This is a genomic window from Paenibacillus hunanensis (assembly GCF_034055775.1).
In the GTDB taxonomy this organism is placed as follows: Bacteria; Bacillota; Bacilli; order Paenibacillales; family Paenibacillaceae; genus Saccharibacillus; species Saccharibacillus hunanensis.
Window position 1 is genome coordinate 2,838,946 of sequence record NZ_CP139194.1, and the last position, 230,686, is coordinate 3,069,631.

The 230,686-nt window shown below is 45.6% G+C and carries 178 protein-coding genes and 1 pseudogene (2 of these 179 running past the window's edge); 72 read left to right on the forward strand and 107 right to left on the reverse strand.

Annotated elements, in window-relative coordinates; all coding sequences use genetic code 11:
• From SK066_RS11515 to SK066_RS11565, 11 genes are all read left to right on the forward strand, one after another.
• Positions 1-688: the 3' portion of a FecCD family ABC transporter permease gene (locus SK066_RS11515; RefSeq protein ID WP_320544756.1), read on the forward strand. 356 nt of this gene lie to the left of the window's left edge; 688 of the gene's 1,044 nt are visible here — the last part of the coding sequence; the start codon falls outside the window, past its left edge; the stop codon is at positions 686-688.
• 66 nt (positions 689-754) lie between these two features.
• Positions 755-1,582, forward strand: coding sequence for an ABC transporter ATP-binding protein (locus SK066_RS11520; protein WP_320544757.1), 828 nt, complete (start codon positions 755-757; stop codon positions 1,580-1,582).
• Positions 1,545-2,333, forward strand: coding sequence for an IucA/IucC family C-terminal-domain containing protein (locus SK066_RS11525; protein WP_320544758.1), 789 nt, complete (start codon positions 1,545-1,547; stop codon positions 2,331-2,333). The genes SK066_RS11520 and SK066_RS11525 overlap by 38 nt, the downstream gene beginning before the upstream one ends.
• 471 nt (positions 2,334-2,804) lie before the next feature.
• Positions 2,805-3,881, forward strand: a complete 1,077-nt coding sequence (locus SK066_RS11530) for an ATP-grasp domain-containing protein (RefSeq protein WP_320544759.1) — start codon at positions 2,805-2,807, stop codon at positions 3,879-3,881.
• Complete coding sequence (locus SK066_RS11535; RefSeq protein ID WP_320544760.1) at positions 3,859-5,211, forward strand: diaminobutyrate--2-oxoglutarate transaminase; 1,353 nt, start codon at positions 3,859-3,861, stop codon at positions 5,209-5,211. Before SK066_RS11530 ends, SK066_RS11535 begins: the two co-directional genes overlap by 23 nt.
• Positions 5,208-6,656 (forward strand): MFS transporter, encoded by a 1,449-nt coding sequence (locus SK066_RS11540; protein ID WP_320544761.1) that lies wholly within the window; start codon positions 5,208-5,210, stop codon positions 6,654-6,656. Before SK066_RS11535 ends, SK066_RS11540 begins: the two co-directional genes overlap by 4 nt.
• Complete coding sequence (locus tag SK066_RS11545; RefSeq protein ID WP_320541597.1) at positions 6,610-8,490, forward strand: IucA/IucC family protein; 1,881 nt, start codon at positions 6,610-6,612, stop codon at positions 8,488-8,490. The genes SK066_RS11540 and SK066_RS11545 overlap by 47 nt, the downstream gene beginning before the upstream one ends.
• Before the next feature lie 6 nt (positions 8,491-8,496).
• A complete protein-coding gene (locus SK066_RS11550; RefSeq protein ID WP_320541598.1) occupies positions 8,497-10,284 on the forward strand; it encodes an IucA/IucC family protein in 1,788 nt (595 codons plus the stop codon).
• A complete protein-coding gene (locus tag SK066_RS11555; RefSeq protein ID WP_320541599.1) occupies positions 10,281-11,072 on the forward strand; it encodes an HpcH/HpaI aldolase family protein in 792 nt (263 codons plus the stop codon). The genes SK066_RS11550 and SK066_RS11555 overlap by 4 nt, the downstream gene beginning before the upstream one ends.
• A complete protein-coding gene (locus SK066_RS11560; RefSeq protein WP_320541600.1) occupies positions 11,069-12,409 on the forward strand; it encodes a type III PLP-dependent enzyme in 1,341 nt (446 codons plus the stop codon). Before SK066_RS11555 ends, SK066_RS11560 begins: the two co-directional genes overlap by 4 nt.
• Complete coding sequence (locus SK066_RS11565; RefSeq protein WP_320541601.1) at positions 12,354-14,219, forward strand: IucA/IucC family protein; 1,866 nt, start codon at positions 12,354-12,356, stop codon at positions 14,217-14,219. The genes SK066_RS11560 and SK066_RS11565 overlap by 56 nt, the downstream gene beginning before the upstream one ends.
• 207 nt (positions 14,220-14,426) lie before the next feature.
• Here the strand turns inward: SK066_RS11565 and SK066_RS11570 are convergent, their stop codons facing one another.
• Entirely contained in the window at positions 14,427-15,137 is a 711-nt protein-coding gene (locus SK066_RS11570; protein WP_320541602.1) for an expansin ExlX, read from the reverse strand.
• Positions 15,138-15,399: 262 nt separating this feature from the next.
• On the opposite strand from SK066_RS11570, the gene SK066_RS11575 reads away from it, so the two are divergent.
• Positions 15,400-19,251, forward strand: a complete 3,852-nt coding sequence (locus SK066_RS11575; RefSeq protein WP_320541603.1) for an S-layer homology domain-containing protein — start codon at positions 15,400-15,402, stop codon at positions 19,249-19,251.
• Between the two features lie 357 nt (positions 19,252-19,608).
• Here the strand turns inward: SK066_RS11575 and SK066_RS11580 are convergent, their stop codons facing one another.
• Positions 19,609-20,991, reverse strand: a complete 1,383-nt coding sequence (locus SK066_RS11580) for a stalk domain-containing protein (protein WP_320541604.1) — start codon at positions 20,989-20,991, stop codon at positions 19,609-19,611.
• Positions 20,992-21,262: 271 nt separating this feature from the next.
• Here SK066_RS11580 and SK066_RS11585 point away from each other — a divergent pair, with 271 nt between their 5' ends.
• The 6 genes from SK066_RS11585 to SK066_RS11610 all read left to right on the forward strand — a co-directional run bounded on the left by SK066_RS11585 (position 21,263) and on the right by SK066_RS11610 (position 28,674).
• Entirely contained in the window at positions 21,263-21,511 is a 249-nt protein-coding gene (locus SK066_RS11585) for a hypothetical protein (protein WP_320541605.1), read from the forward strand.
• Between the two features lie 204 nt (positions 21,512-21,715).
• Positions 21,716-22,087 (forward strand): hypothetical protein, encoded by a 372-nt coding sequence (locus SK066_RS11590; RefSeq protein ID WP_320541606.1) that lies wholly within the window; start codon positions 21,716-21,718, stop codon positions 22,085-22,087.
• A 545-nt stretch (positions 22,088-22,632) separates the two neighbouring features.
• On the forward strand, positions 22,633-24,288 hold the full coding sequence (locus tag SK066_RS11595) for a PucR family transcriptional regulator (RefSeq protein ID WP_320541607.1): 1,656 nt from the start codon (positions 22,633-22,635) through the stop codon (positions 24,286-24,288).
• A 273-nt stretch (positions 24,289-24,561) separates the two neighbouring features.
• On the forward strand, positions 24,562-25,866 hold the full coding sequence (locus SK066_RS11600; RefSeq protein WP_250345189.1) for a purine-cytosine permease family protein: 1,305 nt from the start codon (positions 24,562-24,564) through the stop codon (positions 25,864-25,866).
• A 113-nt stretch (positions 25,867-25,979) separates the two neighbouring features.
• Positions 25,980-27,098, forward strand: coding sequence for an S-methyl thiohydantoin desulfurase family protein (locus SK066_RS11605; protein ID WP_188774647.1), 1,119 nt, complete (start codon positions 25,980-25,982; stop codon positions 27,096-27,098).
• On the forward strand, positions 27,091-28,674 hold the full coding sequence (locus tag SK066_RS11610; RefSeq protein WP_320541608.1) for a hydantoinase/oxoprolinase family protein: 1,584 nt from the start codon (positions 27,091-27,093) through the stop codon (positions 28,672-28,674). The genes SK066_RS11605 and SK066_RS11610 overlap by 8 nt, the downstream gene beginning before the upstream one ends.
• Positions 28,675-28,791: 117 nt before the next feature.
• Here the strand turns inward: SK066_RS11610 and SK066_RS11615 are convergent, their stop codons facing one another.
• Complete coding sequence (locus SK066_RS11615) at positions 28,792-29,745, reverse strand: alpha/beta hydrolase (protein ID WP_250345186.1); 954 nt, start codon at positions 29,743-29,745, stop codon at positions 28,792-28,794.
• Between the two features lie 597 nt (positions 29,746-30,342).
• On the opposite strand from SK066_RS11615, the gene SK066_RS11620 reads away from it, so the two are divergent.
• From SK066_RS11620 to SK066_RS11640, 5 genes are all read left to right on the forward strand, one after another.
• On the forward strand, positions 30,343-31,233 hold the full coding sequence (locus SK066_RS11620) for a tyrosine-type recombinase/integrase (protein ID WP_320544862.1): 891 nt from the start codon (positions 30,343-30,345) through the stop codon (positions 31,231-31,233).
• The gene (locus SK066_RS11625; protein ID WP_320541609.1) at positions 31,226-32,008 is read left to right on the forward strand and encodes a hypothetical protein; all 783 of its coding nucleotides are present in this window, start codon (positions 31,226-31,228) and stop codon (positions 32,006-32,008) included. Before SK066_RS11620 ends, SK066_RS11625 begins: the two co-directional genes overlap by 8 nt.
• A 369-nt stretch (positions 32,009-32,377) precedes the next feature.
• Entirely contained in the window at positions 32,378-33,769 is a 1,392-nt protein-coding gene (locus tag SK066_RS11630) for a branched-chain amino acid transporter BcaP (RefSeq protein ID WP_188774652.1), read from the forward strand.
• Positions 33,770-34,095: 326 nt separating this feature from the next.
• A complete protein-coding gene (locus SK066_RS11635; RefSeq protein ID WP_320541610.1) occupies positions 34,096-34,857 on the forward strand; it encodes a GntR family transcriptional regulator in 762 nt (253 codons plus the stop codon).
• Entirely contained in the window at positions 34,854-35,843 is a 990-nt protein-coding gene (locus tag SK066_RS11640) for a DMT family transporter (protein WP_320541611.1), read from the forward strand. The genes SK066_RS11635 and SK066_RS11640 overlap by 4 nt, the downstream gene beginning before the upstream one ends.
• A 61-nt stretch (positions 35,844-35,904) precedes the next feature.
• Here SK066_RS11640 and SK066_RS11645 read toward each other — a convergent pair whose 3' ends face one another.
• Positions 35,905-36,756 (reverse strand): leucine-rich repeat domain-containing protein, encoded by an 852-nt coding sequence (locus SK066_RS11645; protein ID WP_320541612.1) that lies wholly within the window; start codon positions 36,754-36,756, stop codon positions 35,905-35,907.
• Positions 36,757-36,868: 112 nt separating this feature from the next.
• On the reverse strand, positions 36,869-37,399 hold the full coding sequence (locus SK066_RS11650) for a GNAT family N-acetyltransferase (RefSeq protein ID WP_320541613.1): 531 nt from the start codon (positions 37,397-37,399) through the stop codon (positions 36,869-36,871).
• 193 nt (positions 37,400-37,592) lie between these two features.
• On the opposite strand from SK066_RS11650, the gene SK066_RS11655 reads away from it, so the two are divergent.
• On the forward strand, positions 37,593-38,693 hold the full coding sequence (locus SK066_RS11655) for a DUF3900 domain-containing protein (RefSeq protein WP_320541614.1): 1,101 nt from the start codon (positions 37,593-37,595) through the stop codon (positions 38,691-38,693).
• A gap of 117 nt (positions 38,694-38,810) precedes the next feature.
• Here SK066_RS11655 and SK066_RS11660 read toward each other — a convergent pair whose 3' ends face one another.
• Both SK066_RS11660 and SK066_RS11665 read right to left on the reverse strand, forming a co-directional pair.
• Positions 38,811-40,190, reverse strand: coding sequence for a hypothetical protein (locus tag SK066_RS11660; protein WP_320541615.1), 1,380 nt, complete (start codon positions 40,188-40,190; stop codon positions 38,811-38,813).
• A 209-nt stretch (positions 40,191-40,399) separates the two neighbouring features.
• Positions 40,400-41,329 carry an L-lactate dehydrogenase gene (locus tag SK066_RS11665; protein WP_188774659.1) on the reverse strand — a complete coding sequence of 310 codons (930 nt, stop codon included), beginning with the start codon at positions 41,327-41,329 and terminating at the stop codon, positions 40,400-40,402.
• 248 nt (positions 41,330-41,577) lie between these two features.
• Here SK066_RS11665 and SK066_RS11670 point away from each other — a divergent pair, with 248 nt between their 5' ends.
• The 6 genes from SK066_RS11670 to pelA (SK066_RS11695) all read left to right on the forward strand — a co-directional run bounded on the left by SK066_RS11670 (position 41,578) and on the right by pelA (SK066_RS11695) (position 50,202).
• The gene (locus tag SK066_RS11670; RefSeq protein ID WP_320541616.1) at positions 41,578-42,879 is read left to right on the forward strand and encodes a WD40/YVTN/BNR-like repeat-containing protein; all 1,302 of its coding nucleotides are present in this window, start codon (positions 41,578-41,580) and stop codon (positions 42,877-42,879) included.
• A 185-nt stretch (positions 42,880-43,064) separates the two neighbouring features.
• Positions 43,065-43,964, forward strand: coding sequence for an EAL domain-containing protein (locus SK066_RS11675; RefSeq protein ID WP_320541617.1), 900 nt, complete (start codon positions 43,065-43,067; stop codon positions 43,962-43,964).
• A 414-nt stretch (positions 43,965-44,378) separates the two neighbouring features.
• Positions 44,379-46,127 carry a proline--tRNA ligase gene (locus tag SK066_RS11680; RefSeq protein ID WP_407673821.1) on the forward strand — a complete coding sequence of 583 codons (1,749 nt, stop codon included), beginning with the start codon at positions 44,379-44,381 and terminating at the stop codon, positions 46,125-46,127.
• Positions 46,128-46,229: 102 nt separating this feature from the next.
• Positions 46,230-47,219, forward strand: coding sequence for a GGDEF domain-containing protein (locus tag SK066_RS11685; RefSeq protein ID WP_320541619.1), 990 nt, complete (start codon positions 46,230-46,232; stop codon positions 47,217-47,219).
• Positions 47,220-47,423: 204 nt separating this feature from the next.
• Positions 47,424-48,755: an MFS transporter gene (locus SK066_RS11690; RefSeq protein WP_320541620.1), complete on the forward strand. Its 1,332-nt coding sequence runs from the start codon at positions 47,424-47,426 to the stop codon at positions 48,753-48,755.
• A 490-nt stretch (positions 48,756-49,245) separates the two neighbouring features.
• Positions 49,246-50,202 (forward strand): pectate lyase, encoded by a 957-nt coding sequence (gene pelA, locus SK066_RS11695; RefSeq protein WP_320541621.1) that lies wholly within the window; start codon positions 49,246-49,248, stop codon positions 50,200-50,202.
• Positions 50,203-50,646: 444 nt separating this feature from the next.
• Here the strand turns inward: pelA (SK066_RS11695) and SK066_RS11700 are convergent, their stop codons facing one another.
• Positions 50,647-51,396 (reverse strand): GTP pyrophosphokinase, encoded by a 750-nt coding sequence (locus tag SK066_RS11700; protein WP_320541622.1) that lies wholly within the window; start codon positions 51,394-51,396, stop codon positions 50,647-50,649.
• A gap of 325 nt (positions 51,397-51,721) precedes the next feature.
• Between SK066_RS11700 and pelA (SK066_RS11705) the strand changes: the two genes are divergently transcribed.
• Positions 51,722-52,711, forward strand: coding sequence for a pectate lyase (gene pelA / locus SK066_RS11705; protein ID WP_320541623.1), 990 nt, complete (start codon positions 51,722-51,724; stop codon positions 52,709-52,711).
• Between the two features lie 102 nt (positions 52,712-52,813).
• Here the strand turns inward: pelA (SK066_RS11705) and SK066_RS11710 are convergent, their stop codons facing one another.
• Positions 52,814-53,284 (reverse strand): hypothetical protein, encoded by a 471-nt coding sequence (locus SK066_RS11710; protein WP_320541624.1) that lies wholly within the window; start codon positions 53,282-53,284, stop codon positions 52,814-52,816.
• Between the two features lie 487 nt (positions 53,285-53,771).
• Here SK066_RS11710 and SK066_RS11715 point away from each other — a divergent pair, with 487 nt between their 5' ends.
• From SK066_RS11715 to SK066_RS11725, 3 genes are all read left to right on the forward strand, one after another.
• On the forward strand, positions 53,772-55,031 hold the full coding sequence (locus SK066_RS11715; protein ID WP_320541625.1) for an FAD-binding protein: 1,260 nt from the start codon (positions 53,772-53,774) through the stop codon (positions 55,029-55,031).
• Positions 55,032-55,306: 275 nt separating this feature from the next.
• The gene (locus tag SK066_RS11720; RefSeq protein ID WP_320541626.1) at positions 55,307-56,053 is read left to right on the forward strand and encodes an SDR family NAD(P)-dependent oxidoreductase; all 747 of its coding nucleotides are present in this window, start codon (positions 55,307-55,309) and stop codon (positions 56,051-56,053) included.
• A 146-nt stretch (positions 56,054-56,199) separates the two neighbouring features.
• Positions 56,200-56,547: a winged helix-turn-helix transcriptional regulator gene (locus SK066_RS11725; protein ID WP_320541627.1), complete on the forward strand. Its 348-nt coding sequence runs from the start codon at positions 56,200-56,202 to the stop codon at positions 56,545-56,547.
• Positions 56,548-56,826: 279 nt separating this feature from the next.
• Here SK066_RS11725 and SK066_RS11730 read toward each other — a convergent pair whose 3' ends face one another.
• Positions 56,827-57,777, reverse strand: a complete 951-nt coding sequence (locus SK066_RS11730) for an AraC family transcriptional regulator (RefSeq protein ID WP_320541628.1) — start codon at positions 57,775-57,777, stop codon at positions 56,827-56,829.
• A 170-nt stretch (positions 57,778-57,947) separates the two neighbouring features.
• Here SK066_RS11730 and SK066_RS11735 point away from each other — a divergent pair, with 170 nt between their 5' ends.
• From SK066_RS11735 to SK066_RS11780, 10 genes are all read left to right on the forward strand, one after another.
• On the forward strand, positions 57,948-58,694 hold the full coding sequence (locus SK066_RS11735; RefSeq protein WP_320541629.1) for a glucose 1-dehydrogenase: 747 nt from the start codon (positions 57,948-57,950) through the stop codon (positions 58,692-58,694).
• A 608-nt stretch (positions 58,695-59,302) separates the two neighbouring features.
• Positions 59,303-60,100, forward strand: a complete 798-nt coding sequence (locus SK066_RS11740) for a serine hydrolase domain-containing protein (protein WP_320544863.1) — start codon at positions 59,303-59,305, stop codon at positions 60,098-60,100.
• Positions 60,101-60,307: 207 nt separating this feature from the next.
• Positions 60,308-61,498 (forward strand): glycine C-acetyltransferase, encoded by a 1,191-nt coding sequence (locus SK066_RS11745; protein WP_320541630.1) that lies wholly within the window; start codon positions 60,308-60,310, stop codon positions 61,496-61,498.
• A 42-nt stretch (positions 61,499-61,540) separates the two neighbouring features.
• Positions 61,541-62,500, forward strand: coding sequence for an L-threonine 3-dehydrogenase (locus SK066_RS11750; RefSeq protein WP_320541631.1), 960 nt, complete (start codon positions 61,541-61,543; stop codon positions 62,498-62,500).
• A 342-nt stretch (positions 62,501-62,842) separates the two neighbouring features.
• Positions 62,843-63,403, forward strand: a complete 561-nt coding sequence (locus tag SK066_RS11755) for a hypothetical protein (RefSeq protein WP_320541632.1) — start codon at positions 62,843-62,845, stop codon at positions 63,401-63,403.
• Between the two features lie 92 nt (positions 63,404-63,495).
• Positions 63,496-64,002: an HIT family protein gene (locus SK066_RS11760; protein WP_320541633.1), complete on the forward strand. Its 507-nt coding sequence runs from the start codon at positions 63,496-63,498 to the stop codon at positions 64,000-64,002.
• Between the two features lie 61 nt (positions 64,003-64,063).
• Positions 64,064-64,813 (forward strand): metallophosphoesterase family protein, encoded by a 750-nt coding sequence (locus SK066_RS11765; protein ID WP_188774676.1) that lies wholly within the window; start codon positions 64,064-64,066, stop codon positions 64,811-64,813.
• A gap of 100 nt (positions 64,814-64,913) precedes the next feature.
• Positions 64,914-65,273, forward strand: coding sequence for a hypothetical protein (locus SK066_RS11770; RefSeq protein ID WP_320541634.1), 360 nt, complete (start codon positions 64,914-64,916; stop codon positions 65,271-65,273).
• 185 nt (positions 65,274-65,458) lie between these two features.
• On the forward strand, positions 65,459-66,118 hold the full coding sequence (locus SK066_RS11775) for a HEAT repeat domain-containing protein (protein ID WP_320541635.1): 660 nt from the start codon (positions 65,459-65,461) through the stop codon (positions 66,116-66,118).
• A gap of 61 nt (positions 66,119-66,179) precedes the next feature.
• On the forward strand, positions 66,180-66,950 hold the full coding sequence (locus tag SK066_RS11780) for a nucleotidyltransferase domain-containing protein (RefSeq protein WP_320541636.1): 771 nt from the start codon (positions 66,180-66,182) through the stop codon (positions 66,948-66,950).
• A 743-nt stretch (positions 66,951-67,693) separates the two neighbouring features.
• Here SK066_RS11780 and SK066_RS11785 read toward each other — a convergent pair.
• Positions 67,694-68,053: a winged helix-turn-helix transcriptional regulator gene (locus tag SK066_RS11785; RefSeq protein ID WP_320541637.1), complete on the reverse strand. Its 360-nt coding sequence runs from the start codon at positions 68,051-68,053 to the stop codon at positions 67,694-67,696.
• Between the two features lie 135 nt (positions 68,054-68,188).
• Between SK066_RS11785 and SK066_RS11790 the strand changes: the two genes are divergently transcribed.
• The 3 genes from SK066_RS11790 (at position 68,189) to SK066_RS11800 (ending at position 71,030) form a co-directional block, all read left to right on the forward strand.
• Positions 68,189-69,223, forward strand: coding sequence for a zinc-binding alcohol dehydrogenase family protein (locus SK066_RS11790; RefSeq protein ID WP_320541638.1), 1,035 nt, complete (start codon positions 68,189-68,191; stop codon positions 69,221-69,223).
• Between the two features lie 159 nt (positions 69,224-69,382).
• Positions 69,383-70,141, forward strand: coding sequence for an SDR family NAD(P)-dependent oxidoreductase (locus SK066_RS11795; protein WP_320541639.1), 759 nt, complete (start codon positions 69,383-69,385; stop codon positions 70,139-70,141).
• A 289-nt stretch (positions 70,142-70,430) separates the two neighbouring features.
• Positions 70,431-71,030 (forward strand): TetR/AcrR family transcriptional regulator, encoded by a 600-nt coding sequence (locus SK066_RS11800; RefSeq protein WP_250343059.1) that lies wholly within the window; start codon positions 70,431-70,433, stop codon positions 71,028-71,030.
• 280 nt (positions 71,031-71,310) lie between these two features.
• On the opposite strand, the gene SK066_RS11805 is transcribed toward SK066_RS11800, so the two are convergent.
• Together SK066_RS11805 and SK066_RS11810 are read right to left on the reverse strand one after the other, a co-directional pair.
• Positions 71,311-71,730: a GNAT family N-acetyltransferase gene (locus SK066_RS11805; protein ID WP_320541640.1), complete on the reverse strand. Its 420-nt coding sequence runs from the start codon at positions 71,728-71,730 to the stop codon at positions 71,311-71,313.
• Between the two features lie 31 nt (positions 71,731-71,761).
• The gene (locus SK066_RS11810) at positions 71,762-73,015 is read right to left on the reverse strand and encodes an MFS transporter (RefSeq protein WP_320541641.1); all 1,254 of its coding nucleotides are present in this window, start codon (positions 73,013-73,015) and stop codon (positions 71,762-71,764) included.
• 125 nt (positions 73,016-73,140) lie between these two features.
• Between SK066_RS11810 and pdxR the strand changes: the two genes are divergently transcribed.
• On the forward strand, positions 73,141-74,541 hold the full coding sequence (gene pdxR / locus SK066_RS11815; protein WP_320541642.1) for a MocR-like pyridoxine biosynthesis transcription factor PdxR: 1,401 nt from the start codon (positions 73,141-73,143) through the stop codon (positions 74,539-74,541).
• Positions 74,542-74,648: 107 nt separating this feature from the next.
• Here pdxR and SK066_RS11820 read toward each other — a convergent pair whose 3' ends face one another.
• The 3 genes from SK066_RS11820 to SK066_RS11830 all read right to left on the reverse strand — a co-directional run bounded on the left by SK066_RS11820 (position 74,649) and on the right by SK066_RS11830 (position 77,312).
• Positions 74,649-75,485 (reverse strand): DMT family transporter, encoded by an 837-nt coding sequence (locus SK066_RS11820; protein ID WP_320541643.1) that lies wholly within the window; start codon positions 75,483-75,485, stop codon positions 74,649-74,651.
• Positions 75,486-75,532: 47 nt separating this feature from the next.
• The gene (locus tag SK066_RS11825) at positions 75,533-76,459 is read right to left on the reverse strand and encodes a hypothetical protein (RefSeq protein ID WP_320541644.1); all 927 of its coding nucleotides are present in this window, start codon (positions 76,457-76,459) and stop codon (positions 75,533-75,535) included.
• Between the two features lie 325 nt (positions 76,460-76,784).
• Positions 76,785-77,312 (reverse strand): DinB family protein, encoded by a 528-nt coding sequence (locus SK066_RS11830; protein WP_188774689.1) that lies wholly within the window; start codon positions 77,310-77,312, stop codon positions 76,785-76,787.
• Positions 77,313-77,643: 331 nt separating this feature from the next.
• Here SK066_RS11830 and SK066_RS11835 point away from each other — a divergent pair, with 331 nt between their 5' ends.
• Positions 77,644-78,996, forward strand: a complete 1,353-nt coding sequence (locus SK066_RS11835) for a DJ-1/PfpI family protein (RefSeq protein ID WP_320541645.1) — start codon at positions 77,644-77,646, stop codon at positions 78,994-78,996.
• A gap of 111 nt (positions 78,997-79,107) precedes the next feature.
• Here the strand turns inward: SK066_RS11835 and SK066_RS23190 are convergent, their stop codons facing one another.
• Complete coding sequence (locus tag SK066_RS23190; RefSeq protein WP_431522823.1) at positions 79,108-79,755, reverse strand: GNAT family N-acetyltransferase; 648 nt, start codon at positions 79,753-79,755, stop codon at positions 79,108-79,110.
• Positions 79,756-80,037: 282 nt separating this feature from the next.
• On the opposite strand from SK066_RS23190, the gene SK066_RS11850 reads away from it, so the two are divergent.
• Complete coding sequence (locus tag SK066_RS11850) at positions 80,038-80,475, forward strand: ankyrin repeat domain-containing protein (RefSeq protein WP_320541646.1); 438 nt, start codon at positions 80,038-80,040, stop codon at positions 80,473-80,475.
• 274 nt (positions 80,476-80,749) lie between these two features.
• On the opposite strand, the gene SK066_RS11855 is transcribed toward SK066_RS11850, so the two are convergent.
• The 5 genes from SK066_RS11855 to SK066_RS11875 form a co-directional block, all read right to left on the reverse strand.
• Positions 80,750-81,604, reverse strand: coding sequence for an NAD-dependent epimerase/dehydratase family protein (locus SK066_RS11855; RefSeq protein WP_320541647.1), 855 nt, complete (start codon positions 81,602-81,604; stop codon positions 80,750-80,752).
• 442 nt (positions 81,605-82,046) lie between these two features.
• Positions 82,047-86,750, reverse strand: coding sequence for an S-layer homology domain-containing protein (locus tag SK066_RS11860; protein WP_320541648.1), 4,704 nt, complete (start codon positions 86,748-86,750; stop codon positions 82,047-82,049).
• Between the two features lie 141 nt (positions 86,751-86,891).
• Positions 86,892-87,983 (reverse strand): hypothetical protein, encoded by a 1,092-nt coding sequence (locus tag SK066_RS11865; RefSeq protein ID WP_320541649.1) that lies wholly within the window; start codon positions 87,981-87,983, stop codon positions 86,892-86,894.
• 106 nt (positions 87,984-88,089) lie between these two features.
• Entirely contained in the window at positions 88,090-88,758 is a 669-nt protein-coding gene (locus SK066_RS11870) for a sugar O-acetyltransferase (RefSeq protein WP_320541650.1), read from the reverse strand.
• A gap of 209 nt (positions 88,759-88,967) precedes the next feature.
• Entirely contained in the window at positions 88,968-89,723 is a 756-nt protein-coding gene (locus SK066_RS11875; RefSeq protein ID WP_320541651.1) for a pentapeptide repeat-containing protein, read from the reverse strand.
• Positions 89,724-90,078: 355 nt separating this feature from the next.
• Here SK066_RS11875 and SK066_RS11880 point away from each other — a divergent pair, with 355 nt between their 5' ends.
• Complete coding sequence (locus SK066_RS11880) at positions 90,079-90,840, forward strand: AAA family ATPase (protein WP_320541652.1); 762 nt, start codon at positions 90,079-90,081, stop codon at positions 90,838-90,840.
• A 189-nt stretch (positions 90,841-91,029) separates the two neighbouring features.
• Here SK066_RS11880 and SK066_RS11885 read toward each other — a convergent pair whose 3' ends face one another.
• The 11 genes from SK066_RS11885 to SK066_RS11935 all read right to left on the reverse strand — a co-directional run bounded on the left by SK066_RS11885 (position 91,030) and on the right by SK066_RS11935 (position 104,423).
• Entirely contained in the window at positions 91,030-92,385 is a 1,356-nt protein-coding gene (locus tag SK066_RS11885; RefSeq protein WP_320541653.1) for a glucoamylase family protein, read from the reverse strand.
• A 248-nt stretch (positions 92,386-92,633) separates the two neighbouring features.
• The gene (bglS, locus tag SK066_RS11890) at positions 92,634-93,347 is read right to left on the reverse strand and encodes a beta-glucanase (protein WP_320541654.1); all 714 of its coding nucleotides are present in this window, start codon (positions 93,345-93,347) and stop codon (positions 92,634-92,636) included.
• Between the two features lie 204 nt (positions 93,348-93,551).
• Complete coding sequence (locus tag SK066_RS11895) at positions 93,552-95,315, reverse strand: glycoside hydrolase family 43 protein (protein WP_407673665.1); 1,764 nt, start codon at positions 95,313-95,315, stop codon at positions 93,552-93,554.
• Positions 95,316-95,762: 447 nt separating this feature from the next.
• The gene (locus SK066_RS11900; RefSeq protein ID WP_320541655.1) at positions 95,763-96,878 is read right to left on the reverse strand and encodes a copper resistance D family protein; all 1,116 of its coding nucleotides are present in this window, start codon (positions 96,876-96,878) and stop codon (positions 95,763-95,765) included.
• A complete protein-coding gene (locus SK066_RS11905) occupies positions 96,878-97,633 on the reverse strand; it encodes a copper resistance CopC family protein (RefSeq protein WP_320541656.1) in 756 nt (251 codons plus the stop codon). Before SK066_RS11905 ends, SK066_RS11900 begins: the two co-directional genes overlap by 1 nt.
• A gap of 93 nt (positions 97,634-97,726) precedes the next feature.
• Positions 97,727-98,506 (reverse strand): NRDE family protein, encoded by a 780-nt coding sequence (locus SK066_RS11910; protein WP_320541657.1) that lies wholly within the window; start codon positions 98,504-98,506, stop codon positions 97,727-97,729.
• 262 nt (positions 98,507-98,768) lie between these two features.
• On the reverse strand, positions 98,769-100,106 hold the full coding sequence (locus tag SK066_RS11915) for a dihydrolipoyl dehydrogenase family protein (protein ID WP_320541658.1): 1,338 nt from the start codon (positions 100,104-100,106) through the stop codon (positions 98,769-98,771).
• Between the two features lie 296 nt (positions 100,107-100,402).
• Positions 100,403-101,326: a Cof-type HAD-IIB family hydrolase gene (locus tag SK066_RS11920; RefSeq protein ID WP_320541659.1), complete on the reverse strand. Its 924-nt coding sequence runs from the start codon at positions 101,324-101,326 to the stop codon at positions 100,403-100,405.
• A 515-nt stretch (positions 101,327-101,841) separates the two neighbouring features.
• On the reverse strand, positions 101,842-103,086 hold the full coding sequence (locus SK066_RS11925; RefSeq protein WP_320541660.1) for an MFS transporter: 1,245 nt from the start codon (positions 103,084-103,086) through the stop codon (positions 101,842-101,844).
• 117 nt (positions 103,087-103,203) lie between these two features.
• The gene (locus SK066_RS11930) at positions 103,204-103,779 is read right to left on the reverse strand and encodes a TetR/AcrR family transcriptional regulator (RefSeq protein WP_320541661.1); all 576 of its coding nucleotides are present in this window, start codon (positions 103,777-103,779) and stop codon (positions 103,204-103,206) included.
• 140 nt (positions 103,780-103,919) lie between these two features.
• Positions 103,920-104,423, reverse strand: coding sequence for a DinB family protein (locus SK066_RS11935; RefSeq protein WP_250343083.1), 504 nt, complete (start codon positions 104,421-104,423; stop codon positions 103,920-103,922).
• Positions 104,424-104,732: 309 nt separating this feature from the next.
• Between SK066_RS11935 and SK066_RS11940 the strand changes: the two genes are divergently transcribed.
• Positions 104,733-105,098, forward strand: a complete 366-nt coding sequence (locus tag SK066_RS11940) for a BlaI/MecI/CopY family transcriptional regulator (protein WP_320541662.1) — start codon at positions 104,733-104,735, stop codon at positions 105,096-105,098.
• Positions 105,091-106,695: a M56 family metallopeptidase gene (locus SK066_RS11945; protein ID WP_320541663.1), complete on the forward strand. Its 1,605-nt coding sequence runs from the start codon at positions 105,091-105,093 to the stop codon at positions 106,693-106,695. Before SK066_RS11940 ends, SK066_RS11945 begins: the two co-directional genes overlap by 8 nt.
• 102 nt (positions 106,696-106,797) lie before the next feature.
• Here SK066_RS11945 and SK066_RS11950 read toward each other — a convergent pair whose 3' ends face one another.
• From SK066_RS11950 to SK066_RS11965, 4 genes are all read right to left on the reverse strand, one after another.
• Positions 106,798-107,721 carry an NAD(P)/FAD-dependent oxidoreductase gene (locus SK066_RS11950; protein WP_320541664.1) on the reverse strand — a complete coding sequence of 308 codons (924 nt, stop codon included), beginning with the start codon at positions 107,719-107,721 and terminating at the stop codon, positions 106,798-106,800.
• Between the two features lie 163 nt (positions 107,722-107,884).
• The gene (locus tag SK066_RS11955) at positions 107,885-108,289 is read right to left on the reverse strand and encodes an RrF2 family transcriptional regulator (RefSeq protein ID WP_320541665.1); all 405 of its coding nucleotides are present in this window, start codon (positions 108,287-108,289) and stop codon (positions 107,885-107,887) included.
• A gap of 226 nt (positions 108,290-108,515) precedes the next feature.
• The gene (locus tag SK066_RS11960; protein ID WP_320541666.1) at positions 108,516-108,917 is read right to left on the reverse strand and encodes an NUDIX hydrolase; all 402 of its coding nucleotides are present in this window, start codon (positions 108,915-108,917) and stop codon (positions 108,516-108,518) included.
• Between the two features lie 101 nt (positions 108,918-109,018).
• Entirely contained in the window at positions 109,019-109,720 is a 702-nt protein-coding gene (locus SK066_RS11965; protein ID WP_320541667.1) for a Crp/Fnr family transcriptional regulator, read from the reverse strand.
• A 223-nt stretch (positions 109,721-109,943) separates the two neighbouring features.
• Between SK066_RS11965 and SK066_RS11970 the strand changes: the two genes are divergently transcribed.
• Positions 109,944-110,543: a GNAT family N-acetyltransferase gene (locus SK066_RS11970; protein WP_320541668.1), complete on the forward strand. Its 600-nt coding sequence runs from the start codon at positions 109,944-109,946 to the stop codon at positions 110,541-110,543.
• Positions 110,544-110,855: 312 nt separating this feature from the next.
• Here the strand turns inward: SK066_RS11970 and SK066_RS11975 are convergent, their stop codons facing one another.
• The 22 genes and pseudogenes from SK066_RS11975 to SK066_RS12080 form a co-directional block, all read right to left on the reverse strand.
• Positions 110,856-111,284, reverse strand: a complete 429-nt coding sequence (locus SK066_RS11975) for a DMT family transporter (protein ID WP_188774711.1) — start codon at positions 111,282-111,284, stop codon at positions 110,856-110,858.
• Between the two features lie 153 nt (positions 111,285-111,437).
• A complete protein-coding gene (locus SK066_RS11980) occupies positions 111,438-112,136 on the reverse strand; it encodes a protein kinase family protein (protein WP_320541669.1) in 699 nt (232 codons plus the stop codon).
• Positions 112,137-112,442: 306 nt separating this feature from the next.
• Complete coding sequence (locus SK066_RS11985; protein WP_320541670.1) at positions 112,443-114,284, reverse strand: UbiD family decarboxylase; 1,842 nt, start codon at positions 114,282-114,284, stop codon at positions 112,443-112,445.
• A gap of 285 nt (positions 114,285-114,569) precedes the next feature.
• Entirely contained in the window at positions 114,570-115,043 is a 474-nt protein-coding gene (locus SK066_RS11990; RefSeq protein ID WP_320541671.1) for a DinB family protein, read from the reverse strand.
• A 115-nt stretch (positions 115,044-115,158) separates the two neighbouring features.
• Positions 115,159-116,112 (reverse strand): MBL fold metallo-hydrolase, encoded by a 954-nt coding sequence (locus SK066_RS11995; protein ID WP_320541672.1) that lies wholly within the window; start codon positions 116,110-116,112, stop codon positions 115,159-115,161.
• Between the two features lie 206 nt (positions 116,113-116,318).
• Positions 116,319-117,041, reverse strand: coding sequence for a YebC/PmpR family DNA-binding transcriptional regulator (locus SK066_RS12000; protein ID WP_188774716.1), 723 nt, complete (start codon positions 117,039-117,041; stop codon positions 116,319-116,321).
• Positions 117,042-117,184: 143 nt separating this feature from the next.
• The gene (locus SK066_RS12005) at positions 117,185-118,741 is read right to left on the reverse strand and encodes an ABC-F family ATP-binding cassette domain-containing protein (RefSeq protein WP_188774717.1); all 1,557 of its coding nucleotides are present in this window, start codon (positions 118,739-118,741) and stop codon (positions 117,185-117,187) included.
• 162 nt (positions 118,742-118,903) lie between these two features.
• Positions 118,904-119,323 (reverse strand): hypothetical protein, encoded by a 420-nt coding sequence (locus SK066_RS12010; protein ID WP_320541673.1) that lies wholly within the window; start codon positions 119,321-119,323, stop codon positions 118,904-118,906.
• A 97-nt stretch (positions 119,324-119,420) separates the two neighbouring features.
• Positions 119,421-120,230: pseudogene (locus tag SK066_RS12015) on the reverse strand (ATP-binding cassette domain-containing protein); the annotation flags it as partial.
• 265 nt (positions 120,231-120,495) lie between these two features.
• Complete coding sequence (locus tag SK066_RS12020) at positions 120,496-121,671, reverse strand: sugar ABC transporter permease (RefSeq protein WP_320541674.1); 1,176 nt, start codon at positions 121,669-121,671, stop codon at positions 120,496-120,498.
• 11 nt (positions 121,672-121,682) lie between these two features.
• Positions 121,683-123,203 (reverse strand): sugar ABC transporter ATP-binding protein, encoded by a 1,521-nt coding sequence (locus SK066_RS12025; RefSeq protein WP_320541675.1) that lies wholly within the window; start codon positions 123,201-123,203, stop codon positions 121,683-121,685.
• A 141-nt stretch (positions 123,204-123,344) separates the two neighbouring features.
• A complete protein-coding gene (locus SK066_RS12030; protein ID WP_320541676.1) occupies positions 123,345-124,472 on the reverse strand; it encodes a sugar ABC transporter substrate-binding protein in 1,128 nt (375 codons plus the stop codon).
• 815 nt (positions 124,473-125,287) lie between these two features.
• Entirely contained in the window at positions 125,288-126,511 is a 1,224-nt protein-coding gene (gene xylF / locus SK066_RS12035) for a D-xylose ABC transporter substrate-binding protein (protein WP_320541677.1), read from the reverse strand.
• Positions 126,508-128,055, reverse strand: a complete 1,548-nt coding sequence (locus SK066_RS12040) for a response regulator (RefSeq protein ID WP_320541678.1) — start codon at positions 128,053-128,055, stop codon at positions 126,508-126,510. Before SK066_RS12040 ends, xylF begins: the two co-directional genes overlap by 4 nt.
• The gene (locus SK066_RS12045; protein ID WP_250343093.1) at positions 128,033-129,496 is read right to left on the reverse strand and encodes a sensor histidine kinase; all 1,464 of its coding nucleotides are present in this window, start codon (positions 129,494-129,496) and stop codon (positions 128,033-128,035) included. The genes SK066_RS12040 and SK066_RS12045 overlap by 23 nt, the downstream gene beginning before the upstream one ends.
• On the reverse strand, positions 129,493-130,470 hold the full coding sequence (locus SK066_RS12050; protein WP_320541679.1) for a sugar ABC transporter substrate-binding protein: 978 nt from the start codon (positions 130,468-130,470) through the stop codon (positions 129,493-129,495). Before SK066_RS12050 ends, SK066_RS12045 begins: the two co-directional genes overlap by 4 nt.
• Positions 130,471-130,915: 445 nt before the next feature.
• Entirely contained in the window at positions 130,916-131,455 is a 540-nt protein-coding gene (locus SK066_RS12055) for a cysteine hydrolase family protein (RefSeq protein WP_320541680.1), read from the reverse strand.
• A 688-nt stretch (positions 131,456-132,143) separates the two neighbouring features.
• On the reverse strand, positions 132,144-133,868 hold the full coding sequence (gene cysI, locus SK066_RS12060) for an assimilatory sulfite reductase (NADPH) hemoprotein subunit (RefSeq protein WP_188774728.1): 1,725 nt from the start codon (positions 133,866-133,868) through the stop codon (positions 132,144-132,146).
• A gap of 47 nt (positions 133,869-133,915) precedes the next feature.
• Complete coding sequence (locus tag SK066_RS12065) at positions 133,916-135,754, reverse strand: assimilatory sulfite reductase (NADPH) flavoprotein subunit (RefSeq protein WP_320541681.1); 1,839 nt, start codon at positions 135,752-135,754, stop codon at positions 133,916-133,918.
• A gap of 396 nt (positions 135,755-136,150) precedes the next feature.
• Positions 136,151-136,693 carry a GrpB family protein gene (locus SK066_RS12070; protein ID WP_320541682.1) on the reverse strand — a complete coding sequence of 181 codons (543 nt, stop codon included), beginning with the start codon at positions 136,691-136,693 and terminating at the stop codon, positions 136,151-136,153.
• Positions 136,694-136,723: 30 nt separating this feature from the next.
• Positions 136,724-137,929 (reverse strand): alanyl-tRNA editing protein, encoded by a 1,206-nt coding sequence (locus SK066_RS12075; RefSeq protein WP_320541683.1) that lies wholly within the window; start codon positions 137,927-137,929, stop codon positions 136,724-136,726.
• A complete protein-coding gene (locus tag SK066_RS12080; protein ID WP_320541684.1) occupies positions 137,926-138,426 on the reverse strand; it encodes a GNAT family N-acetyltransferase in 501 nt (166 codons plus the stop codon). The genes SK066_RS12075 and SK066_RS12080 overlap by 4 nt, the downstream gene beginning before the upstream one ends.
• Positions 138,427-138,652: 226 nt before the next feature.
• Between SK066_RS12080 and SK066_RS12085 the strand changes: the two genes are divergently transcribed.
• Positions 138,653-140,362, forward strand: a complete 1,710-nt coding sequence (locus SK066_RS12085; RefSeq protein ID WP_320541685.1) for a methyl-accepting chemotaxis protein — start codon at positions 138,653-138,655, stop codon at positions 140,360-140,362.
• 303 nt (positions 140,363-140,665) lie between these two features.
• Here the strand turns inward: SK066_RS12085 and SK066_RS12090 are convergent, their stop codons facing one another.
• From SK066_RS12090 to SK066_RS12105, 4 genes are all read right to left on the reverse strand, one after another.
• Complete coding sequence (locus SK066_RS12090) at positions 140,666-141,493, reverse strand: aldo/keto reductase (protein WP_320541686.1); 828 nt, start codon at positions 141,491-141,493, stop codon at positions 140,666-140,668.
• 150 nt (positions 141,494-141,643) lie between these two features.
• Positions 141,644-142,651 carry an acyltransferase family protein gene (locus SK066_RS12095; RefSeq protein WP_320541687.1) on the reverse strand — a complete coding sequence of 336 codons (1,008 nt, stop codon included), beginning with the start codon at positions 142,649-142,651 and terminating at the stop codon, positions 141,644-141,646.
• A gap of 513 nt (positions 142,652-143,164) precedes the next feature.
• Positions 143,165-144,223: an LLM class flavin-dependent oxidoreductase gene (locus tag SK066_RS12100; protein ID WP_320541688.1), complete on the reverse strand. Its 1,059-nt coding sequence runs from the start codon at positions 144,221-144,223 to the stop codon at positions 143,165-143,167.
• Between the two features lie 91 nt (positions 144,224-144,314).
• Positions 144,315-145,973: a GGDEF domain-containing protein gene (locus SK066_RS12105; RefSeq protein ID WP_320541689.1), complete on the reverse strand. Its 1,659-nt coding sequence runs from the start codon at positions 145,971-145,973 to the stop codon at positions 144,315-144,317.
• A gap of 436 nt (positions 145,974-146,409) precedes the next feature.
• On the opposite strand from SK066_RS12105, the gene coaA reads away from it, so the two are divergent.
• Positions 146,410-147,339, forward strand: a complete 930-nt coding sequence (gene coaA, locus SK066_RS12110) for a type I pantothenate kinase (protein WP_188774737.1) — start codon at positions 146,410-146,412, stop codon at positions 147,337-147,339.
• A 123-nt stretch (positions 147,340-147,462) separates the two neighbouring features.
• Positions 147,463-147,834, forward strand: coding sequence for a DUF423 domain-containing protein (locus tag SK066_RS12115; protein WP_188774738.1), 372 nt, complete (start codon positions 147,463-147,465; stop codon positions 147,832-147,834).
• Positions 147,835-148,004: 170 nt separating this feature from the next.
• On the opposite strand, the gene SK066_RS12120 is transcribed toward SK066_RS12115, so the two are convergent.
• From SK066_RS12120 to SK066_RS12180, 13 genes are all read right to left on the reverse strand, one after another.
• On the reverse strand, positions 148,005-150,812 hold the full coding sequence (locus SK066_RS12120; RefSeq protein ID WP_407673666.1) for a chitinase N-terminal domain-containing protein: 2,808 nt from the start codon (positions 150,810-150,812) through the stop codon (positions 148,005-148,007).
• A 443-nt stretch (positions 150,813-151,255) separates the two neighbouring features.
• Complete coding sequence (locus tag SK066_RS12125; RefSeq protein WP_320541690.1) at positions 151,256-152,356, reverse strand: AI-2E family transporter; 1,101 nt, start codon at positions 152,354-152,356, stop codon at positions 151,256-151,258.
• 88 nt (positions 152,357-152,444) lie between these two features.
• Positions 152,445-153,353, reverse strand: coding sequence for a fumarylacetoacetate hydrolase family protein (locus SK066_RS12130; protein ID WP_320544866.1), 909 nt, complete (start codon positions 153,351-153,353; stop codon positions 152,445-152,447).
• A gap of 165 nt (positions 153,354-153,518) precedes the next feature.
• Positions 153,519-153,830, reverse strand: a complete 312-nt coding sequence (locus SK066_RS12135) for an L-rhamnose mutarotase (RefSeq protein WP_320541691.1) — start codon at positions 153,828-153,830, stop codon at positions 153,519-153,521.
• Between the two features lie 294 nt (positions 153,831-154,124).
• The gene (gene bshB2, locus SK066_RS12140) at positions 154,125-154,808 is read right to left on the reverse strand and encodes a bacillithiol biosynthesis deacetylase BshB2 (RefSeq protein ID WP_250343104.1); all 684 of its coding nucleotides are present in this window, start codon (positions 154,806-154,808) and stop codon (positions 154,125-154,127) included.
• Positions 154,809-154,828: 20 nt separating this feature from the next.
• Positions 154,829-155,176 carry a YojF family protein gene (locus SK066_RS12145; RefSeq protein ID WP_320544867.1) on the reverse strand — a complete coding sequence of 116 codons (348 nt, stop codon included), beginning with the start codon at positions 155,174-155,176 and terminating at the stop codon, positions 154,829-154,831.
• A 336-nt stretch (positions 155,177-155,512) separates the two neighbouring features.
• Positions 155,513-156,625 (reverse strand): rhamnogalacturonan acetylesterase, encoded by a 1,113-nt coding sequence (locus SK066_RS12150; protein ID WP_320544868.1) that lies wholly within the window; start codon positions 156,623-156,625, stop codon positions 155,513-155,515.
• 436 nt (positions 156,626-157,061) lie between these two features.
• Positions 157,062-157,490 (reverse strand): universal stress protein, encoded by a 429-nt coding sequence (locus tag SK066_RS12155; RefSeq protein WP_320541692.1) that lies wholly within the window; start codon positions 157,488-157,490, stop codon positions 157,062-157,064.
• 18 nt (positions 157,491-157,508) lie between these two features.
• Positions 157,509-158,600: a YhgE/Pip domain-containing protein gene (locus SK066_RS12160; protein WP_320541693.1), complete on the reverse strand. Its 1,092-nt coding sequence runs from the start codon at positions 158,598-158,600 to the stop codon at positions 157,509-157,511.
• A gap of 96 nt (positions 158,601-158,696) precedes the next feature.
• A complete protein-coding gene (locus SK066_RS12165) occupies positions 158,697-159,128 on the reverse strand; it encodes a MarR family winged helix-turn-helix transcriptional regulator (RefSeq protein ID WP_188774743.1) in 432 nt (143 codons plus the stop codon).
• Between the two features lie 103 nt (positions 159,129-159,231).
• Positions 159,232-159,483, reverse strand: a complete 252-nt coding sequence (locus tag SK066_RS12170) for a YolD-like family protein (protein WP_188774744.1) — start codon at positions 159,481-159,483, stop codon at positions 159,232-159,234.
• Between the two features lie 406 nt (positions 159,484-159,889).
• Positions 159,890-160,321: a universal stress protein gene (locus SK066_RS12175; protein ID WP_320541694.1), complete on the reverse strand. Its 432-nt coding sequence runs from the start codon at positions 160,319-160,321 to the stop codon at positions 159,890-159,892.
• A 440-nt stretch (positions 160,322-160,761) separates the two neighbouring features.
• Positions 160,762-162,723 (reverse strand): glycoside hydrolase family 127 protein, encoded by a 1,962-nt coding sequence (locus SK066_RS12180; protein WP_320541695.1) that lies wholly within the window; start codon positions 162,721-162,723, stop codon positions 160,762-160,764.
• A gap of 550 nt (positions 162,724-163,273) precedes the next feature.
• Here SK066_RS12180 and SK066_RS12185 point away from each other — a divergent pair.
• A complete protein-coding gene (locus SK066_RS12185; RefSeq protein ID WP_320541696.1) occupies positions 163,274-165,049 on the forward strand; it encodes a leucine-rich repeat domain-containing protein in 1,776 nt (591 codons plus the stop codon).
• A gap of 101 nt (positions 165,050-165,150) precedes the next feature.
• On the opposite strand, the gene SK066_RS12190 is transcribed toward SK066_RS12185, so the two are convergent.
• Positions 165,151-166,797 (reverse strand): formate--tetrahydrofolate ligase, encoded by a 1,647-nt coding sequence (locus SK066_RS12190; protein WP_320541697.1) that lies wholly within the window; start codon positions 166,795-166,797, stop codon positions 165,151-165,153.
• Between the two features lie 295 nt (positions 166,798-167,092).
• On the opposite strand from SK066_RS12190, the gene SK066_RS12195 reads away from it, so the two are divergent.
• Positions 167,093-168,736: a putative bifunctional diguanylate cyclase/phosphodiesterase gene (locus tag SK066_RS12195; protein ID WP_188774748.1), complete on the forward strand. Its 1,644-nt coding sequence runs from the start codon at positions 167,093-167,095 to the stop codon at positions 168,734-168,736.
• Positions 168,737-168,957: 221 nt separating this feature from the next.
• Here SK066_RS12195 and SK066_RS12200 read toward each other — a convergent pair whose 3' ends face one another.
• The 9 genes from SK066_RS12200 to SK066_RS12240 form a co-directional block, all read right to left on the reverse strand.
• Complete coding sequence (locus tag SK066_RS12200; protein WP_320541698.1) at positions 168,958-169,971, reverse strand: hypothetical protein; 1,014 nt, start codon at positions 169,969-169,971, stop codon at positions 168,958-168,960.
• A 602-nt stretch (positions 169,972-170,573) separates the two neighbouring features.
• A complete protein-coding gene (locus SK066_RS12205; protein WP_320541699.1) occupies positions 170,574-172,175 on the reverse strand; it encodes a sensor domain-containing diguanylate cyclase in 1,602 nt (533 codons plus the stop codon).
• Positions 172,176-172,324: 149 nt separating this feature from the next.
• A complete protein-coding gene (locus tag SK066_RS12210; RefSeq protein WP_320541700.1) occupies positions 172,325-173,272 on the reverse strand; it encodes an NAD(P)/FAD-dependent oxidoreductase in 948 nt (315 codons plus the stop codon).
• Positions 173,273-173,520: 248 nt separating this feature from the next.
• Positions 173,521-175,869 (reverse strand): glycosyltransferase family 39 protein, encoded by a 2,349-nt coding sequence (locus tag SK066_RS12215; RefSeq protein WP_320541701.1) that lies wholly within the window; start codon positions 175,867-175,869, stop codon positions 173,521-173,523.
• 412 nt (positions 175,870-176,281) lie between these two features.
• Positions 176,282-176,794, reverse strand: a complete 513-nt coding sequence (locus SK066_RS12220; RefSeq protein WP_320541702.1) for a metallophosphoesterase family protein — start codon at positions 176,792-176,794, stop codon at positions 176,282-176,284.
• Between the two features lie 656 nt (positions 176,795-177,450).
• Positions 177,451-178,515, reverse strand: a complete 1,065-nt coding sequence (glpX, locus tag SK066_RS12225; RefSeq protein WP_188774754.1) for a class II fructose-bisphosphatase — start codon at positions 178,513-178,515, stop codon at positions 177,451-177,453.
• A gap of 560 nt (positions 178,516-179,075) precedes the next feature.
• Positions 179,076-180,749 (reverse strand): M4 family metallopeptidase, encoded by a 1,674-nt coding sequence (locus tag SK066_RS12230; RefSeq protein WP_320541703.1) that lies wholly within the window; start codon positions 180,747-180,749, stop codon positions 179,076-179,078.
• Positions 180,750-181,248: 499 nt separating this feature from the next.
• Entirely contained in the window at positions 181,249-182,889 is a 1,641-nt protein-coding gene (locus SK066_RS12235) for a M4 family metallopeptidase (protein ID WP_320541704.1), read from the reverse strand.
• A 521-nt stretch (positions 182,890-183,410) separates the two neighbouring features.
• Positions 183,411-184,859: an aldehyde dehydrogenase family protein gene (locus tag SK066_RS12240; RefSeq protein WP_320541705.1), complete on the reverse strand. Its 1,449-nt coding sequence runs from the start codon at positions 184,857-184,859 to the stop codon at positions 183,411-183,413.
• Positions 184,860-185,486: 627 nt separating this feature from the next.
• Here SK066_RS12240 and SK066_RS12245 point away from each other — a divergent pair.
• Positions 185,487-187,187, forward strand: a complete 1,701-nt coding sequence (locus tag SK066_RS12245) for a methyl-accepting chemotaxis protein (RefSeq protein WP_320541706.1) — start codon at positions 185,487-185,489, stop codon at positions 187,185-187,187.
• 152 nt (positions 187,188-187,339) lie between these two features.
• Here the strand turns inward: SK066_RS12245 and SK066_RS12250 are convergent, their stop codons facing one another.
• Entirely contained in the window at positions 187,340-188,026 is a 687-nt protein-coding gene (locus tag SK066_RS12250) for a serine/threonine protein kinase (protein WP_320541707.1), read from the reverse strand.
• Positions 188,027-188,348: 322 nt separating this feature from the next.
• On the opposite strand from SK066_RS12250, the gene SK066_RS12255 reads away from it, so the two are divergent.
• The 3 genes from SK066_RS12255 to SK066_RS12265 all read left to right on the forward strand — a co-directional run bounded on the left by SK066_RS12255 (position 188,349) and on the right by SK066_RS12265 (position 191,312).
• The gene (locus SK066_RS12255; RefSeq protein ID WP_250343119.1) at positions 188,349-189,581 is read left to right on the forward strand and encodes an aminopeptidase; all 1,233 of its coding nucleotides are present in this window, start codon (positions 188,349-188,351) and stop codon (positions 189,579-189,581) included.
• Between the two features lie 225 nt (positions 189,582-189,806).
• On the forward strand, positions 189,807-190,388 hold the full coding sequence (locus tag SK066_RS12260; protein ID WP_320541708.1) for a TetR/AcrR family transcriptional regulator: 582 nt from the start codon (positions 189,807-189,809) through the stop codon (positions 190,386-190,388).
• 219 nt (positions 190,389-190,607) lie between these two features.
• Positions 190,608-191,312 (forward strand): MBL fold metallo-hydrolase, encoded by a 705-nt coding sequence (locus SK066_RS12265; RefSeq protein ID WP_320541709.1) that lies wholly within the window; start codon positions 190,608-190,610, stop codon positions 191,310-191,312.
• 339 nt (positions 191,313-191,651) lie between these two features.
• Here SK066_RS12265 and SK066_RS12270 read toward each other — a convergent pair whose 3' ends face one another.
• Positions 191,652-192,791 (reverse strand): zinc-dependent alcohol dehydrogenase, encoded by a 1,140-nt coding sequence (locus SK066_RS12270; RefSeq protein WP_320541710.1) that lies wholly within the window; start codon positions 192,789-192,791, stop codon positions 191,652-191,654.
• A 439-nt stretch (positions 192,792-193,230) separates the two neighbouring features.
• On the opposite strand from SK066_RS12270, the gene SK066_RS12275 reads away from it, so the two are divergent.
• Complete coding sequence (locus tag SK066_RS12275; protein WP_320541711.1) at positions 193,231-194,004, forward strand: TraR/DksA C4-type zinc finger protein; 774 nt, start codon at positions 193,231-193,233, stop codon at positions 194,002-194,004.
• A gap of 300 nt (positions 194,005-194,304) precedes the next feature.
• On the opposite strand, the gene SK066_RS12280 is transcribed toward SK066_RS12275, so the two are convergent.
• Positions 194,305-195,630, reverse strand: a complete 1,326-nt coding sequence (locus tag SK066_RS12280; protein WP_188774765.1) for a hemolysin family protein — start codon at positions 195,628-195,630, stop codon at positions 194,305-194,307.
• A gap of 338 nt (positions 195,631-195,968) precedes the next feature.
• Between SK066_RS12280 and SK066_RS12285 the strand changes: the two genes are divergently transcribed.
• From SK066_RS12285 to SK066_RS12295, 3 genes are all read left to right on the forward strand, one after another.
• Entirely contained in the window at positions 195,969-196,940 is a 972-nt protein-coding gene (locus tag SK066_RS12285; RefSeq protein ID WP_407673822.1) for a carbohydrate ABC transporter permease, read from the forward strand.
• Positions 196,937-197,761, forward strand: a complete 825-nt coding sequence (locus SK066_RS12290) for a carbohydrate ABC transporter permease (RefSeq protein ID WP_188774766.1) — start codon at positions 196,937-196,939, stop codon at positions 197,759-197,761. The genes SK066_RS12285 and SK066_RS12290 overlap by 4 nt, the downstream gene beginning before the upstream one ends.
• A gap of 156 nt (positions 197,762-197,917) precedes the next feature.
• Positions 197,918-199,306: an ABC transporter substrate-binding protein gene (locus SK066_RS12295; protein WP_320541712.1), complete on the forward strand. Its 1,389-nt coding sequence runs from the start codon at positions 197,918-197,920 to the stop codon at positions 199,304-199,306.
• 186 nt (positions 199,307-199,492) lie between these two features.
• Here the strand turns inward: SK066_RS12295 and SK066_RS12300 are convergent, their stop codons facing one another.
• The 3 genes from SK066_RS12300 to SK066_RS12310 all read right to left on the reverse strand — a co-directional run bounded on the left by SK066_RS12300 (position 199,493) and on the right by SK066_RS12310 (position 201,768).
• The gene (locus tag SK066_RS12300; RefSeq protein WP_188774768.1) at positions 199,493-199,912 is read right to left on the reverse strand and encodes a spore coat protein GerQ; all 420 of its coding nucleotides are present in this window, start codon (positions 199,910-199,912) and stop codon (positions 199,493-199,495) included.
• Between the two features lie 216 nt (positions 199,913-200,128).
• A complete protein-coding gene (locus SK066_RS12305; RefSeq protein WP_320541713.1) occupies positions 200,129-201,106 on the reverse strand; it encodes an SDR family NAD(P)-dependent oxidoreductase in 978 nt (325 codons plus the stop codon).
• Positions 201,107-201,231: 125 nt separating this feature from the next.
• Positions 201,232-201,768 carry a MerR family transcriptional regulator gene (locus SK066_RS12310; RefSeq protein ID WP_320541714.1) on the reverse strand — a complete coding sequence of 179 codons (537 nt, stop codon included), beginning with the start codon at positions 201,766-201,768 and terminating at the stop codon, positions 201,232-201,234.
• Between the two features lie 539 nt (positions 201,769-202,307).
• Between SK066_RS12310 and SK066_RS12315 the strand changes: the two genes are divergently transcribed.
• On the forward strand, positions 202,308-203,519 hold the full coding sequence (locus tag SK066_RS12315; RefSeq protein ID WP_320541715.1) for an LLM class flavin-dependent oxidoreductase: 1,212 nt from the start codon (positions 202,308-202,310) through the stop codon (positions 203,517-203,519).
• 288 nt (positions 203,520-203,807) lie between these two features.
• Here SK066_RS12315 and SK066_RS12320 read toward each other — a convergent pair whose 3' ends face one another.
• From SK066_RS12320 to SK066_RS12375, 12 genes are all read right to left on the reverse strand, one after another.
• Complete coding sequence (locus SK066_RS12320; protein ID WP_320541716.1) at positions 203,808-204,554, reverse strand: SDR family NAD(P)-dependent oxidoreductase; 747 nt, start codon at positions 204,552-204,554, stop codon at positions 203,808-203,810.
• A gap of 481 nt (positions 204,555-205,035) precedes the next feature.
• Positions 205,036-205,212, reverse strand: a complete 177-nt coding sequence (locus SK066_RS12325) for a hypothetical protein (RefSeq protein ID WP_188774772.1) — start codon at positions 205,210-205,212, stop codon at positions 205,036-205,038.
• A 304-nt stretch (positions 205,213-205,516) separates the two neighbouring features.
• Entirely contained in the window at positions 205,517-207,247 is a 1,731-nt protein-coding gene (poxB, locus tag SK066_RS12330) for a ubiquinone-dependent pyruvate dehydrogenase (protein WP_320541717.1), read from the reverse strand.
• Positions 207,248-207,362: 115 nt separating this feature from the next.
• Positions 207,363-208,085, reverse strand: coding sequence for a GNAT family N-acetyltransferase (locus SK066_RS12335; RefSeq protein WP_320541718.1), 723 nt, complete (start codon positions 208,083-208,085; stop codon positions 207,363-207,365).
• 2,236 nt (positions 208,086-210,321) lie between these two features.
• Positions 210,322-211,269, reverse strand: a complete 948-nt coding sequence (locus tag SK066_RS12340) for an alpha/beta hydrolase (protein WP_320541719.1) — start codon at positions 211,267-211,269, stop codon at positions 210,322-210,324.
• A gap of 357 nt (positions 211,270-211,626) precedes the next feature.
• The gene (locus tag SK066_RS12345) at positions 211,627-212,748 is read right to left on the reverse strand and encodes a 5-methyltetrahydropteroyltriglutamate--homocysteine S-methyltransferase (RefSeq protein ID WP_250343130.1); all 1,122 of its coding nucleotides are present in this window, start codon (positions 212,746-212,748) and stop codon (positions 211,627-211,629) included.
• A gap of 9 nt (positions 212,749-212,757) precedes the next feature.
• Positions 212,758-213,690 (reverse strand): LysR family transcriptional regulator, encoded by a 933-nt coding sequence (locus tag SK066_RS12350; protein WP_188774777.1) that lies wholly within the window; start codon positions 213,688-213,690, stop codon positions 212,758-212,760.
• A gap of 427 nt (positions 213,691-214,117) precedes the next feature.
• On the reverse strand, positions 214,118-216,514 hold the full coding sequence (locus SK066_RS12355; RefSeq protein ID WP_320541720.1) for a putative bifunctional diguanylate cyclase/phosphodiesterase: 2,397 nt from the start codon (positions 216,512-216,514) through the stop codon (positions 214,118-214,120).
• 509 nt (positions 216,515-217,023) lie between these two features.
• Entirely contained in the window at positions 217,024-218,580 is a 1,557-nt protein-coding gene (locus SK066_RS12360; RefSeq protein ID WP_320544870.1) for an acetate--CoA ligase, read from the reverse strand.
• A 417-nt stretch (positions 218,581-218,997) separates the two neighbouring features.
• Positions 218,998-219,591, reverse strand: a complete 594-nt coding sequence (locus SK066_RS12365) for a ferric reductase-like transmembrane domain-containing protein (protein WP_320541721.1) — start codon at positions 219,589-219,591, stop codon at positions 218,998-219,000.
• On the reverse strand, positions 219,572-220,555 hold the full coding sequence (locus tag SK066_RS12370; RefSeq protein WP_320541722.1) for an FAD:protein FMN transferase: 984 nt from the start codon (positions 220,553-220,555) through the stop codon (positions 219,572-219,574). Before SK066_RS12370 ends, SK066_RS12365 begins: the two co-directional genes overlap by 20 nt.
• A gap of 147 nt (positions 220,556-220,702) precedes the next feature.
• Positions 220,703-221,197, reverse strand: a complete 495-nt coding sequence (locus SK066_RS12375; protein ID WP_320541723.1) for a hypothetical protein — start codon at positions 221,195-221,197, stop codon at positions 220,703-220,705.
• 259 nt (positions 221,198-221,456) lie between these two features.
• Between SK066_RS12375 and SK066_RS12380 the strand changes: the two genes are divergently transcribed.
• Complete coding sequence (locus tag SK066_RS12380) at positions 221,457-222,131, forward strand: response regulator transcription factor (RefSeq protein WP_250343134.1); 675 nt, start codon at positions 221,457-221,459, stop codon at positions 222,129-222,131.
• Positions 222,097-223,548: a sensor histidine kinase gene (locus tag SK066_RS12385; RefSeq protein ID WP_320541724.1), complete on the forward strand. Its 1,452-nt coding sequence runs from the start codon at positions 222,097-222,099 to the stop codon at positions 223,546-223,548. The genes SK066_RS12380 and SK066_RS12385 overlap by 35 nt, the downstream gene beginning before the upstream one ends.
• Before the next feature lie 384 nt (positions 223,549-223,932).
• On the opposite strand, the gene rhaD is transcribed toward SK066_RS12385, so the two are convergent.
• On the reverse strand, positions 223,933-224,781 hold the full coding sequence (gene rhaD, locus SK066_RS12390) for a rhamnulose-1-phosphate aldolase (RefSeq protein WP_320541725.1): 849 nt from the start codon (positions 224,779-224,781) through the stop codon (positions 223,933-223,935).
• A 538-nt stretch (positions 224,782-225,319) separates the two neighbouring features.
• On the opposite strand from rhaD, the gene SK066_RS12395 reads away from it, so the two are divergent.
• Positions 225,320-226,555, forward strand: coding sequence for a family 16 glycosylhydrolase (locus tag SK066_RS12395; protein ID WP_320541726.1), 1,236 nt, complete (start codon positions 225,320-225,322; stop codon positions 226,553-226,555).
• Positions 226,556-227,149: 594 nt separating this feature from the next.
• Here the strand turns inward: SK066_RS12395 and SK066_RS12400 are convergent.
• Positions 227,150-228,481: an MFS transporter gene (locus tag SK066_RS12400; RefSeq protein WP_320541727.1), complete on the reverse strand. Its 1,332-nt coding sequence runs from the start codon at positions 228,479-228,481 to the stop codon at positions 227,150-227,152.
• Positions 228,482-228,622: 141 nt separating this feature from the next.
• Complete coding sequence (locus tag SK066_RS12405) at positions 228,623-229,663, reverse strand: quercetin 2,3-dioxygenase (protein ID WP_320541728.1); 1,041 nt, start codon at positions 229,661-229,663, stop codon at positions 228,623-228,625.
• 220 nt (positions 229,664-229,883) lie between these two features.
• Here SK066_RS12405 and SK066_RS12410 point away from each other — a divergent pair, with 220 nt between their 5' ends.
• Positions 229,884-230,686: the 5' portion of a helix-turn-helix domain-containing protein gene (locus SK066_RS12410; RefSeq protein ID WP_320541729.1), read on the forward strand. It continues 109 nt past the right edge of the window; only the first 803 of its 912 coding nucleotides appear in the window; the start codon lies at positions 229,884-229,886; its stop codon lies off the right edge, out of view.

Sequence of the window (230,686 nt, forward strand, 5' to 3'; positions counted from 1 at the left end):
TGGGTTTGTCACCTTGCTAGGTGGTGCGCTCAGTATCAAGCTATTGCCATTATTCGCTGTAGCTGGTGCACTTATTACCGCGCTAATCATCTATATGCTGTCCTGGAAATCAGGTGTAACTCCGATTCGACTCGTACTGATCGGGATCGGCGTATCCGCCATCACAGGCGCAGGCACAACATTCATGCTGATCATCAGCCCATTTTACACTGCTGGACAAGCCTATATCTGGCTTACTGGTAGTGTATATGGAGCGACATGGACAGATGTGAATACGATATGGCCGGTGCTGTTGATTATTCTACCTGCTGCGATCCTGTTAGCACGTAGCCTGAATGCCCAGGAATTCGGCGATGATCTGGCAACAGGGCTTGGCGTTACTGTGCAAAAGCACCGCTTCCTACTGCTAGCATGCAGTGTACTGCTCGCCGGCATCGCTGTATCTGTCGCAGGCACAATCGGCTTTGCAGGTCTGATGGCACCGCATATTGCACGCCGACTTGTCGGACGTATGTTTGGTAGCCTGCTGCTCGTATCCGGTCTCATCGGCGGTCTACTCGTATTCGCTGCTGATCTGATCGGACGCACCCTATTTGTGCCACTGGATGTACCTGCTGGTGTGTTTACCGCTGGAGTCGGAGCACCTTTTTTCCTGTACCTGCTGTTCCGCAACCGTAATCAATTTTGAGTAAATCAATTTAGTTTGACAAGATCGAGTTGGTGTAATTGAAAAGATAAGGGAGGATGCCCCATCATGAGCATACTGGAAGCAAAAGAGCTTACTGTGACCTATGGACAGGCGCCTGTTATTGAAAATCTGAATCTGACCATTCCCACCGGACAGATTACCGTACTCATCGGCAGCAATGGCTGTGGCAAATCCACATTGCTACGTACCATGGCACGATTACTCAAATCACGTTCAGGCTCTGTCCTGCTGGATGGGCAGGATATTGCCCAGCTACCGACCAAGGAAGTATCGCGCCGCATGTCTATTTTGCCACAGGGACCTTCTGCACCAGAAGGTCTAACCGTGAATCAGCTCGTTCGTCAGGGACGTTATCCGCATCAGGGCTGGCTCAAGCAGTGGTCACGTGAAGATGAACAGATGGTACAGCGAGCGCTCGATGCGACCAATTTAAGCACGCTGGCAGATCGTCCAGTTGATGCACTTTCCGGTGGTCAGCGTCAGCGTGCATGGATCGCGATGACACTTGCACAGGGCACCGAAACGCTATTACTGGATGAGCCAACCACGTATCTGGATATGACGCATCAGATTGAGATTCTGGATCTGCTATTCGAGCTAAATGAGCAGGAGGGACGCACGATTGTAATGGTGCTCCACGATCTGAATCTGGCATGTCGTTATGCTCATCATATCGTCGCTGTCCAAAATCGTACGATCTTCGCGCAGGGTAAGCCAGAGGATATTATTAATCAGGAGCTGGTTCGTAATGTATTCCATATGGAGTGCGAGATTTCAGTCGATCCATTATTTGGCACACCATTATGTATTCCGCATGGAAAGGGGAGACGTGTGAATGGTCAACACAAGGGCTATAGTCACATCGCTAGATGAGCATGAGCTAGATATGCTACAACAGAGCTACCGTCTCGCTACGAGCCCTTCAGAGCATCGTGAGCTGTCGATCAATTGTAAGGACTTGCTTGATCCCGAGCTTGCCATGCCCTTTTTGCAAAAAGTGGGTGCCTTCTGGGAGACTGATTCGATGACCGCAACCGTCTCACTTTTCGCTAAGCGCTATGCCTATTTGACGATTGCTGCGGGACTGTATGCGATGTCTCGCTATAATAAGGGACTTGATCTGAGTCTGGCTAATAGCTCGCTGGAGTCCTATTTACAGGGCGAAGCGTGGCTACCGAAAGCGCTACTAGTAAATCAAGAGACCAGCTCTCCAAGCGCTGGGAGACGTGATGAATGGCGCGATGAAATCGTACAGCAGATGTTTGCAGGTAACCTGGCACCCGTATGGGCAGCGCTGTCGAAGATGGCAGGCGTTAGCCAGGCAGTGCTATGGGAAAATACTGCGATCTATGTGTACTGGCTATACGAAAATCAGTTTGCAGATGGTGCAAGTGAAGAGGAGCGTCAGCAGATTGAGGCAGATTACCGTTATCTCGTGCACGAGGCACCTGCACATCTGTTTGCTCAGCGTAGCAATCCATTGAAAAAATTCGATTCTCCAAAGCGGACTACCGCTGTGTCCGACACACCCATTCGTGTACGCAAAACCTGCTGCTTATATTATCTGGCAGCAGATGAACCCGATGATTATTGTCCGACCTGTCCGAAGCTAAAGCATGGTTAATCGTTCCATCATTCTCTTAGTGTGCTGTATGGAAGGCAAGAGCTATAGCGAGCTGGAGTATCCGAAGTGTCTGAAATATGGGATTGATCAATTTAAACCCATATTTTAGACACGATTCTTCAGTAAAAAGAAGAGTGGGGTAATCTAACAAAATATCAATCGAATCTCGTTTGGTTACATATTATTTATTATGTAAACTATGAACAATCTCGAATTTTTTATTTTTAACGTTCAATCCACTATCTTTATCCTCGATCACTTCAAACCCGTTTACTTTCTAGCATCAATCCATTCAAATAAACCCTTTGTTTTTCCTTACATATCCACTGTTATCATTGTTTCCCAGTATTTTCTCTTTTTTACCTAAAAAGTTGGTTGTTGACAACGATAAGCATTGTCCTTTAAGATAGGTATCGAATAAATGATATTGATAATCATTATCATTTTTTTGAAATTGGAGGAGGATATTGCGTGTTTCTGAATCAGATGCAAAACCTGCAAAATCGGCTTATTGCAGCTAAAGCGCAGGAGATGGGCATAGCCTGTGAATTGCTTATTCCAGGCTGTGAGGATTTTCTTCGTTTAACCCAAAATGGGCAAACGATTATCATTAACAAGACGCGTTCTCACCGTCTTCCGTTGTTAGCCGGACTGCTCGCGAAGGATAAGCAAGCATCTAATCTGCTGCTAGAGCAGTGCGGATTACCTGTGCCACCGTATACAGTAGTGACTGAGGTGGATGAAGCGATCGCTTTTGTAGAGCAATTGCCTGTAGAGCATCGCTCGGTCGTAGTAAAGCCGCTCGATGCAAGTCGCAGTGATGGCGTAACACTGGATGTACGTACGAAGGAACAGCTTATCGCAGCGATGAAGCATGCAGGGTCATTCAGTCGCCAGATTATGCTACAGCAGTATGTAGCCGGGCTGGATTATCGTGTACTTGTCATCGACGGGAAGGTCGAAGCTGTAACGTGCTACCGTCCTGTGGAACTGATCGGGGATGGGCATTCTACAATTAGTGAGCTTATCGTAACGCTTAATGCACATCGCATAACCCAAACTCCAATAGGCGAGCTTGAGCAATTGGCTACAATCGAAACGAAAGATAGTTCGGTTAATAAGGAGTTGAAGCGTCAGGGATACGACACCATGGATATTCCATCAGCAGGTCAATCCATATCATTATATGCTACGGAAAATATGGAAGCCGGGGCAATTCGCGAATTGTATTCCGACTGTACGGATGATATTTGTCGGCAAAATATTGAGCTATGTATCACAGCAGCGGAAGCGCTGGGAATCGATGTTGCTGGCATTGATATACGCTGTCAGGATATTGCACGTCCACTTACGTTAGAGCAGGGCGGCATTCTGGAGGTTAACGCTTTACCGGACATGATTAATCATGTGTACCCGTACGAAGGGCAATCACGTGATGTGGTTGGCTCGTATCTGAATTATTTATTTGCTACGCAAAAGGAGCCTGTACGAACAGGAACCTATACACAAAGGAGCGTCGATTACGATGTCACTGGAAATCCAAAGTGAATATTTAAAGCTACAGGAGCAAAAGGAATCGAATGCAAGGGCATATCCACGCCATTTCCCGCTGGTAATCAGCAAGGCGAAGGGCATGATCGTCACCGATACCGAGGGACGTCAATATTATGATTGCCTGGCAGGTGCAGGCACACTGGCACTGGGACATAATCCGGATGTGGTTGTTGACGCGATTCGTAAGATGCTGGATCAGCAAATTCCTTTACATACACTTGATCTGGCTACGCCGCTCAAGCTTGCTTTTATGGAGGAGCTATTTTCCTTATTACCTGAATCGATGCGTGATCATGCCAAAATTCAATTTTGTGGCCCAACAGGGGCGGATGCGGTAGAGGCAGCGATCAAGCTTGTCAAAACGGCTACGGGTGGGCGCTCTATTTTGGCATTTCATGGTAGCTATCACGGCTCCACACAGGCAACGATGGCGATGAGTGGTAATCTGAGCAAAAAGCAGCATTTGCAAAGTCTACTGCCTGATGTTCATTTTCTACCCTTTCCTTATGAATATCGCTGCCCGTTCGGTGTTGGTGGTGAGATGACAGCCAAGCTAAGCGCACAATATATCGAAAATGTACTGGATGACTGTGAGAGCGGTATTGTGGCTCCATGTGGTGTGATCGTGGAAACGGTACAGGGAGAGGGTGGTGCGATTCCTGCACAGCTCGAATGGTTACGTGAGCTACGCCGTATTACAGCAGAGCGCGGCATTCCACTGATTATCGATGAGGTGCAAACAGGATTTGGACGTACGGGGCGAATGTTTTCATTTGAGCATGCAGGCATCGTACCGGATGTGATCATCTGCTCCAAAGCGGTCGGTGGAAGTCTGCCGATGTCAGTCATTCTTTATAAGGAAGAGCTGGATCGCTGGCAGCCAGGTGCCCATACGGGTACCTTCCGTGGCAATCAGATGGCCATGGCAACCGGGCTGGCTACCCTTCGCTATTTGCGTGAGCAGCGTGTGCTGGACAATGTACAGCAACGTAGTCAACAGATGATGAATCGTCTTCGCTCGCTACAAGCGATGATACCGGCGATTGGTGATGTACGCGGTCGTGGCTTGATGATCGGTGTAGAAATGGTAGAGCCTTCGGGGACACCTGATCGACTGGGACATTTTCCAGCGAGTGGACGCATGGCGGAAGCCGTGCAACGCCGCTGCTTTGCTAATGGCATGATTATTGAGGTCGGTGGACGCCATTCTTCCGTACTACGCTTCCTACCGCCACTGGTCATTACAGAGCAGGAAACGGAAACGGTTCTGCGCATTTTCGAGCGTTCGCTACATGAAGCGCTGGCAGAGCTGACGGAGCAATGAGCCAGCCCAAAGGATTGGGGCAGTATGCGGTACTTGGCTCCATTCTGATCGGTGCATTTTCACTCGTATTAACGAATAGTGCCTTCAATGTACTGCTGCCTTATTTCGTGAGCTATTATGGTATCTCTACCTTGACTGGCGGCTGGATCATTGCACTCTATATGCTGGCGATGACGCTGACGATGCCTGTAGCCTCGTTAATCGTCGATCGTCTGGGGCGTAAGCGTACGTATATGCTTGGCATTGTACTCTATGGCGTCTCATCGATTGCTGGCGCGCTCTTGTATGAGCATGTAGCGGTGTTACTGCTGGTACGTTTCATTCATGGTGCGGCTGCCGGTCTAATGATTCCGCTCTCGCTCGTATTGCTATTTGATGACTATGGCACAGAGGTCAGAGGGCGTATTACAGGGGCATGGGGAATGCTACTCATGATTGCGCCGGCGATTGGGCCGACGCTAGGCGGTCTGATTATTCAATTCGGCCGCCTGGATGTACTATTCTGGCTCAATGTGCCCTTTGCGATCTGCGCATTATTCTGGTGTGGACGCTATATTCGCCCGTATGTGCCAGCACAGCGCAAGCAGATTCGAATGAGCAGTATTAGCTTGATGATCGCCGGTATCGCCAGTCTGAGCCTGGGCATTCAGCTATATTCGTCCACACTCGTACCTGTCGCCTTCGCATGGATGCTATTCGTGCTTGGTGTGCTGCTGCTTATTGGCTTTGTACACTTGGAAAATAGTCGGCAGGAGCCAATGATTCGCTACAATCTGCTCAAAAGCAATCCGGTATTTGCATGGAGTGTACTCGTGTCGACGATTCAGGATTGTGTGATGTTTGGAGCGATTTTCGCCTTACCGTTACTTTTTCAAAATGTGTTCGGATTGTCTCCGTCGGTATCCGGGCTTATGTTTCTGCCGGGAGCGATCACGACAAGCTTATTCATGTGGATCGGCGGCAACTGGTTTGATCGCGGTCAGAGTAAGCGATTTATCGCTTGGGGAACGGTCGTTGTTGTACTGGCACTAGGGAGCTTTGTTTTCCTGCCGCAAAGCACAGGCATCGTGATGCTTATCCTGTTAATGGCGTGCCGCGGTGCGGGTATGGGCTTGTCCGGTATGAGTGTATCGGCGCTTGGCTTGCAGGCTTTGCCAGAAGAAGATATGCATGAAGGCTCAGCGCTTGCCACGACGCTTCAGCGGCTGATTTCTTCCTTTGCATTAATCATATTGACGTTATTTTATGACGGGCGCTGGCAGATGCTGACAGCGGCTGGCTATGCTACACCAACAGCGCAATGGATGGCATTACGTGAGGTGTTTGTCATTTTGGGAGCAGTATTGCTGGTGACGTTACCTGTCATTTTATCTATAACAAGAAAGAAGGTTGGCATCATTGCTGAACACAACAGGCTTGAAGATCAGAAGCAGCCAACAGCCTGACGCGCTGCTGCAAGCCGAGAAGCATACATGTAAGCTACTTCTAAACTGCTATATTCGTGAACTTCGTCCGGAGCGACCGACCGAGATTACAGTAGACTCGCAGCAACAGATCATACGGATCGATTTCCCGGTAAGCCGTAAAAGCTTGCAAGCACAGCTTGCGTATTATTCGGCGACTGGCGAGCATGAATATCGCTCCATCTCATGGATGCCATATACACAGCAGTACGGGCAGGAACCAACTGCTACGACAGAAACTGAATCGGATACGATGCAGATGCAGGCTCAGGGGAGCGATCATACACAGCTACTGGATGTGATGATAGCGGAGCTGAATGACGGACAACAGGTGACAGGCGAGCGTGCGGCACAATTTCGGCAACGAGTAGAGAATAGTCTGCATAATACGGCGCTTTATATGGAGCACACGACTCGTTACGGTAAGACGCTCACGGACTATCGCAGCTCCGAGCAGGCGCTGATCGTAGGACATCCATTTCATCCTTTTCCGAAAAGTATCCTTGGCTTCAGCCGAGAGGATGTACAGAGGTACAGTCCAGAGCTGGGCAGTGCATACGCACTATGTTATGTAGCGATCAGAAGGGATTGCTATCATCAAGAATGGGCAGTGGAGCAGTATCGCCAGCAGATTGAAGTGCAGCTTCGTGAGCAGCTATTGCGTACAGAAGCAGGATCACAGGATCGTATGCTGACCCATTGGCTTCAAGACGAGCAGTATGAGCTACTGCCCATGCATCCGTGGCAATATGGCTATATTCAGACGCTACCGATCGTGCGGCAGTATATCGATGATCGTAAGCTAATTCTACTCGGACAATGCGGGCCCCTTGCTTATCCGACTTCCTCGGTGCGAACAGTATTTTTACCGGAGCTGCATTGTAATATTAAGCTTCCCTTGCATGTAGGCATTACAAATTTGATCCGTACCAATAGTGAAGAGCAGATGACGCGTACACTCGCAGCCACGCGGTATGTGCTGGAGCAGCAATGCTTTGCAGATGAGCCTTACACGCATATTGCATGTGAAATGGGCATCGCGACCTGCCGCTTTGATTCGGATCAATGGACAAGCTTATTCACGGTTGCTTATCGACCGATTGAATTTGATACATCATGTACCTATGTATTGTCTGCGCTGGTTGAATCGGTGCGACCCGGAGCGCCATCTCAACTATATGAGCTGTTACATAGCATAGCGGATGCAGAAGCGAACGCTGGGAATGAGCGTATGGTGCAGAATGAGAGTATTGCACAGAATGGTAATCGTTCGAGTTCACCCCAGCAATTAAGCGATATGCGTAGGATTGCAGAGCGCTGGCTACGTCTGTATTTGGAGCGCTCGTTACTACCGATTATGCGCGCCGCTGAACAGTTAGGTATTCACTTTGAAGCGCATCTGCAAAATACACTGGTGACGCTCAAGGACAACTGGCCTCACCATTTTATCATTCGGGATCTGGAGGGCGTGAGTGTAGAGCGCCGTATGCAGCGACCTGGGGCTGGCGACGATATTTTGTTTTATACGAGCGAAGCAGCACGTGCGCGCACTGCTTATTATTTTATCGTGAATCATCTGGGCTCTCTTTTACATGTGCTGGCACGGGATACCGGCTGTGATGAGCAGGAGTACTGGCAATTGGCGAGAGCGTTATTGGCAGAAGAATTGGAGCGTTCGGAGCATCCATTTATTCGTGAAATACTGCAAGCAGATGGATTCCAGGCGAAGCAGAATCTACGAAGCTGTCTGCAAGGACATGGCGATACGCCAGCGTATGTGCAAGTACGCAATATGCTAAAACAAACAGGAGAGTGACCATCGATGGGAACAAGCGGAATGATTGAAATCAAGCCACAGCTGAACAGTTCGGCGTACGATCGAGTACAGGAGCGAATTATGCGACAGACGCTGGAAGCGCTCTGGTTTGAAGGGATTTTGCCATATGAGCAGGAGGGAACGGTCTGGAAAACGGAAGGCACAGCTGCAAATGGTGACACGGTAACGTATCGCTGTCAGGCAGCAGAGAAGCTGTCATTTGGAAGGATTCGCATTCAGCCGGGAACGATCCAGCGTGAATCGGAGCCCTGTCATGATGTGCATCTGTTCCTGAATGAGCTGGTGAGTCAGCGTCTGGAGGGTGAGCGTATTCAGCCATTTATTCAGGAATTACTGGAGACGCTGGCCAAGGACAGTCAGTGTCAGGCTTCGCTAAATGACCAAATTCCAGAGCAGGATCAGCATTATGAAGCACTGGAAAGTCATATGACAGATGGACATCCCTATCATCCAAGCTACAAGTCCAGACTGGGCTTCTCTCTGCATGATAATGCGGCATATGGGCCGGAATTCAATCCAGAAGTGCGGTTATACTGGGTTGCTGTACATAAGGAGTGGGCGGACACGGCGGTATCGAATGGCTTTGAGGTTGAAGCGTTATATGCACAGCATCTGAGCACACAGGACTATGAACGTTTTAACGCGCAAATCAAGGCATATGGTGATCCACAGCAATATGTGCTGCTGCCCCTTCATCCGTGGCAATGGGAGCATCGAATCGAGCCGGTATTCACGCGGCAACGGTTCAATGGTGAGCTCATTCCACTTGGTGAAAGTGAAGCGACGTATCGTCCGCAGCAGTCGATCCGTTCGTTATCAAATCGGAATGTAGCGGATGCGCCTTATATCAAGCTCGCATTGCATATGACCAACACGTCCACCAGCCGCATTTTAGCCCATCATACGACACAAAATGCGCCACTGATCAGTGACTGGCTCACTCGTCTGGTGCAGCAGGATGCGTTATTACAGGCGCAAGGCTTTGATCTTTTACGTGAAATGCTAGGTGTGTCATTCCGCTATGCTGAGCTGCCTGCGCTGCAATACGGTGAAGCGTACGGCTCGCTTGGTACGATCTGGCGTGAAAATATAGCTGGCAAGCTAAGCGATCAGGAGCAGGCATGGCCACTGAATGCGGTATCGCTGGTTCAGCCCAATGGTGAACCGTTCGCCGCGCGCGCCATTGCTCGGCATGGAGTAGAGGTATGGAGTAAGGCGCTTGTCAAAGCCGTGGTGCTGCCGATCATTCATCTTCTATATGCACACGGTATTGCACTGGAGTCCCATGCGCAAAATATTATTCTTGTACTTGAAAATGACTTGCCTAAGCGCATCATCGTTAAGGATCTGCATGATGGCGTGCGCTATGTACCGGAGCAGCTGCTCTATCCAGAGCAGGCACCAGAGCTGCACCCGATTCCTGAAACGCATCGCAAGTTCAACCGCTATTCCTTTATCCATGCGGAAAGTGTAGCTGAGGTGAGAGACTATACGTACGATGCATTTTTCTTTATTTGTATGACCGATCTGGCATTTACACTGGAACGCTTTGGGCTGTCAGAAGCAACATTCTGGAAACTTTGTGCCGATACGATCACAGACTACCAGCAACGGCATCCAGAGTATGAGGCACGCTATGAGGATTATGATCTGTTTGCGCCGGATGCGCTAATTGAGGAAATGACCAAGCGCAGACTGTACGGCGATAGTGAGCTGTACTTCCGCAGTGTAAGCAACCCACTACAGCTTGCTAGAGATGGGAAGCTCGGATGAAGCGGCACAGTGACAGTAACGCTACAATCATGGAACGTATTCATAGCGGGCAGCCCGTATTCGGATTGTTCGTTTCCATTCCGCATCCAATTATCATCGAAATGATCGGAGCGGCGGAGTATGACTTTGTCATTATAGATTGTGAGCATACGACGACTGGATTGGAAGTTGTAGAGGAGATGGTGCGTGCAGCAGAGCTGGTAGGTATCACCCCACTTGTACGCATCGCTACACTGGAACGGACGGAAATTCTTCGTTTACTTGATTGCGGAGTGAAAGGCATTGTAATTCCTCATGTGGAGGATGTACAGCAGATCGATGAAGTGGTACGTCATGCTTATTATCATCCGATTGGACAGCGTAGTCTGAATAGTGGACGTGCAGGATCATTTGCCAAATATAGCCTACAGGATTATATCGTACAGGCGAATGAGTCGATCATGATCGTGCCGATGATTGAAAGTGTCACAGGGGTAAGGGCAAGTCAGGAGATTCTAGCGCATCCGCAGGTATCGTTCGTGCTGGAGGGTGCGGTGGATTTGTCGCAATCGCTTGGCGTGCCATGGCAAACCGAGCATCCCGACGTACAGGCTGCACTGGCAGAGCTACATCATATCGCTGTGCAAAGTCAGGTTCCGTACGCTACGGTAGCACGCGGCGAAGCGGACATGGTGCGTTGGTCGCGTGAGGGCGTACGCATCTTCGTGCTTGGAGATGATCGCAATACAGCTTTTCGGGCGTATTGGAATAAACGTAATCTGTATCGGACATCAGGAGGTTGGAAATGAAGCAAACTGTAAGCGATATGCTAAGCAATATTGTCGAAGCGATAACTGAACCGGTATGTGCCTATATTTATGATCTGGCAGGCATACGTCAGCAGGTGCGTCAGATGCTGACGGCATTGCCACAGCGAACTTCTTTATTTTACGCGATTAAAGCTAACCCGGATGTACGCATTATTGAAGCATTGTTGCCGCTCGTAGGCGGATTCGAGGTCGCCTCGATCGGTGAACTGCTCAAGGTACGTAGTGTGAGTCGCGATGTGCCTATTCTGTTCGGTGGCCCCGGGAAAAAGGAGCATGAGCTGGAGCAAGCGATTGAGCAAAATGTCTATGCGCTGCACGTAGAGAGTCTACTGGAGCTGCGACGGATTATCTATATTATGAAAAAACGCCATGAGCTGGCGGCTGGAGCGGAGCGCTTGACTACAGCATCCGCTGAGGACGATGGAAATGAAATGGCTACACCTTCACCCGTACGTATTTTGCTACGGATTAATCTGCACGCGGCTTCTCTGCCGCAGACAGCGATCACGATGGGCGGTAAGGCAACGCCATTCGGATTGGATGAGCATTTACTCGATGAAGCGATGCAGATTATTCAACAGGAGGGAGCTGGCTTTGTACGATTAAGCGGCTTTCATTTCCATTCACTATCCAACAATCATGATGCAGCATTGCATGCCGATATGGTCGAGCTGTATCTAACTCGTGCGGCAGAGTGGAAGGAGCGTTATGGTCTGGAGCGTGTGGAGCTGGTTAACGCTGGCGGTGGATTGGGTGTGTCTTATGATGAAAATACGCCGGATTTTGACTGGCAAGCCTTCACTGCACGAATTGCAGCAAGTGCGGCTCATGCGGCACTACCTGAGACAAGGCTGATCTTCGAGCCAGGACGTCTGATCGTAGCCGATCATGGTTATTATGCCGCAGAGATTATCGATCTCAAGGAATCGCATGGTGAGCAGTTTGCCGTTCTGCGCGGTGGTACGCATCATAACCGTTTACCTGCCTCGTGGGGGCATAATCATCCGTTTGAAATCTATGCTACAGAGCGCTGGCATTATCCGTGGCAACGTTCGGAATGGGTGCACAGCCGCGTTTCGCTAGTCGGTGAGCTATGCACGCCTAAGGATCGTCTGCATACCAACGGTGAGGTCGAGCGTATTCGTGTCGGGGATATCGCTGTTTTCCAGCAGTCTGGTGCGTATTGCTGGACGATCTCGCACCATGATTTCCTCGGACATCCGCATCCTGGGTTTTATTATATTACGGAAGGACGTGACGATGAGCATGTCATCACAGACGATCACCATCAAGCGATCGGGCAAGGTAGCCGCTAAACGGCAAATTTTGCAGGATCTGATCAACGCATTTTTAACCGAAGAGCTGTTAACTGAGCCGCATACACAGATTACACGCTGGGAAGAGATGTCGGACGAGCAGCGGTCAGAGTATGAGGAAAAGAATCCAGCGACATCGGCAGATGCTAATGCGGAAGGCTGGCTATATCAGATCGGAAATATAAGCTTGCGTGTCGTTCCAAGTATTCGGCTGGGACGCCAGTGGTTGGCTGGCTCTGCTATCTATTATCAGACAGCCAACGGTATAGAGCTGATCGATGAGCCTGCGCAGATCGCACAGTATATTTTGCAGCATGTGCTTGAAGCAGAAGCGTATGCTCAGTCAGGCGTAGCAGAATTTATTACAGGTATCGACACTGCGACACGCCAGCTTGCGCTTGCACTGGAAACGGAATCATTGCAACGATTGCAACAGTTACAACCCGGTTCGGCATATGAATGGTTCATTGCAGGTGAACAGATTGCTGCTCTGCGAGATCGTCCATTTCATCCATCATCTAAGGCGAAAACAGGTTTTAGCGAACAGGATTGTCAGTACTACGCGGCAGAATTTGGACAAGCGATCAAGCTACGCTGGCTCGCTCTGCGCAATGAAGTCGTGCAAGCAGGCATGAGCGATCCGGTTCATTCCTGTCTGGAGCTGCTTGTACCAGAGGAGCGTCATCTTTTGGAGACGGAATGTCGGGAGCGTGGGCTGGCTAGTGATGATTATACACTCATCCCCGTTCATCCGTGGCAGTTGGAGCATATTATCTTACCTCGATACACGGCTGAGCTGGATAATGGAGATGTAGTTGTACTCCAAGCTGAAGCAGGGGATGTGCTTGCTACATCCTCCTTGCGTTCAATGGCGCCACAGCAACCAAGCACGGCTATGCTCAAGCTGCCAGTAAGCGTATTGTCACTTGGTGCTGCTCGTTATCTGCCTGTCGTGAAGCTGTTAAATGGTCTATCCGGTGAACGCATGCTCCGCCAGGCAGTCGCCTGTGATGAGCAGCTCAAAGAGCGCGTCTATCTCTGTCAGGAAAATCACTGGTGGGGCTATATGCCAACGGATATGGGATTATTCGATGATCATCCACGCCATCTTGCGGTGCAGCTCCGGCTCTACCCACAGGAGCTACTCGAGGATTCGATACGTATCCTTCCCATGGCAGCACTTGGTGTTGAGCTGGAGGGTACTCATCTATTTAGCCGCCTGCTAGGTAAGGCTCCTGCTGAAAATGAGGTGCTACAGCTATATACCGATATAGCTGAGCTATTCTTTGATGTCGTCATGCGTTTGTTCAAAGTCGGGGTTGTGCCTGAAATTCACGGTCAAAACTGCTGTATCGTATGGAAGAAGGATCGCCCTGCTGCCTTGCTATTCCGTGATCATGATTCGGTGCGATTACATCCACCTTACACCGAACAGCATGGAATCGAAGATCCGCGATATCATATTCGGCCGGGTTATTCCAATAGCCTGTACAACGAAACGCTGGAAAAGCTTATTTTCTACGTGCAATCGCTCGGAACCCAGGTGAATCTTGCCTCAATTATGGAGTCGATCGCTAACGTGTATGGAATCGATGAGCAACATCTATGGCAAATTACCGAATCAGCATGGAAGCAAGCGCTGGCAACGGTTGAACTACCAGAGGCAGATCGCAAGCTACTGTATCGCATTATTTTCGAAGCCGAGCAGTGGCCGACCAAGCTGATTGTACGCCCATTGCTGGAGGCAGATGGTGTACCTGGGGCGATGCCTTCTGGTAAAGGATATGGACATAATCCATTTCGTCGTTAGAGTAGTAGGGATAGGGATGCGGAGAGAGGATAGGGAGTACGGAGTGTTAGTTTATATACAGATATGATAAAAAAGCGAGGCAGATCATGACATCTGCCTCGCTTTTGTGTGGTGTGTGGTTTCATGTGGGACTTCGTATGCGGCTTCAAAGGAATCGAGAGATAGAGTTGCTACGCTATCCATTCACTCGCCATCTATTCCATGCGATCAATCCGGGAATTGTACTTTTCCAGGTACGATATATGCGTCTGATCCACCGCTGGATGGAAGAGCAGGGATCGTATCTGTTACCGAGATACCCCGAATGTCGGTAATACGTACTTTCAGTGGCTGGTTGCCGAGCTGTTCACCGAGGAAATGGTTATAGTCCATCTTTTGCAGGTTGAGCCAGCTGCCGTTTTTCTGCACTTCTAGCTTCATGACTGGATACTTGTGGTTGCGTACCTGTATCGCTGCCCACCACTGGGAGCTGCCTTCCTTGATACGATAGCTAAAATTGCCTGTAATCGGTGCCTTGACTACCTTCCAGGAAATGTTGATCTTGCCATCGCTGACATTACCGATTTTGGCAAATGCATTCGGGGATAGATCCAGTGCACCGCTCGGTGCTCCAGGGTACAGATCGGTTACATACACAACGGTTTTACCTTTTGGCCCGGTCACTTCCAGATAAGCGCCTGCCAGTGCCGCTTTTACACCACCATAATTCATCTGGGTAGGATTGAGCGCTGTGATCTCCATATTGGCTGGAATCGGATCAAGCAGCACCGCACCACCGGAATAGCCGGAGCTGGTGTAGGTTGCGTAGCCCTGATATGTATCGTTCCATGCTGCTGAAGCGGGAAGCGCGAACAATACGACACTCAGCATCGTAGCAATGCCGAGCATGCTCCATTTGGATCTTGACTTTCTTTTCATTTCACATCAACCTCCAGTATGAATGTTGTATTACATCTGTTATACGAAGCAATTTCCTTTAACAGTCTATAATATATTCCATATAAATACAATTATATTTAAATATAACAAAAAGGAAGGTTGTAGGCGATTTTCTATGATTCATCGTATTCAGGCTAAAAGCCCTACAGCTTATTTTACGTCTGCCTCATTCCAGCTTGATAAATTTGTGATATTTTAAAATCATAACTATATTTATTCAAAAATTGGAGGAATACAGACGATGAGGAGTTGGAAAAAGAAAGCTAGTGCGAGTCTGGCTGTTAGCCTGCTAACGGCTTCGATCTTGCCTATGCCGGGCCATGCACTGCATGCTGCGAAGGTAGAGACCGTCGCACCTGTGAACACAACGACAAGTACGATTGTCGATCAACAGACTACAGGTCATGTACACGCTGCCTTTCAGACGGCATTATCCAGCGCATCCGTACAAAATGATACATACGCGATTACAACAGCACGTGCGCAAGCCATTGGCAGCACCGCAACCGTACAAGGTGTCGTCACATACCGAGAGGACACAGGCAACAATTATAGCAATCTGTACATTCAGGATGGACAGGCTGGTATCGTTATCCGTGGACAGGCATTCACTGCCCAGGCTGGCGATACGATTCAAGCCACTGGTAAGCTAGGCGCATATCAGAAGCTTTTGCAAATCGCCGCTACCTCCAGCAATGTCGAGACCATTCAATCTGGCACTATACCTCAGCCGAAGACCATCGACTCCTCCGGCTTTGCTACGGGCAATCCGAATGAAGCTACGCTCGTTAAAGTGTCTCAAGTACACGTAGATAGCGTATCCGGTAATCGGTATACACTTTCCGATGCCAATGGAACCTTTGTCGTATACACCACCAATGCATGGCTTAAATCTGGCTATACCTATACCTCCATCACTGGAGTCATCACGCGTTATCAGGATACATATCAGCTGCTCCCACGCTCTACAAGCGATATTGAGGGCGGCGACCAGGCTCCACCTTCCGGACAGGAGCCATTACGATTGACGATTAATCAAATTCAAGGCACCGCACAAACGTCTACTTATGCCGAACAACAGGTACAGGGCGTCGAAGGCATCGTTACGATGGTCAAAAGCCGTTCTAGCTTTTATATGCAGATGCCCGATGAGCTTGCAGATAATGATCCGCGCACATCTGAGGGTATTCTAGTCTACCGCTCCGCTCATAGTGTAAAGCTGGGAGATCGCGTCCAGGTAGATGGAAGTGTGAAGGAATATCGCGAGACTGGCTATGCAGATGCCGCTGATCTAACGACAACTGAAATTGCCGCTTCCTCGATCAAGGTGCTAGCAGAGAATCAGCCGCTTCCAGCACCTACGATTATTGGCCCGGGTGGACGTAGCATTCCAGAGCAGATTGCTTCGGTGGATGGCAAAGCTCCATTTGACCCTGCACAATATAGCATTGACTTTTATGAAAGTCTGGAAGGGATGCGGGTACAGCTGAATGATGCGGATATTATCGGGCCTTACACGTATGAGATTCCAGTGACGGTCGATGCAGCAAGTCATGCACGCCGTACACCAGCAGGCGGCTTGATCATTACTGATGGAGATTTCAATTCGGATCGATTACTTATTGCAAGTAAGCCAAGTCAGCCGATCAAGACCGGAGACCGCTTCAATGGTGCGATTACAGGTATTATGAGCTATAGCTACAGCAATTTTAAAATCCTGCCGGATCAGCCGTTGCCTACGGTTCAGGACGGAGGCTGGAAGCGCGAGGTGTCCCATCTGCAAAATGGGCCACAACAGCTCACTATCGCTTCATTTAACGTAGAAAACTTCTGGAACGATCCAGCAGCGACAGATAAAACGCAAAAGATTGCTCGAGATGTTGTCGACAATCTGCATACGCCGGATATTCTCGCATTGATGGAGGTTCAGGACAATAACGGCGCAACTGATGATGGCACAACGGATGCGAGTCAGAACTTTGAGGCGCTAATCGCTGCCATTCAAGCAGCAGGTGGGCCAACCTATGGCTATGCTAGCATCGCTCCGATCAACAATCAGGATGGCGGAGCCCCTGGCGGTAATATTCGGGTCGGATTCCTATATAATCCGCAGCGTGTCACCTTACCTATAGCGCCGGGCGGTGCAGGCGATTCTGTAACCGCAGTGACGTATGGAGCGACAGGCTTGAGCGTTAATCCGGGTAGAATTGATCCGGGTAATGCCGCTTTCGAGGCTTCACGCAAGTCGCTGGCAGCGCAGTTCGTCTTTAACGGTCAATCGGTGATCGTCATTGCGAATCACTTCAACTCCAAGGGCGGCGATCAGGCGCTATATGGCGCAGCACAGCCTCCAGTACGCAGCAGCGAGATTCAGCGTGCTCGTCAGGCAGCCGTACTCAATAATTTTGTAAAGGACACCCTTGCTCAGAATAGCAGCGCGAATATTGTACTCGTCGGTGACTTTAATGATTTTCAATTTTCCAACACATTTAATATTTTAAAAGGCAAGGAATTGACGAATCTGGTGGATACCTTGCCCGTCAATGAGCGCTATTCCTATGTATACGAGGGCAATTCTCAAACGCTGGATCATGTGCTAATGACCTCGCAGCTGGCAGCACGCGCGCAGCTGGATATCGTGCATATCAATTCCGACTTTATGGAAGAGGATGGACGTGTCAGCGATCATGATCCACTACTAACGCGCATCGACTTTACACCGAAGTCAGACTCCAAAGACAAGGATAAGGATCGTGGTACCACAACTACTCCAGGTACGAATACCAATACAGACGCGGCGCCATCCGGTGGTGCAGGTACAGCACCGATAACGCCAACAGCTAGCTCAGAACCTGTTGCGCAGGGCGTATCGGAAAATGGACAGCTCGCTCGTTGGACGATTACTCCGGAGCTACAGCAGGAAGGTAATCGCATGGTAGCTACCAGTGTGATTGATGCCGCAGCAGCACAGCGTATGCTGAATAATACAGCAACGACATTACAGCTTGATCTGCAAGCAACATCAGCTGTGAATAGCTTCCAGTTGCATATTCAGCAAGCAGCGGGAACCACCTTAACCAGTCAAAGTCAGCTACAGCAGATTACAATAAATACGCCGCTCGGACAGTATCATTTGCCAGCTAGTTTAGTTAAGCAAGCACTCACCACTGCACAAACGCTGGAGCTGGAAATTTCATCTGATTCTACAGCTGTTCAAGAGGCGCAAGCAGCGGGATACACGCCTTACGCAGCCGTAGCCTATACGATCAATACAATCGCTGCCAATGGTAATAAAACGGCTGTACGTGAGCTTGGGCAATATGTAAAACGAACCATCGCCTCCAATGCCATTCAAACGGGTCAACGAATCGCTGTCATGCGTGTAGAACAAAACGGCACAGGCAAGGTGCAATACACACCTGTCCCGTTTTCCATCCAATCGGGCCAGATTACGCTGCTTAGTAACACCAATAGTAGCTATATCGCACTTCGTGCAGAGGAGCCTGCCTTTATGGATATGCAGGGACACTGGGCTCAAGCTGTAGTACAGCAGTTGCGCGACACAGGCGTAATTCAGGGACAGAGCAATACACAATTCACGCCAACAGCGGGCGTAACCCGAGCTGAGTTCGCTGCTATGCTCACACGTGCACTGGGTGTATCCACTCTGGCAAATGTAAGCTCTGGCTCGAACACTAGCTTCACAGATGTACCTGCATCTGCATGGTATGCCAGCTCCGTTCAAGCAGCCAGCAATGCAGGCTGGATCAAGGGCGATGAGAAAGGGAATTTCCGTCCTAATGCCCAGGTAACCCGTCAGGAAATGGCTGTCATGCTGCAACGCGCATGGAGCGATGTCATGATTAACATTAACAATACCAGTACCCATACAGGCAATAGCAACACATCATCCCAACGACTGACCGATACAGCAACTATTGCAAGCTGGGCCCTACCAGCAGTCCAGCAATTAGTCACAGCCGGGCTGATCGAAGGCAACGCAGAAGCCCGCTTCCAGCCTACACGCTCTCTAAGCCGCGCCGAAAGCGCAGCCGTTATTAGCCGCCTCATTAACGAGATTACTCGTTCTTGATGCACGGATGCAGGGATACGTTGTAATCAGAGAAACGGTCGATCCGTTATATTGATTTTGAAGATCAGCATGTATCATGAAGTAAGCTTACTAAGCATTAGACCATCTACATTATAAAATGCTGTCTATCAAAATAGCCTGCCTCCGTACTGCATCGGAGGCAGGCTATTGATTTTTAAGAAGCAAAATATTTTACGGTGTACAAGGGGAGTCAGCTAGCATTTACTTCTACTACATAGAGCACTGTGTGATACCAAATTCCGTCTACGTATTGATCCGTATAGTCATTTCAACAATGATAGTAGCGATCTTCATAAAATTCTCTGTACACTCCTAGCACAAGCCATTAACAATCCATTATAGCTTTATTACAGCAATCGAAGCTCCAATCCCTGGCACATTCGGATTATTCACTCCACGCGGCAGATCAAAGTTACTAATATACAATGTATTCCCAACAAACGAAACACTTGCCGGAAACTCTAGTGGCCCTGCATTGTCGTTATGCGCAACATCCGTTACCTGACCATCCATCGTGACCTTCACAATCGCGTTGCGTTCATTGGCAGCGATATAGATCTGACCATCTGGCCCAAGTGTCAGCCCATCCGCGCCATACAGCAATGGGCTTTTGGCGATCGTTTCGGCTGCACTGAGCTTTCCATCCGTTTGTATCACAAAGCGATTCACCTCGCCTGAGCTAGTATTGCTCGTGTAGATTGCGCCATCGGTATCGATCGCGATCCCATTGACGACAATCTGCTGCTCGGCACGCTCAGCAGTCAGACTAGTCGCATACGTCTGCACCTGACCGCCAGCCGTCACCGCATAGAGATTACCTGTCGCTCCACCTGTCACATATAAGGTGCCATCCTGCGCAAAGGCAAGCCCATTGGCACCGGCTACACCGCTGGCAAAAGTTTCTACTTTGGAGCTGTCGAATGGCTCTCCTGTCAGGTCAGCTGCATTTACCTTGAAAATAACACCCTCATCGCCGCCACTCGCAATATATAGATTACCTGTCGTATCGAGTGCCATACCTGTGCCTGTACGCGGAAGTACGGTTAATATCGTTGAAGCACCTGTTGTTGCATCGATGCGATATAGTTCTCGTGTATCCATGTCGGCGGTGAATACATAGCGCTCATTGGCAACAATGCCTTCGATGCGCGTACCCGTTGTTTGCTCGGGCTTGAGATCGGTCAATATCGTAACCGATAATAGATCAGCATACGTGTTACCGGTTACATTATTTGTACTACCTTCCGTAGTGCTTTCTCCTGTACTCATGCCTGTACTTGGAGTGGAAGGAGATACGCTATCGTCTGTATTCTTTTTCACCTGAACGATGCGAGTAGAAGGGTTGTAGTGTACACCATAACCCAATTGCTGAAATGCAGAACGAACCGGGATTAATACTTCTCCTGACGTAACAACTAGAGCAGTTGGAGACGTGCTGGACAGATCGTTTGTGCGGGTAAACGTGACACTTTTCTCGCCAAGAGTGAGTGTAAGTATCCCCGTCTGCTCATTCCAATCTGTCTCAGCTCCTAATTGTCCCGCTATAGTCTCAAAAGGCACATACAGACGGTGATTCAGTGTAAAGCCCTCGATGCCAACAGCTTTACCATCGACCGTCATGTTCATATCGGTTTCCATTGGGGCTGCCCCGCTAACTGAGGGCAAAAACACAAGTCCGCTAGCAAGTACACATGCTGCCAAAGCTTTGTTTCTCATCATTCTGATTTCCCCTTTCCCGTTTGAATGTGGCTAATGAGCCTTTGTCCATATTCCACAGCAGCCAGTTCGATTCCTTTCCTATGGCGCGATAAAAATGGATAAACATAATATATTTTTACTTTTTATGTATATTCATACATGGAAATGAGCATCATCTACATCTAGAGGCTGAGATGAATCGTTGATAACTCATTCCCAAAGCTGATTTATTTATAAATTAACTGTATTAAAATGAGACCAAGCCATATATTCGTGAACAGGAGGAATTCAATTGAACAACATAGCGAAGCAGAATTATATACTTACACATACATCGCAACAACCCGTATCACCATATCGTGCAGGCGCGGAAGAACGGATCTCTTGCTTTTTCTATACATGGACACCGGAGGGAACAAGTATGGAGCAAACCAATGAACTGGATGAATCAATGGTAATGAGTGCCGAGGAGCAGCAGCGTCAGATTGAGGAAGAGCTGGAATACTTAAATTCCTGGGATCGTGTACTGGAATGGCTGTAATGCCGTAGATCCTTAACTCGTTATGGGCAAGTTAAGCAGTCATTTTCCACATTGTGCATTCATAACTGCCTAAAGCGGTTAATGGGTACTATAGCTCTGTATAGGGTCTATATATCACTCGACAACGGAGCATCTTGCAGTCTGTGGATGAACATCTGCTAGTCATGGACATTCCTACATGCTGCGCACAAGGAGGCTATACACATGAACTTTAACCTGAATAATCTCAAAGATATGCTTACTGGCAAAGACGGAAATAAGGAAGGCGGCAATGGATCATCCGGAGGTATTATGGATATGATCAGCAAGCTGCCACTTGATCAGATCATTCAAAAGCTGCCGCTAGATAAGCTGTTAACGCCAGAATTTATGCAAAAATATACACCATTTCAATCGATCGGCGAGCTGCTGCAAAAGGCAGGTCTGGGTACAAGCACCGATTCCGCTGACAAGGTGAAGGAAGTACCTAAAGATCAGCTAGATACCCATGTAAGTCAAAATACACAATTCGGATCACTCCAGCAAATGCTACAAAAAGCCGCTGAGTTTTATGCCTCTCGCAAAGGCGGGCAGTAAGCAGTATAAGACCTGTTGATCGAGTTCAACTATACGCATCAGATGGTCTAACGATACTCGATTATTCATTCACTAATGAGCACCGCTTTGATTATGATTTTCCCACTGGAGCAGGCATCCGAAGCACATCTGATGCTAGAGAAGCGAAGCACCGTAGGTAAGCCCCTCTTAAAAGGTGAAGCATAGGGTAAAGAAGTGAATGCATATTCGATTAGAGGTTACCCGGAAGGGTAACCTTTTTCATTTGTAGGCTAATACTGCAATGAGTCATTTGGAATGACTATACAGATAATGTATAATATTTTTTATTAGTTTACATAATATTTATTATGGTAATAAAAATAAAAAATATCAATTGAAGCTAACATAAATAATTCATCACAAACTAAATTATACTTTGCATCAATCTTCGACAAACTTATATAATAAGTGACAAAAAGACGAATGAAGTGAATGTATGTATACTTTTTCTAAATCGATCACGAACATCATAATGACATAGAACAGCGGATCCTAGTGAAATGGATAGATGAGGGGGATTCATCATGAGCAGTATTACTGTTGAGGAAGCGATGGCAGTTGGAGCTTTGACACGTGCGCGTATTATTGCGGGATTTAGTGGCTTGAAGAATCCGATTGAGCATGTCACAGTACTTGAAATTCCGGATTCGGAGGAGTGGTTTAAGGGGCATGAGTTGATTATTACTGCCTTTTACAATATTCGTGACGATGCTGAGCGACAACTCGCCCTATTAGATAAAATGAAGCTGATGCACTCCGCTGCTCTTGCTCTCTGTTATCCAGGTCTACATTATCATGCTTTGTCTGAGCAGGTGCTTCAGCGTGCAGAAGAGCTGCACATTCCCATTATCGAAATTCCGCGTGATGTGCCTTATATCGATATCATCTCACCGGTTGTACAGGAAATTCAGAAAAATCGCTCGCTTGAAATCAAGCAAATGCTTGAAATCCAGAATCAGCTGACCGAATGGCTTGCCCAGAAGCTAGATCCAACGATGATTATTCCTAAAATTGGAGCGATTCTCGGCGATCCCTTACTGCTGGTCGATGATCAATATCGCCAGCTTGCAGGCTATCAGATGGAGTTGACTTCAGCTTCATCTGTGCATGATGAGACGGATCATGCTGGAGTTAGTGATCCGAGCATACCAGACCAAGCTATAGTGGAGACTGCTTCACGTCATGACGCCTATCCTTCGTCGGTGCTGCCAATGTCGATTGCGACTCATATAGCAGCTGAATCCGAACTGGATGGACAGCAATATATCGTAGAAACGATTCAATCTGCTGATCGTGTATATGGCTATCTATGTGCGTGGAGTGAGGATCGTATGCCTCCTTTTAAAGAAATGCTGTATCACTCCGTCGCGGTCAGCCTGGCACTCTATTTTACTCAGGAGGACGCGATCCAGAGCGCAGCACGTGATTACCAGCAGACTGTACTCGTCAACTGGCTTAATGGTCAGGAGATTACACCCGATCAATTGGAGCGTAGCATACAGGAGCTTGGTTATGATCCGACTACATTGGTAGGCATGGCGTTGGTGACTGCATCGAATCGGGAGCAGTCTAGTGAGCTGGCAGGACAGATCAACACATGGTGCAAGCACAATGATCACGCTCGGCGCTGCATGGTGATTGCTCATGGCTATCAGCTGGTGTTGCTACTAAGTCAACCCGCGAAAAAGGATGCCTTTGAGGCGGAATATGAAGACTTTTTCGCATCGATGCATCGTCAGGTGCATGTTGAGCATACGGTGATCTATGGTCGTATGCTTCATCATCTAGCAGAGGAAGGAGCGGCTTTATACCGCAGTTTACAGGATGTACTCTATTTTCGTCAGCGTATTCCGGCTCTACCGGATGTGATGTATACGGCTAGATTGCCCATTTTCCAGCTACTGCGTACAAGTCGTGCGGCTGCCTTACTTGCTCCACTTCGTCCGTTGCTACAGCCCTTGCTGGAATACGATCAACGAATGAATGCAGACTTCATGGAAACGCTGGAATACTTTCTATTTTATCCAGAGCAGCAGGATTTACCGGATGTGCTGCATATTCACCGTAATACACTCAATTATCGCAAGCAACGTATTATTGAGATTCTAGGGATGAATCCATTTGAAAATCCATATCGGATGCAAGTTGAGCTGGCGCTGTTAGTGCATCATTTAACATGATGGATAGAGAACTGGATGCAAAATAAAATGATCATATCGGAGATAGAGGCATGTTAGATATAGTCGAACATGCTTCTTTTATTTGAATTTTTTTAAAATAATATCATTATCCGAGTACTATAATGTTAAAATACATAACACAAAAACGTCGTTTTGGTCATTTGAACAAATAAAACGCTAATTTTTCAGTCTGAAATCCCATTATCATGACAGGAATTATACTCTACTATAGGAGCATACCCGGTGCGAACCGGTAATGAGGGAGGGGTTCAGATGAGTCAAAATGGTAATGCGGATGATTTCTCACTGTCACGGGTGCCTGCTGATCGTAGGGAGTCGATGTTCAGTATTATGCTGGTCAGAATTGGAGCACTGACGTGTATTTCACAGTTTCTGATCGGTGCCGCGCTAGGCTATGGCATGACGCTATGGGACGCATTCTGGGCTACCATGTTCGGTAGTGTTATTTTGCAAGTGGTGTCTGCACTACTTGGAATCGCTGGAGCGAGAGAAGGGATGTCAACAAGTCTGCTTGCCCGCTGGTCAGGGTTCGGACAGTATGGCTCCAGCATCATTGGCTTGATTTTTGCTATTTCGCTTACAGGCTGGTTTGGCGTGCAGAACTCGGTTTTTGCTGAGGGAATTGATGGGGTTACAGGCGGTAAGCTTGGCTTTGTGGTTGCATCCATTATTACAGGCGTAGGCACGACATTACTCGTCTACTTTGGCTTCAAATGGATTAGCTGGACAGCGAAGATTACCGTACCATTATTTCTAATTGTGATGGGGATCGGTATTTATCAGGTGCTGAAAAATCACTCCATCGCACAGCTAGCTACAATGGCGCCACCGGGGCCATTAATGACAATCGGTGCAGCAACGACGATGGTAGCAGGCGGCTTTATTGTCGGCTGTGTAACGACACCGGATATGACTCGCTTTGCCAAATCTGGACGGGATGTCGTCTGGATTACGCTTGTAGGTACCTTTCTCGGCGAGTTTGGCGTGAATCTGATTGCAGTGCTGATGGCTCATGCTGTAGGTAGCGCTGATATTATGTCCATCGTGATGCAATTGACTGGCTTGCTGGGTGGTGCCATCGTTGCCTTTGCCACACTTAAAATCAACGACATGAATCTGTACTCCTCCTCGCTGGGCATTACGAACTTTTTAAGCACTATTTTCAAAATCAATATGAATCGTGGTGTGCTGACCCTCATTCTGGGCGGTCTCGGTACACTTCTATCCATCGTTGGTATTCTCGATAAATTCACTGCCTTTCTGATCATTCTCGGCGTAGCCATTCCACCGATCGCAGGTATTATGGCGATCGATTACTACCTTTTAAAACGATTCCGGCAGGAGCTGGACACCTCACGTGCGCTGGGCACATTGCCGGAATACTGTGAGAAGTTCAATCCGGTCGCGATCTTCTCCTGGCTCATTGGCTTTGCCGCAGGCCTGTTCATTACATGGGGTGTACAGGCGCTCACGTCTATCATTGTCAGCTCGGTTGTCTATTATGTGGGCATGAAGCTGCTCGCACCGAAAAAGGTGTTGGATCTAACCAAAGGCTAAGTAAGGCTGAGATAAACTGAGTTAACTTGGATTGGCTTACGACGTCTAGTATAAACGTTCATTCTCTTTATTTATCTAATCAACTGATCCACTACCGAAGGAGGCCTACATTCATGAGATGGATTACGGAAGAAGATATTGAAAATCTGGCAGTTGGAGCTGCATTACTGGGCACTGGCGGCGGTGGCGACCCTTATCTGGGCAAGCTAATGGTGCAAAAGTGTATTCGTGAGCATGGTCCTATTCAAATGATCGATCCATCCGAATTGCCAGATGAGGCATGGGTCATTCCGACAGCGATGATGGGGGCACCTACAATCATGATGGAGAAAATACCGAATGGTGATGAAGCGCTCAAATCTATGCGTTTACTGGAGGAAAAAGCCGGCATTACCGCCTTTGCCACGATGCCGATCGAATGTGGTGGCTTGAACTCCACCGTGCCATTTGTCGTCGCGTCCAAGGCAGGCATTCCGCTTGTAGATGCGGATGGGATGGGACGTGCTTTTCCCGAGCTGCAAATGGAGACCTTTCATATTTACGGCATCTCAGGCACACCGATGGCGCTACACAATGAACGTGGCGATCGTGTCATGCTGGAAACACTGGATAATCACATGCTGGAATACATTTCACGTGGCATTGCTGTACGCATGGGCGGTGCAGCACATGTCGCTGAATACATGATGAATGGGGCAGATGTGAAGCGTACCTCCATTCATGGGACGATGACGCTCTGCATGGAGCTAGGACGGGCGATACGCGAGTCTCAGACGACCAAGCGTGATCCAGTCGAAGCGATTAAGGAGGTTACCCGCCAGTCTATCTATGGAGAGGCGCTCGTGATTTTCCGAGGCAAGATTACGGATATTGAACGTCAGTCGACAGATGGATTCGTGCGTGGTAAAGCGCTTGTGTCTGGACTGGGAGAATATGAAGGGCAGGAGCTTCGGGTCGATTTTCAAAATGAGAATCTATGCGCGATGATCGATGGAGAATTGCAGGCGATGGTGCCCGATCTGATCACTTTTCTCGATCAGGAAACAGGTATGCCGATCACAACCGAATCGATCAAGTACGGCTTCCGGGTAATCTGCCTGGCGATTCCGACACCGGATATTATGCGTAGTGAGGCAGCGCTTGAGGTATGGGGGCCGCGTTATTTTGGCTATGATACCGATTATGAGCCAGTCGAGCGGATTCAGCAGAGAAGGAGTGAGCAGCATGTATAAGATCGGCATCGATGTGGGTGGAACGAATACAGACGCAGTCATCATGAATGAACAGCAGCAGGTCATTGCCAATGTCAAAGCGCCAACAACACAGGATGTTGAATCTGGCATTTACGACGCGCTTGATCGTATTTTGAAGCAATCTGCAATTGATCCGCGGCGCATCTCCTCTGTTATGCTGGGTACAACGCATGCGACCAATGCGATCATTGAACGCAGCAGACTAGCCAAGATTGCCTGTGTACGCATTTGTCTGCCTGCTGGAACCTCTGTCGAGCCGATGTTCACATGGGATGCCTCGCTCAAGGCAGCAGCCGGAAGCGATTACTACTATGTACATGGCGGCTGTGAATCGAATGGACGACCTCTAGTAGCGAAAAGTCTGGATCGTGCTGAATGTATGAGTGTGCTGGAGAAAATTCAGGCCTCCGGTGTCGAATCGATTGCGGTGACGTCGATCTTTTCTCCAGTGCTGGCTTCCTATGAACAGCAATTCGCAGGGTGGGCAGCAGAGGTACTGGGAGAGGATTTCCCTGTAACGATCTCGTCAGAGATTGGAAGCCTTGGTTTGCTGGAGCGAGAGAACTCTGCTGCTCTGAATGCAGCGCTTGTTAAGGTAGCTTCTGCAGTATCCGGTGGACTGGAGATGGCGCTACAGCGCTACGGAATCGAGGCGCAGATTTATTTTGCCCAGAATGACGGGACACTGATGACACTTGAATATGCGAGAAAGTACCCGATCCTTACAATCGGCTCCGGGCCAACGAATAGTATTCGTGGAGCAGCAGAATTAAGCGGGTTAAAGGATTGTATTATTTGCGATATTGGTGGCACTACAACGGATATTGGCATTCTCGTCAATGGCTTTCCGCGCGAATCGAGTGTGGCGGTGACGCTCGGTGGGGTACGTACTAACTTCCGGATGCCAGATATCGTATCGATCGGGATTGGCGGCGGTAGTATTGTAAGACAAACCGAAGCTGGCGTTACAGTGGGGCCTGATAGCGTAGGCTACAATATCGTACGCGATAGTATCGCATTTGGCGGTAATGTGCTGACGGCAACGGATTGTCTGCTTGCTTCAGGTCAGGCAGTTATCGATCATCCGGATTGTGATCTGACACGATTAGCTGTCATTCCACAGCAGGTATGGCAACAAGCGATTGCATACATTAACGAGCAGGTGCAAACAGCAATCGATCAAATTAAGACGAGTGCGGCAAACGTCCCGGTCGTGCTGGTAGGTGGTGGTGCAATTCTCATTCCAGGCGGGATTGAAGGAGCTTCCGAAGTGATTCGTCCGCAGCATTCGGGCTGTGCCAATGCACTGGGTGCTGCGATTGCGCAGGTAAGTGGGGATATTGATAAAATGTTCTCCATGGCAGGTCGTAAGCGTGAGCTAGTGCTGGAGGAAGCGGCGAATGAAGCCAAGCAGAAGGCGATTGATGCAGGTGCTGATCCAACGACGGTCGAATTGATCGATCTAGAGGAGCTACCGATGGCGTATGTTACGTCTGAATTTGTACGTATTAAAGCCAAAGCAGCAGGTGCGATGAAAGCTATGTCTGCGGTGTGATCGTGAATCTACAATAAAACCCCCGGTGTATCCTTTCCATATACAGGAAGGATACACCGGGGGTCTATTTATATCGTGCTACTTACATACTTACAAGTTACTTCTATTTACAAATGATCAAATGCCATCACGTAGGAAAGCATTGGCAAGAATCAATGCTCCTTTTTTCGCCTGTGTATCCGCAAGTACATTCAGCATCATAAAGTCGTGAATAATACCGCCAAAGCGAGCTTCGGTGACTGTTACACCAGCCTCACGCAGCTTCGCTGCATATTCCTCACCCTCATCTCGCAGCACATCTGCTTCACCCGTGATCACAAGTGCTTCTGGCAAGCCTTGCAGCTGCTCTGTTGTGGCACGAAGTGGAGAAGCCGTAATCTGTGCGCGCTCAGATTCATCCGTTGTATATTGATCCCAGAACCATTTCATTCCTTCTTTTGCGAGGAAGAAGCCTTCTGCAAAGCGATCATAAGAGCCAGTATCAAAGTTAGCATCCGTTACTGGATAGAACAGCAGCTGCTTGGCGATTGTTGGGCCGCTACGTTCCTTAGACATCAGCGTCATCGCTGCGGTCATGTTACCACCGACACTATCGCCACCTACATACAGACGGGATGTATCGAAGCCTTGCTCGCTGCCTTTATCTGCAATCCATTCCAATACCGCATAGATTTCTTCAATCGCTACTGGATAGCGATTTTCTGGAGACAGACTGTATTCAGGGAATACGACTGCAACCTCGCTACCTACGGTCAGCTCACGAATCAGACGATCATGAGTATGAGAGTTACCGAATACCCAGCCAGCCCCATGAATGTACAGCAGTACAGGTAATTGTGCCGGTGCATTTTTTGGACGCAGGATACGGATGGCAACCTCACCCTTTGGACCGATCGGTAAAGTCAGATCCTCTATATCGACATCCGGCTTGTCGATGTCACCGGATTGTACCTCGTTGACAGTCTCACGACCTTTTTCCGGGCCGAGCTGATACAGGAATGGTGGTTTGGAGTTATCATCGGCGAATTTCTGTGCTGCGGGTTCCAATACGATTCTTTTTTCTTTGCTCATGGTAAAGCCTCCTTTGGAAATAGGTAGATGATTATGGATGCTGCTAATAACTCGAATATTCATGCCCTTCAGCACCGATGATGACTCGACAACTCGGCATCATCGTTATAACTGATCTTACACATACAAATAGTTGCAATTATGATATTAAACACATCAATCACAATCTCATTGCTATACAAAGTTACATGGCATGACTTTTCTACTTAGTAATAAACGAATTTGTACTTCCTAAAACAGCTCGGTTTGTAGCATCTCACATACCGAAGGACATAAGGATACAGCTTCACCTCCTCTTTTGAATTTGTATGCAAATTAATTTTATAAAATTTAATAATTAAAGATTAACATATCAAATCGCAATAATCAACAGCTGTTCAATGCAAGATGAAGCAGCATTCTGTTATACTTTGATAAGTGATGAAAATCCAAAAAAGGAAAGAACATAATTCTATGAATAGACATGATCAAGCTCAATTTAACAAAAATCTTCCCTTGGATAAAAGAGATGTACAGTCAGATTCCTATTCCGATCGAAATGAGGACCTGAATATATTAGAGAGCTATACTGAGGAGCTTGAAGCTTTTGAGGATTGGATGAAGGATGCAGGATATACCGCGTATACACGTCGATCCTATTTGCATGACATTCATGAATTTCTATGCTCTCACTCCGTACAGGGCAAGTCACTGGATGAGCTGAAAAAGAGACATGTACTGTCCTATCTAAGCAGTGCTCGCTCGCGTGGTGTGAGTGATTCGACACGTAATCGAAAGCATGCAGCGGTGAGCTGTTTTTTCAAAGCATTGATGGAGATGGAGCTTGCCGAGCATAATCCAGCAGCAGGCATCAAAAAAGCCAAAACGGAACAAAACAAAGAGCCGCTCTATCTGGATGAGTCGACATTATCGAATTTTTTCAAGTCGATTGATGGCAAATATCGCACACGCAACCTGACGATCTTCTTACTGATGGCGTATATGGGATTGCGTGTCGGTGAAGTTCATCTGCTTAACATACAGGATTATAATCAGGAGCGTAGAACGCTACAGGTCTTTGGTAAAGGACGCAAATGGCGTACCCTTCCGGTACCGGAGGCAGTGGCTAATATGCTGAATCAATCCATCGAAGCACGCCTCACCCCGTGGCGCGATGGAGAGCAGGCATTATTCATTTCACAAAAAGGCACACGGCTATCGATTCGCAACATTCAGCAGATCGCAGCGGATACATTCGATCGTTTTCAGCAGGATGTGGATCCGTCTCGCAGACTACCGTATTCCAGCCACAAGCTCAGACACTCATTTGCAACGATGCTATTGCGTCAGGGAACGGATCTGCGTACTGTACAGGAGTTGCTTGGTCACTCATCGATTCAAACAACGATCATCTATACCCACGTACGTGATCGTGAGAAGGAGGAGGCCATCTCCAAATTGCAGGTACATCTGCCTGATTCGGCTGGAGAGGAGGACGACGATGCTTGAGTTACATGATCCATTATGGAGCGAGCTGGATACCGCATTTGGTACAGCGGAAGAGGTGCCGGAATTACTGGCTTCCTTACTTCATGAATATGATGAAGAGATTTTACAGGAACTAACCGAATTATTGCTGCATCAATATACCATCTATACAGCTACAGTAGCTGCTGTACCTTATTTAATACAAATAGCTGAGACGTCATCTTTATCGGTGCGAATGGAATTGTACATCACATGTGGCATGATGGTATTGGGTTATGCCGCTCAAGCTACCACTATAGCGAAGACATTAGCGAGCGAGCAGTGGGAACCATTACAACGAGCTTATGCAGACGCATTAGAGCGCATAAATACGCTGCACGACTCGGTACTACACTATGCTAGAACACATATTGATGATCCGTCTGAGCAGGAATATATCCTTGCAGCATGGCTTGCTTACGGTCATCACGATACACTGGCAGAGCTAATCCTACACCATACCGGTGAGCAAGAATACGAGGGTACCTGTCCAGCATGTGAGCAATCGTTCTATGCCGTTGTGTCCGATGATGGAACGATGACGCTGTCTCCAGATGATCCGGTATTCGCACAGAACGCTAAACATAATGAAATTATTCCAGCTGAATTACCATCAGCAGGAGCATGGGGAGCTTTACGCTACGCAGCAGAACAGATGAATGCCAGGGTTCTACTTCAGCGACTCCCTTCTATGACAGGTACGGGTACCTGTCCACACTGTCATGCAACGATAGCCATTGCTGATTCGCTATGCTAAACAATGATGCTATATCGCTATCGTTCACCCTAGCAGGCGAATGAGCGATGTATATACTATAGTTGTTATTAAAGTTGTTATCAAAAAGGATAACTAAAAAAGCTGTCGACATGCTATAAAGCGATGTTGACAGCTTTTTTTGTAAAAATCATCCAAACCTTATTTTGTCTGAAAAGCACAATAATATCATGAAAATTGTGTATATAATCATATAGCAATCAGGAGTGATGGAAGCTTTAGTATCACTTTTCCAAAAAATAATGCAATAATTTAACGCGTCAAAGTGTAGGATTGTGTAGTTTTTTATAGGTGCCGATTAACATAAGTGAATAATGTAAATATACCTTACAGGAAGAAAGGATTTGTTTTATGAGCAATCTGAAACCTAATACTTCACTGTTTCGGCGCAAGCCGATTGTCCCTTCTGAGGGAAATCTGAAACGTGTGCTAGGACCGATCGATCTGACTACACTTGGTGTAGGCGCTATTATCGGTACGGGGATTTTCGTACTGACAGGTGTTGCGGCAGCCAAATACGCTGGCCCGGGTCTAGTATTATCCTTCCTGCTTGCAGGTCTGGTATGTGCCTTTGCTGCACTGTGTTACTCGGAGTTTGCGTCCTCCGTACCTGCATCCGGTAGTGCATATACGTATAGCTATACGACCTTCGGTGAGATTATCGCCTGGATTCTGGGATGGGACTTAATTCTAGAATACGGATTCGCCAGCGCTGCGGTTGCAAGTGGCTGGTCGGGCTACTTCCAGAGCTTAATTGCTGGATTCGGTATTCATTTACCGACTGCCTTAACAAGTGCATTTAACCCTGCCAAAGGAACTTATTTTGATATTACCGCTTCTGCCATTACGCTGCTGATTGCATTACTGCTCACGCGTGGTGTGAAAGAAGCAACGCGTGCGAACGGCGTCATGGTAGCGATCAAGCTAATCGTTGTGCTCGTATTTATCGCGGTTGGCGTATTTTATGTACAGCCTTCCAACTGGACTCCATTCCTGCCATTCGGCTGGGGCGGCGTAACAGCGGGGGCAGCAACTGTATTCTTTGCTTATATCGGCTTTGATGCGGTATCCACAGCGGCTGAAGAAGTAAAACGTCCCCAACGCGATCTACCAATCGGTATCATCGCTTCACTGGCCATCTGTACGGTATTGTATATCGTCGTTTCCTTGATTCTGACGGGTATCGTACCTTACAACATGCTGAACGTAAGTGATCCGGTTGCCTTTGCTCTGCAATACATTCAAATGAATGGTCTTGCAGCATTGATCTCTCTCGGTGCAATTACAGGTATTACAACGGTACTGCTCGTTATGATGTATGGTCAAAGTCGTCTGCTGTACTCCATGTCCCGTGATGGTCTGCTGTCGCCGGTATTCTCCAAAATTAGCGGCAAAAGTCAGACACCTGCGACAGGTACATGGGTAGCAAGTATTGTGATCGCCTTCTTCGCTGGCTTTATCCCACTGGGTAGCCTGGCAGAGCTGACGAATATCGGTACATTGTTCGCATTTACTGTAGTAAGTATCGGCGTCATCGTGCTGCGCCGCACACAGCCTGATCTGAAAAGAGGCTTCCGCGTACCATTCGTACCGGTACTGCCAATTCTGAGTGCACTCGGCTGCGTGTACCTGATGCTTCAACTTCAAGCGCTGACATGGATAACGTTCTTCATCTGGCTGGCGATCGGTCTGGTTGTGTACTTCGCCTATGGTCGTCGTCACAGTCTGCTGAATCGCGGTTGATGAGCTGGTGATAGATCAATCACTATGCAACATAGTGGCGATCTGATTCATTAAGCACTAACAAGTAATCTTGAGCAAGCGTATCTTTTCCTAACTAAGAGGAAAGATACGCTTGCTTTTTGTTATGTTTATTTTTCGATTTTGTTGTATCTATTTTCTCCATGACCTTTTGTGATTTAGAACATTTTATCTTTTTACTGTGGAAAGCGAACAGAACAGTAGAACAGTGTCATAAATCTTGACAACACATTTAAAAAGGCATTGCTTCTCTAATTGATATGCAATATATTGGTTTTAACAAATGCTCAATAGGGGGAGATGTACATATGCAGCAAGTGGGAATTCAAAAAATCAACCGAACCTCATTACGTGATCAAGTCTATACTGCTCTACGACAAAGTATCATCACGCTGGAGCTAGCACCGGAGCAAAAGCTAAATGATAATGAGCTAGCAGCGCGCTTTGGGGTTAGTCGTACACCTGTCCGAGAAGCGCTCAAGCGGTTGGAGGATGAGGGACTGGTCGAATCTTTTCCCGGTGCGATTACACGAATTGCGCCACTGTATAATGATGCGGCACGTCATGCTTTTCCAGTCGCCGCAGCGCTCCATGCTCTTGCTACGCGTCTGGCTGTGCCTCAGCTTCAAGAACAGCATCTTAATGAGCTAGAGCAGGCTAATGAACAGCTTATTACTGCTTTGCAGCAACAGGATGCGATCGCAGCGATTGAGGCAGATGATCGGTTTCATCGTGTCCTCGTACTAGCATGTGCGAATCCGGAGCTAGATAAGGCGCTTCAATCGGTAATGTCCAAAATTCGGCGCCTGGAGCTTGCTAAGTTCAGTAGCATCGATCATACCCATTCTCCAGAGGATCATAAGCGCATTATCGCTGCCTGCAAGCAAGGGGATAGGTCTCTTGCTGCTGCTGAAATGGAACAGAACTGGCTTAGCCTGGCAGCATGGTTGCAAGAGGAGGGGGAGACAGCCGATGATTCCACAACAACGACTGATCAGACGTCTCATTCCACTCAGAACCTCCCCAAAGATCATCAGCATAGTAAGCAAGAAAGTACGGATTCATTATGAGGGCGGTCTGGATTGGCGTAGCAGCATCGTTTTTCTTCGCTTCTAGCTTTGTACTGAATCGTCTCATGGAGGTGGATGGGGGCTACTGGATATGGAGCGGCGCATTGCGTTACTTTTTCATGGTGCCTTTGCTCGGCATGCTGGTACTTATGCGTAAGGAGCTAGTGCCGGTATGGAACGAGCTGCGTCGTCAGCCTGTACAATGGCTCGTATGGAGCACGGTCGGCTTCGGCTTATTTTATGCGCCATTATGCGCATCGGCTATGTATGCTCCTGCCTGGCTAACCGCCGCAGGCTTTCAATTTACGATTGTAGCTGGAATGCTGCTATCGCCATTGTTCTTTTTCACATATAAAGGAAGTCAGGGTGTTGTACGTCAACGGGGACGGATTCCGCGTAGTGCGCTTCTTATCGCACTCATCATGCTGGTCGGTATCGGCTTGATGCAGTTAGAACAGGCACAGGCTGGTACAGGGAGCTGGCAAGGGATCGCTTTAATTCTAGTAGCGGCTATCGCTTATCCGCTCGGTAATCGCAAAATGATGGAAGTGTGTGACGGAAGACTGAATGCCTTTCAGCGTACACTGGGGATGAGCATTGCGAGCCTACCCTTTTGGGTAATACTCTCGCTATTCGGCTTCTGGCAGGATGGAGCACCGTCTGGAGGACAGATCGGGCAATCGTTTCTGGTGGCACTCTTTTCTGGCGTAATTGCTACGGTATTGTTCTTCGGGGCTACCGATCAGGCACGCAGTCACCCCGCACGCCTCGCTGCTGTAGAAGCAACACAGGCGCTGGAGGTTGTATTTACACTGCTAGGTGAATGGATCTTGCTCGGTATTATGCTCACGTCGATTGGGATGTGGTCAGGTATGGCGCTTGTTGTGAGTGGTGTTATCGTGAATGCCTGGCTATCGATGCGCCAACCTGGCGCAAGTGGCACGCTTCGTCAACGTAATCGGACAAAAACGAGGATGCTTCGTTAGATAAGCATCTTAGACGATAACAGAATGAGATGATCAAACATGAGAGTTATTATCAACCGAATTATCGATAAATGATACAACCGTGCTGCTCAAGCTCTGTCAGCCATGCAGGGAATTCTAGATGATGATTCCAGCGCAGATCGAGTCGCTCTAGCTGGGTGAGCTGACGGAGCGACTCAGGTAGCTTAACCAGCTCATTACTCCGTAAATCCATTTCAAGTAGTGAACGACACTTACCGATCGATTCCGGTAAAGTGGACAGCCCGTTATGACGCAGGTTCAAGCGGCGAAGCGACTGACACTTACCAATCGATTCTGGCGCAGAGGACAGCTGGTTATTTTCCAGATCAAGTACTCGTAATGTAGTGAGCTGTGCTAGTGATTCCGGTAAGCTTTGAAGCTTATTATTCCGCAGATGCAGCTCACGAATTTGCTTCAATTGACCGATCGATTCGGGGACAGCAGTCAGCTGATTGTTCATACAACGCAGCTCTACCAGCGCGACCAGCTCGCCAATCGCGTCTGGAAGCTGCTCCAGCAGGTTATCGCTTAGATTCAGATAACGCAGTAAAGGGAACTGGCATACTTCATTGCCCACCTGTGTAATACGGTTATTATGTAAATATAAATACTCCGACAATGCCGTCAAATGCTGGATTGCAGCAGGCACCTCAGTAATCTGATTATGGCCCAGATCGATCATCGTTAGCCCGGTTAACTCTTGGATACGTGGCGAAATATGCGTCAGCTGATTCACCGATACATTAAGCGTATGTAACGCTGTCATAGCAAAAACTTCGTCAGGAATCTCGGTGAGTGCATTATCGAACAAATTCAAGTCTGTAATATCCTGTGGAGCTTGCTCTAGCTGGGGCAGAGCCGTAAGTTGCTGATGTGCGAGATCTATTTTCATCGTATATAGCCTCCAATTATGATAACTATAATCTATTCAAGATGTATGCCAGACATGATTATAATCCTCTAAAGTGTTAATCTACTTCACCAGACGGTATTCCTTCATCACGTTAAAATTCCAAATAATAGTAGATATCAGACTTCTCACGTTGATTCGTAAAATGATAATCTTTCGTATTGAATCCTCCAATCGTAAATCCGTATTTTAAATAAAATCGATTAGCTCCCAGATTGTTATCCTGAGCAATCGTCGATAAGCCCTTCAATTCGAGCGTCCTGGCAATCTCAATCGCTTTGTCCAATAGCATAGAGGAAATTCCACGCCGTCTATACGCTGCTACTACCTTCAGGTCACTCAAATACAGATAATGATTCCATTGCTTCTCCAATATAGCGATACCAATACATATGTCTTCTTCAAAAGCACCAACAGCCAATCCAGATCGCTGAATAGGCTCCAGCTCGTAATTCTCGTTCGGAAATAGCTGACGCTGTGGTGTTTCGAATAATACCTCGTGATAGTGCCAGCCAGCTTCGGTTCTAGTGACTACCAATTTACCCGGCGAATCAAAAGCCTCATTAGGTAGCTGGAGTGCTTGCTGGTTGGACTCATCGATCCGTCTAATCATGATCTCTGACATGACGTTCCCTCCTGTACAGGTAGTTAGCAACGGTTGTTTATTTTGTAATAGCATATGTGAGCCCAATACAGAGTAGTATGTATCTCTGATTACTATGTACGTCTAAGAACTTACGTTTCGGCTATATTTCAAGTATAGTGGAGAATGTAGTCATTGATCCAGTTTATCACGATAAGACATAAAGGAGCATACCATGCGATTTAGCGTTCAATTTTTATCATTTTTCGTATTGCAGGTCGAGGGCAAGGAAGGCCAGACCTCCAAAAATTATAAACATTATCAGACGCTGGACGAGGACGAATACGAGCTGAGCGAGCTTAAGCAATTTCTGCATGCTGAGTTCACACGTACCGCCAAGCGTAAGGTGGAAAAGAATCCATCGAGTGAGCAGCCCCCTACGAAGATTGGGACATTTCTCGTCGAGCCGGGACATGAGTTGACCAGCAATCCAAACTTTAATCTGTTTGCCCGTCTGCGTACAGTAGAGAACAAAGAGGATTTTAAAAATGCGGGTGATGATCTAGTGCGTAGCTATCTCGATACGAGCTCGGTTCGTGGCGGCGCACTAATCGTATCGCAGGTGAAGCTGGATACGCATCTGGACGATCCATTTGTATTTGTAATGAAATGTGACTTTGAGAAGCAGATTGCCCGTATCTCCGATGAACGGAGCCTGATCAGCGAGGTCGAGATGGCAATTAGCGCACGTAATATGAAGTCGATCCAGTATCCTCATATGCCGGAAGAGGGCATGATCGAGGAGTGGGAGCTGAAGGTGCATCAGTCATCACATGCGCGTTATTTTGAGGATTTTTTGAAATTCGTCACGTATGAGCAGTCCATCCCTGAGATTGTAAATGAGCGCGTGATGGACTATGTGCAGACGTACGTAGAGGAAAAGTGGCCGGATGCGAGCAATGAGGAGCGTCAGCGCGAGGAGCAGGATCTGGAGCTCTGGGCAGCGAGCGACAAGCGTGATTTGCAGGAGAAATGGGAGCCTCAGCAGGTCATTGAAGCGGCAGAACGGATCGTTGAGATCAAGCCAGAGATCGAGATTCGGGTGAAGCTGGGCGATACGAGTGTACGCGGGCTGCTAGCTGATTTTGGCTTCCGTCTGCATATTGCGAAGCTGGGCGATCATTATGCGATGGTGGTAGAGGGAGATTCGTTTACGTTTGAGAAGGGATTCTCGCCAGTAGAGCTGCTGCAACCGGATAGTTTTGAGAATCTGGCACAGCAGTTGATTGAACGTGCGAATCGTCCAGCAGAGCCGGATGATGATATGCCGTATTGAGGACAAGATTGAAACTAGATAGTTTATAACGTCAATTTAAAAAAGCATCCTATAACTTTTATGGATGCTTTTTTAGATTGTATGTGTTCTATGAATAGTTAACTTTAAAACTTAAAGCTACAACCACTCATATACAAGAACTTCGCCATCCGCACCAGAAGCATCCAAAATGTCGACTCCTGCTTTAGATTTACTAAGTGAGAATTTGGAAAAGTTTGTCGTTTTGGTTCGCTCATCATATCTACTTAACATGCCATTCCATCCCATAATGAAAGAAGCAATTTCTTTCTGAGTCATTCCGCTATGTCCAGTGTAGTCTTCAAAAAAGCTTTTACTGGCAAGAAAATATTCATTCGAAGGCGTCCACGAAGCGTATTTCAGATCAGTTGAGGTTTCTTTTTCTGCATAGAAGCCTGTGTCTTTATCCGTTTGTGCCTTACGTTTTGGGCGTCCTGAAGCGGTTAGAGATTCTGTAGGTTTTTTAATATGATGTGATTCGCGTGATATTCCAAGAGTAAAAGGATTGGGTTCTACATAATTAATTGCTTCTCTTTTGACTTCGTTATATATACGTTCTAATTCCTTATATAAGTTAGAAGCATGCCGCTGAAATAAAATGAGATGTCGCTTTTGAGTTTCTTCTTGTAGTAATTTTGCTTGTTCAGATAATTTTGTCAAATCGGCATCTGGAGCAGGTACAGCCGTACGATCAGTAGGTGATATTTGAATAGGATCATATAGTAACTCACGTGCATACAAAGCTTGTCCCCAATCGCCAGCTTTTTTTAAAATATGATCAGTTGAGTGTTCTGAGCTTGATGTAATATCGAGCCAGGCAATATCCAAATATTGATCCTTCTCTTTATCAATCAGCGCACTGACCACAATATCGGGGCGTGTATCACCACGTTTCGCCTGATAAATCACTCTTAGACCGTCAGCTGGCTTTACATTGATGACCTTGGTCACATAAGACTCAATCCAGTAGCCTGCTTGACGTCCAATTTTACGATAATCTCCGAATGTGAGTGTATCGGTATCAAAATTTTCTAATAACGCATTCATGTAACCATCCACAGCTGGAATATTTGCAAATGCACGTGTGATGATTAATTGTCTTGCTTTGTCTACTTCTGCACTGACTTGATTCATGTAATTTTCCAGATGAGTTTCATATTCTACTAAAAGATCGCGGATTATTTTATTTGAAGGAGTATCCTGTGGTATATAAGCTTCACCAAGTTTACGTTGTATTGGAGAAGAGGAATGGAGTGAATGAGCAGATACAATCGAATGCGAATTAGTATTCGTAGGAGGAGTTTTGCTAGTCATGATGGACTGTCCTACCGCTTGATTTCCCAGATGCTTTTGCAGTTGATGTACATTCATTTCTTTCATACGATCCGTAGAAACTGTAGGTGATGAATGGGTAGAATTTACTTGCGTATGCGAGCGAGGTTTGAAAAGCTGGCGGGGAGATTGCTCATTGTATACCATAGTTATTCTCCTTTATTGAAGTATGTGCAATCCATTTTTGTAAACGCCTTCATTGACAAACGCATACTTTATATAAGAAACTATAAAAGGATTAAAAGCAAATATGCTCGGAAATCGCCTACATATCAACGTTTTTCCGAGCATATATCTGCTTTCATATCGCTTATGCTGAAGCCTTATATACGACTGGCTTCGATAAATAATTTTACTCAAATATTCAACTGTGCAATCTGATCCTTGAGTTTCTGTGCTGATGCACGTAACAGTTCTTCCTCCTGAGCATTCAGTGGAATTTGCAGCTTCTCACGAATACCTTCGCGTCCTACAATGGATGGTACGCCGAGATATACATCGGAGATGCCGTGATAATCATCCAGCAGGGAAGACACGTTCAGTACAGCATGCTCATTTTGCAAAATAGCCGCTACGATCCGATCCAATGCCAGGGCAATCGCATAGGAAGTGGAGCCTTTTGCATTGATGATCTCATAAGCGGCATTTTTTGTGCTGTTGAAAATATCGTCGCGTTCCGCTTGCTCGAAGTCGATCTCAGCTCCGGCAACGTTTGCAAGACTCCATACTGGAAGCTCGGAATCGCCGTGCTCGCCGATAATATGAGCATGGATGCTGCGCGGGTCGATTTCTTTATGCTTACCGATCAGGTAACGGAAGCGTGCGCTGTCCAGTAGGGTACCGGAGCCGATAACGCGGTTCGCTGGCCAGCCGCTTTTTTTCCAGGATACATAGCTGAGAATATCTACCGGATTGGTAGCGATCAGCAAAATGCCGTGATTGTTATACTTGGTAATACTTTTAATAATGTCGTCGAAGATAGCTGCATTACGATTCAGTAGATCGATCCGAGTTTCACCCGGACGCTGGTTGGAACCGGCAGCGATGATGATAATATCGGCGTCCTTACAGTCGGAATAATCGCCAGCCCAGAGTTTAACTCCACCTACGAAAGGCAGTCCATGGTTCATATCAAGGGCTTCGCCCAGTGCAAGATCTTTGTTGGCATCGATAAACACAAGCTCGGACATACGGTTGCGTAACAACAGGGTATACGCAGTAGTAGCGCCTACAGCGCCTGTGCCAATGACAACGACACGATGAGGTTTGGATACAGATTCAGGCATAAATTATCATCTCCTTCTCAGTTTGTGTTACAGATTCGCTACTATTGTAGCCGAAAGAAGGGGCAAAGTAAAAACAACGTTGTGGAAAACCGATCGAAAAACGGTACATTTCCTTTCGAAAATACGCGCATCTGTAATCGCTTGTAACTTTTCTGTAAACCACCTATCAAAAATATAGTTTACTCTAGTATAAGTTGTGATAATGAAACGCTTTAGCTTAGGGCAAGTGTGTGGAAGGAGAATTACCCATGAAGTGGAATATTGCCAAAGCGCTTCTTACTGGAATATCGATGATCCTTCTTCTTTCAGCTTGTACGTCAACAGGCGGAGATATGGCTCCTGTCAGTGAATCAGTACGCGAACAGCTCCAGCAATCCAAAGAAGATCAGGGACAAACGATTACACTAAAGAAGACGACCGATTCCAATATAAATAAAGGCGGAGGCCAGGCAGCCGAAGTCGGATATAAAATTCAAACTCGCCTAACCGATTTTCAATTACTTAGCGCAAAGGCAGGTCTTGCGTGGGGGATTACACGTAATGAGCTGCGAATTTATGTGACACAGGATAACGGCAAGACCTGGGACAATGTATCACCAGCCAAAACGGTGACCTTTTCAGAATCGCCTGTATATGGCAGCAGCATCTTTTTCCTGAATCAGAAAAATGGCTGGGTCGCACGCAATGCCAATGGTGTCGGTCAAACGCTCATTTTGCACACGATCGATGGTGGACAAAATTGGAACGTACAGACATTTAACAATGATGCGACCGTACTCGGGATGTATTTTGTCGATGAAAATACAGGCTGGGTGATGACATCGACCGATTCGGCTAATAATAAGCAGGAAAAAGCACTGTATCGTACACAGGATGGTGGACAGAACTGGGTGAAGCTCATGCAGAATACCGGTGATTTTGCAGCGAATAACTCCACGCCTAATGCGATTCCACAGACCGGGACTCTGGTCGGGATGTCGTTCCGCAGTGCACAAAATGGCTTTGCTACCCTTGAGGATAACGGTATGCCAAGACTTTATACGACAGCGGACGGTGGCAAATCATGGTCGGAAGGCAAAGAGCTTGTACCGAAGGATGTCGATACATGTGATCGTTTAACGACTGGAAAGCCTCAATTTTTCGGCACCAGCAAAACGAAGGGCTGGATGAATATCGGTTGTGTTAGTGGAAGTCAGACGCATTACTTCGGCTATTTCACAGTTGATGGTGGGAAAAGCTGGTCACTTGCTCCATTTTCCTTACAGCCGCAAAGTGGAATTAATCAAGCAATGGGGCCCACCTTCCTGAACGAAAAGACGGGCTGGTCGATCATTAACGGTGTGATGTTCTATACGGAGAATCAGGGTAAGAACTGGAAGGCACTTCCGAAAAGCGATACCTTGCAAAATACGCTGGTGAATTATCCGGAGCTTGTTAAGCTACAATTCTTCTCGCGTGAGGTTGGCTGGCTACTCGTATCCAAAAACGAAGAGCGCCGCTCGCTGCTCATGCAGACGACAGATGGTGGCAAAACATGGCATGTACTTTAGCTTGAAGATTAGCTCATCTGAGCTCACTATAGGGAATGGATATCTGTCCAAAGACGGATGTCCATTCTTTTTTATTTTTTATTTTAAATTAACGATTTCCTCATAAAAAAGTGTTACTATAGACCCATCAAATGTTTGAAGCCGGAATAGCCTCCCGCCTTTCGACCTAAAGGATGAATGCCTGTATGAGAATACCGTTTCGACAAAAACGGGCTGATTATGGAACCTATAGCTATCTCGAATATTTCTCTTATTTAACCATGCAATGTATTCGTTCCTATCGCCAGTTCATTGAACTGCGTAAAATCGTAAAAAAAGAACAGCTCACTACATATTTCCAGCCGATTATGGATATTCAGAGTGGAGACTGTCTGGGCTATGAAATTTTGAATCGTCCTGCCTTTTCTCAGCTATTTCCTCATACCGATGCCTTTTATGAATATATTGGTACGACGAATCAGGTACTTGCCTTTGAGATCTTTTGTCGAGAGCTTTCATTCAAACGTTATGTTGAGGCGCTTCAGCATTCGTCTATGCCTGCCGAATGTCATGTATTTTTAAATGTGCATCCAAATGTATTACGTGATCCGAATTATCGCAATGGTGAGACGCTTCGTCAGCTGCATCGATATGGCTTGAAGCCAGAGCAGATCGTGTTTGAAATTACAGAAAAGCAGGCGGTCGAGGATTTTGAGGTGTTTCAGCAAGTGCTCTCAACGTACCGCGAGCAGGGCTTTCGCATTGCGATTGATGATATTGGCTCAGGCTATAGTAGCCTCAAGGCGATCGTTAGCCTGAAGCCGGAATTTATCAAGCTGGATCGTTCCCTCATCCAGCACATCGATACCCGTCCAGATCAGCAGCATATGGTGAAGATGCTACAGGAGTTTGCCCGAAGCTCGGGTACGCATATGATTGCAGAAGGGATTGAACGGCCGGAAGAGCTTCTTTTTTTACAGCAGCAACAGATTAGCTATGGTCAGGGCTATGCGCTGGGACGTCCATCTCGCGCCTTGCAGCATAAGAATCTCGATGACATCATCAAGGGAACGGCACCTTGTCCGTTACGTGCTACAGGGCAATAATAGCAGATATCCCCATAATATGAGTTGACGTACTACTCATCATCCCTTATTCTGGAATCTACATATTACAAGAAAAGATACGAATCAATAACGATGAGCAGGCCCCTTACTTCATATGAGCGCTGTACAGAGAGGAAATTCACCGGCTGAAAGATTTCCCGTATGCGTTCTGAATAAGCCCTATCCTGTGAGTTGCGTTTCTGACAGTTGTTGCAAACGCCGGTTGCTCCGTTATCAGCATAGAGATTCATTTTAGCTATGATCATGTGATAGCGTAGAAATGAATGAACTTAGGGTGGTACCACGACACATTCGTCCCTGACGGATGTGTCTTTTTGTTTTTTATCCGCTTGTCGGGAAGAGATATCGCTATTATGCGCATCTAGCATGTGCTTCATAAAGGAGGAGATTGTGTTGAAACAAAGTCAGGCTTTGATCCATACGTTACGCTCAGCACCAAGTGAAGCAGAGGCGGCTAGTCATCAATTGTTGATTCGTGGAGGTTATATTCGGCAGACAGCAGCTGGTGTGTATACGTACCTACCACTAGGCCGCCGGGTGCTGCATCGCTTAGAGCAACTCATTCGTCAGGCTATGGATGACGCAGGTGCTCAGGAGATTTTAATGCCTGCAATGCAGCCTGTAGAGCTATGGCAACAGTCTGGACGGCATGAGAGCTACGGTGATCATTTGCTTCAATTATCCGATCGTCATGGACGCGGTTTTGTATTAGGGCCAACACATGAGGAACTGATCACGGATCTGTTACGCGCGGAACTAGGCTCCTATCGCCAGTTACCTGTTACGCTGTATCAGATTCAGACCAAGTTCCGCGATGAGAGTCGTCCACGCTCTGGTCTGCTGCGTGGACGCGAATTTCTGATGAAGGATGCGTACTCCTTTGCTACGAATATGCAGGATTTAGATCAGGCGTATACCTCCATGTATAACGCGTATGAGGAATTATTTTCACGCTGTGAGCTCCAATTTCGAGCAGTAGAAGCAGATGGAGGAGCGATTAGCGATGCTGGAGCCACGCATGAATTTATCGCCTTATCTGATGCGGGTGAGGATATTATAGCGTTTTGCACAGATTGTAATTATGCAGCCAATCTGGAAAAGGCAGAGTATCGAACAGAGTCTGCCACTTCTGACATCGCATATACGATTGCTCCTGAACTGATTCATACGCCAGATATTCGAACGATTGCACAATTAACTGCCTTTTTAGCTGTCGATCCATCAGCGATTGCCAAAAGTATAGTATTCCTCGCTGATGGTGAGCCTGTACTCGTGCTTGTTCGCGGTGATCATGAGATTAATGAGGTAAAGGTGAAAAATAATCTAGGAGCTACAGAGCTAATACTTGCTGATGCAGAAAGCGTATTGCGTTTAACTGGAGTACCGGTGGGCTTTTTAGGTGGTTATAGGCTGGATGTACAAGGGGAGCAAGCTGCCTCTATTCGAATCCTGATGGACAAGGCGGTATATTCGATGCCAGCAGCTATACTCGGTGGCAATCAGGAGCATTACCATTATCAGCAGGTAGTGCCTGCCCGTGATATACACGACGCTGTAATCGGAGATTTCCGTAATGCTGCCGAAGGCGAAGGCTGTCCACGTTGTCAGCAAGGGACACTACAAATGACTCGCGGGCTGGAGCTTGGTCATGTATTCAAGCTTGGTACGAAGTATAGTGAGGCATTGCAGGCAGACGTACAGATGGCAGATGGAGAACGTCAGTACCTGATCATGGGCTGTTACGGTATCGGTGTATCCCGATTAATGGCAGCGATTGTAGAGCAGCATCATGATGATCATGGAATCCTATGGCCATTGCAAGTGGCGCCATACCATGTTCATCTTATCGTGATTGCAATGAAGGACGAGCAGCAACGGGAAGCGGCTCTCACACTGTACCAGCAGCTAAGACGTCGAGGGATCGAAGTGTTATTAGATGATCGCGAAGAGCGTGCAGGTGTCAAATTCAACGATGCTGATCTGATTGGTATTCCTCTTCGCGTGATTGTGGGCAAGGGTATCGCGCATGGAGAAGTAGAGTGGAGCAATCGATTGACCGGTGAAAAGAGTCAATTATCGATCGAACAAGCAGTAGAATCGATAATAAAAGTTACTCAAGACTCGTATTTTACATTACGTTGACGCAAATTGGTTTACTTTTTGCTACGATAGCATCATCCAGTTATGATCAAAGCCGCAGAAATTGTAGGACGGGATAAGTGTAAAGAATAAGGGGTGACCACCATGTTTACCAAAATCGGTGAGATTACCGAACCGGTTCCGATTATAGAGTCGGATACATGCTGTAGTGAAGTGGACGCATTATTCAAGCTTCATCGTCAATGCGAGGGTCTAGCCATCCGCAAATCGGGTACAGAGCCAGCGCTAATGATGCGCGTGGGCTTCTACCAGCATCTGGCGACCCATTATGGATACAATCTATACATGGGCAGGCCCATCCGATTACTTGCCAAATCTCAGCCTTTGGTGGTTGATTATTATGAATCCATCATCGACGTCAGTGTCAAAGCGATGCAGCGCGGGGATGATGAGCTATATGATCTGCTGCTTGTTAGCAAGGAAGGCGAGCTATGTGGTGCAGTGACCATTCGGCAGCTCTTGCTCGCGGTAGCGGATATTCGTACCGAATCGGCTACATTTATGAATGCCTTAACAGGCTTGCCGGGAAATCGAATGATCGATGAGCATCTAGAGCTAGCGCTAAAACAGCCGCAATTCAGTGTGCTGTATATTGATCTGGATTATTTCAAAACCTACAATGATATTTATGGCTTCAAAATGGGCGATCGGATGATCCAGGAGACTGCCAATCTGCTCAGCCGCATGTTTGCAATGCCAGAGCATTTTCTCGGTCATATTGGGGGAGACGACTTTATCGCTATTGTGAATAGCTATGATATGGAGCTGCAATGCCGAATGATCCTGAAGCAATTTGAACAGCTCAAAAAAGAGCTCTACCACGAAGAGGATATCCAGTTAGGCTATGTGATGGCAGAGGATCGTCTGGGCAACTACGGTCCGATTCCACTCGTGACCTTGTCGATCGCTATTGTGAGCAACCAGCAGCGCCTATATATATCTGCTGATGAGATCGCAGGCGAAGCTGCGCGAATCAAAAAGCTTTGTAAAAGTATTACTGGCCATGCCGCATGTAGTAACAACGGACTGCGTATTACAGCCGATACGTGTACAGCAGGCTCCTATAGAGGATAAGCTCCTTCATCGTTCGACCCAAATTAGTTTACAGTTCGATTCAGCTAACATACTGATTCAGCTTTTTTGAAGCTATAGATCGTACGAATCCTGATCACGCTATGTTTGATGACGCTTGCAAAATTAGTGATTGATGATATGATAGTCCTGATTTTCCATAACCTGTATACCAATAGGTGAATTACATATGTGGAGGTTATTATCATGGCTACACTATTTCTCATCGTCATCTATCTTGCTTTTATTAGCCTCGGCATTCCAGATTCGATGCTTGGAGCTGCATGGCCTGTGATGCATGGCGATATTGGCGCTCCGTTCGGATCAGCAGGACTACTATCGATCGTTGCTTCGGGCGGTACGATCGTATCCAGTCTGGCAAGTGGGCGACTCATTCAGCGTCTGGGTACAGGCGTAGTCACACTGATCAGCTGCTGTCTGACTGCAGGTGCGTTGTTAGGATTTGCCTTTGTACCTACACTTGCATGGTTGATTGTGCTGTGCATTCCGCTCGGTCTCGGGGCTGGAGCGGTCGATTCAGGACTGAATCACTTTGTTGCAGCGAACTACAAGGCGCACCATATGAGCTGGCTACACTGCTTCTGGGGAGTAGGCGCAACAGCAGGTCCCATCATCATGTCTCATTATATTAGCTCTGAAGGCTCATGGCGGAGCGGCTACACAGCTGTAGCCGTTATACAGTTCACGCTCGTTCTTATCCTGCTATTCACCTTACCATTATGGAAAAAGGTCGCCGAGCTGCGCCAGACAGAGCGTCTGACAGAGCAAAGCCAGCCCAATCAGGGAACGTCCTATGATCCAGCTACAATGAGTCAGGGAACGGAAGATACATCAGCAGCCGTATCTCAATTAGAGCTAGATCACGAGCAAGGAGACGCAGAAGGCAAGACGACTGCCAGCTCAGCGTCAAAGACAGAGACAACCGCTACGCGTGGAAGCCTATTCCGTATTCCGGGTGTTCGCTTCACACTGCTGACATTCTTTTTCTATTGCGGTGTGGAAACAACAGTCGGATTATGGGGAGCAAGCTTTCTCGTTGGCTCGCGGCAGATTGAACCGGGACTTGCGGCAGGATGGATCTCACTATACTTTGCCGGCATTACGATCGGTCGACTCATTACGGGCTTCTTAACTCTACGCGTAACGAATCGGATGCTCATTTTGCTAGGTCAGGTCTGCTCTGCGATAGGGGCACTGTTACTCATTTTGCCTTTGCCAGGTGTGCTGCTTATGATGGGATTGATTTTGATTGGGATTGGTCTGGCACCGATCTTTCCGGGATTATTGCATGAGACACCAGCACGCTTCGGTACGGAAAATTCAGCTCGTCTGATGGGATATCAGTTGGCGATGGCTTATACAGGCATTACGCTGCTGCCACCATTGTTCGGTCTGGTTGCCTCGTATATACATATCGGATGGTTCCCATTCGTCATTATGGCGTTCATTTTGATCATGCTGTTCTGTTCAGAGCGTGTCATTCGAGCAATCGGAAAGTCCCAAAATAAGCTGACATAGACATAAAATTGTGGATAATCGCGGTGCATAGACATGCATGAGCGCGAAGTAACCTGAGAAATAGAACAATAATGCCGATTTCCGTTTTATCGGAAATGAGGCTATCATTTTCGGGATTGCCCTGTGAAAGCGGCAATCCTTTTTTTATTTTCAATAGGTGTACATCAGCAGACAGAACATATCATTTATGAAGAAAGAGAAATGTAGTTTTCTTTCATTTATCCTTAGTAACTCAAAATGTTAACGTGTTCATTTCTGTAAATATGAAAATATAGATATGTAATCGACGGATTCCTGCACATAAAAATAAAGAAGCAAACTCCACTGCACTACTTCATCTGCTTAAGTGATACTGAAAGTAAATAATTGACAAAATATTAATCATTTCGCTAGAATGAGTCTCGTGTTCATGAATTAGCTTACATAAAAACACAGATTATTCATTGGATATGAACACAGCCAAAAATTGAATTTTAAAGGAGTCGATCTCATGAAAAATCGTACAATTGCCTGTGCACTCTCGATCGCATTATTAGGTTCAATGGGTGCAGCCGTACTCACACCGACATCGGTAGTCATGGCAGCAGATGCTTCGGGTACGACCGCGAGCTTGTCCGACATTCTAAAAAATCAGCAATCCGATGGTGGCTGGAAAAAGGATTATTCCGAAACGAGCGGCGATTGGGCAAAATCAACGATCGACAATAAAGCTACCTATTCCGAAATTCGTCGCCTGGCAGCTGAATATTCAAAAACCAAGGATAGCAAATACTCTGCTGCTGCGATCAAAGGCATCAACTTCCTGTTCAATATGCAGTATTCAAACGGTGGCTTCCCGCAAATTTATAAAAGCTCTGGTTACCATACCCATATCACCTACAATGACGATGCAATGGTGAACGTGCTGATTCTGCTGGATGAAGTAGCCAATCGTAAGGGTGATTTCTCCTTTATCGATAGCGGTGTAGCGAGCAAGGCCAAGCAGGCTGTCGATAAGGGTGTAGATTGCATTCTGAAAACACAGGTTACATCCGGTGGGAAGCTAACTGCATGGGGTCAACAGCACGATTCCAGCTCACTCAAGCCAGCAGGCGCGCGTGCATTTGAGGTGCCTTCCCTGAGTGCAAGTGAAAGTGTAGGGATCGTAAAATTCCTGAAAACTAGACCTTCCAACTCCCAGATCAACGCCTCGATTAAAGCGGCTGAAGACTGGTTCAAAGCAGTTAAAATCTCCGGCTTCCGTTATGAGCGCAATAGCTCGGATAGCTACATCGTCGCAGACAGCAGCTCTACGATCTGGGCACGTTTTTATGAGCTGAATACAAACAAGCCGATCTTTGTAGGTCGTGATGGTGTTGTGAAATACAACCTCAAGGATATTGATCAAGAGAGACGCGCTGGCTATGCATGGTATGGCAACTGGCCAACCAAAATTGGGATTAACTAAGACGGGTTAGTATCGTATGCAGATGAATTGCAAATAGCTTGTATCCATATGTCGTGTACTAGGTATAGATCGAGTCATTCGTAGTCTGCGTATGATGAAGCATGGAGAGCAGGGATACGGGATAGCTACATCAACGCGAATAGTTGGAATAAGAGTAATTACATCATTAATGTATTATTATATGATTATGCAATTATAAAAATGTGCTTATTCGTGCTAAAAGCAACCGTATAAGACACATGCAAGAATGCACACGGTATGAACGAAATAACAAAAAGTAACAGCGTACCTGATAGACTTTCAGGCGCTGTTGCTTTTGTTACATATTCTGCTTTTCATTTTCGCCTCAGCAATCGTGCATTACACTGTACTTCATGCAGGTTCCAAGAGAAAACAATTCATATGAGTCAAGAGAAACTACATAAGCTTTTTTAACAGAACGCCTTAATTACTGGCTTTGGATTCTCCACCTGCCAATTTTAACAAAGCATCAGGCAGAATAAACGGCTGCTCACCCGTCAGACTATCAATAAACTCATACTCCTCATGCTCGTGCTCAGCAAGCTTGATCGATTCGATCTCGTGGCGAAGCTTTTCCATCTTGCGATCCAGCGCAGTAGCTGAATCGGCTGCATCCTTGAGCTCGGTAATAAGCTGAGTGGGAACAGAGCCTTCGTATTTATAGAAGATTTTGTGCTCCAGACTTGCCCAGAAGTCCATCGCAATGGTACGAATCTGCACCTCTACATAGACCGATTCCTGACGATCTGACATGAAGACGGGCACCTGAATGATCATATGCAGACTGCGATAGCCGTTCGGCTTCGGTTCTTTGATGTAATCCTTAATCTCGATCACTTTAATATCTGTCTGGTTTTTCAGCATATCGCAGACCCAGTAAATATCCTCTGTAAACGAACACGTAATACGCAGTCCAGCGATATCACGAATCGTCTCCCGAATCTCATCCAGACTTTGCGCGCCACCTTTACGCTGTAGCTTTTTCATCAGGCTTTCCGGTGATTTGACACGGGATTTAGTATGCTCAATCGGATTGTATTCATGCAGTGCCAGGAACTCGTCATTCAAAATTTCAATTTTCGTTTCCAGTTCCTTGAGTGCAAATTCATACATCATCATAAAGCGTGTTACATTGTGCCGAATATGTTTAAGCTGTTCAATGCTATGATCCATGATGTTCTCCTATCGTGCAAAAGCTGCACTGTATATTGCTGTATCCTCAATCCAAGAAATATGTAATTCGTTATCCCTTGATATAAATAGTATACCTAATTATCGAAGCTGTTGAAAGTCTGGTAGATCGTGTGTTTTGTAAAGGCAGTTTATACTTTATAGATCAAAACTAATTTTTCATGAATTTAAAAACACCTTGCCACAACTTAGTATGAGCAATCATGCAGTAATAGCTTATCGCTATACACTAATGAGATCATTTGCCTCACTTCTTTTTAATATGACAATATAGATACATAATGAATCATAAAAAGGAGCCTGTCTCATGGGAAAAACTGCATTTCGCTATACTTTGTCTGTCGTGCTATTAGGTTCAATCTATGCTTCATCCTTTGTTGCGACTACCCACGCTATGTCATACAGCTCGCCTTCTAAAAGTGTATTGAAAGGGGATGCTTCTGGTACGACAGCAAGCTTTGCCACGATATTGGATAATCAGCAACCTGATGGAGGCTGGCGTAAATTTTATTCCGAAGATCAGGGTGATTGGGCACATTCCTCGATCGATAATAAAGCAACGTATACAGAGATTCGCCGTCTAGCACACCAGTATACGATGACCAACAATCAAGCATATGCCGATTCCGCGATTAAGGGTATTCAATTTCTGCTTCATATGCAATATGCGAATGGCGGCTTCCCCCAGATCTATCATAGCTCTGGCTACCATACTGAAATCACCTATAATGATAATGCAATGACCAATGTACTGTTACTCTTAGAGGATGTCGGCAGTCAAAAGGGAGATTTTCAATTCATTGATACCGGACTGGCACATCAGGCAAAACAAGCCGTGCATAAGGGAATAGAATGTATCCTTAATACACAGATTGTATCCAATGGCAAATTAACCGCATGGTGTCAGCAGTATGATGCGACGACATTGAAACCAGCCGGAGCACGTGCATTTGAAGTGCCTTCGATTACGGCGAGTGAGAGTGTAGGTATCGTTCAGCTATTGAAAACAAGACCAGCGGATGCTCGTATTCAGAAGTCCATTCAAGCTGCTGAAAGCTGGTTCAAAGCGGTCGAAATCAAGCATATGGACTATCAGCGCAATAGTAAGGATAGCTATGTCGTAGCTGACCCCTATGCCAGCCCGATCTGGGCACGTTTTTATGATATTCGGACCAATCGACCGATCTTTGTTGGGCGTGATGGCATTGTGAAATACAATCTAAAGGATATTAATCAGGAAAGACGAGCTGGCTATGCCTGGTACGGTAGCTGGCCAAATAAGCTTGGCATACACTAATTTGAAAAATAAAGCTCTAAACTCCAAATAGCAACAGCATGCCCAATGAGCAGCTGTTGCTATTTGGTTACAGCGACCTTTATGAACGACCCCTTAATTCATTTACGACCAGCGATCAAACCAGTGAATGTCTGTAATGAACTCCTGATCTCTAGGGATATCATACGTATCATAGATCCAGTCGAGGCTATTGATCTGGTCTTTGATCGCTTCTGCTTCTGCCGGAGTCAGCTTTTTATCGATAATTTTGATCACGATATAGTCATTCCAGAAATCGTAGAAAATGACGGGAGCGCCAATCGCTTGTTGTAGTGCCTGATAAAAGCGTCCACGTGGCTCACTATCTCCTGCCATAATCGTTTCCATAAAATCGACCGAGAACACCACGCTATGGTAATATTCTGTTCCAGAAGCAGGCTTCGCTTGTAGTGCAGTCGCTCCACCAGCAGGCAAAGGAGTCGATACAGACGGGGTCTGTGCTGCATCATCTGTAGACGATGCAGAAGCGATCATTTCATTAGACATCCCCATCAACAGCGCAGCAGAGAAGAGCGCAATTATCCATTTTTTCATTAATAAACCTCCCGTATAAGTTGGATACATGTAAGCAGATCATGTTGTCATTGATTGGATATAGGCAGTGGCTGATGATCACTACACATTCATAGTGCATACCGCTGCGTCTAACATGAATCTGTATAGATGGTCTTCCTCGTACCGAGCGAAGACCATGTATCACCCCTTATCCGTTAATGTAATGTAGGAGGAACGGTGTTGCAGAAAGAGTATAGCTTGTTTTTATCTAGATTAATATGTTTTATTTGTTAAAATATTCTAAATTAATTTATACGAATATGCTGCTTACTCTATTAAGGGTAGGTGCAAGATAACCTTTACATGAATACAGTCACTCTCAGCGAGGGATGTATAGATAGATGTAGAGGAGTAATGCCATATACAAGAGCCATATCGTCTACGGCTGGATTTATCGATAGCAAGTTTGCTATATTATAGAAATGAAGAGAAGTGATTCTATTTTTGGATTAAGGGAGGATTTAAAGTGAGCTATCAAAATTGGTCTGGTAATTATACATACGGTGCTACTGAATTGATCTATCCTGAAAGTATAGAGCAGCTACAGCAGCTCGTGAAACAACATACGAAAGTAAAAGTACCGGGTAGCGGTCATACCTTTAATTCGATCACAGATACAGATGGCGTATTTATTTCGCTCCGACATTGGAATCGTATCCTAGAGCTTAACAAAGAGCAGGAAATGGTAACTGTTGAGGGCGGTATCACCTATGGAGAGCTTTGCGCACAATTAGCTGAAAGCGGTTACGCCTTGCACAATCTTGCTTCATTGCCTCATATTACGGTAGCCGGCGCGATCGCAACATCGACGCATGGCTCAGGCAGTCATAATGTGAGCCTTGCCGGTGCGGTGCAAGCATTAGAGCTCATCGATGCGAATGGTGAGCTGCATACATTCCAGGCTGGCGACGAGGAATTTGCAGGTGTTGTCATTCATCTTGGAGCACTCGGGATGATCACCAAGGTTACGCTCCGCGTAGTGCCTGCCTATCAGATTAGACAATTTGTGTATGAGAATCTGCCTGTTAGTGAGCTGGAGCAGCATGCGGAAGCGATCTTTTCCAGCGCGTATAGCGTGAGCTTATTTACAGATTGGCAACGTCCCGGCTTTCATCAGGTATGGACGAAAAGCCGTGAAGAGGATGGAGAGAGCTATGCCGAACGAACAGATTGGTATGGAGCCACACCTGCAACCGCTCCGCTGCATCCATTACCTGGTATGGATGCTCAGAACTGCACAGAGCAGCTGGGCAAGGCAGGAATGTGGCATGAGCGACTGGCACATTTTCGGATGGAATTTACACCAAGTGCAGGCAAAGAGCTGCAAAGTGAATATGTAATGGCACGCGAGCATGTGTATGAAGCGAGTCTTGCCGTGTATGCCTTGCGAGAGCAGCTAGCGCCGATCTTGTTCGTAAGTGAACTGCGTACCATTGCCGCAGATGAACTGTGGCTGAGTCCATTTTATAAACAAGATTCTGTTGCGTTTCACTTTACGTGGAAGGATAACTGGGCGGCGGTAGAGCAGGTATTACCATTGCTGGAGCAGGCGCTCGCTCCATTTCAAGCGCGTCCGCACTGGGGCAAGCTGTTCACCGTTCCAGCAGAACAGCTACATCAGCAATTCGAGAAGCTGCCAGATTTCCTAAAGCTTGTGCAGAAATATGATCCGCAAGGAAAGTTTAGTAATGCGTATCTGGATACGTATATTCGCGGCTTGTCCTAAAAGGGGCTTGCAATCAAAGCGATAGTTAGTAGCTTCATCATCTATATTCATTGTCTAATCACACTAAAATAAAAATTGTACCATTCAAAATGCTTGCCCTGTCTTAATTGTTACTTTTAGGTGACTATATCACCAAAAAGTGGGTACTATTCTTCCTGAAATATTTACTCCATACTTGCATTCATAGGAAACAGATGGACCAGAAAGTTGAATTGAATATTCACTTATTCACTGGGAACCATCCTAATCTGCATCATATGAAGGAGTGGAATGACATGGGTAAATTTGATGGAAAAGTAGTGGTTATCACAGGTGGAACAAGCGGCATTGGACTCGCTTCTGCACAGCAATTCGTACGTGAAGGAGCCTATGTATTTATTACTGGACGTAGACAACGTGAGCTAGACGAGGCGGTCGCATTGATCGGTCGCAATGTTACTGGCGTGCAGGGTGATATATCGAAGCTGGATGATCTGGATCGCTTATTTGACACAGTGAAGCAGGAGAAGGGGCATCTGGATATTCTCTTTGCCAATGCAGGACTGGGCTCCTTTCTCCCGTTACCGGATATTACGGAGGAACAATATGCTACAACCTTTGACGTGAATGTAAAAGGAACGATCTTTACCGTGCAGAAGGCATTGCCCTTGTTCCCTGATCAAAAAGGCTCGATCATCCTGACTGGCTCTACAGCAGGCTCAACAGGGATACCCGCATTTAGCGTGTATGGCGCTTCCAAGGCTGCGATTCGTCAGCTCGTACGCTCCTGGATTGTTGAGATGAAAGGAACTGAGCTACGTATGAATGTGATCAGTCCCGGCTCGGTAGTTACCCCGGCTTATACAGAGTTATTCGGCGAGGCACTCGATCAATTTTTGGAACAGTCGAAGCAGGATATTCCTTTAGGTAGAGTGGGCGAAACGGACGAAATCGCTAATGCAGTCCTGTTCCTTGCGTCTGAGGAAAGTAGCTATATGAACGGTATTGAATTATTTGTAGATGGTGGAGTGGCTCAGGTCTAATCTGATGTTACTAGCGAATTGAAGCTAGTCGGTGTACTTGCCATATTCTCTGCATGTAACGTACAATTTTGTGTAAACGTCATGGGTAATAGAAGATTGAACTACACAGGTAGAGAATATGGATATACTAGGAGCTGAATAGAGATATGAGAACATTCCACTGTGAAATGGAAATTACGCTGGATGTGATTGGCGGAAAGTGGAAAGGGCTTATTTTGTACTATGTCATTCAGAAGCCAAGACGCACGGGCGAGCTCAAACGTTTAGTTCATAATATTTCACAGAAAATGCTGGTGCAAACACTGCGTGAGCTGGAGAATGACGGACTGATCCATCGGAAAATGTACAATCAGGTACCGCCAAAAGTCGAATATTCTATAACCGAGCTGGGTGAATCGCTGGAGCCGATTTTTAAGCTGCTATGTAATTGGGGTGCAAACTATGCCAGCGAATCGTATGATCCAGATGAGATTGAGATTTTGCATCTTAGCTAGGGTCTAGGGTGTAGCTACGCGTCTTCTGTGCGGATGTATCCCGTTACTCCGTTATTTTCTGATCGTAGGATTACGTTCAGTATTTAAACAAAAGCCATATTGTTTACAGTGATCCCTTGAGCAATGATTCAAGTATGCGATACGATCAAGTTCGTAGCATAGCTCCAAAATAATCGGATGATTATTGAAAAATCGAAGATTCAGTCTATAAAGAAAAGCCATTTCCCAATAAGGAAATGGCTTTTTTATGATCTCAAGTCTATCGTTCTACATCGACCTTCATTCTACTACAATTCTATTGTCTGCCAGCCTGCTACGCATATCCTGAATATTTTGCATTGGTGGCTTGCCATACAATCTAGCATATTCACGACTGAATTGTGATGGACTTTCGTAACCGACCATAAACGCCGCATCTCCAGCAGGAATGGCTTCGGTGAGCATGAGCCGCTGAGCCTCCTGAAGGCGAATCGTTTTCTGATACTGCAATGGGCTCATCGCTGTAATGCGTTTAAAGTGCTTATGGAAGGCAGAGCTGCTCAGCTGCACATCACGAGCAAGCTGCTCCATTTCCAGTGGTTCATTATAATGCTGCTTGATGAACTGTATCGTCCTCGCAATACGAGAGGAATAACTATCTGTTACAGCAAATGGATACAGAACATGACCATGCTCACTTTGTAAAATGCGGTATACCAGTTCGCGGATCATAAGCGGAGCCAGCACCGGAATGTCCTGGGGCTGATCCAGTAGCTGGAGCAAGCGTACAACCGTATCCATAATCGACGGTGACATAGAATTGACCGTAATACCAGCCGCAGTTTCATTCGTCCTAGCATTCTTATCGAGTAGAGAGTGATCCATCAGCTGGACAACGCCTAGAATCACATCGGTATCAAAGCTTAATTTAAACCCTAGATAAGGGATAGCTGGAGTCGCTTCACTAATCCGTCCAACGATCGGAAGATCCACAGAAGTGATTAGAAATGAATAGGGATCATAGCGATAGCTTTGCTCCGCAATCATCGCTGTCTTCGCTCCCTGAGCCACGACACAGATGGAAGGCTTATACACGCTTACCAGCGGCTCCGATGTTTCTTCTGCCCGTACAATAGACAGAGATGGGATATGGGTTACATGGGTTCCGGTCGTAGGGGTATGGCGGATTAAAATAGATCGAAGCTCATGTAGCGCATACTCCAGACGCTGCTGATCGTCAGCATCGTTCATCGTCTCAGCCCTCTATTATCAATCATTTATTCCAACATAAAACATCGAACAAAAATAGGCAAGTTATGTGGGGAATTGATCTAACCCTATGAATGCTAGTCGCTCTATACTACATATAGACGATCACGATCGCGTAGATCAAATACAGGGAGATCGAGGAGTGTACCAATATGGAAACGAACAAAACATCGAATAAAATAGCTATTGTAACCGGAGCATCTCGCGGCATTGGCCGTCAGATCGCTATTCAATTAGCGGATGCTGGCATGAAGGTAATCGTGAACTATGCCGCTAGCCGTGAAAAGGCAGCAGAAGTCGTTGAGCTTATTCAGCAGTCGGGCGGCGAAGCGACAGCCATTCACGCAGATGTGAGCAAGGTAAGTGAAGTAGAGCGTTTATTTAGCGAAACGCTGGAGCTGTATGGTGCTATTGATGTATTAGTTAATAATGCAGGCATGATGAAGACGTTACCGCTGGATCAAGTAACCGAGGACGACTTTGATCAGCATATGGCATTGAATGTCAAAGGCACATATTTTGCCTGTCAGCAAGCGATTCTGCATATGAAAGAAGGCGGCACGATCATTAACTTCTCCACCTCCGTATCTGGTGCGATGCTACCGGGCTATAGTCTATACGGTGCAACCAAGGGAGCAGTCGAACAGCTTACCCGCCAGCTGGCGAAGGAATTTGGGCCCAAAGGAATTACCATCAACAGTATTGCACCCGGACAAGTAGCGACTGACCTGTTCTTAAATAGCAAATCAGAGGAACTCGTCGATTCATTCCGTCGGATGAATGCCTTTGGTCGTCTGGGTGAGCCTGAGGATATTGCGAATGCCGTCGAATTGCTTGTGAGTGATAAGGCGCGCTGGATTACCGGGCAGACGATTCGGGTGAATGGTGGGTTTAACTGATTCGCCTTTGACGAAAACCTATAGCTGTGGGAACGATTAGGAAGATTGCGGACGTATAGTAACGATCATATTAGAGTCACCAGGCTGCGTGGCTGCTTAAATAGAGTAGACGCAGCTTGGGTCATTTATAGATTATTGATAATCGTAATCGTACCAATACCCGTGAAAGCTTCGTTGGATGCGTACCATTAAAATCAAATGATTTGTTTTATAGCTACGAAATACAATACAATAAGACTTAGTTAGTTTCGCTAATGCTTTCGTTAAAAGGAGGTGTATGATATGAGAGCGCTCTCTTTAAGTTTAAGTTTATGTGCAGCCTATAAAGAAATAGAAAGGAAAGGATAAGAGACTATATAAAGAACTGCTTCGCGAATATAAGAAATACATAATGGAGTAATCCGCTCGCACAGTCTTTGGTAGAAGTTAGCACGAACGTAAAAAGTAGCTTATCATATGAAGGAGTGAAGAGTTTGAAGCACGCTACACATCCTCGTTTCAAATGGGATCAAGATCAATTATCTGAACTACTCGCTAAGGAAAAAATACATAGCTGCTTGATTAGCATCGATAACAACATCGTCTATTCCTTTTTTAAAAATAAAAAGATGGAGAAGAAACAACATAAAGTAAACTCATGTACGAAAAGCATAACCTCCTGCCTAATCGGAATTGCCTACGAACAAGGACATATTTCAGAGTTGAACACGCCGATCGTCGAGTACTTCCCATCGCTATCCGAAGACGCTGATGGGAGGAAGCAGTTGATCACGATCGATCATTTGCTAACGATGACAGCGGGCTTTGATTGGCCAGAGCTAGGCGAATGGAACGGATGGCCGCATATGATTCATAGTCCGCACTGGGTAAACTATGTGCTTGAACGCCCTTTAGCTATGGAACCCGGGCAAGCGATGAACTACAATTCGGGCTGTAGCCAGCTGTTACTTGCTATTCTCCAAAAAACAACCGGACAAAGTGCTCGCGATTATGCGATGCAACATTTATTCTCTCCTCTGCGATTCGATGATTTCACCTGGCATGCTGATCCGCAGGGCGTGAACATCGGTGGATTCGGACTTCATATGACAGTTCACGATTTGCATAAGTTCGGTAGCTTGTACTTACATAAAGGAAAATGGGCAGGTAAACAGCTAGTAAGTGAAGAGTGGATTGCTCGTACAACAATGCCGGAGCATTTGACCTATGATTCCTTCGGTCATTATGGGCGACACTGGTGGGTATCCGAAGCACCAGCTATCGGCACTTATTATTTTGCAATGGGGATGGGAGGGCAGTATTGCTGCATCATTCCAGCATTAGATATGAATATTACGATTACAAATGATACTTATGGGGATACGATGAAGCCGTTAGAGATGATACGTAGTCTTTTGTCGGTCTAAATCATATACAGTCGCGGCCGCCTTCAGAAACACTGAAGGTCACCGCGACTTTTTTTGCTAATTCTTTTATAGAATGTCCTCCTGATGTGTACAATCAATGAGAAAAATGATACATTAAAATTAAAGTAAGCCCTTTCAAATTAAGGTTTACAAGAGAAATACAATGTCTCTTACAAGAGGACAAATGGCTGTCGAGGAGGGAATGCAATGTCCAGTCAAGCATTGGATCAATTTTTACACTCGAGCATTGAAGAACTAAAGGATAAGGGTCTATACAATGTCATTGATACGTTGCAGGGTGCCAATGGCCCTGTTATTCAGATCGATGGAAAGTCTCTAATCAATCTGTCTTCTAATAACTATCTGGGTCTGGCAACCGATCAACGTCTGATTGATGCCTCTATTCAAGCGACGCAGACCTATGGTGCAGGCGCAGGAGCTGTCAGAACGATTAATGGTACGATGGATCTTCATATTGAGCTAGAAGATAAGCTGGCAAAGTTCAAAAAAACGGAAGCCGTCATTGTCTATCAATCAGGCTTTAATTGTAATATGGCTGCGATATCCGCCGTAATGGATGGACAGGATGCTATTTTATCCGATGAGCTGAACCATGCTTCGATTATTGATGGCTGCCGGCTATCCAAAGCTAAGGTCATTCGCTTCAAGCATTCGGATATGGAGGATTTGAGACAGCAGGCGAAGAATGCTCGTGAATCCGGTCAATACCGTAAAATCATGGTGATCACCGATGGTGTATTCTCTATGGATGGTGATATCGCCAAATTACCTGAAATCGCTAACATCGCAGAAGAGTTCGATCTGATCACTTATGTAGACGATGCTCACGGCTCAGGCGTGCTCGGCGCAGGGGCAGGAACAGTGAAGCATTTTGGATTATCCGACCGCATCGATTTTCAGATTGGTACGCTCTCCAAAGCGATCGGCGTTGTCGGTGGTTATGTAGCAGGTAAAAAGCAACTGATCGAATGGTTGAAGCTACGAAGCCGTCCATTCCTGTTCTCCACCTCATCGCCCCCAGGCGCAATTGCTGCTTGTAGCGCTGCGGTTGATATTTTAATGAATGATCATGAGCTAATCGAGAAGCTATGGAGCAATAGCCGGTACTTGAAAAGTGGCTTGAGCCAGCTTGGATACAATGTAGGTCAAAGCGAAACGCCAATTACGCCTTGTATCATTGGTGATGAACTAACCACCCAACAGTTTAGCAAACGTCTCTATGAAGAAGGCGTATATGCTAAAGCAATCGTATTCCCAACGGTTCCAAAGGGAACGGGACGCATACGCAACATGCCAACCGCCGCACATACCAGGGACATGCTTGATCAGGTCATCTCCGTGTATGAGAAGGTCGGCAAGGAAATGAAGCTGATTTAATTTCAATGCATTCGCGAGAGTCTATTTCGGGAGGAATGCCTTATGGACAAAATTTTGGTGACTGGAGCACTGGGTCAAATCGGTTCTGAATTAGTGATGAAGCTGCGTGAGGTGTATGGTGCAGATCATGTGGTAGCTACAGACCTCAGATCATCTGCTCACGAAATCACGCAATCCGGGCCATTCGAGCTATTAGACGTAACGAACGCCAAGGCGATGTTCGAGATTGCGAAGCGATACGAGGTAGATACGATCATCCATCTGGCAGCATTGCTGTCCGCTACCGCAGAAGAGAAGCCGCTATTAGCCTGGAACTTAAATATGGGTGGACTGATGAATGCACTGGAGGTAGCGAGAGAGCAAGGCTGCCAATTTTTCACACCAAGCTCGATCGGAGCATTTGGCCCATCAACGCCAAAGGATAATACGCCACAGGATACGATCCAGCGACCGAATACGATGTATGGGGTGAACAAGGTATCGGGCGAACTGCTGTGTGATTATTATTTTCACAAATATGGCTTGGATACGAGAGGCTTACGTTTCCCAGGCTTGATCTCTTATATGACACCTCCTGGAGGCGGAACGACCGATTACGCTGTCGAAATCTATTATGCAGCCGTAACAGCCGGACGGTACACGTCGTATATTGCCAGAGACACCAATATGGATATGATGTATATGCCAGATGCGTTGGACGCTATCATTACATTAATGGAAGCGGATTCATCACGATTGACCCATCGGAATTCATTCAATGTTACGGCAATGAGTGTCGATCCAGAGGCGATCGCTACGGCAATTCGAGCGGAGATTCCTGGCTTCATTCTTGATTATGACGTAGACCAGAAAAGACAGGCGATTGCAGATAGCTGGCCACATTCGATTGATGCGACGGCAGCGAGAACGGAATGGGGATTCCAGCCGCGGTATGACTTGCAGGGGATGACGAAGGATATGTTGTGTAAGATAAGTGAGAGACAGTTGCTTCGTAAGGCATAGATTATAGTGAATTTGATTAATTAGCGATTAGAAGTACCGTACGTTTGCCAGCTTCGTAAGTAAAAGATTTCGGTGTGATTACTTTTATTGATTTTACTCCTATGTGGTTGCTAGTTTTAGCTAATTATACTTTAGAAATGCTTTGAAGTGGGTAGGACGATTGGATACGTAACGATCAATGCAGGAATAATTAGAGTCTTAAGTGGGCATCCATATTAAGACTCTTTTTGTGTAGGAATACGTTTTCCAAAATTTCCAGATGATGATAATATAAGTAGGCAAGCAAGATAAAGATTATTATTGGTATGAATAATTAGATTACCATTTCGAGAAAGGACAAACATGTACAAATTAATAACTCTATTGATTGTAGTAGTTTTATTCGGCTGTTCGGATAATATGCAAAGAAGCTCCGAACAAAATGATGCAATAAACGATCATACTTTGAAGGAGGAAATTAATAAAATGTATTCATACAAAGCTATTATGGACGAAGATAAAGAACTAGGAACCTCAAAATTTCTGGATACCGGCATTATGGAGGGTGAAGAAAGTGCGAAGTTTAGAGGATCACTTCTTACTTTGTTTGGTGAGCCTTCATATAAGTCAGATAATGCTGAAGCTGCGTACTCTTATTTAATTGAAGTCAGCGATGAAACGAGTAAGTGGTATTTTACTGTTTATGAAGGTCCTTCAGGACCTGCAATTGGTTATGATTATGATGAAAAGGAAAATCAAACAAACGCAAGAGAAGCCGCCCAATCCTTGCTAGAGAAAATTACAGAAACTACACCTTCTGATTTTACTGAAGTCGTATATTACGAAGACTTTAGCACTAAAATTACATATGGATGTAAGGATGGAAAATGTTTTTACAAAGAGGAAAACGAAGGGACTTTTTAGAACTCGGAGATATTGTATAGAGGCTCGAACTCCAACTTTAGATGAAATTAAGAGAAAAACTCTTATCCAAATCCAAAACAATGAGGTGCAGAATGCCAAGACGAATTACATTGCCGGATGGAAGATCATTAGAGATTGATTGTGTAAGCTGTGCAGTGACAAGTGGCTTGATTTCTTCAACAGGTGGAGTAATTTTCGAATCAAGCAACTTTCATGTCCATCAGGATATTGCTTATCCCATCAAAGGGTTAGTTATATTAGCTTCAAAGCGACATTTTTACTGCATGGATGAATTAACAGATGAAGAGCAATTAGAATTTATTTCGCTAATTCATAAGATCCGAAGTGAGCAAAGAAAACGATTAGGAATTGATAAAGTCTATTATTTTTATAATGAAGATACAACACATCATTTTCATTTGTGGATGCTTCCTAGATATGAATGGATGTACGAATTTGGGAATTCAGTAGAATCATTAAGACCTGTTTTATTACATGCCAGGAATCATATGAATGATGAGGAGAATATGAAGAGTGTAGAAGAAGGAGTTAGTATATTACGGGAGGGCATGAGGGATTTTGTGAGTAATTCAAGGTGATTGCATCTAATATGATATTCACACTGTGGGTATAATAAAAATGAGTGAAGGAGAAGCCTAAATGAAGATTGCAATTCTAACTGATATTCATGGAAATTATCCGGCATTGAGTGCAGTGTTCTCAGATATTGATTCCCATGGGGACATCGAGCATACATATTGTCTGGGTGATATGATTGGCATTGGTCCTGACTCTAACGAAGTGCTTGAAGAAATAATGCACCGAAAGAATGTAACCGCGGTTTCAGGTAATCATGAAGAAGCGGTTTTAAAACTACTGCAAGGGAAGCATACTTTGCCGGGTCATGAAATGATCGCTGAACATCATAAGTGGGTAGGTAAGAGTCTAAAGAAAGAAAATATCGAATTTATACAAGATCTCCCTCAAACATTAGATATTGAAGTAGAAGGGCAAAAAATATTAATAACCCACTATCATATGAATCAAGAACAAAGAGAAGTAATAGATGAGCGCCCATCAGGATTGGCATTAGACGCAAAGTATAAAGATTCACCTTACAATCTCGTTTGTTTTGGTCATCATCATCCAATCCATTACTTTAAGACAGCTCAAAGAATTTATTTGAATCCTGGAGCTTTAGGTTGTAATGATCATGCGATTGCAAGATACGCGGTAGTAGAACTGCAAAAAGCAACAATCAATATACAACTTATAGGAGCTACATATGATAATAAATCATTTTTGGAGTCCTTTGAGCAGTTAAAGGTCCCAGATAGAGACTTTATGATAAAGGCATTTCATGGGAACCAACTTGAGAGAGATTTTAAAGATGGTAATAACATTTCATAACATAATATCTATTCATGCTGCAGGCATGCGCACTGGATCTGGCAGATTAGACCATGGCTATATACAATGAATAATATCCTGTAATGAGAGGGTGGATCTATTGCAATGGATAATCCTAATTGGTGATGAAACATTTAATATCGATTCAATACATAGAATTAAACACTTCGGAGAAAATACAGTTTCAAGCATAGAGAATAATAGATTTGTAGTTGATTATGGAGAAGAACATATCTTTTATGACTTTTCTGAAAGTATTATAAATGATTATGACTTTGAAGAACTACAGAGGATTCCTTTTCAAAATCCTCATTTCATTATGATGATCTATAAGTCCAAGGATCTCATGAAGAAAATATTGAGTCAGGATAATTTCATTAGGGGCATCTATGTTGATGATGATCATGGTCTAATAATGCCTATAGAAGAATACATTGAAACCTTTTCAAATGAAAGATAGTAATTTGTTTATTGGAGAAGGTAGTAGCATCACTTCAAAGGCATTTACTCACGCCGCAATCTTGACGCTCCATAGCGTACAATAGGCTTTCGAGCGAGCAGAAGTTAGCAGACCACCTTGCGAGTCGATGAATATAAAAGTATTAAATGAAATCCCAGAAAATCTGTTCTACGAGGTGTTTCGCAATGAAGGAGCTGCATAGAATTATTCACGATGCTTCTAAAGACATCTATACCAAACTAGATGTAGTAGTGAACGATTTTTGGGAATGGTCGAAATTCCAAAAACATGAATATGAGTGGGAAACAGAATACGATAATTGGGCCATAATTAATACTATTTTTGCTGAATTAGTAGAAACTACAGAACACTCACATTGGTCTCGAAAAACAATCAATAACTTGCTATATAGTATTGCACGAGATCATGAATGTACAATTCTAATCAATAAGTTATGTGAAAAGCCCATAAGTTTTCTTTTTTTAGCACAGGAAGGTTTATTTTATTCGGACGTTGATGTGAGATGGCAGTTAGCGCACTATCTTACAAAAATACACGCCCCCTACTCAGAAACTGAAGAATTGATTTATAAGTTTTCTGCTGATAGTGATGAGTATGTCCGAAGAAGAGCACTATTAGCTCTTGGATATATTAAATCCAAATATGCCGAAGAAAAAGCCCTAATGGCATGGAATACGAATTTGGAATATCAAAGAATTGCAGCTCTAGAAGTGTTGTACCAAATAAAGTCGAAGAAGCTTGAACACTATTTAAAGTTAGCACGAAATAGTAACATTAAGTATTTGAGATCTAATGCAGAAAGAATAATACAAGAGCTCGGATAGAAGAATAGCACAATAATTTTGTATCTCATATCATCTAAATCTCGCCTTAGGAGGAACCAGTATGATTCTAGAAAAAGTCATAAATAAAATTGAAATACAAAGCGAATATAAGGAGTTTGTTGATAAGTACATCGATCACATACTTACCGAATTCCAAGATAAGATTCACAGCATTTATATGTGCGGCTCGATTCCAAAAGGAACGGCTACACCGTTTAAGTCAGACGCAGACTTTACGATTATATGTGCAAATCCTAAAGACATTGATTACGGAAGATTGTCAGCTATCAAAGACAAGCTGTTGGCAGAATACGCATTCGTAACTAAGATTGATACAATCATTTGCTCGATGGACGAGGTATTAAGTAAACCGAATGAATTGGGCTTCTGGGTGAAGATTATTTGTGTTTGCGTATATGGTGACGACATTGGAGAAAAGATACCACCGATCATAATTTCTCCAGATTTCATTGTAGACTTGAACAGAGAGACGAAGGAGGAAATAGAGCGTATTGTGCAGCGTATATTGTCCAATGCTGATGATCGCAACCTGACAACCAGATATATTAAAGGCTATTCAAAAAGATTGCTTCGTGCATTGTACTCTTTGATTTTAGAAGATACAGGTGTATGGGAAGACGATATGTTGGAAATGAAAAATGCTCTATTGAAATATTGCGAGATTGATTCTGGCTTAGTTGAGTATCTGTATGCTTGTTACTTGAATAGCGATGTGCCTGTTGAAGAGTTTCTGGGCATTGCAGATGAAGTATATCGCTATTTTGAGAACGCTTTACATAAAATGGCTGCTTCTAGGACTTCTTTTGAATAGCATAAAATGAGTCATTATATCTTGAAATGATGAATACACTCAAATCATAAATAAATTGTAAAAATCGGTTTGCAAGATTGGAATGGGTCATGATTGAAGATCCAAGACATGGAGAATCTCAAGATTTAATCAACGCAAACTATCAGCTATAAACAAACGATATGATAACTGAATACAAAACAAAAACTCTGTAGCGTGATTATAATGCAGAGTTTTTGTTTTTATAAAAAAAATTGTTACACACCCAGAAATGATGTGAGTCCAAAACAATTAAATTATAAATTAATGTCCTTAGAAAAACATAGCTAAGTTGATAGTGAGAAAATATATGTGAGATACAATGTGTATTCTTAAAATCCCTTTACTTATTCACAAAACTCGTATTTTGTACATATGTATATATCACACTTTATACAACATAAACTTATTCAATACTCATATATCCTACATACTTTCCATCTATATCACACATCTATTTATAAATTCCTTTTGAATTCATCTCCTTTCCTTGCTTTCAAAATCATTCTCAATCATAAAAATAAACTCTGTATAGCGTGTCTCAATAATCGCTATACAGAGTTTATTTGTTTTATCTATTTATCTGACGATGCAGATTATATTCTCAATTATTCAATCTATCTATATATCCATGGAATCTAGAAAGTCATCGATTACCTTTTCGCTTTCGACTACAAGCGTCATCCAATCAACCCTGAATTGTTCATAGCTATCACTGTAAAAATCTATCTAGCAGCCATGCTTGATAATTTTTTATGTTTTTCTCCCCATGTTTTCATTTCTAAAATGATTGGCACTAATGTACTACCAAACTCAGACAGCGAGTATTCCACTTTAGGAGGAACTTGCGGATATACTTCACGATTTACAATACCATCTTCTTCAAGCTCTCGCAGTTGAAGTGTTAACATTCTCTGTGTAATTGTTGGACATATTCTGCGAAACTCATTAAACCGTATCGGTCCTTCAATCATATGATATAGAAGTACTCCCTTCCACTTACCGCCAATCACATCTAACGTATATTCGACGGGACAACCTTCTTCATTTGGGCATTCGCCATAGCCCGATCTGCGGTCTCGCATGTATATATCCTCCTCTTCAATAGTATAGAAATTGATACTAGATCACACTATTGTGCGTACTATTCACGATAGTTAATATACGTTATATTACAACCAGAAACCAATAAGTAATCCACATTCAAGGAGGACATTACGATGTCAAAACAACAAATGAAAGCCATCGGCTTACTGGAATATTTGCCTGTTGATCAACCTGAAAGCTTACTCGATGTTCTGATCGATAAACCTGAACCTACGGGCAAGGATTTACTAATCCGAGTTAAAGCCATTTCTGTTAATCCGGTTGATGTTAAAGTCCGCGCTCCCAAAAATAAGACTGAAAATACGCCGAAGATTCTCGGCTGGGATGTTGCAGGTATCGTGGAACAAGCTGGTCCAGAAGTTTCACTGTTCAAGCCAGGCGATGAAGTATACTATGCCGGCAGCATCGCCCGTCCGGGTGGAAATAGTGAATTTCATCTCGTTGATGAACGAATCGTCGGATTTAAGCCAGCAACATTAGAATTTGCCCATGCAGCGGCTTTACCATTAACTGCAATAACCGCATGGGAAGGCTTATTCGATCGGTTAGGCGTATCGCCTCATACCGAGCATAACGAAGGTAAGACTATTTTAATCATCGGAGCAGCAGGTGGCGTTGGTTCAATTGCGACACAATTGGCCAAACATGCTGGTTTAACTGTCATTGGTACAGCTTCACGTCCGGAATCTGCTGAGTGGGCTACTAATATGGGAGCCGATCACATAATCAATCATTATGAAGCGTTTCTCCCTCAGCTCGAAGCATTAGGCTTAGCTACTGTAGATTATATTTTCTGTCTAAATAGTACGGATACTCACTGGATGAATATGGCTGAAACCATTGCTCCACAGGGTAAAATTTGCTCTATTGTAGAGACGGATGAACCACTTGATCTAACCTTATTAAAAAATAAAAGTGTTACGTTTGTGTGGGAACTTATGTTTACCAGACCCTTATTTCAGACACCAGATTTGATTGAACAGCACAAGCTATTAAACGAAGTTTCTCGCATGATTGATAAAGGAAGCTTACGAACTACCGTGGCGCAGATCCTCTCTCCTATTAATGCAGCTAATTTGCGTAAAGCTCATGGATTATTGGAAGAAGGTCGCATGACAGGTAAAATCGTAGTAGAGAACTTCGAATAACCACTCTATCCAGAGTTAGACGAAAGCAGCCGATCATCATGATTGGCTGCTTTCTCTTGTACAATACCTATCTAAAAATTAATCATTGCAATTTTGAACCTATTGGTACATAATAATTTTGAACTTAACGGTTCAAAATAAATCAAAAGGAGCTTTACTATGACGACAACGATCCTAACGAATAAACCACTAGCAGGCAAAACAGCATTTGTTACCGGAGGAGCTCGCGGTATCGGCGCAGCCATTGTCAAGCGTCTAGCAGCCGACGGAGCATCCGTTGCCTTTACTTATGTCAGTGCACAAAGTAAGGCAGATGAGTTAGTTCAAGAAATTCAAAGCTCTGGAGGACAAGCTGTAGCCATTTGCGCGAATAGCGCCGACTTTGACGCATTAAAAGCTGCTATCCAGCAGACAATCCATTCATTCGATGGTATTGATATTCTCGTAAACAATGCAGGTATTTCCAGTATGAAGCCTTACGATCAATTCGCTCTTGAGGAATTCGATCAGCTGATCGATGTGAATCTAAAAGCCGTATTCGTTGCTATTCAAGCGACTGCTCCACAGATGAAATCTGGTGGTCGAATTATTAATATTGGCAGTATTTCTGCCGAATTCAATCCGTTTCCCGGCAATAGCTTATATGTTTTAACAAAGGCTGCTGTAGCTGGACTCACACGTGCCTTAGCGCGTGATCTCGCACCTCAAGGCGTTACAGTCAACAATATTCAACCTGGTATGATTGATACGGATATGAACCCAGAGAACGGTGCCTATGCTGCCGGCGCAGAAATGATTCCTTTAGGCAGATATGGAAAAGCTTTCGAAATTGCAAATATGGTAGCTTATATCTCTTCCGAAGAAGCTAGCTATATTACGGGAGCAAGTCTGAATGTGGACGGCGGCGCAAGCATCTAAATTCCAGACCGTTGTATAAACAGAACTATTAGCACGCATGCATCCTACTCGTTCATCAAAGCTTCTTTCTCCTTTACAAGTAGCTTGCTTAAGATGGAGCTTAGACGCTTTAATGAACGAGCAATTAGCAACAAGGTATCCAAGTAAAAAGATCCAAAGTGTCAGGAGAGAAGATTAGCAGCAGTTCTCCTCCCTAACAGCTTGGGTCTTTCCTACTCTTGCAAAATCATGACAGATTCCAAGCCATATAGTAAAATAAACAATCATCTATCGTAAAGGAGCAACCGTTATGGCAGCCGGACGTCCACGGGCTTTTGACATTGAACAAGCACTTCAGAGTGCTTTAGAGGTATTTAGAAAAAAGGGTTACGAAGGAGCATCGCTAACCGATCTGACTGAAGCAATGAAGATCAATCGCTCCAGCTTTTATGCGACCTTCGGTAGCAAGGAGAATTTGTTTCATCAGGCGCTAGATGTATATATGAATCAAGGACCAATTCAGGCTTCGCTGGCTGCTTTGCAAGAACCTACAGCCTATTTAGTGATCGAGAAGCTTCTTCATGCCAATGCAGATTCAGTAGTTGATCCGAATCATTCTCCTGGCTGTCTCACCGTCAAAGCAGCGCTTACGGGCAGTAAGGAAACCGATCCAATCCAGCAACTGTTAACGGACCTACGCGTTCAAATTGAACAAGCGCTCACCACTCGGCTTCAGCAAGCCAGAGTAGACGGAGATTTACCAGAGCATATTGATCCTGTTGCCTTATCCCGCTATGTTGCAACGCTTATAGCAGGTATGTCGATTCAAGCGGTGAATGGTGCGAGCCGTGCGGAGCTGGAAGATATGATTAACATCGTTCTCTCTACGTTGTCTCCTATTCATCATTAACGGCGCTTTCAATCGTAGTACGGCTATCGTGAATCATATATAAAAGATACGAAAAGTCGCCCCGCATAGCGAAGCGACTTTGAAGTAGCCTTTATTTACATTGTTCGATCCTATCTTTTGCAGGGTATAGCTTCATCCATCTAGTGCATTAGCTTCCCTGTTACTATCTGCTACTATTGGATAGGCGGTTACCTTATTAATGGGTTGGTTCCATCCCATCGGTTACTGCTCCTTTACAGGCAGTACACACTAATTTGGCTTGCTTACCGAGTACACCAGATTATTCATACACCATCACCCAGTATTTTGCTCCAGGCTCTCCTTCCTCAATAACCGCCTTCCAGCCACGCTTTTTATAAAAGCTCAATGCGTGTTTATTTTCTGAGACACATTTTAATGTGACTGGTGTGCCTAGTTCGTCCACAGCGCGTTTAAGTAGCTGATCGCCAGCACCTTTGCCGGCATGAGCAGGATCTACAAATAAATGATGAATGAATTGATTAGGAACATACAATGCAGTAAATCCGAGAATATCGCCATTCACCTCGGCAACAAAGATTTCTTCCTCCACTGTATCCCGGTCAAAATCATCAAGTGTCATTTCCTCTGTATTCGCCCAATGAAAACTGCCACGACGAGAATTTAAGTAAATTTGTCTTAATTGTGGATAGTCCTGCACATGCGCTTTTCTAATTAACATTCGATCTAGCCCCCTCTTTACCTTTTATAATCTATTCCTTGAACACTGTCAAAGATAGGACGCCTATCCCTATAGAGATCAGTGTCATGACGAATATGCCTTCATTAAAATGACCCAATTGATCATGCAGATAGCCGATTAACAATGGCCCAGTTGCTCCAATCAAAAAGCCTACGCACTGCGACATCGCTGTCCATGAGCTAGCTTCTTCAGACGAGGATGTCATTTCGACTGGAAGCAGATTAAGTAGAGAAAATAGCATTCCCGACCCTACCCCACAAATGAATACAGCAATCCATAACGATGTCGAAAAGAACATCAGCAATAACCCTGTAGCCTGCATTATAGAAGACACAATGAGCCATATTCGTCTTGAAGGTTGTCTTTTAAGAAGCTGCTGCACAACGGTACTGCTTGGGATTTGTATCCATGCGAACAATGTAACCATTAGCCCGGCGTGAAGCTTGGATGCACCTGCTTCGATTAGCATCAATGGTAACCAGCCTAAGATAGAATAAAACACAAGCGAGAGCATTCCGAATTGCATCGTGAGTATCCATGCTTTTCTGTTTCTCCAGGGTAGTGTTAATGCTTTCCCATATGAAGTACGCGAGGTCTGTTCCGAGCCGGAAGACTGCTGTCTTCGTATCGTCATCCATAGCGGCACAGCCAGAATAACTGGGATTCCCCAGAATGCTAATGACATTTGCCATGAATGCAGCCCTTCCTTTAAAGGTGCGGTAAAACTCGATCCAAGGGCTGCACCCAGAGCTAGTGCCATAGAATAGATTGCAATCATAGAGGGTGCGCTAGCCGCCATATGCTTTTTAATAAAGCCAGATAGCAAAGGCCCCATCATCGCAATGCCCACACCGGATAGCAATGTAGTGAGAAATAACAAGGAGATAGAATGGATAAACAGGCGTAAAACTAAGCTGCCTCCGATCAACATCAAGGAAAAGGCGATCACTCGCTCAATACCCAGCTTTTCACTTACTTTCACCGAAAATGGAGCCAGTATGCCCATTATTAATACGGGAATCGAGACGAGTAAGCTGGATACTGCTCCGCTTAAACTAAGGTCATGCTGAATATTGGCTAATACAGGGGCAATGGAAGAAACAACAGGCCTTAGATTAAGTGAGGCCATAAACAGTGCCACAACATATAGCCAGCGATGTGCTACCTTATTCTTATCTATAGGCAAGCTCTGTATCGAAGATGAACGATCAGGAGCTGCGTTCTTCGCGACTGCTTGAAGAGTTGGGTTCGTATCGTTTCTCATGCAATTGGCTTCTTTCTATCAGAATTGGATTTGGCATGATTTATAGTAGCATGATATATTGGTTTTTATTAGATCCACTTCATATGTATTTTTACCATACCACTTCAGAGTGAAAGGAGAACTCCATGCATTCCGAACAAAATGAAACGAAGACTCGGCAGGTCTATTCGTGGATCAGAGAGAGAATCATGCAGGGTATTTACAAAGCGGGCACCTCTCTTCCCTCTACGCGAGAATTAGCCAAGGAGCTTGCGGTCTCACGAGCCTTAATTGTAGAGGTGTACGAGCAATTAATAGCTGAAGGATTTCTGGAAGGCAAGCAAGGCTCAGGAACCTTTGTAAAGGATACAGGTGCAATGAGAACGTTGCAAACGATTCAGCTGCATTCGGAAGGAAAGCTGAATGAGAATAAGCACGTAACTCCCGCTCGTGAAGATCGCCTAGACGATATCGATTTTCGCCCTAGCTTTCCTGCGCTGGAATATGCGCCTTTGCAAAAGTGGAAAAGAGCTGAGCTCGACGTGTACCATGACCTGCCTGCATCGATGCTGGGATATCAGGAGGATCTAGCTGGTGATATAGGGCTGCGTCAGGCGATTTGTGATCATCTTCTTCATATCAAAGGTCTTCACTGTCTACCCGAGCAAATTATCATTACAGCGGGTGCAACTCAGGCGTTCTCAATACTTAGCAGGCTGTTATTAACGCCTGACAAAGCGATTGCGATCGAAGACCCAACCGCAACATTTATTCATAACATCTTTGCTAAAACGAAGGCGCAGGTGATCCCTGTATCTGTCGATCAGGACGGTCTATGTGTAGAGCAATTGCCTACCGATGTGAATCCCCAATGTATCTTTGTCACACCTTCTCATCAATTTCCGTTTGGCAGTATTTTATCGATCAGTAGACGGCTTCAATTGCTGGATTACGCTCGCAGCACGGGGGCTTATATTATAGAGGATGATTATGATAGCGAGTTCCGTTATGGAGGTATGCCTGTTCATACGCTGCGCGAGCTTGATAGCGAGCGTGTCGTCTATGTAGGGACATTTAGTAAGAACCTGTTCCCTGCCTTGCGAATCGGTTATATGATTGCTCCACAGCAACTGATCCAGCCGATTATACAGCTCAAGCGTACTGCTGATATGCACGGAGCGACATTGCCGCAATTGACCCTGGCTCGCTTTATGAACGAAGGACATTTGAAACGCCATATTTTACGAATGAAACGCATCTATCATAAACGCAGAACGCATCTGATTCACACGCTAAAAAACACCTTTGGAGACAAAGTCCAGATCACTGGTGACGCAGCAGGCTTGCATCTTATCGCAACCTGGTCAGGGCATCATGCTAACCTGTTAACCGCAATGGAGCTGGAGCAGCATCGTATCAAAATCTATCCTGCCGAACGCTATACGATTCGCAAGGATCAGTACAATAACAGCCTTATTATGGGCTTTGGCAATGTGAATGAAGCTAAAATGTCCGAAGGCATTCAGACGCTGGCGTCATTTATATAGCTTGGTGAGCCGCGCAGTTAAGTTACATCTACTCATTATAAATACTCATTATAGAAAAAGAGGAAGGGTCTATGTCCTTCCTCCTGTATCGCTTGAATAACTCCATATTAGATACTTACAATAATAACTCCGCATAGAATAATACCAATACCCATCCACTGTGTCTTGATCAGCTTTTCCTTCAAAATCCAGCCAGCCATCAATATTGTAATGACACTATACAAGGAAGTAAGGGCCGTCGTGCTTGTCGTATAATCTACCGCTTGTCCCTTATTAAATGAAAGCAGCGCTCCGGTATCGAGCAGTGCGGCTACAACCAGAATCATGCCAGTAGACAGGCTTATGCGTGGGAATTGAATTCCTTTCACACGTATCAGTAGAAGCGCACAGAAAAATTGTACGATCCGCGTAATCAGCACCGGAAGAATCACACCTAAATAGGGCGTAATGAAGCCGATTGCCCAGAAATAAATTCCCATACATATAGAGGCAATAACAGCTTCCGGTATGCCGGCTAATGTTACCTGTTGTCTATTGCTTTGAATCGATCTTGTTACGGTCAATACTCCTACGATCAACAGGACTACCCCGACAATGGAGTTGAAGGGTAAACGCTCACCGCCTGCAAAAGCAAGCATTGCAGTCACTACAGCAAATCCCGATCCAATCGGCGAAACGATGGACAATGTTCCCTTTTCAAAGGCTCGGTATAACAATAACGTACCTACAAAATTGACTACACTGATGCCGATCATGCTCATCCACACTAAGGGTAGAGCATCTGGCGTAGAAGTCGATTGGATAAGAATATACCCACCCAGCAAAAGTGAAGCGATGAACTGTATTCCAAGCAAAGCAGGCAAGGTTTGAAGCTTTCGCGTGGCCTGAGTAACTATAAAATCGGATAGTCCAAAGCAAAATGCTGCAATCAGACCAAATATCATAACATTGCTCCTCCAGAGTTCACTTTCTGTCTATGTATCCGAGTTGCTTATGCTTGATACTTATGCTCGAATACCTTCTTTTCCATAAGCTTATAGAATAGAACCAGACTAAACATAAATAGACTTGCACAAAACACAACAAGGGGGAAACGCTCCACCTGATCAATCGGAAAGATAAAGGTCAATAATGGTATAGCGTACAGCGCAGGAATCCGCATATGAAAAAGGCGTGATATCACGATAATGCTAAGCATATCGATCAACGTAGCTAACAGCTGCGAATCCAGCTCTAAGAGCATAGTCGTACCTATCGTTGCAGACAGCGTTAGTGTAAGAACCTGCTTACCTGCTATTTTGACCGAGTAGCTTTGCTTTTGAATTGATTCATACACCACGACAAAAAGAGGAGGAATCACCGCCAGCTGTTCATTTCCCATTATCCAGCAAATACCAAGCCAGCATAATGCAATGGCTAGAAAAATGATCATGTACTTATATTGGATCATCGAGCTTGCCGGGAGATTCTTATGAAGCTGGAGCACTACTACTACAGCCATCAGGATCAGTGTGAAACTCAGGACAATCCATACCAATCCCCCGTCCTCTGTATGTACAGCGAGTGGCAATAGTCCTGTAGCAATAGCGGGTGCAAAATTAGAACGTATCGCTCGTAGAAACAACATCATCGCGATTAGAGTAAGGATTACTTTAACCGTAAAAGCGATCTGGAACTGATTTATGATCAGACCCATCATAGCGGTAACCGTCGGTGCAATGAAGATTACAGACGGACGTCTGATCCATCCCGGCTCTCTATAGACCCACATCGCAATGGCCATCGCTGCAACCTCAGGTAAAATAATCTCTGAACGTTGCAAAAACTCAGCCAGCCCTACCATGAATAGAATGAATGTTATGGCTATAACGTAAGCTATCCTGCCGGGTTGATATGATTTAGAATCTACTGCATTCATATGCTCTCCTCTCATTCCAACGTCAAGCCTGTTATTGCTAGATCATAGCTAGGATGGATATCTAGTTTGAGTTTGTACAGCATGCTGTTACATTTATGCTAACATGAACATTTTGAATCGTTTAAGTACCACTAAGCGCCGTTTTCTTCATACCAATTTGCCGCTCTTTACTAGCAAGAGAATCCCTTTCCCCTCCTTACATCTGCTCCTCAGATTACAATCCACCTGCACACCAGCTATGACGAGATATAACGACATACTAAAAAGCCGCTACATCATAGCGGCTTGAATGTGAATATATGCTTATCGATCATTGCGAGCCTAGTTAACGCTTATTCAAAATCCCCAAATATGCAATCCAGGGGCCTACATCATCTCTGTACCTTTCCGACATCACCCTAACGATCTGTGCCATATGTGTAAAATCATGAACTACCCACGCCGATAAAAGTTCTCTTAGCTTCACGCTTCCGAACTCGGGATGTAAGCCGATCTTTTCTAAATCAGGGTTGGCTTGAATAAGATCTTTGAGGATAGAGATATTGCTCATTCTAATGCTTTTGAACTCTTGCAATGCTTCATCCACAGTACGCACTGAATTTCTTTTCAAATGCGAGAACCGATCGAATGCAGGAAATCGGCTCTCTTCCCCTTGCATCACAATAGCTTCTACTCTTGGAATCCAGTTATATTTCTCTGCTTCAATAAAATGTTCAACTACTTCGTATGCATTCCACGTGCCTTCACCCTCATTACTTTGTAGCCATGCCTCTGACAAGCCTGCTAAAAAAGATTCCAATGTTTGTGGCGTACGTTCCAAAATCTCAATAGCCTCTGGTAAACGAAAATTCATGTTAATGCACTCCTCTCCAATCAAATACATTTCATAAATCGATTAATTACACATTACTATCGCTTGTATAATATCTTCTTTGGCGTTTATCTGTGTTCCTCCTTTTCTCTCTCCTTATCAATACATGTCACATTATTGGAAAACATTTGGGATGCCAGGCAACAAGCATAGCTCTAATGGGTCTTGTACAAAAAACGAAATAGACCTAAGTCCAGTACCTCCTCCATCCGCAGTCAAGGTCTGTAATCCGTCCTTGGACAAGTGTATATTTTTTTCTCAATTGGTATATTTCTTGAGTGACATATTATCCAGTCGGAAGGGGAACAGGTCAGTGAACATTTTATTACGCATTGCCATGTATTTTTTAGTTGTTATTCTTATCGTAGGAGGAGCAGGGGCATTAGGCTTCGTATATACAACCAATGCAGAAATGTCTCGATATGATCACCGTCAGTCTCCACATCTGGAGCATGTAAGCATACCTGCATATGATCCAAGCAAGCCTACCATAGCTGTGTTATTAGCTAACGATGTAACCGAGGTTTTTGATTTTCTCGTTCCATACGAGATGTTTGCTCTCACAGACAAATATAACGTATTCAGTGTTGCACCAGATACGGAAATCAAGTCATTAACAGGTGGATTGGATGTCATTCCTCATTATTCCTTTGCAGAGCTGGATCAAAAGCTGGGCAAAAGTCCGGATATTATCGTAATCCCTTTTATGCCTATTCTAAATGAGCAGAGCTATGCTCCTGTTCGTGAATGGATTCGTAAGCATTCCAGTGAGAAAACGATTCTATTATCCATATGTAATGGCGCAGAGAATCTAGCGGATACTGGATTACTGGATGGGAAGCGTGCTGCGACACACTGGGGAGATATTCAGCGCTTGATCAAAACCTATCCTCAAATTCATTGGGTGCAGGATCAACGTTATGTGGCACAGGGGCATATCGTCTCTTCAGCTGGTCTTACATCTGGAATGGATGCGACGCTGTATGTTCTATCTCAGCAATTAGGGGAGACAGCAGCAAAACAGATAGCGAACGAGCTTCGCTACCCTTCTTACCATTATGTGAAGGAGCCAGCAATGCAGCCCTTCACCGCAGGGTTGAGTGATATTACATACATTCTGAATCAATCCTATCAATGGAATAAGACCAAAGCAGGCGTGCTGTTATATTCGGGTGCAGATGAATTAGACCTGGCGTCTGCCTTTGATACGTATGGAGCATCTGGAACCACAACGACCTTAACTATAGCGCGTGAGCATCAACCGATTGTGACCCGGCACGGGTTGAATTTGATAGCACGTTATAACATGAATACAGCTCCATCTTTATCCAGGATGATTGTTGTGGGCGCTGAAGCTGAGACTATGGCTGCTAAGGATGTGCAGCAATGGAAGCAATTGAATACGAAGACGGAATGGTTATGGCTGCACCAAAACATGTCGCAGAGATTTGCGATGGAGCCTGCCTTTGAAGATCTATCCAAACAGGAGGATATCATGACAGCTCGCTTCGCCGCCAAACGTCTCGAATACAGGGCGACAGATCATTTACAGCTAGAAGGAGCGCCGTTTTCCAAGGAGTCGTTTGGAATTCCGGTTATGCTTGTTGTACTTTCGCTATGTATAGGTTATTTTTTAGATCGCCGATTATTTAAAAAACGAAAGTAGCTCGGGAGTTCGTATTCATTTGATTTAAAAAGAGAATACTGATTATGTCGATATATCATCGGCTAGATGAATAAATACCCCTTGAGCCATGTCAGGGGGTATTTCTCTAGCTTATTGCTCGGCTTTACTATTTTCTAAATTGATTAGGTGATAATCCTGTTCGTGCTTTGAAAAATTTAGAGAAGTTAGCTGGATATTCAAATCCGAGCTTATAGGCAATATGAGCGATCGGTTCTGATTGAGCTCTTTTGTTCGTTCTACAGCATACAAAAGCAATTCCATATCGATATTCCTGAAATTTTTACTATCTTGATCAATCATTTGCATGCCAGTTCGAATCGCGACTTTTTGAGAAGAGATATTGATGTCCCTAATAATAGCGTACACCCAATCTGCGTTAAGAGCTGAGAACGCATACTCCTTGCAAGCTAGTGCCGATTCTATGGCATAGCCTTGATGCCAGTATGCTTTTTGAAATGAGAATCCGATCTCTAAAATGCCTTGCCCTCGCCATTGTTGCATCGTTAGACCGCACTGACCTATCATTTCGTTCGTTTCTTTACATATGACAGCCCACAATCCGAAACCATAGTCTTCATATCGTTTGAGGTTTCGATTAAGCCATTGCTGTGCTTCTTCCACAGTAAATGCATGTCCATAAGCAATCTGCATGACCTCTTCATCGCATAATATTGTACATAAGGCATCCAAGTCGGACTGTACCATCTCTCTAATAAAAAGTCGCTTAGTTTCTAGCAATGATCATCCCTACCTTTGCTATTCGATACAAAATAATACGATTACTCGGTGACCATCCTACTGTTCAATTCTATTCACGCTGTTTTAAGTCTATTTTATACTAATCTTGATGTGGCTACGAAGAGAAACATTGTCTCTACTTGGACTGGAGAGTCAGCTATACTAGCTAGTTACAGTGTTCTACTTTTGCTTGTATGGATTTTTCCAATTACATTTCATATGATAGATTAGATGGTATACATGATTTTGTACATAGATTCAATATGAATAGGAGGCTGCTACATGAGTGAATCTGAATATAATATTTATAGAGCAATAGCTGCTGGAGATATCGCCTTTGTAACAGCGTATCTCTCAAACGGTGGCGATCCTAACTTATTCGAACAGTCCAGTTGGACACTTTTGATGTTTGCTGTTGAATACGAGAATATAGAAATAATAGACCTGTTGCTTGCAAACGGAGCAGATATTAATTACACCTATAACGGCGGTTGGACTGCTCTACACCAGGCGGTAGATTTATCTATCGATGGAACCATGCAAACAGGCGGTTCTCCTGATGATGAACCTGTAGATATGATCAAGCACCTATTAGATCGCGGAGCAGATGTGCATGCTACAGATTCAAAAGGAGAATCCCCGATTGATATAGCAAAGAGTTATGGATCTGCAAAAATCGTCGGATTTTTAACTGAATATGTGCTAGTTCAGACTGAGTAGTTATCCTCTATCTATGAAGACAACCGTACACATAAAAAAGCAATTCGTAGTGAATACGAATTGCTTTTTTGAATAGGCTTCGAGAACCCTTTATATTTAATTGTAATGTTCATTTGTATGCTTGAATTTACTATAGGCTTGAGCCCGCCACGTACTGGGAAAGATACTGTATTTGAATATGCAATTTTTTGCGCCTTGTTGAAATCAGGTGTTAGTTCCGGCATACGTTTATTATCCTTTATCCTAATTAAATGCAAAGCGTATTCTACCTAGCTTATCCCAGGCAATCAAAAAAACCTGTTCTCCAAGTCGCATATTGAGGCGACCATCCGCATTCCTGTTTAACCTTATGATTCGATGCGCCTCTTTCCCAACCGTTTGCTCCAGATTGCAGATCGGGTGCAGGCGCACCTAGAGCCTGAGCATAGACTGGTAACCATTCAGTCCCTTTTGCCGGCTCATCATCAACGATATTGTACGTACCCGTTTGCCAGTCTAATGCCAGCAAAGCAGCCCTTGCAGCATCCTCCACATGGAGGAAAGAAGAGACTCCGTCTGTTGCAGCCATCTCCTTATGGCGTACCTTCTCTGCTATATCTCCATGTTCAGCATACCAGGTTGCCGGGCCATACAGCGTACCATATCGCAAAATGACATGCTCCGGTATTTCCTGAACTGCTTGCTCCAGTGCTAAAACTCCGTTAATCGTCGTACTTCTTGGCATTGCTGCATGTAGGTCCAGTGCTGTATCTTCTGTCGCAGGAGTTGTGCCCGGTTCATATACCCATGAAATGCTCTGCGCGATCATCTTCTGAACATTCGCTTGCTTGGCTGCATCGACTAGATTGCGAGTTCCTTCGATACGTATTTTTGCATTTTCTGCCGAGCTACCGCCGCTCAATGAAGTTAGCTGATGAATAACCACATCCGGTTGAACATCGCTTAGCACATCCATCATTTGCTCCCGATCAAAAACATCTGCAAGGACAGCTCTAGCTCCTGCTTGCTCGATAGATGACTTTTGCTCTTCTTTTCTCGTCATTCCGATCACTTCATGCCCTGCCTCGATCAGCTGTGGAAGTAGTAATTTGCCGATAACGCCACTTGCACCTGCAACAAAAATTTTCATACGTGTATTCCTCCAACATATCGAGATATTATTTTTAAATACGCTGTATAGCTCACATGATTTAGAATAGCATGAGATATTGGTTGGTATAAGTTCCAATTTTAATGCATTTTGATCATACCAATTTAGCGTGAAGACTTTCAAAGCAGTAAGAGTTAGCAGAAAGACTATGCGATGTAATGAAGGTAGATGATAATACAGCCTTATAATAAACTACAGCCTAAAAACTATAACTGTCTAAAAATTACAACTTAGCTTAGAAATCACATGCCAACTTAGAAAAGTCGTAAACTCGATCAATTAATCAACTGGTAGATCAACGCGTAGCTCTAGACATTAGTTAGCCCGGATATCCATAGACTATATAACAGCAATGTATTTAAAATAGTACATAAAAAAAAGAACATCACAGCTAGCGATGCTCCTTCAAGTTCTGCCATATTCAATTGCTGAACATCCGATACAAAATAGTCGCTACTTCCTCACGTGTAATCTTCTTGTTTGGTTCGAACTTTCCATTATCATACCCAATAAAATAGGATGTGCTAGCAATCTCATCCTTTGCCCAGGCTGGAATAGCTGTATCATCTGTAAAGGAATGCTTAGCGTTATGAATTGCATTATTCTCTATAGGTAGTCTACCGATGATCTTAGCTGCTTCTGCGCGGCTTAAAATCTGATTAGGCTTGAACGTTTGATCTGGATAACCGTGAATGATATCAGCGCCTGCTGCACGCTTAATCGCATCCGCATACCAATCGTCTGGAGAAATATCAGTAAAGCTGTTCTCGCTTTTGGTGTCCTTTAAGAGACCTACTTTATCAAGCATAACGATAAACTCCGCTCTCGTTATCGCCGATTTGGGGCGGAAAGTACCATCCGTATATCCATCAATAATTCCTTTTCCAGCAAGCATATATACGGCATCCTTCGAGTACCGATCATCGATATCATGAAATACAATACGGTTCTCCACCTTTGCTGGCAATAGATCGGTATGCTGCACTGTAGGTGCTGGCGATGAATCACCATGGGGCGCGATAAGCTGCGTAATATCGGGTAGATGATTCGAGCTCTTTTGATCCGTACGTATAACGATGAACCTTGCAGTGCTAGGTCCGCCTGCACTGAGAGTGTGAACCCATATTTTATAGCTTGTATCTGCGGAAAGATTGTCTATTGGGATATGCCCTGCTTTGCCGCTGTAGACCTCCTTCATCTCCCCTGTAGAAAGCTGTAGTCGGACGATCACTTTAGCATTGGCTTCTACATCATTCACATTCAGATCGATAGAACGAGTACTCTTGTTCATCACGTCAAATGTAAAGCCATTCGCTGGCAACGTAGTAAAGGACACAGGGTACGATTTACTCATTTCTGACATTGCATTTACCGCACGAATCCGATATTGGCTGTATTCGGTCGCGGATTGTAAGTGATCTATACGATAACTCGTGTCATTGGTCTCGGCGATCAGCTTATCATTGAGATAAATATAATATGCGGTAGCACCCTGAAAAGAATTAAAGGCTAGCGTAACGCCATCACTACTCATTTCTCTGACCTGCACAGGCTCACTCATCATCGGAAGGGGTACACCCATGCTACTCACTTCAGCTGCATGCAAGCTTTTCCCAGCAATGCCTTCTGCCCATACTCGATACGTACCTAATGTATTAGGTGCAATCGCTTCTGTAGTCCAATAATTATGATCTACTGTGATCAATCCTTGGCTTGTCTCTACCCAGTAACGTACAGCGCCTTTGACCTCATCCCATTGTAATCTTGTTTCCAATTCGGATGAGGTGGCGCGGAGATTGGTAACAGCGTTTGGTAGTGTATGCAGTGTAACGGCAAGTGGCTTGGAAGCGCCGGATGAATTATAAGCAATCAATTCACCAGTTATCGACTCCCCTGCGTGTAAGCCTGTCACTTGAATGGAAGCATGGGCAGCTACAGACTGGAAGACCCTTCCCTTATACTGAAACTCATATCGATCTGCAGCCTGGTTATCCAGCTGGATCGTGACCCGATCTTCTTGAGGTAATAATGCGGTAAACCGTGGCTGCACAGGTAGCGTTGCTTTTGTAATATGTGCAGCTGCTCCTGTTCCACTTGCATTTACAGCTAATACATCCAGGTGATAGTCAGCTCCAGCTTCAAGATCAGACAGGTCTACTCTTGTTCCTGTTTGTCTACCGATATAAGCACCATTGAGATATACATGATACGCCGCTGCTCCTCGGATGGGCTGCCAATCATATACTAAGCTATGATCTGTCACCTCAGACACACGAATGTCTGGCATAGCAGGTAACGTCCATACCGAGACATTACGCCATAGGCTATAGCCAGCTGCATTGGCGGCTGCAATACGGTAATGATATTCGGTTCCACTTTGTAGACCTGAATCATGGAAGCCGATCATATCAGGTGTATAGGTTGCTGCTGTAACGGAGGTGTACGTATCGCCAATGACGGTACCTTCTGCACCGATTCGAATCCCATCTTTTCGATCGTCGCGGTACAGATCATAATAAACATCCCCGGTGACACTTTGCCAGCCTAATTGTAGGGCATCGGTTTCTACATTGACTATATGTAAACCCGAGAGTGTCGGCAAGGCTTGGAAATTACGAATGCCGCTTAATCCTTCACCGGCGCTATTCAGACCATGCACCCGTAGAGAGTAATGAGCATTCGGAATAACGTTAAACGTTTGTGTCGTACCCTGACTTTCCATTGTAGTTACCTTGATCTCTTGCTCGTCATATAGCTCCCATACATACCGATCTACTCCATGGATTTCATATACCGAAGCAGTCACGGTATTCTCTGTTCCTTCTACAGGTAGAATCGTAGCAATCCTAGCTGCTTCAGGACGAGTAGTTGCCTGTATTATGGTACGACTGGCTTTCCCAGAAGGATTATAGGGTTCTACGGATACCGAGTATGCAGTTCCCGAAGTGAGATTAGAAATCGTCAATGTATCCGATCCAGGTAAGAAGACGTTTCGGCGCATAAATACATCATTGATATAAACACGATAAGACACATCGGCTAAGCGTTCTCGTAGCTTAATAGTTAAGCTATGCGGGTCTGGAGAAGTAATCTCTATATCTTCCACAGGAACTGCATCCGGTAATGGTAAATATGTAAATGAACCTAATCGCTCTAGCGTTTGATTTCCAGCTCTATCCTGTGCTTTTACATATATCCACCAGCTACCTAGCTGATCGATACTCACATTAAAATTAGGCTCGACATCCTTCCATGCTATAACGCTGGAATCAGGCATGTCTGGATTGGGAGATAGGTAATATTGAACGTTAAGCTTGGCTGGATAATCATCCGATACGTTAATAGGGATCGAAAATGGTTTTGCATAATAGCTATTCGCATATGCCGGATCAGCTGGTGTAGTGATTGTCGGCGGCGTGATATCGATATTGTTGATCTCAATTGTGCTTTGCGTGCTATTGCCCATATAATCTGTTGCTTTGAAGGTATAAGAGCCATTAGTCGCTGCAATAAACGAGGCAGTGTCCGAGCGCACAACCTTACCGTCCGGCAATGTAATCGAATCGATCCATGTCGTTGCATCCAATCCATGGACAGAAATCACTGTACCCGACCTCGTTGGATTAGAATCTGGTTGAGAGAGTAGTAGCTTAGGAGCATCACTGTCTAGTAGCTCGCTCGTCTGAGTCGGTGAAATATTCCCTGCCTGATCTACAGCTGCCACATGCAGATAACGATCTCCTGATGCAGGCGTGATAGCCATTGAGGTGCTGGATGTCGAAATGTCTCCCGATATGATCTGGCTGTCCGGGTTGGCATCGAGCTTTACAATATATCCTTTAATACCAGACGTAACAGCAACTACCTTAGAATCCTGAATCGCACCTACTGTTCCATTCCGCAATTGCCCCTGAATTTTATAAGTATATTCTGTACCGATATCACTTGCAGGTGTCCAATTAGCCATAATTTGTTTACTATTACGAGCAAATGAATAGCCGAGATTCGTAACCGGATTAGGGATTGCCTGATCTGTAGCTTCACTATCGGTAAAGGAAGATTCAAAACCTGAATAAACCTGTTTCCCATCGCGATAGATATTGGCTCTTTCCGCATAGCCAAATTTCAAATTATCAATGTAGACTGATCCATCTGTCTTCCACTGCATGGATGGAAAAACGCCGTATTTCATCAGATTGTAATACGTTAATTGAGAAACTTGTGTATTCATGGAATAGGTTCTCCACGTACGGTCAGACGGAATAGTGCGCTCCGGGAATACAAATGCGCCCTGATTATGAGATAGCACACGTTCGCCAACTCCGAATGCTTCAACTTTTGGGGTGACTGTCTGCCCGTTCGGCCATGCTACACTCCACGGTTGAGATTGACCCGGTACGCGTGTAAAGGCTTGATTTGTTTGCGACCATTGATATTGAAGCAATCCATACGTATAATCCTGTGCTCTGGACGAGACAACAGTACGAACTTGACCATCTGGCAAATAAGCGATACCGCTGGTTGTTTTTATACGAAAGGTTTGCGGTGCATTATTCCAATTCACAGCTTCTGCGTATAGTATATTTTGCCCGTGATCATCCATCATATCAAATCCGCGATCATACCAGCCTGTACCCGCCGCAAACTGCATCCAGTTCGTTCCTTTTGTACTCAAAGCATCAAATTGAACGCTGATCAGCGCGTCATCAGGTAAGCTTCTTCCACGTAATGAAAAACGGGATGTGATTGCCTTGGTATCTGGATAGTCATACAGATTGCCCTGACTATTTGTGATCGTATCCTGTAGCGAAGCGACTCGACCACTACCGATAGGATTGGTTACAATAGACTGATTACCATTACCACGCCAGTAAAAATCCGGTGTTTCCTCACCTGATTCAAATCCCGTCGAAGTCAGAACATCTTCGCCAACCATCGGTACGGAAAATTCCAAATAAGCTGCATTTCCTTGGTTCGTGATTTTCGTAATATTCGCCTTTACTTCAGTCGCCGCCGAAGCGACCGGACCAAATGCCGACACCAGAATTAGTGAGCACAACGAGGTTTGGAATAACCTGGGTACAAATAAACTTTTCTTGTATTGAATCGTAGCTTCTTGCTTCATTCCGCTCTCCTCCACATAACAAAAAAGCACCTCGCACGAATAGTATATAAACTATCCAAGTGCGAGGTGCTTCCTCGTTCATCATTTAATTACACACATCATACTTTATTTTCCGAAAAAAGAACAGCTAAAATTTAATCGCTAGATCATCCTTTCAATCTCATTATGAACCGCCAGCTCCATAGTAGACCTCAAATGATAAAATCGCTCCATGAGTCGATGGTGTATGCCTAGCGTATTGCCAATCACGCCTAATATAGAATCATCCACATGTGGTGTACTCCATGCAAACAATTGCTGATACAGATCAATCATCGATTCGCGATTAGGCGTAACATATCGAAGTGGGTGCGGTACATGCTCTAATTGGAGCTGAAGCAAGCTGTGCAATACGTCAAAGCAATGCTCTGCCGATCGTTTGGATGGATCTGAGGCATCGGCAGCTTGCCCTCCGTTCCGTACAATACGTTCCTGATCGTCACCGTCTACCTTATCTTTCAGACCAAACGCATGCTTCAAATCCTGAATGAGCTCTGCAAAAGTTAATTCAACAAGCGGCATAGACATATACGCCCACCAGTGTCCACCAGTTCCATTACTGTACAGCTCCCAATCCGTATCCCATAGAATCTGCTTGATCTGATCCTTTTGTGCAGGTCCATACATCGCAATGCCCAGTACCAAGCCACCATTGCAATCGATCGAAGCTTGCTTGCCCCATGCTAACAGCTTTGGAACCATGTACTCCGCCGATGCCCATTTTACGGACAGAGTGGGCAGTAGCTCAGGAAATAGAGCCTGTCCATACATCTGATCAAATAATTCGATTAGTCGACTATAGTGATGATCATAAGGCATGTGCAGTAGTGCCAGACAAGCATCGTGATCGTTAGATAATACGCAATCCACTATATATTCCGATGGCAGCGGATACCCCATATATGCAAGAATATGAAGCATACCATCAGGCGCCTTCTCTTTTAACTTGCCCTGCTCAAAGCAATATGTGTATAACTCCGCTGCCAGTTCCATATCTCCACAGCGCATAACGACCTGAAGGATTGGAGTATACTGCCAGTCCTCTGAATGCTTCATATACCACTCCAGCAAGATCTTCGCATCCTCAGCATCGCCAGATGACGCAATCACATCGCAATAGGATTGAATGATACTACTATCCAAAGGAACCTCTGAGCGAAATAGCTCGATTAACCGCTTCGTAGGCTCAATCATCGTATAGCTCCCATGATGCTCTGAAGCGTCACAACATTACTATGAACTGCCATAAGGTATACTCCATCATTCAGCTTTTCTTTTATTACAAACATCTGTCTTCCCATTACTCTTCCTCTTTCTTATCATCTGCGTGATGCGAAATTACATTGCAATCTGCCATAACCTCTGGCTTATAGCGCATACTGTCCTCTTCCGTAATTGGACGAATCACTTTGCAAGGCACTCCTGCTGCTAGAGAATGAGCAGGAATATCCCGAGTGACAACACTGCCTGCTCCAATGACGCAGCCATCTCCAATCGTAACTCCACCACAAATCGTGACATTGGCTGAAATCCAGACATCATTGCCAATCGTAACAGGCTTAGCATAACAAAGGGACTTCTCTTCTCCATTTTGATCCAGCATTCTTCTACGTTCAGATGCAATCAGTGGGTGAGTCGGTGTAACAATCGTCACATTAGGCCCAAAGCTCGTATAGTCGCCAATCGTTACAAGCGCATCGTCCTGTATCGTTAAGTTATAATTAGCAAAGAAGTTTCGTCCGATACGAGTATGTACACCATAATGAAAAAACACAGGCCCCTGTATAAAGCTAGCTTCGCCTATATGACCGAGTGCCTCCTGCAAAATACGTTCCCGATCTTCAACCTCGTCTTCAAACGTCTGGCTATATTGTTGACTTAGCTTGTGCGCCTTACGTTTCAAGGCTTTTAAATCAGGATGTGCAGGACTGAATAGAATACCTTGCATGATGCGTTCTTCTTCCTTCATCGATGTTGCCTCCCTGGCTATCTGTTATCGTTACTATTGCATTAAAGCCATACTACATACAATATCCTTCCAAGCCAGCTCCAATTACTTAAAGCCCACTAACTAATAACTACGTGCACGGAAATAGATTACCTTCAGATTAATATCGACATGAAGCAATCGCATCATCTCCTTCATGGACAGAATGAGAAATGGATGTACAGGAATCTTTACTTCCAATGCTCTGGACGATTGAGCGCTTCTGGCAGCCTCGTATCTGCATTACCTTTAGCAGAACTGATCTGAAACTGAGTTAAAAATAAGCTTTGTGACAGATCAGCACCATTTAAGTTGGCATCCCGCAAATCGGCGCCGATCAGATCAGCTCCACTAAGATCAACATCCTCCAGGTTCGCCGCAATCAGAAGCGCTCCTCTCAGGTAAGCTCCTTGCAGCTCCATTTTCCGTAGATCCGCCGCGACCAGATCGGCTCCACGACCAATGCGTTTCTGGCGTGTAGCTTGTGAGCGCTGCTTTGGACTTTGCTTATGCTTACGGCGCGCCTCAGCACGTACTAGCTCACTCGTTCGAAGGAGCAATACGTCTACTTTCTCTCTATGCTCCATTGTATTGATTTGTATCATTTCTTCCGGGCGTAAGAGCGTATATTGTTCTGTCTGATCAAGCAGTGCCTGTAGCTCGCGCCGAATCGATACAGCTGCTGGCTGATGTAACGCATCTGTCAGATGCCACAACAATTCATGAAGCTGTAGCATAATGAGAAACACCTTGAACATGGTATCTGCCTGTTCCGGTATTGCCTTCCAATCCATTCCGCGATAAGTGATCTGCGATACTTTTTGACCTGCTCCAAAGCAATCGAATGAAATGCAGCCTTTTAACCCTCGTTGATGGAGAGATTCATGGATGGAACAGCGACAATCGGATTGTAGATATTTGCAGGGCTGTCCAGCTGCTTTATCCATCGGGAAGCCCTCGGAGATAGAGAAGTTTAACGCAACACAGCATAAGCCAAAGCATTGTGCGCAGTCTGCCTTAAGATGTGCTCTATTATCATTTTCGGTAGTATCCATACTTGAAATAGCCAACCTGTTCACCTCAGTTATGTATAGTTCGATGTACGTCTAATAGTTTGTAAATGTTTACATTTATTGTAGGCATCATCATCCTATTTGTCCATGTATCATAGGTATAGCTTACATTACAATTTTTTGCTATGTAGATGATACAATAGTAGTATCTCTTATCAATGACATTACTTTAGATAAAGTACATACATAGAAGTGTTCATCCATTCTATACGATTGGGAGGAATTGAGCATGAGTCTGTCATCTTCTTATCTACGGCAAATTAAACTAAATAGGCAACGAATAACTACATTGGAGAAGTATCCGTTTAATCTTCCTATTATACAGCATCTTGATCAATTGGATTTTCATCCGAAGGTAACCTATATTGTGGGTGAAAATGGAATGGGCAAATCGACCTTGATGGAGTCTATTGCTGTATCGTGGGGATTTAATCCAGAAGGTGGAACAATCAATTTTTCATTTTCTACGCGTGCGACTCACTCTGAGTTGTTTGAATACATTCAATTAATTCGCGGTACTCGGCGTCCTAAAGATGGTTTCTTTTTCAGAGCAGAAAGCTACTACAATCTCGCTTCAACAATCGACGAGCTGGATCTTCAAGTATCCTTTCAGCCTCCAATCAGTGCATCCTACGGTGGGCGCTCCCTGCATGAGCAATCACATGGTGAATCCTTTTTCTCTACATTTATGCATCGGTTTGGCGGAAATGGGCTATACCTGCTGGATGAGCCAGAGGCAGCTCTGTCGCCACTACGTCAAATGTCTATGCTGGCGCGGATTCACGAGCTTGTTCAGAAACGATCACAATTTGTGATCGCTACTCATTCTCCAATTTTAATGGCTTATCCGGATGCAATCATCTTTAATTTGACGGCTGAAGGTATTGAAGTACAGACGTTAGAAGAAACGGATCATTTTCTCATTATGAAGGAATTTCTTAATAATAAGGATAAAATGCTAAAGCAGCTATTCGATGAGACGAACGACTAACTATAATCAGACTCTACTTTTCTGTATTAGTATATTCGTGTGCTGAGTACACGTTAAAATAAGACGTAAAATGAACTGGAGCCTACGAAACAAAATACCAGGCAAGGCGTGATAGAATTAACATGTATCACATCTTGCCTGGTTGTAGTAATGGTATAACCTATCTACAATGCACGAATACGTTTGATTTTACTGAATTGAAAATACTTCCTTCTTCAGCAACGCTTCTGGCTTTTTACCGATAGGGTCTTTATGGAAATAATCGCGAATCACGCCATCCTTCAGATAGTTGGCGATCGATACCATAATCATCCCTTGATCCAGCGCTAGATATGCCTTCGCCAGCTCGCCTGTCTCAACATTGACTGAGTCATAGAAGCCATAATTACCTAGCATATTGAAGCTTTTTAATGCCTCGATATTTTTGCGAGCATCCTGAGGGGCATATTCTAATGCGAGGAAGGTCGCATGTGCTGTAACCGTTGCGCCATCCTTATAACCGGAAGTTCCGAGAGGTGTCGCTGCAAATTCGCTGTAGCCACTTGGCGTCGCGGAAGGTGAGAAGCCCCATGCGCGATAGCCTTTTTCCTTCGCATAAGCGATTTGTAATTGGACATGACGCTCGTTATTTAAGCCAAGTGCCTTTTTACCAAGCTCCTTCTCTTTAATAACCATGCCCGGCATCAATGCTTCAAACATACTGCCGCCCCAGCTTGGAACGAACTTTTTCCCTTGATACGTATAGTGCCCTTCAAATACATTCACACCGTCATAGTTGACGTTTTTCCCCTCTGGAACTTGAGATTGCCAGTCGTATTCTGCTGGCATCGTACGAAACATCTTCCACCAGTGATCCTGCGGCACATCTCCTTTACCGATAGCGATATAGCTGGCTACGCGTGGCTCCGTATAGAATGCACCATAATGATGCTCGGTTAGGGCTCCTTTGGCAACATCATAGCCACCACGGAATTGTCCAACCTCTGGATCGTACAGCGTAGTATAGTTCATGTTGTTCACGAGCTTGCTAGTCTGTCCATTCAGCTCCTTGTACGCCTGCCCGACAACGATCAAGCCTGCGGACATCCAGCCATTATCAACCTGCGATATAAATTGCCCCCAATCCTTTTTGAGTGAACCATCGTCTGTGTTGTACCAGTTATAAAAGAGACCATTCCACTTGTCCAGCTTCTCCAATGTATTCAGCGTTGTTTGCAGACGAGATACGGCTTCCTTCTTACTAATGATGCCCATTTGCTGTGCGGATACGGTACTCATCATGTACATTGCGATATTGGTTGGAGAGGTGCGCTTGGCTTCCTCGGTTCCTTTATCTGTCGTACGTACTTCGTCGTAGGTCATACCGGTTTTCGGATCGGTATAATCCTGAAAGTATTTATACGTTTTAGCTGCAATCGCTTTCAATTCTGAGTTGAATCCAGGTGGTTTTTTAGCATCTGGTGCCGCCGAAGCTATAGGAGTTAAAGTGACGTTCGCCATCAGACAAAAAGTGAGGATCATACTGAATATCTTTACTTTTCTCATGCTTTTTCTCCTCTCAAATATAATTTGAAACGTTTCGCATTTATGATAACATGACTCTACATGTGAGGTAAATAGTAAATTGTAAGCGTTTACTAAAAACATTTTATAGGCGTTTGGGTTTAGAGGGTAGTTTATAATTGATGCGAAACGTTTCATTTTTAGTACTGAATTGATGTTATGTCATTAGCTTTATATACAAAAAGGGCAGCCTGTAGAGGGCTGCCCTTTTCCTACTTTCGACTTCAAAATCAGTTGCTTGTATACTTCACCCAATCATACTCTGCATACAGAGGATTCGCGCCATTGTAAGGTCCTAACCAATCATCTACGCCGGAGCCATTCCACAGGTTCATCATGATCTGACCTGGTGTGGTTGGAATATTACTGGTCGCTGTATGCTTGAGTACACCATCCACATACCATTTGATCGAGCCCGGTTGCCAGTCGAATGCATAGGTGTGGAAGCCTTGAGAAGCGTCAAAGCCTAGATTAATCACTTTCTCATGGTTACCCACGCCGTTTGTATAATAGTTGAATTGTACTTTAGTTGTGTCTTTGCCCAGGAATTCGATATCGATCTCATCCCATTGTGTACCGTTAGCAGGGCCAGTGTACGTGAAGAATGAGGATACGATACCTGTATTTTTTGCAGGCTTCATGCTGACTTCGTACTTACCGTAGCCGTATTTGTTAGTAGTACGGTATTCGCCGCAATCGAACTTGTTCTGTGCAGAGCTAGTCAGACCGAGTCTCATTTTGCCATCGCTGGTGAAGCTGACATTATTCCCACGCCATGTGCAGTTAAACATATTACCGTTGGAATAGCCGTCTGCTTTTTGCCATGTGCTTGGGTTAAAATACGTGAGGGGCTCCCAGAGCACCGTTGCTGCGAACGTATTGGCGGAGAAACAGAGAGACAGTACACCTGCGGTTAACAGAGCAAACCATGATTTTCTTTTCATACAAAACCTCCAATAATATAGTAAATGTAACGGATAACTGTGTTTATGCACCTCATCGAGATAACGAGTTGGAAGCGATCCTCCTGAGTATCTTCGATTAGTGTTCGGTTAGTGAATGTGTATTCATCTTGCTTAATCATCTATACACATCTCATAAAATAGAGCTTGTCTGTGCTTAGCATCTTGCATGATTTAGATGCTGCATTATTCGCTTGCAGGCACTTCGCTCACTGGCGCGCTATCTGTTGTCGTTCCAGCTGGAGCAGCTTCATCTGTATTCGATGCTGGCTCAACAGATATCGGGCTTGTCGATGATGCTGGCTGTTCTGTTCCACTATTCTGCTCTACTGTAGCCTCATCTGGATGGGTCACAACAGGAACGGACTGCTCTTCTGCTGCCGCGCCTTGTGTTTCCGTTGGAACAGCTGTCAGTCCTGCATTGGACACGAATTGCCATGCATCCAGATTGAACAGGTTACCGCCGCCACCGGTAAATACGAGATACAGATTATGAATGCCTGTGGCATTGCTGATATTCGTCTGCACTTCTCTCCAGTTCTGTACGCCGCCTGTGGAAGGCACTTGCAGTGTACCTACGAGAGGGCCCGTTACACTATCCAGTCGTACTTCGATATTGCCGCCTACGGTAGAAGCTACCGTTGCTTTGAACGAACGAGCACCTGCCGAGCCGAAGTCTGCTCTGCCGACAGCGATCCAGTCGCCATTGTTGATATTCGTTACATTCTGATTGTTAAACGGTCCACTTGCCTGACTTGCTTCTGTGTTGATTCCAGCTTGCCAGCCGATCGTCTCTGCTTCCACACGTGTATATGGATTCAGATTGAACAGCTGCGGCACGCCTGTCATATTCGCCTGCACCTCAGCGATACTACCGTCTCCGTTATGGAACAGCTTGTTAATGTGCGGAGAACGATAGCCCTTGCCATCACCGATCTGTGCTTTACTTACCGTTTGAGCATGATACACGACATACCATTGATTGTTGAAGTTAAATACAGCATGGTGATTGTTACCGCCTACTCCGAAGAAGGAGTATGGATTTTTTAAGAAATGACCTTTGTACGTGAACGGCCCCATTGGGTTATCGCTCACCATGTAACCAATCTCACCTGCTGGATATTGCGATGGATGGCTACCAGCAAAGTTGATGCAATATGAGTAGTAGTATTTACCGTTGTATTTGTGAATACCTGAATCCTCGAACAGGTACGGTGCATCGATGGTGCTTGCACTGCCACTTACGCTGATCATATCGGCACCGAGCTTGATCACACGTGCTGTTTTTGGATTAGCGATGGATGCTGGATCGGATTCATTCGGAATACCGCCGCCACTGTACAGATAGCCTGTACCATCATCGTTCACAAGGACAGCCGGGTCGAACAGCCATTTTACGCCAGACATACCTGGTGTGTTTTGAGTCAGCAACGCTTTACCGAGTGGATCTGTCCACGGACCGATTGGCGTATCAGCGGTCAGTACACCGATGCCTGCGCCGCCATTAGCAAAGTACAGGAAGAATTTATCTTTACCGTTGATTTTTTTATGGGCTACTGCGGGTGCCCATGAATTAGCAGCCCATTTGGCAATTCCTTTGCCATTGTTTTTATTGTTAGCACCGGCAACCGGAACAGTTCCATGATCTGTCCAGTTCACCATATCTGAGGAAGAGATGACCTGTACACGATCCAGCGCACTAAAGTCATTTTCCTTAACGGTTCCGTTGCTGTTGTATACGTATGTATCACTCGACATGTATACATACACTCTGCCATTGTAGACGAGCACATACGGATCAGCTCCAAGCTTATGATCCATCAGCGGATTCGCATTTCCCGGCAGCTTGGCGAGTGACTTGGTAGCTGCTTCTGCACGTAAGGAGGAAAAGGCACCTAACAATAAAATGAAAGACATGAGTACGATGAGACATTTACGCATCCTGAACATTACATAACCTCCATTTCGAATTTTGTTAACGCTTACAAAAACCATGTATAAAAGCATTCTGTAAAAGAAGAGTGCCCACCGGTTGACATATCTGCACGGTTTTACGCATTCATTGAGAAATGATAATTATGTAATTAAATTCAAAATAATGGTTATTACCGATTTGAGAAAATCATAGCATGGTCTATTTTATATCTCAACATCATTAAAAGGATGCGACTTATTAGCGAAATTAATGACGCATAATGCTGTAATATCGGGCATTCAGGTACAATTATATTTTCATATGATTATGTCCGTTGAATAATATGGACTTGCATTTGTCTAACTTTTCCCTTGATAAAAGGTTATAGCGATCACTATCATCACCAATAAAAAAGCCAACCCTCCGCTATGGAAGATTGACTCTTGAGTTGATAAAAGATTGCATGAGTTACGAGTTAGCTGTTATGGATGCACGCTCAGCATTACAGCCGTATACAATGATATCGCGGAGCAGACTAGCAATCCAAGCGATGTCCATACACTGCGAAAGCGAACGAGCATCCACACTCCTGCGAGCACGAACGCTAATGCCAGCACTGCGATTGCTACGCCTGTAAATGACCAGCCAAGCTGTACTAATCCATATAAGCTCGCCTGTCCAAATGGCTCATAAAACAATGTCCATAGCGGAGATAGCGGAATAACTCCACTCTCTAATGCAGCTACTAGATCATGCGGTGGCGATTGATTCGACAGATAGGCAGTACCGACTAGCACCAGAAAAGCAAGAATCGTTTCCACACGTAACCAGCATACCGGATTCCACTGCGGCTGCCGTGCCAGCTGCCCTTTTAACAAAAAGCTATTCGTTGCTGCCAATACTGTTAAAGGTAATAGTAATGCGTGCTTAATAAGCAGTGCCTGTCCAAACGGAACTGCGAGACTGGCCGCATAATTATCGGTGAAGGATAGCATCATCAGCAAGCCAGACGCAATCGCCGCAATATAACAGATCATCGCAAACGGAGACATCCAGCTTAGCCATGCCTGCCATTTCTCCGGCCGCTTCGTACACCACGCCACGACAAACAGCACACCCAGCCATAGCGTCACACTAAGCAGATGAACAGAATGGGTAAGAAAGCCGGTAAAGCCATACAGACTGGATGAATGACTGGTGTAACCGATCCCGGCAAGCATGCCGATCGCCAGTATAAGACCGATGGCAGATCGTAAGTGCGGACGTTGATTCCATACGCGCTGATATAACACAATGATCAGTAAAAGCCCACAAATGACCGTAATCAGCCAGCCATGCCCGGCATTATAGCTACCCAGCACATAGGCAAGCACGAAGCCAAACGTATAATCAAACTCCGTAACGAAGAAGTAAATTACTTGAAGCATCGGCGCAGCAGATAAGATCATAATGCCGATAATCATGCCAGCTACTACCTTTTTCGGCATATAGATGCCTGGTTGCAGCGATGGATGAATAGCGCCGAGCAGTAGTGTACCGAGTACAAGGGATAGACAGATATATAGGATTAGATCAGCCAGCATCATCCCATAGAGCACTATGACTTCCTCCGCTTACTAATGGTTGCCACAGCTGCGATAATAGCAATGAGAATAACGGCGATTGTAATAATCCAGGTGGCTGGAGATACACTTTCGCTATCCTTTTCATCATCTGATGCTGCCGCAGCGCCACTTGATGCTGGCTTCTGATCGGTCGTTGCATCATCGGCTGGTGTGGTTTCCGTTTGTGCCGAAGTGGTCGGTGCTGGACTCTCTATGGATGCCTCCCCATTTGCAGAGGAATCACTTGCTTCACCGGAGCTGCTATCTGTAGAGGATGTACCGGTAGATGAAGATGACTGGTCTGTATTCTCTGCGGCTTCACTCGTGGTGTCCGATCCAGCAGCTGAGCTGCTTGTAGCTTCATCCGCTGCTGCTGTTACGGTAAAAGCATAGCTCCCCTCAATCGGGTGACTATCTTCGCCGACAATTTTCCATTGAACCGTATAGCTACCGGCGGTCAATGGTTCAGCTGGCTTACCAGACATCGAGGAGCCATCCACCTTAATATCGTTGATCGTGACAGCCCCATTATTGGAGGAAGTCACTGTAAATGAGCTAAGCTCCGCAATCGATGTGTTAAAAGTCATCTGAATTTCGTTCACTGCTTTCTCTACCTTCGCATCTTTAGCGGGTACAGCACGTTCAAGACTCGTATGAGCCGAGGCGGTCAATGGGATCGCCACCCAGAGTAGCATCATGCCAAGGGCAGTGAATATGATTTTACGAGATAATATTGAAAATAAGGACATGGTGGAGCTCCTCTCTATGCATGGGATTAGTAAGCAGAATTTTTCGGAAGTGCATACTTTCAGAAGTGCTACCCTGTACATCATACCTAACGATTATGCCTGTAGCGGAATTATCATATGCTGTTCCTCTACCAGTTCGGGTACATAGGTGCGTTCACGCAGACGAATTTCCTGATCGTTCATCATCACTACAGTGGAAGATCGCGTCCCGTATCGGGAAGCTTCACTCCGAATGAAGATCGAGGATAGTATACGTTCCCATTCCAGTGGAACACCCGTAGCAGGTAATTGCTCGTCTGCTGGTCGGTCTGCTAGCTGGAGCAGATGAAATAACGCATCACCTAACTGTTCTATCTCCTCAGCTAGCGGAGACTCTAATAGCTTTTGCAAGCCTGCTTTCCCCTGTTCCACCTTAGGCCAGCTCGTATTGAGCAGATGATTACTAATACCATAAATGCCGCGTTCCAATCGCTGTGGCTGCTGGCTTTTATTAGAGTAGTAATACAGCTCATGGTGGTCACCTGCAAGCAGATTGTAGCCCGGATAATCCTCTGCATGCTTATGAATATGCTCCATGTACGCCTGCGGAGTAGCATCTCCGGTTAGAAAGTTAGCGACTAGCTCTCCTCTTGAGCGCTTGCCTTCACTTTGCTCCAGCGGATCACGATAATTCGTTAATCCAGCAAATCGTCCTCGATCGGATATACCGAGCCATGTGCCCAGCTTCAATAGATCACGTCCAGCAATGACATGTGGAGCATCTGACCAGCGATGAACCGATGCAGATGGACGATCATAGAATTCATCCCGATTGGCAGCCACAAGGAGTGGATAGTCGGGATGGATGCCATAGGCAAATAAAATAAGACACATGCAGTCATAGCTCCTTCAACTTGAGATTCGTATGTACCGTGATGATGGTAAGCTCTTTTTCATTTTAGCATAGGTCGTCCCGTATGCTGCATAGAGAATGGTGATAGATAGCATGAATAACGATACACAAAAGCCGCATACTTCTGAGAAAATAACTTTTCATGAATCCTCATGCTCTCAGAATAATGCGGCTTTCGTGTTATCACTTTCTTTTACAGCCTTATAAGCGGCTCAATACAGTATATTTTAATAGGCTAGCACATTAAGATTGGAAATAACGCGGAATCATCGTCTCGAATGATGGGAACGCGTATACGATCTTCGCTGCATCCTCCGCAGTCAAGCCCAGTGTGATAAATGGAGTCAAGCTATTAATGATCTCCAGTGCTTCCTGACTGTAAGCAGTTGCACCTACCAGCTTGTTGTCTGCATCATGGATGAGTGTGAGATGCGCATTCGCTTCACCACGTCCGGCAAAGTCCCATTGCTTACCTAGCTCCATCGGCTGAACCTTGTATTGATCACCATGTGCTTCCGCTTCTTCTACCGTAATACCAACCTGTGCGATACGCGGAGCAGTAAAGGCAATCGTAGCGATCGGTGGATATTGAATTGGCTCATTCACTTTACCAAGCAGCTTACCTGCCAGATATTTCGCTTCAAATACCGCAGTCGGCGTGAGTCTTGGCTGCTTTTTATCAAGAATATCGCCTGTCGCATAGATATGCGAGGTGGAGGTTTGCAGATATTCATTCACTTCAATCCCGCGCTTGTTGTACGTAACACCTGCTGCTTCTAACTGAAGCGGTTCAACGTTAGGAATACGTCCTGTTGCATTCACGATCAGACCTGCCTGTAGCTTCAGACCGCTTTCCGTTTGCAATTCTAGCCCGGAGCCTGCTTGCTGTACTGCGGTTACCTTTTCGTTGAAGTGGAACTGAATACCGTCCTGCTTCATTTTCTCCGTCAATTGGCGTGCATAGGGCTGGTGGAAACCATTCAGTACACGATCCGATACCTGTACGATGTGTACACGAGAGCCGGCACGGAAAGCGATCGATGCGAGCTCCATCGCTACATAGCCTGCGCCGATCAGAACGATATCCTCTGGCAGCTCCGGTAGATACAGGAATTCATTACTTGTAATCAGCAGCTCTTCACCTGGAATGTTGAGTTCAGCCGGGCGCTGTCCTGTGGCAATTACGATCGTCTCCGCCGTATAGCTCGTTCCAGCCACCTCAACCGTATGTTCATCTGTAAAGCGCGCTTCACCGCGAATGATCTCGATGCCCGCTTTTTTCAGATTGGATTCCATTGTTTTCGGCAATTCACCGAGAATTTTATTTTTATGCTCCATCAATTTACCCCAATCAAGCTTGAATTCACTTTGCAGACCTGCTGTCTCCAGTAGCTCAGCATCCTCCATCAGCTTGATCGGCCCATCCAAAATGATCTTAGGATTACAGCCGTAGTTTGTACATACACCGAGGATTTTATCGCGTTCAATAATAGCTACCTTTTTACCGCTCATACTTAGCGGAAGTGCGGCATTCCATGCTCCCTGCCCGCTACCAATAAATAGAATATCAAATGCTGTCATTATGATTCCTCCTCTGTTTCATTTCACTTGAAATTAATTGTGCGTGATTATTATTATGATCAAAAAATTTTGCCATCCTGTTTTACATTACCCAATTTATTCGTCATACAATAATATTTAGCAAGAAAAATTCGATTCGTGATATCCTCCATGCTTCAATTGTCCCATCTCCGCACATACTTATCCTATGTGAAAACGACGCAAAAAGCCTGATATATAGCGCTTTGGGTGCGCTCTACTCAGGCTTTATATATATTCATATAACAGAATGATAAACAGGGATCAAAATAGAACCATCACGACGACAACGACTCGTTCGCTTCCTGAATCAAACCATATTTTACAAAGCTCTTGTATAAACCATCTTCCTCGACCGTATCGGTAATATCATCTGCGATCGCTTTTAAACCGGGCTTGGCATTACCCATCGCGATGCCGATCGCACAATATTCCAGCATCTCGGCATCATTCATTCCATCACCAATAGCTAGCGTATCTACCTGTGACTCTTGCAAATGCTCAAGCACATCCGCAATCGCAATCGCCTTATGAATACCCGGTATCATGAGCTCACCGCTATCCTTACCAAAGATCGGTACGGTACACTGAATAACCTCGAACTTGCCGCTGAACTCCTGCTGGATCACTTCAAATGGCAGGCTACTCTCTAGAAAACACACCTTATTCACATCGTCCTTATACAAATCAGTCACACCATAGGTCAAGCCTTCAATAAATGGATGCGGTGCTTGCTCCATCCGCTGCTTAGCTAACGGATCGTTCTCCATATCCCCATAGATCAGACGCTCCAGCTGAGGACGAAGTCCACTACTCGCATACAGCGCTGAATTCGATTCCAGATAAAAGTGAACACCATGCTGGTTAAAAAAGTCGACCATATGTCGCACATCCTGAGGCTGCACTTTTTTGTGATATAGCACCTGCTCACCAAGCTCTACATAACCACCGCCTGCGCCGATCAATCCGTCAAAGCCGATCTCCCAGATCGAATCGTAAATCTCTGCTTTGGAGCGTCCTGTACATAAAAATAACAAATGTCCGTTCGCTCTCGCCTGCTGGCAGGCAAGCTTCGCCGAGGATGGAACAGTACCGTAATCATTCACCAGCGTACCATCGATATCGATAAAAACTATTTTCCGTGCAGACGGCTCGTTACGCTTCGTCACTTCGGATGTAGAGGTTCCTTTTGCTTGTTGCATCGTATCGCACTCCTGACTATGAGATGATTCGTAATAATTTAGACGTATGCAGCTAGCGTTATAGCAAGTATCGATATACGGCAATCCGAAATGGCAGATAAGCGTATAATATCGATTGATCGCATGATACATCGTTGATCATTCCGCCAAGCAAACAGGCAATCCAACAGATGATCTACTATGCTAGCTGTCTTCCTAACTGTAGCTGTTGGAACGGGTTACATGTCAACTGCTTTTAGTGTGGTTATACCTCATGGATGTATATCACGATGATCCACCCCAGCATGAATCTCCAACATGGTTATTCTCTATCTCTTTGACTCAGCAAACAATGAAAAGAGCAGACCCTGACGAGTCTGCTCATACAAGCTAATTTAGCTCAAGTGTAATCCAATTAGATTCATACGAACCTTTATTCTAATCGCCAGTTTCATCCTGATTACTAGCTTATTCTTGAACGGATGACTGTTGCCCTTTTTCAGCACTCATCGGCCACTATGCTACTTCAGCCTAGTTTACTTGGCAGACGATTCCACCGGATTACGACGAAATTCTGTTGCAAAGTAAACCAGTGCCAGCAGCGGCAATGCCAGCCCTAGAGCAATCGCAGCCGTCCATCCACCTGCTTCAAATGCCCATGTACCTGCGGACGAACCAATCGCTCCACCGAGGAAAAAGGTTGCCATATACAATCCATTCAGGCGACTGCGTACCTCTGCGCCAAGTGAAAAGATCGCACGCTGACCTAGCACCAGATTCGCCGATACTCCGAGATCGAGTAAAATCGCTGCTAGCACCAGTAATAAAACACTTACGATCGAGCCATCACGTGCCAGTAATGGCAGTAGCATGGAGATAATCACGACTGCAAACGCCATTGCCGTTCCTGGACGAATCCAGCCACGGTCTGCCATCCGACCTGCGATAGGTGCAGCCGCAGCTCCTGCTACTCCAACCAGTGCGAAGATCGCAATGCCTGTCTGCGAAAAATGAAATATCGGCCCTGCCAGAAGTAACGGTACTGTTGTCCAAAACAAGCTAAATGTACCGAAGATTGCAGCATGGTACAGAGCACGGCGCCGTAAAATCGGTGTATGCCGAACAAGCTGCGCCATCGAAGCAATCAGCTGTGGATACCGATGACGGGAAGCAGGGCGATTTGTAGGTAATGCTCGAATCAGTACGAGCGCAAGAATCATAACTAGCGCTGCTGAAATGAAGAATACCGCACGCCAGCCAAGATGATCAGCAATCAAGCTGGATAACGGACGTGCCAGCATAATACCAAGCAATAATCCACTCATAATATTTCCGACCACACGTCCACGAGATTGCTCTGGGGCAAGATGAGAAGCATACGGTACAAGAATCTGTGCCGCTACCGAGCCCAGACCGATCAGCATAGAAGCGATGAGGAATATCGTCGCCTGACCTGCCCATGCGGCCATTAATAATGCCAGTACCGTAAATAATAACGATACAAATACAAGCCGACGATTTTCTACAATATCACCAAGCGGAACGATAAATAACAATCCTACCGCATAGCCAATCTGTGCCAGTGTGACGATAAGCCCTGCTGCTTCTGCCGATAGTCCAATATCAGCGCGAATCAAGCCAACAAGTGGCTGTGCATAATATAGATTAGCGACAATCACGCCGCAGGCAATAGCGAGAAAGATCATTAGCCAGTTTGGCATCGTTGGCTGTGCGGACTGCTCTGCCGAGCTATTGGCAGTATGGGGTTTTCTACTCATCATGAACACGTCCTATCCTTATTTGTATTCGGAACAATCATTCCAAAAATTCGTAAAATAAAATCACATCCTGTACTGGATATGATCGCTTCTCTTTCTAGGAGTTACTTTACGATCGATTTACAGCATATCGATAACCGATTCTACCATCTGCTCCGCATGCGTGCGATCCGAATCCACTTTGGCGGCGATATTAATACCGTGGTTCAGATTGAGCAGTAAATACGACAGGGTACGAATATCGCGATCTGCTGCAATCTCACCGCTATCCTGTCCTTTTTGCAATAACTTATAAAATGCCTCTCCCAGATCCTCAAATCGCTTCTGTACAATATCGCGAATCTGCTCGTCAGGTGCATCCAGCGCGGCAATGGCATTGGTGATCAAGCATCCTCGTGGAGAAGATGGATTGAACGCTCCATCAATATGCTTGGCAAAATAAGCACGAATCCCTTCCCTAGCAGAGCTTGCCCGGGTGAGCTCGCTGCGTTTGTCCTCACCAAGCCGCTTGTAATACTCAATCGATTGTAGATACAGATGCTCCTTATCCACAAATGTCTCGTACATGCTGGAACGGCTAATATTCATCGCCTGTAGTAGCTCTGCCATGCTAGTTGCTTCGTAGCCCTTTTGCCAGAACACAAGTGTAGCCGCATGAAGCACCTCTTCATGGTCAAATTCCTTCGTTCTACCCATTCCGTCGCCTTCCTTCTGTAGTAGTAAACACAGTATACTCTTTTCGGAATGAATGTTCCAGTATTTTCACAAAAAAATATACCGCCTTATTTCAAGACGGTATTGGGAGCGTATACATTTATAGGTGCAATTCTATATTTTTAGGAAGAAGGCGTATACATATAAAAAGCATAATCCGTTGGAATTCCTCTATATCCGAGCTGATGCAGCATCGCTGTCAGATTACCACGATGATACGTACCATGATTCACAACGTGCTGAACCAATTCACTTAGCGGCGTATCCGTTGTGCCATAAACCGGATGCGTCACCGTCACACTACCTTCCAGATCATGCCCATCGAAAAAGCTGCGATATGCCAGCTCCGTCTCAGCAAAGCGCTGCTCCATCTCCTGCACCGTTGCTAGCTTGGTCTCGTCCATTAATTTCATAATCAATTGTCTGGATTCATCAAATGGACGTTCACACATGACGCTTAGCCACATCGTATCCATCGCATACATATGAGACAACAATTGCCGAATAGAAGGAAAGACACTTTTCACTTCGCGGCTCCAGGCATCTTCAGGAAGCGTACGCAAATGTTCAAATACTAGCTTGTTGGCCCATACATGATAATTGTATAGCTTGATTGTTGGATTCATACTCGACATCTCCATTCCGGCCAGGCTACCTAAACTATATTCCGCCTGATCAAACAACACCCTAACACAGTGCAATTCCATCATAGAACCCCTGTTCGTGTCTGTCAATATTCGTTGCTGATGTACAATTCTATGTTTTGCAAATATGAAAATACTGTCATCATTTTAAACTTGTTTTTCACATAAGACATCTGTAGTATACAAAGTGTACAAGACAACTGTCTTATGCTGCTGCATCCGATATTTGCCCTGAATCGTATGTCAGGCTCTCGCCATATTCGATACGCAGCAGCAGGAAAGGAGATCTGCATGGATAAGCTTAATTTAGTGGAATCCGAGCTAAAAGTAATGCATGTGTTATGGGAGCTGGGAGACTCTCCTGCACGGCAGATTGCTAATGAACTAACCGAACAATACGGCTGGAATGTGAATACAACGTACACATTGATCAAGCGTTGTATCAAAAAGGGAGCGATCGAGCGCAGCGAGCCTAATTTTGTATGTCATGCGCTCGTGTCTCGCGAAGAAGTACAACAAAAGGGTACTGTCGATCTGGTTAATCGTATCTTCGGCGGCTCGACTAATAAGCTGTTTGCTTCGCTACTCGGTAAAAAAGAACTAACGGACGAGCAGATCGAACGTCTGAAAAAGATGGTGGATGAATTGGATGACTAATTGGATTGCGATCGACTGGCTTCAGATGGAGCTCGTAGGCACAGGTATGATCTTGATGATCGCCCTAATGCGTATCATCTTTCGTCACAGACTACCCAGACAGACCTTTTTATGGCTATGGGCAATCGTATGGATTCGCTTGTGTATCCCGGTGTCTATTTCAGTACCTGTGAGCTGGATATCGTTTTTAGACCACACATGGAATAACTTTGTAGGGAGCAAGAAAGCGGATCAGCTACATCCAGTAGCTCATGCAACTATTACAAATGGTAATTCGGCAACACCTATGTATACTGAAGCACCAATGTCTACCGCTCTGTATCCACATGCTATTCCTTCCGATTCGGTACCGACGATAAGCTGGCCCGGAGGATTGCATGCAATGCCGATGACGCCACTTTCCACTGAGACGCTATGGATCATTATTCGCATTGTGGGAGCCGTAGGCTGCATGCTTTATTTCGTTATCGCTTATGTGCAGTGGTATCAGCGCTTTCAGTCCTCGGTAGCTGTAAAACACGATGTCGTTCAGCGCTGGCGTGATCGACATCCGCTGCGACGACCACTAGCTATTCGGGAAAGCTCACATATTGATTCTCCATTAACATATGGAGTACTGCGGCCTGTTATTTTGCTACCTGTAACTACAGATTATACGGATGAACAGAAGCTGGATCATATTTTAACCCACGAATACGTGCATATTCGCCGTTTTGACAGTTTGATTAAAATGATCCTGCTAGGTACATTATGCTGGCACTGGTACAATCCGTTCGTTTGGCTGATGTATGCGCTAGTAAATCGAGATATAGAGCTAGCATGTGATGCTGAGGTGGTACGCCGAGCAGGATATGCTAAACGTGGTAGCTATGCGCGAACACTTATTCATATGGAGGAAAAAAAAGCGGCTCTGCCTGTGACTGTGAATTATTTTGGCAGATTAGCGATCGAAGAAAGGATTGAAGCAATTATGAAATTCAAATCAATATCAGCCATTGCCATACTAAGCTCTACATTATTAATTGGAGGAACAGCAGTGATGCTAGCTACGCCGACTATGGCTGCTACAACGCATGCAAAAGTTTCCACCTCAAGCAATAAGGCAACAACTCCGATAGGCTATACACCATCCATCAATGAATCCGGGACGAAGGTTCCCGTATACGGTGTGGGTCAGACATGGAAGCTCAATAACGAGTGGGCATTCACTGTCAACTCGATTCAGGAAACGTCTTTACGCGGTGATACTGCTGATGGATACCGTCCTGCTAAGCAGGCATTTATCGTAACGTATAGCTATAAAAATCTTCGACCAGCAGGCAGTGAGCCGTTAGCTTTTTCCAAAGCGAACTTTGACCTAAGCGATGCGCAAAATGATACGTTTTATGCTGATGGTTCACATAATGGGATTGTTGCGCCTAATGCAGAGCTTGCTCAAAATGCAGCACCTGGACAGCAAATTAACGGCGCTGGCTGGGCATATGCTTTTTACGATCATACTGCGAAAACCGTACGTTTGAACATCGGTGCTTTCGATCAAAAGGATAAGCTACATGAAGCAAGCTTTGTTGTTGCTGTACAACCAGAGAGCAAGTAGCTTCTATAAAAGACCTGATTAGATGCTATGCGATGAACATTTCTAATAGGAGTAAAGCAGCCGTTAGCAGGATATATTCTGCTAGCGGCTGCTTTTTTATTTTCAATGATTAACGGATTGCAGGCTCCATTCTTCCTCCATTAATGCTCCATGAATCATAGCGCCGGTCAGGCTTCCTTGTGCAGCAGCGATAATAAGCTGCGAAGGGCCTTTGAACGCTGCATCTCCTGCACTATACAAGCCTTCAACACTCGTACGTCCCATCTCATCCACTCCAATATAGCCCTGCTCATTGAGTTCATAGCCTAATGTATCGTGGAAGGTTGCTTTAGGTAAGAATTGTGGCATTACGAATCCACCGCTACGCTCTACCGTCTCACCATCGGAGAGAATGACCCGTTGTAGCTTGCCGTCCCGATGCTCTAGCTGTTCGATCGGCGTTGTGATAACCGTAATTCCTTTTCCCTGAAGCTCTAGCTGTTGCTCGGGTTCCAGTACGGAAGCGCCATTCGTGAATACGACGATATCCTGACTCCAAGTATGTACCATTTTGGTCAGGTGCATGATCCGACTTTCCATACCAATCACCGCTAATGGCTGATCCCGTTGCTCCCAGCCATCGCAGAATGGACAATTGAACAAGCTCTGACCATAGCAGTCGGTCACGCCTTGAATATCAGGCAGCACTTCTTTAATTCCTGTTGTAAAAAGTAGCTTACGAGTAGTGAGCTGCTGTCCATCGTTGAGCTCTATCCGAAAATGCCCGTTATCTAGCTGCTCCGCCTTTTCAGCTATTGCTACGCGATGCTCTACCGAAGGGTAATACAGCACCTCTTCGTAGGCAATACGGCGGAATTCTGCTGGCTTGATCCGATCACGAGTTAAGTAACCATGCGATTCATGGGTTACTCGATTACGTGGCTGTCCATCATCGACGATAACGACCTTACGTTTCGCACGTCCTAACACCAGCGCAGCGTTCAGACCCGCAGGTCCTCCACCAATAATGACACAATCATAGATCATTTATTTTCCTCCTTGGCGATACCATTAGTGATCGCTCAATTTTAATTGCATATATTAAAGACTCTTAATATCCTTAATAAGATCAAAAAAAAGCGCGTGTTCGCCTATGACAGCAATCTGCTTGTACATCATATGATTGGCACGCCGTCACTGCGAGTTAATGCTACTCGTCAGTGACTGGCATATGTGCAACCAGATCAGCTAGCTTTTGCTGCTGTAAATAGTGCTCCATCGTTCCCTCTGCCTGAATCATCACCTGCTGGATCCTACATTCCGGCCCATGATCGAGCGTACACTCGAACAAGGAAGCTGTTCCTTCAATGGCATGAATGATATCCAGAAAGGACAACTGCTCCCAGTTACGCTTCAAACGATAGCCGCCATGTGCTCCCGGCGATGATTCCACCATGCCTGCCTTTGCCAGCTTGGTCAGAATTTTAGACAGATAAGTGGGAGACACGCCTTGAAACTCAGCCAGCTGCTGAACACCAGTCAGACGATCTGGTGTAGCTACAGCCAGATGCAGCATCGTATGGAGCGCATAATCTGTCGCTTTGGAAAACTTCATGTATAGACGCCACCTTTATTACCGATATTACAGACTTTATGGGTCTATAATATAGATGATATATCATAGTGTCAACCGATTTATTGAAGAGTAGCGATCATTATTCGTTCAACAACTAGTTGACACCATTTTTACTATTGCTACTATGACTATTCTTGCTCTTGCTAAATAGCATAACAATCATCAGCTCAGATTGTAAAACAATCCTTCAGGATTACACAGCATATTAATCCAGTAACTCCTGCTGCTTGAGCTGTTCAAATACCAGTCGACTCGCTATCGACACTTGCTCCTGATCGTCATAGCTCAGCCACGCCATCTCCTCAATCTCGCTATCTGGCTGTAGAGTACCTTCATAATCAGCCGTATAACAGGTCAAGCGAACGATCGTTCCAGTTGCCTTGCTATCTGCTTCTGCTTCAAATGTGCCGACATGCATGATCGTCTCCTGCTGTAGCGTTACACCCAGCTCCTCCTGAACCTCGCGAATCAATGTCTGCTGATCCTCTTCGCCCGGGTCTCTTTTACCACCTGGAATATAATATAGCTCCTTGCCTTTGGAGCGTACACAGAGTAGCTTGCGTTCGCTGAGATAGATCCATGCGATTTTATCGATGATAGTTGACATATAAAAGCTCCCTTCGCTTATGCGGTAATATAGTTGGTTTGATTCATTTAGCTTAGCAAGTCTGACCTATATGCATGACATATAAGATAGACACAGATTTTTTAAAATACAATCTCCCTCGCACCCGTCAACTTCTCCAGACCCTCTCGATTCAAAATAACCAGCTTGCCACGTGTTCGCTCCAGCAATCCATCCTCACTAAATTGACTGATCACCCGATTCAGATGGCGATAGCTCGTTCCGATCAGATTCGCAATGTCTGTCAGATTATAGTCAGCAGGGTCGCCGGTCAGAAGCGTATTATGCTCTAACGTCGTGACCGATAATAGATAGCTTGCCAGACGTATTTCCACAGGATACATCAGATTGAAGCTCATCGATTCGGATTTCACGCGAAATTTATACGTGATGATATTCAAAATGAAGCGTAAAAATGGGGCGTGATCCTGTCCATATTGATACAGCCATTGATAGCGAATACCGAGTACCTCCACTGGTGTTACCGCTTCAACGGTATTCATCAGTTCGACTCGCTCCACATATTCGATATCTCCAATCATCTCCGGTGGTGTCTTGAAGGAGAGAACGAGTGTCTTGCCTTCGGGTGAGGTGAGCGATGTTTTGGTCGTGCCTTTGACCAGTACATATAATATCTCGGAGCGCTCGCCCTGAGCACATAACACTTCGCCCGGCTCAAATTGATATAGACCGAGATGAGGCAGTAATGGCTCGTGAAATACATCTTCAATCCGATATTGCTGCAAATACGCTTGCAGCTGCTTTTGATCTTGAATCTCTTGCATGATCACACCGCTCTCTATCTTGAATCTGTCTAGAAAATGCCCAGCGTTCCTGAGCGATCAGGACATAATGAATACAAACGAATCTGCCTGCTTTAATCTTCCTGTTTTATTATACCGAAAGCACACAGGGATGAGACTAGGACATATGTCCTTAAACGTCCAGACGTATCAGTTGTTCCTGCTATGGGTATGAACTAAGATAGAAGGACAGGAGGTCGAAACGATGACACTTACACTACGCACATGGGATAGCTGGGACGAGGAAGTCTGGCAGCAGATCAAGCCCATTTATGAAGAAGCATTTATACACGGTGCCAAGCCAGAGAAGATTATTCGTCAGATGCTGGATCGGAAGATCGCTTTTTTGCATGCTGGTTATGAGGGGGATGAGCTTGTTGCGATGGCGCTCACGGGTCTAGGTAGAAGTGACCAGCAGCAGACGATGATTATCGACTATATGGCGATTCACCATGATCGGCGTGGTCGGGGCGAAGGACGATTATTTTTTAACATTCTCCGTGATTGGGGAATAGCGCATCATCGTATTGATGCGATTATTATCGAAGCCGAAGCAGAGGATACACAGGAGAATCGCGAACGGATTATTTTCTGGGAGAAATGCGGCTTCCTGCCCACCTCGTATGTACACCACTATATTTGGATTCCAGAAACGTACCGAGCGCTTGTGTTGCCGTTACAGCCTGACTTTCAAATCACCGATGATGGACAAAGCATCTTCGCACAAATCACCGATTTTCACGAGCGTTCCTTCCGTAAGCAGAAAAGTAATACGCTGGCTGATTCGAATAAAAATAAAGCATAGGCGGCTACAGCAGCATAAGTGGAAGAACAAAGATCGATCAAATAACGCGGTACATTCGATAATTATTCAGCGGAGATTTCGAGCATCGACGCTTTATGTAACTTTGTGTGGATATACCGGGATAGCTATACTTCTCACTCATTCTGATGATCCTCAATAAAGTAAAATCAACAAAAAGTAAAATAAAAAAGCCACAGGATAAGCAGTACATGCTTATCATCCTGTGGCTTTGCTTTGTGAAAGCTATCCGTATATGCGATTCCGCTATTTTATATCAGCTATGTTAAAGCTTGCATCATGTAATATCCATACTCAATAAAACCGCAGTAGAACAACGCCCGCTACCATCAGCGCAATACCAAGCCATTGTGCACGTCCAACCCGCTGCTTGATCGTATCAAACCAGCCGCGTGCATCAATAAGAAACGTCATACATAGCTGTGAGATCAATAATGCCGCGATAGTCAGTGTAGCACCAATATGATGCATGGCCGTAATATTGCTAAACACAATAATCGCTGCAAAGGCTCCGCCAAACCAGTAGAGCTTCTTCACTTCATGCAGCTGACGCCAGCCACCACCGCCCCTACTTATCCAGATCACAGCAGCCAGCACAAAGCCGCCAAGCTGATTAATCATAACCGCGTGCCATGTACCGACAAACGCACCGGTATGTGAATTGACGATGCCCTGCAAAGCAAGAAACACACCTGCCAATATTGAGAAAATCACACCACTCATCCTGTACCCTCCATTTCAGTCTTGTCCATTATACACAAAAGAGACAGGAGAACAACCAGGACAAATGTCTTTTTGAACCTTACTAACGTAATCAGGGAGCTACGCATCGCTCCTTCTCTTACGTAATCGCTAAGGTAAGCACTAAGATAAGCATTAAGCCTGCGGCACTTGAGGTGGAAGCTGCTTCGCTTTACGCCGTCGTCTACGATAGAGCTGGTATCCTTTGCGCACACCCTCCAGCATAAATGGAGGAATCGGAAATAACACACGCGAGGCGATCGGATAATATAACCGATAATACGCTTTTTTAAAATCATCCCACATCCGGCACGGCTCCTGCTTGAGAAAATCAGACACATCCACCACGAGTCCACGTCCCTGATACAGCATAATATTTTTGGCATGCACATCATGAGGACGAAGACCGACCGAACGCGCATAATGCATCGCTTGCTCAATATCGCGTACCGCCTGTTCTGGGATCAAAACCCCCTGTTTAAAGCAATCATAGATGGTCGTTCCCATCAGTTGCTTGAGTACGAGAACAGGGCCGTCTGCATAGTAACAGGTGGAATAGGATGGATGATCACCTAGCAGACGGTACACCTCCCGCTCCGCTTCCAGACCGGGCTTCCCATCTGCATAGACCTTTACCGCATAACCGGGATAATCGGGATGCGTAAGCACTGCGGCATAATTTCCTGCGCCCAGTAGTAGCCATGGCTTAGGATAGGCTGCTACATGGATCGGCTCTAATGGGTCTGCGCTGGTCAGTACCAGCTCGGGTAATAAGGACTGGTTCACCTGCTCGACTAACTGCTTTACCTGACATGCTTTATCGCTTGGATTCATTCGTTTTACGCTCGCCTTCTACGGCGAATAATGGAATCAGCCTGCATACTCGCTGTACTCCATTTCGCCTCCTGTAATGTATGTATATTAATTTTTTTCTTATGTAGGAATATATTCCATATTATAAATGGATTTGTACATTTATGCCTCATTTATTATCGGCTAATTCATATAAAATAAATAGCCGCCGACGATGCGGCAGCTATTTGTATCGATTTTACTGGATATTCTCTGAATATTTTATAAGGAGTTTGATCCATGGCTTAGACTCTTCATAATACACGATGATATAAGATAATCTACCGATCAGCTTAGCTTAATGCTGCTCAAGCTACCACCACTTGCAAATAATCGATCAACCCGACGCTCCACATCTGCATCCGGTACGAGCGGAGGCGCCTGGTGTGGCTTGATGCGTGCATCGATAATCATATTATCGCAGCCCCAATGCTTGAACTCATAGCTGCTATTCGTACCATACATATCATGAGATGGATTGCTACGAGTAAAGGTGACCCACAGGAAGTTGCTCAGCGTCTCGCTCACCATCGCACTATCATCGCATAAAATAATAAGCGGTACACCTTCTAAGCCCAATCCTTCACGTGCTTCCAGACTGGCGCATATATCTGCCAGCTCCTGGCGTGCTGCTGCATAATCGGTAAACGGTTGACTTTGCACGGCTATAACACCTGGCATTACAAGGCGCGGCTCATGTAATGTACGTAAGCCTTTAAGTGCTTCCGGAACCTCGCGGCATAGCTCCCTGCGCTTGTCCCCATAGGCAGCCAGAATCACCTTACTACCTGTATTGAGACCTGTACCTGAATAATCCAGCGTATCAATCGTTGTATTTGTTTGGAAATGAATATCTCGGCGCAGATCCATACGCTCCAGAATATGGCCGATAAACTCAACCTCTTTATGCGTATCCAATGGATATCCGTCCTCAGCTGTAATGAACAGATACTTCGCAAGACTCACCTGTCCTGTACCGAGAATGCGATTCGCAATCGTCAAAATCTCAGCTGGCTGCTTCACCTTCTGATACGGCGTATATCGCTCACTGCCAATCGCAAATAGCAATGGATGCACGCCAGCCGCATCGACAGCATGAACCTCCTTCACGCCAGGAATCTCCTGCTTTACCGCATCCCCGGTTAGCTCGTGAATCAATTCACCAAATACCGTATCCTCCTGCGGCGGACGTCCTACTACTGTAAATGGCCAGATCGCACGCGGACGTGCATACACACCATGAACCTTTAATACTGGAAATGGATGCGCCAGACTATAATATCCAAGATGATCACCAAACGGCCCTTCTGGCTTTGTCTCATCCGCGAAAATCTCACCAGTAATCACAAAGTCTGCATCATTGCTCATCGCATGACCATCCAGATAGCTATAGTTAAATCGTCTACCCGCCAGCAACCCGGCGAATGTCATCTCGCTCAAGCCTTCTGGTAAAGGCATGACCGCTGCCAGCGTATGTGCAGGTGGCCCGCCCACGAAGATGCTTACTTTAAGCGGCTTACCCTCTCGATTTGCCTTCGATTGATGCACACCGATACCCCGATGAATCTGATAATGCAGACCGATCTCGCGATTCAGTTCATAGTCATTTCCTGTCAGCTGAATCCGGTACATACCCAGATTCGCATTCATAATGCCCGGCTTGTCCGGGTCTTCACTATACACGAGTGGCAATGTTACAAAGGCACCGCCATCCATCGGCCAGTGCTGAATTAATGGCAGATCGGAGATTTGAATCTGCTCCGCAGCGACAGGCAAGCTATTCCCACGCTTATTCGGTAGAGCTTTATAGGCAGCTAATCCATTTTTTACATTGGCAAATGGATGTTTGAGCGCCTGCATCGGATCATTGCGTAGTGCGATAAGATTCCGTGTAGAATCCCAGGTATGTCGGAAAATAAAGCGACTTCGATCCATTGTACCGAAAATGTTAGACGCCGCACGAAAACGAGTTCCTTTTACATTTTCAAATAATAATGCTGGCCCTCCAGCTTCATAAACACGCAAATGTATAGCAGCCATCTCCAGATGCGGATCAACCTCTTCTTTGACACGAATCAGATGACCGTTTTTCTCCAGATCAAGCAGGCATTCTTCCAGGCTATTGTACATATCATTTCTCCATTTCATGTTTCGACTGATATGAGGGAAAGCCCCCTATTCCCCTTATTATAATCGCAATTTGAAATGGATACAAAAGCAAGGCGGCTATAGATTCGACAATTGTGTAACAGCGTCTCCTGTGTTCCTTCTATTGATCATTTCTTTATATGTATTGTTTATACGTATTGGTGCATATTATAGAGGAAACCCCCTTGATCGATCCGTTACCCTTCATCGTTAGATGGAATGGGCTGGTGGATAGGCTCAAAGGGGTTTTCTAGTTATACATGCAAATTAGACTGTAGCGCGTTTAAGCAAACGAGTCATTGCATTGATCATGCCTGCGTGAGAAGCCTCATGTGACAGATTGAGCTCCAGCAGATCATGAATGGTTTTGGCACCAGCAAAATTATCTGCTACGGCTACCGGATCATTCAGCTTGCCTTGGAATGCTGCGCGCAGCTCATCAATTTGGGAATTGAATACGCTCAGTACATCCTCCCATGCTGGTGGTTCACCATGCCAGTCAGATGGACGTGTATTCGGTGCAAAGAAGGTTGCATATGTTTGTGGCAACTTGCGTGTTTGCCCGGACAGGCCGTACAGGATGCTATCTGCAACCATAACGATATGACCGAATTGCCAGTAGATGTTGTTATTGAAATCCTCTGGAATCACAGTCAGTTGCTCTGTCGGAATACGATCCAGATGCTTCAGCATATTTTGGCGATTTCTTGCCAGCCAATCAAAGATAAATGTGTTGGACATGTTTGTTCCTCCTGTAAGTTAGGGTTTATCGTGTGAGCATGACCCTTGAACATCTTAACCTGATATAGGGGTGGCTGTCCAATCTCGCAGAGGAAGGTGATATGTTAATCGTTACTTATTTCCGTTGAAAATAGACCTTCCCGTCTCGCTCATCGGTTTCTACGAAGCCCTCTTCTTGCAGATAAATGAGTCTTGCGAGTGAAGTGTAGAATTCAAGCAGCTCTTGAGTTACCGGACGATCCGAGCCGTAGATGTCTGTACAGAGCTCGCCAGCCGTTCTTGGGCCGTGGACGAGGTGACCTAGAATTTGTTGCATACGAAAATGGTGACCGTTACGGATATCACGAGCTCGTTGACCGAGGTCATGGATAACATGGTCGTGACCGGGTAGGACGAGCTCGGCTGGATAGGATTCGATCAGGTCAAGAGAACGGAAGTAATCGCTTAGTGGATTACCATCCTCCTCCATCCAGAAAGGCACAACGGGTGCTGTATCAGCGAACATCATGTCAGCAGCAATGAGTAGACCGGATGGCTGATGCCAGAAGCAATAGTGATCCGGCGCATGTCCGGGTGTCCATAGGGCTTCGTATTCTTCGTCGCCCAGTATAATGCGATCATGATTACGATATACCCCATCTGGCTCTAGCTGAATGCTGCCCATAAAGCGGTAAAATTGTCGCTCGGATAGCTCCGGGCCATCATATTTACGGTTAAATGCATAGGGCGCATGCGCATCGGATAGCTCCTGCTTTGCATAAACTTCGTAGCGCTTCATTAAGTCCACCGTATGTTGAGAACAAATCACAGGGATGCCAAGCTCCTGCTGGAACCAGGGAGCGAGCCCGATATGATCAGGGTGCATATGTGTGATGATTACTTTTTCAATTTGGAGTCCGCCTTCAAGCAGCTGGAGCCATTCACGCTGGGTCAATTCATCATGAACACCAGTGTCCATAACCGTGTAGCCCCGCTGACCTTCAAAAAGATAACTGTTCACTGTACCGTCTCCATATGGTAATGCCAGGCGGAATACATGCTCCGCAAGTCTAACGAGTCGTTTAACCATGATGTCTCCTTTGAAGATAGATTCTCACTGCAACAGGTGTTCCATGTCTTATTTTAATACAAAATCCCTTCCAATTCTTGCTTTACAACGTAAAAAAACTCACTCTTTGCACAGAAATATCTATACAAAAAGTGAGTGATGCTACATATAGCTTGTAAAGTAATAGGTTAGTTCACTTCCACTACTTTAGCTGAACTAGCTGAAGTTTACTCGGCGAACTCCACGTTATGGTATACCTGTTGTACATCCTCAAGGTCTTCGAGCGCGTCGATCAGCTTCTCGAATTGTGCTTCTGCATCCGCATCTGGCAACGTTACGAATGTTTGTGGCAACATGGTCAGCTCGGCAACGGTGAATTCCTCGATACCTGCTTGCTTGAATGCTTCCTGAATCGCATGGAATTGATCGGGTGCTGCGTAAACGATAACGGATTCGTCCTCTTCCGCGATATCGCGTGCATCTACGTCTGCTTCCATCAGAATTTCCAGCACTTCTTCCTCACTTTTGCCACTGACACCGATAACAGCAGTCGAATCGAACATATAAGCAACGGAACCGGCTACGCCCATGTTACCGCCGTTTTTATTGAAGGCAGAACGTACTTCTGGCGCAGTACGGTTTACGTTATTCGTCAGTGCATCAACGATAATCATCGATCCATTCGGTCCGAAGCCCTCGTAACGCAGCTCGGAGTATTGCTCATCTCCGCTACCTTTTGCTTTATCCAGCGCGCGATCGATGATCGCTTTTGGTACATTATATGTTTTCGCACGCTCAAGTACGACTTTCAGAGCACTGTTGGAAACGGGATCAGGTTCGCCCTTTTTCGCAGCTACATAGATTTCTACGCCAAATTTGGCATAAATCCGGCTGGTGTTGGCGTCTTTATTCGCTTTTTTTTCCTTGATATTATTCCACTTACGGCCCATACTATCCGCTCTCTTTCTGCTTGTGAATTTATACGCTATTCATTATAACGTTTTTTACAGCGTAATCAAAATTTTTTGAAAAAGAAAATCCTGTTCAAGTCATCACTTAAACAGGATTTCATCATCGTTACGATGATAGCTAATTAAAATACCTTCGTTGTCCACGATTCGCAGTTCCATGTTTCCGTTACGATATCGCGATAAAATTCAGGCTCGTGAGAGATCATCAGGATGCTGCCTTTGTACGCTTGCAGCGCACGCTTCAGCTCGTCCTTCGCATCCACGTCCAGGTGGTTGGTCGGCTCATCGAGTACGAGAATATTAGTCTCATTGTTGATCAGCTTGCACAGACGCACTTTGGCTTTTTCGCCACCGCTCAGGACAGCGATTTTGCTCTCGATATGCTTCGTGGTCAGACCGCACTTCGCCAGTGCTGCACGTACCTCGAATTGGGAGAACGATGGGAACTCGTTCCAGATTTCTTCGATACAGGAATTGTAGTTATCCGACTTCATCTCCTGCTCGAAATAACCGATCTGTTGATGCTCGCCGCGTTCTACTGTACCAGAGATTGCCGGGATTTCACCAAGAATACTGCGCAGCAGTGTCGTTTTACCGATACCGTTCGCACCGACTAGAGCAATCTTCTGACCGCGTTCCATACGCAGATCAAGCGGACGGGACAATGGATCGTTATAACCAATAACCAGATCCTTTGTTTCAAAAATAAGCTTGCCCGCTGTACGTCCAACCTTGAAGTTAAACTGTGGCTTCGGACGCTCCTGTGCCAGCTCGATCACTTCCATCTTATCGAGCTTTTTCTGACGGGACATCGCCATATTACGTGTTGCCACGCTTGCTTTGTTACGTGCTACAAAGTCTTTAAGCTGCGAGATTTCCTGCTGTTGACGCTTGAATGCCGACTCCAGCTGCTGCTTTTTCATTTCGTACACTTCTTGGAAATAGTCGTAATCGCCAACGTAGCGATTCAGTTCTTGATTTTCCATATGGTAAATGATATTGATTACGCTGTTCAGGAATGGGATATCGTGAGAGATCAGGATAAACGCATTCTCATATTCTTGCAGATAACGTGTCAGCCACGTAATATGCACTTCGTCCAAATAGTTGGTCGGCTCATCGAGCAGCAGAATATCTGGCTTTTCCAGCAGAAGTTTGGTGAGTAGTACCTTGGTACGCTGTCCACCAGACAGATCGTTGACATCCTTATCCAGACCGATATCAGTCAAGCCTAGACCACGTGCTGTCTCATCGATCTTCGCATCGATCAGATAAAAGTCCTGTGCCGTTAATGTATCTTGAATCGTACCAACCTGCTCCAGCAGGTCTTCCAGCTCTTCAGGCGTCACATCGCCCATTTTGCCGTACATATCATTCATTTCCTGCTCCATATCGAGCAGGTATTGGAACGCGCTTTTCAATACATCGCGGATGGTCATGCCTTTTTCTAAAACAGCATGCTGATCCAGATAACCAACGCGCATACGCTTTGACCATTCGACTTTACCTTCGTCCGGTTGCAGCTTGCCTGTGATAATGTTCATAAACGTCGATTTACCTTCACCATTGGCACCGATCAGTCCGATATGCTCACCCTTGAGCAAACGGAACGATACATCTTTAAAAATAGCCCGGTCACCAAAGCCGTGGCTTAACTTTTCTACATTTAATATACTCATGCATTACACCTTTTCTCGTGGACTTGAGTCTGCGCGGATTGCGGATCAATAGGGGCAGGCCCATCTTGTCCTATTATAGAGATATATAAGAGACAACTCAATGGAAAGTTGAGCGATTGTACAGGTTTTTCAGCATAATCATGTAAAAAGAAGGTGCTGAGCTTACATTTCCAGATAAATCTCATAAAAATCGAGTCGCTCTCGTGCAAAGCAGATCGCAATTCGTCCCTCCGGTACTTTTTTACCTGTAAACCCACCAAGACACAGACCCAGCTCGGCAAATAGTACATGGGTTCTTTTACTGTTACGGATAGCGGTATACGTTTGCTCCAGCTTCGCTACTGCATCGGCATCGTTAAATATATCAATGTCACCTATCTGTAGCTCGCCTTCCTTTACGATGATCACATCAGCTAGCTTCTTCTCGATATATGTACAGGTGATATTGCCACGAATTTCGCGAATTTCCTCCATAATGTCATCTTTCTCCACTACCGGGGCTTTGCCAATGGCTTTGTTGATGTGTGCTTGTTTGCTGCCGAATATATAGGCATCTACACCTTCATAAGGGGTTAATTTCATGGATATGCCTTGCTCCTTTCGGTTTATGTATTTTGTTGTATTGCTATTATCTTTTGGTACTAGGATGGCTACATCGCCTTTTAGATTAGCCGGTCGTCAGTCGCTGATCTTCACGCTTGGACGCAGCCTGCATCTGCTGCTTTTTCATTTCATACACTTCGAGGAAATGATTATAGTCGCCGACATAGCGATTCAATTCCTGATTTTCGATATGGTAAACGACATTGATCACGCTGTTCAGGAATGGGATATCATGAGAGATCAGGATAAACGCATTCTCATATTCTTGCAGATAACGAGTCAGCCATGTAATATGCACTTCGTCCAAATCGTGGGTCGGCTCATCAAGTAGCAGAATATCGGGCTTTTCTAACAGAAGCTTGGTCAGTAATACCCTGGTACGCTGTTCACCGGATAGATCATTAACATCCTTGTCCAGACCGATATCGGTCAAGCCCAGACCACGCGCCGTCTCATCGATCTTCGCATCAATCTGGTAGAAGTCCTGTGCCGTTAATGTATCCTGAATCGTACCGACCTGCTCTAACAGGTCTTCCAGCTTCTCCGGCGCCACATCGCCCATTTTGCTGTACAGATTATTCATTTCGTGCTCTATAGCAATCAGGTATTGGAATGCGCTTTTCAGTATATGGCGGATGGTCATACCTTTTTCCAGTACAGCGTGCTGATCGAGATAACCGACACGTATACGCTTCGACCATTCGACCTTCCCTTCGTCTGGCTTCAGCTTGCCTGTAATCATATTCGTGAACATTGACTTATTTTCACTATTAGCACTGATCAGTCCAACATGCTCACCCCTGAGTATCCGAAACGATATATCCTTGAAAATAGTCTGGTCACCAAAGCCGTGACTTAGCTTTTCTACACTTAATAGTATACTCATGCATTACACCTTTCTCGTAGACTTGAGACTACGCGGATTGTGAATCTATTAGGAACAGACCCATCTTGTTCTATTATAGAAATATAATAAGAGACAACTCAATGGAAAGTTGAGCAATTATACAGGTTTTTTCAGCGTGAGCTTATAACATAACAAGCTACATAATAAACAGGAGCTACGGACAATCCATCATCCGTAGCTCCTGCTCATCACTGCTCATGCTCTATTACTTGTTATGGTCAGCTTCATCCTTTTTAATCCCGATTTAGCCTCTTTTCTTACGTGTCATTACGTCAAAGATAACTGCCAGTGCCAATACTGCACCGCGAATCATATATTGATACGAAATACCAACGCCAAGCAGGTTCATACCGCTTGACAGGGATGCCATAACAACAGCACCAATGATCGAACCGGTAATTTTACCTACACCACCGGCTGCGGATACGCCACCAACATAAGCAGCCGCGATCGCATCTAACTCGAACAGTGTACCTGCTGTTGTCGTTGCCGATTGCAGACGTGCCGTGTACATAATACCGGACAAAGCAGACAGCATCCCCATTGAACCGAATACGATGTACGTAATCTTCTTCACGTTAATACCGCTCAAGTGAGCAGCTTCCGGGTTACTACCTACTGCATAAATGTGACGACCAAGCACCGTACGTGTAGTTAAGAAATGATAGATCACAACAACAATCAGTGTGATTACAACCGTCCAGGAGAAACCATTATACCCTGCAAGAATCCATGTAACATAAGCGATAATTGCGGATACGAATACCAGTTTCATCATGAAGATCGGCTTGGATACAACCTCAAACTTGTATTTCAGCTTCTGATGACGTTTGCTAAATTCAGAGTAAATGAAGAACAAGATAATCAGTGCACCGATAATGAGCGACAGTAGATTCAAGCCGCCTACATTCGAAATTGCTGGCAGATAGTCATTACCGATCGCATTAAATGTTTTGTCTTTGACAATGATCGTTCCGGTATTCTCTGTTACTTGTAAAAGCGCACCACGGAAGATCAACATCGCTGCAAGTGAGGATACGAATGAGGGGATGCCCACAGATGCAACGAGTACACCGTTGAACATTCCGATCACGATACCTAGTACAAGAATAATAGGAATGGTTAGGTAAACCGGCATGCCAAGCTGGGATAACATAATGGCTGCAATAGCACCCATAAAACCAGCCGCAAAACCGACAGATAAGTCGATATGCCGAATAACGATAACGAGTGTCATACCGACCGCCAGTACAGCAATATATCCGGTCGCATCCAGCAGATTACTAATATTCCGTGAAGACATGAACAAGCCGTCTGTCAGAATGGAGAAGGTAAGCATAATAACGAACAATGCAATGTACATCCCGTAATCGCGAATGTTCACCTTGAGCAACGATTTAGCTTCAGTTAAGAAGTTCACAGCGAATCCCCCTATTGAGTTGCAAATTTCATAATTTTTTCTTGATCGGCTTCTTCAATTGGCAATTCGCCCTTGATTCGTCCTTCAGCCATAACATAGATCCGATCACTCATGCCGAGTACCTCTCCCAGCTCAGAGGAGATCATAATAATGCTCATGCCTTCATTAATAAGCTTGTTCATAATCGTATAAATCTCAAACTTAGCACCTACGTCGATCCCCCGTGTCGGCTCGTCCAGAATGAGCAGCTTCGGCCCGACGAACAGCCATTTACCGAGCGATACTTTTTGCTGATTGCCGCCACTCAGATTGCCAACCGTTTGCTCGATGGAGGATGCTTTGATGTACATGGAGCTTTTGTAACCGGTGGCGACCTGAACCTCCTCGTTCTCGTTGATCAGCCCACCGGAGGATACACCCTTCAGATTGGCAGCAGTTACGTTATTTTTAATATCCTGAATGAGAAACAGTCCGTCTCCCTTACGATCCTCCGTCACATACGCAATACCAGAACGAATGGCATCACTCGTATGACGGAACGTCTTCGGCTTGCCATCGACGAGCAGCTCGCCCTCCAGCTTGTAGTTCTTCGGGTTGCCGAAAATACTCAGCGCCAGCTCAGTTCGTCCAGAGCCCATCAGCCCTGCAATACCGACGATCTCGCCTTTTTTCACCTGTAGATCGATATTTTTAGCTACATGACGTCCAAGCTGTGGATCGTATGCGCTCCAGTTTTTCACTTCCAGGATCGGTGCGCCGATTTTCTTATCTGGACGTTTAGGATAAATGTCCTCAATATCGCGACCTACCATATTTTTGATAATCGTCGCTTCGGACAGCTCGCCTTTTGATGCATCCAGTGTACAGATTGTTTTACCATCGCGTAGGACGGTTGCTTTATCTGCAATGGAAATGACCTCTTTTAGCTTGTGCGAGATCATAATGCTCGTAATGCCCTGCCCCTTCAGATCACGAAGCAGCTCCAGCAGATTTTCGCTATCATTTTCATTGAGCGCTGCGGTTGGCTCATCGAGAATGAGCAGCTTAACGTTTTTACTGAGTGCTTTGGCGATTTCGACCAGCTGCTGCTTACCGACACCGAGATCACGGATCAGCGTCTCCGGGTTCACGTTCAGCTTGACCTTTTGCAGCATTTTACGAGCCTCAATAATCGTCTCGTTCCAGTCGATAATGCCGCCTTTTTTCACTTCGTTACCTGCAAAAATATTCTCATACACGCTCAAGTCAGGGAATAACGCCAGCTCCTGATAAATGATCGCGATGCCTGTTTTCACACTATCGCTAATCTTGTTAAAGCTCTGTACATTACCTTCAAAAATAATATCGCCTTCATAGGTGCCATACGGATAAACTCCGCTCAGTACCTTCATCAATGTCGATTTGCCTGCACCATTTTCACCGATCAGGCAATGAATTTCGCCCTGGGCTACTTTAAAGTTAACGTCCGATAGCGCCTTCACGCCTGTAAAGCTTTTGGAAATGCCACGCATCTCCAGAATGTTGCCTTCCATGGAATACTCCTCCCTCGCCGGGGCGCCTAAGCGAATTAACTAGCAATTGGAATTAGAATAGCGGATTGAATACCAGATGAATTGCAAAACAGGAACAGCCTCCCGTCCCTGTTTTGCCATGTAGCTATAACGCTGCTGCGCTTACAGTCCGGTGAAATCAGAAGCTTTATAGTAACCGGAGTCAATCAGCTCTTTTTTCACATTGTCTTTGTCTACAACGATAACGTCGGTTTGTTTTGCTTTTACATCTACGCTACCGTTATTGTAGGAGCCTGTAGTTTCAGGAGTTTTACCATCCAGAACCTCTACAGCCATACCCATTGCATCTTTAACGAGTGTGCGAACATCTTTGAATACGGTCATGGATTGTTTACCATCGATGATGTACTGGATCGAAGCTTGCTCTGCATCCTGACCTGTGATCACATAGCTCTTGATTGCAGAATCAGCGCCGAATACGTCAGCGATCGAACGAGCTGTACCATCGTTTGGTGCCAGGATAGCTACATCGCCCTTCATGTCAGCTGCTGCCGCAGTCAGGTGAGTCTGTGCTTTGTTTTTCGCTTCGTTTGGATCCCAGTTTGTCGTTACCTGACCGATAATGGAGCCAAGTTGGTCACGAGTCAGCTCTTTTGTATCTTTCAGTGCATCTGCTTGAGTGGAGTTAGCGATTTTGAATGTGCCATCTGCAATTTTTGGTTGCAGTACTTCCCATGCACCCTGGAAGAACAGGAATGCGTTGTTATCAGAGGATGCTCCAGCATACAGGTACAATGGCTCGCTTTTACCTTTTGCATGGTCAACGAGGTACTTCGCTTGTGCCGCACCTACTGCCAGGCTATCGAATGTTACATAGTAGTCTACTGCATCTGTATCTGTGATCAGACGGTCATAGGAGATAACGGTGATGCCTTCTTTTTTCGCAGATTCTACAGCTGCTGCTGCCGCTGCACCGTCTTGAGGACAGATGATCAGTACTTTGATGCCTTTATTGATCAGTGTTTCCACGTTTTCTTTTTCTTTAGCGGAAGATCCCTGGCTGAACAGAATCTCAGTGGAGTACTTCGTTCCGGAGAGTGCTTCTTTGAAGCGTTGCTCGTCCTGTACCCATCTTGGCTCATCCTTCGTTGGCAGTACGATACCTACGCTGATTGCGCCGTCCCCACCGCTACCACTGCTTGTTCCACCGCCGTTATTACAGGCGGACATGATGATTGAGAACATCATGATGATGATTAGCAGCGAAATACCTTTAACGTGTTTTTTCAATGGTATTACCCCTTTCGATGCTTGTCTGTTTTGCTTACGAGTTCATCATAGCATCGTGGACCATCAATGTAAGCGCTTAAATATAGCACTCTTTTGCTACTGTCTGTATTTTTTTATCATTAGGGTGGGGAGGGTTGTGTATATGGGAGGAGGATGGGATGGGCACCACTTCGGGAAGGAATAAGGGGACGGACTCGGGTGGAGCCGCGGGAATCTACTGGATTAGGAATGAATGTAGATTCCCGCCCCTCCAAAGCTGTAAGATATTTTGCTTCGCAAAAATCACTCTTCATTGAACTCCGTGTTAGAAAAGCACTAACACTATAAGTCGTCCTTTCCCCTTATTTCCTTCCCTCCGTTCTGTGCGGATTGCATCATGGGGAATATACATAAGCGCCTCTTGTGGAGGGGGAGCAGTAGAAAGAGAAGTATAGAAGAAAATACAAAAGAAAAGCTAGCTATAAATACTACTTGCTCCGCTGCCTTTGTTATACGTAGATATGAAGATCGAGAACATCATGATGATGATTGGCAGTGAAATACCTTTATACCTTTGACGTGTTTTTTCAATGATTTAGGGTATAAAAATGCCTGGATACAGCTGAGTTTGCTGTATTCAGGCTTTTGGGGTTTTATTTTAGTGTTAGTCATATGGTGAGCCATTGAAAAGAAATTGGTAAACAATTGAAGAGGTATTTTAATAGATGGCTTGTGTTGAGTAGGGGGTGGATTGTATATTGTCCGGTTCATATTTTAAGTCGGGATGGGTTGGGCGAGTTGGAGGTGATGATGACCTCTATAATTAATGATTGTAGTTATTTATTTTTTCCGTATATTTCTTCTTTGGTATGGAAGCCATCGGCGATCAGGGTGTTGTCGATATTGGTTGCGTTGACGGCGACTGGGGAGAGAAGTACGGAAGGAACTTCGATTTTGCCGTTATTGACCTGGCGTGTTGTTTCAATGGGCTCGTCTTTGGCTAGCTTGATAGCTAGCTCTGCTGTTACATTAGCTAGTTTGCCGATTGGTTTATAGACGGTCATCGTCTGGGTGCCTTGGACGATACGCTGAGCTGCTGCTAGGTCGCCGTCCTGGCCTGCGACGGGGATTTTGCCAGCTAGTCCTTGTTCTTGTAAGGCGCGAACCACACCTCCTGCGGTTCCGTCATTGGCTACGATGACGGCATCAATGCGATTATGGCTCGCCTGAAGTGCTTCGCGCATGTGCTGAAATGCAGAAGAAGGCTTCCAGTCCTTTGACCATTGATCGTACACTACGCGAATTTGACCAGAATCGATCTTCGGCTGCAATATATCAAATACACCCTGCTTGAACATATGCGCATTATTATCTGTATCTGCGCCACCGATATAGACGTATTTGCCTTCCTTTACAATGGTGGTGATTGCATCTGCCTGTAAACGTCCTACCTGCTCGTTATCAAAGGAGACATACAGATCTACATCGGCGTTCTTCACCAGTCGATCATAGGATAGCACCTTGACCCCTGCTTTATGAGCGCGATTCACAATCGCGGCAGTTGCATCTGCGTTATGTGGAACGAGAACGAGCACATCGATACCATCGGCGATCATTTGCTCTGCCTGCTGAATTTGTCTGGCGTCATTACTGTCTGCTGAAGCAACGACAACGGATGCTCCCATCCGTTCTGCCGCCTTTACAAATAAGTCTCGATCCTTCTTCCAACGTTCCTCCACCAGCGTATCCATCGCAAAGCCAATTCGAATTTGACCCGGTTTGGAAGAATTGATTGCCTGTTTGGAGGCTGCTGATGTCGGGGTATGCGCATCTGGCTTATATTGATGGCGGGTATCTGTACGTTCAGAATTGCTTGTAGCGATGGAGCTTGAATTCGGCTCGCCTGATGCTCCTTCTTCATTCGAGCAGGAGACGAGCAGCAGACTAACAATCAAGAAGAACAATGTTAATACGATGCCTATACGTAGTCGTTTGGCAGGATTCGCACGAGAATGCTGGATGTTAGCGTTACCGTAGGTAAAGGATCGCTGACTACTCATTCGCGCGCACCGAGTAGCGTCTTGCGATATTCTGTTGGCGATACCTCCGCCATCTTTTTAAACACTTTGCTAAAATAGTTCGGATCGCGATAGCCAACCTCATAGGTAATTTCTTTTAAACTCAGATTCGGATCAGCCATGAGCTTCTTTGCACGTGTGATTCGGCACTCGGTCAGGAAGTCGATGTAGTTCACTCCAAGCTGCTCCTTGAATAGCTTACTAATATAAAAAGGACTGAGCCCGAATTGATCACCGATCCCCTCCAGTGATATATCCTGACTGGAATGCTCCATAATATATTGCTTGATCTGGCGAATGGTATCTGGCTTGATCTTCTGACTATACTCCTCATACTGACTACGCATCTGCTCTAGCATGAGTGCAGTCTCATAACGCAACTGACGATAATCCTGCACACTGGATGAGTACACTGGAGCCTCTAGCTCAACGCCCATTTCCGTTAGCATCCGCGATGCGATCCATAGCCGCTGTAAAATGAGCTGCTGTGCATGCAGACGATCCAATCCTTGCTCCTCGTAAAAGCGAATAAATTGCATCGTATCCTCACGTACATGCTCCCAATCCCCCAGACGAACCTGATCAAACAATCGCTGCTCTGCCAGTCTTGCTTCACGGTGACTGTTATCCGGAGTATAAGTAGATGCATGATCCATATAAAAGCGATATTTAACCGGCAAATTCGTATTACTCGTCGCAATCAATGCCTCCTGATACGACTGGCGAAGCTGGGCGTGCACACCATACGCATTACCAATACCGATAAAGCATTGACTGCGCAGCTTTGGCCCAGCAGCCACCAGTAACTCCTGTGCCAGCTCCGATGCCTGCGCACGCAGCGATTGCCCATTACGCCGAAAAGCAATAATCGGAATTTGCCGTCCATTCAGCGCACCGACCAATCCGCTACCTGTGCGGCTCACTCGATCCCGTATAGCAGGGTATAGATGCTCGCCTTCCTCTGGAATAATGACCGCCATAGCGAATTTCTCACAATCGGGGTTCACATGCAGCCAGCCAACCATCTCATCCAAATGCACCTCATGCACATGATCAAATAAGAGCTGTGTTACCATATCTGTCTCAATGACAGGCAGGAGGCGCTGTAAGGTATGCTCGCGCTGCAAATTTTGCTCGCGATTAGAGCGTTCCTGATCGATCTGGTTCAGTACACGCTTCACAGTCGAAATGATCTCCCCCGCTTTGCTTGGCTTGAGCAAATAATCCTTGACCCCTAGCTTGAGCGCACGACGGGCATAGTCGAACGTATCGTAAGCCGTAATCATAATAAATTTAATATCAGGAAAGCGCGAGCTGATCACCTCGGTTGCTTCCAGTCCATCCATACCTGGCATTTTAATATCCATCAAAATCAGATCGGGCTGAAATTGCTCGGCAAGCTCCACAGCAATCTTGCCATTCTTCGCCTGCTCAATCGTCAGGTTGTCAGGAAAGCCCCGGTGTAAAATAGCCTGTAGTCCTTCGCGTCCTACCTGCTCGTCATCAACGATAAGCAGCTTCATCATAAGCGTCGATTCTCCTCGTTTTCGGTATAGTCAGTCGCACTCTCACACCGGCGCCTTCGGCACTATTAATATCAATCACATCATGTACTCCATAAAATAAACGCAATCGCTGTACCACATTGGTAAAGCCAATCCCTGTAGAATGCCCTTCGTTTTCCAGGGGCTGTTCATTCAGAATCTGCTCGATCTTGTCGCTACTCATGCCGGGCCCATCATCAGCAATCTCAATGATCACATGCTCACCCTGATCATGGACGATCATCTCAATCGTACCGCCATGCTCATCTGGCTCTACCGCATGATTGATCGCATTTTCAATAATCGGCTGTAGCGTGAGCCCCGGCATCTGAATCGATAGGCATTCTTCATCAATATCTGTATACAGGCGCAATCGATCGGTAAAACGCGCCTTCTGTATCTCCATATATTGCTTCATCACACGCACTTCTTCATAGAGCGTCACCGAACGATCCAACCGCTTGAGATTGTAGCGTAATAGTCCGGCTACACTAACGAGCAGATCACTCGTTTCCTCGGCACCCTCCAGAAATGCTTTTTTCGATAACGTGTCTAGAATATTAAATAGAAAATGGGGATTGATCTGACTTTGTAGACTGCGAAGCTGGCTCTCCTGTAGCAGTAGCTTGTTACGCTGTAATTCATTTTCAAGCTGCGCCTTTTGCTGAATTTCGGAGATGAGTCCGTTAATGCTAATCCTCATATGCTCAAACATCTTCGCCAGAAAGGAGATCTCATCAGAGGAATTAACGCGTACCTGTAGATCGAAGCGTCCCTTCGCCAGCTCCTGTGCAGCACGAGTGAGCTGCTGAATCGGACGCGTAATACTCAGTGAGAACCAGTACGTAAACAGCAGAAGCCAGAAGGTCATCGTTACAAGAATCCAGATGCCCAGCTTTTTCAGCTCTGCCGACTGTTCAATAATGCCACGGTAAAACTGCTCATAGGTGCTTAGCTCCTTATCCAGCAGCGTTAGCGTCATATCGGAAATGTACTTCGATATACGGGTCGCCTCGGCAAATGCATCGGCTGAATCCTCACTTTCCTTTTCTGAATGGAACATGACCGCACGCTCTGAGGTTTCAATCAAGCTATCGATCAAATTGATATAGCCTGTTAATGCAAAATCATTCTCACTATTACGCAGATTACTAATATCGAGCTGTGCACTACGAAGCATCTCTTCCTTGCGACGAAGACTGCTCAGATTACCCTCTGCTGGTGTGATCAAATAACTATTGAGCGAGGTCACCACTTGCTGGCTGGAGGTCGTCACTTCATTTAAGCGTAAATATCGCTGTAAAATTTCATTGTATTGATTCTCCGTCTTCTGGTTGTAGTACATCAATGTAATCCAGATCATCAGCATGATGAACATAATCATCGCGGTTAGCGTCCATATTTTCCGTTGAATCCCGATCATTGTTCATCCGCCGCCGTTCGCATATGAATATCGGTTAAATAGCCTTCGCCCTGTATCGGTAGCGGGCTTCCTTTGAGCCACTTGATCATCATTTGCACGCTCACCTTTCCCATCATCTCGGGCGACTGCTCCAGAATGCCATCGATCTTGCCGCTTCGTAGTAACGGAAGAACATCAGGATTGTCGTCAAACGAATAAATTTTAAATGACTCCACTCGTGCACGCTGGCTGATCTCCTGCACCATCGCTTCCGTAAGATTGGAATCAATCGATATAAAAGCGCTTACATTAGGGAGCTTGTTCATCGCGTCCTGAGTAGCTGCAATAATACTTTCACGAACTTCCGGTGTCTGTACATAGAGGGAGTGAATATTCGGATACTGTGCTAACACCTGCTTAATCCCAGCTAGCCGCTGACGCTGATCATATTCATTTCGATTATCTCCCATCAGCACTACGGTTCCCTGTTCACCAAGATTATGCACAAGCTGGCGTGCAAGCATTTGTCCAGCAGCTATAGGACTGGAGCCCACATACATTTTGCGTAAGCTTTCCTCTACCGGTACATCACTGGCAACGGTAATAATCGGAATGCCATAAAAGGCAGCCTTTACCTTCGTTAAATTGTTAAATTCGCTCGTATCAATTCCTTGTACAATAATCCCATCAACGCGCGAATCGATTGCAATCTCTAGCTGCTTCAAGAAGCTTTCCCGATCCTCGCCATAGCTTCCCCAGATTTCTAAGGTTGCATCCAAACTTTGTGCTTCCAGCTCTGCACTCGTTCCAAGCTTTTGCCAGAACGGTGTCCCCATATCGGAGGTGATCAGAACGAGGCGGTATTTGGAATGCTGCTGATTACCCGACTGTGGCAGCTCATGTGCGGACTCGACAAACCGTACCGCCGACGATAATGTGAAAGCCAAAAGAGTCAGACAGACCACCGCTAATAAAACGCTTACTTTTTTGTGCAAATGAACTACCTCTCTTTTCGGTCACGATACTCGTATTATAGCACCCCTGACCCTAAAGCTAGAAGATAGGAAAGGATAATTTTTCGATGAGCTTTCTATCGTTCTCTGTTTGCCAAATCGTAATGCTCCAAAATGATGATATAAAACAACTTATCTCAGCTATCCCAACCGCACAGAAATAAAAGCAAAAACAGAACAGCATCTCTCCAGGTAACCATTACTCAGTACGTAGCGAAAATGGAGTTTGGAATGGATATACCTATCGGTTGCTGCTCTGTTTGGTATGCTAAGACTGATCGAAGCAATGCCACTTTTAGTAATTCATCGGCTCTTTTTACAATTTTATATACCTTGTATTGAAAATCATAGGGCTGGATTTCACTGTCTCAATATGGATATGTGCTATCATGCGAGCGATGAGTATCCATAGAGCGTTGTAATTTTGTTACTTTCCGAATGTAATCTGTTCCACTGGCTCTACTCTGGCAAAGCGCCCATTCCACACATACTCATGATGATGAATGATCTGCTCCGCTGATAAAACCTCGCTATCCAGCGTGCTATGTGCATTCTTTGCCACGATATTGTTCTGGTAACCGATACTGTAGGCATTGCGAAGTGTCGTATCCAGGCAAAACTCCGTCTGTGCACCTGCAAATACAATCTGCTCGATCTCGTTACGACGCAGCCAATCCAGTAATTCTGTTCGATAAAAGGAATCCCAGCGTGTCTTACGGAATACCGCATCCTCCGGCAAGCGATGTAATTGATGACTGATCTCCCAATCTGGCTTGCCTGGATAAAACTCGTCGTCTGGGTGCTCTTCACAATGCTGAATGAATACAACGGGCACCTGCTCGGCTCTAGCCTTTTCAATGAGTGTATTGACACGCTTGATGAGAGAATCGCGTTCATATAGTGCGTTTTCCTCGCTATTGAAAAAGATTTCCTGCATATCGATAATGACAAGCGCCTGTTTGGTCATAGCTTCCTCCGATAACGGTTTAGTTTAAGATGAGTGTTTATGTTATTAGCTTTTGATCCTTTATTAAAATAGTAGGTTTTTTCAAGGATATGTGCAATGGGAAGTGTTTCGCATTTGGTTGTGGGGGGTGGTTTAATGCTCGTTGATACGACGAATTTTGGTTTTATTATTGTGAATTTTTCATATAATGAAATTTTAATCTTAGTAGTGTAAGTTGGTTTAGAATATGATTTAAAACTTCTCTGCTTCCTCTGTTGCTGCCATTCGATCATTCGATTTTTTTTCATGTTTCGAGCGATCGGTGAGTCCACGAAAATCACTCAAATATCCCAATTTTGCATGATTGAACTTCTATTTTTATATTTTGCTAAGTCATTCAAGTTATTGCTCTATTGCTGTTAAGCATTATTTTTTTATCAACTCCGATCTTTATTAATTTCAGAGTAGATACGTATTTGTTCGTTTCTATTATGAATTTTTCATATATTGATTTTTTATATTATTCTTGTATTTCTAAAATCTTTTTCGCTCGTCTTCCCACCCTCAAGCTATTTTAAAATTCACTTTATAAGCTATTCACCGCGCATAAATAAAACAGCCGCGAGTTTAAAGTAATCCTTCCCTTCTCTCGCGGCTGTTATGCGTTATTCTATTATTTCATTCCTAATGCACTCTAACTTAATTCAAATTAAGCATGAAACTGACGCCCATCATGCACCGCTTCTACATACCCTGCACGAATGACAAAATCACCAAAATGTTCACCATCTGTGCGCTCGGTTGCATAACGCTGGAAGATCGGCTTCAGCGAGGATAGAATCTCCTCTTCCCCGATATTTTCACGGTACAGCTTGTTCAAACGACTACCATCAAACCCGCCGCCCAGATACATATTGTACTTACCTGGCCCTTTCCCGATAAACGACAGCTCTGCCAGCATTGGACGTGCGCAGCCGTTCGGGCAACCGGTCATACGAACAACAATATCTTCATTACGCAGACCTGCTTGATCCAGCTCAAGCTCCAGCTTGTCGATCAGTGTTGGCAGATAGCGCTCTGCTTCCGCCATCGCCATGCCGCAGGTTGGCAGGGATACACATGCCATCGAATTACGACGCAATGCGGAATAATGCGCGCCGTCGGTCAGACCGTATTGCGCGATCAGAGATTCGATTTTTTTCTTCTTCTGGCTGCTCACATCGCCGATGATCAGGTTTTGATTCGGCGTCAGGCGGAAGTCGCCAGTATGCACTTTTGCGATTTCACGCAAGCCTGTCATCAGCTTGTAATCATCCAGATCGACGATACGACCATTTTGCACAAATAACGTGAACAGCCATTTGCCATTGCTGCCTTTTACCCAGCCATAACGATCGCCGTTATGATCAAACTGGTACGGACGTGCTTCCTGTAGCTGCCAGCCCAGACGCTCATGCAGCTCGCTAACAAGCCAGTCCAGTCCACGATCATCAATCGTATATTTGAAACGAGCATGCTTACGTACTGCACGATCGCCATAGTCACGCTGAATGGTGACGACCTTCTCAGCAACATCGATCATCTGATCCGGTGTAATAAACCCAATCACTTTCGACACCTGCGGATACGTTGCCGTATCGCCGTGCGTCATGCCCATACCGCCACCTACCGCTACATTAAAGCCGACAAGCGTGCCATTTTCCACAATCGCGATAAAGCCAAGATCCTGGGAAAATACATCCACATCATTGGATGGTGGAACGGCGATGCCGATCTTGAACTTGCGCGGCAGATAGACAGCGCCATAGATCGGCTCCTGCTCGGCTTCCAGCTCGCGGCTGTCGATGATCTTTTCCTCATCCAGCCAGATTTCGTGATAAGCACGCGTACGCGGATCGAGGTGCGTACTTACTTTACATGCCCAATCGTATACCTGCGCGTGTACCGCAGATTGATCTGGATTGGTATTACACATTACGTTCCGATTGACGTCACCACAGGCAGCAAGCGTGCTGAGCAGTGCATCGTTCACTTCACGAATCGTATTTTTCAGATTCCATTTCAGTACACCATGCAACTGAAACGATTGGCGTGTAGTCAGACGGATTGTGCCATTGCCGTATTTATGAGCAATATCGTCCATCATGAGCCATTGTGCAGGTGTAACAATTCCACCGGATGCACGCACACGTAGCATGAACTGATATGCGGGCTCTAGCTTTTGCTTTTTACGCTCATTACGCAGATCACGATCATCCTGCATATAGCTTCCGTGGTGCTTCATCAGTCGGTTATCATCCTCAGGGATGGAACCGGTAATCGGATCACGCAGCGTCTCTTCCAGACTGCCACGCAAATATTTACTATTACGCTTGATATCCTCAACATCGCTGTGAGGACGATCATGCGGTGGATATTTTTCATACTGGACCATGGTTTGTTCTCCTCTCGTAATCGCGGACATTCCCCATCAAGCGTAGCTTAATATACGTCGCGCTGATAACGCTTTTGCTGCAACATCGTGCTCAAGTATTCGGCTGCTGCCTCCTGACTCAACTTCCCTTCCTGAATCAGAATCTGTTCCAGTGTCAGATGCACATCGTTCGCCATATGCTTCTCATCACCGCAGACGTACAGCACAGCACCCTCTTGAATCCATTCATACAGCTCGCGACTGCGCTCGAGCATGCGATGCTGTACATAGACCTTCTTATCGCTATCACGGGAGAAAGCCACATCCATCCGTGTCAGCACGCCATCCTTGAGCCAGCGTTGCCATTCTGTTTGATATAAGAAATCTGTAGCAAAGCGGCGATCCCCGAAGAATAGCCAGCTTTTACCTTCTGCACCCGTCTCCTCACGTTCAGCGATAAAGGAACGGAAAGGCGCTACGCCTGTGCCTGGGCCAATCATAATGATCGGTGTGGAGGCATCCTGTGGCAGCTTGAAGTTATCATTGTGCTGAATGTATACAGGCAGCGTATCGCCTGCTTCCAGACGCTCAGCAAGATGCACAGAGCATACGCCATAACGCTGACGACCATGCTGCTCGTATGCTACTTTGCGTACTGTCAGATGTACCTCATCCGGTGAAGCCTTGAAGCTACTGGAAATGGAGTACAGTCGTGCTGGAATTTTACGAAGCAGCGATAGCAGTTCATCAGCTGGGATGCTGCCCAGACCGTAATCCTGAATCAGATCCAGCAGATCGCGACCTTGCAGATACGCACGTAGATCCTGCGCTCGTCCTTCCTCTAATAGTGCATCCAGCTGCTCGTTATCTGCCAGACCAGCCACCTTTTCCAGCAATGGCTTTGTCAAAACTGTAATCTCATAATGATGCAACAGAGCATCACGCACGCTTGCCGTATCACCATTTTTGTTCAATGTAATCGTCTCATCACCATTCCAGCCTGTTGCCTGCAAAATGTCCTCTACGAGCTGTGGATGATTTTGCGGATATACACCCAGACTATCCCCTGGCTCATAGCTCAAGCCTGAGCCTTCTAACGATAGCTCCACATGGCGAGTCTCCTGATCCGAACCGCGTCCGTTCAAGTTCAGATTTTCCAGAACCTCTGCTGGAAATGGATTCGTACGGGAGTACGGCGAAGCTTCCTCGTTCACGCTCGCCGCAGCTGTCGGTGCGGCTACGACTGAAGCAGCAGCGCTAGCTTCACCCAGAGCACTCAGCACCTGTCCGATCCACTCACCTGCTTGCTCTTCAAAGTCCACATCACAATCGGCACGCGGTACGATGCGCTCTGCCCCTAGCTCTTCAAGGCGCTTATCGAAGTCTTTTCCAGTCTGACAGAAGAACTCATACGATGTATCACCCAGCCCCAGCACGGCGAATTTCGTTTCTGCTAGCTGTGGCGCACGCTTGCTGTGTAAAAATTCATAAAATGGAATCGCATTATCTGGCGGATCGCCTTCACCCTGCGTACTTGCCAGAACGAATAGATTATGAACTTTTTTGAGATTATTCGTTTTGTAATCGCCCATCGAGGATAAGGTCACGTCAAAGCCTTGCGCAGTCAGCTGTTGTGCCAGCTTTTTCGCAAGTCCCTGTGCATTGCCTGTTTGCGAGCCGAATAATACGGTCACATCCTTCGGTACATCAGCTACAGGAGCAACTGGTTCCGCTACGGCTGCGGACGATGCTACTGTAGGAGCGGCTGCGATTGCACCGGTATGCAAAGAAGCCGTCAGGTATCCACTCAGCCAGATGCGCTGTGTTTCGGTTAATCCAGGTAATAAACGATTGAGAAGCTCGGCCTGCTCCCCTGTAAAAGGACTGTTAGTTGCTTGAAATTCCAACGATATCCACCCCATCATCTAGCACTTGTCATCTCTAACAACGCGCTAATTCCTAGTATAGTGCTCAGATTTATTCTGCTTATTTGAAGGTATCATAGTGCGCGTAAACGGTCAATTAGAATGCCTTATAGGTTCTATCAGTTCTCCTGATGAACGATAGTGAAGGATCATAAGGCAGTGGGTAGTGGATGTTAATCTATTGATAAAGCGGTAAAAGAAACGACATGTAGTTGTAAAATGAACTGATCGTATACGCTAGTCGATATAATAAAAAGCCTTTCCACAAGCAAGCCAGGCGGATATACGCTAGCTCGCTGTGAGAAGGCTCGTTTAGATTCGGAGCATTTCCATCTTACCTACTACTATTATGGCATTCTAAACTCAGCCATGCTCAGTTCAATCGGCAACACGCTTTGTGAAAATATGCTGAATCCATTGCTCCTTATGCTCTGTATACTGTTCAATATCACCCTGATCCATTGTGAATGACTGCTTTAACCGCTCATACTCCATACGCATTTCCGCATGAGCATTCAAATAATCGCGAAAGAAAAGCATGTTTTTCCAATGCTCACTCTCAAATGGAATCAAGTGAATAAAATGAGTCTTCACTTCATAGGTGGAGTCGGTGAATCGCGCAAATACGATTTCTTGCTGGCGCTGGACTCGTAATCGATAAAAGCCTATCGTTCGAAGTGGCTCCTCTGCATGACACCTTTGTTCAGCAAAGTCCTCTACTCCTAATGCAATATCAATAACCGGCTTAGCCTGGATATCCATAATTGCAGTGCTTCCAATATGCTGAATCTGCTCAGTGCGCAACTGAGGTAGTACCTGCATAATTTGCTCCTGTATTTGTTCAAATTCTTCTTTCCATAAAGGATCATGCTGCACCAGCTTAACCTCGTCTCGCTTCAACCCTAGCATGGGACGATTCACAATATCCTCTCCCTATTCCATCACTGGACTTCACGCCTTACCTTCACCACGTAATTGACCCTGCGCAAACTGCACAAATTCCCTTAGCTGCTCCAGCGACTCAAATCCTGCTTGCGCCATACGATCGTTGCCACCGCCCTTACCGCCAAAGCTAGCCAGATGCTGCTTGAAAAAGGCACCGCATTTCAGATCAGGGTGTCCCTGCTGAGCAAGCACCACTTTTCGTTCATCTGCAGAAGACAACAGGATGACCATATCCTCCCCTTGCTCCATCAACAGATTAGCCATGCGCTGTACATCCTGAAGTGAGCGCGAAGCCCATTCATACTGCACCAGCGAATAGGCTGTACCCGTACCAACCTGACTGAGCAGTTGCTGCATCACAAATTCATCATTTTCACGACGCAGACGCTCCAGCTCGTCCCGCTGCTGTCGCTGTTCTTCAGTCCATTTGTCGAAGCGAGCTACAATGTCTTTGCGTCCGGTATTAAATCGGGCTGCCATCGCGTCGTTGATGGTCAGACTTTCCGTATAATCGTCCAGCACGCGCCAGCCACAGCGAAAATAAATTCGCACATGCCCTTTATTCTTCTCTGCTTTGTACAGCTTGATCATGCCAAGCTCACCTGTACGCGATACATGCGTACCTCCGCAAGCATTGTATTCAATGCCTTCAATCTCCACGATGCGTATACGTCCCGTTACACTTGGCGGCTTGACAAGTGTCATCATCGCAAGCTGTGCTTCATCGACGCTATACGTACGTATCGGCAGATTGCGATATACATATGTATTCACCTGTCGCTCTACTGCTTGCAGCCTGGCTGGCTCCAGATCAGCGATATCAATATCGATCGTGCACTCCTGCTCTCCCAGATGAAAGCTTAATGTGGGCGCATTCAGCACTTCCAGGCAGGTAGCTGACAATAGATGCTGCCCACTATGCTGCTGCATATGATCGAAGCGACGCTGCCAATCAATTTCACAATATAGCTCTGCCCCAGGCTCCTGCTCCGGTAAACTCGGCATCTGATGCCAAATTCGTCCATCTACACGAGACACATCCAGCACCGGAATTCCATCAATTGTACCTCCATCACACGGCTGACCACCTCCATGCGGATAAAATGCCGTCTCCTTGAGTACGACATAATGCTGCCCATCCTGTGTGAATTTATCCTCTAATGCTGTCGTCCAGCTCGTCAAATACGAGGAATCAAAATACAGCTCACTCATATATTGGTGCCTCCTTCCTGTGTGTCTATATGTACCAGCTGCTTACGCATCATACGATGGGGAATTCCCACTTCTGTAAATGGCTCTCCATACGCTTCATACGCCAGCTTCTCATAAAAGGGAATAGCCACCTGCCGTGCATGCAGCATCATATGCTGGTAGCCCTCCTCGATCGCTACCTGCTCCGCATACGCTACCAGCCGACGTCCAACCTGCTGACCACGTAATGCTTCATCAACGGCAACCTGCTTCATTTGTACCGTATCCTGATTCACCTGCTTGAGCAGGAGCACGCCTACCATTTTGTCCGCATACAGTGCACACAGATGAATAGCCAGATCCTCGCCATCCAGACGATCTCGCTTGATGCTCATACCGAGTGGACGACGCAACACAAGGTCACGCAGCTCCAGCGCCTGTGCATAACGCTCTTGATCAGCGGTCGTTATTCGTTTGATTTGTAGCTTGTCCAGCTCACTCACTCCTTTACACGACATCTAGCCTGTAATCCGTTGATTGCTTCGGGATATGAAGAAGTTAATCATATCTGTTCCAGAAGATCAAGGAAAAGAAAATGTGTTGGAGTCGATTAAACACTGAAAAATAAGTTTAACTTAAGAACAGACAGATACCACTACTTTTAGCCTAGTACGTTTATCCCTTTATTGCGTGATCAACCTTCCAAACACATACTTTATGACTATTATATTTATGAGGTGACCTATGAAAATTAGATTTAACATCGCAAGTAAAATTTTAGCTGGTTATGTATTGATTATGTGCTGCTTTGCGGTAGCGATTATCATTATGAACACGAAAATGAACGAGCTGGAGCAAAACATCATTTATATTGCCGGTCATGATATGGATGTACACAAGCTGGCGAATGATATCCGTCTGAATATCGTCGATATGGAAACTGGGCAGCGTGGCTATGTGATTACGGGAAATGAGAACTATCTGGCTCCGTATAACGATGGCAAAACGCAATGGGAATCGAACTATAATCAATTATATGCACTGCTGTCTGACAACCCTGCTCAACAGCAAAAGCTAAATGAGATTAAGACAAATATCGAGAACTGGATTAGTATAGCTGGTGACCCTGTTATTACGCTACGCCAGCAAAACAATACCGCAGCCATTCAGCAATTTTTCGTTAACGATCCGGGTAAAGCCAATATGGACAGCTTCCGTGCAGCCATTACAAGCTTTTTAGAAACAGAAAATCAGCTCACCGATCAGCGGGTAAGCGTACTTCATGATAGTAATGTGAATTTGAAAATATTGCTGTATGTATTACTGGGAGCCGTTATTATCATCTCACTTCTTGTCGGCTCTATTATAGCGTACCGTATCACACGCAATATGCGTCTGGTCACCCATACAATCAACGATATCGCTTCATCTGGTGGGGATCTGACACGTCGTATCGAGGTGAAAACGAATGATGAGGTCAGGGATCTTGGACAGGCAACTAACTCCCTGCTGATCAACCTGCAACGCATTATTAAAGACGTTCAGTCCAACACGGTACAGTTAGCTCTTGCCAGTGAGCAGCTTGAAAAAGGCGCTTACGAGAACTCGCGTGCCTCAGATGAGGTCGCTCAATCGATTCAGAAAATCGCTCTAGGCTCTGAGCGTCAGGTATCGCGCACGGAGGATATTTCCTCTGTAGTTGAGCAGTCGATAGCTGGACTCGGTATGGTCGCAGATACAAGCGAGGCTGTCGCTGGCATGGCGCGTCAGACACAGGAGCTCGCAACCGTTGGTGGAGAAAAGATTCAAAACAGTGTACAAAGCGTACAGAGCATGGCAACCGCATTCCGTGCAATTGAGACCGGGGTCAACGAGCTGTCTCAGCGTTCTCAGCAAATTCTGTCTATCACAGGGTACATCTCTCAGACCTCTACCCAAACGAACCTGCTGGCACTTAATGCAGCGATTGAGGCTGCACGTGCAGGTGAGCATGGGCGCGGATTCAGCGTCGTAGCCGATGAGATTCGTAAGCTCGCTGATCAATCCTCTCATTCTACACAGGAGATCACTGCGATCATCCAATCGATGACGGCTGCGATTGACAGCATTGTCGAGCTAGTCACCTCTACAACGAGTCAGGTTGATGATGGTGTTGTGATGCTGGGTGAAGCGGGTGAAACCTTTGATCGAATTATGGGTCAGATCGGACAGCTGAATGTACAGATTAATGAGGTCGCTGGTTCCGTGGCTGAGATGTCCAAGGGTAATCAAGCTGTAGGTACTTCTTTGCAGGAAATCAACAGTATTACGGAGGACATGGCTGCATTTACAGAGGAAGTATCCGCGATGACCGAGGAACAGACGGCTTCTCTGGCTGAAATGGTGTCCACGACTGCACAGCTCAAGCAAATGTCGACTTCTCTACAAGAGGTTGTTGATCAGTTCAAAATTTAAAATAGCCTCTGTTATAGACTCCTAGTAAACGCATTATAACAATAACGGTGCGATCACAAATTGCTATATCCAAACGATTCGTAATGCGACACTATTCGCAATACTAAACCATTTTTAATATCAAAAGAAGCGGCTCCCATGTAGAGGAAGTCGCTTCTTTTAATTTCACCTTTTTGTACTGATCTTCTGCTTGTATTACTTTTCATGTTGTATTATTTTTCGTTCCATATATTCACACTTTGCCGTATGTGTACATGTACGTGCACAACTTATATACTTACACGGCTCAAGCGTAGCTTGCATTTAAAAATCAAAATTATCCGGGTCAGCACCAAAGCGGCGATCCTCATTCAGATCATCGATCTGCTTCATTTCCTCCGCCGATAACTCAAAATCATAAATGTCCGCATTTTGCACAATGCGTTCCTTTTTGATCGATTTTGGAATCGTTACGATGCCGCTCTGAATATCCCAGCGCAGCAGTACCTGAGCGATAGACTTACCATGCTTATCAGCGATCGCTTGCAGGGTTGGATTATCCAGCAGTCTTCCCTGTGCGAGCGGTGCCCACGCTTCGATCTGAATGCCCTGCTCCTTACAATAATTGCGTAGCTCCACCTGACTGAGTAGTGGATGCAGCTCGACCTGGTTAACAACCGGACGAACCTTAGCATCGGCGAGCAGGTCTTCCAGATGATGAATCTGGAAATTCGATACGCCAATCGCACGGACTTTACCATCCTCATGCAGCTTCTCCAGCGCTCTCCACGTATCCTTATACTTGCCTTTGACGGGCCAGTGCACCAGATACAGATCAACATAATCCAGACCGAGCTTGCTCAGACTCTTGTCAAAAGCCTGTAATGTCGCATCGTAGCCTTGATCCGAGTTCCATACCTTGGTTGTAATGAACAGCTCCTCGCGTGGAACACCGGATTCCTTGATCGCTTGACCGACACCCTCCTCGTTTTGATACAATGCAGCGGTATCGATACTGCGATAGCCCGCTTCGATTGCCCATTTTACCGAGTTAACGACCTGATCACCTTCCTCAACCTTATATACACCCAGACCAAACCACGGCATTTCTACACCGTTGGACAGCTTTGTTGTCGATTGCAAATGAAGCATGAATAATTCCTCCTTTGTCATTGGCTGATGTACATCCAAACTCGTACTTCTCCAGTATAATGCAACCTTTCCCGATAGTGGAACTGTACGATTTACAGATTCGGTTGAAGCATTTTACAAATTGTGCATGCCAGATAGCTTGTTCCGATGTTAGCCCAGATCGGTGCGGCTGCTATGTCGCTTGAATATGCGTTTTACTCCGGGTTCAACAAGCCATGCTGAAGCGACTCGTACACTGCTCAGCGATAATAATACGGTTAATAGCAGGCTGACAGGTATAACAAGCACTCTTGTCGTTCCTGTTCCGAGCCATGTATAGATATCGCTGGCTGTAATCGCCATAACGATAAAGCCGTGCAGTAGATACGTGTATAGCGTATTACTGCCCATCTCTGAGATCATACCGAGCGGGCGCGCTGGAGTCAGACTCATTACTGCGCCACCAATGATGATCGCAAGCATGTAGACACCGATTCGGTATAAGCCTGCTGACCATTCATTATGCCCTAACGACTCATAGGAGAAGCTACCGTACAGCCATTCCTTAACGACAAATGGTGAGTAGACTGCAATCAATACAGTCGCCGTTAAGAGAAGCAATGACGATATTTTCTTCACAACAGGTGATTGAAGCCATGTAATCCAGGAACGATCCATATAATAACCTGCCAGGAAAAATGGGAAAAACACGATCGTTCGCGACACGCTGGCATAGTATTCAGCATCATTCGCATAACCAGCCAGAATGGCAAGCACGATGGAAAATGGCAATGCGTATTGGATTCGAATCATATACGGCATTGCCGTTTTCCATAGAATCATACTGAAGAAGAACCACATCAACCAGTAAGGCGTAAAATAAGAAAAGATCAGTTGCGATCTATCATACAGCCAGTAATCGAACAGGGAATACAGTGTCTCAAAGATCACATACGGAATAACCAGCTTGCTAATCACTTTGGTAAAATAATCGCCTGTACCGATATTTTTGGCAAAGTAGCCTGAGATTAGCACAAACAGCGGAATATGAAAGCTATAGATCAATACATATAATGGCTTAAGCCACGGATCGTCGTATAGTGGCTCAATCATATGGCCGACAACCACGAGAGCAATCAGCAGAAATTTCAAATTATCAAAATAAGCATCCCTCGTCATGCGCATTACACTCCCTTCATGGTGGACTAGGTGGAATCATAGTGCATGTACCGTGAATTCGTGTATACATACCGTCTGCGCTCTAATACCCGTCTCCATCAGGCATGAACCCCATTATAGCAATCTGCATTTTACAGATTCAACGTTGTGATGATCTAGCTCGCTGGTCACAGTTCATTCTCTAAACTTCTTATAACAACTGTAATTTTATATCATAATCAAAGTAGAAAGATATCCTACCCAGCATAGTCTCTATCCATCGTCACACAAAAAAGGGACCGCAGCCATATGCAGTCCCTTGCTTATTTTTGAATATTTGATTGTATTCCTTAGCTTACATCGATCATCCAGTACGCTTTTAATATGCTTTGAGCACGCTTGGATTAGACATAAAGCTGCACTATTTATGCTCATATAGGTTCACCAGAGTTATCGTAGCAACTGGATTATGACCACCACTTTATGATCCCATCAGTCAGCTATGCCCATTAACTGTTTGCTTTACGATCACTGTTATCTCAACGCTTGCCCCTGCTTCGTCTGTGGTAGCCCGGCAGCCTGTGCGATCAGCTCATAGGAATGAAGTCTTGCCTGTTGATCATAAATCATACTCGTCATAATCAGTTCATTTACACCTGTATCCTGCATGTAGCGCTCCAGCCCTTGCCGAATACGCTGTGGTCCGCCTTTGATCGTAGAGCTGAGCTGCTTTTCGACAGCTGCCTGCTCATAATCTGTCCATTTGCCTTCCATTGATGCAGGCGGCTGAATCTGTCCGGTGCGTCCGCGAATAATATTGAGAAATTGCTGCTGCATCGTGGTAGAGAGCCATTCCGCCTCTTCGTCTGTATCTGCTGCAATGGCATTCACACCAAGAATAACATACGGCTCCTTCAACATCTCGGAGGGCTGGAAGTATTCGCGATAGATACGTAATGCACGCTGCGTATAATCCGGTGAAAAGTGTCCGGCAAACGCAAATGGTAATCCTTTTTGTGCCGCCAATCTTGCACTAAAATCACTGGAGCCCAGCAACCAGATCGGAACATTTAGCCCTTCACCAGGCACAGCACGTACAGGCGCGTGATATGAGGTGGCTGACGCATCAAAAAAGGTCTGTAGCTCCTCCAGCAGCTCGGGAAAATCTTCGCCGCTATTGATATCTCGTCGTAGCGCAAGCGTCGTACGCCGATCACTTCCGGGCGCACGTCCTAGACCGAGATCGATTCTTCCTGGATACATCGACTCCAATGTGCCGAACTGCTCTGCAATGACAAGCGGTGCATGGTTGGGTAGCATAATGCCACCCGAACCAACACGAATACGGCTCGTCCCTGCGGCGATATAGCCGATCACGACCGAGGTTGCCGAGCTAGCTACGCCCGGCATATTATGATGCTCCGCCAGCCAGTAGCGATGATAGCCAAGCTGCTCTGCATGACGAGCAAGCTCCAGACTGTTACGGAATGATTGCGCTGGAGTCGAGCCTGCTAGTACAGGCGCTAGATCCAGTACAGACAATGGTATATAACCGGGATTTCCCGGAACAAATGATGCATAGGGTTCAGACATAGGTAGTCCTCCTTTATTGAAGTAACTGTAAAGGTTACCTATCCTATTATCCGCTTGTTGAATCAGAAATGCTAGCCCTCACGAAGTCGACTTACTCCAGCGTATTCGTTGTATTGCAATATCCAATCACTCGATTTCGTCCGGTGCGCTTTGCTTCATATAAATGGCGATCTGCAATTGCGATCAATTCCATGCGATTAAGATTCCCACCTGTCGTTGTCCCTACACCGAGACTTGCCGTCACCGTCATCTTACCTGTGATCGGACTCCAATCTGCCGAGCTAATCGCCTGACATAGACGTGTAGCATGAACCATGCCACATTCAGCATCTGTATCCTTGAATACTGCGAGGAATTCCTCGCCCCCGATTCGTGCGAGCGCTGAAGAAGGAGGCGCCGTCATCGACATAATTTTGGCAACATTCACAAGTACGGTATCCCCTACCTGATGAGAGAGCGTATCATTGATTTCTTTGAAATGATCCAGATCGATCAGCACCGCTGTTACCGGCTGACCATTAATAAGCGATTGGGCAAGCAAATCATCCAGATACGGGTCCATAAAGCGTCGATTATGCAGACCTGTTAACGGATCACGTAGCGCCATTTCTTTAAAATATTCACTATCCTTACGCGCTTCCTCTGCGTCGAAGGTCATTTGCAAAATGCGTGCGCGTGCTTCACGTTCTGCTGAGCGCTTCGCTTCATTTTCCTGATGGTACAGCTTATGCTCCTCATAGGCTCTACGATAATCACCAGCTGCGGCATACATCTCCGATTGCTGCAAGCGTACACGCACCATCAAGCCCGTCAATCCCTGTTCACGGCACATATGGCGCGCCTCGTTAAGCGTCTTCTGTGCCTGCTTGAGCTTGCCCTGTAGACGCTGTGCTTCAGCAGTCGTTAGCAGGCATTCAGGCAGCACATTCAGATCGCCCAGCTTACGACTGAGCGGATCACGTAGCATCGGTACGAGCGTCGCCTCTGCTTTTTCCGGATGTCCAAGCAGAATCTCAATGGAAGCAATCGTATCGAGATGAGAGGCGCTCAGCTGCATGTTCGTACGAGCGGCGATATCACGCAGCTCATTCGCCAGACGATAGGCGGCTTCGCCATCTCCCATCTCAAAGCGCGTGTATGCCATATTGTTCAGCGCGAACAAGCTTAGCAGGGTATCATCGGTCGCTTTGGCGATATTTAGCACCTCATCAAAATGCTTTGTTGAATCATCATAAGCGCCAACCTCATCCAATGTGAGTGCAAGCATCATTAGATGATCTGCACGAAGTGGCGGAATCGCATCATCAGGCAATAGCTGTGAGCTGATCACAGCGTGCTGAAGCGCACTCTCATTGTCGCCCAAACGACGAAAAAAGCTCGCTAATAGTCGGTGACTACGAGCAAGAAGATGATTATGCTGATGGGTTTCTGCCCATTCATTCGCCTGTCGAATAATGCGCCCTGCCTCAGCTACTTTCCCCTGACGTGCCATAATATCAGCTTGAATAAGCCGCGTACGGATAATAAGCGCGTCGTCTCCTGATTGCTGCGCGACCTGAAGTGCACGCTGGGTAGCCGATACAGAAGCATTCACATTTCGGTAAGGTAATAATTCGAGTGTATCAAGCATTTTGGAGAAGGCTTCTTTTGAATGATGCATCAGATCGATATCGGATAATCCCAACGGTTCATGATCCGGTTGATTATCCTGATGAATCGGGATCGAATGTTTGTTGATTGACTTGGACATACGGCTTCCTCCTTCTTGACATACACCACGCCCGCTTAAGCATGTGATTCTACAATAATTAATTCATTTGTTTGTTGAAAAATATTAGTTTAAAAAAAGAAATACGTGAGAGATATTAAAAAAATATGAATAAGTATCTATATGAAAGACTCATTATGTAATATGTTGAATATTAAACATCCTTGATTTACTATTAAACACGGGAAATGGATAGAAAAGTGCTGTTCATGTCGCTCTTTATAAATATATTACTAACTATAGCTTAATGAGTTATCGATGATAAGTCTTTTTTGCACTTTTCCTTTACATTGAGCAAACATTTTTTTTAATTTGGCACTTTGCGAGGCAATTCTAACTTTTCTGCGCTCGTATGAGGTTTTTATGCGCCAAATTTGATACACTGTAAAATAAATAAACATGCAGAAAGTGAGAGCACATGAAACGTTATTCGCCATACATCGAATTCAATCGCCAGAACTGGGCCTCTCTGAGCGATAGTCACACTCCACTACCTCTAACCGAGCAGGAGCTGGAGCAGCTGAAAGGGTTAAATGAGCATGTATCCCTACAGGAAGTACAGGAAATTTACCTGCCGCTTACCCATTTAATTCATCTGTATGTGGGCGCTTCCCAGCAGCTTCATCAGCTGACCGGTAGCTTCCTGCACATTCAGGCTCCGAAAACACCATTTATTATCGGCATCGCCGGCAGCGTGGCTGTAGGCAAAAGCACGACAGCGCGCTTATTGCAAACGCTATTATCGCGCTGGCATACCCATCGCAAGGTAGACCTTGTAACGACAGATGGGTTCCTTTACCCGAATGCCGTACTCGAAAAACATAATATTATGAATCGTAAGGGCTTTCCAGAAAGCTATGATATTAAGCGTCTGATCCGCTTCATGGGCGATGTCAAATCAGGCAAGCCTCAGGTTCGCGCTCCACAATACTCACATTTGACCTATGATGTGCTCAAGGATCAGGAGACGATCATTCAGACGCCGGATATTTTGATCGTGGAAGGCATTAATGTACTACAGGTGAAAAAGGAGACGCCTCTTTTTGTGAGCGACTTCTTTGATTTTTCTATTTTCATCGATGCGGATGAGCAGGATATCGCACGCTGGTATATCGAACGCTTCCAGCTGCTACGCCAGACCGCATTTCAGAATCCAGACTCCTATTTCCATGGACGCTTTTCCAACCTGTCTGAGGAGGAAGCCGATGCGGCGGCCAAGCATACGTGGAAAACGATCAATGCACGCAATCTACACGAGAATATTTTACCAACACGGGAACGTGCACAGCTGATTTTGAAAAAGGAAGCTGATCATAGCATCCAAAATATCTTTTTGCGTAAGCTGTAAATGATCATGCAGACGACATCGATCAAAAAGCGATAAGATGTGAATAAGATTTATGTCCTGTCTGACAGCCATTCTAGCACTGCCTTCTTTCCTATCATTCTACCTTTTAAAAGGAGCGTATATATGCAAACTATGCTAGTCATCGGTAGCATCGTGATGTTTCTCGCTGTAGCGATTGGTGCCTTTGGCGCTCATGCGATGAAGCCGCGCTTAACACCGGATATGCTGAAAATTTATGAAACAGGCGTCCAGTACCATCTTGTACATGGAATTGGTATCCTCGCTGCGGGTATAGCAGGCAGCCAGTTAACGAATGGACATTCGCTTGCCAGCGCAGCAGGCTGGTGTCTGCTCGGTGGGATTATTCTCTTTTCCGGTAGTCTCTACGCCCTGAGTCTCAGTGGCATTCGCAAGCTGGGCGCAATCACACCGCTGGGTGGTCTGCTATTTCTAGCAGGCTGGGTATTACTGGCGATCGCTGTCATTCAAGGTTAATTCTATACCCAAATAACAAATGCCCCGAGCGGTCAACTTTGCTGGAATCCAGTACGAGTTGATCGCTCGGGGTTTTTATAATGATAAATGGAATCGAGAATGAAGCGCTACTCTACATAAAACTATACCTAAAGCATTGGAAAAGTAGCCGTCTACCCGTTATGCACATCTTACTTCGTTACTTGCACCGTAATCGGCTCACTTACCGTTGTACCGGAGTCATTCACCAGTTCCGCGGTATAGACATGCTCACCCACTGCTTTATCTGATACAGCAGTAAATGCGCGTTGTGCCTGTGGAGTGCCTGCTTTTAGCTCTTGCTTGTCGATCAGTTGACCATCCTCATACAGACGGTATTCTGTCGCGTTGGTTCCCCACCACATATTCATGCTGATGCTGTAGCTTCCATCGCCATCCCAGTTGTCGCTCGCCAGTACAGGCTTGCCTGGATTAGCATCGGTCACTTTTACAGTTAGCGGAGCACTTTTGGTTGTACCAAAGCTATTAGTCAGCTCCAGTACATACGTATACGTACCGTTCGCTTTACCACTCACAGCTGTCGTCACCTGCTGTGCTGCTGGTGATTGATCTGCCAGCTTCCCTTGAGCGATCAACGCATCATTTTCATACAGCTTATACGTAGAACCGTTATTTCCCCACCACATATTCATCGTTACCTGATAGCTACCATCCAGCAATCCAGTATCATGTCCATTATCGTCGGACAATACTGGAGTTCCTGGTGCATCTGTAGCATTAGGCTCTTCGATTGGAGGCTCTGGTGTTACAGGTGCATCAGCTGCCTTAATATCATCCAGACCGCGCGGCTTGAGCTGATAGCTATCCTTGAAAATAGCAGCGATACCGCTCACATCTACCCAATCGCCTTCTTTATACGAGAACTTCTCCTGCGTTAAGCCTGTACGCGCATCTACACGCACATGTGTTTTTTTCGACTGATCGCTATACACATCGCTCGTTACATCAAACTCGAACGAGCCCGCTGGTGTTGCACTAACGATATTACTAATCTGTACCTGCTTCAGCTGGACGAGCTGACCTTGATTATACGCATCTACGGTTACCGAGCTTACAGGCTCTGGCAATGCAGAAGTACCCTTTTTCTCAATAGCAACCGGATCAGTTAGCTCCAGCTCGGAGTTGTACAGCGTAGTCGATGCGGTAATACGTACCACATCTCCCTGTGCAAACCCACTTTGATTTTGGTAGACATAAATGCCACCTGTCTGATCCTGCAAGTAGAAGGCTTGACCACCAAATGCACCCGGTGCAGTCGTTACAACACCTTCAACTGTAACCAGTGCACCTGCACTTTGATTACGTGCAGAAGCAATGCTGCTTAGTGCTGGAATCTGAACGCCGCCGTTATCTACTGGCAATGGCTCGGCTGGTACATTCGCAATCGTTACGGCTTGCGTCAGCAGATTGCTACCATTTTGACGAAGACGTAGACTAGCTGCACCCGTTGTGCCTGGCTTAATACGCACAGTCAAGTCTTTGATTGCGTGACCCTTGCTATCCGCTGTCAGGCTGTACGTCGAGCTATACCCGTACGATGTTGGCCATGTGCCATCCGCATTTTGAATCTGAGCCACCTGGTTACCACCTGTTACATAGATCCCTGCACTAAAGCCGGATACCGTGCTGTTCGGTGCCAGATCATCAGCAACGATGCGTACCTGGAATGGCTCTGCATTCGGAAGCTGGGATTGATATACCAGGCTATAGGTTGGGTTGGATACCTGTACCGTGCTACCATAAGAACCTGGCTTGAAGGTCGAAGAATCCCACCATTTGTAGCCTGCCGCAGGTGCTGCCCATGGCTCGGCTTGCGGCTCTGTCGATGTTTGTGGCGTTTCAATTGCCAGCAGAGGTGTTGGCTGATCGAGCTGTAATCCATCCACCTGCGACAGCGTGGTGTAGCTCTCCTTTGTGGACAGCCAGTTTACCGCATTGACGAGCAGCTTCCCATCGTCAACCTCTTTGAATCCATCATAGGTTGTCTTTTTAGCACCAGTTTCTTCGCGCAGATATTTTGGCGTTGCATCTTCTACTGGAGAGGAATCGCCAATAAATGCTGCCTTACCCCCACCCAGTTTGGACACAGCTACATAAGGGCCTTCCGCTACACCGCCACCATTATACACGCCCTGATCTACTGCGTTAGGCCAGGCTTCCTTCGTTTGTGGCATATACACGATGCCTTTGGCTTTATTTGGATCGGTAATCGCCAGTGTTGAGCCAGCATGCATCGCTACACTGCTCACACCCTGCGTAATGCCAAATGCTTGATCCGGCGCTACGATATTGTTTGCATTAATATCGCCCAGTGCATTATAACGGAAACGTACACCGAAGTTGTCAGACAGCCAGTCAGAGCTTACAACATTCTTCATTGCTTCGGAATTGCGCTCTTCTGTGGACATGCCCTTGGCAGGATCTTCCCATGCACCACGACGATATCCATTGATCGATTCGGAGCCATCCCAGCGATTTTTGTTACGATCGGCGTTATAATGATCCCCGATAAAGAAGATACTGCCACCATTTTCAACATATTGCTTCATGGCAGCTTGCTCACTCGTTTTGAACGGTATATTCGGCTCAGCGACAACGAACACGTCATACTCGCTCAGGTCTGCATATGTAATCGCACCAGCTTTGCGCAGCTCCTTCACATAGTAGCCGTCATTCGCCAGCGCATTGGCAAAATCCGAAAATCCTCCATCGATTACCCAGTCTGCTGCACCAGCGGTCTGAGCATGAGCATTGTCGAACAATACCTTTTTCCCTGCATTGCCGTTAACGACCTTTGCATTAATAAACGGAGCTGGATCACTTGCCGTTTCCGCATGAGCCAGACCTCCAGTCATCAGTGCTGTAGGTAGCGGCATCAACAATGTAAACGCTAGCAAGCTTTTTGCCAGTTTTGGCCGCAGATCATTCCATGTAAGCATTTGTCTCCCCCTATGTATTATGAAATTAGAATAACGTTACCATTCTAACATGGAAATATATGCAAAAGTAATTCTTTTTGTAAAAAATTAATCAAATTAACATATAAAATTGAACAGATGCTTTATTATTACATACAAAGCGAATACATCATTCTTTATTTTCGTTTCGATATGACGTCTATCGTGATTTCCAAGTGAACTATACTGACATATTTATTATCTATTTGTAAAATCGCCACATTTCCTTCTAATCGCACTGTGCACTTCGCAACGATTCCGCTTATTGATCTACCACTTCGCATATCTATAACTATATAAAAAAGCCACTTCCCCATCGCACCAATCCTCATCCATTACGGACAAGTCTGGAACATATGGGAAAGTGGCTCAATTTTATAATGTATGATTGTGCATGATGTACAGTCTACAGTGTTCTAACCTATTTAACTGAGCTGATCCGGTGGAGATGGTGGTGAAGCTAGCTGTTCCTTCCCAGAGCTAGGAGGATCGGGCTGCTTAGACGCTTTGCCACGATTGACACCGATCAGATCCAGGAAGAAGACGAATAATGGAATACCGATAATAAGTCCCCATGGCCCGATAAAGTGCTCGGAGAAGATTAGGATGACAAAGGTATAAAATACCGGCAAGTTCGTTTTGCTCGACATCAGCTTTGGATTGAGGAAGTACGCCTCGATCGCATGAATAATCAGAATAAGGATGAACAGATACACCACATATTTGATACCACCTACGCTCAGCGCGGTTAGCCCTAACGGAATGAGCGAGATGAACACACCAGCTACCGGCACTAATCCGAGTACGAATACAATAACAGCAAGTCCCATCAGATTCGGGAAGCCCATGATCCAGAGCGCTGTAATGGTCAGAATCGTATTAATAAAGGAAATGAGCAGCTGTGCCTCGATCACTTTACCAAATGTATTCAGGAACATACCACCGAAATAACCGACTTCTTTAAAAAACCAGCTTAGCTTGCTATCTTGAAATGAAGCTGTAAAGCGTACGATATGCGAGCGATCCAGCAAAAAGAACAAACTCAGCAATATAGCAATGAATAACTGGGAGCCGATCTGACTTATTTTCAGCAATACGGTAAAGCCTGGGCCGATAAATTTGCCTACATTTTCGAGCACCTGCTCAATGTTGAGCGTTCTCATCAGCTCGACTACATAATGATTCCATTTGTTCGCATGCGGATTGGCGTACACATCCTGAATCATGTCATAAATCTGAGCCACCTGCATACTTACAGTTGGCACCATACGATAAATCCCCCAGCCGATGATGCCCAGCAATACAACATACACAAGCGGAATAACAAAAAACGGAGATACATTGGGAACTACCTTTTGAAAAATTTTCATGACGCCTTTATACAAGCTGCCGATCAGAATCGTGAGCAGCAATGTCATCAGTATAATATTCATCATGCTCGACATTGAAAAGATAATCAGGATCAGTATGGCAAGTACAATAATCCGTCTAATCCCCTCATGGTTAATCCATTCCCTAAACTTCATCCACAGACCCCTTCTCTATTTATGTCCACTTCTTTCATAATAACGTGTTTGCGGTCTGCTGTCACCGCTATCCTACAGCTCTCTATGTTTATTGCGGGATAGCTGCTTTGAACGTATTCGTTAAACGTCCCAGCTTATCGATCTCAATCGTTACTACATCGCCATCCTTCAGCCATACCCGCTGCTCCTCCGGCTGTCCTAAAATAACGCCTTCCGGTGTCCCCGTTAAAATGATATCGCCTGGCATCAGCGTCATGTACTGAGATACATAATGCACGATCTCGTCACAGTAAAAGATCATATCAGACGTGCTCGAATCCTGTACCTTCTCATCATTCACATAGGCACGAATCCCGAGCTCGTTCGGATTGCCCACTTCATCTGCGGTCACCAGATACGGCCCGATCGGCGCAAAGCGTGTACAGGTTTTACCAAGCAGCCATTGACTGGTCCGCATTTGCAGATCACGTGCAGATACATCATTGGATGCACAATAGCCAAACACATAATCCAGTGCCGTCTCCTTACTGACACGCTCTGCCTTTTTCCCGATCACAATGCACAGCTCTGCCTCGTAATCCACCTGCTGACTGAGCGCTGGTAAAGGCACGGTATCCAGATGTGCAGCTACCGTATCAGAGAATTTGCTGAATACGACAGGTGTTGTCGGCTCAGCCATTCCCGTTTCAGCCGCATGCTTGCGATAATTCAAGCCGATGCACAGCACCTTGCCTGGTGTCGGTACACATGGAAGCCAGCGTACAGTGTCCTCCCCAATATAATGCTCAGGTGATATAGCAGTGATTGCGCTGGCTTGCTCTAGCCAGACGGTTAGCTTCTTATGTAGTTCTGACTCTTGTAGTAATTGCTCTACCGTTTGCGGTAATTGCAGTGCACCAGCAGATAGCTCCTCTAGCACAGCAAATGACACAATACCTTCATCCAAACGAATACCGAGCTGAGATTGACCATTCGATTCGTAATGTACATATTTCATCACAAATACACCTCCAACACTAATGATGACAGGTTAGAGGTGCGGATACAACTTTGCGTCTATTCATTGCTGTTTTTTTAAATAAAGTCACATAAATGGATAGCATTCGTTTTGAATGGACTATCTTTAATTCAAGCCTTGGCTGTCTACTGATCCTTTTTCAGCTCAAGCCTCGTAATGGAATACTTCCGGTATATCCTCTGAGGTCGTTCCTGCATCATTTAGCAGAAGCAGATCAGACATATACGCCTGCCATTTCGTATTGGCAGGATGGACAGCAAGCGCATCCATCGCCTTACGATAATTCTCCACCTCCATATAAGCAAACAATATCCCACCATGTAAAAAAATGCTGTATGTACGAATCCCTACTTCACCAAATGCTTGCAATAATTCGGGATACACTGCCTCATGTCGGCGGATGTATTCATCACGATCCTCAGGCTGTATATTTAATACAAATGATACGCGTTCCAATAGGATACACTCCTTTGACATTAGATAATCTATGGCGTATATGCAAACGGCGGGCGTATGCTGTTGCAGACACCACTCCGTTTAGTATACCGGTAGAGAAATTAGCCTATACACCTTAGATAAATAAAATAGGTAGATACAATAAATAAACATGTGAACCCTTACATTGTAAGCGTTATCTTTTGTGAAATCAAAAGGAATATGACCTATCTTCACAAAAAGCTCCCTTTGCAGCAAAAAGCCACCCCATTATAACGACAGGGCGGCTTCAAGAAAATATTGATAATATATGGATTAAGCCTGCGGATAAGCAGTATACGTCCAGAAGCGTTCACGGCTAAAACGCTCGCGTAGCTCGCGATCCATCTTTTTGCTCTTGCCCAGCTCACCTGGCGATGGGAATTGGGAACGATGTGCATGAATAGAATTCAGCTTATTCTGGATAAAGTCGCCCACTTCATTTTCCACATCAGGATAACCAATCTCATCGGTGCAATTATGGGAAAATGCCATCGCATAAAGCGGTGGACGCTCTGCTTCTGGCAATTGACTCATCGCACGCACGACAGCAGCACCGGTTGCATCATGGTCAGGGTGCACACTGTAGCCTGGATAAAAGGTAAATACAGCAGACGGTTGAAGCTCCTGTAATAGCTCTAGAATCGTGCCATCCAGTACCTTACGATCTTCAAACTCAATCGTTTTATCATGGAAGCCCATCATACGCAAATCCTGAATACCGATCGCTTCAACGGACTTTTTCAATTCTTCGCGGCGAATATTCGGCAAATTCACACGGTTCGTAAATGGCGGTGTGCCCATATTGCGTCCCATTTCGCCCAGTGTCAGGCAGGCATACGTTACTTGCCCACCAGCGGCAATATGCTTGGACAATGTACCGGACAGACTGTAGCACTCATCATCTGGATGAGGCAGCACGACCAGTACACGGGATTGTTCAGGTATCGTCAGTTTCATCGGGTTCATCTCCTCACTCATCAAAACGGCTCCTTACTGAGCTGCAAGGCAACAACAAGCTTACCCTGAGCATCGTGTCCTGCTAGAATCAAGCGCTCCTGCTCGGTGTCTTCATAATGAGTCAAGCCTTCGGAATATACCCAGCCTGTCTCTGTTTTCAGACCTACACGGAAAAAGGGCGCTTTTTCTGAAATGGAGCCTGTAGTATAGCGTAGACGTGCATTACTAATAAATGTTGCCGACGGGTGCTTGCTGCTGTCCATATGGGACGCGTACGCGCCAGTCGTCATTTCAAGGTGAATATACAAATCCTGATCCTGAAGCTCGTTTAAACGACGCTGGATCAGTACTGGATCAATGAGCTGCATTGTCATCTCTATCTTCCTCCATATCCTCGCAAAATGCTTATCATATTATACTACATTATTTTTCGTATGTATAAGGGAAGGAAATAAATTGCATAAGTGCTGTGTTTGGCGCTGTGAATGGAGACCATTACATAAGCTTTATATCGTCTTACATCAACTACTCCGGTAAGAAATAAAGAGATCAACTAGAATAGAGCCTGCGAATCTACAGCATAGGAGTTCATTGTAGACGCTCAGGCTCTAAAGGTTATAATTATCAATCTGTACCGTTCATATGAATCATTGGTATGGGCTGGATCGATATTTGTATGGAACAGATGCCAGGCTTTGCCCCATTTAAGGTGTTAATCCCTGGCGCTTCAGTTCTTCGGATACGAGTCTGGCGAGCTGGATCGCGCCTGCACGGTTAGGATGCAGGGAATCTCCATCCATATAGAGTGCCAGTGTTGCCGCCGGGCCAATGGATGTAAAATAGGCGGAGCTGATCACGTTCAGATCGATTAGAGGCACATTTTCCTCGGCTGCAAGGGCAACCGTTGCTGCTCGATACCATCTGCCCTGAGCGTTGTGTACACCCGCGCTATTAAAGTCAGTAGCGCGTCCCTGCGGTGTGGATAATACGGCTGTTGCGCCTTTTGCCTTCGCCTGACGGATCATATCACGCATATACTCCTTGAACTGTGCTTCAGTTGTCGTATTTTTGGAATTCGTATCGTTAATGCCAAGCTGAACGATAAATAGATCGCCCGGCTTAATGTATTTCAAAATAGCTTCCATCTGTCCATCGTTAAGGAAGCCACGAGCGATCTGTCCACCAGACGCCATATTGCGTACGATAAAGCTCGATGGATTCACATATTGCTGTAGCATTTGCCCCCAGCCGCCCTGCACACTGCTATCCAGTGGATAGTAATTCGCTACAGTAGAGTCACCACCAATATAGATCGTAGGGTGCGTCGTTGGATTTGTAGATAGCTGTGTAATCTCCAAAGCGCTCAAGGTGAAGGCTGCTCCAGCTTTACCCTCGGTAACTAGTAAATTCAGCTGTCCGTCTGTTACTGGAATCTGAAACTCGTCAACAGCATGGTCCCCCGTCATATTGATAATCTGATACACGCCTTCGGCTGCTACACTGGAGCGCGATGTGTTACCGAGCATCACCTTCACCTTATATAAGCCATTGGGTAGATCGACATTGAATGTATTGGTGCTCTTCGTGCCAAAGGTTACAAATTGTACAGCATCACTCCCTGCACCTGACCCTGAGGCAGGTACATTACGCATATTAGCAGGTGTATTAAAGCCATATCCTCGTGCTGCACTGTAGGCATCCTCTGCGCGAACACCTGTATAACCAGCCTGTACCGCTCCATTGCCAAAATCGAACTTGTAGCCAGTGGCAGCAACTGCTGCTGGTGCAGGCCCAGCCGTGTAGAATGCAGCTAGCATCGCTACACTTGCCGCTGTGAGCATTGCCTTTTTCCAAAAACGAATCTGTTTCTTCTGCGCAATGTCGCTGTTACGAGTATGTAGAGCTGTATCCGAGCTTCTAATCGTCTGACGTCGCTGTGACATTTCGAATAATTTCCCCTTGTTAATCATGTAATCCCTCCCATTAATGTAAGCGTATTCAAAACTTATATTAGTATTTCGCTTAGTCGGCGGAACTTCCTTTTTTCAAACTAGCTATACATTATTAAAATTTGGAAATTAGGCATATAACATTATAGATAATGATACAAATCCTTCTTCACTTATTCATTAGCTTTAGTCGATGCTCGGCATGATTATAGCGATGCCAACCATTCAGGACATAGATAATTGATAAAAAAGCCTTTCCGCTGGAGACAGTGAATGTTCTCCATCGAAAAGGCTTGGCTAGCCATTACTTTACTATCGTGACCGCACATTCAGCATGCTGAGCCACATAATGACTCACACTTCCAAGCATCCATTCCTGAATCGTACCCAGCCCTCGGCTCCCCATTACAATCAGATCCGCATGAACCGTTGTCGCATAATGTACAATCGCCTTGCCCACATGACCCTGTATAATATTCACACGTGCAGGATGAGCACGTTCGGTCATTCGATTCAAGCGCTCCCGGGTCTCCTGTTGCTCGTCTGTAAAATAAGCTTCCAGCTCATGAGTCGGTATGATGAGCGGCTGCTGTAGTAGCTCTGCCTGCACAGAATCAACATATACCACATCCAGCTGTGCCTGTAGCTCTCCGGCAAGCTGTACAGCATGATCCAGAGCACGCTCAGCATGAGCAGAGCCATCGTAAGGTACGATAATATATTGAAATGCCATCCTTGTATCCTCTTTTCTTTAATGATCAACTGCTGGCTGTGTAAGCGGAGCAGTAGCTGGACGAATGAGAGCCGTACGCAGCCATGTCACACCCCAGGTGATCAACGTGATTAACAGCAGATTGAGCACAAATGAACCGACTGGCGCATCATTATAAATCAAACGCAGATAGCCCTGAATCGCATTCGGTGCGGGTAGAAAGGAACCGATATGCCGATAAAATGGCGTCAGCATCGCCGCTGGAATAATATTGCCTGCTGTCATGAGCTGGAGCGGAATGAGCGCTACATTAAATAACGGTGCAGCATTGCCAAATAGAGCAAATGCCATCTGTGTCACCCCGATGCTAGCTGCATATACGAGCATATGAAAGCCCCACATTTGCCAGAACGATGCCGCCGTATCGGCAAATAGCATTGCAACACTGGTAACAATCAAAGATCCAAATAGCGCCACGCCTACAAGCAGGAGCTGTCTTCCCCAGAAAATATCCCATTTGCGATGGCTACGTTTTAGCATCATGGAAGCAAGATTCAGCTGAATATTCATCGTCATCACACCAATATACGTAACAAAGCCCAGAATCATCGGCAGCATCGATATTGCAAAATTACGAATCGAATGGGTTTTAATGATATTCGTGCTGACAATCTGCTCCTGCACATCGCCAAAGGCTTGCTTGCCTACAGCTGCTGAAATAGCTGGAGCCGAAGCTTCCATCATTGATTTGGCGATATCTGAATTGGCTTCATTTACATAATACGAGAGCTGTGCAGATTGCTTGCTGCTACCTTCCTCTGTAAATTCAGCTGGGATCGCAATGACCATCATGACCTCACCCTGATCCATCTGCTGCTGCGCTTGTTGCAGCGACGAATACATAACCGATTGATACGGCATCTGCTGGATCATACGCTCTATAATTACTGCACCCGAACGACCATCCTCATTCACAATACCAACCTTCAACTGATCAAGCCGTTCGGTTGCCCCGTTATATCCGGTCATCCACACGATCGTAAATAATAACGGTACAAATACGGCGAATACGAGACCAATCTTCGTCTGAACAATACTTAAAAATGCCTTGCAGGTGTGTAAAGCTTGCATAGGTTATTCCACTCCACTTCTTTGTCTGTATATAAATAGATGGTTAGCCTATAAAAGGCTATGCATCTATTTGTCCAAAAAATGAGCCGACCTTATTCAGTCGGACAAATTTTCATAGATATGATTTACGGCATCCTGTAGCGAATGGTCGGCTTTTCCTTGATATCGATCATAAATATCATGATCCAATCTCTCCATAATAGGCTCTGCCTGCTGTAAAAGCGCCACGCCCTCCTCGGTAAGATGCACAACGACCGCACGACGATCAGCTGGATCGACATGACGTGCAATCAACTGCTTTTTTTCCAGTCGTTCTAGCGTTTTCCCAATGCTCGTCTGATCGCGCTCATGGATATTTGCTAGCTTTTTCTGAGACATCCCTTCATATTTACTCAATTGATGCAGGATGCCAAACTGCTCTGGCGTGATATCCAGTGAGCTTAGTAATTGAGTCGCTCTCTTTTTATAAGCCAGATACGTACGTGATAATAATAATCCTAAAGACTGCTCATCTGAATGAAGAGGCATCGTATTCCTCCTTCAACAAAATACTAGCATAGCCGATAATCGACTATGCTAGTATATGTGGTGGATATGAAATTTGTCAAAGCTTTTTTGTATAGCCTGTATCTCAATCACGTGGATAGTTGATGTCCATGATATCCATAAATGGCACCTTGTACAGGTCTTCAACTGTCTGTACATGTACCTTACCTGTACGTGAATCCATTTTAACAATTTCACCGCGCACCGTTTCTTCCCAGCCCCAGACGGTCAGCACAATAATCGACTTTTCATGAAATGCTTCTGTTAGCTGATTACCGAGCTCTTCCAGAACAAATTCATCGCGTGTTGGACGCTTGGCCACTTTTGCTTTAGCCAATGTAAGACCTCCCTAGTATGTTCTCCTTTTCATTTTAACGTTTCATCTCCAGTGTTACAATAGTTTACGAGAAAAAATAAGAACAAATGTTCCGAATGATAGATTGATCGAACCCGGAACAGCTATAGCAAGGTGTTAAAGCTGGAATTTCTTTCAAAACGTATCCAGCGATTCGTGGAAAGCAATCTGATAGCAAATCAAAAATATAACTGCAAACCAAAAACCTAACTGCACATCAAAAACCGCTCTGTGCTATGTATAGCCTAAGAGCGGTTCGTTTGGATAAGACTTATATCATATTCGCGCTTCATAAAGTAACGCTCATTTAAAATCAAACTTTCAATTATACGCTTATACGCTCGATGGGAGCATGCTTGTATCTTCCCCAGCATGTATGCCTCAATGGTTATTTAACAATCATCACCGGAGCGGACGCGCGCTGGGTTACATAGCGGCTCACACTGCCCTTCATAAACTCGCCCATCGTATTCAGTCCCCGACTGCCCATAATGATCAGATCAGGCTTCGATTGCATCGAATAATCGACAATTCCCTTCGCTGCACTACCACAGATGATGACGGTTTTAGCATTCGGAATTCTGGAGATCATCTCTCGCAGATTGCGTCGCACTTCGTCCTCTTTATGGTCAAAATAAGCTTCCAATTCACTCGACGTCATAATGAGCGGCTGACGTAGCTCATCTACCGTTGCAGAATCAACATACAGAATCTCAAGCTCCGCCTGTAGACCTTCAGCCAGCGCTGCTGCTCGTTCCAGCGCACGCTGGGAATGCAATGAACCATCATAGGGGACAAGAACATGCGAGATCGCCATCATATATTCCTCCTTTAAAATGGAATTACAGTCATCATGCTTGATGAAGCGCTATCTGAATGAGACAAGAGATTAAAAACGATGCTTATTATTAAAATAACTCCAATTTATGTAAAATGCAAGCGTTTTCATATTTTGTTATGAAACCTTAATCTATCCTATATTCAGTAAGATCGGCTCATGAACCGTATTAAAAAATAATACAAGCATACCCTCTCATATAGAGGTCGGCATGCTTGTACCATTTACGATTAATATTATTCTGTTTAATTCGTAATATCGTTTAATTGCTAATGCCATTGGTATATCAGGTGAGGTAAATCCTGCCTATATGGTTTTATGTGAGTATGCCTATGGCATGTATAGGTGGGCAGGCGCTTACTTCAAACGATTTCTCTATGAATGGAGATAAGTAAGGCAAGCTATAAAGCCTGTCAAGCCATTCAAGCCTTTCGTAGCCAGACGGACATCTCTCCTTCTCCACGGTTGCCCCATAGGAAGTATGGCACAGCGGTAAAGGATTGTTCGACACGTGCAGGTGGCTGTAAGCGATATAAGGAGGAATCTGCATCTGCATTTTGCTCGCGTATAGCCTGACCCTTAATTACTGTGCAGCCGCCTAGCAGGTTAGGATCGTATTGGGCTTCGAGTGGAGCTTCTGTTGTAATCGCCAGTGAAGCGAGCTGATCTCCATTGTCTGCCTCTTCTATGCAGTATACCAAGGGGCCGCGTTGTAAAGCGATGCGTCCTGCATTGGCACGAAGCTCAGGGTGAGCGTACAGGATTTGTACGTCCATTTGCATATGCCATTCGATCGTATCTGTCGCTGTCCATTCACGCTGGATATATACGTACCCATTGCGTAGCATGGAGGAATGATCGATCGGCTCTCCGTTTACAATAAGCTTAGCTTTGTAACACCAGCCAGGTAGGCGCAGTGCCAGTGTGAACGAAACAGGCTGTTCCATTTTGAAGCTAAAGCTGGCTATTCCGTCCCATGGATAATGGGTTGCTTGCTGAATCGTGATATCCGATCCATTCATATGAAGGATGGATTCATTGCCGATGAACAGATGGGTATAGATGGTGTCCGCATCGCTTGTGTATATATACTGCCCCAGTGAAGTGATCAGTCTGGCTACATTAGGTGGGCAGCAGGAGCAGCCAAACCATTTTTGTCGTACAGGCTTTACATGCTCGCGATCCGGGTTGCGATGGCTTGCAGCTGGCCATACTTCAAGCGGGTTAACATAGAAATAATGCTTACCGTCCTGCGACATGCCACCGATCACATTGTTGTACAGCGCTCGCTCCAGCACATCGCCATATTCACCGCGTGGCTCTAATTGCAGCATTCGATGAGCGAAGAATACCATGCCTACTGCGGCGCATGTTTCGGAATAGATCGTATCGTTAGGCAGATCATAGTCAAAGGTAAAGGCTTCTCCGTGGCGGGTTGAGCCGATCCCACCTGTAATGTACATTTGCCGATCTACAATATTGCGCCATAATGTACGGCAAGCATCATGCAGGCGCTCATCCTCAGTCAGACGTGCCAGATCCGCCATTGCGGTGTACATGTACACCGCACGTACGGCGTGCCCGGTAGCGACCTTTTGCTCGCGTACAGGCTGATGTGCCTGACAATACTCCAGATTAATGCGGTCCTGCGGCTTGCCACCGTAGAAGCTGTAACGTCCGCGCTTTTCCCATTCCTGTTTTAAATAATTCGGCTCCTGTCCACGTTCATTGATGAAGAATTGACTCAGCTTTAAATACCGTTCTTCCTTTGTGAGTCGATATAGCTTCATCAGTGCCAGCTCGATCTCCTGATGCCCATCATAACCGCGCATTTGACCTGGCTTCGGTCCGAATTGAGCATCAATATAATCCGCCAGACGACAGACCACATCAAGCAATTGACGCTTGCCTGTCGCTTCATAATAAGCTACCCCAGCCTCGATCATATGCCCGGCAGTATAGAGCTCATGACAATCAACCAGATTCGTCCAGCGCTTATCTGGCTCCTTAATCGTAAAATACGTATTCAAATACCCATCTGCTCCCTGTGCCTCTGCAATCAACGCGATCACATCATCTGTCATCTGCTCTAGCTTCGGATCAGGAGATAGCATAAGGGAATACCCTACTGCCTCGATCCATTTGGCTACATCGGTATCCTGAAAAACGAATCCATGAAACTCACCTTCTCTTCTTCCAGCCGCAATCTCAAAATTACGAATCGCATAACTCGGCTCTGCATCAGGCACGCGATCATGTAATGCTTCATATTGATAAGGAATCACAACATCCTTTACTAATTGCTGATAATCTGACCAGAAGCGATCATCAATATGTACCTGCTTTGGACTTAACGTATGAACAGAATGCTGAATGGATTTCATGTGAATCAAGCTCCTTTCGAATGGGACTTGCAGTCATAGATCAAGCAGTCACAGCTGGATGTTTACACACAAAAGATACCGCTTTCAATTCAAAAAATGAATCATTTATAATATGGTTAATTAATATCATATGTATTAACAATTAACAAGAGAAAACTGTGCATATAACATTCCTATTGAGTATGGCTTGAATGTTACTTGAGTGCTGGTTCAATCGCTCTAATTCGGATTGATTTTCTTCTACATGCCCTACATCTACATGCTATACGTCGCTTTATCTATTTCTCTATGCATCTGGAGATAACGAGTCTGATCGTGTAGTTATTTTCCTCGACAATCAAAAAGCTTGATAGAGATTGGCAACGCACCGGGTATAATAAACGTACATCATGATAACGTGCATTATCGATCATGCAATAGCATTTCATTCGACATTTTGAAGGAGGATATTCCCGTGGCATTAATTCCGTTAAACTGTCCTAATTGCAACGGAAAAATTGAATATAAACAGGATGAGGTTTTAAAGTGTCCCTATTGTGGAACAGAGCTTTTGCTGGAACAGAACAAGGTTTATTATGTCGATCAAACGATTAACCATTATCATGGCGCAGCTCCTCCAGCTAAGGCAGCCCCGTCCTTGACTATTCCCGTACGGCTACTGCTCATTCTGGTCATGCTTATGATCGTTGGTACAGGAGCATATGTGTATTATTTGATGAAAGATACGTCTCCTCAGACGGTAGCGAACGAGTCGGTACGGACGATGCCAGAGAGCGAGGTGCTGCTATCCTTTTTACGTGATATTTTCCATAAAGGCTCTGCTGCGCCCACAGAAGCAGAATTGGCTCGTATTCGTTATTTGAGCGTAGACTATTCAGAAGATAAGCAGTGGCAATTTACATATAGCTTTGCTGATCCTTTCAGTGATGAAAAAGCTGAAAAGATCACCTATGTCACGCAGGACAAAAAACTCAATGGCGAGCGAATCGATCAGCGAGATTTTGAAGCATTCACCGGGCTGACCTCATTGAATTTCAATGGAACCTATGAAATCTCTCAATCTGATCAGACGACATTTGCCCATATCCCGGGGCTTAAAAGCTATGGTGGTGCATTTAACGAATCATTTAGCCAGTTTTCTGGCTATTTTGGCGACAAATCGAAGATTACAGCGTTATCTACACAGCTTCGTAGCAATCGTGAGGTGGCGTTGCTGCTGGAATTCCCTAATTTACATTCCTTATCCATTACGTATGTGGACGAATCGGTTACGGATCTCCAGTCACTGAGCAAGCTGCCCCTTCAATCGCTATCGCTTACCTTTGTGAATGACCTGGGCTGGGTATCATCGATGAATGGATTAACGTCCCTGTCCATCGAGCATAGCGATGCGACAGATCTGCAACCGCTGTTTGCGTTGACACAGCTTCAACATCTTCGACTATCCTTTTTGGCAAATGTGAAGTCGATCAACTTTGTGCAAAATATGCCCGTATTGCAAACACTTGATATGGATAATGTAAACTTTTCCAGTCTGAAGCCCCTAGAAGGTAAAGGTTCGATTACAACACTCCATCTTTCATCCTTAAATAAGCTTGGCTCAGTAAAATTAATCAACAGCCTATCTTCACTGCGTGACCTATCGTTATCCGGTTACTATGAACATGCTGACTCTCTCAACTTACCGCTTGCTACTAAGGTAGAGATTCCAGGGTCGTTTCTTAGTGGGCTGAAAGCACCCGTAGCAACCGAGCTTACGATCCGCGGTGGAAGTGGAGACTTGAATCTAGCCATGCTACAGAAATTTCCGAAGCTAAAGCAGCTCTCCTTATGGGAAACCAGTGAAATCACTGGGCTTCAAGCGCTCGATGCACTGCCTTCGCTTCAAGCATTAAGCATTTACGATAGCTCATTATTTTCGGAGACAGATGCTTTATTTCGTTTGAAGCATGTAAAATCGTTAACCTGTAGCGAATGCAGACTGAATATTAAACAGTCGACTGCTCCAACGAATAACACACTGGAACAGCTGACCTTAGACAAGCCTTATTTTAGTCTAAATAATGATTCGGTCACCGAAATTGACGAGGCAACACCATACCTGGCGAATATGACGGCTTTGCGTTCCTTTACTTTGCAGGATAGTAATCTGGCTTCACTGGCATTCATGAGCAACTGGCGAGCCATGGAGGAGCTTCATCTGGAGAATAATGCAATCTCCAATGTGGAGACGTTAACCAAGCTGCCTCATCTTGAACGAGTGTACCTTACAGGCAATTCGGTGCAAAATAAGTCGGTGCTCGGTAGCGATGTACAGGTATATTAATTGTTACTCATCAGCATAAACGTAATAATAGCCACTCATTAGATGAGTGGCTATTTCTGTGTGATTATACATGTTCAGCTAGCTTATGCTACTCTAGCTTATTAAAACAATCCATCAATCGTTCCACCTGCGTCGATATGCATGCGCTCTGCGGCAGGCACCCTTGGTAGTCCTGGCATCGTCATCGTATTGCCAGTTTCCACGACAACAAAGCCTGCTCCTGCCGATAAGGAAACACGAGTGACCTGAATCGTGAACCCGGTAGGCGCACCTAGTAATCTCGGTTGATCGGTAAAGGAATATGGTGTCTTCGCCATACAGACTGGCAAATGACCGAATCCCTGTGCCTCCAGCTGCTCCAGTGTACGGCGCGCAGCAGGCGCATAGGCAGCACCCTCACCACCGTAGATGGAGGTAATGATTTGTTCAATTTTACTTTCAAGGGAGCATTCATCTTCATATAATGGCGTAAAGGCTTGCGGTGCGGTTTCCAGCAGATGTAGTAATCGGCGTGCCATCGCTTCGCCGCCTGCGCTTCCTTCTGCCCATACATGCGATATCTCGGCTGGAACGCCCAGTCTACTGCATTCCTCTTGAATCAGCGCCAGCTCCTCTTCGGTATCACCCGTAAAATGATTGATTGCAACCATAACCGGTACGCCAAATGATTGCAGATTACGCACATGACGACGCAAATTCGCCATTCCATTTTGTAAAGTTGTGGTTTCATTCACACCTGCTGAATCGGTAGACGACTCCATGGTGCCAGTCTGTCCATTATATTTGAGCGCCTTCACCGTTACGACCAGTACAGCGGCGGATGGCGTCAGCCCGGATTGCCTGCATTTAATATTGAAAAACTTCTCTGCCCCCAGCTCGGCACCGAAGCCAGCCTCCGTTACAACTATATCTGCCAGCTTGAGCGCCGTCTTCGTACCGATCACACTGCTACAGCCATGAGCAATATTCGCAAATGGCCCTCCATGCAAAATAACCGGCGTGCCTTCGATCGTCTGTACCAGATTGGGCTTGATCGCATCACGCAGTAAGATTGCCATTCCTTCCACTGCCTTCAAGTCACTGGCAGTGACAGGCGCGCCATCATACGAATAGCCGATAATGATACGAGCCAGACGCTCCTTCAAATCCGACATATGCTCACTTAGACAGAGAATCGCCATCACCTCTGAGGCTGAGGTGATCAGATAGCCGCTCTCTCGTACCTCACCATTTCCACTACCCAGTCCGGTTACAATGCTTCGCAGGCTACGATCATTCATATCTACCGTTCGCTTCCAGGTGATTCTTTTCGGATCAATCCGTAGCTCATTGCCATGATACAGGTGGTTATCGATCATCGCAGCGAGCAGATTATGCGCACTCGATATCGCATGAATATCACCCGTAAAATGCAGATTAATATCATCTGCGGGTACAATCTGCGCCCGCCCACTGCCGGTAGCTCCACCCTTCATTCCAAAACAAGGGCCTAGCGAAGGCTCACGTAGTGCTGCAATCGCTCGTACACCTAGCGCATGAAGAGATTGGGAAAGCCCGATCGATGTTAATGTTTTGCCTTCACCAGACGGAGTCGGATTGATCGCCGTAACAAGCACTAGCTTTCCATTCGGCTGATCACGTAATTGCTCCATCAGCTCAGGCTCTAGCTTTGCCTTATATTTGCCATACGGTTCTATGTAGTCTGTGTCGATTCCTGTCTGCCTTGCAATTTCGATAATTGGCTTCATATGAAAAATAAACCTCCTGTGCTATGCTTATTTCTCTGGTATTATCCGGCATCGCCCTTGCGTTTGCAACCAAACGGCAAGGTGTTTGCGCTTTTGTCACATCTACTATGTAAAATAACGTCGAATCTTGTTATAATCTATGACTGCCGATGCTTTATAGCTAACTTTTCTAAGAGACTATACAATTATTGCTAAGAATATACAGGCATTTGACCGAACTATACTATATAGTGTGAATCATTTGAAATCACGAGATAAAGAACAATGGAAAAGCATGGTCGAGGGAGTGGAACGCATGGACAAAGATATGAATGAAATACCTCCGCTTCTTGCTCTAGCTCTGGATGCGATCGAAGATTTTGTGTACGTTATGCGTGTGCATAATGAGCAATTTTATTACAGCTATGTGAATCGTTCGGCTGCAAAATTCAGCGGTGTGAGAACTGAACATATGGGAAAGACATTTTTTGAATGCTATGCCCATGAGCCGGAGATGGCACATTATCTGCATAATAAGTACATGAAGGCTTTATCAGCCGGGCAAAGCACGCGCTTTGAGGACGGAAACGTGCTGCCTAACGGTAATTTGAGCGGAGAAAGCATTATCTCTCCCCTTCGTGGACCGGATCAGCGTATTACTCACCTGATCTGCGTTACGCGAGATTATACCGAGCGTAGCCGCTATGAGGAGAAGCTAAAGTTTTACGCGTATTATGATGAATTAACACATTTGTTTAATCGGCGCTTTTTATATGAGTACACGCTCAAAAAAGGCACCTTGTTTTTGCTGAACATCGATAATTTTAAAAGCATCAATGATATGATGGGCCATGAAAGCGGAGATGCTTTGCTCATTCAGGCTGCCGCACGAATCAAGCAGCAGTTTACGGATGGTGAGATCATTTGCCGCCTTGGTAGCGATGAATTTCTCGTTGTCTGCCAGAATAGTGAACGCTCGCCCTATCAGACTGCTCAAATGATGCTACGAGCGCTAAGCGGCCCTTTTATTTTAAAGGATCGTGAGGTTAAAATTACCGCTAGCATCGGTATCGCTCCATTAACACAGGATATGAACACCCAGACCGCGCTACGTCACGCCGATATCGCTCTCCATTATGCCAAAGGACAGGGACGCAGTCGTTATCATATCTTCGACACCTCTCTTCGCTATGAACAGATTGTACGGTTCCATCATGAGCTTGCGCTCAATCATTGTTTGGAACGAGATGAGCTCCAGCTGTTATATCAACCGATTTACAGTACAGAAAAGAATCGAGTGGTCATTGTGGAAGCTCTGTTACGCTGGTACAAGGATCATCAGCAGCTTGTATCGCCTGCCGAATTCATCCCTGTTGCAGAAGAGACCGGCTTGATCATTCCGATTGGTGACTGGGTCATTCGCCAGGTCTGCCGCGATTTGCCACTACTTCAACGTAAATATGGCAACCGGATACGCATTGCTGTTAATATTTCTCGGATTCAGCTGGATGATCCGGATTTCATTTACAGATTGAATCAGATTTTAGCGGAGGAGCAGGTCGATGCTAGCTATATTGATCTGGAAATTACCGAAAGTGTAGCAACCAGCAATGCGGTAGAAGAGCAATCCTCCCTTCTCAAGCTACGCGATCAGGGATACACGATTTCTTTGGATGACTTTGGTACAGGATATTCTTCGCTTAGCATGCTTACCCGTCTTCCTATCGACAAAATTAAAATTGATCGGTCATTTGTAACTCAGATGAATCCACCCGTGCTCAAGGCGTTAATCACGATGGCAGAAGCATTGAACTTGCAAGTCGTAGCAGAAGGAATTGAAGATCAAGAGCAATGGGATCGACTGGTAGAACTCGGATATAAGGAGTTTCAGGGTTACTGGTTCAGCTATCCAATGCCAGCTTGTAATCTACCGGATCTGGATCATCTATCTCCTGCCTAGTATTGCGATCAGCTCCGTCATATGACTGTGACGAGCATAGATATACACACATAGACAATAGGGTCGAATCTACAGGTAACCGAAAAAGCTGCCGCGATAGGACGCGAGCAGCTTTTTTGGTCATGCAGATCGATTCGTTGGAACCGTCCTGCTATATGAAGATTGATATCATATGCGATGCGATCATAAGTTTAATGCGATAATGATCGTTCGAGGTACCATTATTGTACGTTAATATTCCAATCGGTTACGGTCAGCTTACCGCTACCGCTCATCACATCGGTACCGAAGGTTACACCACTAATATAATCGCCTGTAGTCATCAGCTCATTGCGATCCAGCAGATTTTTCACAAAATCAGTCAGATTCAGTGAGATCATGTCTGTATTCGCTGTGCGTACAAACGTATAGGTTACATTATCGTTCATATTAGCGGAGGTTACCGTATTATCGCTGCTACTTGTGCTGCGATATACATTCCAGTTCGAACCGCCAATGCTTACCATATCGATCCATTGACCCCATGCACCCATATCGGTCGCCATCATGTTATCCATATCGCTCGACGTCATCGCAGTATTACCAGTGAATACATTCGTACCTGTGCTTGTTTCTGTACGATTCGACATATCGGATGCATCCATCATGCCTGTATCATCAGTCATAGCTGGATTAGCCGAGGTTGATGTGATTACCTTGATAGTTGCTTTTGGTGCTGTTTCCATGCCTGCCTGCTGTGTATTGTGAATATACAGTGTATAGCCTGTTGCATAATCACCAGTTACATCGGCTGTGGAATAGGCTACAGATGTATCGATGTTTTTCATTTGACTGCTGCGACTGGAGGTACTGTTGCGAGAGTTGTCACGGAACACGTCTACTGGCATATTGCCTGCTCCCTCATAGCCGTTTGTCCAGTGCCAGCCATAAGAGATTGCTGGTGAGGATTGAAGTCCTGTCGCATCGGCTGGATAAGCCCATTTATATCCAAAGGAGTTCGCATTGTCATAGAAAATCGATTGTCCGTTTGTCATGCTTTGATCGGAAGAAGTCATGCTGCCTGTGTTACCTGCCCAGCCCGTATTGGACAGATACGTGTTGCTGTTCAGACTGAAGCTACCTGTTGTTTCTGTATTTTCCTCGGCAAATGCTGCGCCAGGAATCAACAGCGATGCTGCCAGTGTCATAGAAGCAAGTGCACAAATCGGTTTTTTCAAATTCGATTTCTTAGTCATAATTAGTCCCTCCAATGATGTTGTTTGTTTGTTGTTATGAGAGGTCGATATACATTCCGACGAGACGTACATGGTCATTCGATTATACTGTATCTTAAAAAAGCACAGTAATTACCATCCACTCAGCCTATTGTAGCGATACTGCTATATATACTGAGTAATCGCAAGCTTGCCGTTCTGGTATGCGTCCCTATGACCGGGCAAAACTACCCATGCATTGCACGACATGATCCGTTCCGGCTCTGATCAGACCGAAGATCGTGAAGCGGCACTGCCACAATTATGTAGCCCAGCACACTTACGCTCCCAGTTTAACTTTCCAATCGTATATCGATGTTCCCAGATATTATTTACCCACCCTTTCATCAGTACTAACTACTTTTACCAAAATCATTTCAGAAATTTCCAACTTATGTCACAAGGTACATGGATATAGGCATCACTGTATGCATCCTTTTATCATATGCTGATACTTTTAATCATCCTGTTGTAGATAGTAAAATATAGCTACTCATTAAAAAGCCGTATCGGATGGATGGCACGATTGCACCTCCGTCCGATACGGCTTTTAGTATAGATTGCGTCACAGCTGACATACTTGCTTACTGTTGTTCTGGTAGTTCGATTGCCGCAACAGGCTCTCTATACACGGTGGTGCGGTTGCGACCTTCTCGTTTGGAAATGTACAGTGCTTCATCTGCCCGGGTAATCAGTTCCTCAGGGAACGTGCCCTGCTCAGGGAAGTTTACAATACCGAGGGAGATGGTGATGCACTCACCTGATGGGCTAGGTGCGTTACTAACCATATGGCGAAGGCGCTCTGCTACAAAATAAGCACGCTCCTTGTTCGCTCCGCGCAATAGAATACCCAGCTCTTCACCGCCATAACGGAAGCATAGATCGCCCTCACGCGATACATTACGCATCGTTGCAGCAAGAAATTGAATCACCTGATCGCCTACCGGGTGACCATACGTATCATTGACGAGCTTAAAATGGTCAATATCGAGCATAATCATCGAAAATGGCTCTTTGGCCAGACACCATGCTTCTAAGGTAGCATCAAAATTGCGACGATTAGCCAGTCCGGTCAAGCCATCAAGTGCTGTCTCGGTACGTAGCTTGCGAATATACTTTTGCATCTGTCTTGCTGTTGTTCGCAGACTAGAATAGAGCAGCTTGATCTCATACGTCGCCGAACGAACAGGCGGTAGATCATCTATACTCCATTCCTTTAACATACGATTTGAATATTCAGCGAGCATATGCAGCGGTCGCACGACAAGATACGTTAATAACCAGCCTGCCGCTAGCGTAATAAATAATAAAGGCAGCGATTGCAAGGCACTACTTTGCAATAAATTGTTCAGCGGCCCATTCACAATCTCCGCTGGTGTTTGAGATACAATGCCCCAGCCAGAGCCCATATTATACGCGTAGCCCGCATAGAACTGCTTTCCATCATTATCCTCATATTCAATGGAACCATTCAAGCCAGCGATCACTTTCCAGACCGCTTCATTTGAAGCGATATTTTTCCCGATCATTGTAGGATCAGGATGGAAAATAACGTTGCCCTTCGAATCGACTGCAAATACATACGAGCCATCCGACTCTACATTTTGCTCTAAAATAAGCTGTAAAATATTCGAGCTGTGCAAATAAATCGTTCCCGCAATATAACCGTAATAGTTATTATTTTTATCGTATAGCGGACTGCTCACCAGAATAAGCAGATTGCCCGTCTTACCGACAAAGGGATCTGTCATCTTTGACTCTTTGAGCTTAATCAAAGATCGGGAAATGGGACTATCTATACTCTTTCCGACCTGTAGCTCCTTCTTGTTGGATGGAGCAGTTTCCATTAATATTGTATCTTTGCGTACGATACTTAATGACTCAAAATACTCACTATGCGTTGCATACAGATCATTTAAAAGCATGGGATCAATACCTTCATTACGCTGCCAGATTGTCGCCATCGAATCGACGCTTTTCTGAATACGAACGAGCAAATTACCCGTAGCTGCGGATAGATCCATAGCACGATCATAATTACCGCTCATATAGTTATTGACCAGGGATTGCCTGCTGACGCTATACGACGAATGAATAGAAATCAGCATCGTGAGTACAATGGATACAATAATAATAAAGCTAACGATAGTTACAAGTTTAAACCCCTTTTTAGGATGGAAACTCAATTGCATCCCACCTGGCAACAAAATAGTATATCGTCACCATCATACCATAAGCACCCTGCCAAAACAAAGCAGAATAGCTGCGTTTTTGCGTGAGAATTAGCTACAATATTAGCTACAATTGTAGAACAGTGGTGAACATTGCCACTACCCTATTTACCGGAGCGTACGACGGCTGGACTTTTTAGCTTGGATAGCGTTTTGTGAATCCAGATCGCAGCCTGAGCCCCTTCACCCATGGCGATATTAGCCTGCTCGGAATGCGCTGCCAGATCGCCAGCCACCCATACATTTTCAATATTCGTCATTTTGGAACGAGGATTCGTCTCAATATGATGATTATGAAGTGTTTCTACACCTAACTGTTCAGCCAGCTCGGAATTAACATGATTACCGCCAAAGGCAATAAAGCCACGTTCTGCCGCGATCGACTGTCCATTCTCCAATTGAACCGACTCCAGCATACCGCCACTACCATGACTCACGCTCTGAACAGCAGCTTCAATATATTCGATTCCATGCTCCTGCAAGCGCTGCATCGTTTCTGGCTTGAATGGCTTCCCTTCATGATTGATATAGAGCAGCTGATCAGTACGCGGAGTCAAAATAAGTGCCATCTGCGCTCCCGCCTCACCTGAGCCCATAACAACTGTACGTCGTCCTTCGATCTCATAGCCGTCACAGTCCGGGCATACATACACACTGAAGCCAAGCGTTTCGCGAAGTCCGGGCAATCGTGGGAAACGATCAATCAATCCAGTTGCTAATAACAGCGTACGTGCGCGATAGCTCTCACCTTCTGCTCCTTTTAACAGGAAATGATCGTCCTTTTTCTGTGCTTCCAGTATACGATCCCCATGAAACTCAATACCGAGTGGCTCGGATTGCTGTCTGCCAATATCTCGAAGCTCTTCACCGGATACCCCATCTGGAAAGCCGAGCAGATTGCCGTAATTTTGACATAGTGTGGATCGTCCAACTCCTGCATCAATGACCAGCACGCGATGTGCTGAATATCGTCCAAGCTGGAGTGCTGCCTGAAGTCCGGCAATTCCTCCACCTACAATAATACAATCATAATACGTGTTGCTATCAATCATCGTGTAGCCTCCTCTGGCTGGATTCATATCAGCATCCGGCATAATGATGCTTATACGTTAATATGTAAACTAGCCAGTGCCATTGAAACGGTCGCTTCTATTTGATTCACTCTCTACTCCGATCAAAATGCTACTATACAGCAAAAATCCTGCCATTCATGAGGAATGACAGGATCATATTATGAGAGAAAGAAATAAAGTAACACAACTCGAAAAGCGACATCATCACAGCTGCACGTAATCGTTACTTAATCGTTGATATCGTCAGGTGTAAGCTCATACAATGTGCTTGTCATCATGCCCATACCACCAAAGCCGCCACCCTGCGAAGGATTCATCATCCCGCTACGTTCTGTATCGGTGTTGTCTGTGGACATAGTTGATTTGGAATCGCTGAGTGCATTTTGAACGACAGAGCCAGAGCTTTCTTCCCACTCGGAAGAAGGAACCACGGTTGCATGCTCTTCAATCCATTGTGTAAGCTCTGTCGAGCCACCACGTCCCATACCGTTTAACAGGAAGTATTTTACTTCACCGTTGTGAACCAATGTTTTCAGCTTGTCGACGGTTAAGATCGGATCACTTCCACTGTATCCTCCCATCGCCATGACGGCTTTACCTGTGCGAATAATATAGGCAGACGCGGAATTGGCATTATTCACTGCAAACAGATACTTCTCACCTTGATTGTTTTCCGTCACAAATTGTAGAAGCTTCTCATTCACCGAATCCGCTAAGCCCATGCCACCTCTGGAACGATTACGCGAGTTATCTGTTGACGTGGATGAGTCTGCGCCATTGCCTGCCGGTGCGCCACCATTCATTGCGCCTGTAGGCGCGCCCTGCGCAGACATTGCTGTATTGCCTGTACTATTGCTTGCTTCTGTAGTAGCACTAGCTGATGTATCACGATGCGTAGCTGTCATTTGTGCATCGCGATCTCGTGCTCCGCCTCCGCCAAAGCCCATTTCGGTAATCGGGCCTCCATAAGGCAGCGCAATATTGCTAGAAGGATTCATCATAGGGAACGAAGACCAGTACAATGGTGTTAATAGCAATGCGCCTGCTGCTGCCGATACGAGATAGGCTTTACCACGACTCATCGTCTGTACACGAGTACCGATCAGCAAGCCAATGGTAATCAAAATACCGAGTGCTGCAATGAGATAGAACCAGAATGAAGCAATTTCATTCCGATACGGATAGATGACATATAGCTGGAATGCCGTTGTAGCTGCTACATTAATCGGAAGCAGCCATGCTAACCAGCCTGTTCCCTGACGATAATATCGCCACCCTGCAACCAACCCGGCAGCCGCAATCGCAGCTACAGGTGGGGCGAGCATAATCAGATAATATTGATGGAAGAAGTTCGCAATACTGAAAAATCCTCCTACAGGAATGAGCCACATGAGCCAGAATACAATTTCGGTATACTTTCCTTCACGCCAGTTCACTCTGCGCAAGCCTGCGAACAGTGTAATCAAGGATATGATGGCAAATGGTAGCAGCAAACTCGCTTGTCCAGACAATGCTTTTTGGAACAGACGAAGCGGACCTACATCTCCTGTATTGAACATTCCGCCAGTTCGGCGCTGCATATCCCCACCGCCATTTGGCGGTTGCATCAAGCCTCCCTGCGCCATCCCTGCACTAATCGGATTCGCTGTCGCACTACTTGATGTCGATGCTGTATTCGTTCCAGCTTGGGATGTACTCGTGCCTGCACTTGTATTGGGAGCAGCATTATTCGCTCCTGGCATGCCGCCACCGCCACCCATACCGCCTGTTTGCGTCTCTCCCGTCAAACGGCTTACACCGTTATAGCCGAATGCCAGCTCTAGCACCGAATTCGTCTGGCTACTGCCAATATAAGGACGCTGACTGGCTGGTACGCTATCCACGATAACAGGCCACGATACCGATACCCCTGCTAAAATAACAGTGCTTACTGCAAGGATCGATAGCTTCTTTTTCCAATTCACCTTAAAGGCAAGCAGATAAAATACATACATCGCTGGCAAAATCATATACGCCTGTAGCATCTTCTCATTGAATGCGACACCAACCATAGCAAAGGCGCCAAAGATCCAGCCCATCTTTTGTAAACGAATGCCCTTGAGCAGCATCCATGTCGCAAGCAGCAACGTGAAGACAAGTAAGCCGTCCACATTGTTCGAGCGCTGTACGGCTACAGCAACCGGTGTGAGCGCCATAAATAGCGCCGCAATCCGTGCCACCTGAATACCGAAGGTTGGCTTCATGATCAGATAGATCAAGCCGACCGAGCCAACACCTGCTAATGCCGCAGGAAGAGTTACACTCCAGCCATGCACACCAAATATAGCCGCAAACAAGGTTTGCAGCCAGAAGGCTACAGGAGGTTTATCAATCGTTACAAAGCCCGCAGGATCAAAGGACGCATAGAAGAAATTATGAAAGCTCTGAAGCATGCTGGTTACAGCAGCTGTGTAGTACGAATTCGCATTCCCGTTATCCCATATGTGCCATATATTCAAAAAAGCAGAAAGCAGCAAAATGAGGATTAAGGGGATATCTACCCTTGAACGAGATACAGTAGTGGTGTTAGATTCCATTGGACTTCCTCCCGAATAATAATTGGATGATCTGACGCATCCTTTAAATGATCGGTTATGTAGAACAGAGCATGTCCGCCATAACCGTTAGCGGTGTTCAGATCATGGTGCCGATGACCCTGCTGATCTGATTGCTCTATTAAATATGATGTATATGTATTTTGTATGAACAACATTAAGAACAGCCCATAAAAATCTTAAAAATTCATAAAAAATAGAGCATCCGCAGAAGATCATCCTTTTCCACACTCATGATAGCGCTTATTCCTACCATCGATTGGAAAATGATCCTCGCTGATGCTCTACACCTATTGCTGTTAACCTTGCTGAGTCGATAACCATACTTTAACTTAGTCGATACCGATACTTTAATTTTACGATCCGTACAGCGATACTTTATAAAATTCTATACTTACCCATTGCTACGTTCTTTATCAAAAAAGTAATGCTCATAACGAATCTGCTCGCCCTCAATGAATAGCTTGCCATAGGAATAACGTGGCTGCATTCGTTTATCCGTAGGGGAGCCGGGATTGAATAGCAGCACACCCTGGCGCTCCTCGGCAAAAGGAACATGCGAGTGACCAAATACAATCACATCGACCTCATCCGGTTCAAAGGAGTGAAAGGCTCGATCCGGCGTACTGCCGCGAAATCCACCATCACCATGCACAATACCAATTCGCTTACCGCCTGCTATAATGATCTTCTTCTGTCCCAGACGCTTGACGATCGTGCCTGGATCATTATTACCGGCTACAGCTTCCAGAGGTGCGAGTTGCTCTAATAATTCATAAACGCCCCAATCGCAAAAATCGCCTGCATGAATAATAAGCTCGGCATCTGCCAGCCCTTCTACAAGTGTTTTGGGAAGAGTCAGTCGATGACTGAGTAAATGGGTGTCTGATACGACTCCAATGATCATAAGATCCTCCTTCAACTTTTTTGTTGTGTATCTGTGCTGGATTGTTTAGTAGCTTGTATCCTACCGTTCACGTAGCAAGCTGTCGCTATCTATATTTTCCCTGTTCAGGGATGTTTCCTTATCGTAGCTGATTTTACATTGCAGTTCAAACGGTAGAAGGATGATAATGAAGCTCACATCCAGCAATAGGCGACATCAGCATGCAAATTCGATATAAGAAATCGGTATGAGGAATCGACATGAGAAAAAAGGACATTCCGCTTTTATCCCCACAGCGATACCATATCATGCTCGCATCCCCACCTGCTCTTCATCCGTATCTCCATAAAAAAAGAGACAGCCCTTAACAGGCTGTCCAATGCGGAGGTAATACAATATAGATTAACAGTGCTCTCCATCAAGCATAAGGCGATGCTCCCTGGTGGCCGCCACGATATGGGGGAGACCATATACTGGCGTGATGGAGAGAACACCGATCAATCATGTCCAAGCGATAACGATCAACACCCTATTATTCAGCATTATCATTATACAGTGTGCATCTAAAGCATGTTTTAACTAAAGCATGCTAATTTATACATGATCCATTATATTAACCTTTCACCATTTCGAGTAAGCAGCATACGTATCGTCGGCTTAAGCACCTGCGATCACATTCACGCTTGCTTTACCGCAACTGGCTTGGACTTCGCGTTCGCCGAGTCGATCGCAGCGGAACGGCGTTCCTCCGGTGAACCGGATGCTTGAATTTTCTGCACCTTGTGCACCACTTCCTTGTTTGGCAGGTAATGAAGGGATTTGATGTAACGAATCGTTTTCGTTTTGGCACGCATCACGATCGAATGCGTCTCTGCGCGCTCATCTGCCAGATAACGAACACCACCGAGAATCTCACCGGGTGTTACGCCTGTTGCTGCAAAGATTACATCGTCTGTACCAATCATATCTTGCATCGTTAACACACGATACGGATCTTCAATGCCCATCGCCTTGCAGCGTGCGAATTCATCTGCATTTGCTGGCATCAATCTACCCTGAATCTCACCACCCAGGCAAGACAATGCAGCTGCGGCAAGTACACCCTCAGGTGCGCCACCGGAGCCAATATACAGATCAATACCAGCTTCGGGAAAAGCGGGTGCCATCGCGCCAGCTACATCGCCATCGCTAAGGAACTTAATCCGCACGCCTGTTTTGCGAAGCACCTTGATAATACTTTCGTGACGATCACGATCCAGAATCATTACGGTCAGATCCGCCATCTTTTTACCAAGTGCCTTCGCTGCCTTACGAAGTGTGACATCAACCGGGTCTTCAATACTCAGCTTGCCAACGAGCGCCGGGCCTACTGCCAGCTTTTCCATGTACATATCAGGTGCATGCAATAGATTACCTTTGTCAGCTACAGCGATAACAGATAGCGCATTATTCAGCCCCTTTGCTACGATAGCTGTTCCTTCCAGTGGATCAACCGCTACATCCACTTCGGGAGCCTGCGTACTGCCAACCTTTTCTCCAATATAGAGCATCGGAGCTTCATCCATTTCTCCTTCACCGATGACGACCGTACCATTGATCGATACGGAGTCGAACATCGCTCTCATCGCGAGCGTTGCTGCTTCATCTGCGCTGTTTTTGTCACCGCGTCCCATCCAGGGAGCCGAAGCCAACGCCGCTACTTCCGTTACTCTTACAATTTCCAATGCCAATTCGCGTTCCATGTCTTCCACTCCTTTTTGTGGGTTTTCAAAGAGAAATGATTTTGTTATGTTGCCTATCATAGCATCTTTCTTTGTTTATTTGTTGATTTTTTTGAAAATTTTCTTGTAAAACAAATTTATAATGTTGATAAATGATAATTATATGTAAATCAGATCATTTTATACGACATAAAACAACATTTATTTTTGGGATTATAGTCCCCTTTTTCGTATACATATTCGTTTATTTCTCAAAATTTTCACAGAGCCTGTCAGCTATACTTGCTACAATCCCGTACAATTGGTCGCTAAGACTCAATTTGCAAATTGAAAACTGCTTACAGAAATCTACACAATAAAAAGACGACTGATCGGGGGAATGATCAGTCGTCTATATTTCTGATAACCGAAACCAACATTAAATGTCCGTTTCCAACATAATAATATGTGGATTGTCTGAAGCTACTCTGCTTCCATTCTCTGTGTCGTAGGAGACATATACCACTATATCATCCACAGCACAGGCAGAGAAGCTTCTATATTATACAATACGGTTATCATGAATAACGCGAGCTGCTGGCTTAAAAAATACCTACAGCATCAAATGCGTTTTTCACAGAGGTCGTTTGACTTGCACTTGCACCATACAGATCGGTTGCAGCCTGTGTCATTGCTGCACGGAAATCAGCAAAGTCAGAAGTGGATGTCAGATACAGCGTCAGTGCACGATATACGATCGCGATTGCCTGGCTGTTACCAATACCTTTTACAGTTACACCTTCAAATGTTCCACCACTCGACAGCAGGTAGAATGCTTTGTTTGGAATACCACTGTTTGTGTGTACACCACCATAGTCGCCTGCTTCTGTATTTGGCAGGTTTTTGTAATCATCCATATGAGCTGGATCGCCATACAGTGTAGGATCAGCCATTGAGCGAAGCGCATCGCCGGATTTGCCAGGTGTGTACACATCTTCACCGATCAGCCAGTCATTTTTGCCCTGAATCACGCTACCGAACATATCGGCAATCGATTCATTCAGTGCACCGGATTGATTCATGTATTCGAGGTTTGCTGTATGTTCAACAACGCCGTGTGTCATTTCGTGACCGACTACATCCAGCGCCCCAGACAGCGAGGTGAATACCTTACCATCTCCATCGCCATATACCATGTAGGAGCCATTCCAGAAGGCATTGTTATACTTGGAACCATAGTGTGTGACCGAACGAATACTCATACCAGAGCCGTCGATGCTGTTACGGTTAAATGTATTTTTGTAGAAGTCATATACTTTCGCTGCATACGCATGGGCATCTACGGCAGCTGGATCATTGAAGACCGAGCTGGTGCTGGAAACCGTCGACATGGAGCCGGATGTACGGTTGTTGATTGTATACGTTTCGATACCACCACCACGTGTTGTATCACGCAGAAGGTAGCGTGTACCGGATTGTGTAACCGTCAGAGACTTGGTATCACCGAGCACCCCTTTACCTGTACCTGTTGCATGCTCCAGCAGATCGTATTGGAACAGGATCGAGCCAGATTTGGCATCAATGAAGTAACGCGTGCGCAGTGGCTCTGGATCAAGTACGTTCACCTCGGTTACATACACAAGGCGTGCATCCTGATCTTCTGGTGCGTAAATGTACAGCTTCGCTTGCTCCGGGCTCATCGCTTCACCGAGCGAGCCGATCTTCGAAGCAGCATCCTTCTCCGCAATAGAGACTGCCTCAGAAGCGCTAATGTTCGGTGTTACCAGATCGTCTGTTGCTGTAGTATCGTTAGCTTCACCATATACATCGTCAGCGACCTTCGTCTCGACCTTTGCCTCGCCTGTGTTCAGCTTACCGTATACGTCCTCAACAACCTTACCCATATACAGAGATACATTGCCGGCTTTGTCAAAGTGCAGCGTCTGCTCTGCTCCGTAGATCGGAACACCTTTGTACGTTTGCGCCAGTCGATAATGATCCGTACCTGTTTTGGAATCCGGCTCACGCTTGGTGATCTCGAACAGGTCTTTTACATTTTCAGATGCTGCACCGTTTGATACGAGCGAACGCTTTTGCTTCTCCAGGAACTTCCAAACCTTCTCATCGTTCGAAGAACCACTAATGCTCGTCTGAGTGATCATTTTCGGTGTGTAATCACCTAGTGGTGCGAGTTCGCTTGCACCTGCTGCGAAGATCGATGTGTTCGCACTGAGTAACAATGTACCTGCGAGTAAAAAGCTTGCTGTTTTTTTCATAGAATTATCCCCTATTCATGTGAAATGGTAAAGCTGTACCAGAGAAGCTTCTCCTGCTGTTGTTCCCTGCTCTCTCCTGTCTTCCAGTCGACACTACGGTTTCGATGCAGAGCAACGATTATGTACCAGATTGCTGCTGATCTAGAAAGTGTTCCCTTCACCTTCCTTTTCATTCCACTGTCTTGTAAATAATGTAACACCATAGTATGTGTTGGAAGAATATTATCATGATTCCTAAAGAAAATAAATACTTTTTTAGATGAATTAAAGGTATTTTTTATATTTTTTGGTTTAGAGATAACATTTAGCGTCACATTATTCAACAATTGGTCAAAAATGGTGTGAAAGTATTGACAACTGTTCAATTATAGCTATAATGCCTTTTTTGCTACTCCACTTTAGCTATTTCAGTCGGGCTATGTATAGAGAAGAGCAGTCGACATGCATCTTCATGCACATCGACTGCTCCACTTCATTTAGCAGGAAGAAGGAATAGATTTTAGTTAATGCCTACTGCGCTCAGCGAGTTTTTCACCGCTGTTGTTTGTGTGGAGTTTGCACCATACAGGTCTGTAGATGCTTGCACCATTGCAGAACGATAGTTCGAGAAGTTAGATGTGGATGTCAGGTAGTATGTCAGTGCACGGTAAACGATCTGGATCGCCTGGGAGCGACCGATACCTGTTACATTTACACCGCCAAATGTGCCACCCTGTGCCAGCAAGTAGTATGCTTTATTCGGGATACCACTGTTTGTGTGTACACCACCGTTATCAGCGCTTGTGTTGTTGTAATCTGCCATACGCGCTGGTTGTCCACCTTTTGTTGGATCATCCATGTAGCGAAGAGCATCGCCGGATACGCCTGGTGTGTAGATCGCATCGCCTACCATCCAGTTTTTACCTTCGATTGTGTTACCAAAGATATCCGAAATGGATTCGTTCAGTGCACCGGATTGACCATAGTATTCCAGATTCGCTGTGTACTCGGTTACACCGTGTGTCAGCTCGTGACCTACTACATCAAGGTCACCGGAGAATGCGATGAATTGCGAACCATCGCCATCACCGTATACCATTTGGGAACCATTCCAGAACGCATTGTTGTAACGTGTGGAATAATGCGTAGTGGAGCGGATAGCCAAACCATTACCATCGATGCTGTTGCGGTTAAAGTTAGATTTGTAGAAATCATATACTTTTTGTGCATATGCATGGGCATCGACAGAGGCTGGATCGTTAAATGTGCTACTGCTGCTTGTTACAGTGCTACCTGGCAGCGATGTGCGGTTAGACGCAGTGTAAGTTTGGATACCTTTACCACGTGTGCTATCAGTCATCACATAGGAGGAACCGGAAGTACCTACAGTGAAGGACTTGGTATCACCTAGTACCCCTTTACCTGTGCCTGTTGCATGCTCAATCAGATCATATTGGAACAGGATCGAACCTGTTTTTGCATCTACAAAATAGCGAGTACGCAGCGGAGATGGCTCCAGTACGTTTACTTCTGTTACATATGCCAGACGTGCTGCTTGATCCTCAGGAGCGTAAATATACAGCTTCGCTTCTGGCGTTTTTTGTGCTTCGCCAAGGGAACCGATTTTGGAAGCTGCATCCTTTTCAGCAATCGAGATCGCTTCGGAAGCGCTGATGTCCGGTTTCACCAGATCATTCTTTGTATCTGCATACACATCTTCAGTTACGCCTTTTTTAGAGTCCGATGCTTCCAGCTTAGCGGATACATCTTCAACTACCTGACCCATGTACAGAGATACATTGCCGGATTTGTCAAAGTGCAGTGTTTGCTCTGCGCCATAGACTGGGATGCCTTTAAAGGTCTGGTTCAGGCGATAGTGCTCTGTGCCGGTTTGAGAATCGGATTGACGTTTTGTGATCTCAAACAGTTCCTTCACATCGGCAGAAGCTGCATCATCGGTTACGATAGTACGTTTTTGCTTCTCCAGGAACTTCCATACTTTAGCATCGCCACTTGCACCAGTGATACCTGTTGTTTGCGTAATCAATTTTGGCGTGTAATCACCGAGTGGTGCCAGATCATTTGCTTCTGCTGCGAAAGCGGACGTTGTAGCACCAACGAGCAAGCTACCTGCAAGTAAAAGACCAACTGTTTTTTTCAAAGTATTCTCCCCTGTTCACTTGGTTTTTTTGTAATGCAAATGGTGGAACTTTCTTCACGACTGGAAAGATCCTAAAGCCAAACTTACGTATTGCCTGTGCCACATGCACTGCCAGCTATGTATAGCGGCCTGCCCTTGCTAAGTACTACGTCACTATGAGCGCTTCCTCACCTCGCATCAGCCTGAATTGGCAATTAATGGAACACATTTTGTGTCGGGAGAAAGCGTATCACGATTCCTAAAAAAAATAAATACCCTTTTAACTAAAAAATTGAAAAATTCTTCAAAATTGCTCAATAACTAACATCAAAAGTCCTTTTAATTAACAAACGGTCAAATAAAACATCTTTTTATAACGCAAACAAGACTTATAACTACGCATGAACGTAATTATAAGTCTTATTTGACATACAGATTAAGCTGCTTCGTTATTTTATATAGGAATCGCGAATAAATCGCAGTCTTTTAACCGTTTTATTTAGCTTTCAAGCTGCTTAATTGTATAAAATGGAAGTCGATGATTAGCGCGGCTGATTGAACACGACAAATTTGGTCTCCAGCATATCCTCCATCGCGTACTTCACACCCTCGCGACCAATGCCACTTTGCTTGACTCCTCCATATGGCATTTGATCGACACGGAAGGATGGAATATCGTTCACAATGACCCCACCCACCTCAAGCTGGCGAATCGCACGGAAGGCAGTATCCAGCTTTGTCGTATAAATGCCTGCTTGCAATCCATAATCCGAATGATTGACCGCTTGAACCGCTTCCTCCATATCACGTACACGATTGATCATAACGACAGGAGCGAATACTTCGCGACAGGCTACGCGTGCTTCTGGAGATACATTCAGTAACACCGTTGGCTTCAAGCAGCCATCCTGTACCTCATTACCGCAGGCTACCTCAGCACCCTGCTCGATTGCTTCCGCAATCCATTCTAGGGCACGCTTTTGTTCCTTTTCCGAGATCATTGCTGCCACATCCGTATCCTCTTCTAATGGATCACCTAGCTTGAGCTTCGCTGTAGCAGCAACAAATTGCTCTACAAATGTATCGAAAATATGCTCATGCACATAAATGCGCTGCACGGATATACATACCTGACCCTGATTGCCAAAAGCACCTGATACAGCGCGATCGATCATTGCAGCTACGTCGGTATCTTTATCAATGATCAATCCAGAATTCGAGCCTAGCTCTAATGTTACTTTTTTCAGACCGGAGCGTGAACGAATCGATATACCGACCGCCGGGCTTCCAGTAAACGATAATGCTTTCACACGATCATCCGTTACGATCGTATCGCCTACCGTTTTCCCATTACCTGTTACGACATTTAATGCTCCTGCTGGCAGACCGGCTTGCTCCAATAGCTCTGCTAATAGGAAGGATGATAATGGCGTCTGCTCTGCCGGTTTCAATACAACGGTATTGCCAGCTGCAAGCGCAGGACCTACCTTATGAGCAACCAGATTCATCGGAAAGTTAAATGGAGTAATCGCACCGACCACGCCGACAGGCTCCTTGATCGTATAGCCGAACTTGCCTTCACCTGTTGCTGCTGCATCCAGCGGTACGGTTTCTCCATGAATGCGCTTTGCTTCCTCTGCTGAGAACTTATACGTTTCGATCGTTCGAGCAACCTCAGCTCGCGCAGCCTTGAGTGGCTTTGAGCCTTCTAGCGCAATAAGGCGCGCTGCCTCTTCCTTACGTTCCTCCAGCAATCGCGCCAGCTGCTCCAGGATCGCCGCCCGTTGATGAGCAGGCATATCGCGCATCATTGTCGCTGCCTCTGCCGCAGCTGCAATCGCCTGACGAGTCTCATCTGCACTCGCTTCCGCAACCTCAGCAATCAATCCACCATGATATGGAGAATGCAGCGGTTCATACGAAGCTGCCTCCTGCCATTTTCCTCCTATATATAGATGCTTTTTCGCAATCTCATTTAATGTATCTGTCATATTACTCATTCCCTTCCTATTGTCTCTTATTGTATTCCTATTGCTTCACTTTCCTTAGTGGTGATACAAATATTCATCTAGCACCAGTATGACTTGTTTGAAGAACATATTGCAAAATCACCTTGCAAAAATTGACGCGTGCACAGCATTGCTTCCTAAAACACTAGCTTATCTATGGTACATCTTATTCAAATCTCAAAAGTAAGCCTATCGTAACTTTAACCGGACAGCCCTCTATTTAATCGAATAGCGTAAAATGTCGAACAAACTTCCTACACAATCCTTATTTCGATTATTTTCGACAAAATAAGATATTCTTCCTATTTCCTGTAAGTCATTCCGCCTCTATACTTAATTTAATTAGTTATAAAGATTCAGTTTCAAATTTAAAATCCTTTTTTTCAGGTTCCTAAGAACTATGCGCAAAGAGCTTAGAACTTATTATAAGGATCGAGTTTAACCGAAATGAGACAGGTAAGCATTTTATCATTTTCTTAAACCTCTTATTTTAAATAGAAATTATGAGTACATTTGCACAGATATTAGACATCATAATTGAAATCGCTGTTATAGGAACTAATTACAACAAATGGATTTTCACTTCAACTGAGAAAAGGAATGATACCGATGAAAAACATTCGCGTTCGTACAAAAATCATTATCCTGATGACGATCAATCTACTGTTGCTTGCTATTGTTGGACTGACTGGAACCAATTCTACGCGTACGATGTCTGATATCTCTACTAGCATTTATCAAAATAATCTACAACCGCTCATGATCATGGATCAAATTCCGATTAACTACAGCTCCAATGCTGTAAAGCTGCTTCGTCTGATGAACACAAACGATACGAATCAACAGAAGTCCTTAATCGACGATATTCAAAAAACGGCTACAGATACAAAGCAGCAATATGCCAAGCTCCAGCAATTGCAGCTCAGTGCTGCGAATCAGACTCTATTAAGTAATCTTACGAAAACCGCTGATCAATTTGCTCAGACTCGTCAAACCTTCCTGGATGCGATCGCTGCTAACAATAAAGCTGATGCTCAGACAGCCTATACTAATCTGGAAAACTATCGTACAACATTGAATGAAAATGTGAACGCACTGCGTGCTAATATGATCGAAGAAGCTACACAGAGTAAAGAAAACGCAGATCAAACGTATTTCACTTCTACATTGATCACGATTGTAGTTATCGCTGCCGGTATTATCGTTGCTCTGCTGATCGGTATCTGGATTACGACACTGATCTCCAAACCGCTCAACCGTGTTCAGCTCCTGATGCAACAGGCGGCTGACGGCGATCTGACCGTGCTTTCCGACTATGAAGCTCGTGATGAGATTGGTCGTGTGGCAGCTGGCTTTAACAAATTGATCGAAAGCATGCGTAAAATTATTAAAAGTGTGGACGACAGTGCCATGACATTATCCGCTTCTTCAGAGGAATTAACTGCAAGTGCAGACCAGACTGCTCGTGCTTCGGCTCATATCGCTTCTTCATCCGGAGAGCTGGCTACAGGAATTACCTCGCAAACAACAACGGTGATCGATGTGACAGATTCCGTCAACGAAATGGCTAATCAGATGGAGAAAGTATCCCACACAAGTAAAGAAATCAATCAATTGACTGTGCACATGAAGCAAAATGCCGAGCAAGGACTTGGTGAAGTACGTGATATTACGAGCCGTATTCAGCATCTTGCGACTGACATTCATTCTACACTTAACGTACTAACCACATTGAATCAAAAGTCTGAGCAAATCGGCTATGCCTCCTCTGCTATTCAGCAAATTGCTAAACAGACAAATCTACTTGCACTTAATGCTTCGATTGAAGCAGCACGTGCCGGTGAAGCAGGTCGCGGCTTCGCTGTCGTCGCTGAAGAGATTCGCAAGCTGGCTGAAAGTGCAGCAGAATCCTCTACGCTCATCACAGGTCTTGTGCTGGATGTGCAAAAGGAAAGCCAGAGCGCGGTTCAGCAGGCGGAAGAATCCGTTCATAGTGTGCAGGCAGGGGTTGAAGGAAGTCAGCGTGTGATGGCTGCGTTCGAAGTCATTCGTAAATCGGTTGACAGCACAGCTGAGCGTATTGATGTGACGGGTTCGCTGATTGATAGCACCAATAGCAAGTCTCGTCAAATTGCGGAAGCTATGGAGCATTTGAGCGCCATCTGTGAAGAAGGATCCGCAGGTATTCAAGAAATGAATGCTGCCAGCGAAGAGCAGTTGTCCACGATGGAAGATGTCGCTTCCTCCGCTCGCCACCTGTCTACAATGGCAGAAGAGCTGCAACAACTGATTGCTTTCTGTAAGCTGTAAACTCAAACGAGTTTTCATACAATAGAATGGAATTCTATAAATAAAAAAATAAAGCCTTCTGCATCGAGCAGCTTCGGTATAACAACCAAAGCGTACATGATGCAGAAGGCTTTTCATTTAATCAGATCATTCGCTGGCTTTTCTTTTCCCTGTCACTTCATATATTTAGAAAACAGATCGCCCGCTCTTTTCGCCAGTTCCTCTACATTTAACGTATTATTCATCGTGCCAATGCGCGCATACCAGTTTTTGATCGTATCCAGCACCCATGAAGGAATCGTTTTTCCGGCAATGCGATCATAAAATTGCTCATACGCCCATACGAGATGATCCCAGCGACGATCATCGCCCTCATGTACATATTCGGAAACATCGATTACTTTAGCGCGTCCATTTTGCATAATTACATTTTTTAAATGGATATCGCGCGGATTCAAGCCAACTCCGCGCACATATTTGCGCGCTGCCTCTACATCCGTAATGACCTGCTTGGGCACCTCAATTCCCTGCAACAAGCAATCCTGTAAGGTCGGGCCAGCTTCGTAGCTAAGTACGAGATAATTCGCATCATGACCATAGCAGGTCGGGAAAAAGGAAGAGCCCTTCAACCGTTCATACACGGATAACTCCACCGGAATTTTATCCTTCGCCTGCTCGGTGAATACTTTAAAAGCGTACCCTGGGGTCTGATCATACGTAAATACCGCAGCATCGGTTCCGATACCAACGCATCGAACCCCCTCGGCATAACCGGATATGACGACGGGTTCATTATTCTCACTGCCTGTGACTGTCATTTGACGTAGTGCTTCTTGTGCTTGCTTCCAATCCTCGCTCATGCTTGTTCCCCTCTCTCCTGCACCATTATGATCTGCATACCTATGTCTCGGAAGCGATCTCGGATCTGCGGATAACAGTGAGATGTACACCGTATTTTATAGGAATTTACCCACATTTCCAACTTTACGCACATCATATGTCACTTTATGCATTTGTTTTATGAATTTCATTTTCGGTAAAGGTTTTCATTAACGTGTACATCCTGTAAAATAGGTGAGACGGGTTATCTGTAGTAAAGATCCCAGTTACTTCGTAATGTCCGCTTTTCTTAGGCGCGCATTAACGATACACATACAGACAGTTGAAACGGAGGAACTATTCATGTCAGATTTTCAGACCAAACTTGAGCAATATGCCGAGCTTGCTGTGCGCGTTGGTGTCAACGTACAAGCGGGCCAGAAATTGATCATCAACGCTCCTATTCATGCAGTCGACTTCGTTCGTCTGGTAACTCGCAAGGCTTACGAGGCTGGAGCTTTGCTTGTTAAAGTCAACTGGGGTGACGATCAAGTGACTCGTATGCGTTACGAGCTTGCACCGGATGAATCGTTTGATATCGGGCCGAAATGGTATGCAGCTGAGATGGAAGAGCTTGCTGAAAACCAGGGCGCTGTGCTGCACGTTGTCTCCGATGACCCGGATCTGCTGAAAGGCATCGATTCGAAGCGTATCGCCGCTTCACAAAAAGCGTCCAGCATCGTGCTGTCCAAGTATCGTGAATATGTACAATCCGACAAAATGAGCTGGTCGATCGTAGCTGTACCATCCGAATCATGGGCTGCTAAAGTATTCCCTGAGCTTCCTGCGGAAGAACAGGTGAACAGCATGTGGGATTACATTTTTAAGGCTGTTCGTGTAGGTGAGGGCGATACAATTGCTGCATGGCAAAAGCACGTTTCCTTACTGAACGAAAAAGCGGCTTATTTGAATGAAAAAGCCTACAAACAGCTGCACTATGTTGCACCAGGTACAGATCTGACAATCGGCTTGCCGGAAGGCCATCTGTGGGCTGCGGCAGATAGCATCAGCGAACGTGGCGATGCATTTATCGCAAATATGCCAACTGAGGAAGTATTCACGGCTCCACTGAAAACCGATGTGAACGGCTATGTGAGTAGCACGAAGCCGCTGAGCTATGGCGGTACGATCATCGACAACTTCAAGCTGACCTTCAAGGATGGTCGCATCGTTGGCGTAGAAGCAGAAAAAGGTCAGGATACACTGGCGCATCTGGTTGAGATGGACGAAGGCGCTCATTATCTGGGCGAAGTCGCGCTTGTACCTCACCGTTCCCCAATCTCTGAATCGAATATCCTTTACTACAACACATTGTTTGACGAAAATGCTTCTAACCACCTTGCTATCGGTAGTGCATATGCATTCAACTTACAGGGCGGTAAGCAAATGAATCGTGAAGAGCTGACTGCACGCGGTCTGAACAACAGTCTCGTACACGTTGACTTTATGATTGGTTCTGGTGAAATGGACATCTACGGTATCACGCAAGATGGTCAGCAAGAGCCAATCTTTAAGCAAGGCGGCTGGGCATTTTAATATTGCCTTTTGCTACTTCATTACACTATTTCTTTTTCAGGCAGGCACCGAACAGGTGCCTGTTTTTATTTTGACCTGTTCAAATGGCACCTAATCACTTACAATGAAGCTCAATATGATGAATTATCATAGCTGATATATGAATAGTATTAGTTTAATATGCTGTTTTCGCTTATATCGTTTTATTTTTAACTTTTATTCTTAACCTACAAAGGAGAATTCCGTATGTCACCTCGAATCGGTTTGAATTTGTCCATGATTGTTCAGGCAGCCATCCAGCTTGCTGATGAGCAAGGTGTGCAGGCAGTTACCTTATCGGTACTCGCACAACAGTTAAAGGTACGCTCTCCTTCTCTCTACAATCATATTGATGGATTGCCTGGCTTACGTCGAGAAATGGCACTTGCTGGCTTGCAGCAGCTCAAGGAAACGATCATGATGGCTGCGGTTGGACGTGCAGGCGATCTGGCGATACGTGAGGTATTTCGCGCATATTTGCATTTTGTACGTCAGCATCCCGGGTTATATGAAGCAACACTTTATGTACCAGAACAACTGGATGAGCAATTAGAGCAGCTCAGTCAACAGATTTTGGAGCTTGTCCGGCAGGTACTGAGTGCTTATCATCTGACCGATGCGCAGATGATTCATGCCACGCGCGGCTTGCGTAGTATACTGCATGGCTTTAGCTCATTGGAACGAAGCAAGGGATTTGCGCTCAAGGAAGATGTTGATGAGAGCTTTGAATGGATTTTGAATGTATATGTGCAGGGCTTGAAGGCTATGGGTCAATCAACAAATGCCTAAAAGTAGCAATAGCTCTGCAAATCAGGAATAGCTCTGAACAGCTCCAGCGTACTGAAAATGGGGCTATTCCTGTTTTCTTTTACAGTCACAGTTAGTCGTTAAAAATATGCTTAAGATCAAGAAACGGAAGACAACCTCATAAAACAATCTAATTTTAATTAACTACACTCTTGCAAAAACTAATACTATTAGTTATTATGGTGAAAAAGGAGTGTTGATATGAGAGTGATTAGTAAAAACCATTTGCACCAATTAACGTTTTTTCCAGCTATTCTTCCGGTAAACTGTTATATCATTGAAGAAGAGGATCATCTGACCTTAATTGATGCGGCTCTACCTGGTAGTGAGAAGGGAATCCATAGCTTTGTTCAGCAAACAGGCAAGCCTTTAACACATATCGTGTTAACACATATTCACAGCGATCATATCGGAGCACTAGATGCACTAGCAAAGCTATATCCAGATGCAGTCGTCTGTGTATCCACTCGCGATTCTCGTCTGATGAGCGGCGATGTATCCCTTGATCCAGATGAGCCGCAAACACCTATTCGTGGTGGTGTACCGAAAAAGCTTCGTACTCGTGCCAGCCTGCTATTGGAAGACGGAGATCGTATTGGCTCGCTTCAGGTTGTTACTACACCCGGTCATACGCCCGGCTCGATTTCATTATTAGATACACGCACCTCTGCGATCATTGCAGGTGATGCGTTTCAGACACGTGGAGGTATTGCCGTATCCGGCTCGTTACGCTGGAGCTTCCCCTTCCCTGCGCTGGCTACATGGTCAAAGGCAATTTCACTACAAAGTGCACAACGCTTACTGGAGCTTAACCCTTCCCTGCTTGCTGTTGGGCATGGATCGATGATCGCTAATCCTCTCTCATCCATGCAAAAAGCGATTGATCATGCAGCACGTCAGATATAGATGTAATTGTATCTCCTGATTATTTTCTGCTTATTTCTTGCTGATTTCCTATATGTACTTTACCAATTCCCTACCTGTTTCTTACCAGTATCATTATCTCGTTTAGCTCAATCTACATTGGACTAAACCAATCCAATATGCTCAGGCTATTGAATGAGCAATACAGGATGTTAAGCAAGCTCAACTCCTTATAATTGCCCTTTAGCTGATTGGCAATCATGTAGTTATTTGAATCACCCATTTAGGTAAGCACACATGACAAAGCCTGCACCCTTATAAGCTCAGGCGCAGGCTTGCACAGTGATAACAATTTATAAAACAATCGTGATGAATGCTCTCTTATGGCTTCAAAATAACCTTGATACAGTCATCATGCTTATCATTGAAAATATCATAGGCATGTGCTGCATCCTGTAACGGGATATGATGCGTGATAATATCGGTCGCATCCAGCTTGCCATCGACGATCTGCTTGAACAGCTCTGGCATATAATGCACAACAGGTGCTTGTCCCATCGCTAGCTTCACATTACGCTCAAACAAATGACCTAATGGGAAGCCGTTATACGTCTCGCCATACACCCCAGTGACCTGAATCGTACCGAATTTGCGTACCACATTAGCTGCAAGATTGAATGCACTCAGACTACCACCCTGTAGCTTCAATGCAGTCTGCACACGTTCACCGACATTTTTCTCCGCATCCAGACCGACACAGTCGATAACGACATCGGCTCCACCGCTTGTCATTTCCAGCAGATGCTGATCAACTTCATCCACTTCTTTGAAGTTAATGACCTCTACATTGTTGGTACGCTTGGCATGAGCAAGTCGATATGGAAGATGATCGACAGCGATAACGCGCTTGGCGCCTTTTTGCCATGCGAATTTTTGTGCAAGAAGTCCAACTGGGCCACAGCCGAGGATAATAACGGTATCGCCAGCCTTCACTCCGCCACTCTCAACGCTCCAGTAAGCGGTTGGAATAATATCCGATAGGAATAACACCTGTTCATCCGTTACTTCAGCCGATTCTGGAACGACAAAAGGCAGAAAATTTGCATACGGTACGCGCATCAGCTCAGCCTGACCACCTGGATAGCCTCCATAAATATCAAAGCCGAAATAAGCGCCTGTATTTTTTTCTTCCATTTTGTTGGAATTATCGCACTGACTCTCCATCTGATGTTTACAGAAGAAGCATTCACCACAGGATACGTTAAATGGAACAACGACACGATCACCCTTTTTTACACGGGTTACGCCCGGCCCCACTTCCTCGACAATTCCCATCGGTTCATGCCCGATCACATAATTATCATGTACAACTGGCATAGCACCATTAAAAATGTGCAAATCGGAACCACAGATTGCCGTTGAGGTTACCCGAATAACGATATCATCGTCCTTTTGAATACGTGCATCCTCTACATCTTTAACGCTGACCTTTTGCTTACCCTGATACGTGAGTGCTTTCATGATGAATTCCCCTTTCGGTAATGGAAGGTATGAGCCATGCAGGTTATTCTGTGCTTAACCAAATAACATTAATCACATGTAAAGAAAACACCAAATCAACAAAGCTGGAGCTGCTCCGCGAATAAACGTTACGGCTAGTTAAATGAATACCACAAGAAGCCTGCATATGTAGCTCCAAAAAAGCGAGTCCCATTCAAACATCCATATAATAGAAAATAATCTAAATGATGCACAATGATCTCTGTTGTATTAACCACTCCCTTTGATGTTTTAACATTATCGATACAAACAGTATCCATTACGATTAAGCCAGTGTTGCCGTCCAAGCGACCAAAAGATTAATTCATCGGTATGCAGGGTAATGAAATGCATGAACAGCCGCAATTCGTTACGAGAGCGGCTACCTACATGCAGTTCAACATCGAAGGGAGCCATAACGATGAAACATTTGACGAAAACCCAAATTGAAGAACTTAAAAATAGCTTGCTTGAGGAAAAAAAGGAATTAGAACGGCATTTCGATGTCGATAAAGATAAAATGGATGGACAAATTGAATCCGAGCGCATGTCTACTGGTGAGCTATCTGCGGTAGATAATCACCCTGCTGATCTCGGTACAGAAACGTACGAGCGCGGACGTGACCTGGCAATCGATGATCAAATGAACGATACACTGGATCAGGTGAATGCCGCTTTGCAGCGTATTGAAGAAGGTACGTACGGTATCAGTGAGGTGAGTGGCAAGGAAATTCCATTTGAACGTCTGCAAGCACTGCCATATACCACGTATCTGGTAGATGAAAGTCCACAGCAGGACAATGTGAATGATTACCGTCCGGTTGAGGAGGATCTGATTACTCCACCAGCCAAAGGCTCAGGCGAGAATCGCCAGCATAATACAGGTCGTTTTGACGATGCAGGTGCATGGCAAGCGGTTGAAGATTATGGTGTTGCCGACTCTCCAGCGATGAGTGCACAGCGCGAAGTGCATAGCTATAATGAGCTGGCAGAAGGCTCACCGGATGATGAGAATTTTACGGAAAGCGTAGAATCATTCGCAGCTACAGATATCGAAGGCAATGATCGTCATGTAGAGGAAGGCCCTGCTTCACGTACGTATGAGGAGCGTGGCGAAGGTGATACCGAGCTACAGATGGACGAGACAGATGAGCAGGTCGATGCTGAAGTGGAAGAAGCAGATCGCCGCCGTTGATAGTATCGAATCGGCATAAGATCCAATCTAGTTTAATAAACAATGGATACTGGCATCACAAATAGGTGAACCACCCACAAAAAGAACGAGTCAGACATCTGACCCGTTCTTTTTGTGTACGCTTTGGTGCACGTGGTCATCATTATGGTTCCTGTGTCGGCTTATTTTTGCTGTTCAGGCTTTGCTATTTCGGCTATATAAAAAAAAGAAAAGGAACGGGAGCATATCCCGTTCCTTTTCTTTGCGACAAAGCTATGGATTTATTTTCCTCAAGCCGGTATCCATAACTCCTCGCTATGTTCAGGCTCCTGCCTGATTGGTCGTTACGGCAAATTGTGTAATGACCAGCTTAATGCGTGAAATGCGTTTGTTCTCGACTTCTTCAACCACGAGCAAATGCCCGTCATGCGCCACGCTCTGTCCTACCTGTGGAGGCAGGGATTCAACACGGGAATACAACCAGCCGCCAATCGTATCGTACTCGGACAAGTCCAGGTCGAGTGAAAAGCGTGTATTGAATTCCTCAATCAGCATCAGTCCATCGATGGAATACATCATTTCATTGATCGGCTCAACGACAGGACGTTCATGGTCAAACTCATCCTGAATCTCACCAACAATCTCTTCCATAATATCTTCCAGGGTAACTAGCCCTGCTGTACCACCATATTCATCGATCAAAATGGCAATTTGTGTTTTGCCACGCTGCATTAGCTTCATCAGCTCACTAATCTTGATCGATTCAGGTACGGCAATAATCGGGCGAATCAGCTTCACCGAGTCCGTGATCTGGTAACGCATCAGATCCTTAATGTGCAGGAAACCGACAATATGGTCTTTGTCGCCATCGCACACTGGATAACGTGTACGCATCCCATCCAATGCAATCTGCAAGTTCTCTTCACGAGAAGCATGCAGACTCAAGCAGATCATCTCGGTACGTGGAATCATAATTTCGTGGGCGGTTGTATCGGCGAACTCAAATATATTATCAACCAGCGCCAGTTCGGTATTATCGATCAGCCCGCTCTTGTTGCTTTCTTTCATTAGTATACGTATCTCTTCTTCAGTATGAGCGGATTCATGCTCGGATGCCGGAGCAATGCCGAACAGTTTGAGCAAGGCATTAGCCATGCCGTTCAACATCCAGATAAAAGGATACATCAGTTTGTGGAACAATAGCATCGGTGCAGCTGTCCAGAGCGTTACGACCTCCGCTTTGCGGATTGCCAGTGACTTCGGTGCCAGCTCGCCAAGTACGATGTGTAGGATCGTAATGACGATAAACGCGATTGCTATCGATACACTATGGATGACGACTTCATTGTTCAAGCCTATCGCTGCGAACAGTGGTCGGATCAGCTCAGCAATTGCTGGCTCACCAATCCAGCCAAGTCCTAGCGATGCCAGCGTAATACCTAGCTGACATGCTGACAAATAGGCATCCAGATTGTTTACAATGGACTGCGCAAAGCGCGCCCGTTTGTTACCTTCATCGACCAGTGTCTCCAATCGACTGCTGCGAATTTTGACCATCGCAAATTCCGCTGCTACAAAAAAACCGTTCAATAATACCAGTACAAAGACCAGCACAATGTTCAATAAACTGGGTAAGGGGTCAGTCAAGTGTGTTTCCCGCGCTGTCTATCCAACCGTTGGATAAGCTACAGCGTCGGGTTCACCTCCTTCGAATTGTAGATTTTTGAATTTTCCGCCATTTTACGTGTACTGTCAATTTCCCAATGGTTTCACCTCTTTTCATATGTAAGTATAGACGTTGCCTGATTATATTATAGCGCGAAAACGAAAACAGTCAAATCGGCAGGACCTCCTGGCAAGTCGTCTAGACAACATAACTTTTACAATTCTATACAGTTCTCTTAACATGTTCTCTTTATACTTTAGCAGGTGAACAGGATGGTGCTGATGGATGCGAAGGGCATTGAAACTATACAAAAGTGAGGTTGATTGTTTTGGACAAATCGTCGGTCGTGCCGTCACGGCGCGCACTCAAGCAAGCTACTGATCGCGAACGATCCCGTACGCGTATTCCTCGTCGTGCAGGCTGGTTACAGGAATATTCGCTGGCTGCATTGTTTCTAGCACCATCGGTTGCCCTGTTTGGTATTTTTCTATTTTATCCACTGGTGCAATCGATCTACCTGAGCCTTCATTCCACTACACCTCGTGGTGATGTTGCCAAGTATATTGGACTACGTAACTTTGAGCGCCTGTTTGAAGCAAGCGGCTTTTTGAACAGTTTATGGGTAACCGTCGAATTTATGCTGTTCACGGTGCCTACCTCCATCCTGCTTGCACTTATTCTTGCTGCTATCTGTCGTACCCATCTGCGTGGTAGCAAAGTGTTCCGTTTTATTTTCTCACTACCGATCGCTATTTCTGTCGGTACAGGCTCGGTCATCTGGATGATGCTATTTCATCCGACACTTGGTATGCCAAACTATCTGCTACAGCTGATTGGGCTGCCTGGCATTCAATGGCTAACGAGTCCAGATTGGGCACTGATCTCCATTTCGATCATGACGGTATGGATGAATGTAGGCTTTTTATTCATTTTGCTGCTCGGGGGTATGGAAGGCGTATCCGAGGAAATTTATGAGAGCGCACGGATGGATGGCGCTGGGCCGATTCGTACCTTTTTCCGTTTAACCCTGCCGCTGATCTCGCCAACACTGTTCTTTGCCAGTGTGACGTCGATTATTAGTGCATTTCAGTCGTTTGGTCAAATTAACATACTAACTAAAGGGGGGCCGGTAAACAGCACCAATGTGCTTGTCTTTAATCTGTATCAGGATGCTTTTGTGAACTTCCGTTTTGGCTCAGGTAGCGCTCAGGCACTTGTATTGTTTGTTCTGATCTTGATCCTGACGATGATCCAGTTCAAATTCGGCGAAAAGAAGGTGCATTACCAGTGAAACCTAACGTGCTTCGACTTGGCTCGGCTTACACGGTACTTATTCTTGCCTCGATTCTGATTCTGTTTCCGTTCTGGACGGCGTTATCTAATTCGTTCATGACCGAGGCTGATTCGGCTACATATCCGCCGAAGCTTATTCCGTCTCACTGGGACGTGCAAAACTTTCTGAATGTATTGAACACGATTCCGATCATACGCTTTATGCTGAACAGTCTGGTCACGAGCACGATTATTACACTTGGTCAGCTACTGACCTCCTGTATGGCAGCTTATGCTTTTGCCTTTCTTCGCTTCCCGGGACGCAAGCTGCTGTTCTCACTGTTTCTGGCGACCATGATGATCCCGTGGGAAGTGACCATTATTCCGAATTATCTGACGGTTCGTAGCTGGAACTGGCTCGATTCGTATGCTGGATTGACCGTACCGTTCCTTGCTACTGCGTTCGGAACCTTTTTGATGCGTCAATTTTTTATGCAGCTTCCAAAGGAACTGATGGAAGCGGCACGTATCGATGGATGCGGTCATCTACGCATCTTCGCTTCACTTGTCATTCCGCTCTCGATGCCAGGGCTTGCTACGCTCGGTGTGTATTCCTTTTTAAACCATTGGAATATGTATTTGTGGCCATTGCTCATTACGAACTCCGAGAGTATGAGAACCGTGCAGATCGGTATCAGTATGCTGCAATTTGCTGAGGTGACTGCATGGAATGTCGTTATGGCAGGTATCGTGCTCGTACTGCTGCCTTCCCTAATTCTGCTTGCTGTTGGACTGGGCAGACTCGTAGGTGGTCTGACTGCTGGATCACTGAAAGGTTAATGATTGGCTCATCTCTTTCACTTCACAAGTGTGGACATCCAGTAGCAAACATGAAAAGTATTGCTGAGACAACCTATACTCGTTCCACATGATGTCTCATCCTGCATGACTGTGTACGAACAACTACCAACTTATGTTAAAGGGGCAAATTCACTCATGACATTCAAATCGTTTTTCACGCGTCAATGGAGTCTGCTTGCATTAAGTCTGTTTCTGTTTCTAGCAGCATGTAGCGGTGGCGGAGCTTCGCAAGGCTCCCAGCCAGCAGCCGCTGCGGATAGTGAAGCAACAACGACGACTAGCTCGGGTCCGGTGAAGGTTGTATTCTGGCATTCCATGAGCGGTAATCTGGAAAATGTCGTAAACGAGCTGGTGAAAAAATTTAACGATTCTCAGAAAGATGTGCAGGTAGAAGCGGTATTCCAGGGTGACTACGATACAGCGCTGAGCAAGTTCAAAACGGTAGTCGGCACGAATGATGCTCCTACGATGATGCAGGTCTATGATGTAGGTAGTCGTTATATGATCGACTCGAAAGCGATCACTCCGATGCAGCAATTTATTGACGCAGACAAATTCGATCTGTCTAGCTTCGAGCAAAATATCCTGAGCTACTACACTTTCAATGGCGAGCAATATTCGATGCCGTTTAACACATCCAACCCATTGATCTATTACAATAAAGATCTGTTCAAAGCTGCTGGTCTGGATCCTGAACATCCACCAACGACCTTCGCAGAATTTGAAGAAGCGGCTAAAAAGCTTGCGGCTAAAGGTACACCAGCCTCCTTCCCGATCTATGGCTGGCTGATGGAGCAATTGATGGCGAACCAGGATGTACAGATTTTGAATAATGATAATGGTCGTAGCGCTCCAGCAACAGAATCAACCATCAATTCCAAAGCCGCAGTGGATACACTGACATGGTGGAAAAAGATGGTCGATGAAAAAGCAATGATGAATCTCGGTCGCAAAACAGATGATACCGATAAAGCATTCTTAGCTGGTCAAACCGCAATCACAATGAACAGCACAGGCGCACTGACGAAGCTGCTGGAAGGCTCTAAAGGTAAATTCGAGCTGGGTACAGCTCCACTCACCAAGCCATCCGCAGATTACAAAAATAAAGGTGGCGTTGTTGTCGGCGGTGCAAGTCTGTGGATTACGAATAACAAGCCCGCAGCAGAGCAACAAGCAGCATGGAAATTCATCAAATTCCTGGCTGAACCGGATAATCAGGCTTACTGGTCTGTACACAGTGGATATTTCCCAATTACGAAAAAAGCTTACGATGTCGATATCATGAAGCAAAACCTGAAAGAGCATCCGCAATTCCAAACAGCTGTCGATCAATTGCACAATACAAAGATCGATCCAGCTACACAGGGCGCTGTAATGGGGATCTTTCCAGAAGCTCGTCAGCTGACAGAGACAGCGATTGAAGAAGCATTGACTGGCAAAAAGACACCTCAGCAAGCACTGGATGATGCGGCTACCCAAATCACACAAAAGCTACAGGACTATAACGATTCCGTTACACAGTAACAGATCGTTTAGCACAAGCCCTATAATGACGTTCTAAACCTCACTGGCTCAAGAAAAACGCCGATCACACGGATAAATTCCGCAGATCGGCGTTTTATTGATGCAAAGATTGTATAGGATTCATTTGCGAATTGTATATATAATTGACTGCTAGTATGCATTAAAACGAAATCATACCCTGCGAGATCACTGCGAAGGGGATGATTGTCGCGCTGGTGCAGCCTGTCCTGAAATATTCGTATACGCCGAGGTCGATTCTGAAAATACAGCGTGATCCAGCTCTGACAGAGACAGCACCTCGCGCTGACCATTATGCGTATGACGAATTACAAAATGATCCTCGCCGGTCGCTTCCAGTCTGCCACGATATACACTATTTTTCGATTCGCGCCCTGGAATCATATGAAAGAATCCATCAAGGCCCATCTTCTCCTGTAGCTTTTCTCGTGTAGTAAGGTGATCCTGACTTCCGCCGGAGTGAATGACTGAATCTTTTACGGACGAGGTCATCATCTGACCCGAACGTGGCTCAGTCAGCGTCTGATCCGTACGAGCATGCCCGTGCTCATTTCGATAAGCAACTGGACGATAGGGGTGGGTTAACATGATTGCATTCCTCCCGTAAATGAAAGTGTATCACATCCTGTAATGTACCCTTCCGCCTTCGGATTGAATCGATTATTTTCCATTATTTAGAAAATAAACCATCCCATCTCTATCTTATTCTCTGCTGCATCTGACGTGCGTGAGCTTATTATATCAGAGCAATCCTTTCTCGGCATGTTCCTAATGGATGATTTTCCCTACTTTTTAATCGATTGATTAAGACTTGGACAGATCTGCACCTGTCAGCTCAGCAGACAGCTTCCACAGACGCTCTGCTTGCTCAGGATCAATCGCATAATCTTTAACACCTACAGCACGTTTGTCCGGATGGAATGGCTCTGCAATATTGCAATCTTCGCAATAAACGCCGCCTTTGCCCTCCAGCTGTGGTGATGTTGCTGCCCATACCTGTGTTGCCGCTCCCTGTTCTGGTGTTTTGAATGCTTCATTCACCGTTTCACCGTCTTCACCGATCCATTTGAGGGCGATCATCTCTTCTTTTGGCATATGACGTTGAAGCGGAGTCATGATACCGCCCGGGTGAACTGCAAATGCACGTACACCATGCTCCGCACCCAGTCGATCAAGCTCTACTGCAAATAGCGAATTGGCTGTTTTCGATTGGCCATAGGCTTCGAACTTGTGGTAGTTCCCTTCAAAATTAAGGTTATCCCAACGAATAGGAGAGAAATGGTGACCTGTGGAGGAAGTCGCTACGACACGTGCTCCACCGTTGGCTTTCAGTGCAGGCCAGAGCAGATTGATCAGCGTATAATGTCCCAGGTGATTCGTCGCGAATTGCAGTTCCCAACCTGGGCCGACGCGTGTTTCCGGACAAGCCATAATACCTGCGTTCAGAATCGCGAGATCAATACTACGTCCACTGTCCAGAAAACGCTGTGCAAATGCACGTACGCTATCCAGATCGGATAGATCCAGCTCATCTACCTCTACGTTTTCGATACTAGCCAGTGCTTCACGCGCCGTATCAGGACGACGAGCAGGTACTACTACATGTGCGCCTGCCTTCACCAGAGCGCGTGTCGTTTCCAGTCCAAGACCAGAATAGCCACCTGTAACGAGTGCGAGCTTACCAGACAGATCAATACCTGCCAGCACCTCATCTGCTGTGCTGCGATAACCAAATCCAGAGTCGATCTTTCCTTGCGGTGTTTGTTGGTAGGCCTGTGTCATAATGGGTATTCCCCTCTCATCAGTTCGTATTTGAAATCAATCATAGGTCTACTTTACAACCTAGAGTGAACTCTAGGTCAAGCCCTCTTTTCGATGGATACACGATCTCGTTATATATGACATTGTTAGTTTGAAGTAGAGCTTGAAATCGTGCTTGAAATATAATTTTCATATACATTGGCTTTATTGGTGATCACATCCAGACATTCATTTAGATGCTGCATCTGATCGACTACACGCTGCTGATGCTCTTTTAAAATTGCCAGGCGTTCATGCTCATTGCCCGGTCCCAATCGAACCAGATCAGCAAAGCGTCGAATCTGAGCTATCGGCATACCCGAAGCACGCAGGCAAATACAAATGCGCAGCCATTCCACATCGACCTCACTATAGCGGCGTCTACCGCCTCCATCTCGAGATACTTTGAGTGTAAGCATCAGCCCTTCACGCTCATAAAAACGCAGTGAATGCACGCTCAGTCCAAGTCGCTCTGCCACTTCTCCGATCGATAGCTGCGCCGAAGCTTGCGGTAGCTTGGTCATGGCCGATTGTGGCTGGGTTTCATCGCTTATTGCTTTATCGTTTATCGTATCGCTTGTCTCGTGGATTGAGGTTGACGATGCTGTCTCGTTCTGCGAAGCAGTAGAAGCTGAATTGTTCATCGGTTGATTCTCCTTTAAATGGAACTTCAAATTGGATCGTACAATAATAAAATCGGGATACGAGTTAAATCGCACGAACAGAGTAATAGGTTGAAATACGACTTCCTCTTGTCGCCATGCAGATTAAGCTATTGCTGTTCAGGCGGAGCTGGTCTGGTATGATGTATTCGAATTTTGGAACCCTTCTCTATACTTTTTATATGCCTTTCGCATACGGTCAGTGTATTCATATGAGGTCAGCTTTATCTTATCGGAAGCTGAGTTCATGTACCAGTTTACAATAGAAACAAGATGGAGCCAAATACGGATACCTGCCACTTCACTCGTTGATATTGGTCATGAATCGGCTCGGTTTAGATCGTTGACACACTAGAAGGAACATGCTAGTATTTTTATACCAAGTATGTTTGTCGGATTAGTTTGTAACTCATTCATCATGTTATTTTATGTGATGTTCTATCGTATTGATGCAGCTAACGAATGAGGTCTGACCGTGAATTATGCACTATTACTTCTCTCTATATAAAGGAGCTATCATTATGTCTTCTGATTCCATTTACCGTGATCAAGTTGAATTTGGCTGGTTTATGCCTACGATGGGTGACGGCACAAGTCTTGGACGCGATTCCGAGCGTAAGCCAACCCTTGAATATTTGACCCATGTTGCTCAGACAGCCGAGAAGTCGGGCTTTGAATTTGTGCTGATTCCAACGGGCGGCGCATGTATTGATTCATGGGTTGTTGGTTCTGCGATTATTGGTGCAACTACGACTCTCAAGCCACTGGTAGCAGTACGTCCGGGTCTAATCGCTCCTGTCCTGACTGCACGTATGGCAGCGGCACTTGATCAGTTATCCGGTGGACGCGCTCGCATTAATATTGTGACAGGTAGCTCGCCGGATGATCTGGAAGAGCTTGGTGATCCACTTGCCCGAGCACATGATGAGAAATATGCGCGTACACGTGAATATCTGGATATCATCAAAGGGGTATGGGCACAGGCTTCTGGACTCGCTTCGACCGAATTCGGTGCGAGTGTAGATGCGTCTATTACCGATGATAAGCTCCATTATAAAGGGGAATATTACGAAATTAACGGCGGAAAAAGTCGCCCGTCTACAGTGCAGGAGCCAGGCCTGCCAATCTACTTCGGCGGTAGCTCGCCTATGGCCAAAAGTGTCGGTGCTGAATATTCCGACGTATTCCTCATGTGGTCGGAGCCGCTGGACATGATCAAGCAGCAGATCGAGGAATTGAAGGAATCACAGCGCCAGCATGCCGAGCGTACAGGAACATTACGTCCACTTCGTGTAGGGATGCGTGCTCAGGTGCTAGTACGTGATACGGAAGAAGAAGCATGGGAAGCTGCTCGCAATCTGATCAAGGATATCGATCCTGCAACGATTGAGCGTGCCAAGGCTGCCTTTAGCAAGACAGGCGCCACCGGACAAAATCGTCAGAATCAGATTCGCGATGCAGCCGCAGCCAATGACTTTATCGTTGGGCCGAATCTGTGGGCAGGTCTGTCCAATGTGCGCTCAGGTGGAGCACTGATGTTTGTCGGTACACCGGATCAAGTATCGGATCGTCTGCTAGAATATGCGGAGGCTGGTGTCACTTCATTTATCCTGTCGAGCTATCCACATCTGGAGGAAGCCGCTATTTTCGGTGAAAGTACCTTGCCTCTGTTTAAAGAAAAATGGAGTCGCCGCGCGGTTCAGCAAGAACAAACGGCAACCGCACAATCCTAATCAATTACCAATCAATGGTCATAACAAATAACAGCCAACCTGACGAACCTCGTCGGGTTGGCTGTTTGCTGTTCGTAACTATTATTCTATCTGCTTCTGCTATTGTTTGCTTGCAATAACTACACTAGATTGTTCGTGTGCGATTAGCTGTTTATGACTGTTCTGTGTAGTTGCCTGCGGTCGAGCTTCAGCTTTGTCACGGCTTAACTTTTGCTAGCTATAGATTACTCTAGCAAGAAGCTGCTTGCATTGATTCAGATTACAAGCCGCTCCGTGCTGGGCTGCATCCTACTCGATATAGATCATCTTACGAGTCATCCCACCATCGATAACAAGCTCTGCTCCTGTAATAAATGAATTGTCCTTAGACGTAAGGAACATACAGGCACGCGCAATATCGTCTGGTTTACCAACACGACCGGCTGGATGCTGCTTATGATCCTCTGGCTTTAATGCTTCATAGTCGCCATTTTCGATCCAGCCGGGACTGATACAGTTCACTCGAATATCGTCCGGCCCCATGGATATAGCTAGAGCATGGGTCAATGCGGTAATCCCGCCTTTGGATGCTGCATAGGCTTCGGAATTAGGCTCCGACATATGCGCACGTGTGGAGGATATATTCACAATACTGCCCCCATGACCATCACGCATCACTTTACCTGCTTCACGCGATAAGAGAAAGCAACCACGTACATTCGTATTTAACACACGATCCCAATCCTCTACTGTCAACTCGTACGGCGATACCCAGTGTCCGATACCTGCATTATTAATCACTACATCGATCTGCCCGGTTGTCTGCACCGCTTCCTGAACGAGATGCTTAATCTGCTCTTCATTTTGCACATCGCATGGCAAAAAGTGAGCTTGTCCTCCCTGTTCTCTGATCGCTGCGGCTACCGCTGCTCCCTCCGATTCGGCGACATCGCTAAGAAACACCGTAGCACCAGCTGTGGCGTAAGCTTCTGCGACTGCTCGTCCAATTCCCTTTGCAGCTCCGGTAACGATAACTGTGTTAGATGTGTAGTCCATATATTATTCCCTCCATCCTCCGATGCTTGTCGGAGACTTATTGTATACATAATTGTTAACACTCTAGTCTTAGCTTTGGCTCCATTCACCTTTAGATAGCTGGATATTGCTATCTTACCAATGAATATAGCTTGCCATATAAGCATTATTCAACGTCTTTTAGACATGCGAAACGTTCCTGTATGTATCGCTCGCTTTGGGCTAAGCTTGTTTAGCTTTTCTTGAACGACTCGTAATGACTCCATCGTAATCGCTTGTTGTTAATTGCTGGCGGATCATTTATTATTGTTGATCGTTTGCTGTAGCTATAAACAGCAAAAAACCGCTACACTTCTCGATCTAATGAAGTGTAGCGGTTTATGAACTGCCAGGGATTACTTCTTTCCTATCTGAACATGAGACAGTAACCATAATTAGCCATGTGTCAGACTGCTGTTGTCCTATATAACCGCCATTTACGCTGGCGCTCGGCGTATGAAGCTTACGCATAGTAGGCGTTAAGCAATTGCTGTGTATCATCCTTCTCACCATCGAATAGCCCTTGATCTGCCCAGCATGCGAGACATGTTTCTTCATCCTGACATTTCTCTGCTTCCTGACAGTTGTAGCACAGATCCATGTAATACTTGGTAAAGTTCTCGTTGACGTTGGTTCTCATCTTAATCATCTCCTTGTATTTTCTACACCTTCATCATAAACGATACATGGAAATTATAATGTGATTTTTTTCACAATAGAGATGAAATTTTAAATTATTTTTTATGTATATGAGTTAACCTTTAAAATATGTACTATAAACCAATAAATATGTATTACGAATTACCTTTTAGAAATCAAGCAGTTACAGACTCACTCTTGCTCCTGCATAGAGCCTCTCACCCTAATACAGGCTGGAAGAGTGAATCTATATACTGCTCGTTTATGATGCTGTATTCAACGGATCGTAGCTAACTCCCCATCGATCAGCGGAACAAATTACTTTTCGCCAGATCGATCAGCTCATCTCCGCGTCCATTCATAATTGCTTTTGCCATCCAGAGCGAGAAGCCTTTAGCCTGCTGCATCGTAATTGTCGGTGGCATCGACAGCTCCTGACGGTTAACCAGTACATCGAGCAATACCGGGCCATCATGGGACATCGCTCGTGCTACAGCATCCTCTAGCTCTTCCGGGTCTTCTACTCGAATCCCTTGAATACCGAGCGCATTCGCCACCGCTGCAAAATCAGTCGCATGCAGATCGGTACCGGATTCCAGATAGCCGCCTGCTTTCATTTCCAGCTCTACAAAGCTCAATGCACTATTATTAAAAACAACAACCTTAACAGGTAGATTGTGCTGCTTCAGTGTGATTAGATCACCCATTAGCATACTCAAGCCCCCATCACCGGAAAAGGAAATCACCTGACGGTCACGCTCTGCTGCCTGCACACCGATCGCTTGCGGCAGCGCATTCGCCATCGTACCGTGGTTGAAGGAGCCGATCAAGCGACGCTGCTCGTTTATTTCCAGATAACGAGCGGCCCAAACCGTTGGCGTTCCGACATCTGCCGTAAAGACCGCATTGGAGGCAGCTGCATCACTAACGACCTTCGTCAAATATTGCGGATGCATGCCATGCTTCACACTATTGCCTTTGACCGCCATCTCATCCAGTTCCTCGCGTACCTTGTTATAACGCTCAACAGACTTTTGCAGATGATCACTACTACGATCGCCTTCCAACAGTGGCAGCAGCTGACGAACCGTATCCTTCACATCTCCACACACGCCATGCGCTAGTGGAGTACGGCGACCCAGATTAGCAGCATTAATATCGACCTGCAAAATCGCCGCCTTTTCCGGATAGAACTGACGATACGGGAAGTCTGTGCCCAGCATGAGCAGCACATCGCAATCCATCGTCGCCCGATAACCTGAGGCATAGCCGATCAGACCTGTCAGTCCGACAAAATACGGATTATCATATTCTAAATGCTCTTTACCACGTAGAGCGACCACCATCGGTGACTGCAATCTCGCACATAGCGCCATCACCTCAGCATGCGCGCCCTTACAGCCGGCACCACACAGTAGAGTAATCTTCTTGCCTTCATTCAGATAGTTTGCAAGCAATTGCAAATCGTCAGCAGATGGATGCACAACCGGCTTGGCTGGATAGGCGACACGCTCTGGCACTGGATGACTGGATTCCTCCAGACTTGCAATATCGCCAGGCAGCACAACAACCGATACCGTAGATTTGCCAATCGCAGTTTGAATCGCCATCGTTAACGTACGTGGCATTTGTTTTTCTGTCGTAATCACTTCGCAGAAGTCACTGCACTCCTGAAAAATCTGCTCTGGATGTGTCGCTTGAAAATACCCGCTTCCAATCTCATCACTTGGAATATGAGCCGCAATAGCCAGCACGGGCACGCGATTACGATAGCAATCGTACAAGCCATTGATCAAATGCAGGTTACCCGGGCCGCTACTACCTGCGCATACAGCAATCGTACCGTTCAGCTCCGCTTCCGCTCCAGCGGCAAATGCAGCAACCTCCTCATGACGGACATGAATCCACTCGATCTTACCGGAGCGACGCACAGCGTCAATGACTGCGTTGAGCGAATCTCCGGTAATACCGAATATGCGTTTTACACCAGCGTTTACGAGTGTCTCTACTACTGCATCTGCGATTGTCTTTTTCATTCATGCTCACCTTCCATATGTGAATAGTATCTTCATTGCTTTTAGATCGTACTTTTAACCGTTGAATCGTAATTTAACTCGTGAATTTAACTCCTATCTGTGCTTGCATTAAGTATTATGCGCGTAGCCATACATCCTCATAGCTGCGATCGCGCTTGAACTGCACGAGTGCATAGGAGCAGGTCGGGAAAATCTTCTTGCCTTCCACTCGCGCGGCATGTACGACCTCATCCAGTAAGCCTTTGGCGATGCGACCGCCACGGAATTGTGGATCCACATACGTATGATTGAGCGTCCAGGTATCATTTTCTGGACCCGGGATATACGTAATCTCGCCAATTACCCGTTCCCCAAGCTTTACAAAATAAGCTGGGCCTTCCTTGATTAGCTGCGCACCTTCTATATCCTGTAGCCAGCTGCTAGTATGGGAATCTGCCAGTACACCGGATGAAGACGTTACCTGTGCAGGAATAGCCTGAGTTTGACCGTTATTAGCGGTATCAGAAATGGAAGCATGTCCATTGTTGGATACTTTGCCGAATAAGCCCTTGATGACCTTAGTGGTCTGCTGGATATCCTTTTTCGTTAATTCGATATGCTGCTTGGATGCGTTCAGGCCCGTACTCGCCTCGCCCAGTGCCTGTTTTAGCTGATCCGCAGATAGCTTGGCCTTTTCCGATGTAGACTTCGCATGCTCCATCGTTCCTTGCAGCTTCTGCTGAACGTCGTCTACGTCACCTTTTACATCGTCCAGCATCGTTTTGATCTCATCCATCGTATTTTTGACACCATTGATGCTGTCCTTAATGCCCATTAGCTCTTTGATCGGGTTTCTCACAGGCTCTCCTCCATTCGTACAAATAGGCTTCTCTTACTATAATTTTTGATACTGCTATATGCGCTACCTTCTATGTTGTCGTAACGGTTCACGTCATTGCGTGGCTGTACATGATGTATTACCCAATTATCACCGGGGTATGACGCAGATGCTTCAGTCTGTTTTTAACGGCATATTCAGCCTTGCAATGATGCTAATATAAGCAGCAATTTGTATGTATGGGCAGGCTCGTATATTCGTACTCGTATAATTCGTATATGATCTAGCCTTGCAAGCATTGTGTTGTAAGTTGTGTAATGATCCAATTCTCTTTTTAAAGCATCAATGCAATATATCGTGATCCTAAACCGACTATAATTCGTACTTGTTTTGTAGCCTGCTCTAGCCATATTCAGCAGTATAAGCAGGATGGATCGATGTTAACATAACTATTTTATCTATTTGCTCATTTCAACTTACAATTGCGTTACAATCGTGCTTTTTTCGAGCAGTCTTTAATTTATTTTTAACAACAGGATCGTCTGGACAGTCTACATTTTAACAGATAAAAAAGCTTACAAACCCTTATGTATCAACGGTTTAACCTCTCCCTTCTTAATTTCTCAGCAGCTAATTCTTAAGCTAATTACTGAGCAATAATAGCGTAAATACTCATAAACAAAAGGAAAAAGATGGATTTTAACGTGCGAGGGATTTATTTTACATAAATCGGATTTTACACTCGTTTAACGGTTTTTACATCGCTTTCATTTTCTGTTGACACAGTATATGATGTAGTCATCACCAAACAGCAACGCTTTAACGCAAGACACCAAGCATTGTTGAGGTGATTCACTCCATCAATTCCTACCATTAGGAAAGGAGAGATTCGTCTAGTGGCGTAAGTTATTGCCCCTTATTCACTCAACTGCAGAACAAATTGGCGTCCGTGAAAACGCACGATGCGCAGATTGATGAATAAGCACTGCACAGCTTAGACCATTGGACGAGACAAAGGGACAAACTTTTTCAAGCAAGCCGAAACCACTTGCACGAAAGGGGAAGGATTCCGTTGAAACAGGTTAGCGAAGCATACCGGCACGATTTCACGTAAGAAAAGCGTAGTGACAGCGTTTTTCGTGAAATGGGAGTATGCGGGAACGCATAGGATGATGTAATTGCACTGCTGAAAATTGACGAAAGGGAAAGTAGGTAAGGAATGAACTGTTTTCAAGCAAACTTAATTAGTTGCTAAGAAGGGAGCAGGATTCCATTGCAATAGCGAAAGCGAAGCATACTATAATCGGCTACACACAGAGGGATGTCCGTGAAAACATTCTTCGTAGTTCGTGGGTGTGTGGGAAACTCATCTGATGCGAAACCAGTAACTCGGTAAATTGAAATGTCATGAACGATGAATATAGTTTACGAATAATGAATGATGATTTATGAATTCGGAAGTAAAATGTATATGTACAATGGTTGTATCGTAATTATGCAGTATGAGTAAGTATGAAATGATGAATACAATGTTTCCCATTATGAAGAAAGGCTGTGAACAGAGGAAAATGCTATTTTCGAGCAAGCTTGTAGTTACTTGTTAGGAAGGGAGCAGGATTCCAATGAAGCAGGTTAGCGAGGCATACTAGAGCGTAATTCACGCTAGAAAAGCGTCAGTGAAAACGTTTTTCGTGAAGACGTGGTATGCTGGACATCATCCCATATGCAAGGACATGGATGAGGTAATGAGAAATGTACGGACGGCATATGATTCAATCCAGGTGGATTGAATAGCATAGATCGCTCACACGCCTGTAGAAAATGGCTGTGAAGCAAGCATAGCATTCGTGATGCAACGGCATACGAAATCACGCTATGACACAATGAAAACAATCGCTAAACGGTTGTCTGCGTCTGCAGAGCAACGACAATCGGCAGCATGGACGGCGAAAGTAACCATGTCAGGCATGTGGATTGTTCAATAGGAGGATCGTTTACAATTGAATATTGCTGTTAATGATTAAACCCCCGTAGCCTTGTTAATTCAAGTATACGGGGGATTTAAATTTGTGCGGATTGAGCGTGTTGTCACATTTAGTTTATAGATGCAGGGGAATCCCAATAATAATCATCGAAAGCGAAAAAAGTATATTTCATATTAGCATAATTACTAAAAAGACTATCACATCAAGATCAAGTGATAGTCTTTTATATCTATCTATGTTCAATTTGCAGCTGACCTCACATTAAAATCTTCTTACTCCCCACCCTTTAACCAGTCTCCGATTTGTTCGCTCGCTTTGCGGACAGCTTCCGCAGAGCGAGGCAACTGGAGCTGAGAGACAAAACCATGGATCATGCCATCGTAACATTCGTAATGGACTTCATTGCCACTTTCTTTTAGGCGTTCTGCATATTGAGCCCCCTGATCGCGTAATGGATCATACTGTGCAGTGATGATAAGCGCTGATGGCATGCCGGTCAGATCGGTAGCGAGTAAGGGTGAAGCATAAGGTTCTGTGGCATTTTCTTCCCCTTTGAAATAACTTTTTTCGAACCAGCTCATGATCTCGGCGGTTAGGATATAGCCCTGACCATTTTCCTCATAGGATAGGGTGCCTTCTCCTTTGCCAGTGGATGGATAAAAGAGTAGCTGCGCGGCTGGCATCGTTGTGCCGTGATCTTTGGCGGCGATACAGACGACGGTTGCTAGATTGCCACCTGCGCTATCCCCAGCTACGGCGATACGTGAAGCGTCTAATTCCCATTGCTCGGCATGCTCGGTAATGTAATGGAATGCATCATACGCATCCTGCATCGCTGCTGGGAATGGATGCTCAGGCGCCAAGCGATAATCAACAGCAATCACACAGCAACCCGATCCTACAGCAATACGACGGCATAGTTCATCATGCGAATCCAGGCTACCGATAACCCAGCCGCCACCATGATAAAATACAATGGCAGGTTGTGGTGTACCTGCTTCGTTTGCCACAGGTTTATAGATGCGCAGCTTAATTTTGCGATGTGGTAGCTTGATTTTTTCCTTTTTCACCTCGTAGAGCGGTGTCGGTTGGGTGACCTGCTTGCGTGCCATTCTTGCTTCGATGATCCGAATCATTTTGGGATGTATTTTGTGAATCGGAGGAATCTGTAAACGATTAAAATTATCTACCATCTCTTGTACTTCTGGGTCCAGTGCCATGATGTTCACACTCCATTCATTGTATATATTGTATTACCCAGTATTTTCGTATGTTATTTTATAAACTTGTATCGTACGATATGCACGCTTATACATTCGCATAAATGACAATTGCATATAAGCTGCGGTAGTTTATATATGCAATTATAATGCAAAACAAAAGACGCTTCTAAATTCTAGAAGCGTCTTTATGGGCGTACAGGATGATTAGGGAGTTTATTTCATAGAGATTCATACCATTAAATTAATGTTGATTAAAAGCACTGTTGATGCTTAGAGTATTCTCTACATTTCACATATTAGCTACAGCACTCTATCGTAGCCTATCTGCGTTTATATACCTGCGTCTATTTAAAATTATACCGAACTGCTATTCCACACCTCATTCGCCGTTTCACGGACAAGGCGAATCTTATTCCACTGCTCCTCCTCGGTCAGCATATTGCCTTCCTCCGTCGAAGCAAATCCGCATTGTGTACTCAGACAGAGCTTATCCAGCTCAACAAAGCCTGCTGCCTCAGCGATGCGTTCCTTGAGCATATCCTTGCTCTCCAGCCCTCCGTGCTTGGTCGTTACTAATCCCAGCACGACAAACTGATCCTCAATATAACGTAGCGGATGGAAATCGCCGGAGCGTTCATTATCATATTCAAGGAAGAACGCATCGACCTTCGTATGGCTGAATAGCTCTTCCGCTACTGGCTCATAGCCTCCAGCCGCGAACCAGGTCGAACGGAAATTGCCGCGGCAGACATGGAGGGCGATCACCATATCGTCTGGACGCTCGGCAATACTTTCATTGATCAGACGGACATAATCGCGTGCAAGCTGATCCGGGTCCTGTCCGCGATTGCGGATGAGCATGCGGTGACGGCTGCTACACAGTGTCCCCCACGTCGTATCATCCAGCTGTAGATAGCGGCAACCCGCATCGTAAAAGGCTTGAATCGCATCACGATACACTGCGATAATATCTCGATACAGCTCCTCGGTATCATCATACACATCATTTCCGTTATAGCTTTGTACAAAATGAAAGAGTGCTGGTGATGGGATCGTCATTTTGGCTACGCGGTCGCCTGCCAGCGTTTTCAAAAAGCGAAAATGCTCCAGCATCGGATGATCGCCGAAGGAGATTTTATCCACGACTCGGAAGCTTTCAGCACGGTTGCGGTTATCGATCCCTGCTGTTGGCAAGCCAATCTTCTCAGTGCCCTGTACACCAAAGAAGAAATCCAGATGCCACCAGCCGCGACGGAATTCGCCATCGGTCACCGTTTGCAGTCCCATTTCCTTCTGCTTATTCACGAGCAGGGTGATCTCCTCGTCCTCGATCACTTTCAGTTCTTCCGCGCTGATCTCGCCACTTTCAAATTGAAATCTTGCCTCCCGCAGTGTCTCCGGACGCAGGTAACTACCTACGATATCACAGCGAAATGGAGGATGAATTCTGCGTGTGCCTGTCATTGGAATGGACATATGCTCCTCCTATAATAAGAATTGATTCATATTCAGATAGCTATTGGATACGAGATCATTCAGGATATCGATATATTTTGAAGCGATATCGCTTGGCTTGCGATCCTTATGTGCGATCCAGCCCACTGTAAAGTCTTCTGTCGTCTGTAAAGGTACCGAGATTAGTTGCTCATAGTTAAACTGGGATACGAGAATTCCCGTACCAATCGTGTAGCCATTAGTACCCGCTAACAGATTCGCCAGTGAGGCACGATCGTTCACCTTAATACTCTTCACCACATTAGAGAAACTAACCATTTCCTCGGAAAAATGGAGCGAGTTATTCGCACCCTGATCAAAGGTAATGTACGGATACGCGCTCACATCCTGAGTTGTCACATATTCCTTCTGCGCCAGCGGATGACCGGAACGCACGAAAATATGCGGGCTGGTGTTAAATAGTGGCGTAAACATCAGATTCCCATCGCTAAACAGCTTGTTCATCACCTTGAAGTTACGCTCATTAATGTACAAAATGCCGATATCACTGCGCAATGTTTTCACATCTTCGATAATATTGTACGTCTGCGTCTCACGCACATGCAGATTGTACTCGTTAATATCACTCTGTTCCATTAGCTTCACAAACGCATCGACTACGAATGCATAATGCTGTGTGGATACAGAAAAATGAATCAGGTTACGCTTGCTACCATGATAGCGATTCTCGATCAGCTCAGCCTGTTCGATAATCTGGCGCGCATAGCCGAGAAATTCCATCCCTTCCACCGAAATGCTGATTCCCCGATTCGTTCGGTCGAAGATGGAGATTCCCAATTCATTTTCCAATTCCTTGATTGCATTGGACAGGCTCGGCTGGGAAATAAAGAGCCGCTTGGCGGCCTCGTTCATCGAGCCGCAATTTGCGATTTCGATCGCATAGCGGAGCTGCTGGAGTGTCAATGCCGTTCCCCCTTTGACTTGGCAGTCTGCCCGTTGGCGTCCAGAGCAGACCCATTCTATCGTAACACGGAGTTATCGTAGCATAGATGCACTATACAATCCAAGCCCCTGCGCAGAAAAGATTATACCTTCCTGGCGATGTCAAACGACTCCAGATACTGTACAAACCCTTTCGTCTTGATTCAATCCTGACTCCATCGATAAACTAGCCTTTTATGACGTAAAAAAAACCGCTCTGCATGATGCAAACCGGTTCCTTTTTGAGGTGTACGTTATCCGTTTAGTATAAAGCAATACAACGTGCATCACAGCCGCTAGCGCGCTGTGTTACAGCTTGTCCTTCCCAGCTAATTCGGCGCAGGTGAACTTATGATCGTTGCCATTCCCTTCCTAAAGGGATGATATTCTGCTTACGACTATCATTGCTTTAGGAAGGGCGCTTGATGCTCGTTTCACGGTTAAGCATCCACTGCTCAAAAGCTTCTACTGTCATTGGACGTCCATAATAATATCCTTGAATATAATAACAACCAAGCTGCTGTAATAGATTCACATGCTCCAGCGTTTCGACGCCCTCGGCAAGAACGTTCATATCAAGTCGGTCGGCAAGCTCCAATACCGAACGCACCACCGCTTCATTTCGCGGATTGCGGTCAATATCAAAAATAAGCGAGCGATCAATTTTGATAAACTGAAATGGAAATGCGGTTACAGTACGCATGGAGGAATAGCCTGTTCCAAAATCATCCACGGCGAGTGTTACGCCCATGCTGACTAGCTCATCACACATCGCCATCACATGCTCTTCTTCACGAATCGCTGCACTTTCAGTAAACTCTAAACAGAGCAGTCTTGGCGGTAATCCAGTATGCTGAAGCACGGCAGCGACCTTACGCGAGAACGCCGGGTCACTTAGCTGACTTGCAGACACATTCACAGAAATCTGCATTTTGTCACAGCTACCGCTCTGTAGCCAAGCGGCTCCCTGTCTTGCTGCCTCCATCATCACCCATTCGCCAATCTGACGAATCATTCCACTCTGTTCAGCGATCGGAATAAAATCCTGTGGAGAAACAAAGCCCAGCTCTGCCGAATTCCAGCGAAGTAACGCTTCCGCCCCAATCACTGCACCGCTACGGCTATCAACCTGCGGCTGGTATACAAGCGAAAATTCATCGCGCATCATCGCTGTTTCTAGCCCCTGTTGCATGAGCAGATACTGCTCTGCTGCACTTTTTAATGTTTCATTGAACATCTGATATTGATTGCGTCCCATGCGCTTGGCAGCATACATCGCGGTATCTGCATTGCGAAGCAGCGTCTCTGTATCCTGACCATCCTCTGGCGCTATACACATCCCGATACTACAGGAGACATGGTAATGCTTGTCCTTTAGTACAATTTGCCGCTCAAAGCCATGCAAAATTCGGTTCGCGATATCAGCAGCTACTGCATCTCCCTGACCCGGTCCCAGCTCCACAAGCAAAGCAAATTCATCCCCACCCATACGTGCCACTACACTGTTCCGTGGCGATTGTAGTCGAATCAATCGTGCCACATCGATTAGTAATAGATCACCAGCAGAATGCCCCATCGTATCATTAATCCATTTAAAATGATCCAGATCCATCTGCATCACTACTACGCGTGTACAATACGTACGAGAACGTTCCAGTGCTTCCTGCAAGCGCAGATTGAATTGATAACGATTAGCGAGACCTGTCAGGGAGTCGGTGTAGGCTAGTTCGAGCAATCGGGTCTCATTTTGCTGCTGTAGCGTAATATCTCTGACGAGAAGATAGCAATACATCACTCCTTCAATCTCCAGAAAGTCACTATCCACCTCAACCATATACGATACACCCTGACGATTCACAATAGGAACTTGCAAATCCTGTGGCATCATCCCATTTAAGAATGCCTGACGTAAAATATTTCTGTAGTGCTCATGATCCTGAGGAGGAATGATCTCCAGCAGATTAATCTCTTCCCGATCGGATATCCCGACAAGCTGATTAAATGCTGGATTCTTCTCAATCGTATTCCCTAGCGAATTGATCAATGCAATACCACTACGTGACAAGGTGAATAGGAGCTTATAGCGCTGTTCAGCAACCGCAAGAAACTGGTGCTTACTCATCGCTACACGTAACGTACATGCCAGTATCAGTCCAGCGTACGTAGGCAGACTATCCAGGGGTACAATCGAGCTCTCACCCGCCAGCCCACTTACGATAAAGGCAAATACAAGCCAGGCCGCAGCCAGACTACTCCCACGCATAATCGTTAGCATCATTCGTTGCTCACGCTTATAAATATGCTGCCGTTTCAGCTTGCTGTAACCAATGATCATAATTAACAGCAAATAGCTCAGTGAATAACACGAGATCAATAGAAATAGCGCGTCAAATCCTACATTATGAACCTCTACTCTCCAGTGCTCTCCCTGTCTAATTCCCAGATAAAACATATTCGGGCTTAACAGCATCAATAAAATAGCAATTAATGGCGGTGCCGCGGCGGTATGCAATAGCATACGTGGAAAGCGAATCCGACTAAGTACGGTGAAAAAGTAAATTAGCAAGCTCATTGCAATAAAACTAAATACATACGTAGCCTGCGGATTGAACACACGAATAATGTCATAGTCCAATACTTGAGTTAAAAAATCGAGAAAAAATATAAGTGATAAACTGCTAATCAGCATCATAGTCAATTGATGTAATGGGTTATCTGGATGCCGCAGCAATATTTCCACAGCCAGAAAACCAAGCAAAACAAAAGGAACAAAAGACAATAATAACGTACTAAAAAACACATACATAAGCTCGTCCTCCAACAACAACATACACAACCTAAGATAGTTATCGAACAAAATCGTATTAAAATGTATATCTAATATGCTTACTTATATGAATTCTTTTTTAATGAAGGATATATTGTTTGTGACAGGCTTGTTTGGCGAGAACAAATATGGATGAATATGGATGATGTAGGATAATGCTGTATATTTAACTGTTATGAATTTTTCACTACATGTATTTTTGTGTTCATATTAAACTAGACCAACTTCTACCGTTTACAAGTTACATCATAAATAGCCCTCCAGGTAGCTATTGTAATTATCGCTACCCAGAGGGCTATTCCTTATATTGCTGATTCTATTTCATCATCCTCATCAATATTGGAGCAGTATCCCAGTATATTGAAAAGGATCATACATGGTATCTAGTTCATGGTATATCGATATATCTAGTTCATGGTATATCGATATATCTAGTTCATCGTCTATCGATCTCAACTTCATTTCAGAATGAGTTCGATTGTGATGAATTAGTCCTGTCCGTGTTGAGCACGAAAGGCACGCTTTTCAGCATCGCGCAGCTCAATTCGGCGAATTTTACCGGAGCTTGTTTTAGGAAGATCGGTAACAAATTCGATTTTTCGTGGATATTTGTATGGAGCTGTCCAGTTTTTTACGTGATTTTGTAGCTCTTTGACCAGCTCTGGACTGCCTTTTACGCCGTCACGCAGTACGATGAATGCTTTGACTACATTGCCGCGAATCTCGTCCGGGCTTGCTACAGCGGCACATTCTTTGACAGAAGCATGCTTCATCAGCGCTTCCTCTACTTCGAATGGTCCAATCGTGTAGCCCGAGCTAATGATAATATCATCGCCACGCCCTTCAAACCAGAAGTAGCCTTCCTCATCCCGACTTGCACGATCACCTGTGACAAAATAATCACCACGAACGCTTGCTTGCTTACGCTCCGGGTTAAGATAATACCCATGGAATAGGGCAGGCATATCTGTACGTACTGCGATATCGCCTACTTCGCCAGCTGGAAGTGGTTTCCCATCCTCATCAATTACCTCTACCAGTCCAGGTGAGATCGATTGTCCCATCGCTCCCAGACGAATCGGTGCATCCTTCAGGTTACCGATAATGAGTGTACTTTCCGTCTGTCCGTAGCCATCGCGAATCGTAATATTAAAATGACGCTCAAATGTATGAATCACTTCCTGATTCAGCGGCTCGCCTGCGGATACCGCGCTACGAAGCTGAGACAGATCATATTGCTCCAGACCTTCGGTTTTTGCCATCAAGCGATATTCAGTTGGTGTGCAGCAGAGCACATTAATGCGATGCTCCTGTAGCAGCTCCAGATAACGATGCGGCTTGAAGCTACCGTTATAAGCCAGTCCGGTTACGCCCCAGCCCAGTACAGATAGGAATGGACTCCAGATCCATTTTTGCCAGCCTGGTGCAGCGGTAGCCCACACGATATCACCCTCACGAATATCCAGCCACGGACGAGTAATACGCAGATGCGCGTAGCCCCAGCCATGACTGTGCACTACGCCCTTAGGATTACCTGTTGTGCCTGACGTGTACGCCAGAATCGCCATATCATCACGATGCGTATCGGCAGCGGTAAAGCTACCAGGCTGCTGTTCCATCAGTTGATGCAGTGCATGCCAGCCTTCTGCTGGTGCTGCGGTCTGATCAGCAAATACACTGATTTTCCATGCCCAATCGGGCAGTTCTTCGTCGATGCTGTCTACTTCCGAGGTGACACTCGACCATGCAATGACCGCTCGTGCGCTCGAATTACGCAGACGATATGCCAGATCCTTAGCACGTAGCATTTCCGAGGACGGAATGATAATAATGCCGCTTTTCAGGCAAGCAAGATAAATAACATATGCAATAATCTGTCTTGGTACCATGACCAGTACCTTATCTCCCTGCTTCAAGCCGAGCTGCTTCAAGCCATTAGCAAGCTGATTCGCCTGCTCCAATAAGGCGCCATATGTGATATCCTCATGATTGCCTGCTTCATCAAGCCATTTCAGGGCAAGGCGCTCAGCTGGATGTTTTTCCATTTCAGAGGTGATGTTATAACGTTCAGGTGCGATCCAATCTTGATAATTCAAATTTCATTACTCCTTTGTATGGGCCAAGTATATGGATAGCCAAAAGTATTTCATATAGTATAGCACGTCTTAAGACCAGGTTCTAATACTAATTTAACATTGGTAGCATTATACCATACCTGGACGCAAAAACGCATAGATGGCAAAGTGGGCTGCTCATGCAGCTTCCATGCATCTATGCGCTCATATCGACGTTATAACGTGAATAAATAATGAGAATACGTTGAATCCATGCCGTTGATTTGTTACCTTGAGCCCGTACAGTTTATCTATAGTCGATACCGACATCGTGCCTCGTGTGTAATGATAGGAGTCGCATCTGTCCCATCGAATCCATCTATGCTCGCTCATCGCTATCGATACCGATTACGCTGTAGCGGTTGGTTTAGAGGTGGCAGGCTTACGTGCGGCTGGCTTTTTGAACAAAAAGATACGTGCGAATAGCAGTACAAAAGTGATTGTAGCGGTAACGATATACATCCAGAAAATCGGTGTGGACTTCACATCGGTACCGAGCAGCATACCGTGCATCAGTGCCATACCATACGTAGGTAAAGCTAGAAAATGAATCGCACGCCAGACCTTTTTACCTACCTTTTTCATCATATCGGAGCTGAGCATAATGATCAGGAACAGATACAGTGTAATCGTTCCTAGCCCGGTCAATACAGGCTTATATGGAGCTGTGAAGGGGATGAGTATATTCCAGATCGAATAATGAATATAATCATCAAACATAAGCACCAGTCCATGCACCATCCCAAATAATAGCCCGAACCAGCCGCACCATTGGTGAATTAAGCTGACGACGGCTTTCCGTTTTCCTTTGGCAAAGCTACTACCTTGCAGCAAACCTGCGCTGACGGCTACGAATAATAGTAGATACGCAGTTAAGCCTGCTGCGCGCGATGTATACCATACACTTAAATATTGTCCGATCTCATGCCATAAGCTGCTCATAAGCAATCCACTCTCCCTGTCTCTTCCATTGTCCATATTGCTGCAATGGGCCGTCAATTACACACATGCCATCCTTACGTATTCCGATCATCGCTGCATCACTACATTGTCGCCGTAGCCAGCCCGCCCCTTCTTCAACTCCGAGAATGAGTACACACTTCGCGTACACCTCAGAGCAGGTTAGCGATGGACTGAGCACGGTCATTTGCACCCATTCCGATTGTGCGGACGTTCCGCTGCGTGGATCGATTAAATGATGATAATGCCGCTGGTCGCTTCCCTGCCAGCTTCGGCGCAGTACGCTGCTGGTGGCGATACCGACATCCGCAGTTAGCTCGATCGTCGCTGCTGTCCCGCTATCCTGCCATGGATCAGCAATCTCTACATGGTAGTCTCGCTGATGACTGCCCCACACAACCAGATCGCCACCTGCATCGATCATACCGCTCTTTTCTCCCTGCTCCTGTAGCATATTCGCCAGCTGTGCTGCACTCCAGCCCTTGGCAATGCCGCCCAGATCAAGCTGCACGTCTGTATGCAGATGGATCGTTTTCAGGAACGGATCAAGGGTATATCTTTGGGGTCTGGTAGCTCTATGAGCTGTATAATCCATACCTGCTCTATTCCCGCGCTGTTGCTTATCCGCTAGAGTTCGCGTCCCAGCAGTATCCCAATCCAGCGTCTGATCATACCCAAGCTGACATAAGAGCTGTCCCATAAACGGATTGAAAATACCGTCTGTTGCCTCGTAAAAATGCAGTGCTTCTCGTACAGACTGGTATAGAAGCGCGGAAGCATAGAAGGGATATCCTACCTGTGCATTAAGCTGAGACAGCTCGCTATCCGATTGAAAACGACTTAAATGTCGCTCCACAAACGCAAACCATGATTCCGCCTGTAGCTCATGTGCTGTCGATAAGCCTGCGGTATGAAAGATCGAATTCATTGCTTGAAAATGATGCATACCGTTCCCTCCTGCCTTAACCAATGATGTATAAGGAGCATCCTTACTTGCTTCGATTAGATATATATCGTGATTTGATTCCTATTCCATGTCATAGGCGAATGCTTATACTTTTACTTGCATTGCTCGTCAGCGCCGTAGTGTCTATTAGGACGCATGTGTACGTGGACGAACGGTTGTCTCTGTCGAAGTGGAGGTTGATGCTTCGGGTGCAACGGTTTTCTGTTTTTTAGTCGTAGAACTTGAAGAGCTGCTCGAGGCAGATGAGGATGCGCCTGCCGAGCTGTGCTTGCTCGTGGTCGACTTTTTCGTTGTTGGATCGGTATGAGTAGTGCTATGGGCAATATGATCACGATGCTTCGCGGCCGTGAAGGTTGGAGCCGTTGCCGTTGCTTCTACATAGCTGCCATCTTGCTGATTCGTTTGATCGATTTCTTTTTGCCACTGATCCTTTAATGAAGCGGCCACCTGCTGATCATTATCCGTCGCTGCTGCGGCAGCCGTATTGGTGCCTGTTGTATCCGTAGCTGCCGAGGCGGAAGTTGTAGCCTTACCTGTATATCCGATAAAACCGACAAAGCCTGTAAATACGAGTGCGCTGGAGACGCCAGTCGCCCATTTGATTAATGTTTGATTTTTCATAAGGATCACATTCCTTTATTATAGGATGGAAAGCGGACTGTACGAAGGTTGTCGCTGCTTGATGGTACTGAGTGTAATGGGCAATGGTGAAATTATGGTGAAAATGTGACGGTTTATATCTTTTTTTTAGCTGCTATGATAAAAACGTGATCATGACGCCGATTGCGCCGATCATGCAGATGAATTTCATTCAATTTTCACTCGAACATGATATGCTGGAGCTAGTATGGATTACGCTATAGAAAGAAGAGGGAATGCGATGCACGTGCTACTGGCTGAAGACGATACGCGTCTGGGCGAATTGATTGTACACATGCTACAAAAAAAGGCAGGCTACACGGTAGACTGGGTAACGACTGGCAATGATGCCTATGCTCATGTGGAGTATGGCTCTTATGATATTTTGATTCTCGATTGGATGATGCCTGAGGGGGATGGACTCAGTCTGTGTACACGACTTCGTAAGGAAAGCTACACGGGCGCTATTCTCATGCTGACAGCACGCGATGCGCTACAGGATCGGATCGATGGTCTGGATGCTGGGGCAGACGATTATCTGGTGAAGCCCTTTGAAATCGGAGAATTGCTGGCACGGTTACGCGCGCTATCCCGCCGTAATTATGCGCCGATTCAGACAGAAGAAATGAAATTCGGTGAGCTTGTGCTGAATCGCAACGAGCAAAGTGTCTCGCTAGACTCGCGTTCGGTACAGCTGACGCCAAGGGAATTTCAATTATTCGATCTACTTGTACAAAATCGTGGTGTGGTGCTAACACGTGAGGTTATTCTGGATCGAGTATGGGGAATGGAAAGCGATGTGGGGCCGAAAACGATTGATGCCACCATCAAGCTGCTACGACGCAAGCTTGCCGAGTTAGACAACAAGGAGCTGATCCAGAGTGCAAGAGGGCTCGGTTATAAAGTGGACAAATAAGTGGCTGCTTCGCCGCCGTCCGAACGATAATATTTTCAAGCAAACGCAGCGTAGCCTGACCTGGAAATACAGTGTGATCCTGATCGCCTTCCTGCTGCTATTCGTCATCATTTTGTATGCCCTGCTCTACTATCTGCTTATCTTTAGTCCAACGATTGATGTGCATGAAACGATGGAGCAGAAAATACACGGCTTAATGCAGGATCGTGAGGACGACTCAGATGATTCGCTGGACGAATATATTGAATACTATACGCTGTATGATACGTATGCGATGGGTAATGTGCTGATCGAGCCGAGCGGTGAGATCAAGACGGGAACGTCGATCTACTCTGCCAGCTTGAAGACGCTGATCCAAAAGGCACGAGCCAATGGGATAACACTTCCTGTAAATCGTAATCAACATGTACTACTGAAAGGTAGCGCCATCCGTTTACCAGAGCAACGCCCAGATAAAGATGCTCCGAAAACAAAGCAGCAATCGTTATCAAAGGATCAATTAACCCCGCAGCCGATTCGGATGATCATTACTGGAGAACCGATCTACAATAAAGGGCAACCGATTGGTACGCTATATGTCGGTAAAGATGTAACGGGGTCGTATCATCAGTTTTTCAATCTGATGATGTGGCTGGGAGCAGCATTTCTACTCTTTTGTGCACTGGCTGTGTATTTTAGCTATCGTATGGCAGCTAAGGCGATGGTTCCGATTCTGGCATCGTATGAGCAGCAGCGCAAATTCACTGCCGATGCTTCCCACGAGCTACGTACACCGCTCAGTGTACTACTGTCTTCGATCGATACACTTCAAATGGAGGACTCGGTGGAGCAGAATCCATTTGCCGCTAAAGTCGTGAATAATATGAAGGAAGAAATTCGGCGGATGATTCAGCTATCGGGTAGTCTGCTCACGCTGGCGCGTTCTGATTCAGGTCATAGCGAGCTTAATCTGCATGAGCATCGGCTCGAAGCAGAAGCGGCGCGCACGATGGAATCTATTCGTCCGCTTGCTGAAGCAAAGAGCATTCAGCTGCATTATGAGCATGATCCCCATGCTTCATTTACGATTCGTTGTGATGTGGAGCGCATCCGCCAGTTGCTTATCATTTTGCTGGATAATGCAGTTAAATATACGCCAGAAGGTGGGCAAATCGCACTAACGCTTGAATCGATCCACGAAAAGCCGCATGGTGTGCTGATCAAGGTGCGTGATACAGGAATAGGCATCCCGACAGAGGATCAGCCCCATGTGTTTGACCGCTTCTATCGTGTGGATAAATCGCGTACGCGCCAGATCGAAGGCTATGGGCTTGGATTATCGATTGCACGCTGGATTACAGAGGCTCATGGAGGCTCGATTCAGGTGGAAAGTGTACTCGGTGAGGGAAGTACGTTTACAGTGCGACTGCTGGAGTGATAGTATGCATTGGATCGATGTTAACGGTGCGAGGATGGGGATACTTGAATAGATCAGCTGTGTTTTTGCAGATTAATGTAGTAGCATGCTGGAGCATTCATCCCTGTATTTAAATCAGCCAAATGGATATAACGGATTAACTTTAGGAATTGACTTTAGACAATGTGCAAACTCATACCCCGACCTATTCTTGTAACGGAATTTTCAGTACAGGAATGGATCGGGGTATTTTATTACAGCTAGTAGAAGACGCTAGTCTACATTTTGCGTGTCTACTCTGTTCGTCCAAATGAATACCATTATCGGTGCTGCAAGGTCATCTATTCTTGATGACTGGATTACTGGCTTTGTTGATCAGTTGTCTGCTCGCTTCATTCATCATCGTTATAGCTGCAAAATTCCTGCTCGTGGCGTCACACCAAATGCTTTTGCCAGCTCTGCCAGCTGCGGATCGGTAATCTTCTGGCATAAAGGTAAATGCGCGATAAGCATATAGATCTGCGCTGCCTTTTCAATCGTTTCGATCAAGCCAAACGCTTCATCAATCGAATTGCCTGTACCGAAAATGCCATGCTGGGGCCAGATAACCGCTCGATATTGCTTCATTTTATCGGCTGTCGCGCGTCCGATCTCGCTTGTGCCGGGAATCATCCACGGTACGATTCCAATGCCATCGGGAAATACAACGATACATTCGGTACACATTTGCCATAAGGTGCGAGTAAATTGCCGCTCATCCAGCTCATGCACAAACGTCATGGCCAGCGTATGGGTCGCATGATTATGAATAACGACCCGATGCTGTGGATCAACACGGAGTCGTTCGATATGCGTCATAAAATGGGCAGGCAGCTCGCTCGTTGGCACCGCTCCATTGCTCAATCCCCATAGCACCTCCAGCCGTTGTCCATCTGCCGATACACGCAGCACACCCAGATTACTTTCAGGATCATCCATCACATTTTTAAAATATTTGCCCGATCCAGTCACGATAAAATACATGCCTGCCAGCTCTGCAACTGGAAAGGTAGGCTCAAGCGTCCGTTGTACCTGCGTAATATCAAGGTAACGCGCAACCTCCTGCTCCTCCAAAATACAGCTAATATTCCCACCATTGCGCTCATCCCACCCCGAATGCCACATACATCGTGTAATTTTCGCCATCTCATGCACAAAAGGAATATCCAGTGGATGCGGCTGGACTACGTATTCATTTTCCGATAATGTACTCATAATGATCACTCCAAATGTAATTTTTTTCACAATAAATAGCGGATCGTGACAGGGGCTTGGAAGAAATGGGATACGGATAAACTACATAAGATACATAGAGGATTAGAAATTAAACAAAGTAACCGTATTAAGCTGCCCTTGCTCTGCAAGATTGTACATCGCTTCTGTATATGTCCAGCATACGCTTTTCATTTTACATAGTCAATATAAAACAAGCATATTCAAACACAAATAAAAATAATTTTTCTGTTTTTGTCCGTTTTAATAAAATTAAAGCTAATGCAATATAAATTTCCTCCCTCTCTTCTTAATAAATCCTTTAATTAACGCTTTAGCCCGATCATTCCAACCGGATATTATATTAAGGAAATTTGCGTAAACAAGTATTTTTGTAAACGCTTTTATATTACACTTAACTGGAATAAATTCCTTATATATACATCATTAATGTAATTTATTTATCATCTCTTATACTTACTTGTTTGCTGAACTACCATCTGCTTCACTATCCTCATATTGAGAAGGAGTGTATTTACGAATGAACGGCAAAAAGATAGGCTTGGCTCTACTATCATTCATCTGCTCGGCATCACTAATGGTTCCATGGAATGCAGGTTCCTCTACAGCCTCCGCTTCCTCCTCCAGTCCGTGGGTGCAAATTTGGGCAGACGATTTTAACGGCGCCAACGGCACCGGGGTCGATACTTCCAAATGGAATCAGGAAATCGGCAACAATAACGGCTGGGGCAACAATGAGTTGCAGTATTATACCAACAGCACCAAAAACGCATATATGGAAAATGGAAGTCTTGTTCTTCAAGCAAACAAGGAAAATATGCAGGGCTCATCCTACACATCTGCGCGCCTGACCACCGCTAACAAATTCAATGTTAAATACGGCAAAATCGAGATTCGCGCCAAAGTTCCATATGGAAAAGGCATCTGGCCTGCCGCATGGATGCTCGGTAGCGATATTGGCAGCAATCCATGGCCGGGTAGCGGCGAGATCGATATTATGGAATATGTAGGCCCTGTTGCACCGAACACTGTATATGGCACGATCCACGGCCCAGGCTATTCCGGCTCTAACGGATTGTCCGCAGGCTATACGATCGGCGAACGATTCAGTAATGCCTTCCATACTTATACAGTGGAATGGGAACCAGGAGCCATTCGCTGGTATGTTGATGGTAATCTGTATCATACGCGCACGCCAGTCGATGCAGGCGATAATACATGGGCTTTTGACAAGCCATTCTTCCTGCTACTCAATCTGGCAGTCGGTGGCAACTGGCCAGGCAACCCGGATGCCAGCACTACCTTCCCACAAAAATATCAGATTGACTATGTACATGTGTTCCAGCGTCAAAATGGCTACAATATTGTAGCGCTGAAAGCAGGCGCGAATAACAAGTACGTATCGGCTGAGAACTATGGCAACGACGCACTGATTGCTCGCTCGGATACTGTGAGCACATGGGAGCGCTTTGAACAGATTGATCTGGGCAACAACCGCATCGCTCTGCGTTCGCTAATCAACGGCAAGTATGTTACTGCCGACAATACCGGTGCCAGTCCACTTATTGCCAACAAAACGGCAATCGGCACATGGGAAACATTTGAACTGGGCACGACTGCAGATGGTAAGCGTACATTAAAGTCGCTGGCGAATAATCTGTATGTTACTGCCGAGAACGGCGGCAATGGATCACTGATCGCCAGCCGTAGCAGTGTAGGTGGTGCATGGGAAACATTTGAGCTAGTGAAGCAATAAATTAGACCGAATTACAGACTATATCAAAAAACAGGAGAGCCTTAGGCTTTCCTGTTTTTTTGGTAATCCAGTATTTCATCCCATATAATATACAGCAATCCGATAATGAACAACACTATGCCAAACGTAGTCAAATGTTGAATAGAGCTATCGTAAAATACATACAATTTGCCAGCTCCCGCCAGTGCACCACAAATGAAATAAGTAATATACAGCAATACACCACTCAAACACAATATTGCGCCAGCTATTTTTCTATACATCCTATGTACCAGCCCTTCTCTGCTCATTGTACTATTTCTATGCTTTGTATTCTGTCTATGTATATCTAATGAAGATAATGAAGATCGGATGCCCCTTTAAGCCAATCCCCCTCATCGCTCATTAGTTTATCCAAAAGGAATGCTAATGTCCAATGAAGGGGTTCTTATCATTAATATCAATGATGTTATTGTGTATATGATGATCAGTTACTCGTAAAAGGTATGCGTCACTATTCTTTATCTTTGCTACATTACTTTTCGGTTGATGCTTGCTTTTTGCTGGATACTTTATTGCTTTTTGCTTGATTGATTCTGCATTACTTATGCGTTACTAATAACTCTCCGTTACTTCTACCTTTTTCGCATCCTCTCGCTCACGCTCTCCTCGGCGCAATAAAGAGAATCCACCAGCAAACACCACACCGATCCAAACAGCAAACACAAGGAATATAAAGCTAAACACACTTCCCTGCGGCATTCCCAACACAGCATTTGGCGCCCAGCTGCTATACCCCTGATCCAGCAGCAAGCCAAGAACGGTCGTACCGACCGCTCCGCAAATAAAGCTCAGCATCATATACATGCCCATACCAACACCTACCTGCGAGCCACTCAATGTACGTGATACCATATTCGCAATCCCTACCTGTGCAAAGGTCAGCCCTGTATTCCCCAGTACGAGTAGCACCATAATGACCACATACGAACTGCCAGTGAATAAGGATAATAGTCCGTATGTCACCAGCTGTAACGTAAACGCAATTCCTAGCAAAAAGGCATTGCCCTGACGGTCTGCAAGCCTCCCACCGATAATGCCGAAGATCGCTGCCACCAGCGCACCGGGGAACATAACCAGACCGATCTGAAAGGAGCTCATTCCATTCACATTGCTAAGTAGCTGCGGAATTAGATACGGAACACACAGGTTAAATACTAGCACGAGACAGGCAATCATCAATGTCAGCGTATAATTCCGATTTGCAAACATGGCGAGATCGATAAAGGGTGCCTTTCCTTGTTTGCGTTTACTATGCCAGACAAAGGTAGCTGCCAGCACCATGGTCAGTAAGCCAAGCAGTACACTTGTGTTCGTAATTGCCAGCAGTAATAACGTAACGCTGCATGCCAGCAGAACTCCACCTACTCCATCAATCGGTGTCGCCTGGATCTGATCACGATTCAAGTATTTACGGAAAAATGGAATGGTCGCCAGCGAGAGCAAGCTGATCGCAAATAGATACCGCCAATCGGCAAAGCTCGTCACCAGTCCACCGACAATTGGCCCCAGCGCAGTACCCAGCGCCATACCGGAAGATGTGATACCAAGCGCTCGACCACGCTGTGATGCATCGACATAACGAATGGGAATGACCATCGATGCAGCCGGAATGACAGAGGCACCCGCCGATTGCAGGATTCGTCCAGCAACGACCATGGCATATCCGTTGGATAAGAAGCCGAGTGCCGAGCCTGCCGCAAACACAATCAGGCCAAAGGTCAATAGATTTTTCAATCGATAGCGATCGGCAAGCTTGCCATACGTAACCGAGCCAATCGCATAAATAATAATATAGCCAGTTACGACCCAACTGACCTGCGAGCTGCTCAGCTCAAACTCTCTACGTAATGCAGGCAATGCCACATTGAACATCGTGGAATTCATAACAGATAACACCATGGAGAAAGCCAGTATTACAATAATTTTCATCATTCATCTACCTTACTGTTCGGCGGTATGCGCTATGGTTATGCTTGTCAGATACTGCCGCAACATTGCTATAGTCATTCGTTAGCTTACTGCTCATTACGCTTGCTTGGAGTGCGAATTAGGTGGGCCGACGATGTTCAAATCAAGCTGATCCATATTTTCCATCAATCGATCGATTCGTACTGCTCCCGGCTCAGCTGGGAACATATAATGCGCATACTCATCGCCCAGTAAACGGAAAAATGGCTCAAACAATCCGCTGGCAAGCACACCGACTACCTTGGTAAAATGATCCTCCAAGCGATACGAATGCACAGTACCTGCTGGCACATGCAGAAAGTCACCCGGGAATAGCTGAAGCTCCTGCTCATTCGCCCACATCGTCATATGTCCCTGTGTACAGAAAAATGTCTCAGTATGATGCTCATGATAATGTGATACGATCTCGTCTCCTTTTGGCCCATCGCTGGCGACTACGATATATTCTCCATTCGTAGTCTCACGAGTCGCGAGCAGGCGATGAATCTGATCGCCTGTAAGTAGACGTACACCTTCTCCACTTTCCAATACATAGCTGCTTGCCGAAGTTGGCAGCTCCTGATTGCAAGCCAGCTCGTATTGCTCGGGGAATACAGTCTCTTCCTTTGCAAAGGCAATATCTGCGTGCCGCTCTGCAAGCTGACGCTGCTGCTCTGTAACCTGGTGCGTCGAGATCGGTAAGTATTCAATCGGATCATGCGCCTGTCCCAGTACAGGATAGATTGCAGTAAGATCGCCACCGATAGAGTATGAAATAAAGCGATTGCGATGACCTAGCAATCGGTAAGCATGTGCCGTGCCAGGCGCAATATGGGCATAATCGCCTTCTACTAGTAGATAGCTGTCCGAGCCAATCAGAAATTGAACGCGTCCTTCCAACACATAGACCGATTCATAAGCCGCTGTATGCGTATGCAGTGGAAAGCTCTCCCCTTTAGCTCCTCCGATCACAACTGCGGATAGCATGTTACCGGTACTGGCAGCATCTGCGATAATGGTAGCTACCTGATTGCCGAACAGATAACGCTTGCCTTCCCCTCTGCGGAGTAAATAAGGCATTTTCTCCTGTGGTAGCTGTGTCGTTAATGATGTTGTCATCTCAAAACCTCCAACTATGAAATAGGCTACGTATCACATGAACAGGCTTCATATAAGCTGTGTTCAAGCGATCTCTTTATTTATTGTAGCCAACTGTAAAAATTTGAAATATAGTTAAAGGCGACGGTTTTATGGGCAATTACGACATCACCCTGTCATTTCCAATATTCTAACCTTTAGAACAACAATAACGATTTTTATAAAGGAGCCATAATCGATAATGACACGCCATACGCCAGCCGCTACGTTTACGTCTGCACCTATAGCGGCACATTCCTTTGAAGAAAATAATCCACTCGCTTTTATTATGATTGATATCGATGTGGAGCATTCCTACCAGCAGCATGCCCATGACTTTTATGAGATGATCTACATTTCAGAAGGCAGCGGACTGCTACTGATCGATAAGCAATGTATTCAGGTGCGTGAGGGCGAGCTGTTTTTCATTCCACCCGGGATTGCGCATATGCTGCAAAAGCCGAACGATTCCACAGAACCGCTGCAAATGATGAACTGTCTGCTCCAGCGAGAGGTGTTATGTCCGCAGGTGGAGACAGATGCGCTAATCTGGGATGAGGAATTTCAGCGCATCGCTGACTTTTTTCGTCAGACTGAGAGTTGGCTTGGCTATCGGGAGCAAAATGGCGAGCTAGCGCGCATCTTATACGGCATGCATATTAATGCGATGAATAAGCCGCCGGGCCATCGTCATAAGCAGTACATTTTGCTGCTGGATCTACTCCATACCCTCTATGTACAGCATCAGGTTCAATTTCCGTATACACGAATGCGTATTGAGAATCCGGTCGAATTCACACTAGGCTATATTCGGATGCATTACCGCCAGCCTGTGAAGCTAGAGGAGCTAGCCCAATGGCTCGCTATGAGTTCGCGGCATTTGCAGCGTTTGCTCAAGCAGGCTACAGGCTTTACCTTTATCCAGCTGCTTCAAAATTGCCGTGTACTGCAAAGCTGTGAGCTATTGCTAGAGACCGATTGGAATGTGCAGCGGATTGCTGAAGA

Bases quoted from the DNA above. Each gene is read 5' to 3' on its own strand.
- SK066_RS11520 (WP_320544757.1), top strand. From the start codon at position 755: ATGAGCATACTGGAAGCAAAAGAGCTTACTGTGACCTATGGACAGGCG.
- SK066_RS11525 (WP_320544758.1), top strand. From the start codon at position 1,545: ATGGTCAACACAAGGGCTATAGTCACATCGCTAGATGAGCATGAGCTA.
- SK066_RS11535 (WP_320544760.1), top strand. From the start codon at position 3,859: ATGTCACTGGAAATCCAAAGTGAATATTTAAAGCTACAGGAGCAAAAG.
- SK066_RS11540 (WP_320544761.1), top strand. From the start codon at position 5,208: ATGAGCCAGCCCAAAGGATTGGGGCAGTATGCGGTACTTGGCTCCATT.
- SK066_RS11550 (WP_320541598.1), top strand. From the start codon at position 8,497: ATGGGAACAAGCGGAATGATTGAAATCAAGCCACAGCTGAACAGTTCG.
- SK066_RS11555 (WP_320541599.1), top strand. From the start codon at position 10,281: ATGAAGCGGCACAGTGACAGTAACGCTACAATCATGGAACGTATTCAT.
- SK066_RS11560 (WP_320541600.1), top strand. From the start codon at position 11,069: ATGAAGCAAACTGTAAGCGATATGCTAAGCAATATTGTCGAAGCGATA.
- SK066_RS11565 (WP_320541601.1), top strand. From the start codon at position 12,354: ATGAGCATGTCATCACAGACGATCACCATCAAGCGATCGGGCAAGGTA.
- SK066_RS11570 (WP_320541602.1), bottom strand. From the start codon at position 15,137: ATGAAAAGAAAGTCAAGATCCAAATGGAGCATGCTCGGCATTGCTACG.
- SK066_RS11575 (WP_320541603.1), top strand. From the start codon at position 15,400: ATGAGGAGTTGGAAAAAGAAAGCTAGTGCGAGTCTGGCTGTTAGCCTG.
- SK066_RS11580 (WP_320541604.1), bottom strand. From the start codon at position 20,991: ATGATGAGAAACAAAGCTTTGGCAGCATGTGTACTTGCTAGCGGACTT.
- SK066_RS11590 (WP_320541606.1), top strand. From the start codon at position 21,716: ATGAACTTTAACCTGAATAATCTCAAAGATATGCTTACTGGCAAAGAC.
- SK066_RS11595 (WP_320541607.1), top strand. From the start codon at position 22,633: ATGAGCAGTATTACTGTTGAGGAAGCGATGGCAGTTGGAGCTTTGACA.
- SK066_RS11600 (WP_250345189.1), top strand. From the start codon at position 24,562: ATGAGTCAAAATGGTAATGCGGATGATTTCTCACTGTCACGGGTGCCT.
- SK066_RS11605 (WP_188774647.1), top strand. From the start codon at position 25,980: ATGAGATGGATTACGGAAGAAGATATTGAAAATCTGGCAGTTGGAGCT.
- SK066_RS11610 (WP_320541608.1), top strand. From the start codon at position 27,091: ATGTATAAGATCGGCATCGATGTGGGTGGAACGAATACAGACGCAGTC.
- SK066_RS11615 (WP_250345186.1), bottom strand. From the start codon at position 29,745: ATGAGCAAAGAAAAAAGAATCGTATTGGAACCCGCAGCACAGAAATTC.
- SK066_RS11620 (WP_320544862.1), top strand. From the start codon at position 30,343: ATGAAGGATGCAGGATATACCGCGTATACACGTCGATCCTATTTGCAT.
- SK066_RS11625 (WP_320541609.1), top strand. From the start codon at position 31,226: ATGCTTGAGTTACATGATCCATTATGGAGCGAGCTGGATACCGCATTT.
- SK066_RS11630 (WP_188774652.1), top strand. From the start codon at position 32,378: ATGAGCAATCTGAAACCTAATACTTCACTGTTTCGGCGCAAGCCGATT.
- SK066_RS11635 (WP_320541610.1), top strand. From the start codon at position 34,096: ATGCAGCAAGTGGGAATTCAAAAAATCAACCGAACCTCATTACGTGAT.
- SK066_RS11640 (WP_320541611.1), top strand. From the start codon at position 34,854: ATGAGGGCGGTCTGGATTGGCGTAGCAGCATCGTTTTTCTTCGCTTCT.
- SK066_RS11645 (WP_320541612.1), bottom strand. From the start codon at position 36,756: ATGAAAATAGATCTCGCACATCAGCAACTTACGGCTCTGCCCCAGCTA.
- SK066_RS11650 (WP_320541613.1), bottom strand. From the start codon at position 37,399: ATGTCAGAGATCATGATTAGACGGATCGATGAGTCCAACCAGCAAGCA.
- SK066_RS11655 (WP_320541614.1), top strand. From the start codon at position 37,593: ATGCGATTTAGCGTTCAATTTTTATCATTTTTCGTATTGCAGGTCGAG.
- SK066_RS11660 (WP_320541615.1), bottom strand. From the start codon at position 40,190: ATGGTATACAATGAGCAATCTCCCCGCCAGCTTTTCAAACCTCGCTCG.
- SK066_RS11665 (WP_188774659.1), bottom strand. From the start codon at position 41,329: ATGCCTGAATCTGTATCCAAACCTCATCGTGTCGTTGTCATTGGCACA.
- SK066_RS11670 (WP_320541616.1), top strand. From the start codon at position 41,578: ATGAAGTGGAATATTGCCAAAGCGCTTCTTACTGGAATATCGATGATC.
- SK066_RS11675 (WP_320541617.1), top strand. From the start codon at position 43,065: ATGAGAATACCGTTTCGACAAAAACGGGCTGATTATGGAACCTATAGC.
- SK066_RS11685 (WP_320541619.1), top strand. From the start codon at position 46,230: ATGTTTACCAAAATCGGTGAGATTACCGAACCGGTTCCGATTATAGAG.
- SK066_RS11690 (WP_320541620.1), top strand. From the start codon at position 47,424: ATGGCTACACTATTTCTCATCGTCATCTATCTTGCTTTTATTAGCCTC.
- pelA (WP_320541621.1), top strand. From the start codon at position 49,246: ATGAAAAATCGTACAATTGCCTGTGCACTCTCGATCGCATTATTAGGT.
- SK066_RS11700 (WP_320541622.1), bottom strand. From the start codon at position 51,396: ATGGATCATAGCATTGAACAGCTTAAACATATTCGGCACAATGTAACA.
- pelA (WP_320541623.1), top strand. From the start codon at position 51,722: ATGGGAAAAACTGCATTTCGCTATACTTTGTCTGTCGTGCTATTAGGT.
- SK066_RS11710 (WP_320541624.1), bottom strand. From the start codon at position 53,284: ATGAAAAAATGGATAATTGCGCTCTTCTCTGCTGCGCTGTTGATGGGG.
- SK066_RS11720 (WP_320541626.1), top strand. From the start codon at position 55,307: ATGGGTAAATTTGATGGAAAAGTAGTGGTTATCACAGGTGGAACAAGC.
- SK066_RS11725 (WP_320541627.1), top strand. From the start codon at position 56,200: ATGAGAACATTCCACTGTGAAATGGAAATTACGCTGGATGTGATTGGC.
- SK066_RS11730 (WP_320541628.1), bottom strand. From the start codon at position 57,777: ATGAACGATGCTGACGATCAGCAGCGTCTGGAGTATGCGCTACATGAG.
- SK066_RS11735 (WP_320541629.1), top strand. From the start codon at position 57,948: ATGGAAACGAACAAAACATCGAATAAAATAGCTATTGTAACCGGAGCA.
- SK066_RS11740 (WP_320544863.1), top strand. From the start codon at position 59,303: ATGGAGAAGAAACAACATAAAGTAAACTCATGTACGAAAAGCATAACC.
- SK066_RS11745 (WP_320541630.1), top strand. From the start codon at position 60,308: ATGTCCAGTCAAGCATTGGATCAATTTTTACACTCGAGCATTGAAGAA.
- SK066_RS11750 (WP_320541631.1), top strand. From the start codon at position 61,541: ATGGACAAAATTTTGGTGACTGGAGCACTGGGTCAAATCGGTTCTGAA.
- SK066_RS11755 (WP_320541632.1), top strand. From the start codon at position 62,843: ATGTACAAATTAATAACTCTATTGATTGTAGTAGTTTTATTCGGCTGT.
- SK066_RS11760 (WP_320541633.1), top strand. From the start codon at position 63,496: ATGCCAAGACGAATTACATTGCCGGATGGAAGATCATTAGAGATTGAT.
- SK066_RS11765 (WP_188774676.1), top strand. From the start codon at position 64,064: ATGAAGATTGCAATTCTAACTGATATTCATGGAAATTATCCGGCATTG.
- SK066_RS11775 (WP_320541635.1), top strand. From the start codon at position 65,459: ATGAAGGAGCTGCATAGAATTATTCACGATGCTTCTAAAGACATCTAT.
- SK066_RS11780 (WP_320541636.1), top strand. From the start codon at position 66,180: ATGATTCTAGAAAAAGTCATAAATAAAATTGAAATACAAAGCGAATAT.
- SK066_RS11785 (WP_320541637.1), bottom strand. From the start codon at position 68,053: ATGCGAGACCGCAGATCGGGCTATGGCGAATGCCCAAATGAAGAAGGT.
- SK066_RS11790 (WP_320541638.1), top strand. From the start codon at position 68,189: ATGTCAAAACAACAAATGAAAGCCATCGGCTTACTGGAATATTTGCCT.
- SK066_RS11795 (WP_320541639.1), top strand. From the start codon at position 69,383: ATGACGACAACGATCCTAACGAATAAACCACTAGCAGGCAAAACAGCA.
- SK066_RS11800 (WP_250343059.1), top strand. From the start codon at position 70,431: ATGGCAGCCGGACGTCCACGGGCTTTTGACATTGAACAAGCACTTCAG.
- SK066_RS11805 (WP_320541640.1), bottom strand. From the start codon at position 71,730: ATGTTAATTAGAAAAGCGCATGTGCAGGACTATCCACAATTAAGACAA.
- SK066_RS11810 (WP_320541641.1), bottom strand. From the start codon at position 73,015: ATGAGAAACGATACGAACCCAACTCTTCAAGCAGTCGCGAAGAACGCA.
- pdxR (WP_320541642.1), top strand. From the start codon at position 73,141: ATGCATTCCGAACAAAATGAAACGAAGACTCGGCAGGTCTATTCGTGG.
- SK066_RS11820 (WP_320541643.1), bottom strand. From the start codon at position 75,485: ATGATATTTGGTCTGATTGCAGCATTTTGCTTTGGACTATCCGATTTT.
- SK066_RS11825 (WP_320541644.1), bottom strand. From the start codon at position 76,459: ATGAATGCAGTAGATTCTAAATCATATCAACCCGGCAGGATAGCTTAC.
- SK066_RS11830 (WP_188774689.1), bottom strand. From the start codon at position 77,312: ATGAATTTTCGTTTACCAGAGGCTATTGAGATTTTGGAACGTACGCCA.
- SK066_RS11850 (WP_320541646.1), top strand. From the start codon at position 80,038: ATGAGTGAATCTGAATATAATATTTATAGAGCAATAGCTGCTGGAGAT.
- SK066_RS11855 (WP_320541647.1), bottom strand. From the start codon at position 81,604: ATGAAAATTTTTGTTGCAGGTGCAAGTGGCGTTATCGGCAAATTACTA.
- SK066_RS11860 (WP_320541648.1), bottom strand. From the start codon at position 86,750: ATGAAGCAAGAAGCTACGATTCAATACAAGAAAAGTTTATTTGTACCC.
- SK066_RS11865 (WP_320541649.1), bottom strand. From the start codon at position 87,983: ATGATTGAGCCTACGAAGCGGTTAATCGAGCTATTTCGCTCAGAGGTT.
- SK066_RS11870 (WP_320541650.1), bottom strand. From the start codon at position 88,758: ATGAAGGAAGAAGAACGCATCATGCAAGGTATTCTATTCAGTCCTGCA.
- SK066_RS11875 (WP_320541651.1), bottom strand. From the start codon at position 89,723: ATGGATAAAGCAGCTGGACAGCCCTGCAAATATCTACAATCCGATTGT.
- SK066_RS11880 (WP_320541652.1), top strand. From the start codon at position 90,079: ATGAGTCTGTCATCTTCTTATCTACGGCAAATTAAACTAAATAGGCAA.
- SK066_RS11885 (WP_320541653.1), bottom strand. From the start codon at position 92,385: ATGAGAAAAGTAAAGATATTCAGTATGATCCTCACTTTTTGTCTGATG.
- bglS (WP_320541654.1), bottom strand. From the start codon at position 93,347: ATGAAAAGAAAATCATGGTTTGCTCTGTTAACCGCAGGTGTACTGTCT.
- SK066_RS11895 (WP_407673665.1), bottom strand. From the start codon at position 95,315: ATGTTCAGGATGCGTAAATGTCTCATCGTACTCATGTCTTTCATTTTA.
- SK066_RS11905 (WP_320541656.1), bottom strand. From the start codon at position 97,633: ATGTCCTTATTTTCAATATTATCTCGTAAAATCATATTCACTGCCCTT.
- SK066_RS11910 (WP_320541657.1), bottom strand. From the start codon at position 98,506: ATGTGTCTTATTTTATTTGCCTATGGCATCCATCCCGACTATCCACTC.
- SK066_RS11915 (WP_320541658.1), bottom strand. From the start codon at position 100,106: ATGACAGCATTTGATATTCTATTTATTGGTAGCGGGCAGGGAGCATGG.
- SK066_RS11920 (WP_320541659.1), bottom strand. From the start codon at position 101,326: ATGCAACAAGCAAAAGGAACCTCTACATCCGAAGTGACGAAGCGTAAC.
- SK066_RS11925 (WP_320541660.1), bottom strand. From the start codon at position 103,086: ATGATGAGTAGAAAACCCCATACTGCCAATAGCTCGGCAGAGCAGTCC.
- SK066_RS11930 (WP_320541661.1), bottom strand. From the start codon at position 103,779: ATGGGTAGAACGAAGGAATTTGACCATGAAGAGGTGCTTCATGCGGCT.
- SK066_RS11935 (WP_250343083.1), bottom strand. From the start codon at position 104,423: ATGAATCCAACAATCAAGCTATACAATTATCATGTATGGGCCAACAAG.
- SK066_RS11940 (WP_320541662.1), top strand. From the start codon at position 104,733: ATGGATAAGCTTAATTTAGTGGAATCCGAGCTAAAAGTAATGCATGTG.
- SK066_RS11945 (WP_320541663.1), top strand. From the start codon at position 105,091: ATGACTAATTGGATTGCGATCGACTGGCTTCAGATGGAGCTCGTAGGC.
- SK066_RS11950 (WP_320541664.1), bottom strand. From the start codon at position 107,721: ATGATCTATGATTGTGTCATTATTGGTGGAGGACCTGCGGGTCTGAAC.
- SK066_RS11955 (WP_320541665.1), bottom strand. From the start codon at position 108,289: ATGAAGTTTTCCAAAGCGACAGATTATGCGCTCCATACGATGCTGCAT.
- SK066_RS11960 (WP_320541666.1), bottom strand. From the start codon at position 108,917: ATGTCAACTATCATCGATAAAATCGCATGGATCTATCTCAGCGAACGC.
- SK066_RS11965 (WP_320541667.1), bottom strand. From the start codon at position 109,720: ATGCAAGAGATTCAAGATCAAAAGCAGCTGCAAGCGTATTTGCAGCAA.
- SK066_RS11970 (WP_320541668.1), top strand. From the start codon at position 109,944: ATGACACTTACACTACGCACATGGGATAGCTGGGACGAGGAAGTCTGG.
- SK066_RS11975 (WP_188774711.1), bottom strand. From the start codon at position 111,284: ATGAGTGGTGTGATTTTCTCAATATTGGCAGGTGTGTTTCTTGCTTTG.
- SK066_RS11980 (WP_320541669.1), bottom strand. From the start codon at position 112,136: ATGAATCCAAGCGATAAAGCATGTCAGGTAAAGCAGTTAGTCGAGCAG.
- SK066_RS11985 (WP_320541670.1), bottom strand. From the start codon at position 114,284: ATGTACAATAGCCTGGAAGAATGCCTGCTTGATCTGGAGAAAAACGGT.
- SK066_RS11990 (WP_320541671.1), bottom strand. From the start codon at position 115,043: ATGTCCAACACATTTATCTTTGATTGGCTGGCAAGAAATCGCCAAAAT.
- SK066_RS11995 (WP_320541672.1), bottom strand. From the start codon at position 116,112: ATGGTTAAACGACTCGTTAGACTTGCGGAGCATGTATTCCGCCTGGCA.
- SK066_RS12000 (WP_188774716.1), bottom strand. From the start codon at position 117,041: ATGGGCCGTAAGTGGAATAATATCAAGGAAAAAAAAGCGAATAAAGAC.
- SK066_RS12005 (WP_188774717.1), bottom strand. From the start codon at position 118,741: ATGAGTATATTAAATGTAGAAAAGTTAAGCCACGGCTTTGGTGACCGG.
- SK066_RS12010 (WP_320541673.1), bottom strand. From the start codon at position 119,323: ATGAAATTAACCCCTTATGAAGGTGTAGATGCCTATATATTCGGCAGC.
- SK066_RS12025 (WP_320541675.1), bottom strand. From the start codon at position 123,203: ATGGAAGGCAACATTCTGGAGATGCGTGGCATTTCCAAAAGCTTTACA.
- xylF (WP_320541677.1), bottom strand. From the start codon at position 126,511: ATGAGTAGTCAGCGATCCTTTACCTACGGTAACGCTAACATCCAGCAT.
- SK066_RS12040 (WP_320541678.1), bottom strand. From the start codon at position 128,055: ATGATGAAGCTGCTTATCGTTGATGACGAGCAGGTAGGACGCGAAGGA.
- SK066_RS12045 (WP_250343093.1), bottom strand. From the start codon at position 129,496: ATGATCGGGATTCAACGGAAAATATGGACGCTAACCGCGATGATTATG.
- SK066_RS12055 (WP_320541680.1), bottom strand. From the start codon at position 131,455: ATGACCAAACAGGCGCTTGTCATTATCGATATGCAGGAAATCTTTTTC.
- cysI (WP_188774728.1), bottom strand. From the start codon at position 133,868: ATGGTCCAGTATGAAAAATATCCACCGCATGATCGTCCTCACAGCGAT.
- SK066_RS12075 (WP_320541683.1), bottom strand. From the start codon at position 137,929: ATGAGTGAGCTGTATTTTGATTCCTCGTATTTGACGAGCTGGACGACA.
- SK066_RS12080 (WP_320541684.1), bottom strand. From the start codon at position 138,426: ATGTCGTGTAAAGGAGTGAGTGAGCTGGACAAGCTACAAATCAAACGA.
- SK066_RS12085 (WP_320541685.1), top strand. From the start codon at position 138,653: ATGAAAATTAGATTTAACATCGCAAGTAAAATTTTAGCTGGTTATGTA.
- SK066_RS12090 (WP_320541686.1), bottom strand. From the start codon at position 141,493: ATGCTTCATTTGCAATCGACAACAAAGCTGTCCAACGGTGTAGAAATG.
- SK066_RS12095 (WP_320541687.1), bottom strand. From the start codon at position 142,651: ATGACGAGGGATGCTTATTTTGATAATTTGAAATTTCTGCTGATTGCT.
- SK066_RS12100 (WP_320541688.1), bottom strand. From the start codon at position 144,223: ATGTCTGAACCCTATGCATCATTTGTTCCGGGAAATCCCGGTTATATA.
- SK066_RS12105 (WP_320541689.1), bottom strand. From the start codon at position 145,973: ATGTCCAAGTCAATCAACAAACATTCGATCCCGATTCATCAGGATAAT.
- coaA (WP_188774737.1), top strand. From the start codon at position 146,410: ATGAAACGTTATTCGCCATACATCGAATTCAATCGCCAGAACTGGGCC.
- SK066_RS12115 (WP_188774738.1), top strand. From the start codon at position 147,463: ATGCAAACTATGCTAGTCATCGGTAGCATCGTGATGTTTCTCGCTGTA.
- SK066_RS12120 (WP_407673666.1), bottom strand. From the start codon at position 150,812: ATGCTTACATGGAATGATCTGCGGCCAAAACTGGCAAAAAGCTTGCTA.
- SK066_RS12125 (WP_320541690.1), bottom strand. From the start codon at position 152,356: ATGAAGTTTAGGGAATGGATTAACCATGAGGGGATTAGACGGATTATT.
- SK066_RS12130 (WP_320544866.1), bottom strand. From the start codon at position 153,353: ATGAAATATGTACATTACGAATCGAATGGTCAATCTCAGCTCGGTATT.
- bshB2 (WP_250343104.1), bottom strand. From the start codon at position 154,808: ATGAAACTGACGATACCTGAACAATCCCGTGTACTGGTCGTGCTGCCT.
- SK066_RS12145 (WP_320544867.1), bottom strand. From the start codon at position 155,176: ATGCAGCTCATTGATCCAGTACTGATCCAGCGTCGTTTAAACGAGCTT.
- SK066_RS12150 (WP_320544868.1), bottom strand. From the start codon at position 156,625: ATGCTAGCTGCATTCTACACGGCTGGGCCTGCACCAGCAGCAGTTGCT.
- SK066_RS12155 (WP_320541692.1), bottom strand. From the start codon at position 157,490: ATGGCATTTCAATATATTATCGTACCTTACGATGGCTCTGCTCATGCT.
- SK066_RS12160 (WP_320541693.1), bottom strand. From the start codon at position 158,600: ATGCAAGCTTTACACACCTGCAAGGCATTTTTAAGTATTGTTCAGACG.
- SK066_RS12165 (WP_188774743.1), bottom strand. From the start codon at position 159,128: ATGCCTCTTCATTCAGATGAGCAGTCTTTAGGATTATTATTATCACGT.
- SK066_RS12175 (WP_320541694.1), bottom strand. From the start codon at position 160,321: ATGATGGCGATCTCGCATGTTCTTGTCCCCTATGATGGTTCATTGCAT.
- SK066_RS12180 (WP_320541695.1), bottom strand. From the start codon at position 162,723: ATGAAATCCATTCAGCATTCTGTTCATACGTTAAGTCCAAAGCAGGTA.
- SK066_RS12190 (WP_320541697.1), bottom strand. From the start codon at position 166,797: ATGAAGCCAATTATCGAAATTGCAAGGCAGACAGGAATCGACACAGAC.
- SK066_RS12195 (WP_188774748.1), top strand. From the start codon at position 167,093: ATGGACAAAGATATGAATGAAATACCTCCGCTTCTTGCTCTAGCTCTG.
- SK066_RS12200 (WP_320541698.1), bottom strand. From the start codon at position 169,971: ATGACTAAGAAATCGAATTTGAAAAAACCGATTTGTGCACTTGCTTCT.
- SK066_RS12210 (WP_320541700.1), bottom strand. From the start codon at position 173,272: ATGATTGATAGCAACACGTATTATGATTGTATTATTGTAGGTGGAGGA.
- SK066_RS12215 (WP_320541701.1), bottom strand. From the start codon at position 175,869: ATGGAATCTAACACCACTACTGTATCTCGTTCAAGGGTAGATATCCCC.
- SK066_RS12220 (WP_320541702.1), bottom strand. From the start codon at position 176,794: ATGATCATTGGAGTCGTATCAGACACCCATTTACTCAGTCATCGACTG.
- glpX (WP_188774754.1), bottom strand. From the start codon at position 178,515: ATGGAACGCGAATTGGCATTGGAAATTGTAAGAGTAACGGAAGTAGCG.
- SK066_RS12230 (WP_320541703.1), bottom strand. From the start codon at position 180,749: ATGAAAAAAACAGCAAGCTTTTTACTCGCAGGTACATTGTTACTCAGT.
- SK066_RS12240 (WP_320541705.1), bottom strand. From the start codon at position 184,859: ATGACAGATACATTAAATGAGATTGCGAAAAAGCATCTATATATAGGA.
- SK066_RS12245 (WP_320541706.1), top strand. From the start codon at position 185,487: ATGAAAAACATTCGCGTTCGTACAAAAATCATTATCCTGATGACGATC.
- SK066_RS12250 (WP_320541707.1), bottom strand. From the start codon at position 188,026: ATGAGCGAGGATTGGAAGCAAGCACAAGAAGCACTACGTCAAATGACA.
- SK066_RS12255 (WP_250343119.1), top strand. From the start codon at position 188,349: ATGTCAGATTTTCAGACCAAACTTGAGCAATATGCCGAGCTTGCTGTG.
- SK066_RS12260 (WP_320541708.1), top strand. From the start codon at position 189,807: ATGTCACCTCGAATCGGTTTGAATTTGTCCATGATTGTTCAGGCAGCC.
- SK066_RS12265 (WP_320541709.1), top strand. From the start codon at position 190,608: ATGAGAGTGATTAGTAAAAACCATTTGCACCAATTAACGTTTTTTCCA.
- SK066_RS12270 (WP_320541710.1), bottom strand. From the start codon at position 192,791: ATGAAAGCACTCACGTATCAGGGTAAGCAAAAGGTCAGCGTTAAAGAT.
- SK066_RS12275 (WP_320541711.1), top strand. From the start codon at position 193,231: ATGAAACATTTGACGAAAACCCAAATTGAAGAACTTAAAAATAGCTTG.
- SK066_RS12295 (WP_320541712.1), top strand. From the start codon at position 197,918: ATGACATTCAAATCGTTTTTCACGCGTCAATGGAGTCTGCTTGCATTA.
- SK066_RS12300 (WP_188774768.1), bottom strand. From the start codon at position 199,912: ATGTTAACCCACCCCTATCGTCCAGTTGCTTATCGAAATGAGCACGGG.
- SK066_RS12305 (WP_320541713.1), bottom strand. From the start codon at position 201,106: ATGACACAGGCCTACCAACAAACACCGCAAGGAAAGATCGACTCTGGA.
- SK066_RS12310 (WP_320541714.1), bottom strand. From the start codon at position 201,768: ATGAACAATTCAGCTTCTACTGCTTCGCAGAACGAGACAGCATCGTCA.
- SK066_RS12315 (WP_320541715.1), top strand. From the start codon at position 202,308: ATGTCTTCTGATTCCATTTACCGTGATCAAGTTGAATTTGGCTGGTTT.
- SK066_RS12320 (WP_320541716.1), bottom strand. From the start codon at position 204,554: ATGGACTACACATCTAACACAGTTATCGTTACCGGAGCTGCAAAGGGA.
- SK066_RS12325 (WP_188774772.1), bottom strand. From the start codon at position 205,212: ATGAGAACCAACGTCAACGAGAACTTTACCAAGTATTACATGGATCTG.
- poxB (WP_320541717.1), bottom strand. From the start codon at position 207,247: ATGAAAAAGACAATCGCAGATGCAGTAGTAGAGACACTCGTAAACGCT.
- SK066_RS12340 (WP_320541719.1), bottom strand. From the start codon at position 211,269: ATGGCACTGGACCCAGAAGTACAAGAGATGGTAGATAATTTTAATCGT.
- SK066_RS12345 (WP_250343130.1), bottom strand. From the start codon at position 212,748: ATGTCCATTCCAATGACAGGCACACGCAGAATTCATCCTCCATTTCGC.
- SK066_RS12355 (WP_320541720.1), bottom strand. From the start codon at position 216,514: ATGTATGTGTTTTTTAGTACGTTATTATTGTCTTTTGTTCCTTTTGTT.
- SK066_RS12360 (WP_320544870.1), bottom strand. From the start codon at position 218,580: ATGGAAAAACATCCAGCTGAGCGCCTTGCCCTGAAATGGCTTGATGAA.
- SK066_RS12365 (WP_320541721.1), bottom strand. From the start codon at position 219,591: ATGAGCAGCTTATGGCATGAGATCGGACAATATTTAAGTGTATGGTAT.
- SK066_RS12370 (WP_320541722.1), bottom strand. From the start codon at position 220,555: ATGCATCATTTTCAAGCAATGAATTCGATCTTTCATACCGCAGGCTTA.
- SK066_RS12375 (WP_320541723.1), bottom strand. From the start codon at position 221,197: ATGAAAAATCAAACATTAATCAAATGGGCGACTGGCGTCTCCAGCGCA.
- SK066_RS12380 (WP_250343134.1), top strand. From the start codon at position 221,457: ATGCACGTGCTACTGGCTGAAGACGATACGCGTCTGGGCGAATTGATT.
- rhaD (WP_320541725.1), bottom strand. From the start codon at position 224,781: ATGAGTACATTATCGGAAAATGAATACGTAGTCCAGCCGCATCCACTG.
- SK066_RS12395 (WP_320541726.1), top strand. From the start codon at position 225,320: ATGAACGGCAAAAAGATAGGCTTGGCTCTACTATCATTCATCTGCTCG.
- SK066_RS12400 (WP_320541727.1), bottom strand. From the start codon at position 228,481: ATGAATTCCACGATGTTCAATGTGGCATTGCCTGCATTACGTAGAGAG.
- SK066_RS12405 (WP_320541728.1), bottom strand. From the start codon at position 229,663: ATGACAACATCATTAACGACACAGCTACCACAGGAGAAAATGCCTTAT.